This is a genomic window from Mesorhizobium sp. CNPSo 4661, from assembly GCF_057784215.1.
Genome location: NZ_JBWGIO010000003.1, coordinates 111,392 through 336,117, shown reverse-complemented (window position 1 = coordinate 336,117; position 224,726 = coordinate 111,392). Strand labels below are relative to the sequence as shown.

The following is a 224,726-nucleotide window of genomic DNA, read 5'->3' as shown; positions in this document are numbered from 1 at the left end:
GACCACGGCGACGCTTACGTCGTCGCCGAGGCGCTGATCGAGTTCGACGAGCTGTTCCAGAAATTCCGCGCCAACCACCTCTATCTGATCCACCGCTCGATCGGGCTGGGCGCGAAATCGCTGAAGGGCAGGCCGGTTGAAATCCTCGAAGGCGGCGCCCGCCACCGCTTCTTCCCCGAGCTCTGGGACATCCGCTGCGACATGACCGACCGCTGGGGCGCCGAATACGGCACCGTGCGGGATTCGATCAGCCACCCGCCACAGGCGAAAGCGGGGTAGGGCTCCCCCTTCTCCCCTTGTGGGAGAAGGTGTCGCCGAAGGCGACGGATGAGGGGTGCTCCAGATGCCACCAGCGTCTCACTCCGCTGGAACACCCCTCATCCGTCTCGGCGCTGTCGCGCCGATCCACCTTCTCCCACAAGGGGAGTAGGAGAGGCGCGGCGTCCCGCCTCGCATAATTTTCCCCGCCCCCTGTCGGAACCATCCCCCTCCGTCCGTCCTTGGGGCATCGACCGCTTCAACAATCCGGAGGGAAATTCGTGGAAAAACACTCAATCGACCTGGCAAACCGTCGCCATTCTCATCGCCCGCCTGATCTTCGCCGCCATGTTCGCGATGGGCGTCGCTTTCAAGTTGATGGATATGGGCGCCACCGCCGGCTACATCGCCGCCGCCGGCTTCCCGTTCCCGCTGTTCCTGGCCTGGTGCGCGGCGATCCTCGAAGCGCTGCTGGTGATAGCCTTCCTCACCGGCGCTTATCTGACACCGTTGGCGCTGATCGGCGCGGTCTATGTCGTGTTCCTGGGCTTTGCCTTCCACGGCCCGTCGCACTGGACCGCAGACCAGGCCGAGTTCGGCGCCTTCATGTCGCATTTCCCGTTCGCCGCCGGGCTGCTCTACGCCGCCGTGCATGGCCCGGGCAGCGTGCTGGCGCTCAAGCAGGGCTGGCCGGGCCGGGCGTGAACTCTTCCTTCTCCCCGTTGTACGGGGAGAAGGTGCCCGAAGGGCGGATGAGGGGCAGCGCTAGCATTTCAAGGCAAAGGCACCTCCCGCCACACCTCACATCTGGTCGTTATACGGCTCCTTCATCTGGCCCACCATGCGTGCCAGCTTGGAGAAGGACGGCATGTCCGCTTCGGGCTGGCACTGGTTGGCGAGCTCGAGCAGGCGGATCGGGAAATTGATGGCGTCGCGGTTCGAAGCGGAAATCGCCTCGGAGCGCTCCTCGCCGGTCTCGCCGGCTTCGGCCTTGCGCAGCGCGATATCAATCTCCTCGACGCTGAGCACGCCTTTCTTGACGAGCACGTGATTGATCGCTGCGACGGCCATCAGCAGGCCCTCGAGCTGGAGATTGGCGACGTTCATGGCGTTCCTCCCATTTGACCTCGCCTCAAGAACGCATGAGGGGCGTTTCCGATCCGGGCAGGGGGAAGCCGACGCGGATCAGGCCTCCATCCACCGCTCGCCATATTCGCTCCAGAGCTGCCTGATCTCGCGGTTGCCGAGCGGCGGCGTCTGGCGGTCGCCATAGAAGACGGCGACGGCGCTGAGGTCGTACTGGCCCTCGGCCTGGGCGATGAAGCGGATCGCTTCGCCGAGTGGTCTCGAATGGAAGATCGGATCGGCCTGGCCCCGGCCAAGGCTGCGAACACCCGAAATGCTTGCAGGCACATGCCGCATCCGAAAGACGGATGCCATGGCAGGTCTGTCCATGCCGCTCTCCGCGATTCCCTTGGGGAATGATCCCATAAGCCCCGGCTAATGACCAGCCCGGGGCAACCGGCCACAGCAATGGGGCAGGTACGGCACAACCTTGAAAGGAAAAAGCCTGGTATCGGGAAGAGAAAGGCCGGGCACGACGGCCCGGCCGTTCCTCCGCGCGGCCGCAAGGCAGCCTTCGCTACTACCCTTGACCATCCTGGCGTATGCGGCCAGGGCAGGTAATCTTATCGGTGCCAGCGGCGCAGCCAGTCCGGCTCGGGGTCGGAGCTTCGACTGATCGCCATGCCGGCCAGCAACCCGACCAGGCCGCCGATCAGCATCGCGGTCGAGAAGGTGCCGGGGTTCTGCTGCACCGTTTCCGAAACACTTTGCGCCTGGGTACGCAATTGGCTTGCCGCGCGCGACGCTCGGTCGGTGGCGCCGGTGTAGAGGTTCGAAGCGCGGTCGGAGGCGCCGCTGTAGAGATTTGACGCGCGGTCGGCCGCGCTCCGATACCAGCCTTGCGCGGTCTCGGCGGCTTCCTCCGCCTGCTCGGAAAGCGCGCGGTTCAACCGGCTCACCTCGCGCTTCAGCTCGGCGATCTGCTTCTTCATGGCGTCTTCGGATGCCTTGGAAGAGCGCGTGCTGCCGCGCGAAGCGGCGCTGCGCGACGCGCCAGTGCTTCGCGACGCCGCGCTGCGTGGACGGGCAGAGCTCGTCGTCGATGTTCCGCTGCCGTTCGCTGCGCCGCCGGTCGTGCTTTCGTTGTCTGCCATGGGTTTTCTCCTTTTCGCCGTTGAAACGGCCGGCAAGCCGCATGGTTCCGCCCGAAATCTTGCAAAGGGTAGAGGGTGTTGGCCTGCTTACCAATGGCCGCGGAACTGGTTCCGCGGCCATTGCGCGTGGTGATGTGCCCAAAGCCTACTTGCCGCAATTCTTGTCGTTGACGTTGGGCTGCATCGTGCCGGCGGTCGTACTGTTGGCATCGCCCTGTGCGCCCTGCGGGTTGTTCGAGCAGTTCTTGTCGGCGTTCGAGTTCATGTCGCCGCCGGTGACGCTGCCGGTCGTGCCGGTATCGGGTGCGGCCTGGTCAGGCGACGGATTGGCCGGCGTCTTGGGGTCGACGGTGATGGTTTGGCCACTGCCGCTGCCATCATTTCCGGCGGTGCCGGTGCTCTGGGCCATCGCCGCCGTGGCGAGGCCGATGGTCAGGGCGGAAGCTGCAAGAATCCTCGTAAGCATGATCTTCTCCTCTGTTGCGAGAACCGTCGTCTGTCGCGTTGCGACTAAAGGTGGAACCCATCGGACCAAGGTTGGTTCCGACAAAATTTCGTTCGGCGTTCGGCTGATGGTTCAATCTGCGGCTGTAGCGCGCGGGTGTTTCGCCGATGTTGGTTGGCAGGGCAGGTTTCCGGAAAATAGGAAAATGTACCTAGAGGCTATTGCCCGGTGACGGCAGCTATGCTACTATTTTGTCCATGGTGCTGATTTGCGCCAACGACCCGCCGCCCGGCGGGTTTTTGTTTTTCACGCCGTCCATTCTTTCGAGAGCTGAGCGCGACGGAATGCGACGCTTCCAACATTTTGCTGAGGCCCGGATGCCACGCTACGCCACCATCATCACCGCCGATGACGGCGCCGAAATCGTCAGCGCCATCGGCGAATTCGAGAGCGCAAGCCTGCCGCAGAGATCAGGCCGGGTCGAACAGGTCGCGCCGGGCGTGCGCATTGGCATGGTGCGCGGCGGCACGGTCGATGCGGTTGCTGGCTTCGGTTTTCCGCGCCAGGGCCTTGGCCCGTCCGCGGTCCGCACGGTCACGGCGAAGCTGAAGGCGGCGGAGGCGGCTACTGAAGCCCGGCCCACCAAACAGGCCGGCGCAAAGCCGCGCAGAAAACCGGCGCGCAAGGTCCGCAAGCCAAAGGCGGCGAAAGCCGTGCCATCGCAGGCGGCCACTCATGGCTGACGACAGCAGGCGCCGCGGCGGCGAGAAACGGGCAAGCCGAAAGCCAAGAACGCCTCAAGCCGGGGCCGCTCCGCCCATCCGCCCGAAGCGCCCGCGAAAGACGCTGGTCGGCGATTTCGCCGCCGCGCTGCGCGCCGACTTCCGCGTTCATGGCGCCGGCGTCATCGCCGCGGTGCGGGCCGAAAAACCGGAGCAGTATCTGAAGGTCGTGCTGACAATGCTGCCCAAGGATTTTTCGGCCAAGGATTTCTCGGACGGTGTCGATGCCAAGCAAAACAGTCTCGAGCAGCTGAGCGATGAGGAGATCCGCAACCGCATCCGCCGCTTCGAAGCAAACCTCCGGCCTTTCCTCGAAGGAGACAAAGACCTCGAAGGAGATGCTGACCTATCTGGCTCTGCTGGGCGAACTGGACCGCCGGCATCGTCGTAATTGCCTCGCGGCCTACAGACCCTACGAAAGGCAGGCTGATTTTCACGCGGCAGGCGCAATGAACCGCGAGCGCCTGTTCATGGCCGGCAACCAGCTCGGCAAGACCAGGGCAGGGGGTGCCGAATGGGCCATGCACCTGACCGGCCGCTATCCAAGCTGGTGGGTGGGCAAGGTGTTCGACCGGCCGGTGCGGCTCTGGGCCGCCGGCGTCACCGGTGAGGGCACGCGCGACAACCCTCAGCGCGTGTTGGTCGGCCCGCCGCAACAGCAAAGCGAATGGGGCACCGGCATGATCCCGGCCGATGCCATCGCCGACGCGGTGATGGGCCGCGGCGCGCCGGGAGCGCTGGACAGCGTCGTCGTGCGCTGGGGCGGTGGCGGCGATGTCCAGGCCGGCGAAAGCGTGCTCTCCTTCAAGTCCTACGAAAAGGGCCGCGAGAAGTGGCAGGGCGAGACGCTGCACGGCGTCTGGTTCGACGAGGAACCGCCGCTGGATATCTATTCCGAGGGGCTGACGCGCACCAACGCCACGGATGGCATCACGATCGTCACCTTCACGCCGCTGCTCGGCATGAGCGACGTGGTGCTCAGGTTTTTGACGGCGGAGGCGGTTCAGGGTTTGGGTTCCTCGCCCCCGCAAGGCGGGGGAGAGGTGGCCGCGCAGCGGCCGGAGAGGGGGTCTTCGTAGGGCGACAAGCTCTACGAATAGCTTTTCGCTCCTGCTTCAAAAGTCGGCGCTGCCCCCGCTCCGTCGCGGCTTCGCCGCGCCACCTCTCCCCCACTTGCGTGGGGCGAGGAATCCGAGCTTCGCGAAACCGCGCCGAAACCATGATCTGCGATGCCGCTTTGGTTGCAACCGAAGGTCGAGTAGCTTCCGACCGCGATCCGGAGCCGACATGCGACCGATACCCAACCTGCTTCTTCTCTGTACGCTGCTTTCGGCCTGCTCCGGCTCCAGCGGCGACTGGCGCGCCGATGCCATCGCTGCGGCCGAAGCCAGGATGCGCGGCCTGATCAATAATCCCGCGGCGACTTTCTCTCACGTCGATCTCACCGGCGACAGCGTGAGTGGCCAGACCTGCGGCGTCGTCATAAGCAAGGTCGGCATCTTCACCAAGGAAGTGCGCTTCATCGTCTATATCGACGGTGCCGGCCCTTACGTCGAGCCGGGCCTTGGCTCGTCCATGTCGCAGGCCGATTTCGACTGGGCCTGGAAGAACGACTGCGTCAACGAGGGCTATAAGGGCTGAGCTTGTTTCCTCGCCCCGCGCGAAGCGGGGGGAGAGGTGGCCGCGCAGCGGCCGGAGAGGGGCTTTCGTAAAGCGACAGGCTCGGCGAATAGCCACCAGCTCTCCCATCAAAGCCGGCGCCGTCCCCTCTCTCCGCCGCGGCTTCGCCGCGCCACCTCTCCCCGCTCTCACGGGGCGAGGAACTGGAGCTTGCCATGTCCCGACACGTCACCTTCATGACCATCGACGATGCCGGGCATTACACGCCCGAGCAGCGTGCCGAGATCATCGCGGCCTATCGGACATCGTCTTCGAGGTGGTGGTGCGGCGGTTCAAACAGGCGCGGGAGGATTGAGCGCGGCGGGGTCGAAGCCGCGCAGGCATATTCGAAACATTGACGGGCAGATGGTCCACGCCGGATACTTGGGTGCCTGCGTCAGCCGTTAGCCCGCTCGAGCCGCTGGAAGAATCCGGCCGCAACGCCTATCTATGGTGCAAATCCAAAGGAGGTGTGACATGGTTTCTTCCACCGAACGCGCGGTCCTTGCCGGCGGCTGTTTCTGGGGCATGCAGGATCTGATCCGGCGCCTGCCCGGCGTGATCTCGACGCGAGTGGGCTATAGCGGCGGCGATGTCCCCAACGCCACCTACCGCAACCACGGCACCCATGCCGAGGCGATCGAGATCAACTTCGATCCGGCCAAGACCAGCTTCCGCACGCTGCTCGAATTCTTCTTCCAGATCCACGATCCGACGACAAGGAACCGCCAGGGCAACGATATCGGCGCGAGCTACCGCTCGGCGATTTTCTACACCAGCGATGAACAGAAGCAGATCGCCGAGGACACGATAGCCGACGTCGAAGCGTCGGGCCTGTGGCCCGGCAAGGTCGTCACCGAGCTCGCCCCGGTCGGGCCTTTCTGGGAAGCGGAACCCGAGCATCAGGACTATCTCGAGCGCTATCCCAATGGCTACACCTGCCATTTCGCGCGGCCGGGCTGGAAGCTTCCGGTCCGCCAGCATGCGGCCGCGTCATAGTCAGCGACCGGGCTGTTTGACATAGCTTTCAAGCGCTTTGATCCGCCCGCCATGCCGGAAGGCATGGCGGGCTTTTTTGCGTTCCAGCCGGTCGTCCCGGACGGGTGGGCCTCAGCCCTTGGCCCGGCGGCCTTCGTGTTCGTGGCTGCCGATCCAGTGGGCGCGGATGCGGTCGCTGGCTTCGAGATAAGCCATGTCGATCAGGTAGGTCAGAAGCTTCTCGCCATCTGCCTCCGCCTTCTGGCGAAGTTCTCGCAAGATCCCCTGCGCGAACTGCAGGTTTTCCATTTTGCTAGGCTGGTCCATGGGTGCCCCCAAAAGTCGGTGCGGTAAGTTTGGCTCACTATGCTTGTACGAAGATTGTCGCTTTGCTCGCGGTGAAGCTGTACCCGGTTGCACTGACGCTCGATCAGCGAACCTGTTGGACATCGCGCGGAAATGTCGATATTTTACGCGCCCAATCGGATGGCGACCATGCACGAAGACGAGGGCAGCACACCTGACAAGTTGCAAGCCATGCTCGATGTGATTGCCAGGAGCGAGCCCTCGAACGAGACCGGGCAAGCCGATTTCGGCCGGTTGAGAGCCGACGCCGCCAAGGCCGCCGGCGTGCTGATCGAATTTTATGGCGATGCGGCCCTGGATCGGGCCAAGCTCATCGAGCGCCGATCGCCCCAGTCGCATTTCGCGCGCATGGTCGCGGCTGAAGTTGGCAGGCGCGGCAAGCGGCCTAGAAGCTAACCCGGGAACGATCGGCGAAAGCTGCTTCAGGACGATCTTCGCCTCCCCAGCCCTGCGCCAAGCCGTTGCTCCACCTCTTCCTCGATGTTGTCCAGAAGATAGGACAGCATGTCGTGTCCGATCGATCGCGCTATGTCCTTGGCCTGCCCGACATGGTTTTGGATCTCGCGCAGAGCCTGCTCCTCGCACTCGGCGTCATTCGTCAGGTCGACGAACCAGCCTGGATAGAGCGCTGCCTCGCCCACTCCGTCGACGTAGCATTGGCCGACGGCCAGGATCTTGCGCAACCCCATCTTTTCGGAATGGACCCTGTAGACCTCCCTGAACCCGGACTTGCGCTCCACGGCCTTACGGATAGCCAACCGAACCCTTGAGCGGTCGTCCTGGTCGATGCTTTGCATGCATCGTTCAAGCGAAGCGCCATGGGAGAACTCGTCGAGTGTCAGACCAAAATAATCTGAAAGATTGGCATCGCCATAGACGCGGTCGCGCTTGATGTCCCAGGTCCAGAACCCGTCGATCGGTGGATACCGCATATGCATGTTGCGGCCGTGTTCAGGTGCCGACGTCATGAAAACCGCCCCGTCCGGCTTCAAGATTCGACAGCACTATGTAGCAAAAAAAGAAAGAAACAAAGATGGCCTTTTGTACAAGGCCGGAAGTCATAAGGCTTGCTGCCGATGGCATTTCGGAATGTCATATTTGATATAACCAGAAGGAGGCCTAAGAAAAAATTTCTTGAGCCGAAAGAATTTTTACTTTGGTATTGCAACCGCAGCTTGGTATTTCACATGGTAAGCGAAGCGGACAAGCAGGCAAACAATCCCGGAGGTTGTATTTCCGCAAGAAGCATGGCTGAAAATTCTTATATTTTGTAAAACGAATAAAACTCTTTGCGTGCTGCTGTGTGGAACCGGGCCGGCTTAACGGCCTCACGCGCATCGCAAAATGCTAACGTCAGCTGATTGGCCGGCAAACCGACCGGTGGTTGAAAAATGCGAAACTTCGAGAAAAGTCCGCGCATATCGGTCCACGGCCGGGAGTTTTTCCGGACGCGCCGGAGGCGCCGTTGGACTGAAGGTCGTTATCGTTCCGACTAAAGTCCGCCAAGATCTCATCCTAGGCGGACATTTGCTGTGGCTCCGGGTTAGCTTCAGCGCCCGCGGGCGAATCATCAGCGATCCGGTCATGCTCGAACTGGCGCGCCGCGGGGAGGGCTTGCAACCAGGGCTCGCGGCGTCCGATCCAGAGCTCGTAGCTCGGCACCAGCCCTTCGGTTGGCGCAACGTCCAGGCTGCCGATCGTGACCTCGGCCTCGTCATCGCCGACAAACGGAACGCGGCTTCCGCAGGTGGGGCAAAAGCTGCGGGTGCCGTAGCTGCTGGTGATGCCGGTGGCTTCGAACGCTCGGAGCGGCCATACGGCGTAGGCGTGGAAGGCCGATCCGCTTGTCTTGCGGCAGTCCTTGCAGTGGCAGAGGCCGACCCGGAGCGGTTCGCCAGTGACCCGGAACTGGACGCCGCCACACAGGCAACTGCCGCTGCGCGCGATTTCAGGCATTGCCGTTCCTCCTGCGGTCATGCACAGAGCCGCGTTTCTCTCGCGCCCGGCAAGTCCGCTGCTGGCTGCTAAAACCCGCAAGAGGTTGCAATGGTTCCGCGCCGGCGCGCAAGAAGCATCGTTCAGTCGGGAAAGTTGATCGGCTCCTCGCACCCGAGAGACGCGGCACTCGCCGTCCCTGGTCGGAACCGTCGTCGAGACAGGCCCTTCCGGCCAGTCGCATTCATTGCCGAATTGCCGAACGAACCGGTCATAGGTATCCAAACCCGTGGTCAAGACCACGGTATGATCGCTTTTGCCAGCTGCGAAATGGTTGCAAGCGGACCGCGCCCCGCTGATCGTGGCGTCCGAGAACAGAAGTCGGCTTCGACGTCGGCGGAACATGCGCGCGGCTTGCGAGTTCACTTTCTCAATATCAATGCGCGGGATCGCACTGTCAGAGAGAGAGGAAGAGACCATGGGCCTCGGCACGATTATCATCATCATTCTTATTCTCGCCTTGCTTGGCGGCTTCAGCGGCCTTGGCGGCGGACCTTTCTACGGAACCGGTTATTACGGCGGCGGCGGCCTCGGACTTGTTCTGGTTATCGTGATCATCCTGGTGCTGCTCGGCCGCATCTGACAGCCCACGGCGCAAACAAGCCTCAGGGTGTCGCCAGCGCATCCCTCAGCTTCGCCGCCAGTTGTTCCAGCGTGAACGGCTTGGCGATGAAGTGCACATCGTGGTCGAGCACGCCATTATGCACGACCGCGTTGCGGGTGAAGCCGGTCATGAACACCACTTTCAGCGAGTGGGAATGGCCGCGTGCCTGTTCGGCAAGCTGGCGCCCGTTCATGCCCGGCATGACGATGTCTGTCAGCATCAGTCCGATGGCCGCATTCTCGCCCAGCTTGCGCAGCGCCTCCTCGCCGCTGGCGGCCTCGACGACGGTGTAGCCGAGCTCCAGTAGCGCGGCGGCCGTCGAAGCGCGCACGCGGGCGTCATCCTCGACGAGCAGGACGGTTTCGGTGGCCGGGACATCTCTCCTACCAATTGCTTTTGGTGGCGCTGCCGCCTCTTCCGGACCGGTGAAACGCGGAAGATAGATCTTGATCGTCGTGCCTTCGCCGGGCTCCGAATAGATTTTGACGTGACCGCCTGATTGCTTGACGAAGCCGAACACCTGGCTGAGTCCGAGCCCCGTGCCTTTGGCCACGGGCTTGGTGGTGAAGAACGGCTCGAAAGCCTTCGCTATTATGTCGGGCGACATGCCGGCTCCTGTGTCGGTCACCGCAATCATCACATACTGGCCGGCCTTCACCTCCGGATGCGCCGCCGCATAGGCTTCGTCGAGAAAGCAATTGGCCGTTTCGATGGTGAGCTTGCCCTTGTCGTCCATGGCGTCGCGCGCGTTGACCGCCAGGTTGATGATCGCGTTCTCGACCTGGCTCGGGTCGGCATGCGTTTTCCAGAGTCCGCCCGCCAGCACCGTCTCGATCTCGACCGTATGGCCGAGCGTACGGCGCAAAAGGTCCGACATGCCGGTGACAAGGCGATTGGCGTCGACGATCTGCGGCGCCAGTGGCTGCTGCCTGGAAAAGGCAAGCAGCCTGGCCGTGAGATTGGCGGCGCGGGCCGCGGCGTCGGCCGCCGCCTCGACAAAGCTCTGCACGTCATGCTCGCCGCGGGCGAGCTTGCGCTGCGCGAGGTTCATGGCGCTGGTGATGACGGCTAGCATATTGTTGAAATCATGCGCGATGCCGCCTGTGAGCTGGCCAACCGCCTCCATCTTCTGCACCTGGCGAAGCTGCGACTCCGCCTTTTCACGCGTCTCGATCTCGCTGAGCAGCGCCGCGTTCTTGGCGCTCAAAGCGTCCTGCGCCGTTGCCACTTCCTGGAAGCGACGACTGGATTGGCGGATCGTGTAGATGGCGAGCAGGAAGATGCCCAGCAGCGCGGCGAACGAGCCGGCGCGCAACCAGCCTTCGATTTGCTCCATGCGCTCCGCGCGGGAAGCAAGGCTCGCGCCGTCGATGCGCCGGATCGCGTCGATATTGGCGCGGATCTGGTCCATGTCCAGCTTGCCCCTGCCGCCGCGCACGATGTCCAGCGCTTTCGCCGAGTTGCCCGTGTCGTAGAGCCTGATCGTCTCCGCGAGCTCGGCCTGTTTGCGTGCGAGCGCATCCTTGATGCCGACGACCAGCTGCGCCCTGTCGCTGCCTGCCGGAAACATCTCGTCGATGCGTTTGAGCAGCGCCGGCAGCGCTTCGACCGCATGCTGATATGGCAGCAGGTAGTTCTTTTCGCCCGTCAGCAGATAGCCGCGCTGGCCGGTCTCGGCGTCTTGGGCGAGCGATTGCAGGCTCGAGAGCAACTGCTGGGCTTCGATCGCTTCTAGGCTGGCGTCGCGGTCTGCGATCTGCGTTTCGGCCAGAATGGCGCGCACGGCGATGATCAGCGCGACAACGGCGAAGCCAGCAAGGAGCGGAAGCGCTTGCCATCGCAGGGCACGTCGCAATCGGACAATCATTGCTTTGTCAGGCCTAAGGAAACCGTGAAATTCGCCAAGTGGTAGGCGGCGGCAAAGCGCAAGGCAATAGTCGGTTCGTAAGGCAACGATTGCAGCAGGCGAGGCAGGCCTGGCTATGTCAAACTTTGATGATCACGGCCTCGGCAGATGCCAGGGTACGGGATGGCGCTTCGGCGTTTGCGGCCGGACGGCGGCAGATCCATTGAATCCTGCTAGTCCTCGCGCCCGCTGCATTCGAGGCAGGCGATGCTGTGTCCCGGGCAACTCAGCCGATGCGTGCCTCCCGGGCAGCAATGGCCGTTCGAGCTCAGCCAGCGGGCGCAAACGAAAACTCTTTTGGCCCCATGACAACGGGAGCATTCCTGCGGACGCATCAATTCCTCCCATGACGGGACGCGATGTTCCGCTTCAACGACCGTGTTCATCCGTTTAGTCCCCAACGCCTGGATTATCGGTCACATATGTTAATTCACTATTCTTTACATTAGGGTTTATGAATGTGAAAGCCATGAAGGCGACATAAGGCTTTCACGCGCTTGCGTGCTTTCCCTTTGCGCTGCCCTTGTTAAATGTGGTGCCGCCCGAGCGTCGACAGATTCTGGCGGGCAGGGCAGGCAACGGGAATATCTTGCAATGACATGGACCAGCGCGGGCGCGCTTTTCATCCTGGTCGCCACCTATGCCGGCGTCGCCGTCGGCCGCATTCCTGGCCTGCGCCTCGACCGAGCCGGCATCGCGCTGCTGGGTGGCGCCGCGATGATCGCCATCGGCGCGATCGGCATCGAGGATGCCTACAAAGCCATCAATTTCGACACCATCACTTTGCTGCTCGGCATGATGATCGTCGTGGCGCATCTGAAGGTCTCGGGAGCGTTTCGGGCGCTCGGCGGCTTTGCCATCGAGCATGCCCATGCGCCTTTCATGCTTTTGGTGATGGTGACGCTGTTGACCGGCGTGCTCTCGGCTTTCCTGGTCAACGACGCGATCTGCCTGGTGATGGCACCGATCGTCGTCCACGTCACACGGGTCATCAACCGCAACCCGGTGCCTTACCTCATCGCCACCTGCACGGCCTCGAATTGCGGCAGCGTCGCCACCATTACCGGCAACCCGCAGAATATGGTGATCGGCGCGCTGTCCGGCATTTCCTATCCGGCTTTCACGCTGGCGCTCGCGCCGGTGGCCCTGTTCGGCCTGCTGTGCGTCATCGTCATCGTGCGCATCGTCTACCGCGCAGAATTTTCCCGCCCTGCTCAGCTCAGCCCGGAAGTCTATCGCGGCCGCATGCTGCCAGGGCAGGTGCTCAAGGCCACTATCGTCTGCGTGTTGCTGGCGATCGCCTTTTTTGCAGGCTTTCCCGTCGCCAAGGCAGCGTTGATTGCCGGCGCCTTCCTGCTGGTCACCCGGGCAATCAAGCCGCGGCGCATCTACCGCGAGATCGACGGGCCGCTGCTCTTCATGTTCGCCGGCCTGTTCGTGGTGGTGGCGGGCGCCGAGCGCACGCTGCTCACGCCCGATATGATCGCCTGGGCCAAGAACATCGGCCTCGACGATGTCTGGCGGCTCTCCGGCTTCACCGCGGTGCTTTCCAACGTCATGAGCAATGTGCCGGCGGTGCTGGCGCTCCGCCCCTTCATTCCCGGGTTGGAAAACCCGGAGCGCGCCTGGCTGGTCGTGGCGATGAGCTCGACGCTTGCCGGCAACTTCACGCTGCTCGGCTCGGTCGCCAATCTGATCGTCGCCGAGCAGGCAAAGGCGGCCGGCAAGGAGCTTTCCTTTTCCGCCTTCTTCAAGGTCGGCCTGCCGCTGACGCTGGTGACGCTTGCTGTGGGCACAGCCTGGCTGGCCTGGTTATGAGACGCTGTCCTTCGGACCACCTCGTCCGGAGCGCAGGGAGCGCTACCGGTCAGGCTTAGCTTTTGCCTGTCATCCTTGCCCGTATCAGCGTCGCGGCCGCATGACCGGCAGCAGCGACATAGTCGGGATTGTGATGGATCAGCATGCTGGAAAAGGCGCCGTCCATCAAAAGCACGATCTCGCGCGCCAGCATTTTCGCCTCGTCGACATCGTGGCTTGAAAGCGCGCTTGCCAGCCATTTTTCGAAATTGGTCTTGTGGCGTGCCCCAGCCTTAACAGCCGGATGTCCGGGCGTCGCTGCCAGCTCGGCCGCCGTGCGCAGGAAGCCGCAGCCCTTCCATTTGGGGTGGCGGGCCACCCGCGCCAGGTTGGTGAAGATTGCTTCCACCTTTTTGTCCGCGCCGCCCGCCGCAGCGTTGAACCAGCCGGCCATCTGCTCGAGATTGGGCTGGTCGCGGCCGTCCAGATAGGCAGCGATCAGATCGTCCTTGCTCTTGAAATGGTAATAGAGCGTGCGCTTGGTAAGCCCGGCTTTCTCGGCCACCGCGTCGACGCTGACGCGGCCGATGCCTTCGGCATAGAACAGCTTGGTAGCCGCGTCGACGAGGCGTTTTCGGGTAGGATTGGCTTCTTCACTCATCATGTAAGTATACCGACTAGTGAATATACAAGCAACCGAAAGCCTGCTCCTTATCCCGCCGAACTGCCGGAAAGGAAAAGTCATGACCGAACTTGTGCTGAGCGAGACGCGCGACCGTGTCGCCATCCTCACTCTCAACCGCCCCGACAAGCTGAACGCGCTGAATTACGCGCTGATCGACCGGCTGCTTTCGCGTCTCGATCAGATCGAAACGGACGATGGCGTGCGCGCCGTCATCCTTACCGGGGCAGGGGAGCGCGCCTTCTCCGCTGGCGCTGATATCCACGAATTCTCATTGAGCTTGGCCGAAGGCGCCGATGTCGCGCTGCGCGATTTCGTGACGCGCGGCCAGCGCCTGACGGCGCGGCTGGAAGCATTCCGCAAGCCGGTCATTGCCGCCGTCAACGGCCTGGCTTTCGGCGGCGGCTGCGAGATCATCGAGGCCGTGCCACTCGCCATAGCCAGCGACCGAGCCTTGTTCGCCAAGCCCGAGATAAAACTCGCCATGCCGCCGACCTTTGGTGGCACGCAGCGCCTGCCGAGGCTGGCCGGTCGCAAGCGCGCGCTTGAACTGCTGCTTACCGGGGATGCGTTCTCGCCCGCGCGGGCATTGGAGCTAGGCCTCGTCAACCAGGTGGTGCCGCACGGTCAATTGACACCGGCCGCGCTCGATCTCGCGCGGCGTATCGTCAGCCACTCGCAGGCGGCGGTGGCGAGCATCCTTGCCGCTGTCGCACGCGGCCTCAATCAGAGCATCGCCGAAGGCCTGCTGGTCGAGGCCGAGCAGTTCGCGCGCATGGCTCCCACGGCCGATCTGCGCGAAGGCCTGAATGCCTGGGTGGAGCGACGCAAGCCGACCTATGACGGCACATGGACGCATATCACCCGGCCGGCCGAGGCAAGACGAGAGGCCCGGCGGCTCGATCGAACGGCGAGCGGGGACATGCCGAGTGATCGGCCCAGCTCTATGCCACCGCTTTGAGGTGCGCCGGCGCCTGTGCGCGTGCTGCCGCAGCCAGCATGTCGGTCTGGGTGATCAGCCCGAGTATATGCCGGTCGCTATCGACGATCACCACGGCATGGCTGCGGCCGTCGGTCAGAACAGGCAGCAGGCTCATCGCCGGCATGTCGGGTGAAGCGGTGCCGGCCTTCGACATCACCCCTTTCACGGTGTCGGTGGCTCTTGTCAGCTCGCGCAGGCCGACCGCGCCGGTGAGCCTGCCGTCCGTGTCGACCACCGGCAAGGTGCGGATGTTGTGGTCGATCAGCTGTTTTCGCGCGTCATCGGCGGAGGCCGTTTCCGCCACGGAGATCACATCGCGGGACATGATGTCTTTGCAAAGCAACGTGCGCTGCGAACGCACCATCGCCTGCAGCTCGACCTGGCGCAGCAGGCGCTCCAGGTCGTCGCGGTCGATATCGAAGGTCTCGTCGAGCGCGGAGAGCGCCGCATCGACATCCTCGGGCCGGAAGCCGACACGCTCGGCCGGAGGCCGGTCCGCGGTGCCGTGGCCGCTGGCGGTAGGCACGTGCACATGGGGATATTTGCGCCGCGACAGCTTGTGGAAAAGGAAGCCGAGCGCAACCAGGATGGTCGAGTTCAGCGCCACGGGTAAGAAGGGAAACAGGAAGCCTGCGGCGGCAACGGCCGGTCCGCCGAGCACGCCGGTAAGCGCTGCTGCGCCGCCCGGCGGATGCAGTGAGCGCGTGAACGACATGGCGGCGATCGCCAGCGCCACCGCAAGGCCGGAGGCGATCACCGTGTCGTGCACGAAATGCGCCACCGTCACGCCGACCAGCGCCGAGATCGTGTTGCCGCCGATGATCGACCAGGGCTGTGCCAGCGGGCTCGAGGGAACGGCAAAGAGCAGCACCGCCGAAGCGCCCATCGGCGCCACCAGCATCGCGACATCCGCGCCTTTGCCCATCGCCAGCCCGCTGATCACACCGGTCAGCGCGATGCCGATCACGGCGCCGATGCAGGCGATCAGCCGTTCGCGCAGCGTGGCGCCGGCTAGGATCGGAACAAAGAGGCGGAACGCCATGGCAGGCCCTGGATCGAATGGGGTGGAATTGCGCTGCTCGCAATGCCGCTGAAACCACGGATTTGGAAGCCAAACCAATCCGTATATTCGCAGCTTGAGAGAATATTATTGCGCCGCACGCTGCGCAGGACATGCCGCCAGCGGCCTCGGCTTTCTCAATCGCGCCAAGCCTTTGCGACGGTTTGCGGATTCGGTTCGGCAATTGCCGAATGTCTTGGTTCCGGGGAGGAGTGTGTGTCCGGCGTGCGGCAACCCGCATGTGGATGATTGCTGCAAGGTCAAGCGAGGCGCTGCGCGCGCCTCGCCCTCAGGAGCCGACCGATCAAGGGGCCACCTCGATATGGCCCTTCATGTTCGGATGGAAGCGGCAGAAATAGTCGACCGCGCCCGCCGCCTTCAGCGTGACCTTGCCCGTCGACTTTGCCGGGATCATCACATCCCAGCCGCCTTTGACCGTGGCGGTATGGGCGAGAATATCCTTGTTCGCCCACACGATCGTATCGCCGACCTTGGCCTGAACGTTTGCAGGCGAGAAGACCAGCTTGTCGATCGTTATCTCGATCGTCGCCGCGAACGCCGGCGATGCGCCGAGCGCCAGCGCCAGTGCCGGCGCAAGGAGCAGCGGCCTCATTTCAGCATGCCGGCGACGTGTTCGGCATGCTGCTGATGCCCCTGGAAAATCTTGAGGCCGGTCTCCAGCAGGCTCTTCAGCTCGGCATTGCTGGCCGAGGGGATGAGCAGGGTTTCGAGCGCGCCGTTGACCTGCTTGTGATAGGCCACTTCGTTCTCGATATAGGCCTTGTCGAAGGCGGCACCCTCGAGCTTCGACAGCTTGGCGAGCTCCTCCTTGGCGGCCTTGGCCAGCGCCTTGCTGGTGTCGTTGTCCTCGGGCGTGACCTTCAGCTTCTTCACCAGGTCGAGCGCCTGCTTGTTCACCGCCTCATGGTCGCGCTCCATGTCCTTGGCGAAGTCGACGACCTCCTTGTTCTTGGATTTCTTGATCGCCAGCTTGGCCGCCTCGATGTCGATCGTGTCGGCCGTGTAGGCGATGTGGGCGATCTGCGGGTCGGTGGGCTTGTCGGCGGCTAGCGCCAGCGGCGCGGTGCTCACGAAGAAAAGGGCGGCGAGGGCGGCGGTCTGTCGCATAAACATGGCATCTCCTTCGCCCGGCGCATTGGCTTCGGGCTTCATCTGAGGTTGACGCTGATTGGATGCCCGAAGCGGCGAAACGTTCCCGGGAAAAGTTAGCCCTCGAAACCAAGCCTTTTCATCACCGCCTGGGTCAGCCGCTCGCAGCGCCGGCCGGCGAAGGGGAAGGCGTCGAGCAGCACCGGGCCGATCTCGTCGTCCAGCGCCCTTCGCACCAGCGCCCGCGCCCGGTGCAGTCTCGTCTTCACCGTCTCGGCCCGCACGCCCAGAAGGTCGGCGGTTTCCTCGATGCTGAGGCCCTCGATGACACGGGCGACGAAAACCGTGCGATAGACGTCTGGAAGGCTGTCGGTCGCCCGTTCGACAAGTGCCAGAATCTGCCGCTGCGCCATCGTCCGCTCCGGATCGTCACCTGTGTTCCAGTCGCTCAGGGGAAACCGAATGATCTCAGCCTCCGGGTTCTCGGGCATCGCCACGACGCGCTTGCGCTTGCGCAGCCGGCCGAGCGCCTCGTTGATGACGATGCGCGACAGCCAGGTGGAGAGCGAAGCCTCGCCGCGGAAGGCACCGAGATTGGCGAAGGCCCGCATATAGGCCTCCTGCACGATGTCCTCGGCCTCGGTGTCGTTGCGCACCACGCCGCGCGCGATGCGGTAGAGCCGCTGGTTGTGCGTCTTGATGATGGCACGGAACGCATTCGGATCGCGCGCAAGCGCCCGGCGCATCAATGCCATGTCGCCGGCTTCGGCCGCGCCGATCTCGGCGGTTTCGATAGCGGGCTTTTTCATCGCGCCCGATCTCCCGACAGCTGTTGCAATCCGCGATTGGATGCGCCTGCCGACAAAAGGTTCCCAAGTTGGTTGCGCGGGTTATGTTAGCGCTTCGACAGAGGCCTGTCTGCCGTGGTGGATTCCTCCGCCGGTCGGCCAGTCACTCGGCGGCGGCCGCCGTGAGTCCACGCAGAATGTCGGCCTTGAGGTCTTCGACATCCTCAAGCCCGATCTGCAGGCGGATCAGCGAGCCGGCATACGAACCCTTGGCAAGCGCGCGGTCGCCGAGGAAGACCGGAACGGCGAGGCTCTCATAGCCGCCCCAGGAATAGCCAAGGCCGAAGATCTTGAGCGCGTCGAGGAAGGCGTGCTGGGCCTTCTGTCCGCCGCCGTTGAGCACGATCGAGAAGACACCGCTGGAGCCGCAGAAATCGCGCTTCCAGAGCGCATGGTCGGGATGGCTCTCCAGCGCCGGATGCAGCACCTGCGCGACGCCTGGCTGCTCCTCCAGCCAGCGCGCGATGTCGAGCGCGCTCTTGCGGTGATGCTCGAGCCGCACCCCCATCGTGCGCAAGCCGCGCAGCACCTGGTAGACGTCGTCGGGACCGGAACAGCAGCCGAGCGTGCAGAAGCCTTCGTAGAGCTGCTTCCAATAGGTCTCGTTGGCCGACACCGTGCCCAGCAGCACGTCGGAATGGCCGGCTGGATATTTCGTCGCCGCATGGATCGAGATGTCGACACCATGGTCGAGCGGCTTGAAATAGAGCGGCGTCGCCCAGGTGTTGTCCATCATCACGACGGCGTTCGCCGCATGTGCAGCCTGCGCGATTGCCGGGATGTCCTGCACCTCATAGGTGTTCGATCCCGGCGATTCGGTGAACACCACCTTGGTGTTGGGCTTGATCAGCAAAGCGATGCCGGCGCCGATGCGCGGCTCGTAATACTCGACCTCGACGCCGAGCCGCTTCAGCATCGTATCGGCGAAGTGGCGCGTCGGGTGGTAGACGCTGTCGACGATCAACAGGTGATCGCCCGCGGCAAGGAAGGTGAGCAGCGGTATCGTCACCGCCGCCAGTCCGGAAGGCACCGCGATCGTGCCGGCCGAACCCTCCAGCGCATCGACCGCGAGCGCCAGCGCATCCATCGTCGGTGTGCCGCGCGTGCCGTAAGTGTATTTCTGGCTGCGCCCGGCCATCGAGGCGGCGTCGGGATAGAGCACGGTCGAGGCGTGCACGACCGGAGGATTGACGAAGCCGAAATAGTCGCGCGGATTGTTGCCGGAATGGGCAAGCCTCGTGTTGATGCCCATTTCGATGCCGTCTCTAGCCATGGTTCGTCGCCTGTCGAATGATGTCAGGAGACCCAGCCATAAAGCGACGGCAAAGCCCGCGCAACCGCGCCGAGTCCGCCAAAGCCGGTCTTCCGCTAGGCCAATCCAAAGCCGCGCAGGCCCAGTAAAGCATCGCTATTGCCGCAGCGGATTCTGCCGCTGGGTCATGCATTCGCGACGGCGCGGCTTGGCTGATTTGTTCGCATGGCCTGCCGGTTTCATGGGCTCTTGTCCGCAATTTGGGCATTTGCGGCAATTGCTTTTCAAACCTCTCTGGAATCGGTCATTTCCCTTGACCTCACAGGAATAATCGCCTTCGATGCGCTTCGTGAATGGGAGGCAGCGCATCGGCAACCGATGCGGGTCCGGGAGTGGGCCTTGAAGTGGGAGCTGCATTCACAAACGAAAAAAGATCAAGCGTCGCCTGGCGATTAGGGGCGCCTGTAACAGAAAAGGGTCTGTGGGTCATGAAACACATTGCAATCGGCATTCTTGGCGCCGCCGCGCTCGGGTTCATGGCGTCCGCCGCTTCGGCCGGCACGCTCGATACCGTGAAGCAGAAGGGCTTTCTCCAGTGCGGCGTCTCGACCGGTCTCGCCGGCTTTTCGGCGCCGGACGACAAGGGTGACTGGAAAGGCATCGACGCGGATTTCTGTCGCGCCGTTGCGGCCGCCGTCTTCGGCGACGCCACCAAGGTCAAGTTCACGCCGCTCAGCGCCAAGGAGCGGTTCACCGCCCTGCAGTCGGGCGAGATCGACATCCTGTCGCGCAACACCACCTGGACCAGCAACCGCGACAGCGCGCTCGGCCTCGATTTTGTCGGCATCACCTACTATGACGGCCAGGGCTTCATGATCAACGCCAAGAAGCTGCCCGGCGTGAACTCCGCGCTGCAGCTTTCGGGCGCCGCCGTCTGCGTGCAGAGCGGCACCACCACAGAGCTCAACCTCGCCGACTACTTCAAGAAGAACAAGATGGAGTACAACCCCGTCGTGTTCGAGAAGCTGGAAGAGGTCAACGCCGCCTATGACGCCGGCCGCTGCGATGCCTACACCACCGACCAGTCCGGTCTCTATGGCATCCGTCTAACGCTGTCTTCGCCGGCCGACCATGTCGTGCTGCCCGAGATCATCTCCAAGGAGCCGCTCGGCCCGGCCGTGCGCCAGGGCGACGACCAGTGGGCGCATATTGCGCGGTGGACGTATTTCGCGCTGCTCAACGCCGAGGAAGCCGGCATCACGCAGGCCAATGTCGACGAGATGAAGACGTCGACCGACCCGAACATCCAGCGCCTCCTCGGCACTGAGCCCGACGGCAAGTACGGCGCCGATCTCGGCCTTTCCAACGACTTTGTCGTCAACATCGTCAAGGCTGTCGGCAACTACGGCGAAATGTTCGAGCGCAATGTCGGATCGGGCAGCCCGCTCAAGATCGCGCGGGGCATCAACGCGCTGTGGACCAAGGGCGGCCTGCAATACGGTCCGCCGATCCGCTGATTGAAACGTGATCCGGGAGGCAGGTTGTCTGCCTCCCGGTTTCTCTTTCCAGGGGACGGTCCATGGCTTCGCAGGAAATCCTTCGCGAGGAGCCGAGCCGCGGCTCCTTCATCAATGACCCGAGAATACGCAGCCTGTTCTTTCAGACGCTGGTCGTGATCCTGCTGTTCGGCTCGATCTGGTGGATCGTCCACAACGTCATCGAGAACCTCCAGCGCCTGCACATCGCTTCAGGCTTCGGTTTCCTCAGGAGCAGGGCCGGCTTCGACATCTCCGACACGCCGATCGCTTACACGTCCGACTCGACCTATTTTCGCGCGCTGGTCGTCGGTTTGCTCAACACGATCATCGTTGCGGTTGCCGGCATCGTGCTTGCCACGATCGTGGGCTTCACCATCGGCATTGGCCGCCTGTCGCAGAACTGGCTGATCCGCAAGATCTGCACGGTCTATGTCGAGATCTTCCGCAACATCCCGCCGCTGCTGGTCATCTTCTTCTGGTATTCAGGCGTGCTCGCCGTGCTGCCGCCGCCGCGCGAGAGCATCCACCTGCCTTTCGGCTCCTTCCTTAACCAGCGCGGTTTCTATTTTCCGCGCGCCGTTTGGGGGGACGGCTCCTGGCTGATGGGTGTCGCATTGCTGCTGGCCATTGCAATGGCCTGGTTCGTCGCCCACAGGGCGCGACAGCGGCAGAAGGCGACCGGCCAGCAATTCCCGGTGTTTTGGACCTCCGTGGCGCTTATCGTCGGCCTGCCGGTGCTGGCCTTCCTGCTCGGCGGCATGCCGCTCACCTTCGATTTTCCGAAGCAGTCGACCTTCAACCTGACCGGTGGCTTCTGGGTCAAGCCGGAATTCCTGTCGCTCTTGCTGGCACTCTCCTTCTACACGGCGGCCTTCATCGCCGAGATCGTGCGCGCCGGTATCAGGGGGGTCAGCAAGGGGCAGAGCGAAGCGGCGGGTGCGCTCGGCCTCCGCTCCGGTCCGATCTTGCGGCTGGTGGTCATTCCGCAGGCGATGCGCATTGTCATCCCGCCGCTCACCAGCCAGTATCTCAACCTGACCAAGAACTCCTCGCTGGCGATCGCCATCGGCTATCCGGACCTTACCGCGACTGCCGGCACGGTGCTCAACCAGACGGGCCAGGCGGTGGAGGGCGTGTTTATCATGATGATCGCCTATCTGGTGCTGAGCCTGGTGACGTCCTTTGTCATGAACATCGTCAACGCCAGAATGGCGCTGGTGGAAAGGTAGGGCCATGCAGGAACACGACATGTCCTGGGTGCGCACCGAGATGGCGCTTGCTCAGCCGGCCCCGCCTACCGAACGCGGCGCCTATGCCTGGGTGCGCAAGAACCTGATCGGTTCGGTCGGCGACACCGTCCTCACAATCCTCGGCATCGCCATCGTGCTGTGGATCCTGCCGCAGGTCATCAACTGGGCCTTCCTCAATGCCCAGTGGACCGGTCCGGACCGCACGGTATGCACGACCGCTTCGCAAGGCGGCATCCAGCCCGACGGTTGGACCGGCGCCTGCTGGGCTTTCGTCAACGCCAAGTTCGGCCAGTTCATGTTTGGCACCTATCCGATCGAGGAGCGCTGGCGGCCGATTCTGGTCGCCATCCTGTTCGTGGCGCTGCTGGTGCCGATGCTGATCCCCCGCGTTCCGCGCAAGGGGTTGAACGCGCTTCTGCTCTTCGTGGCGCTGCCGGTCGTCGCCTTCTTCCTGCTGGTCGGCGGCGTGTTCGGCCTGCCGCATGTCGAGACCCCGCGCTGGGGCGGGCTGCTGGTCACGCTCAGCCTGTCCTTCGTCGGCATTGCCGTGTCGCTGCCGATGGGCATCTTGCTGGCGCTCGGCCGGCGTTCGAAGATGCCGATCATCAAATGGCTTTGTATCGTCTTCATCGAGACGGTGCGCGGCATTCCGCTGATCACGGTGCTGTTCTTCGCCAGCGTCATGCTGCCTCTGTTCCTGCCGGAAGGCGTCAGCTTCGACAAATACCTGAGGGCCCTGATCGGCGTGTCGCTGTTTGCCGCCGCCTACATGGCGGAAGTGATCCGCGGCGGCCTGCAGGCGATCCCGAAGGGCCAGTATGAAGGCGCCGACTCGCTCGGCCTCGGCTACTGGCAGAAGATGGGCCTGATCGTGCTGCCGCAGGCCCTGAAACTGGTCATCCCCGGCATCGTCAACACCTTCATCGGCATGCTCAAGGACACGAGCCTGGTTCTGATCATCTCGATGTTCGACCTGCTCGGCGTGGTCAAGCAGAACTTCGCCGACCCCAATTGGGCGACGCCGCAGACCCCGAAGTCGGGCCTGATCTTTGCCGCCTTCGTTTTCTGGCTGTTGTGCTTCGGCATGTCGCGCTATTCAATGTACACCGAACGCCGGCTCGACACCGGCTACAAAAGATAAAAAGGGGAATTGGCCATGGCCACCGAAAACGCCGTCAGCGCGGAAGACCTCAAGGTCAATGCCGGAAAGATGCATGTCTCGACCACCGATGTCGCCATCGATATCGTCGGCATGCACAAATGGTATGGCGAATTCCACGTGCTGAAGGACATCAACCTCAAGGTGATGCGCGGCGAGCGCATCGTCATTTGCGGACCTTCGGGATCGGGCAAATCGACCATGATCCGCTGTATCAACCGGCTGGAAGAGCATCAGAAGGGCAAGATCATCGTCGACGGCAAGGAGCTCACCAACGATCTGAAGAAGATCGACGAGGTGCGCCGCGAGGTCGGCATGGTGTTCCAGCACTTCAACCTGTTCCCGCATCTGACCATCCTGGAGAACTGCACGCTGGCGCCGATCTGGGTGCGCAAGATGCCGAAGAAGCAGGCCGAGGAGATCGCCATGCATTTCCTCAAGCGCGTCAAGATTCCGGAACAGGCCAACAAATATCCGGGCCAGCTCTCCGGCGGTCAGCAGCAGCGCGTGGCGATCGCGCGCTCGCTGTGCATGAACCCGCGCATCATGCTCTTCGACGAGCCGACCTCGGCGCTCGATCCGGAGATGATCAAGGAAGTGCTGGAGACGATGGTGGGGCTGGCGGAAGAGGGCATGACCATGCTCTGCGTCACCCATGAGATGGGCTTTGCCCGCAAGGTGGCCAATCGCGTGATCTTCATGGATCAGGGCCAGATCGTCGAGCAGAACACGCCGGCCGAGTTCTTCGACCATCCGCGCCATGAGCGCACGAAGCTTTTCCTGTCGCAGATCCTGCACTGAGCGGGCCTCTGCTTCGTCATTCTAGGGCGGAGCAAGGAGCGAGCGACGCGCGCAGACCCTAGAATCCATGCCGTGACACCGAGGCGTTGCCACGTTTCAGAATTCCGCACCGCTGCACCCCTCGGCAGAGGTCACGGCATGGATACTCGGGTCAAGCCCGAGTATGACGACGTCCCGGACGGAACCGCCGCGCCCGATGAGAAGAACCTTGCGATACTTGGCGATGCTGGTGGGAGCGGTGGTGCTTGCTGCCGCGCTCGGCACGCTGGTGCCGCGCCCGCTCTGGCCAGCCGCCGCCGGCGGCGAGGGGACGCGCCGCATATTGGTGCTCAAGAACCCAATCCACACCGATATCGCCGTGCCCCTCGACGATGGTGTACGCCGGCGCTTCTCCTTCCTGGCCGATGCCGCTCTGCCGATCGAGGCGCCGGAGGCGCGCTACATCACCTTCGGCTGGGGCGGCCGCGCCTTCTATCTGGAGACGCCGACCTGGTCGCAACTGAAAGCCGGGCCGGTGTTGAAGGCGCTGACGCTCGACGCTTCGGTGATGCATGTCGATCTTGCCGGCGCGATCAAGGAACCACACCCGGATGTTGCAGGTTTCGACATCGACGAGCAGCACTTTTCGACGTTGCTCGACTACATCGCCGCGAGTTTCCAGCAAGGGCCTGAGGGACCAGTGGTGATCGAAAATGCGGGCTATTCAACCTATGACCGTTTCTACGAAGCCAACGGCCATTTCAACGCTCTGGTCGGCTGCAACACCTGGACGGCAGCGGGACTGCGTATTGCAGGCCTTCGCACGGGATGGTGGAACCCGCTGCCGATGTCGTTGGGGTGGTCGCTGAGGATGTACAATTAGCACTCGTCCAAGCGAGCGCCGAGTTCCGTCACACCCCCCTCTGGCCTGCCGGCCATCTCCCCCGCAAGGGGGGAGATCAGCTGTAGCTGCGGCTTTCGCCAATCGCCAACGTCGCAGGATGAACGAGGCGCGTGAGCTGCCAATCTCCCCCCTTGCGGGGGAGATGTCCGGCAGGACAGAGGGGGGCGCTGTCCCGCCAGCCTATCCAACTTTTCGCCCGTTAGGCATCCACTACCGCCTCACGACCTTCCGCTCCTCCCAGCCATACAGCCAGTCCAGATCGGCCGCGAGTTTCTCCGCCGGCCGCGTCGCCAGCACCAGGTTGCGGGCAATCGCCACCGGTCCCCTGGCATGCCAGGCCAGGCGATTGAGCGTGCCGCGCTTCAGCACCTTTTCGACGCGTGGCTGTCTGAGATTCTCCCAGATAGTCAGGCTTTGCTTCGGATCAGTCGGAAAATCGGCGACCAGATTGGCCAGCATCGCGGCATCCTCGATCCCCATCGCCGCGCCCTGCGCCGCGAACGGCGTCATGGCATGCGCGGCGTCGCCGATCAGCGCGATGCCTTGCGGGACCGCCCAGCGCTGTTGCCGGACCGTGTGCATCGGAAACGCCGTCCATGGCCCCGCCAGCGCGACGAGCCTTGCGAGCTTCGCCGCGGTGCCGCGCATGGCACTGGAGAGGATGGCCGGGTCGGCATGGCCTGACCAGCCTTCCGCGATCCGCTCGCCCTTGGTGAAGGCGGCGAGATTGATGGCGCTGCCCTTGCTCACCGGATAGGCGACCATATGGAAGCCGGGATGCAGGAAGGTGGTGACGCATCCCGCCGCGCCGATCTCGGCAAAAGCCTGCCCTGCGGGGCTTTCGGTCGCCACTGTGGCGCGCCATGCCAGTCGGCCCGAGAAGCGGCTTTTCGCGAAACCGGATTCCCCGCCGGCAAGCTGTGCGCGAACCGTGGACCAGACGCCGTCAGCTCCGACCAGCAGGCTGCCAGCGACCTGTGCAGATTTGCCATCCGTCTCGACTGTCACGCTGATACCCAGCGCGTCGGCCGCGATGTCGGTCACGCGCGCGCCGATGGCAAGCTCGATATCGGGCCGGTCCGCCACTGCCGCCATCAGCGCTGCCTGCAGGTCGGCGCGATGCGCCACCAGATAGGGCGCGCGCCAGCGTTTTTCTCCGGCTTGTCCAAGCGGCACGCGGGCCAGCTCGCGCAGGCTTCTCGCGTCCTTCAGCACCACCGCTTCAGGCCGGATCGCGTCGGCCAGCAGGCGATCGAGCACGCCGAGCTGGCGCAGGATGCGGGTCGCATTGGGGGAAAGCTGGAGCCCGGCGCCGGTGGCTTCGAGCTGCTTTGCCTGCTCGAACAGCTTTACCGGGAAACCGCGCTCGGCAAAAGCGAGCGCCGCCGTCAATCCGGCGATGCCAGCCCCGGCGATGACGATTTGCTGGGACCGTGTTTCAGCCATGATCGAGGAAAAAGGGTCAGGCGGCCTGGTCGACATAGAGGCAGCCGGCCGGCTGCGTTTCCGTCGCCTTCAGCGACGGCGAATAGCGGTAGAGCGTCGAGCAGTAGGGGCAGACCTTTTCATTGTCGTCGCCCATGTCGAGGAACACATGCGGATGGTCGAAAGGCGGGTTGGCGCCGGTGCACATGAATTCCCTGACGCCGATCTCGATGACCGGATGGCCCGCGTCGTTCTGGAAATGGGGAATGCTACCGCCTGCCATCGTCGTCTCCAATTGGGTTCGGCCAGTGGGTGTGACCCGTCTGCATCTGGAGCATAACAGGCCAGTTTGCAAGATCGATGAAATCAAACTGTCGCAAAAGGCTGGCAGAGGATAAGTTGAGCCGGTTAAGCGCATGGCTCCGCGCACGGATCGATTCCGTGACGATCATGCGTCACAAAAACATGTTAGAGCGTCGCCGAACGGCAATATGCGGCGCTCCCTGGGGACGGTAGCGGGGCAAGAGCGGGAAACCATGAACGAACTGAAGCCTGTGCAGAGCGAGTTCATCACCGTCGTGGCGGCAAGCCCGGACGGCGGCAATCCCGACCGTTTCGTCAACCGCGAATTCTCCTGGCTGCAATTCAACCGCCGCGTCCTGGAGGAATCACTGAACGAGCATCATCCACTGCTCGAGCGCGTCCGCTTCCTGTCGATCTCGGCCGCCAATCTCGATGAATTCTTCATGGTCCGCGTCGCCGGCCTCGCCGGCCAGGTGCGCGAAGGTATCGCGCTGAAAAGCCCGGACGGCCGCACGCCCGAGCAGCAGCTCGAGCAATTGCTGCGCGAGGTCGAGCGCCTGCAGGAAGACCAGCAGAAGAGCCTCTCGGCACTGATGGTCCTGCTCAACAAGGAAGGCATCGAAAGCATCACCCGCGATGCGCTGACCAAGGACGAGAAGGCCTGGCTGGAGGAGCATTTCCAGGAACAGGTTTTCCCGGTGCTGACGCCGCTGTCGATCGACCCGGCGCATCCGTTTCCCTTCATTCCCAATCTCGGCTTTTCCATCGCCCTGCAACTGCGTCATCGCAAGAATGGCGAGGAGATGAGCGCACTGCTGCGCCTGCCGGTGGCGCTCAAGCGTTTCATCCGCCTGCCCGACCGCAAGAACCATGTCCGCTTCATTCCGCTGGAGGAAGTGGTCGGCGTCTATATCGGCAAGCTTTTCCCCGGCTACGAGGTCAAGGGCTCCGGCACGTTCCGCATCATCCGCGACAGCGACATCGAGGTCGAGGAAGAGTCGGAAGACCTGGTGCGCCTGTTCGAAACGGCGCTGAAGCGGCGGCGTCGCGGCTCGGTGATCCGCATCGAATTCGACACGCTGATGCCGGCTCAATTGCGCGACTTCGTCGCCGGCGAGCTCGGCGTCTCGTCGAGCCGCATCAGCGTGCTCACTGGTCCGCTGGCACTCAACCAGATCTCCGAGATCGTCGCCATTCCGCGCGACGACCTCAAATTCACGCCCTACAATCCGCGCTTTCCCGAGCGCATCCGCGAGCATGGCGGCGACTGCTTCGCCGCCATTCGGGAGAAGGACATCGTCGTCCATCACCCCTACGAGTCCTTCGACGTGGTGGTGCAGTTCCTGCGTCAGGCCGCCGCCGACCCGGAAGTGGTGGCGATCAAGCAGACGCTCTACCGCACCTCGAACGACAGCCCGATCGTGCGCGCGCTGATCGACGCCGCCGAGGCCGGCAAGTCGGTCACGGCGCTGGTCGAGCTCAAGGCGCGCTTCGACGAGGAGGCCAACATCCGCTGGGCGCGCGACCTCGAACGCGCCGGCGTGCAGGTCGTGTTCGGCTTCCTGGAATTGAAGACCCACGCCAAGATGTCGCTGGTGGTGCGCCGCGAGGACGGCAAGCTGCGCAATTACGTGCATCTCGGCACCGGCAACTACCACCCGGTCACCGCGCGCATCTACACCGACCTGTCCTTCTTCACCACCGACCCGACGATCGCGCGCGATGTCGCGCAGCTCTTCAATTTCATCACCGGCTATGCCGAGCCGGCCGAGGAGATGCGCCTTGCCGTATCGCCCTTCACGCTGCGCAAGCGCATCCTGAAACACATCTCGGACGAGATCGTCCATGCCCGTGAGGGCCGGCCATCGCGCATCTGGATGAAGATGAACGCGCTGGTCGATCCGACCATCATCGATGCGCTTTACGACGCCAGCCGCGCCGGCGTCGAGATCGACCTCGTCGTGCGCGGCATCTGCTGCCTGCGGCCTCAGGTGCCCGGCCTGTCGGAGAACATAAGGGTGAAATCGATCGTCGGCCGTTTCCTCGAGCACAGCCGCATCTTCTGCTTCGGCAACGGCCACGGCCTGCCGTCGGACGAGGCGATTGTCTACATCTCGTCGGCCGACATGATGCCGCGTAATCTCGACCGCCGCGTCGAGACCCTGGTGCCCATCACCAATCCAACTGTGCATGAACAGGTGCTCGGCCAGATCATGCTGGGCAACATCATGGACAACCAGCAAAGTTTCGACGTATTGGCTGACGGCACCTCCCGGCGCGTTGTGCTGGAGGAAGGCGAGGAACCGTTCAACGCGCAGGAATATTTCATGACCAATCCGAGCCTGTCGGGACGGGGTGACGCGCTGAAATCGCATGCGCCCAAGCGCATTGCCCAGTTCAAGCGCCGCAAGAAGAACGGCGCCGCGTGATCGCAGTTTCCCAGGGCCGGCTTCAGGACCGGCGGCCGCTGTCGATCATCGACATCGGATCGAACTCGATCCGCCTTGTCGTCTATGAGGGGCTGGCCCGCTCGCCCACGCTTCTGTTCAACGAAAAGATGCTGGCCGGCCTCGGCCGCGGCATCGTTTCGACGGGCAAGCTCGATCCCGAGGCGGTGACGCGCTCGATGGAGGAATTCCGTCGTTTTCGCGCGCTTTCGGATCAAGCCGGCGCCGAGCATATGTACGTGCTGGCCACCGCCGCCGCGCGCGAGGCCGGCAACGGTCCCGATTTCATCCACCGCGCCGAGGACGTGCTGAGGACCGAGATCCGCGTACTCACCGGCCGCCAGGAGGCTTATTATTCTGCGCTCGGCGTCATGTCCGGCTTCCATCCCGCCAACGGCATCGCCGGCGACCTCGGCGGCGGCAGCCTCGAGCTGATCGACATCAACCGCGAGACGATCGGCCAGGGCATCACGCTGCCGCTTGGCGGCCTGCGCCTGCAGGACATGGCCAAGAACTCGCTCGTCCAGGCCCAGAAGATCGCCCGCCAGGAGCTGGCGCGGGCAAAGCTGCTCAAAGGCGGGCAGGGCAGGGTCTTCTACGCCGTCGGCGGCACCTGGCGAAACCTCGCCAGGCTGCATATGGAGATGACCAACTATCCGCTCGGCGTCATGCATCACTACGAGATATCGGCCGACAGCGCGCAGGCTTTCCTGAAACAGGTCGCCAAGGGCGAGGTCGAGAAGGTGAGGGGCATCGAGGGTGTCTCCAAGAACCGCCGCTCGCTTTTGCCCTACGGCGCCGTCGTGCTGCAGGAGATCATGACGGCGATGCAGCCTTCTAAGATCGTGGTTTCGGCGCAGGGCGTGCGCGAGGGCTTCCTCTATTCGCTGCTCGACGCCGAGGAGCAGAAATCCGATCCGCTGATCTCGGCCGCAGAGGAACTGGCGCTTTTGCGCTCGCGCTCGGTGCACCACGCGCATGACCTGGTCGAATGGACCGGCAAGGCGTTCAAGGCCTTCGGCATCGACGAGACGGAGGACGAGGCGCGCTACCGCCATGCCGCCTGCCTGCTCGCCGACATCGGCTGGCGCGCGCATCCTGAATATCGCGGCAGGCAGTCGCTCAACATCATCGCGCATGCCTCTTTCATCGGCGTCGACCATCCGGGCCGCGCCTATCTGGCTCTGGCCAACGCCTATCGCCACGACGGCATCTTCAACGACGGCATCGCCCCCGAGATCAAGGCGCTGGCGCCGCCCAGGCTGTTGGAGCGCGCCCGCTTGCTGGCGGCGATGATGCGCGTGGTCTATCTGCTCACCGCAGCGATGCCCGGCGTGATGCCGAGGCTGAAATGGGAAAGCCGCGGCAACGGCGCGCTCGCCCTGGTGCTGCCGGCCTCGCTCGCCGATCTTTATGGCGAACGGCCGGCTGGCCGTCTGGCGCAGCTTGCGCGCATCACCAACCGCCGCCTTGTGCTGGCGGTGGAAGGCGGGCCGAGCATTTCGGTCAAATAGGGCCGGCTTAGCTCACTTCGGCGCCGCGATCCCGAAGCCGCGACCGTCCAGCGACCAGGCGCCAGCGCCGGCCATGGCATGCGCCAGGAAACCGCCGGCAATGGCGATGTCCTTCATCAGCATCTGTTGATGCAGGAAGGACAACATCGGATCGTCGCCTTGGTGGTAATGGCCGATGAAGCCGGCGGCGATGCAGAAAGCGGCAAGCAGCAACGCGACGATCGACGTCTGGAAGCCGATCAGGATCAGCGATCCGGCGGTCACTTCGAACAGGCCGGTGCCCCAGGCGGCCAATGTGGGCAAGGGCAGGCCGAGGCCGGCGAAATAGCTGCTCGTAGCGGCGATGTCGCTGAGTGCTTGAAGCCCCGACGGCACGAACAGGGCGGCGAGCAGCAGTCGCGCGATGAGAAGCAGTGCGTTGCGGGCCATGACCACCACCTTCCTTGTCGGCACGGTCCGGCAATGCCGGACCGGAGCATTAAGTCTAGTCCAGCAACGAAAAAGCGGCGCGGAAAATTCCGCGCCGCTCGACAGGGCTTGGGAGGAAGGGAACTGTTCGAGCTCAGGCGCGCTTGGCGTCGATCGAATAGGCGCCGGCGCCGGAGGAGGCGAGCAGGATGAAGCCGCCGGTGATGGCGAGGTTCTTGAGGAACTGGATCATCTGCATCTGGTCGGCCCAGCCGGTATGCGCGACCAGCCCGGTGGCGATCGTGAAGATGGCGAGCACCCAGGCGGCGATCCGGGTCTGGAATCCGACGAGGATGGCAAGGCCGCCAAGCAACTCGATCAGGCCGACGACAACGGCCGTCACGGTCGGGACCGGCAGGCCGAGGGCACCGAAATAGCCGGCGGTGCCGGAAATGGCGGTGAGCTTGCCGAAGCCGGAAAGCAGGAAGATGACGGCAAGCAGGATGCGGCCGAGCAGGATCGTGGTGGAGCTGTTGGATGCGGTGCCGTTGCCGGCGACGGAAGAGTTGATGGACATGGCGGTTCTCCGAACGGGGTTGAATGGCCCGTCAGATAAACGATGGAGACTGTTCACCAAAGCCGCCTATGCGGCAACACATTGTTCACAGGACGTGCATCCTATGATTCTGCGGCCGGCGTGAAATTCATGTCGCCGAAGTCGGTGACGGGAGCAAATTTTCCCACCGCAAAATACCGCATCGGTCTCGCCCGGAATGAGGAAGCCGCCCTCAGCCCGGATGCGTCATGTCCTCCGGCCGTACCAGCCGATCATAATCGGCTTCGCTGACCAGCCCGGTGGCCAAGGCTTCTTCGCGCAAGGTCGTGCCGTTCTTGTGCGCGGTCTTGGCTATCTTGGCGGCGTTGTCGTAGCCGATGGTGGGGGCGAGCGCCGTCACCAGCATCAGCGAGCGCTCCAGCGCGGCCTTGATGTTGTCCTCGCGCGCCTCGATGCCGACCACGCAATTGTCGGTGAAGGAGACGGACGCGTCGGCGAGCAGCTGCACCGACTGCAGGAAGTTGTAGGCCATCAGCGGGTTGTAGACATTGAGCTCGAAATGGCCCTGACTGCCGGCGAAGGCGAGTGCTGCGTTGTTGCCGAACACCTGCACGCAAACCTGCGTCAGCGCCTCGCACTGGGTCGGGTTGACCTTGCCCGGCATGATCGAGGAGCCCGGCTCGTTCTCCGGCAGCGACAGCTCGCCGAGGCCCGAGCGCGGGCCGGAACCGAGCAGGCGGATGTCGTTGGCGATCTTGAAAAGCGCCGCGGCCGCCGCGTTGATCGCGCCATGCGAGAACACCATGGAATCGTGTGCCGCCAATGCCTCGAACTTGTTCGGCGCGGTCACGAAGGCGATGCCGGTGATCGAAGCGATGCGATCCGCCACTTTTTCGGCGAAGCCGACCGGCGCGTTGAGGCCGGTGCCGACGGCGGTGCCGCCTTGCGCCAGTTCCTGCAGGCCGGGCAGCGTGAGCTCGATGCGCTTGATCGACGAGGCGACCTGCGCGGCATAGCCGGAAAATTCCTGGCCAAGGGTCAGCGGCGTGGCGTCCTGCGTGTGCGTGCGGCCGATCTTGATGATGTGGTTGAAGGCGCGCGCCTTGGCGTCGAGCGCCTTGTGCAGATGGTGCAGCGCCGGGATCAGATGGTGCACGACCCGCTCGGCGCAGGCGACATGCATGGCCGTCGGATAAGTGTCGTTGGACGACTGGCTCATGTTGACGTGGTCGTTGGGGTGCACCGGCTTCTTCGAGCCCATCACGCCGCCGAGCATCTCGATCGCCCGGTTGGAGATCACTTCGTTGGCGTTCATGTTGGACTGCGTGCCGGAGCCCGTCTGCCAGACAACCAGCGGGAAATGTGCGTCGAGCTTGCCGTCGATGACCTCCTGCGCCGCCTCGACGATCGCCTTGCCGACGGCGGGATCGAGCCGCTTCATCTCCATGTTGACCTCGGCCGCGGCGCGCTTGACGATGCCCAAGGCGCGGACGATCGAAGCCGGCTGCTTTTCCCAACCGATCTTGAAATTGCCCAGAGAACGCTGCGCCTGCGCGCCCCAATAGCGATCCGCCGCGACCTCGATGGGGCCGAACGTATCGGTTTCGGTTCTGGTCTTTTCAGCGCTCACGGCCACTCTCCGGTCTGTCGATTTGGGCAAGGGCGTATCGCGTTGCACAAACAGCATCAAGCGGAGATTGCGGGCGGGGAAGATGCGAATCGGTTGAAGCTGCGCCCTCCTCGTTCTCCCCTCGCGGGAGAAGGTGGATCGGCGCGCCGCGCCGAGACGGATGAGGGGTGTTCCAGCGGAGTGAGACGTTGGCTTTCCCTGGAGCACCCCTCTTATCCGGCCGAGGCCAGGCCGACGGGCGTGGGCAGGCGAAGGGCCAGTCGCCCCGCGACGAAATCCTTGACCTGGCGCACCGCCTGCTCGCGCGTGACGCTGCCCGGCTGCAGGCCGAGCCTGAGCCACAGCCCGTCAATCAGCGCCGTGACGCCAAGCACGATCTCGTCGGCCAGTTCGGGCGAAGTGAGGCCGCGCAGGCCGGACAGAAGGTTCGAGCGCATGCGCGCATGGATGACCTTCTGGATGCGCGCCAGCTTCTCGTCGCGCGGCACCTCGGCGCAGAGCGACAGCCACGCATGGCAGAGCGGCGGCAGGAACAGGTGCTCCTCGAAATTGCCCTCGATCACCGCGTCCAGCCGTTCCATCGGCGTCCGCGCCCGCTCAAGCCGGGCGACCACGGCGTGGCAGAGCACGGCGTTCGCCTCACGCATGGCGTGCTCGAACAGCTCCTGCTTGTTGCGGAAATAATGTAGCACGATGCCTTTCGAGGCGCCGGCCTGGGCCGCGACCTTTTCCAGCGTCGCGCCGGCGATGCCTTCGCGCTCCAGAACGGCGAACGCCGCCTGCCGCAACTCCTTGCGGCGTATGTCGCTGAGGCGCGTGAGTTTCAACGGACCGATCCATGCATGGCGAATCCATGTTGACATTTTTGTCCGCTCAGATCAACAATTGACCAATGGGACAATAAGTCGACCAAAAGGTCAATTTCGACAATGAGGAGAACCCGAATGTTGCGCATGCTTGCGAATGGCGTCTGTCTCGCGGCCCTGATGCTGGCTTCCCCGGCGGCCTGGGCCGCCGAGGCCGAGAGCTGCAAAGCGGTCCGCATGGCCGAGCCCGGCTGGAACGATCTTGCCTTCACCACGGGCGTGGCCAAGGTGCTGCTCCAGGCGCTCGGCTACGAGCCGCAAAGCGAGGTGCTCGGCATCAACGTCATCTACGAAGGCATGAAGAACAAAGACCTCGACCTGTTCCTCGGCTATTGGGATCCGGCGATGGTCAGTTATTACGAGCCCTACAAGAAGGACGGCTCGATCGAGAATGTGCGGGTCAATCTGGTCGGCGCCAAATACACTTTCGCCGTGCCGACCTATGTCTGGGACGCCGGCGTCAAGGACCTGTCCGACCTGCACAAATTCGCCGACAAGTTCGGCAAGAAGATGTACGGCATCGAGCCCGGCTCCAATCAGCTGATGATGGACGCCATTGCCGATCCCAAGTTCGGCCTCAACGGCTGGCAGGTGGTGGAGTCGAGCGAAGCCGGCATGCTCTCGGAGGTTGGCTACGAGATCAAGGAAAAGCAGTTCATCGTCTTCCAGGGTTGGGCGCCGCATCCGATGAACACGATGTACGACTTTAAGTACCTGACCGGCGGCGACAAGTTCTTCGGTCCGAACTTCGGCGCCGCCACCGTGACGACGCAGGTGCGCAAGGGTTTTCTGCAGGAATGCCCGAACGTCGCAAAGGTCCTGAAGAACCTCGCCTTCGACATCGACATGGAAAACGTCGGTATGGGCTACCTCATCAATGACGGCATGAAGCCGGAGGACGGGGCGCTGAAGTCGATCACCGCGCACAAGGATCGCCTCGATGCCTGGCTTGCCGGCGTCACCACCTTTGATGGCAAGCCCGGCCTTGCCGCGGTCAAGGAAAAGCTCGGGCTTTGAGATTGACAGCTTTTGAGCTGGCGGATCAGGAGGCCGAGCAGGACGCTTGGGCCGGCCGCAAGGAGATCCTCGATGTCGGCGGTCTCGACCTTGCCTATGTCGAGGTCGCCGGCACGGAGCCGCCGCTGCTCTTGGTGCATGGCTTCACCGACAGCAGCCGCAGTTTTTCGCTGCTGGCGCCGCATCTCTCCGGGCGCCGGCTGATCATGCCGGACTTGCGTGGCCATGGAGGTTCGCAGGCGGGCGAGGGCTGCGGCGTCGCCGATTTCGTCGACGACACCGCCGGCTTGATCCGGCGCCTGCGGCTGGACCGACCCGTCGTCGTAGGCCATTCGCTGGGTGGCATGGTGTCGATCGCGCTGGCCGCTCGGTATCCGGAGCTGATCCGCGGGCTGGTGATCATGGCCAGCGCGCTGAAGCCCGATTTCGGATCGGATCACCAGTTGATCGACGGCGTCGCGGCTTTGCGCGATCCGATCTCGCCGTCGGATCCGTTCTACGGCTGGTGGCATGCCTGCCAGCCGGGTGTGCCGCGGGCTTTTCTCGCCGGTCTGGCGAAGGACGCCTCGGCGATCCCGGCGGCGCACTGGCGCGCCATTCTCGAGGAAGTCCACCGCACCGATCTGACCGCCGCGGCGCGGGCCGTGCAGGTCCCGACGCTGATCATCGCCGGCGGGTGCGATCCGCTTTTCGGCGCTGCGCACCAGCAGTCGATGGCAGAGACGATCGCCGGATCGCGTACGGTGTGGGCGCAGGATTGCGGTCACAACCCGCATTGGGAAGACCCGGCCTTTGTCGCCGAGGCAATAACGGGCATGTTGCCGGCCGCGTGACTATCGCAATAGCGATCGGGCGGTAGGCGTCAGCCGCAACGTTTCGTCCGGCTTTGAGGAAAAGGCCTGCATGGTTTCGCGGATCGCCCGCCATGCCGGCGAAGCGGCGAGGGCGGCTTGATGGCCGGCATGGGCATCGACATCGTCGAAGCCGGTGACGATGATGAGGACATTTTCGCCGGCACGTACCGGCAACCGCGGAAACGTATTTTCAGAGTGCTCGCTGACGAAGGCGCCGAGCAGTCGGGCCCCGTTTGCCGCGAGCAGCGGGACCGCCTCCGCCTCGAAGCGCTGGGCGAAGCCGGCCTCGGCGCTTGGTCGCAAATGGTGAATCGAAATCTCAACAAAGTCGGGCAAGCGGCTCCGATCGTTCATAGTTCCGGCCTCGGCAGCTGTCGGCCGGAATAATCCCGACAGGTCGAATTCCGCACCCCGCCAGGCCGGCTTGAGCAACAGCACGTCGTCGGAATCGATCATCGTCGCATTGGCGGCATCCCGGTGCGTGGCCCAGACCGGTCCGCCGTAGAAGGCGCTCAGCGCGTCCTTTCTCGCCTCCATGTCCTCGAAGCCGCGCAGCCAGACGAACATGTCGGGGCGGTCGATATCCCGAAACTGGCCGATGACGGTCATGCCGGTCGCTTCCTGCGTTTCGACGAACTCGCGATCGAACAGCGCGATCAGTGTTTCGCGCCGCCCGGGCTTCAGCGTGTATTGCCGAAGCTCGACGATGGGTGAGGCAAGGCGGGAAGGTCGGTTCATGGCCAGAATCTCAAAACAGGGCGATCATCCTGTTTCATAAACAGACCGGTTGCCCGGTTTTGTCAATCTGCTATTTTCTTCCCCTTCTCCCCTTGCGGGAGAAGGTGGATCGGCGCGCAGCGCCGAGACGGATGAGGGGTGTTGGACGGAATGCCGTCATTGCCAAGCTGGAGCACCCCTCATCCGTCGCCTTCGGCGACACCTTCTCCCACAAGGGGAGAAGAAGGTGGAGGCGGCGATGCGTAAAAAACGCACCAACGACCCGGATGGCATGCGCCGCCGCGTGCTCGACGTGGCGGAAGGTTCCTTCCAGGCGCGCGGTTACCACGCCTCGAGCCTCGGCGACCTGATGGCGGCTGCCGGTGTCACCGGCGGCGCGCTGCACCACCATTTCCCGACCAAGAAGGCGCTGGCGCTCGCGGTGATCGAGGAACGGGTGGCGGCCGCGGTCCGGGAAACCTGGATCGGCCCGGTGCTGGCGGCGCCCTCGGCCCGCCAAGGCGTTCGGGCCGTGTTCGAGGCGGTGGCTGCGGAGCTTGAACAGCAAGGCTATGTGCGCGGCTGCCCGCTCAACAACCTCGCGCATGAATTGTCGCTGGCCGACGATGACTTCCGCTCGGCGCTCGCAAGAATCTTCGCCGGCTGGCGGCAGGCTATCGCAGATAAGATCCGGGCCGACCAGTTGGACGGGAGGGAGGGCGGCACCGATCCCGACCGCTTCGCCGCGCTCGCAGTGGCTGCTTATTCCGGCGCCATGTCTATGGCCAAGACTTCGCAGGATGCTGGGGTATTGCGGGAGTGCTTGAGGGGGTTGGAAGAGCTATCTTCGGGTGGACCGGCAGCAAGGCGGCGCCGCAGGGTGTTGCTGCGATAAGCATTCAGAAAGTTTGCTGTCCCGCCGACCTGTCCAACTGACCAGGTTCACTCCTTCAGCGGCTTGATCGTCTCGAACCCCACTTCGCTCTGCGCGCTGGTCCCCTCGTCGTATCGCCGTGCCAGCACCGCCTGCAGGTCGGGAGAATAGAGCGCCGTGAAGGTATCGATCACGTTGCCCGTATCGCCGGTGATCGTTTCGCCGACCACGAGCACATTGTATTTGCAGTCGCCGAGCTTGTAGCTGTCCTTGCCCTTGACGGTCAAAGCCAGCGTCTCGGTGCCCTTCGGCGCCTTTTTCGAAGATAGCCGCACGAATTCGGTCTTGCTCTTGGCGCCCGCCTTCAGCGGGAACAGCTTCTTCAAGTCGCCAAGCGGGATCATCGACAGCCGCCCGGTCTCGCTGTCGCGAAACACCTCGATCAGCCCGGCATAGAGATACTGCGTCTGCGGCGAGTCCGACTCGTACTTGTTGGCGACCGCGACCATGCCGCCAGGCGCCGGCTGGAATTCGCTGCTTATGCCGGCCTTTTCCAGCACGAAGCCGGCTTTGGCGGATTTGGCGTCCACGCAGTCCGCGGCCTGGGCGGCGCCGGCGAGCATGGCGAGTGCCATGCCGGTTGCCAGGGTTTTCATGCCTTCCTCCCTGGATGCATGTTCCGAAGCAATGACAGAGCCCCGCCGCGCTGTCGACCCATGAGCTATTCATGCCTTGGGAATGAAAACTCTCCAGGGCGCCGACCGGGCATTGAACTGGACGAGGCGGTTCGAGGATGCTTAATCGGATGACGATGAATCGCTCTTCGCCCGCAACCGTTTCGCGCCGCACCTTCATCGCTCGGATGGGAGGCCTCGCTGCCGCCTGCGGCCTGCCTGGCGGTGCTTTCGGCCAGACCGGAAAGCGCATCCAGCCGATTGACGCCACCTTCCTCTTCATCGCCGATATCCATGCCTGCCGCATGGCGAGCGGGCTCAGCCCCAACTGCCTGCAGGAAGGCAAGACCGACGCGGCGCTTCTGCGCAATGTGGCGGCGCTCAACGCGATTGCGGACAAGCGGTGGCCGGCCGAGATCGACGGTCTTGCCACCGGCCTGCATTCGGCTGGCACCCGCATCGGCACGCCGCTCGGACTCGTCACTGGCGGCGACATCACCGACGATGGCGGCGGCCAGGTCACCGAACCAAGCGAAGGGACACAGCTTCTGCAGTTCTCCCAGCGTTATCAGGAAGGCGTCGGGCCGGACCGCGTCCACATCCCGGTCTATGTCGGGCTCGGCAATCACGATCTCGACCAGAACGGCTCGCCGCCGCATGTCGACTGGTATCGCCGCGAATTGCGCGACTATGTCGAGGTCAACCATCGCCCCGGCGTGTTCTTCAAGCCGCCGGTGCCGGCGACCGAATATGACGTCGATACCGATTGCTATTCCTGGGATTGGGGCGGGCTGCATCTTATCCAGACGCATCGCTTCGCCGGCGACACCGGCCATGGCGCGCCGAGCAGCCTGCCCTGGTTGAAGCAGGACCTCGCCACCTATGCCGGCGACGGTCGTCCGGTCGTCCTGTTCCAGCACTATGGCTGGGACACTTTCTCGACCGAGCGCTGGGACCCGGTGAAACGCACCTATGATGAGGATGGCGCCGGCCGCCCGCACTGGTGGGCCGAGGCCGACCGCCATGCGCTGCTGGCAGCGATCGAGGGCTACAATGTCATCGCCGTCTTCCACGGCCACCAGCACGAAGTGCCGATGATCTACCAGCGCGACGGGCTCGATATCGTCAAGCCGAAGGCGGCCTACATGGGCGGCTTCGCGCTGGCGCGGGTGACTGCCGACAACATGGATGTGGTGCTGGGCGAAGCGGCCGGCGACCATGGCGACATCGTCTTCACCAACGCCTTCGCCAAGCAATTCCAGACATGAAAAGGCCGCCTCGCGGCGGCGTCGATCATCAAGGCAACGGCGTGAGGGTCAGAACGCCTTCTTGACCTTGTCCTTCACGTCGCCATAGGCCTTCTGCACCTTGCCGGCGATCTTGTCGGCAACGCCTTCGACCTCTGTCCGCCGGTTGCCGGTGGCCTTGCCGGCCGCCTGCTTGACCGAACCCTTCATTTGCTTGGCAAGACCGGCAACCTGATCCCTGTTCACCATGCACGCGTCTCCTGGGTCTGTATGGAAGCTGGATACGGGAGCCGCATCCGGCAGCCAAACGGACGGAGAGACTTTTGGTTCCGCGCAAACCGGCGACGCGACAAGGACTTTCGGCTCGAAGGTGAAGCGGCTAGGTTGGCCAGCAACCGCGCATGGGGGAGTCCGTCTTGGCAGAATTCACGCTCTACATCGGCAACAAGTGCTTTTCCTCCTGGTCGTTGCGGCCCTGGGTGGCGATGCGCCACCTGGAAATCCCCTTCGAGGAAGGCTTCGTTCGCCTGCGCACGCCTGAGACCGCCGCCGATCTCGCCAAGGTGTCGCCGACCGGCTTGGTGCCGGTGTTGAACCATAATGGTAGGATCGTCTGGGAAACCTTGGCGATCCTTGAATATCTGGCTGACCTCTATCCGGAAAAGAAGCTGTGGCCGGACGACCTCGGCGCCCGCGCGCTGGCGCGCTCGGTGGCGACCGAGATGCATTCCGGCTTCCGCGAAGTGCGCTATGGCTGGCCGATGAACCTGCGCCGGCCGAAATCCCACAAGCCGCTCGACGCCGAGGGCGAGGCGCAGCGGGCTCGGATCGAAGCGATCTGGCGTCAGTGCCGCGAGCAATATGGTGAAGGCGGCCCGTTCCTGTTCGGTCATTTCACCGCGGCCGATGCCATGTATGCGCCTGTGGTCACGCGCTTCGACACCTATGGCGGCGAGCTGGCGCCCGTCACGCGCGCCTATGTCGACGCGGTGTTGGCGATGAACGCGATGCAGCAGTGGTATGCGGAAGCCGCCAAGGAGCCCTGGCCGGAACCTGGGCCGGACGAATAAGCCATCGAAATAGCGCGACGGCGCCGTGGATATCCGCCCTAAGGGAGGAACTGATGGCTAGCAGTGAAGCACCGCGTGAAGCCAGGGCGTTAAAGATCTTCCATTGCCCGGCTGATCCCACCCCGGCCCGATTTCGCCTTCACCATGACCGAGGAGGAAAGGGCGCTGATGGGCCGGCATGCCGACTATCTGCGCGAGAAGCTTCGCGAAGGCATCATGATCATGGCAGGCCCAGTCGCCGATCCTGCCGGTCCCTGGGGGTTGTTGATCCTGCGTGCCGGCAGCGAAGCCGAGGCGAGGGTCGTGACCGATGGCGATCCCGTGTCGAGCTGGGGCCGCGGCTTCCGCTATGAGGTGCTGCCGATGATCAGCGTGATCATGTAAGAAAAACGCCTCTCGCGCTTTTTATGGCGCGGGAGGCGTCTTTTGCCGTCAACCTTTCTCGATTGCTCATGAATTGCTGACGACAGGGATAAACCGGCAGCCGGCGAAAGGGTTCCTTGCAAGATGAAAAAAATCCGACGTCAATTATGTTGGTAGGATCGGCAGTTCGATGAATTGCCGTATTGCTTTGTGCTCGATCATGGCTGAAGACCGGCGCAAGCAGGGAGAATGCCGATGGCCACCAAACGTGTGCCTCCAATCCAGATAGCCAGCAATGCCACCATCGCCGATCTTGTCGATGGCTTGGACAAGCCAGTCGAATATGTCAGGCGCGTGCTTGAAAGGCTTGAGCGATGCAAGCGCGCCTTTGGCAATGCGCAGGTGCGGATCGCCGTGCTCAGTCGCGCCGAATGTCCGAACTATCTGATCGAATATGTCCGCGAGGATCCCAAGACGCTTCAGCGGACCACCCGTCAGGACGCGGCCTATAGCGGCAGCACACATCGTGAGCTTGGAACGCATCACATAGAGGCGGCCGGGATGTGGTCGCCGGAAGAAATGAACATCACGGCGGTCTCGGCGCTGATCGGCCGCTTGCGTAACCCGAAAGCGCCATCATCGCGCTTTTCCAACGAGGACTGATACATGGCCATAAAATTCGCCCCCAAGGACCAGCCCGCAGGGTCGCCCGCTGCCGCGAAACCGCCCAAGCCTCCGCAGAAGGCGCCTGCCGAGGTTGCGACCGATCTGTTCAAGACGCCGGCCGAGGCACCGGCGCGCAAGACCAGGAAGAAGTAGCAGCCTTGCCGCAAGACCTCGGTCGCACCGCCTCCGGCCGCGCGCTGCTGGACCTGGCCGCTCAAGATGTCGACTCGGTTGCCGTCTTCGATTGCCAGAGCTGCGGCGCTTGTTGTGCTTATGCGGCGGATTGGCCGCGCTTTTCGACCGAGGACGACGACGAGCTCGAGCGTATCCCTGAAGCGCTGGTCTCCGCCGACCTGTCCGGCATTCGCTTCGAAAACGGCCGCTGCGCCGCGCTTCGCGGCGAAGTCGGCAAAGCGACTGCTTGCGGCATCTACGACGCACGCCCACATGTCTGCCGCGCCTGCATGCCGGGCGACCCCGAGTGCCTGACGGCAAGGGCAGCGCACGGGCTGGACCTGCCAATCTCCCCCCTTGTGGGGGTTGAGGAGTGGTCCGCGTAGCGGACGCGAAGCCAATTGCTTGGCTTTGCGAACGACGAAAGCCCGGCAGGGCAGAGGGGGGCGCTGTCCCGCCGACGTCTCAGCCGAATTTCTCTCGCACTCAGGACTAGCTTTCGATTTGAACACCTGAGAGGTTGGCGTTCCTTCGCGCCCCCCTCTGGCCTGCCGGCCATCTCCCCCACAAGGGGAGAGATCACGCACTCCCCGCTTGCCGCCGCCCCGGTACCTTCCCGCCGGGCAGGGCTGCGGAGGAAATCCACGAGCATCGAATTCCTGTTGACGTCGCTGATCATCGTCGCTTCGCCCGGCACCGGCGTCCTCTACACGCTGAACGCCTGCCTCTCGCGAGGCGCGCGCCTCGATTGTCGCCGCTTTCGCCTGCACGCTGGGCATCATCCCGCATATGGCGGCCGCCGTCACCGGCCTCGCCGCCGTGCTGCACACCAGCGCCGTCGCCTTCGAGACGCTGAAATATCTGGGCGTCGCCTATCTGCTCTACATGGCCTGGAACACGTTGAAGGAAAAAGGCGGCCTCAGCATCGTCGAGGACGCAGCGCCGCGCTCGAACGCCAGGACGATCACCTTCGTGAAGCTCAACCGGGTGGTCTCCTAAGCAGCTTACCCGGAATCCAAATCCTGGCGGGGGGTTCCGGGCTGGGCCTGAGCGCGGCTTCCGCGTCAGGCCCTATCCTTTCGCATAGCCCCTATCCCTTTACATAACCCATCGCCTCGACGATCCGCCCATCGGCGACGCGCATCAGGTTGACGCCGCGCAGCGACCTGCCGTCGGCCATCCAGAAGCGCCAGCGGATCGTGGCGCGGTCGCCGGCCACATATGTTTCTTCGATGTCGAAGCGCGTGCCGGGTCCGGTGGCGATCGCCGACCACAATTCAACGCAGGCCGCTTTGCCGTTGCGGCGGGCGCCGTCCGGCGCCGGCGTGGTGTTCTCGATGACGCAGTCCCGCGCCACCAGGTCGTCCAGTGCCGACGGATCGTGATGCTGGAACACGTCGTTGTAGCGCCGCATGATTTCCGCCGTTTCGGCGGAGCGCTCGGCCATGGCGATGTCGATGATCAATTCCTGGGTCATAGGATTTTCTCCCGCCATTTCATTAAGTTGCGAGGCTCGCTTTGAGCGTGATGGTGGCGACGCCGGCGAGCGCCCGCGAGACGAGGCAGGCCGCCTTGGCTTTTTGCGCCAGCCGTTCGAAGTCCTCGGCCGAGATGCCGGCGACGCGGGCCTCGGTTTCGAGCTCGATGCGGGTGATCGTCGGTCCCGTCGTGGTCGCGCCGAGATGCACTTTCGCGGTCGTGTAGATGTTGTCAGGCGTATGGCCTTCGCCGCCGAGAATGGCGGTGAGCGCCATCGAGAAGCAGCCGGCATGCGCGGCCGCGATCAGCTCTTCCGGATTGGTGCCCGGACCATTCTCGAAACGGGACGGGAAGGAATAGGCGCCTTCGAACACGCCGCTGCCAAGCCGCAGCCGGCCGGATCCTCGCTTGAGCGTGCCGTGCCATTCGGCCGAGGCTTCACGAACTGTCATGGCTGATCTCCTCTCTGTTTTGCGGGAAGGCGTGGCGGTTACGCACCGTCGATGACGACCTTGCCGAAGACGTCGCCCTGCTGGAAATGACGGTAGGCCTCGCGCGCCTCGGTGAACGGGAAGACCTTGTCGATGACCGGCTTCAGCCGGTGCGTGGCGACGGCGGCAAGCATTGCTTCCAGCCCGTTGCGGCTGCCGACGAAGAGGCGGCCGATGGTGACGAGGCTGCGCTGGTAGACGGCACCCGGGATTTCGACCGATTTGCCCTCCTGGTCCTGTACGGTGAGCAGCACGATGCGCCCGTAAAGCGCGCTGGCGATCAGCGATTGCTGAAAGGTCGCCGGTCCGCCGGTCTCGACGACCAGGTCGATGCCGCCGGTCGCCTCGCGCAGCTTCACGCCCCATTCCGGCGTTTCGGCTGCCGCGAAGACCAGATCTGCGCCGACCGTGCGCAGCCTGTCGGCCTTCTCGGCGCGCGAGGTGACGGCGGCGACGCGACAACCCATGAGCTTGGCGAACTGCAGCGCAAACAGCGCGACACCGCCTGAGCCGATGACGAGAACCCATTGTCCCGGCTTTGGAATTTCGGCGCCCGTCAGTGCGCTCCAGGCGGTCAGCCCGGCGCAGGTGAAGGTCGCCGCCTCTCGCCAGGAGAGATGGTCGGGCAACCGCACGGCCCATTGCTCGTCGAGCAGCGCATATTCGCAAAGCATGCCGTCCAGCGTGCAGCCGAGTTGGTCGACGATGCCCGGATGCATGCGGCCGTCGATCCAGCGCGCGAAATAGCTGCCGGTCACACGGTCGCCGACGGCAAAGCGCGTTACGGCATCGCCAACCGCCACCACCTCACCGGCGCCGTCGCTCAGCGGCACGACGCCGTCGCGTGGCGTCAGCGGATAGCTGCCGTTGAGGATCATCGTGTCGCGCCGGTTCAGCGACGTGGCGTGCACCCGCATAACGATCTGACGCGGACCTGGCCGCGGCACCGCCTCCTCGCGCAGCACCAGTTTGTCGGTGCCGCCTCGCTCCTCGAGCCGATAGGTTCGCATTGTTGCCTCCGAAATATGTAGACCGATTTACATATTATGTAGACCGATTGTCATATTGGGGGCAAGCCCTATAATGCGCGTTCCTGACAGAGGTTGACATTCGAGAGGTCGACGTGGCGACGGACACACGCACCCGCATGATCGAGGCGACGGCGCGGCTCATCCGGCAGCGTGGCTATCACGGCACGTCGCTGAACGACATCTTGAGCGCCAGCGCAGCACCCCGTGGCTCGCTCTATTTCCATTTCCCGGGGGGCAAGGACCAGCTGGTCGTCGAGGTGACGCGCGCCAGCGTCGCCGACGTGACGGAGCGGCTGGGCGCGGCGCTTTTGGAGGAAAGCGATCCCGCCGTTGCCGTGCACCACATCTACCAGTCGGTGGCCCGCATGCTGGAGGACAACGAATTCTCGCTCGGCTGTCCGGTTGCGCCGGTCGTGCTCGACGCACCGAATGATGTTCCGGACTTGGTTGAAATCTGCCGCTCGGCCTTTGAGCAGTGGGTCGGCCTGCTGCGCCAGGCATTCGTCAGGGCAGGGGTGCCGGAGCGGCGCGCGCAGGCGCTGGCGCTGCTGGTCGAATCCTCGCTGGAAGGCCTCATGGTGATCGCCCGCGCTACCCGCGACCGCGCGCCGCTGCAGGCGGTGGCCGACGAGGTCGCGGCGCTGGTCGAGCAGGCGGTGCTTGCTGGCAAAGTGGCGCAGCAGGCGGAGAGCGTCGCCTGAGGACTCGGATCTCCAGACGCAAACAAAAAGGGCGCCTCTCGGCGCCCTTTCCGTATCAGCTTGGTAGCTTGGATTAGAAATCCATGCCGCCCATGCCGCCCATGCCGCCGCCGCCCATGCCGCCAGGCATGCCGCCGCCAGCCGACTCCTTCTTCGGAGCTTCGGCGATCATGGCTTCGGTGGTGACCAGCAGGCCGGCGACCGAGGCCGCGTCCTGGAGAGCCGTGCGCACGACCTTGACCGGGTCGACGATGCCCATGGCGATCATGTCGCCATACTCGCCGGTCTGGGCGTTGAAGCCGAAGGTCGCGCCCTTGTTCTCGAGGATCTTGCCGGCAACGATCGAGGCTTCCGCACCGGCGTTCGCCGCGATCTGGCGGGCCGGGGACTGCAGCGCACGACGCACGATGTTGATGCCGGCAGCCTGGTCGGAGTTGGCGCCGGTGGCCTTGACGTTGGCCGAAGCGCGCAGCAGGGCAACGCCACCGCCGGCGACTATGCCTTCTTCCACGGCCGCGCGGGTCGCGTTCAGGGCGTCGTCAACGCGGTCCTTCTTTTCCTTGACTTCCACTTCGGTCGCACCGCCGACGCGGATCACGGCAACGCCGCCGGCGAGCTTCGCCAGACGTTCCTGCAGCTTCTCCTTGTCGTAGTCCGAGGTGGTCTCCTCGATCTGCTGCTTGATCTGGGCGACGCGGCCCTGGATCTCGGCCTTCTTGCCGGCGCCGTCGACGATGGTGGTGTTCTCCTTGGAGATCGACACCTTCTTGGCGCGGCCGAGCATGTTGAGGCCGACGTTCTCGAGCTTGATGCCGAGGTCTTCCGAGATGACCTGGCCACCGGTGAGGATGGCGATGTCTTCCAGCATGGCCTTGCGGCGGTCACCGAAGCCCGGAGCCTTGACGGCGGCGATCTTCAGGCCACCGCGCAGCTTGTTGACGACCAGCGTGGCCAGAGCCTCGCCTTCGACGTCTTCCGAGATGATGAGGAGCGGCTTCGAGGTCTGAACGACGGCTTCCAGGACCGGCAGCATGGCCTGCAGGTTGGAGAGCTTCTTCTCGTGCAGCAGGATGTAGGCGTCTTCCAGATCGGCGACCATCTTGTCGGCGTTGGTGACGAAGTAGGGCGAGAGATAGCCGCGATCGAACTGCATGCCTTCGACGACTTCCAGCTCGGTCTCGGCGGTCTTGGCTTCCTCGACGGTGATGACGCCCTCGTTGCCGACCTTCTGCATCGCTTCCGCGATCATCTTGCCGACCGACTCGTCGCCATTGGCCGAGATCGTGCCGACCTGGGCGACTTCCTCGGAGGTCTTGATCTTCTTGGCGGCCTTGCCGAGAGCGACGACGACTTCGGCGACGGCAAGATCGATGCCGCGCTTGAGGTCCATCGGGTTCATGCCGGCGGCAACGGCCTTGTTGCCTTCCTGCACGATCGCCTGGGCGAGAACGGTCGCGGTGGTCGTGCCGTCGCCGGCGATGTCGTTGGTCTTCGAAGCGACTTCGCGGACCATCTGCGCGCCCATGTTCTCGAACTTGTCCTCAAGCTCGATTTCCTTGGCGACGGTGACGCCGTCCTTGGTGATGCGCGGGGCGCCGAACGACTTGTCGATGACGACGTTGCGGCCCTTGGGGCCGAGCGTGACCTTCACCGCGTCGGCGAGGATGTTGACGCCGCGCAGCATGCGCTCACGAGCATCGCGGGAGAATTTTACGTCTTTTGCAGCCATTGTTTAGCTCCTGACAGGGGCTCGGGAAGAGCCCGAAAATTCAGTTGATGGAGAGGCCGATGATCAGCCGATGATGCCCATGATGTCGGATTCCTTCATGATCAGAAGGTCTTCGCCATTGAGCTTGACTTCAGTGCCCGACCACTTGCCGAACAGGATGCGGTCGCCGGCCTTGACGTCCAGCGGCACGAGCTTGCCGTTTTCGTCGCGAGCGCCGGAGCCGACGGCGATGATCTCGCCTTCCTGCGGCTTCTCCTTCGCCGTATCCGGGATGATGATCCCGCCGGCGGTCTTGGATTCGGATTCAACCCGGCGAACGACCACGCGGTCATGAAGCGGGCGGAACTTGGACTTTGCCATGTTTTCTTCCTCGAATGAGAACGGTGAGAACTGTTCCTCCATCCGGCGAGGCCGCCGGACATCGGTTAGCACTCACTAAAGGCGAGTGCTAACGTGGCGCTGAGATAGGCTGGCGCCTTGCCGGAGTCAAGGCGCGCGCAAGAGGCAAGCGGCGCGAAATTTTTCTCGCGTGGAACGCCAGCCCGAAAAAGCGACGGGTGTCGCGAGGCGCCGGCGAGCAATCTCATCCGTTAGTCCCGGCGCTTCGGCGACCGCAGCGCCAGCAACGGGCAGCGTTCGGCGAGCCCGTATGTGCCGGTCGAGGCAATGCCGACATCGCTGAAATACGCCTCGGCCTCTTGGACAAGAGCCGCCACCGGCGCGAAACTGTAGACGGCCGGCGAGTTCCGGTAGACGTCGATGGTTCCGATGACGGGCAGTTCCCAGCCGGTTCGAGCCGACAGCTCCTCACGGTCGGGAAACATCCTGTCGAATTGTTCGAGGATCCTCCTCACCGGCATGATGTAGTCGGGCGCGGTGCCGGTCGCGGTCATGGCCACGCGCCATTTGAGCTCGTGGAAGGTCGCGACGCCGCCGCTCAGCGCCAGGGCGCGGACATCCTTCGGCTCGTCCGGGGTTTCGGGGCAAGCATAAAGCCTGATGCCGGCGCGCCCGTCGTCTTTCAGCGCACGCGCGATCGACGCAAACAGTGCACGCCTGAACTCGGCGGCGCCGATGACCGAGAGACATCCATCGCCGATCAGCGCATCGACGCTTGCGCCGGGAAATGGCAGGTCGAACCAATCGCCTTGCACCGCCTTGCGCGTATCGGTATCGCCTGGCCAAATGCCGGCGATCATGTCGGCGGACTCGTCGACCGCCGTCATCCTGGCGCCAAGCCCGGCGAGCTCGGGCGTCACGCCGAACATCACGACATGCGACCGGGCGAGCTCGAGCTCACGGTCGTAGGTTTCGACCACCTCCGCCGGCGGCCGCAGAGGTGAGCCGAGCAGCTGCCAATGTTGACGAATTGCATTCCAATGCTCCGTCATGCAAATCCCACCCCGGCAACGCGTTGTATTCGACCGAATAATCGACGACGCTTGATAAGCCAAGGGGGCGGGCATGGCGCGCATCGCGGTGATCACGCATGAGTTTGACGGGTTTGAACGACGTCGCGGGCCGTTGTTGCGCCGCGACAGCCCGTACATGCTCTTCGATCTGCTGGAGGAGTTGAAGCGCCGGGGGCATTCCGTGCGCGTTCTTACGGGCACTTCGGCCAAGCCGGAGGCGGATATCGCGGTACTGCATGTCGACGCGACTGTTACGCCACCTGAATATGTCGAATACGCGCGCACCTTTCCCTTCTGCCTCAACATCGCCGCCGCCGACATCTCGAAGCGACGCGTCAGCGGCGCGGTGATCGATAGGGACCACGGCTGGCGAGGCCCTGTCATCGTCAAGAGCAGCCTCAACAATCTGGGTACGCGAGAACAGACGCTCAACCGGAGATCGCGGCGCGCCGGCAGGCCGGAGCCATTTCCCGATGCCAAGCTGCTTGATCGCTACAGCATCCACAGCTCGCTTGCGGATGTTCCGCCGGCGGTGTTCGATCGCAAGGACCTCGTGGTGGAAAAGTTCGTTCCCGAGCTCGAGCCGGACGGCTTCGGCGCCCGCTTCTGGCTGTTCTGCGGAGAACGCGAGCGTTGTACCCGGCATGTCTCGCCGCAAAACCTGGTCAAAGGCGAAGATACGATCCGACGAGAGCCGGTTCCGGTTCCCGACGAGCTTCGTGCGCTGCGGCGCGAGCTCGGCTTCGACTACGGCAAATTCGATTTCGTCATGCATGAAGGCAAGGCCTTTCTGCTTGACGCCAACAAGACGCCCGGCCGCGTCCGCAACCTGTCCGCCTTCCTCGCCGCCGGCAATGCCAATCTTGCCGACGGGTTCGAGGGGCTGATCCGCCAACACGCCTAAAGCATGTCTCCCGAAAGTGGGCCCGGTTTCGGGACAAAGACATGCTTAAAATCAAAAACTTAAAGCAGGTCGCGTGAATTCTTCTTCACGCGACCTGCTTTAGGCGGCAGGCGCCCTACAAAAACAACCGCAACTGCGTGTGGATGATCGACCGATAATCGTCGATCGTGCGCCGGCCTTCTTCCTCGTCCTGCGTCAGCGCCAGCCGCACGACGCCGCCTGCAAGCTGGAAGATCAGGAACACGACGCGTCCGAAAGCCTCGCGCTGCTCGGACTTCAGCATCGGCGCGACATGGTCGCAGAACATTTTCGCCTGATGCCGCGTCTCGGCGATGTCGAGATGCTGCAACGCCTTGTCGGCCTGGATGGCGTTCTGCAGGTCCTGGATCGCCGGGTCCGCCGCGACGCGGGAATAGTAATCGTCGAGCAGGCGGTCAGCCGCCGCGGTCACGTCCTCCAGCCGGCCTATCTCGGCGATGATCGCGCCGAATCTGGCACGGCTTTCCTCGGAAAACCGCTCGTAGAGCATCGCCAGGATCGCTGATTTGCTCGGGAAGTAGTGATAGACGGTGGCGATCGGCCCGCCGGCAAGCGCGCCGACCTCCTTCATCGTCACCGCGTCGATGCCCTTTTCGCCGATCAACCGCATGGTGGTGGCGAGGATCGCGTCTATGCGCTCGCGGCTGCGCTCCTGCTTCGGCCTGCGCCGCGGTTCCGTCGCCGTTCGCCTGATCTGCGTCATGCGCCAAATCTCTCACGAGAGTGCGAATTCGTGGTTGACAAGAAACATGATCAAGTATCAGTTTCGCTAAATGCTGACAACGTGTCAGTTTTTCGATCGAGCTGCAAGGGAGGGCACCTCGTGACTGCATCGCAAGCCGCGCAAGCGGAAAGTGGCGATTGGCTTGTCGGCAATCCGACCGGCCTGCAACTGGCCTCGGCGCTGTGGATCGGCTCGGTCGGCCTTCTCATCCTGGGCTTGCAGCCCGTATTGCTTGGCGCGCTCTACACGGAAGGCCATGTCACCGGCGACGAGCTGGCGCTGGTCGCCACCGCTGAGATGATCGCCATCGCCATCGGCTCGGCGATCGTGGCCATGCTGCTTCCCGCGAGGAACATGCGCTGGAAGAGCGCGGTATTGCTCGTCCTGCTCGCGCTCGCCAATTTCTGGACCGCTTATGCCGGCACGCCCAATGCACTGATCGGCGCGCGCACGCTGGCCGGCCTCGCGGAGGGCGGGCTTGTCGCCGTCGCGACCGAGCTGATCGCCCGCTCGCGCCGGGCCGAACGCATCGGCGGCTATTTCGTCACGCTGCAGACCTTGGCGCAATGCGCGCTGGCGCTGATCCTCGCGATCTATGCCGTGCCTGCCGCGGGTTCAGCCGGCGGCTTCATCGTGCTCGCCATCGTCTGCCTGCTGTCGCTGGTCGTGGCCTGGGCCGTGCCGGACGATTATGCCGACCTGCCAAAGGAAGAACAGTTCGCCAATGTGGCGACGGTGCCGGCGATCACCGCGCTTTTGTCGATCCTCTGCTATTTTATGTTCTTCGGTGCCGTCTGGGCTTTTCTTGAGCCCATCGGCGCGCAGTTCGGCATCGACGGCCGCACCGTCGGCCTGATGGTTTCGGCGAGCCTTGCCGCGCAGGTGATCGGCGCGATGACCGCGACAATCTTCGAGGCGCGCATCGACTATCGCTTTGCCATCACAATCATCGGCATCATCGCGGCGATCTGCTCGGTGCTGCTTGCGTCCGGTCCGGGTCTTTCGGTGTTCTGGGCGGTGGCACTGGTGATGGGCTTCATCCTGCTCTTCATCGTTCCCTACCAGATCCGCCTGGCGATCACCGCCGACGAAACGCGCACTGCCGTGCTTCTGGTGCCGGCTGCCCAGCTTTTCGGTCTTGCGCTCGGGCCGGTCGCCGCCTCGCTGCTGATCGATGGCGCGAACTTCCGGCCGGTGCCCGAATTCGCCGCCGCCACCGCTTTGGCCAGCGTACTTCTGCTCGGCGTCTTCGTGCTGGTCGCGCGGCGGCGCGGCCGGGCCTGAGCGGGAGGATCGAGATGGCAAACGCCTGGAGCAACTGGTCGGGCTTCGTCACGGCTTCCCCGAAATTGATCGCGATGCCGGCCGACGCCGGCGAACTGGCCGAACTGGTGCGCTCGGCGCCCGGTCCTTTGCGCATCGCCGGCGCGGGCCATTCCTTCACGCCGCTGGTGCAGTCCGAAGGCGCCATCGTCTCGCTGGAGAAGATCGAAGGGCTGGTCTCGCATGACGCGGCCGCCAACCGGGCGCGGGTGAGGGCGGGAACCAGGCTCGGCGCTCTGATGCACATCCTGCAGGACATCGGCCAGGGCTTGCCCAACATGGGTGACATCGACAAGCAGGCGATCGGCGGCGCGCTCGGCACGGCAACGCATGGTTCGGGTCCGACGCTCGGCGCCTATCACACGCAGCTCGAGACGGTGCAACTGGTGGACGGGCAAGGCAAGCTGCGCGAATACAGCCGGGCGAATGATCAGGATATGATCCACGCCACGGGTGTCGCCCTGGGCAGCTTCGGCGTGCTCACCGAAGTGACGATGAACAACATTGCGAGCTATCGGCTGCGCCGTCGCAAATGGGTGCTGCCGGTCGGCGACATGCTGCGCGATTTCGAGACGATGATGGCCGCGCACCGGTCGGCCGAGTTCTACTACATTCCCTTCGCCGACCATGCGCAGTTCATCGCCAGCGATCTCAGCGACGCGCCGACGACGCCGCGTCCCACCGATGACGACGAGGAAGGGCTGGCGACGCTGCGCAAGCTGCGCACTGCCTTGCGCTGGCTGCCGTCGTTGCGTCGCGCGCTGATCAGGGGCGCGGTGAAGAAAGCGCCCTCCGAGGATTATGTTCAGGACTGGCTCAACGTCTACGCCAGCGACCGTCGCACCAAATTCAACGAGATGGAGTACCACCTGCCTTACGAGGAAGGTCCCAAAGCGTTGGCCGAGATCATCGCGCTGACGGAGAAGCACTTCCCGGAAGTCTATTTCCCGATGGAGGTGCGTTCGGTGGCGCCCGACGAATTCTGGCTTTCGCCTTTCTACAAGAGGCTGACCTGCTCGATCGCCATCCATCACGATGCGGCGAACGATCCGCTGCCCTTCATGCGCGCCGCCGAGCCGATCTTCCGCAAGTATGGCGGCAGGCCGCATTGGGGGAAAATGCACAGCCTGAAGGCGGCGGATTTCAAGAAGCTCTATCCGCGCTGGGATGACGCGATGGCGGTGCGGCGCGACATCGATCCGCAAAACCGTTTCGTCTCGCCCTACATGGCCGGCCTGTTCGGCATCCAATCATGAGCGCCTATTTGGCTGCTCTGTCCGACGCATTGAGGGCCGCCGAGATTTTCCGGCCCTGCCTGGTGCTCGACCGCGACCGGCTGGACGGCAACATCGCCCTGGCGAAGGAGAGGCTGGCGCCGGGGCTTGGCGTGCGGCTGGTCGATAAGTCGCTGCCCTGCGTGCCGCTGCTTTCGCACATCGCCAGGGCGCTTGGCACCAACCGCTTCATGACCTTCCACCCGCCGGTGTCACAGGCCGTGCTCGACGCTTTTCCCGAGGGCGACCTGCTCTACGGCAAGCCGATGCCGGTCGGCGCCGCCAAGGCTGCGCTGACCAAGGGCGACGCCGGCTGGTGGTCGCGCGTCTGCTGGCTGATCGACACGCCGGAGCGGCTGGCCGAATATGGCGCCTTGGCCGCCGCGCTCGACACCGAATTGCGCTTCGCCTTCGAGGTCGATGTCGGCCTGCATCGCGGCGGCTTCGCCAATCCCGCCGAGATCAAGGCGCTGACGATACCGGAGCGCCTGCGCTGCGAAGGCATCATGGCCTATGAGGCGCATGCGCCGGAGATCCCCGGTTTGTTCGGCGGCGCGGCCAAGGCCCTGAAACAGGCCTCGGCCAAGGCTGCCGGCTTTATCGATGTGCTGGAGCCGCAGGCGCGCCGCATCCTCAACATCGGCGGCTCGAAGACGGCGCTGCTGCATGACGCGGGCATGGCGAACGAAGTGTCGATGGGCTCCGCCTTCGTGTTGCCCAGCGATTTCGACACGCCCGGCCTAGACCGTTTCCAACCGGCGGCCTTCATCGCCACCCCGATCCTCAAGGCGGTCGATGCGATGCTGCCTGGCCCGGCGGCGGTTTCCAAGGCGTTGCAGTCGCTCGGCCTCTTCCCGCGCAAGGGCTGCTATCTCTATGGCGGCAAGTGGATGGCCGAGCCGGTGTTTCCCGATGGCATGAAGCCGAACAGCTTGATCGGCCTGTCCTCCAACCAGCAGTTCATGGGGCTGCCCGCGGGAGCGAACGTGAAGCCTGGCGACTATGCCTTCCTGCGGCCGACGCAGAGCGAGGCTGTGCTGCAGCAGTTCGGTGCGATTGCGGTGTTCTCAGGGGGCCGGATCGTGGAGTTCTGGCCTGCGCTGCCGATGGGGTGACCGCGTTATCTGGCGGCAGTCTCTTTTTCATCCTTAGCTAGATGGTACGGGTGAATGAGGACTTCCGCAGGGATATGCCACTCGCGGTTGATCTTGAATGCCATGTCCATCGTGAGTGCGCGTTTGCGTGTCAGGATCTCGGAGGCGCGCGACGCTGAGCCTAAGAGTCGCACGAGCGCTGCCCGATTGAGATTGGCCATTTCCATGTGGGCCACGATCGCGTCCACGGGGTCGGTTTCTTCGATGGGATAGTGTTTGGCTTCGTAGGCCTCGATCAGGGCAGCCAGCACATCGAAACGGTCGGCCTCCGGGCTGCCTACAGCGGGCTCACGGTCAAAATAGCGGGTGATCTCGGCAATGGCCCAATCGTAATCAGCCTCCGTCTTAATGGGTCGAATGTTTTCCATCACACCTTCTCCACGTCTATCTTGTCATATTCGGCATGGGTGCCGACGAATTTGATCAGCAACCGCTTGAATGTGTAGCTCACATGCACGACCAGCCGGTACTTGTTGCCGGCTATGTCAAACACGACGCGATTGTCGGTGACAAAATCCACGGTCGTGCCGAACTGGGCCTTGATGTCCGCCGAGGTCTTCCATTCGACCTTGCTCGACGCGTTGAACCAAGCGGTAAGCGGTGCTCTAGCCTGTGGATGCTTGGTCCAAAACGTTACAAGCGTTTTCTTGCTGACGATTTGCATGACCACATATAGCTTATTCCCATCTTGGGAACAAGCGGGATTTCCCGATTTGGGAATACCGTTACCCGGGCGCACTCGCTGTAACGGCTCGACGTATCGCGATGTCATCAACGGGTATATTTATTGACTCAGTCAACTAAATGATTAATCCTGTCTGGCACAGGAGAAACCGCCATGACCATCCACGATCACCCCGGCAAGGAACGCATTGACACGGTCCGGTCCTTCAACCGCTTCTATACCCGCCAGATCGGCCTGCTCGACGAGGGCCTGCTGAAGAGCCCGTTCTCGCTGACCGAGGCGCGGGTGCTTTATGAGCTTGCCAATCGCGACGGGCTCGTCGCCAGCGACCTGGTGCGCGAGCTCGGCCTCGACCCCGGCTATGTCAGCCGTCTGCTCAAGAAATTCGAGGAACGCGGCCTGGTCGAGCGCGAAGCCACCGAGGCGGACGCGCGACGCGCCTCGATCGCGCTGACGTCCGCGGGCAGGCAGGCCTTCGCGCCGCTCAACCAGGATTCGCACGATCAGGTGCGCGCGCTGCTCGATCGTCTGGCGCCTGTCGACCAGGAGCGGCTGGTCAAGGCCATGCGCACCGTGCAGGACCTGCTCGGCGACAAGCCCGAGCCGAAAGTGCCTTATATCCTTCGCCCGCTGCAGGTCGGCGACATCGGCTGGATCACGCGCCGCCAGGGCATGCTCTACACGCAGGACTATGGCTGGGACGGAACCTACGAGGCGCTGGTCGCCGAGATCCTTGGCGAATTCGTCAAGAAGTTCGATCCGGACTGGGAGCGCGCCTGGATCGCCGAGCGCGAGGGCGAGGTGGTCGGCTCGGTCTTCGTCGTGCGCAAGTCGGCCGACGTGGCTAAGCTTAGGCTGCTCTATGTCGAGCATTCGGCGCGCGGCCTCGGCATCGGCGCAAGGCTGGTCGACGAATGCATCGCCTTCGCCCGCGCCAAGGGCTACAAGAGGCTGACGCTCTGGACCAACGACATACTGGGCTCGGCCCGCCGCATCTACCAGGCCGCCGGATTCAAGCTGGTCGAGGAGGAAAAGCACCACTCCTTCGGCAAGGACCTGGTTGGCCAGACGTGGGATCTGCAGCTCTAGGCTCCCCCTTCTCCCCTTGTGGGAGAAGGTGTCGCCGAAGGCGACGGATGAGGGGTGTTCCAGCGAAGTGGGACGCTGGCTTTCCCTGGAACACCCCTCATCCGTCTTGCCGCTTCGCGGCAATCCACCTTCTGCCACAAGGGGAGAAGGGAAGGCGCGCCTCACCCCTTCACCGGCAGCCAGATCTCCAGCCCGCCACTGCCGGAATGCGCATCGAACTCTGGCCCGTAGCGTTCGAATTCCGGCGCGTCGGCGACCCCATGGCCGGAGGCCGGCAGCCAGCTGTTCCAGATCGTGTTGATGGTGCGGCGGATGGTCGAGATGTGCTCGCGATGCGAGAACACCGCGTATCTCTGCGCCGGTATGCGCGCCCGATAAAAATCCTTGGGCCGGTCGGAGAAATCCTTCACCTCGACGCCGACGACATAGTCGAAATTGCTGGCGTCGTCGCCATTGAGGCAGACGCCGTAGAACACGCCGGGCACCTCGCCTGGAATGTTGCCGATATAGGGGGCGAAGCGCTGCCATTGCTTTGGGATGCCGGCGCTGGTCTCGCAGCTGTAGCGTTCGCCGAGCCCGGCGATCAGGAAGGGGCGGCTGGTCTCGAAGCGCGGCGGCTCGAGTGTTGTGAGAAGCGAACTGTCCATCAGAATGGGCTCCACGAGGTCGAGGTTTTGGGTCGAGCCTTGCGCGCGTACCAGTTCCGGCGTGGTGCCGAACGCATCTCGAAAGGCCCGCGTGAACGCCTCATGCGAGCCGTAACCGGCATCGAGCGCGACGCAGAGAATGTCGGGCGCGCCGCCGGCCAGCTTGCGCGCCGCTTCGCTCAAGCGGCGCGCCCGCATGTAGCCCATGACCGACCGTCCCGTGGCGGCGCCGAAGGCGCGCGTCACATGGAAGCGCGACACGCCGCTGCTTGCCGCTATTTCGTCGAGGCTGATGGCGTCGGGAAGGTGGCTTTCGACAAACCACAGCGCTTTCTCGGTCGGGTTCATGGCTCCTCGCATTTGGCGGGGCGACACTAGCCGCCGCGCCGACAGCCAGTTTGATCGAAATTGCGCTTCGAGCAACAATGCGCATATGCGACCTGCGCCGCGTCGGATGCGGAAACCGACGCGGCGCTACCGAGCAGTCCGGGAAGGGGCGTCCCGATGACGAACGGCCCGGAGGAGGGGTCGACAGATGTGCCGCGGCAAATCATCACCAGCTCGCTCGACGCCTTCTTCGTCGTCACCATACTGATGCGCGACCGGCTGTGACTGGCGAGGATCAAACGGTCCAGAAGTAGCGCACGATGTGGAAGAAGATCGGCGCGGCGAAGACCAGGCTGTCGGTGCGGTCGAGCATGCCGCCATGGCCCTCGATCAGATGGCCCCAGTCCTTGACGCCCTGGTCGCGCTTGATCGCCGATGCGACAAGCCCGCCGAGGAAACCCATCGTGCAGGCGACGAAGGCGACGGCCGAGGCCTGCAGCGGCGAGAATGGCGTGATGAAGGAGAGCAGCGCCCCGAGCAGGCTCGATGCGACCAGTCCGCCGATCAGCCCTTCCCAGGTTTTCGACGGCGATACGGTGGGCGAGAAGCGATGCTTTCCGAACAGCTTGCCGAAGATGTACTGCAGCACGTCGCTGCCTTGCACGACGATGATCAGGAAAGCGATGAGCAGAAGGTTGCGGCCTTCGAAGCCGGGCACGTTGAGCGTCAGCAAAGCAGGGACGTGGCTGACGCAATAGACCGAAATCATGATCGCCCATTGCTGCGCGGCGATGCGCTCCAGGAAGCGCTCGGTGTCGCCGTGCAGCGCCGTGATCGCGGGCATCAGCAGGAAGCAGTAGACCGGGATGAAGATGATGAAGAGGCCATACCAGGCTGTCCACACCAGCCAGTACTGGAAGGGGATGACGATGCCGAACATGCCGAGCAGCACCCAATGGTCGCTGCGCCGGCTGTGCGTCAGCGTCACGAATTCGCGCAGCGCCGCGAACGAGATCAGCGCGAACAGGATGGTCATGCCGTAGCGGCCGAAGAAGAAGGCGATCGTCATCAGCGCCACCATCACCCACCAGGCGTTAATGCGCTGGGTGAGGTTGACCAGCGTCGCGCTCAGCGGTTTGGGCGCGCGCGCCGAAAGGATGGCGGCGGTGATGCTGGCGGTGCTCAGCACCACGAAAAGGCCGATGATCAAGATACTGATTTCGTGGCGCATCAATCGTCTCGGTCGGGGCGCGGATCGAGCGCCAGAAGCTCGTCGCGGGCGCGCTGCAGAAAGGCCCGCCGCTCCTCGCCCGGCGCCACCGCAACGGGGGCGCCGAAGACGACGCGGCAGAGCAGCGGCACCGGCAGGAACTGGCCCTTGGGCAGCACGCGCGACATGTTCTCGATCCAGCAGGGGATCAGCTCGACGTCCGGCCGCGCCATCGACAGATTGTAGAGGCCGGAACGAAACGGCAGCAGCTCGTCGCTGCTGTTGCGGGTACCTTCCGGGAAGATGATCAGCGAATGACCCTGGTCGAGCACGGAGAGCATGATCGAGATCGGATGCTCCGCCTCGCTTGTCCATTGCCGGCTGATCAGCACGGAAGACAGCATGTCCTGGGCGATGAAGCGGCGCAGCCGCGACTTGCCCCAATATTCGGCCGCGGCGATCGCGTGCGTCTTGGCACGCTCCGTCTCGCTGAGGCAGGCCGACAGAAGGATGAAGTCGCCATGGCTGGTGTGGTTGGCGAAATAGATGCGCTGCCGGTCCGACGGCTGGCTGCCGTTCCAGATCGGCCGCACGCCGGTGACCGCCCAGGCCATCGCAGACAGGCCGACGGAGGTGACCGTCTGCAGCAGCGTATAGGTGCGCAGCGCCAGCTTGCTCATCTTGGCATCCAGAAACCGGCCCAAAGGAACGCGACGACGAAGACCGCGAAGGCGATCCGCTGCCTGGCCAGCAGGCGGCGAGTACCGGCGATACGCTCGTTGAGCCGCCGCGGCGTGGCCGGGGAGGGCTTCAGCCGCATGCGCGCCAGCACGTCGTCGACCGCGACGCCTCCGGAAGCCTCGTCATCATGGCTCGCCATCAGCCGGAACAACAGCGCATCGAAGAGGAGAAGCGCCGAGAGCCCGAGCACCGCCACGGCGCTCGCCGCCGCGACCAGCAGCGCCAGCACCGCGAGGGGCGCGTGGAAGGCGCCGCGCGCCGAAGCGACGAGCGGCGCGATGCTCTCGCCGGCGATCACGATTGCCACCGGCCATGCCGCCTGCTTGACCAGCATTGCGGCGAGGCCGGCAGTCTTGCGTTGATAGGCGTCGCCGCTCATGCCGGCTCGTCCAGTCCGACCTGAAGATGCACCGGTCGGCCGGAAGCGGCGAGCTGCTTGCGGGCCTGCGCCGGCGCGTGCGAGCGGCCGGTGGCGACCAGCCATCTGGCGACGACGCTGGCGCTGCGCTGGAAGCCGAGCGCGCAGCAGACCAGAACCGTGCCCTGCCTGCGCGCCGGCTCGATCGCCGCCACGGCCTCGTCGAGCGTGCTCTCCGCAGGCGAAACAAGATCGAGCATGGGAAAGCACGTCCAGCGCCCTGTCGCATCGTGTGGCCGCTCCAGTTCGGCGGCAAGGTCGATCACCATGCCGAAGCCTTCGGCTTCGGCAGCATCGGGAAAACGTCCGAGGAAGACGCCGTCGGTGACGGCAACGACAGGCGGCAGCTTGCGTGTCCAGGCCCAGGCATTGGCCCTTGCGCCCAGCCGGTATGGCCAAAGCAGGACGCGGCTTGCCAGCGACACGCGGCCGTCCGCCGTCTTCTGGAACACTTTTGGTCCGGCACCGGCATAGCCGAAAGCGACGATGGCTAGTGCCAGCGAAGGCCACAAAAGCACGAGCGCGATGGCCGAGAAGAAAGCGCCAATGGCCGCGCCGGCAAGCGCCAGAGCGGCGCCCAGCGCGTAGTAGAGTGAAAGGCGCCGAGGCTTGCCATCGATCGTCAGGCGGAAGCCGGCGAAAGGCAGCTCGCCCTTGGCTGCAAACAGCCACAGCGCAAAGAAGCCGAGCAGCGCGCCGGTCGGGATGTCGATGAAATGGTGCTGCCAGGTCGTCAGCACCGAGGCGCCGATCAGAAAACACCAAAAGTGCCAGAGAACGAGCAGGGGGCCGGAAAGGCGCTGGCGCCAATGGTCCCAGATGATCACCAGCAGCGCGATATGCAGGGAAGGGGCCTGGTTGAACGGCTTGTCGAAACCGCCGAGCACGGCGAACAGGAAGCCGGGCAGGCCGGTCGTTGCCGGGCGCACGAAGGTCGCGGTCAGCGGAAACAGGATGAAGCACGAGACGGCGACGACCTGCGCGGTAAGGTAGCGGCCGGCCAGCCGGTCGACGCCCCGCCGGCTATCGTTGAGCAGAAGCGACAGGCCGTAGAACAGGTTGATCGACCAGTAGGGCACGATCGTCCAGGCCATGAACGGAACATGGTGCTCCCAGGAGAAGACGATGCTGCCGACTTGATTGCGGGTCGAGGCCAGCCAGTTGGCGAAGCCGTAGGTCGAATAGAAGAACGGCGCCAGAAAGGCGAGCCAAAGCGCGGCCCGGAGGACGACGCGGCCATAGGGTTCGGCGGCTGCGTTGGCTGGAGGCGACGGAGGCTCGGCACTGGTGGGCATGCGTGGACGGTTCCTAAACCCGCCTTGCCAGCGAGACGGTGAAGATGCCCCACTGATCGATGCGCTGGTCGAGCTTCTCGAAGCCCGCGGCTTCGACCAGTTGGTCCATCTCGCCTTGCGTGCGCCGCCGCATCACCCAGGCCTGGCCGCCGCGATGCGAGGTCAGGCTGCGCGCGATCATTTCGAGCTGCGGGTGCCAGGGCTGGTTGGTATAGATCAGCAGGCTGCCCGGCTGCATCGAACGGGCGAGGCCACCGAGCGAGCGGGCAATTGGCGCATTGTCGGAGAAGAGCTCATAGAGGCCGGAGACGATGGCGAGGTCCGGCGCCGGATCGAGCGCCGCCAGCCCGTCGCCGTCGAAGGCGTCGGCGCGCCGGAACGAGACGCTGGCCGGCAATTGCCGCTCGGCGATCAGCTTGCGGCCCAACTCGACATTGAGATCCGAATAGTCCTGCAAGCGCACGCTGGCCGGCTGTTCGGCGCTTTTGCCGATCGCATCGAGCACATAGCGGCCGTGGCCGGCGGCGATGTCGAGGATGTGGCCTGGCCGCCCGGCCGCCTTCAGCGTCGCCAGCGCCTGGCCGATCAGCTCCTCGACGTTGAGCTTGCGCTGGCGTATGCCGCGCCAGCCAATGGCGTCGAGGAAAGTCCTGTCGACCATACGGCCGATTGGCCCGAGGCCGCGCGCGTCGTTCTCATAGACATAGTCCAGCGTCGAGCCGGAATCGAAACCGGTGCCGACGCCGACCTTCATGCCCCGCGAGAACCAACTGCCGATGCGGATGAAAGCGCGGCTTAATGCCCAATAGAGGCCCTTGGGCGAGAGGAGATCGAGCGGCGAGGCGAGCCTGTCGGCCTCGTCACGTGTGTAACCGGCAATGTCCGCCTGTTTCAGGTCGACAGCTTCGGCCGGCGACGCGAATTGTCCTTCGATGAACGGCCGGATCAGATCAAGCGCCTTGGCGCGGTCGCGCTCGCCCAGCGTGTCGTGGAAAAAGCCCGCCAGGACATGCCGCTCCTTCACGCGGCTGCCGAGATTGACGAAGAACTCGTGCTGGGGGCCGTGCCGCACCACCCAGTCGCTGCCGGACAGAAGAAGCTGCGTCGGCACGGTGATGGCGCGCGCGTCGGCAATGATGCGCGCCGCATGCTGGTAGAGCTCGACCAGGATGTTCGACGCGATCGGCCTGGTGATCAGCGGATCGGTTTCGAACGAGGCGATGCGCACCGGGTCATGGGTGAGCAGGCTCGCCTTGACATAGGAATTGACGAAGAAGCGTCCCTTGATCTTCTGCCACAGCGCGATGCCTTCCTTGGCGAAGGGGACATAGAGCTTGACCGAGAAAGCGGGCGAGGCGAGCACCATGGCGCGCAGTTTCGGCGCATAGTCGTGCACCCACGCAGCGGCGAGCACAGCGCCGAAGGATTGCGCGATGAGCGCGATATCCTGTGCGCCGAAACGGTCCTTGGCGGCGATCTCGCGCATGAAACAGTCGATATCGCGCTCAAGTGCCGCGAAAGACGGAGCATAGCCACGCTCCCCGGCGGAGCGGCCGTTGCCGCGCGCATCCCAGGCATAAAAGGCGTAATCCGGCATGCGCAATTCGTCGGCCAGATGCGCCATGCGGCCGCCATGCTCGTGGCCGCGATGGAAGAGCACGACCGCGCCCTTGGCCTCGGCCGATAACGCCGGCCAGAAACGGTAGAAGATCTCGGTGCCGTCATGGCTGTGGAAGCTGCATTCCTGCGCCTGCCGCGCAGGGCTTTCCCCCGGCGAGGCTGCGATCTGTTCGTGAAGCATGCTTTTCCCCTCGGACGGCATCGCGTGCCTCGATGCCTAGCCGGTCTTGCCAGTAAGACCGGCGCGTATCCGGTTTATGGCGGTCAGCAGCGAAAGCGTAGCCATAGCCGGAAACACAAGAGGCGCGATCACCGCGGGCCAGAGGCCGGCGGCTGTGAGCACAGCGACCACGCCGAGCCCCAGCGCCCTGTCGCTCTTGCCGAACGGCCCGGCATAGTTGCGTCCGATGCCTGCGGCGATGCCGAGCACGCCGGCGAATTCGGCGAGCATCGCTGCGATGGCGAAGACGACGACGCCCCAGGCGCCAAATTGCGGGAAGGCGGCAAAGGGCAGGATGAGCGCCAAATCGGAAACGACATCGCAGATTTCATTGAGATACATGCCAAGCGTCGAGGCCTGGCCGTGCTCACGCGCCAGCATGCCATCCATGGCGTTGAGCGCCATGCGCACGAACAGCACCAGGGGAATGAGCAGCAGAAGCAGGCGCGAACCCGGCGCCGTGGCGATCGCCACGCCGGCCGCTATCGAGAGGGCGGCCGCCGCGATGGTGATGAAATTGGCCGTCACGCCCATTGCCGCCAGCCGGCCGACAAGCGGCCGCAGCCTGTCCTGGAAGGCCGGCTTCAGTGCATAAAGCGTCAGCATTGCGTGATCCCCCGATCCACGCCAACCTTTATCATGAGCGAGCCGAAAGGCGCTAGCGTGCGGCAGAAAACACAGTGAATTTTCAGACGGTTGACGCCTTGCCGTGAATGCATCGCCTCAGGCCGTGGCAGCGGATTGCCGAATTCACTCGGCGCTAACCATGATCGCGGTTGCCGCAAGCTCACCGCATCTGCTTGCGCAGCCAATACTGCAGCTTGATCAGGTGCCGCTTCGGCGTGCGCTCGAAGCGGCGGACGTCGATCAGCGTCACGCCGCCACCGTCCGACAGCGTGTGCAGGCCGGTGTCGAAGCCATCGAGCCACCCCTCGGGCGACAGCCGCTTGACGATGTCGGCCGAAAATTCCTCCGGCGTCAGGCGCTCGATCCGCAACAGGTTGATGGCTGCGCCGTAGCCGTTTGTGCAGTCCTGGGTCGGGAAATGCAGTTGGCCATCATGCTCGAAGGGCGAGCCGCCGGGCCGCGACGATGCGTATCCCGTGCGCACCGGATTTCGCGGATGCTTGCTCCAGGGGCCGGTCAGGCTCTCCGCGAAAGAGGCGTGCAACTCGCGCGTGTCCCGTTTGTCGGGGCCGTTGAGCGCGTAGAGCATCCACCAGCGCTGCTGGTGGCGAAAGATGGCCGCGTCGACCACCGGCTCGTCCAGCAGCACGGCGACCGGCTGCCACGCCTTTGGAAAATCGGTCGCCTTGTAAAGCGTGAGCCGCCCGCTCTTGAAGGCCTCCGGCAGCATGAAGATATCCTCCCCCTGCCGGATCAGGAACGGATAGGAGAGGTGGAACGGCTCCTTCAAGGCCACGCCGCGCTCCTTGAGCGTCCAGTCGCGGTCGTAGCTGTAGTAGTGGATCTCGCCGCGTCTCACCCTGTGATCATAGGCCTCGACCAGCACCACGAAACGGTCGCCATGGAAGAGGCCGAACGGATCGGCGATGAAGCGGTAGGATCCTTGAGGCGGCAGCCAGACGATCCGGCGCCTGTCCAGGCCTTGCGGGGCAAGCGCGTTGTCGATCCGATCCGGGACGATACCCGCCTGCCAGATATCGAACATCATTTTGCCCCCGCTGCGCCGGCGCATCTATGCAGCAAACCGTGCAGCCCCGCAAACCGCGTTTGCGGCACTGTGGGCGGGAAGCCTTGTTCCGCAAGGCGCGGCCAAGCTCATTTTTTTACATTGCCCTCGGAAGTGAATTCGCGATACCGCTGGCCGGCGGCTCTGTTCGCTTATCCATTTGTTGGGCTGGAGCGGGCGCCTCTTCGCCCGGCCGTCTCCGAAGAAAAGTGTCGATCAGCAGGCAAGCGATTCCGACAATCGCCATTTAAATATCATGAATTCAAACAACAAAAAAATCGACAGCGTTATTTTTACTGAAAGCTCACCTGATATCGGTGGACAGGAACGCCAGTTGCTGATCCAAATGCGATCACTTCTAGCGTCTGGGATTGACGTGGTGCTTGCCTGCCGCCCGAATTCTCGGGTTGGGGCTTTAGCGGCGACAATGAACATTCGGACAGAGACGCTTCCATTTAGAAACGGTGCAGATCCGCGCACGATAATTGGCTTATGTCGGCTGATCGCTGCAATGCGGCCCGCCGCATGCGTCTGTCACAGCGGTCATGATACAGACAATCTTGCAATTGCTGCACGATTTTTCGGTCGAAATCGTCCGCGCCTGATTAGGTCTAAAGCATACCTGGCTGGAAAAATATCAGCAAATAGTTATAACTATTTCGTAGACGTTACATTCACTCCAAGCAAGTATTTGCGGTCAAGAATTCTGTCCAATAGCCGAGTCGACCCCAAGCGGATCGAAGTGGTTTATCCAGGGGTGGATTTCGAAAAACTTGACGCGGAACGTTACCTTGATCTTCCTTCTGATCTTTCTCACTGGATCGAAAGGAAGCGCGGCGCGCTGATCGTGCAGGTAGGTATGCTCCGCAAGGAAAAAGGCCACCTTATGATGCTTGACGCAATAGCGAAATTGCGTTCGCGGTGGCCCTCGGTTCATTATGCGATTGTTGGATCGGGGCCTGAGCAAGAAGCGATCAAGCAACGGGCAATCGAGCTTGGCCTTTATGATCAAATCTGGATGGGTGAATTGCCATCCGTTGCGGCGATCCTGGAAAAGGCGGATCTCGTCGTTATGCCTTCATTCGTCGAAGCTTTGGGTATGGCTCAAGTTGAGGCGGCGGGACTCGGCATTCCGATCGTGGCAAGCAATATTGGCGGTATTCCGGAGACGATCTCCCATCTGGAAACAGGCCTGCTGGCCGAGCCAAATGCGAATGATTTTGCACAATGGCTGGATTACGCGCTGTGTCACCCGGACGAAATGCGCGCGATGGCGCATCGGGCTCGAGCGGATGTTCGGTCCCAGTTTAGCATCGAAAACAACGCCAGCGCGCTCAAATCTTTGATCACACGGCAGGTTCGCTGACGGCTTGTAGTGCTAACGCAGTCGTCCCGTATCGCCTCATTTAAATCCGCAACCCGGCGGGTTGGCGGGGAGCCCTGGAGCGGATCGTCGAATTCACCGGCCGCTAACCATGAATGCATCGGATGCCGGATATGTCGATTTGCCGGCTTCTGGGGCAAAGCTTTCGCTTGAATAGTAAGCACGCTTATCATATCTATCGCACATGGTTTCAGATGGTATCGACAGACTGGGATTTTTGATCCACGACGTGCAGCGCCTGATGCGCAAGCGTTTCGAAGCGCGCGCCAGCGGATTGGGGCTTTCCTCGGCGCAATGGCGGCTGATGGTGCGCGTTGCCAAGGAGGAAGGCATCAACCAGGCGCGGCTGGCCGAACTTCTCGAAATCGAGCCGATCAGCGTCTCGCGGCTGGTCGACCGCATGGAGGAAGGCGGCTGGATCGAGCGCCGCCAGGACGCGACCGACCGCCGTGTGCGCATGATCTTTCCGACCGAGAAGGCGAGTGCCGCGTACGCCGATGTCAAAAGCCTTGCCGGCGAGGTCTATGAGGAGTCCTTGACCGGTGTTTCGCCGGAAGATCGGCGCATCCTGATCCGGGTTCTGGACACGATCGTGCAGAACCTGACGGACGGCGAGGCATCGTCCCTGGAACAGATGAAAAGCAGGGAAGGGGCGGCAGCATGAGCGCGGCAGCCAAGAGAGAAGACGACGTCGTAACCAAGCTGGAAGCCCCGACGCAGCCGACGGCCGCTCCGGTCGCGGTGGCTCCCGGGCGGCAGCCCGCTCCGGCCGCGCCCAAGAAGAAGCGGCGCATCGGCCGCTTCCTGTTGATGGTTGCGCTGCCGCTCGTCCTGCTTGCGGGCGGCACGTATGTCTGGGTGACCGGCGGCCGCTATCAGGAAACCGAGAACGCCAATCTGCAGCAGGCCAGGATTTCGGTCGCTTCCGACACGGCGGGCCGTATCGTCCAGGTCGGCATCGCCGACAACCAGTTGGTCAAGCAGGGCGACCTTCTCTTCGTCATCGATCCCGAGCCTTACCGGATCGCGCTCGCCCAGGCCGATGCGGCGGTCGCCACGGCGCGTCTCAATGTCGAGCAGTTGCGCGCCGCCTACAGCCAGGCGATGGCGCAGGAAAAATCCGCCTCCAGCGAGGTCGACTATGCGCAGTCGCAATATGGCCGCGCCGCCGATCTCGCGCAGAAAGGCATCAATGCCAAGTCCTCGCTCGACCAGGCCCGCAACGACCTCGACAAGGCCCAGCAGCAACTGGCCGTCGCGGAGCAAGGCATCGTCAGCGCCAAGGCGGCACTGGGCGGCAATCCCGACATCGAGACCGACAAGCATCCGACCGTGATGGCGGCTTTGGCCGCGCGCGACAAGGCCGCCTACGATCTGGCGCAGACCACCGTGAAGGCGCCGGCCGACGGCGTCATCTACCAGGCCGCGTCCTTCAAGGTCGGCCAGTATGTCTCCGCCGGCACGCCGCTGTTCGCATTGGTCGAGACCGGAGACACCTGGATCAACGCCAATTTCAAGGAGACCCAGCTCACCAACATGAAGCAGGGCCAGAAGGCCGAAATCGTCGTCGATACCTATCCGGGCCGTACCTTCGAGGCGACCGTCAAGGCGATCGGCGCCGGCACGGGCGCGGAGTTCTCGCTGCTGCCCGCGCAAAACGCCACCGGCAACTGGGTCAAGGTCACGCAGCGCATTCCCGTGCGCCTGGAACTGACCGATCCCGACGCCAAGATGGCGCTGCGCACCGGCATGAGCGCGACCGTCACCGTCGACACCGGCGTGGCGCGCGGCCTGCCGTCGATCTTCGGTCACGCCACGGCGGGGGAGCACACGCAGTAACGACAGCGAAGCCCGCCGCGATCCGACGGGCATTGGGGATTGGTCTGACGGGAGGAGTGACAAGGCTCAGCAAGGCAGCCGCATGGCGGCTGGTTCGAATGCTGAGCCTGGGCACGGACCCGTCGGTCCTCAGGTTTCCGGGCGGCAGGCATCCGCTCCAACAGAGACTTTCGGTCGATGTAACCCCCACATCGATAGTCGCGTCCCACCGCGATGAAGGTGTCTCAACGGAAGGCTTTGCCGCCCGGAAGCCTAGAGCCGGATGATTTCAGGTCTATTCGACCTGAAATCTGAATCCGACTCTAAATCAAAGAGATAGAGCATGATGTCGTCCGAAATCCGCTCCACACTTTTCGGCATCATGCTCTAGTCTACACGTTTTTGTACCCTGCTGGAAGTTCAGCACCATGAGCACGCCAGAAACCTTCAAGGAAGTGCCGCATCGCGGACTGATCACGGTCGCGCTGATGCTGGCGACGATCATGCAGGCGCTCGACACCACGATCGCCAATGTCGCGCTGCCGACCATGACCGGCGACCTCGGCGCGTCGCCCGATAACATCAACTGGGTGCTGACCTCCTATATCGTGGCCGCCGCGATCATGACGCCGGTCACCGGCTGGCTCGCCGACAGGCTTGGCCGCAAGGAACTGTTCCTCTTCTCCGTCGTCGGCTTCACCATCTTCTCCATGCTGTGCGGCCTCGCCTGGAGCCTCGAGACGATGGTGCTGTTCCGCCTGCTGCAGGGCGTGTTCGGCGCGGCCATCGTGCCGCTGTCGCAGACCTTCCTGCTCGACATCAACCCGAAGGAGCGCCACGGCCAGGCGATGGCGATCTGGGGCGCCGGCATCATGCTCGGGCCGATCCTGGGGCCGACGCTCGGCGGCTGGCTGACGGAGAACTTCAACTGGCGCTGGGTGTTCTTCATCAACCTGCCGGTCGGCATCCTCGCCTTCCTCGGCATGGCCGCCTATCTGCCCGTCGTCGCCAAGCGCATGCGCGGCTTCGACTTCTTCGGCTTCGCCATGCTGTCGCTCGGCGTCGGCGCGCTGCAGCTTCTGCTCGATCGCGGCGGCGAGGTCGATTGGTTCAACTCGGCCGAGATCTGGATCGAGCTTGCTTTGTCGCTCACCGGCTTCTGGGTGTTCGTCATCCACACGGTGACATCGGAGCATCCCTTCATCGATCCAAAGATCTTCCTCGACCGCAATTTCGTGACCGGGCTGGGCTTCATCTTCGTCATGGGCGTGCTGATCCTGGCCTCGATGTCGCTGTTGCCGCCGATGCTGGCCAATATCTTCGGCTATCCGACCGTGACCATCGGCGTGGTGCTCGGTCCGCGCGGCATCGGCACGATGATTTCGATGCTGGTCGTCGGCCGCATCATGCACAGGATCGACGCGAGGATCCTCGTCGCCATCGGCTTCCTGCTCACCGCGCAGTCGCTTTACACGATGGCGAGCTTTACGCCGCAGATGGACAATTGGCTGATCATCTCTTCGGGCGTCGTCCAGGGCCTCGGCATGGGCATGGTGTTCGTGCCGCTGTCGGCGGTCGCTTTCGCCACGCTCGACGCGCGCTACCGCACCGACGCCACCTCGCTGTTCAGCCTGGTGCGCAATCTGGGCTCGTCCATCGGCGTGTCGGTGGTCGCGGCGTTGATGGTGCGCAACACCCAGATCAACCACACCGAGCTTTCGGCCTTCATCAACCCCTACAACCCGAACCTGTGGGCCGCCTCTCCAGCGGCCGCCGCCGCCGATCCCGCAGCACTTTCGCAGGTCGACCGCGCCGTGAACGCCCAGGCGATGATGATCTCCTACATCAACGATTTCAAAATCCTGATGGTGATGACGCTGATCGCGGTTCCGTTCGTCATCCTGCTGCGCAAGCCAAAAGCGGCGCCGGCGGGCGGAGCGCCGGCCGCCCATATGGATTGATGGCGCGGCGGCGCCGGTCGCGGGCGCGGCTGCATGCTTGCGCTCAGACCGCGATTTGAAGCACCCCGTGACGGCTTACCTCGGCCACGATTTCCGCGATCAGGGTCTCCAGCGCCTGATTGCGAGGCCCGCGTGCGCGCCTGATGACATAGGCCAGGCCTGGAGGCTTGGGAAAATCCCTGTCGACGATCTCCATCTCGGGTCGCAAGTGTCGCTCGCTCAACAGCGCCACGCCGAGGCCTGAGGTCACGCCGGCAACGATCCCGGCGGCACTCGAGCATTCGAACACGATCTCGAACAGCATGCCGTCGTCCTGCCCGAGCTCGAGACCCCAGCGCCGGTAGAAGCAGTTCTCGTCGAAGGACAGAAAAGGCACCGGCTTGTCCTTCGACACGATGAGGTCGCGAGATTTTACCCAATGCAGCGTTTCGCGAAACAGCACGACGTCGGTGGGACGCACCTCATGCTGAAACACCTGGATGATGGCGGCATCGAGCGCGCCCTGGCCCAGCAGCGCCTGCTGTGCGAGGCTCATGCGCACCTGCGTGCGCACGCTCACCTCGGGATAGAGCCGGCGAAACCGGCCAAGGATGCGCGCCAGGTCGGTGCAGGTCGTGTCCTCGGTCATCCCCAAGGCGATCTTGCCCTGCAGCGTGCTTTTGGACAGGCTGAGGATCGCTTCGTCATGGATGCCCAGGATGCGCCGCGCATAGCTCAGGAGATCCCGCCCGGCCGCGGTGAACAGCGGCGCGTTTGCCTTGCGGCTGAGTATCTCGCAGTCGAGACTTGCTTCAAGCCTTCTGATCTTGTGGCTGACGGCCGACTGCGACAGGCCCAGAATCTCGGCCGCGCGCGTGACGCCGCCATGGTTCTCGATCTCCACCAATGCCCGCATGGCATCGACATCCAGGCGGCGGCTCATCACTCCAGCCATGACAAATCTCGTTCAGAATGAAAAAACAACACGCCAACTTCTGACGCAGAACCGAATTTCAGGCAATCATGTATGCCAGGTCTCATGGCAATTTCATGAGCCTATCGAAATTTGTCATGTGCAAGTGCGCGTTTGCGTCGCCATAAGTCTGCACGGACGGCTTTGATCCGCTTTTGGATCGAGGTGCCGGGGACAGAAAGCTTGACGATGCTGGCGCAAAACAAGGCCTATCCATTGCTGTGGCCGATCATGGCGGCCGCACTGGTCCTGAGCTGGAGCTCCGGCTTTGTCGGCATCCGCTTCACCAGCGAGAATGCCGATGTCATGCTGGTGCTGTTCTGGCGGACCTTGGTGTCCGGATTGATCCTTCTGCCATTCGCCCTCCTGATCGGGCCGCGTATCGGCGCGCGTGCGGTGAGTCAGCAGATGGTGTTCGGCGCGGCGACGATGTTTCTCTATCTGGGCGGGTTCGCCCTGGCCATCGGCCAACGTGTGCCGACCGGCCTTGTCGCGCTGATCTCCGATCTTGTCCCTCTCGCCATCGCGGCCCTGTCGCAACCGGTGCTGGGTCAGCGTCTCAGCGGCAGGCAATGGGTCGGAACGGCTCTCGGAGCGGCCGGCGTGCTCATCGTCTCGCTCGACAGCCTGACCCTCGGCACGGCCCCGCTCTGGGCCTATCTGGTGACGGTCGGCTCCATGCTGGTCATGGCGTTGGCGACGGTTGTGCAGAAGCGGATGGGAACGATCGATATGCCCATCCACCAGAGCCTGTGCATTCAATGCCTGACGGCAGCGATGCTCTTTGCCGTCTGCGCCGCATGGAATGGCGGGCTGGCGCCGCCTCTCGACGGCCGTTTCGCGTTCGGCATCGCCTGGCTGGTGCTGTTTTCGACCTTCTTCTGCTACGGCATCTATTACGCCAGCCTGCGCCTTTACAGCGTCGCCCAGGTCGGCAGCGTGATCTATCTCAGCCCGCCGGTGACGATGCTGTGGGGCTGGGCGATGTTCGGCGAGCCGCTGTCGACGGCGATGTTCCTCGGCCTCGGCGTGACCCTGTTCGGGGTCTGGCTCACCGCGTCGCGCGGCCGAATTCAACCAATCATGGACATCAAGGAGGTAAACCCATGAAGCTGACGGATTTCCAAGCGCTGACCTTCGACTGCTACGGAACCCTCATAGACTGGGAAACCGGCATGATCGACGGCCTGAAGCCGCTGACCGATCGGGTCGGCCGCGGCGTCAGCCGCAACGAGATACTGGAAGCGCATGCCCGCCATGAATCCAGTCAGCAGACATGGACGCCTGCAAAGCGCTACAGCGACCTCCTGGCGGTCGTCTACAAGCGGCTCGCGGAGGAATGGGGCGTCGTCGCCACCCGCGAAGAATGCGTGGCCTATGGCGAAAGCGTGAAGGACTGGCCGGCCTTTGCCGATACCGCGCAAGCGCTGCGATATCTCAAGCAGCACTACAAGCTGGTCATCCTCTCCAACGTCGACAACACCAGCTTCTCTTTCAGCAACAAAAAGCTCGGCGTGGATTTCGACGCGATCTACACGGCCGAGGATATCGGCTCCTACAAGCCTTCCGACCGCAACTTCAACTATATGCTCGAGAAGCTCGGCACGATCGGCATCGCCAAGGGGCAGATCCTGCACACGGCCGAAAGCCTGTTCCATGATCATGTTCCCGCCAGCCGCCTAGGTCTCAATTCCTGCTGGATCCATCGCAGGCACGCCGATCAGGGCTTTGGCGCCACGATGCATCCGGGCGAGGTGCCGAAGGTGGATTTTCGCTTCGACAGCATGGCCGCGCTGGCCAAGGCGCACGCTGAAGAGCTGCGCGGCGGCTGATCATCGAGCCGCCCGCAGGCGGTGGCTCTTCCAGCCTTACCTGCCGAGCACGAGCGCCCAATAGCGCAAGGCGGGATCGCGGCCGTCGCGCACATAAGCCAGCCCGAAACGGCTGAAGTCCGGATCGAGCATGTTGCGGCGGTGGCCGGCCGAATGCATCCAGATGTCGAACAGTTTTTGCTGGTCGAAACGGCCCTCGGCGATGTTTTCCGCCGCGGCACCCCGCACGCCATTGTCCTTCATGCGCGAGGCGAAATCCTTGCCCCAGCCGGTGGTGTGGCTCATGCGTTCACGCGAGGCCATGTAGCCGGCCTGCTGAAGTGCTGCCTGTTCGAGCTGCGCGTCGGGCGTCAGCGCCGGCATCCCAGCGGAGCTGCGGATGCTGGCTAGCGTCGCGGTGGCTGAGGAGGAGGCGCCGGCGCCTTCGCCGGTCGGCACCGTGACGGTGCTGCAGGCGGCGATGCCGGCAAGCGCTGCAAGGCCGGCAGCCTTGAGCAGCATGCGGCGGTTGAGATCGGGGAGGGCTGTGATCGAGATGCTCATCCGGCCTCTGATACCGGCGATCGTGGCTTTTGCCGGGCAGGCGATGAAAATCGCGTGATGCGGCGACTTTTCCCGGAAGATCGATTATGATGTGGTCGTTCTTGAAGTGGCAGCCACGGGCGGCCACCCACAGGCGGTGACCGACCCGCGTTGATCTGGCGCATGATTGCTTGGCGAGAACCTCCTGGTTTTCGGGCTCATGCACTGACAAACGGAGGACGGTTATGGCCGGTTTTCATGTCATGTCGGACGCGTACGGGATGCATGTGCAGCCCACGGTGCGCCGCATCTCCACCTCGGACCTTTGGGACGCGCTGAAGCTCGGCGCCGAAGACTTCTGGGCCAAGCCCTCGCATTATGTGTTCCTCTGCCTGGTCTACCCGATCGTCGGCCTGATCCTGACGCAGTGGACCTCGGGCTCGAACGCCATCCAGCTCGTCTATCCGTTGATGTCCGGTTTCGCGCTGATCGGCCCGTTCGCGGCCATCGGCCTTTATGAGATCAGCCGCCGGCGCGAACTCGGCATGAACACTCACTGGCGGCATGCGCTCGATGTCCGCCATTCGCCGGCGCTGCCGTCGATCGCGGTCATCGGCATCCTGCTCTTCGCGCTGTTCCTGTTGTGGCTGTTCACCGCGCAGTCGCTTTACACCAGCCTGTTCGGCGCCGAGCCGCCCGCCTCGGTCGGCGCTTTTGTGCGCGACGTGCTGACGACCGGCAAGGGCTGGACGCTGATCCTCGTCGGCAACGCCGTCGGCTTCGTTTTCGCCGTTGTCGTTCTGGCCACCACCGTCATTGCCTTCCCGCTGCTGCTCGACCGCGACGTCGGCGCCGTCTCGGCGATCGAAACCTCGGCCCGCGCGGTGATGGCCAACCCGCTGACGATGGCGCTCTGGGGCCTCACCGTCGCCGTGTTGCTGGTGATCGGCTCGATCCCGCTGTTTGCCGGGCTCGCCGTCGTCATGCCGATCCTCGGCCACGCGACCTGGCATCTCTACCGCAAGGTCGTCGAGCCGGAGCAAATCCGGCCTGAACGCCGGCCGATGTAGAATGGCAGTGTTCTTGGGGTGACGGCTACCTTTGCGCCTCGGTCGCCATCCTCAAGGCCAGCGCCGTCAGCACCGTGCCCATCATCCAACGCTGGACGACCAGCCAGAACGGCCGTCCGGCCAGGAAGGTCGCGATCGAGCCGGCGGTCACGGCGATGATGGCGTTGACGGTGAGGCTGATCGAGATCTGCGTCACGCCCAGCACCAGAAGCTGCGACAGAACATGGCCCTTGGCCGGATTGATGAACTGCGGCAGCAGCGACAGGTAGAGCACGGCCACCTTCGGATTGAGCAGGTTGGTCATCAGCCCCATGACGAAAAGCCTGCGCGGCCTGTCCCTCGGCAACTGGCGGACCTGGAAGGGCGAGCGCCCGCCGGGCTTCAGCGCCTGCCAGGCGAGCCATAGAAGATACAGCGCGCCGGCGAAGCGGAGCGCGTCGTAGGCGTAAGGCACGGCGAAGATGAGCGCGGTGATGCCGAAGGCCGCCGACACCACGTAGAACAGGAAGCCCAGCGCCACGCCGCCGAGCGAGATCAGCCCGGCTTTCGGCCCTTGCGACAGCGAGCGTGAGATCAGGTAGATCATGTTCGGCCCCGGCGTGAGCACCATGCCGAGGCAGATCAGCGCGAAGGTCAGATGATTGGCGGCGTCGGGCATCGGGGTCTCTGCGAAAGTGCCCGAGATGTGCGCCGCTTCGCCAAAACTCGCAAGGGCTTGGCGGCGCTGGGCCGTTGCGCCAGCACAAGGCGTGGTGAGATTCAGGTGAGGCCGGTCTCACCCGAATATCGGCATGCCTACCCGACCACGCGCAGGTTCGACAACTCGTTGGCGATCTCCTTGAAATTGTCGGAGAGCGTTGCTCCGGTGGCGTTCCAGAACAGCTTGGCGGGTTTGCTTGGGTCGGTCGGATCCTTGCGGAAGCGGGAATCGGAAGAGCAGGCCTTCAGCGCCGCCATCGCCTTCTGGTCGCTCGAGCTGGTCGACGACATGTCGAGCGCGACCGTCATCACCATGATGTTGGTCGCCTTGGCGTTGTCGCACAGCTTCGCCATCTGCTCGTTCATCGCCGCGGTGTAGTTGCTCGACGAATAGTTGAACTGGCCGATGGCGCTCGACGTGCCGCCGAACAGGCGGGTGACCGAGGTGCCGTTGTAGCCGACGCCGGTATAGCCATAGGCGGCATAGGTCGACTTGTTGCCGGCCGGATCTGAACTGACCGTCGAATAGGTGTTCTCGCCGTCGGTGAGCACGATGACGACCTTGTCGTTGCCGCGCTCCGTTTCCGGCCGTCCCTCGGTGAAGGGCGGCGCGCTCGACACGGTGCGCCAGCCCCAGGCCATGCCTTCGGGCACATTGGTGTTGCCGTTGGGCTGCATCAGGTCGATCGCCGCCTTGATGGCTGCAAGCCCATCCGTCTGCGTGACGTCGGTGAGCGGCGTGATCGGCGTGGTGGTGCAGCTGTAGTTCGGGCCGGCGCCCGAACCAAGGGTCGGAGCATCGATCGGCCGCGGCTGAAAGTATTTGGCCATGTTCGACTGCCTGGTCTTGCCGGTGGTGCTCGACGGATCGTCGTTCCACCAACTGTTCGCCGCGCCATAGGTCGTCGGATTCGGCTCGAGCGGGTTCTGGGTGATCTTCCAATGATTACCAGGCTCGTCCGGCGCGAACATCGGCACGAACATGGTGGCGGGGTCGCCGATGCCGATACCGGTGTTGTTCGGGCCGCCCGAGGCCGGCGTGTCGTCGACATTGTAAGGATAGGGACGGACCTCGACACAACCCTGCCAGCTGGCGAATGGCCCGTAGGTGTCGTTGTAATCATATTCCGTATGGCTGTGCGAACAGGTGTGGTTCGAGCGATATGTGTCGCAGACGGTGCGCGCGCTGCCGACGATGCGCTCGTGACTGGTCACCACCTTCATGTCTTGGTAGAGCTCGAAGCGGCTCAGAACCTGGTCTTCTTCGCCACCCCAACCGGTACCCTTCTTGTACCAGATGCTGTTGACCTTCTGGGCGTATTTGTCGGGAGCATTCAGCGTCGACCAGTCGAAATTCTCGTTGGCGATCGGCGACAGCCCATAGACGTCCATCCAGGAGGCGTTGTCGTTTTCCGGCCCGACATTGACCGAGGCCGCGAAGGGCACGAGGCTGAACTGGACCGGCTTGTCGATCTGCTTGATTTGCGACGCCTGCTGGGCCAGCGTGTCGACAAGCTGCTTGGCGGCCTGCTTGAGCAGGTCGATGCGCTTTTGTCCCGTGCCGGTGCCGGGCGTTGTCATGGAGCCCGAATTGTCGAGCACCATCGCCACTTCCAGCGTGTTCTTCAGCCGCACCTGGGAGTCCATGTCGAGGTTGATCGACTTGTTCGCATCGACCGTGGATGCGCCGACGAGCAGCGAGGAGGACGGATAGAAGTAAGGGTGGTAGTTCAGCGTGGCGCTCATGGTCAGCAGACCGCCGCCGGCCTGGCTGGTTGGGAGCGTGATGTCGAGCGAGATGTTGGCGGGGTCGATGTTGTTGAGATTGGCGTTGAAGAAGTCGACCGCGTAGGCTCTGATCTGATCGTCAGTGGCGCCTTCGGCAAGCCGCCGCGCCGCGGCGAAATTGGCGGCATCGAGCGCGTTCAACACCATCTGCTTCTGGCGGTTGAGCTCGCTGAAGTCGACCGCCATCGCCACCGCCCCCATCAACGGCACCATGGCGATCGCAGTCATGAGCGCATAGTTGCCGCGCCGGTCGCGGCAGAATTGACGCCAGAATTCACGCATTTCAGGTGAGCGGCCCCCCGCCGACGGATTTTCGCCGGGCCACACTTCCACAAAACGCTGAAGGACCGGTTTGGCAAACCGGTCGATTGCTTAACGGCGGCTTCATCAACCGCTAACCAAGCCGATTGCCGCGGCACCCCGTACGAATGAAAAACGCCCGCCTTACGGGCGGGCGTCGTCCACGGTTTGGCGTGCCGCTCAACTGACGATGCGCAGGTTCGACAGTTCGTTACCGATTTCCTTGAAGTCGTCCGACAACGTCGCGCCGGTCGAGTTCCAGAACAGCTTCTTGGGCTTGCTGGGGTCGGTTGGATCCTTGCGGAAACGCGAATCCGACGAGCAGCTCTTCAGCGCGGCCATCTGCGCCGCTTCGGCGGTGTTGCTGGAATTGAGGTCAAGCGCGATGGTCATGACGATGATGTTAGCGGCCTTGGCATTGTCGCACAGCGTGGCGAAATGCTCGTTCATGGCCTTGGTGTAGTTGGCATTCGAATAGTCGGTCTTGCTGACGTTGCTGCTGGTACCGAGGAAAATGCGGCCATAGCTGTAGGTAGTATTGTACGGATTCACATAACCAAGCGCCGAATAAGTAGATTTGGCACCCGCCAGGTCATTGGCCCCGAGCGAGTTTGGTGTGTAATACGTATTTGCGCCGTCCGTCAGGACGATCAAGACCTTGTCGTTACCTTTTTCATTCTCGGGGCGGCCCTCAGTGAACGGAGCTGTGCTGGAGAGGGTTCTCCAGCCCCAGGCCATGCCTTCCGGTACGTTGGTGGCGCCGCTGGCGGCCATGGCATCGATCGCCGTCTTGACGAACGTTGCGCCTGCCGTGGTCGATACGTCGGTGAGCGGCGTGATAGCGGTTGTGCTGCAACTGGTGTTAGGGCCTTCGTTCATGCCGTAGGCGGGCGTCACTTTGGTGCCGATGCCGGCATTGAAATATTTCGGCATGTAGCGCTGCCGCGCCGCGTCCGTACCGCTTGATGCATCCAAGTGCCAATTGCTGTAGGCGGAACGCGAAAAGCCGTCGGTGTTATCGGTCTCGTCAGGGGCGAACATAGGCACGAACATAGTCGCCGGTGTCGAGGTCGAGGCGGCCGTATCCTGAATGTTGTAGGGATAGGGGCGCGATTCGACGCAGCCGCCCCAGCTCGCAATTGGCGCGTACACAATGTTGGACGTGCAGTTGTTATTCCTGTCTTTGGTGCACGACGATATGCGCTTCATCCACTTGTAGATCGAGAAGCGCGTCAGCACATTGTTCAACTGAACTGGATCCCACGCCGAACCTTTCGCGTAGTAGTTGCTGCCGGATTTCACCGCATATTGGTTGGGAGAGTTGGCCGAGGTGAGCGTCGACCAATCGAGGTTCTCCTGGTCGAGCGGCGAGAGGCCTGTGGTGTCCATCCAGGCAGCGTCGGCGTTTGCAGAGCCGACATTGACCGAGGCGGCGAAGGGCACCAGGCTGAACTGGACTGACTTGGAAACCTGCTTCATCAACTGCGCTTGCCCAGACAGTTGGTCGACAAGCTGCTTGGCTGCGCTCTTCAACAGGTCGAACCGCACCTTGTTCGAGACGCTGATATCGGTCATCGAGCCCGAATTATCGAGCACCAGCGAAACTTCCAGCGTGTTCTTGAGGCGGATCTCGGACCTGGCCGAGAAGGTGAGGTTCGTCTGGCCGGCTGTTCCGCCGAGCAGCGCGACCGCGGCCGGCAGGAAATACGGCTTGTAGGTCATCGCTGCTTCGAGAACCAGCGTGCCGCCGCCAGCATTGTTGTTCGGCAGGGTCACCGTCAGCGTCGTGTTCGCTGGAAGGACATGCCTGAGATTGGCCTCGAAGAATGTCTTGGCATAGGCCTTGGCTTCGGCGTCCGTGGCGCCGGCGACGATCTGCTGTGCCGTCGCGATGCCGGCGGCGTCCAGTGCGTTGAGTGTCTCCTGCCGCTCCCGCACCAGCTCGGTATAGTCCACAGCCAATGCCACGCCGCCCATCAGCGGTATCATCGTGATGACCGTCATTAAGGCGTAGTTACCCCGCCTATCGCGAAAAAAATCGACGATCATTGCGCTTTTCCCCCGCCAAGGACCCATGTCGAGATGCGACGATAGTCGTATCCAGTCTGCCACCATGGTCGTAAATCGTTAAATTTCAGCTTGCGCGAAACAATCAACCACGCGCCGCCTTTTTGACGGCGCGTTAACCCTGTGCTTGCGGGGCTTGCGATATCGACTCGACAGGAGGCGACGGGGAAAGCTCGTGACAGGATGAAGCGCTTCCGTTATGCGGGACCAGCCGCGGTGGACCCGGCCGTCGCGGCCTTGCCAGGGATCAAAATCAGGGACACAGCATGGCGGATTCGCCTGACATCATCGCTTCGCTCGACGATCTGGCGGGGCGCTACGCCGCAATCCTGTGCGACGTATGGGGCGTCGTGCACAATGGCGAATGGCATTTTCCGGCCGCTGCCGCCGCACTTGCAAGGGCGCGCGCGGCCAAGGTGCCTGTCGTGCTGATCACCAATTCGCCGCGTCGCAGCGCCGACGTCGTCGCCCAGATGAAGGTTATCGGCGTCCCTGCCGATGCCTGCGACCGGGTCGTCACGTCGGGCGATGTGACCCGCGACCTGATCGCCGAGGGACCGAGGAAGATCTTCCACATCGGTCCCGAGCGCGATTTCACGCTCTATGACGGGCTCGATGTCGATCTCGTCGAGGAATTCGAGGCCTCTGGCATCGTCTGCACCGGCCTTTATGACGACGAGGTCGAGAAACCCGCCGATTATGCCGAGCTGCTGCTGCGGCTGCGTGCCCGCAATCTGCCGTTCATTTGCGCCAATCCGGACATCCTGGTGGAGCGCGGCGAGCGCACCATCTGGTGCGCCGGCGCGCTTGCGCGGGATTACGCACAACTGGGCGGCCGCACGCTGATTGCCGGCAAGCCCTTCGCGCCGATCTACGATGTTGCCATGAAGGAGGTCGCCGGCCTTCTTGGCCGATCCGTCGGGCGCAGCGAGGTTCTCGCCATCGGCGACGGCATGATGACGGACGTCAAGGGCGCGGCCGACAACGGCTTCGACGTGCTCTATGTCTCGGGCGGCATCCACGCCCGTGACTATGGCGATCCGCTCCGCCCCGATCCAGAAAGGCTGGCCGGCTTCCTTGAAAAGCACGGCTACCGGCCGGTCGCCGTCATTCCGCGTCTGCAATAGGTTGGTGGTCTGGCCATGACGGGCGCCTCGACATGATGCAAGCCTTCCAACGTCTTCCGGCGGTCGCGCCGCTGCCCGCGCATCTGCGCGGCGGCGTCGTGGCGATCGGCAATTTCGACGGTGTCCATCGTGGCCACCAGTCCGTCCTGGAGCGCGCGCTGACCGAGGCCCGGCGCAATGGCGTGCCAGCTTTGGTGCTTACTTTCGAGCCGCATCCGCGCAAGGTGTTCCGGCCACAGGTGCCGCTCTTCGTGCTGACGCCGCCGCCGATGAAGGCGCGACTGCTCGCCGGGCTTGGCTTTGCCGCTTTGGCCGAGCAGCCGTTCACGCGCGATTTTGCCTCGCTCTCGCCCGAGGCTTTCGTGACCGATGTGCTGGAGAAGAACCTCGGCATCCGCCACGCCGTCACCGGTTTCGACTTTCATTTCGGCAAGGACCGCCAGGGCGGCCCGGCCTTTCTGATGGCGGCCGGAGAGCGGCACGGCTTCGGCGTGACGCTGGTCGACGCCTTCCGCGATGAAGGCGCGGAGGTGGTTTCGTCGAGCCGCATCCGGGGACTGCTCACCGAGGGCAAGGTGGAGGAGGCCGCCGGCCTGCTCGGCTACCGTTTCACCGTCGAGGCCGAGGTGATCGGCGGCCAGCAGCTTGGCCGCACCCTGGGCTTCCCGACCGCCAACATGCGGCTTTCGCCGGAGGCGGCCTTGAGGGAAGGGATTTATGCCGTCCGCTTCCGCTGCGCCGACGGCACGCTCCATGATGGCGTCGCCAGCTTCGGCCGGCGTCCCACCGTCGACGACAATGGCGCGCCGCTGCTCGAAACTTATGTCTTCGATTTTTCCGGCGATCTCTATGGCCAGACCTGCCAGGTGTCGTTCTTCGGCTTCCTGCGCCCGGAGCTCAAATTCGACGGCCTCGATTCGCTGGTGGCGCAGATGAAGAAGGACGAGGCCGAGGCGAGGGCGCTGCTGGCGGGCGTGCGCCCGCTCTCGCAACTGGACGCCGAGATCGCGTTCTAGCAAGAGCAATTTCAGGAAAAGTGTGAGCGGTTTTCCGTCCGAAATTGCGTCAAAACAAGGAGATAGCGCGGTTCGCCGTTTCCGTGAAACGGTGAAACGCACTAATGCATGTCGCGCAAAAGTGACCTCGGTTTTGCGGCAACGACATGCATCAAACAAAGGACCTAAAGCGCGTCAACTGAATCCGTTTCAGCGCGACGCGCTTTAGTGCGTGCTTCTATCGCTTCAGCGCCAGCCCGATGGCGATGAAACTCCAGCCCTGGAAGATCAGGTCGATCGCCAGGAACATGCCCAGCACCCAAAGGCTGTTCACCGGCCAGCCCATGGCGATCATCAGGCCGAGCAGAATGGTGATGATGCCGGCCGCGAGCAGCCATCCCCAGCCTTGCTGTGGCCGATGATTGAAGGCCACCCAGGACCGCAAAAGCCCCGAGGCGACAAGCGCGATGGCCAACAGCAGCGTCAGCACCGCCGAGGCGAGCAACGGGTTGTCGAAGGCAAAGAAGCCGGCGACGGCGTAGAGCAGGCCGCTCAGCAGCCAATAGAAGAAACGTCCCCAGGTCTTGACCCCGAAGGCGTGGATGATCTCGATGACACCTGCCATCAGCATCAGCCAGCCGACGACATAGACCGAGGCGACGGTGGCGATGAACAGATTGCCGAAGGCGATGCCGCCGAAGATCAGCAGCAACACGCCGAGCGCCACGAACCATCCCCATTTGTCCCGCGTCTGGCCGATCGCATCCTTGAGAGCGTCGCTTGGCAAGGTCATGGTTTCATCTCCCTCGAAATTCACCACCGGTCATGCGGCGACAGGAAGCTAAACCCAATGGCATTGTCCGTCCAGCAACGCGGGCCGAACCCGCGGGTGGCCGGCTCTCCATGACCGTGAGGCGGTCACTGTCGCGATGGCCGGACTTCGTCCGGGAACGGTGCAAGCGTCGCCTCCAGTGTCTCCCGGCCGGCCTGCTCCCAGCTTCGCGCCACGAATTCTCTGGCCTTCGCTTCGTATGGAGCACGGGCCGCGGGCGAGATGATCCACTCCCGCATGGCGTTTTCCCATCCTTCGATGTCGAGCGGATCAAGGCAGAGGCCCGAAGAGCCGACGACTTCGGCGATGGCTCCGCCCGTCGAGGCGATCAGCGCCTTTTCGTAGGCCAGCGCCTCGACGGGCGGCAACCCATATCCTTCATAGAGCGACGGGTACACGCAGAACGCACTGTTGCGGTAAAGGCGGGACAATGTTGCGTCATCGACATTGTCGAGATGGACAAGGCTCTTGCCGTAGTCGGGATGGCTGTGAAGCTTCGCCAGGACCCCGTCGACCATCCAGCCGCTGCGGCCGACGAAAACCAGCTTCATGCCGCTGCGCGCGACCGTTCCGTCCAGGACGAGGCGCCGCCAGACATCCATGAGGAGGGAATGGTTCTTGCGTGGTTCGATGGTGGAAACGAACAGGATATAGCGATCCGTCTCGATCCCGTCCGGCAGGCCGCCGTCCGCCTTCGATTTGCGGGCGCTGTCGCAGCCGAGAGGAACGTGTCTCAGCTCCGGCAGATGGACGCCGAGCTTGGCGGCATAGTCCTCGACATCGGAAGTGACGCGCCTCGACGTCAGGATGAAGCGGTCTGCCAGCCCGACCGCCAGATTCACATAGTCCGTGAATCTCTTGACGTCGTGCGGCCTGTACCATTCGGGAAACTGGATCGGAATGATGTCGTTCAAGAGCACGATCAGCTTTGCGCCGGCCGGGCGCGCCTCGCGCGAAATGACCTCGATATCGGTATGCGCCCAGTCGTTGTTCATCAAAAGCAGATGGTCGCCGGGCGAAAGATTGTATTTGTCGCCGGCCACGGTCCTGAGCGGGACGATCCGGGCGCGGGAGCCGTCCTCGCGGGCGACCTGCCGCCGCTCGTTCTCCTTCATCAGCTGGTTTTCCACCCGTTCGAGGAAGCGAAGAAAAGGACTGTCGGGGTGGCGCCGGCCGAACGCGCCGATTTCGGTTATCAGGACCCGGCGCGGTTTTATCATCGCCACCGCCAACCGCCTCGCCCAGTTCGGCCAGCGATCGTAAAACCGCATCTTGATGCGGGCCGGATCCGGGTAGAAGCTCATATCGCACGAAATGTCGCCGGCGATGATTTCCGCCGCCATACCAGGCGAAACCTGTCTAAGCACCCGCTCGATCGGGTCGAACACCGTGAATGCCATCTCGGAGGCCTTGAATGCGGCCGCCGCGGCCGCGTAGTGGCGTTGCACGCGGACCAGGCCGACCGGAGGGCCGAGCCAGCGCACCATGCTCGTGAGATCGACGACGAGACGCATCATTGAGGGCGCATCAGTTGAGCCGCATTTTCGCGGGACGCGCGATCGTCCTGCGCCAGGCCAGCCGGGGTCCCAGCGCGAGCGTCCTGAAGGAGGGCGCGCCCACAGCCGCGAGGAACAGCAGCTTTAGAGTGAGGGCAAGGGGTATGTCCGCGGTTCGCAACAGCAACTCGATGTCGCGTCTTTCCAGGCTGGAGATGCCGCCCCCCATAGCCGCGCGCGATGCCAGAAAGCTCGCGATCGCCTGCGCGGGTTGGCCGTTCGCGTCGAACGGCTCGGCGCGATGGCGACGCAGCAGCGCCGACTGCCTGGCCAACGCCGCGACCGCCTTTTGCTGATCTTCCTTCATGCGCGATACCTGTCCCGGATGCGATCTCAGCTTCACGAGCCGCGCATCCATGTTGGCCAGTTTTCCCGTTTCGGAAAGCCGCAGCCATAGATCGTAGTCTTCCGCATAGGTGAACGCGCGGCGGTAGCCTCCGGCGCGCCGGACGGCCTCGGCCCGGAACATCACTGTCGGATGAAGCATGGGATTGTACCTGGCCAGCGCGTCCCGCAATTGGTCGTTGCGGCTGGGGACGTCAAGCGGCCTCAACGGGTTTCCGTCCCGGTCGATCTGCAATCCCGCCGTACCGAGCAACTGCAGATCGGCATTCGCCTCGAAACACGCCACCTGCAGGCGCAACCTCTCGGGCAGCGAGACATCGTCACAATCCATGCGCGCCACAAGAGGGGCCCGCGCGAGCGAAAGCCCCATGTTGAGCGCATCGACGATCCCCTTGCCGCAGTTGGCGACAAGCTTGACGCGGCTGTCACGGTCGCTGATCGACGTCGCGATCGCGGCGCTGTCGTCGCGAGATCCATCATCGACGACGATGACTTCAATATCCGCCAGATCCTGGTCCAGGATGCTTTGCAGGGCCTCGCCGACATATGGCGCGCCGTCTCGCACCGGAATGATCACGCTCACTGTCGGCAATGGAACTTTCCCTGCGATAATCGGCCGTGACCGAATGGCCGTTGAATTGTCGAATGTCGGCAGGCCTGGTTTCAAAATTCCAATTCCAAAGTTTCGTCGGTCTGTCGACTGTCAATCTGATTGTCGGGCCGGTCCGAGCGCGATCTCGAGTGCGGGGGCGAGCAGTCGCAGGACCGTCTCGCGCTTTTTCGCCTTCAACGACAAGTCGCCGTCGAGGCCGACTTCATGAAGCCAGCTTCCGCGCCATTCGCAATAGGCTTGTCTGAGCTCAATTCCCGGCAAGGCGGCGAATGCGGTTATCGGCCGTTGCGGCACCGCATTGGGATCCGCATCCCGATAGAGCACCTCCCAATTGGCTCCGCCGGTGTCAAGGCCGGCGAACCAGTCGAGCCCGAAATCGAGCGGCTCGCGGCCGACGGCGTCGAACCGAAAGAAGCAATAGCCGGCCCACAAATACCATCGCGCGCCTGCCCAGCGCAGATCGCCGTAAAACGCCGCGCCTTCAAGAGGTTCGAAGGGGTCGCATGGCTGCGTCGGGAAAAGGTCCTGGTCGAGGAATCCGAACGCGGCCGGTGCGGCGGGCTTCAGAATGTTGTGCCACATCCAATTGAGCGCCGCGCCATGGGACCGGCTCGGGTTCCTTACGGTCCACGGATTGGCGGGCAGCCTGACATAAGCGGCGCCGTGAGCCGCGCATACCTGCCTGTTCTTGCCTGCGGAGGCTTCGCCGACGCTGTTGTCGGCCACGATGTGGAGATCGTGGCGAACCAGTCCCTTCGTCAGCCGCAACTGCAGATCCAGGCATTGGGCATCGCCGAAGGCAACGGTCAGCAGGACATCGCGACCCCGGGCGGCGGCACGGATACCCGGGATGTCGCCATCCTTGGCCGGGTGACGCAGAAACCTTCGGTCGATTCTCCGGTAACGGGCGGTCTTGATGGCATGCAGCATCGGCTGCAGCCTCAGCCATTGCCGCCAGTCATATTCGCGCAGGGTCTTTGGCACGGCTGCGGCGGCTTTCAGGCGAACCCGGCTTGGCAGCTGCGATCGCCCCGTGGAATTTTCATGAGCGCGCTCCGGTTGGGTTCTTTTAGGAAGCTCGAACGCGAAAGCATCCAAGTCTCTTGATAACCGGCTATATACAGCATATTCGTGGTTTCAACACGACCAACATTTGAGCGCCCGGCTGTGTTTGTTTGAGTGGGGAAGTCTGGGGCGCACCCGGAGCCTCTCTCCGTCGATCTTGGGGGGTAAGGCGGCGCTCCGGAAAATGAAATGAGAATCTGCTGCGCAATCTCTGCCCTCTTCATGAACGGGGGGCTGCAAAGGGATTGTCTCAACATCAGCGACCGACTGGTCGAACGTGGCCATAACGTGACGATCCTGACGACCCGTCAGGTCGGTCACGTCGAGAGTTCGGCCACGATAAAAGTCCATCCGGCACGGGTTCTCTCGAACCCGGGCACCGAATATGCGCTGGGAAGGACCTTGCTGGCGGCCAGGCGCGACTTCGACTGCGTGGTCGGTTTCAACAAGATGGCCGGCCTCGACATCTACTATGCCGGCGACCCGCCCTATTTTGTGTCGAAGCTCGGGTGGTGGCGGCCGTTCTCTCCGCGCTTCATGCGCCAGCAGAACCTCGAATCGATGATCTTTGCCCCCGGTAACGCCGCGCAGATCATTGCGCTCAGCGAACAGCAGGCAGCGCTTTACCGCGGCTTCTGGCGAACCGAGGAATCCCGCATTCACGTGGTCGGGCCGACGCTCGACCCGAAACGGCGCCGACCGGAGCTGTTGACCGGCGACCGTAATGAAATCCGCGATCGTTTCGGGCTTCCTCGTGAGGCCACCATAGCCTTGACCATCGCCAACAAATTGAAGGTGAAGGGTCTTGACCGGGCGGCAAAGGCTCTTCAATCGGTCTCGAACATCCATTGGCTGGTCGCCGGTTTTCGCAAGAACGGCGAAGAAGAAACGCGGCTTCGCGCCCTGATTGCCAAATCCGGCATATCGGAACGGGTTACCCTGCTGGGCATCCAGGAAGACATCCCGGCGATTGTGGTTGCGAGCGATTTCATGCTGCATCCGGCTCGCCTGGAAAATACCGGCACGGTGATCCTCGAGGCACTCGCAAATGGCCTGCCGGTCATCGCATCGGCCGCCTGCGGATATGCAAAATATGTCGAAGCCAGCGGGGCGGGACTGGTCGTAGCCAGTCGCGACGATCCCGAAATTTGGCGGCAGGCAATCCTGAAGGCCGGCGATCCGGCGATTCGGGGCCGATGGCGCGAGGCGGCTCTTGCCTACGGCGCATCGAACCAGCTTACCGGCGGGCTGGAAGCGGCTTGCGATCTGATAGAGACGTTCCGCCGCAACCGGCGTGTGGGCTAGTTGGCCTGCCGGTCGGTTTCGATGTTACGATTTTAAGTCAAATTTTACCGGACGCACGGCATGGCTTGAGCGCTGGCAGGTGGTGCTGCCGGCGCGTTTCGCGTAAGGGGTGACGATGCGTATTGTCGGGACGATTCCGCTGGCCGTCGCCATGGGCCTGCTCAGTGCACCTGTCGCCCAGGCGGGCGAAGGCAGCTGGATATCCGGCGACTGGTACCTGACGCTCGGCGCCACGGCGCTTGTCGCGCCGAATTTCGAGGGCGGCAAGAAATACATGCTGAGCGCCCAGCCGATCATCTCGCTCGGCAAGGTCGGTCCGGAGGCGCGCTTCACCTCGCGCAACGACAACATCTCGCTGGCGCTGATCGATGACGGTTCCGTTCGCGCCGGCTTGACCGGCAAGTTCATCTTCTCGCGCGAGAGCAAGGACGAGCTCAAGGGCCTCGATCCCGTGCGCTGGGGCGGTGAGGCGGGCGGCTTCTTCGAATTCTATCCGCTGGACTGGCTGAGGGCGCGGGCGGAACTCAGGCACGGCATTCGTGCCCATAACGGCTTCGTCGCGGACATCGCCGCGGACGCCTTCTACGACATCACGCCGACCGTGCGCATTTCCGGTGGTCCGCGCGTTTCCTTCGCATCGTCCGACTATTTCGACGCCTATTACGGCGTCAACGCCAAGGAAGCGGCTGCCTCGGGCTTGAGCGAATACCATCCGGGCGGCGGGCTGAAGTCGACGGGCCTCGGCGGCGCGATCACCTGGAAAGTGACCGAGCCGATGACGGCGAGCGTCTTTACCGAATATTCGCGCCTGATGGGGCCGGCCGCCGATTCCAGCCTGGTCAAGGAACGCGGCGATCGCAACCAGTGGACCTTCGGTGTCTCGACCACTTACCGCTTCAATTTCACCATGTAGGCCGTGAAAGCGGCTTCATGCCTTGAAATCCGCGCTTTATTCCTGCCGCGCCATCCGCTAAAAGCCACGCCATGACGAGCTTTTCGCGCCTTTTCGCGATCGCGATACGAATTACGGGCCCGGTGTTCCGGGCGGCCTGAGCGCCGCTGGAGCCGCCGGGAGTTTTCGCGCGCGCCCCTCGCGCTTTTTCAAGAAAATCAACGCATATCGCCCAAAAGTGGGCTCCGGTTTTGGGAAAGCGATATGCGTCAGCTAAGACTCAACGCCCGGGCTTTCCGCCGCCGGGCAACGCAGATGGCAGATCAATGACCGACACTGTTGAAACGATCGACTATTCCAAGACGCTTTATTTGCCGCAGACGGACTTCCCGATGCGCGCCGGCCTGCCCGAGAAGGAGCCTGGCCTGGTCAAACGCTGGCAGGACATGGAGCTTTACAAAAAGCTGCGGGAGGAGGCCGCCGGCCGCGAGAAATTCGTGCTGCATGACGGCCCGCCCTACGCCAACGGCAACATCCATATCGGCCATGCGCTGAACAAGATCCTCAAGGACGTCATCAACCGCTCCTTCCAGATGCGCGGCTATGACGCCAACTACGTGCCGGGTTGGGACTGCCACGGCCTGCCGATCGAATGGAAGATCGAGGAGCAGTACCGCGCCAAGGGCAAGAACAAGGACGAGGTGCCGGTCAACGAGTTCCGCAGGGAATGCCGCGACTTCGCCCAGCATTGGATCAAGGTTCAGGGCGGCGAGTTCCAGCGCCTCGGCGTCATCGGCGATTTCGACAATCCCTATACGACGATGGCCTACCATGCCGAGTCGCGCATCGCCGGCGAACTGTTGAAGTTCGCCATGTCCGGCCAGCTCTACCGCGGCTCGAAGCCCGTGATGTGGAGCGTGGTCGAGCGTACCGCGCTCGCCGAGGCCGAGGTCGAGTACCAAGACTACGAGAGCGACACAATCTGGGTGAAGTTCCCTGTCGCGAGCCTCGCCCAGCCCGTCGCCGGCGCCGCGCCGGCGTTGGACGGAGCCGCGCTAGACCTCGTCGAGGCGCATGTCGTCATCTGGACGACCACGCCCTGGACCATCCCCGGCAACCGCGCCGTGAGCTATTCGCCCCGCGTCGCCTATGGCCTCTATGAGGTGACGGCGGCCGAGAACGCCTTCGGCCCGCAGCCCGGCGAGAAGCTGATCTTTGCCGACGCGCTCGCCGGGGAGAGCGCGGCCAAGGCCAAGATCACCTTGAACCGGCTTAACAGCGTCTCGGCCGAACAGCTTGCAAGCCTTACGCTTTCGCATCCGTTCAAGGGGCTTGGCGGCGGCTATGAGTACCCGGTGCCGATGATCGCCGGCGAGCACGTCACCGACGATGCCGGCACCGGCTTCGTCCACACCGCCCCCAGCCACGGCCGCGAGGACTTCGACGCCTGGATGGACGCGGTGGCCGAACTGCTCAAGCGCGGCGGTATCGACACGGCGATCCCGTTCCCGGTCGACGATGCCGGCTTCTTCACCAAGGACGCACCGGGCTTCGGCCCGGACCGCGAGGGCGGTGCGGCGCGCGTCATCGACGACAACGGCAAGAAGGGCAACGCCAACCAGGCGGTCATCGACGAGTTGATCAAGCGCAACGCGCTCTTCGCACGCGGCCGGTTGAAGCACAGCTACCCACATTCCTGGCGCTCGAAGAAGCCGATCATCTTCCGCAACACGCCGCAATGGTTCGTCTATATGGACAAGGACCTCGGCGACGGCACGACGCTGCGCAGCCGCGCGCTGAAGGCGATCGACGACACCCGCTTCGTGCCGGCGGCCGGCCAGAACCGCATCCGCGCCATGATCGAGGAGCGCCCCGACTGGGTGCTGTCGCGCCAGCGCGCCTGGGGCGTGCCGATCGCCGTCTTCGCCGACGAGGACGGCAATGTGCTGAAGGACGAGGCCGTCAATCAGCGCATCATGGAGGCGTTCGAGAAAGAAGGCGCCGACGCCTGGTTCGCTGACGGCGCCAAGGAACGTTTCCTCGGCAATCACGACGCCTCGAAATGGCACCAGGTGATGGACATCCTCGACGTCTGGTTCGATTCCGGTTCGACGCATGTCTTCACGCTGGAGGACCGTCCCGACCTTAAATGGCCGGCCGACGTCTATCTCGAAGGCTCGGACCAGCATCGCGGCTGGTTCCACTCCTCGCTGCTCGAAAGCTGCGGCACCAGGGGCAGGGCGCCCTACGACACGGTCATCACCCATGGCTTCACCATGGACGAGGAAGGCCGCAAGATGTCGAAGTCGCTCGGCAACACCGTTGTGCCGCAGGACGTCATCAAGCAGTCCGGCGCCGATATCCTGCGGCTCTGGGTGGTGACGACCGATTATTGGGAAGACCAGCGGCTCGGCAAGAACGTGCTGCAGACCAATATCGACGCCTACCGCAAGCTCAGGAACACCATCCGCTGGATGCTGGGCACGCTCGCCCATGACGACGGCCAGGACGTGCCGGTCGAGACGATGCCGGAACTGGAGCGGCTGATGCTGCACCGGCTGTCAGAGTTGGACGAAGTGGTGCGCCAGGGCTATGACGCTTTCGAGTTCAAGCGCATCACCCGCACGCTGCTCGACTTCATGGTGGTGGAGCTTTCGGCCTTCTATTTCGACATCCGCAAGGACGCGCTTTACTGCGACGGACCGTCGAGCTTGCGCCGCAGGGCGGCCGTGCAGGTGGTGCGCCATCTCTTCGAATGTCTGGTGAAGTGGCTGGCGCCGATGCTGCCCTTCACCACAGAGGAAGCATGGCTCGACCGCCATCCGGACGCCGTCTCGGTGCATCTCGACCAGTTCCCGGCGATCCCGCAGAACTGGCGCAACGAGGCGCTGGCCGAGAAATGGCGCAAGGTGAGGCAGGTTCGCCGCGTCGTCACCGGCGCGCTGGAGATCGCGCGCGCCGAGAAGCTGATCGGCTCTTCGCTCGAGGCGGTGCCGGTGGTGACGCTCGACGACGCGGCGCTGGAAGCCGCGATCGCCGATGTCGACATGGCCGAGATGGCGATCACCAGCGATCTCGTCGTCAAGCACGGCAAGGCCCCGGAAGGCGCCTTCACGCTCGACGACGTCAAGGGTGTGGCGGTGGTGGTGGAGAAGGCCGAGGATCGCGGCCTGGTAAAATGCGCGCGCTCCTGGCGCTACACCGCCGATGTCGGGCAAGATCGGGAATTCCCGGATGTGTCGGCCCGCGACGCCGCCGTGTTGCATGAGCTGAAGGCTCTTGGGCGGCTGTAGGTGCATGTCGCCCAAAAGTGTGAAACGGTTTTGGGACGACGACATGCACCAAATCAAATAAATGCATGTCGCCCAAAAGTGTGAAACGGTTTGGGACGACGACATGCACCACGTTAAATAAGTGCACAAAATGCCACGCTGGGCGGCCTGAAACTGCCCGTGCGTTGCCCTTAACAAGTGGTTGAGGTAAACACGCGACACTCCGGCAGACAAATTGTCGCCGGATTTCCGTCGCAAGTGCGGGGAAGCAGGGGACCGTGCCCTTGGCCGGTGGCGACCGAAAGGCTGTTAGAGTGGGACTTTTTGGCATGACCGACAGAATGTTTGCGCGCGCCGCGCTGGTGGCGCCGCTTGTGGTATCGGCCATCGCTCTGTCGGGCTGCATGAGCTCGCCCACCTATGGAACCGACAAGACGGCAGCCGCGCAGCTCTTGGACGATGTTTCCGGCGCTGCTGCGATCACGCCGAAGCACAAGGATCCGATCGACTACAAGCCGCGTCCTGATCTGGTGAAGCCCGCGCCCGGGCAGAAGGCAAACCTGCCGCCGCCGCAGCAGAGCATCGAGACGGCGAGCGCCGACTGGCCCGAATCGCCTGAGGCGCGCCGCGCCCGCATTCGCGCCGACGCCACCACGCATCAGAACGATCCCAACTATCAGCCTGAAGCGGTCGAGGACGTGCAGACCGATCCCGAGGCAGTAAAGAAAGCGATGGCGGAATCTGGATCCAGCCACCCCCCGCGCTGGTCACCGGATGATTCCAGCGTTACGCGTCGCAATGAGGTTCAGCGCCGGCTCGCCGAACAGAAGCAGGGCGATCCGACTACCCGCAAATATCTGAGCGAGCCGCCGCTCGCCTATCGCCAGGCTGCCGACACCGCGCCGCAGAACGAGCTCGGCGAGGACGAATACAAGAAAGAGCGCCGCCTCAAGGCGCAGGCCGAAGGCAAGAAGGGCGGCTGGTTCGACTGGTTGGGTCTGTGAATAGTGAATAGTGAATAGTGAATAGTGAATAGCTCTACTGACTACTCACTATTGACTACTGACTACCAACTGCGTGCCCACCATTCACCATTCACCATTCACCACCCCGTCTCTCCCGAAAGAAATCCTTCAGGATGAGGGCGGCATCGCTCTCTCCGATCCCCGGGTAGACGTCCGGCGTATGGTGGCAGGTGGGTGAGGCGAAGAAGCGCACGCCGTTGACCACCGCGCCGCCTTTCTCGTCGGCGGCGCCGAAATAGAGCCGCCGCAGCCGGGCGAAGGAGATCGCGCCGGCGCACATCGCGCAGGGCTCCAGCGTCACGTAGAGATCATGGCCGGTGAGACGTTCGCTGGCGAGCTTCCGGCAGGCCTCGCGGATCGCCAGCATCTCGGCATGCGCGGTCGGGTCCGAGAGCTCGCGCGTGCGGTTGCCGGCTTTTGCGACCACCGTGCCGCCATTGGCGATCACAGCGCCGACCGGCACTTCGCCGCGGCTGGCGGCCGCCGCGGCCTCTTCAAGCGCCAGGGCCATGAAATCCGGTCGTTTCAAGCGGTTTCCATTCCGATTACTTCTCGCCACCCGGGAGTGATCCTGTTATCTAGCGCGAGACCCTGAAAACCGGAATCGGTTTTTGCCGCGCCGCTGGATGCGCAAAATCAAGATGACACTGCCTGCGTTAGGCGTCCGCAAGGACGCGCGGCGCTGTAGCAGGCGAAGACGAGCAATGTAATGGACGACGACAAGAAATCTCCACGCGGGCCACGCAAGGGTGGCTCCAGACCGACGGGCGGGCGTGACGGAAAACCGGCCTACGGTGCCAAGAAGCCGTTCGCCAAGCGTGAGCGACCGGTGGCGGCCGAAGGCGAGCGCCCGGGCCGCGATTTCAAGCGCAGCTACAAGCCGCGCGAAGCGGGTGAGGGCGCGGAGCGCGCCGAAAGGCCGTTCCGCAAAGGCCCGCGCCCCGAAGGCAAGCCCTTCGAGAAGCGCGATGGCCGCAAGCCCTACACACCGCGTGGCGCCAGGCCGGCGGCGGCCGAAGGCGAGCGCCCGGCCCGCGATTTCAAGCGCAGCTACAAGCCGCGTGAAATGGGTGAAGGCGGGGAGCGTGGTGACCGGCCGTTCCGCAAAACTCCGCCGCGCGACGGCAAGCCTTTCGAGAGGCGTGAGGGCGGCAAGCCTGACGCACCGCGTGGCGACCGGCCGGCGGCGGCCGAAGGCGAGCGGGGCGAGCGACGTTTCGACCGCCCCAAGCGCGATTTCGCCGACCGGCCGAAGCGAGACTTCAGCGACCGTCCACGCGAGGCTGGCGGAAAACCGGAAGGCGGCTTCAAGCCAAGGCCGCGTCCCTCGGAAGCCGCGCCGGAAAGCGGCGAGCGCATCGCCAAGCGGTTGGCGCGCGCCGGCATCGCCTCGCGCCGCGACGCCGAGGAACTGATCGCGGCCGGCCGCGTCAAGGTCAACGGCAAGGTGCTGGTCTCACCGGCCTTCAACGTCAGCGCCAACGACATCATCCATCTCGACGGCACGGAAATCCCGCCGATCGAGCGCACGCGGCTGTTCCTGTTCCACAAGCCGGCGGGCGTCGTCACCACCAACCGCGATCCTGAAGGCCGCAAGACCGTTTTCGACGTGCTGCCGGCCGACCTGCCTCGGCTGATGACCATCGGCCGGCTCGACATCAACACCGAGGGCCTGTTGCTTTTGACCAATGACGGCGGGCTGTCGCGCGTGCTCGAATTGCCGGCCACCGGCTGGCTGCGGCGCTACCGCGCGCGCGTCCATGGCAAGGTCGAGGAGAGCGCGCTTGCCGGCTTGCGCGAAGGCATCGCAGTCGACGGTGTCTTCTACGGGTCGATCGAGGCCTCGCTCGACCGCGAGCAGGGCACCAATGCGTGGCTGACGCTCGGCTTGCGTGAAGGCAAGAACCGCGAGGTGAAGAACATCCTCGGCGCGCTTGGTCTCGACGTGACGCGGCTGATCCGCATCTCCTACGGGCCGTTCCAGCTCGAGGATCTTCCCGAGGGTCATGTGCTGGAGATCAAGGGCCGTGTGCTGCGCGAACAGCTCGGCGAACGGCTGATCGAGGAATCCGGCGCCAATTTCGATGCCGAGATCCAGAAGCCGTTTTCCAACAAGCCGGTGCGCGGTGGCGGCCCCCGCCGTGAAGAGGCCGACCGGCCGAAATTCACACGCGACGGCGACCGCCGGCCAATCGGCGAGGGTGGTCTGATCAAGGCTCGCAAGCGCCGCGAAGACAGCCGCGACGAGGCGCTGAGCAAGCTCTCGACGAAACCGGAAAGGGCGCTTGGCGAGCGCGGCCCGAAATTCGACCGCGGTTTCGGCGACAAGCCGCGTGGTGGCTTTGGCGACAAGCCCCGTTTCGGCGGGAAGAAATCCGAGCGTGAGCAGCGGCCGATCGAACCGCCGGGCCAGCGCAAGGCCAATGTCTGGATGGCGCCGGGCGCCCGGCCGATCGGCAAGGGCAGGGCGGAAGCCGATGCTGCCAAGGCCGCCGAGGCAAAGGCGCGCAAGGCATCCTACAAGCCCGGCGGCAAGGGCAGGCCGGGCGCAAAGCCGTTCGGCAAGCCCCGCGGCGAGCGTCCCGAAGGCGATGGCGGCGACAGGCCGCGCGGTCCGAAGAGGGGTGGCGATGCGGATCGTCGGCGGTGAGTTCCGCGGGCGTCCGCTGGCGACGCCGAAAAGCAATGCCATCCGCCCGACAACCGACCGCACCCGCGAGGCGGTGTTCAACGTCCTGGCGCATCGTTACGCTGAAAAGCTCGAAGGCGGCCGCGTGCTCGACCTCTTCGCGGGCACCGGCGCGCTCGGACTTGAGGCGCTGTCGCGCGGTGCCTCCTACTGCGTCTTCATCGAGGAATCGACGGAAGGGCGAGGCCTGATCCGCGAGAACGTCGAGGCCTATGGCCTCACCGGCCGCACCAAGATCTTCCGCCGGGACGCCACGCATCTCGGCGAAACCGGCACGATCTCGCCCTTCGGCCTGGTCTTTGCCGATCCACCCTATGGCAAAGGACTCGGCGAGCGCGCGCTGCGCTCGGCCAAAGCCGGCGGCTGGCTTCTGCCTGGCGCGCTCTGCGTCGTCGAGGAAGCTGCCTCGGCGCCGTTCGAGCCGGGCGCCGGTTTTTCCGTGATGGACGAGCGCAATTACGGCGAAACGGTCATACGCTTCGTCGAGGCGAACTAGCCTCGCCTCGAAAATGCCGAACAATTCACTTTGCCTCGCCGGTGAACCTTGCCTATCGTCGCGCAACCGGAACCGGAGATCTTGATGACACCAACGGGGATTGGGCTGCGAGCGGCGCTTCTTGTCGGCACGCTGGCGCTCGCCGCGGCCACGGCCCGCGCGGCCGACGACGGTGAGGCCAAGGATTTCCTGCTCGACAACGGCATGGAAGTGGTCGTCATCCCCGACCACCGCGCCCCGATCGTCACGCACATGGTCTGGTACAAGATCGGCAGCGCCGACGAGCCGCCCGGCAAATCCGGCATCGCGCATTTCTTCGAGCACCTGATGTTCAAGGCCACGACCAACCACGCCGCCGGCGAGTTCGACCGCGCCGTGTCCGAGATCGGCGGCTCCAACAACGCCTTCACCTCCTACGACTACACCGCCTTCCACGAGACGGTGCCGCCTTCGGCGCTTGAACAGATGATGGGCTTCGAGGCCGATCGCATGCGCAACCTCATCCTGACCGACGATGTCATCAAGACCGAGCGCGACGTGATCTTGGAGGAACGTCGCTCGCGCATCGACAGCAATCCGCAGGCGGTGCTCGACGAGGAGGTCGACGCGACGCTCTGGCAGAACCAGCCATACCGCATTCCAGTGATCGGCTGGATGCAGGAAATGGAGCAGTTGAACCGCCCGGACGCGAAAGCCTTCTACGACGCCTACTACCGGCCGAACAACGCCGTGCTGGTGGTGGCCGGCGACGTCGAACCCGGCGCGGTGAAGGCGATGGCCGAGCGCACCTACGGCAAGGTCGCTCGCGGCCCGGACCTGCGGCCGCGCATCCGCCCCGTGGAACCGGAGCAGAACACGAAGCGCACGGTGACGCTCACCGACGCGCGTGTGTCGGTGCCGAGCTTCTCCACACAATGGGTCGTGCCGTCCTACCATACGGCCAAGGCCGGTGAAGCCGAGGCGCTCGACCTGCTTGCCGAGATCATCGGCGGCGACAACCGCAGCAGGTTGTACCAGCAACTCGTCGTCAAACAGGGCATCGCCTCCGAGGCCGGCGCCTATTTCCAGGGCACCATGCTCGACGCCACCAACTTCACCGTCTATGGCGCCCCGCGTGGCGACGCCAGGCTTGCCGATGTCGAGGCGGCGGTCGATGCCGAGATCGCCCGCATCGTCAAGGACGGCGTGAGCGACGATGAACTGGATCGGGCCAAGACGCGCTATGTGCGCTCCATGATCTTTGCGCGCGACAAGCAGGACGACATGGCCAACATGTATGGCTCGACCCTTGCCACGGGCGGCAACGTCAAGGACGTCCAGGAATGGCCGGACCGCATCCGCAAGGTGACCGCCGATGAGGTCAAGGCGGTCGCCGCCCGCTATCTTGTGCTCGATCGCTCCACCACCGGCTATCTCTTGCCGCAACAGCAGGCGGGGAATTGATGATGAGCATGGTTCTTGACCGTATGAGCACCTTTCCTTCTCCCCTTGTGGGAGAAGGTGGATCGGCGCGCAGCGCCGAGACGGATGAGGGGTGCTGGAAGAAACGCGACCTATTCCGCCGGACATTGAGAACCGGCAGTCACCGGGGTCGCACTCCGTCCAACACCCCTCATCCGTCGCCTTCGGCGACACCTTCTCCCACAAGGGGAGAAGGGGGGCGCGTTTATCGCGCCATTGCCACCCTTTGCTTCGCCCTGTTCTTCCTGCTTTTGCCCGTGCTTGCCGCGCGCGCCGAAGTGAATATCCAGGAGGTGAAGTCGAAGAAGGGCGTCACCGCTTGGCTGGTCGAAGACCATTCGATCCCGCTGGTTGCGATCCGTTTCGTCTTCGACGGCGGCACGGCGCAGGACCCCGCCGGCAAGGAAGGCCTGGTCAACCTGATGACCGGCCTGTTCGACGAGGGCGCCGCCGACCTCGACAGCGAGGCCTTCCAGCTGAAGCTCGACGATGCCGGCGCCGAGATGAGTTTTCAGGCGGCGCGCGATGGCACCTATGGCTCGATGCGCATGCTGTCCGACCAGAAGGACGAGGCTTTTGGCCTGCTGAAACTGGCGGTGAACAGCCCGCGCTTCGACCAGGCGCCGATCGACCGCATCCGCGCCCAGATACTCTCCGGCATCCTCGCCAACGAGCGGGACCCCAATACGATCGCCCAGCAGCGCTGGCTGCGCGCGATCTATGGCCAGCACCCCTACGCGCGGCCGGACGAGGGCAACAAAGACAGCCTCGCCGCCATCACCACTGACGATCTCAAGGCCTTCCACAAGGCGAATTTCGCCCGCGGCGGCCTGCATGTGGCGGTGGTCGGAGATATCGACGCCGCCACGTTGAGCGGCAGGCTCGACGAGGTGTTCGGCGATCTGCCGGACAAGCAGACGCTGGCGTCGGTTGCCGATGTCGCGCCCAAGCTCGGCCAGCAGCTCGAAGTGAATTACGACCTGCCGCAGACCTCCCTGCAGCTTGCCTGGCCGGGCGTGAAGCGGAGCGATCCCGATTTCTACGCCGCCGTGCTGATGAACGAGATTCTCGGCGGCTCGACATTTACCTCGCATCTGTACGAGCAGGTACGCGAGAAGCGCGGCCTTGCCTATAGCGTCAGCTCCGATCTCGTCGATCACGAGCATTCCAATGCGCTGCTGGTGACGACGGCGACGCGTTCCGACCGCGCCGCCGAGACGCTTTCGATCGTGCGCCAGGTGGTGAAGGACATGGCCGAGAACGGTCCCACCGAGGAGGAACTCGCGGCGATCAAGAAATACATGGTCGGCGCCTACGCCATCAACAATCTGGATTCGTCCAACTCCATCGCCGCGACGCTGGTGGAGCTGCAGATCGACAATCTCGGCATCGATTACATCAAGCGGCGCGCGGCTCTCATCAACGCGGTGACGCTGGCCGACGTCAAGGCGGAGGCGAAGAAGCTCCTGTCGACCGACCCCGCGGTGATGGTCATCGGGCCGCCGCTGGTGCAGGTGGCGGGAGGCGGCAAGGGATGAGCCCGACCTTCGGGGTGGCCTTCGGCGGCGGCGGCGCGCGCGGTCTCGCGCATATCCATATCGTGGAGGCCCTCGACGAGCTTGGCATCAAGCCGGCGGCGATTGCCGGTTCGTCGATCGGCGCCATCATGGGCGCCGGCATGGCGTCGGGCATGACGGGTGCCGAGATCCACGATTATGCCCGGTCGATTCTCGGCAGCCGGGCCGAAGTGGCGGCGCGCATGTGGCGCTCGCGGCCGGGCACGATCGCCGAGGCCATGCAGGGCGGCATCCGCGTCAGCCAGTTCAACATCGAGCGCATCCTGAAGGCTTTCCTGCCCGAGGCGATCCCGCAGACGTTCGAGGCGCTGAAGATCCCGCTCAAGGTCACCGCGACCGACTATTTCGGCCATAGCCTTGCGGTGTTCGCCGAAGGCGACCTGCATTCGGCGCTTGCCGCTTCGGCGGCCATCCCGGCGGTCTTCCGCCCGGTGACGCGCGAAGGCCGCGTGCTGATCGACGGCGGTATCTACAACCCCGTGCCTTTCGACCTCATCGAGAAGGACGCCGACATCATCATCGCCGTCGATGTCGTCGGCGCGCCGAGCGAGGCCGAGCGCAGGCACCCGACCACCGTCGACCTGATGTATGGCGCCACCCAGCTGATGATGCAGTCGATCATCGCCAACAAGCTCAGGCAGCACCCGCCGGACATTCTGATCCGGCCGAATGTCTCGAAATACCGCGTGCTCGAATTCCTCAAGATTGAGGCGTTGATGGCCGAGACGGTCGAGATCAAGGACGAATTGAAGCGCGCCGTCGAGAAGGCCGTGGAAGCGCATGGCGGCAGGCGAGGCAAGAAGAAGGTGGTCTGAGAGCCTCGGGGATAGCGCCGTTGGGGAATGGGGACACCGAAGGCCGGCGCGCCCGAGGTCTGATGGGGATGGCGCAAAGGTCCCTCATGAAATAAGACCTAAGAATAGAGCAAAGTATTCTTTATTCTGATTGGCGCGTGTTCACGCGCAAGTTTGGCCTTTGTCATTAACTCTTCATCCAATTGCCCGTTGACGCACGCTGCGGTAGAGTTAATAATATCCTAATATAGAGTGGCGTGAACAATCTCGTGACCGGCAACAACGAGTAACGCGCTACTGGGGCAGGGGAAGTGCAGCGCGGCATCCATGCCGCATTAGCCGTCATCATCGGATCGCCAGCCGTCGTGAGCCGCCATCTGCTGCTCGCAGGCCGGAGCCGGTGGGCGCGGCTTGCCGGACGCCAAGCTGATCCTCCTCACTGAATTCGGGCGCCGATCTCGGCGCCTTTGGCATGGGGTAATTCGCCGCCTTGCGCGGCCAATAGGGGCGTGTGCGCCCGTGGAGGAAGTTCAATGGCCACAGTAGTTGATCTGACCGGTGCGACGACTTCGCAGACGTTGACCGACGGCACCATTTTTGCTGCCGAGCAACAAGGGGACGCCGGCACAGGCAATTATAATTCTTTCCTGGTGCTTGGCGCGAATGGAACCGAGAGTGGCTTCAACACAGACGGCACCCCGCTCCCGCTGGATGACAAACAACAGGAGCACACCAACGCGCTTCTGCTGAGCGATATGCAGGTCGTGACTGTGGATGGCCACGACTACTACGTCTTCAAGCTCGACGCCAACGAGCCGAACAGCACTTCGGGATCGTTGCTGTCGCTGAATTCGCTGCAGATCTACTCCGCGTCGGATCCGAGCATTACAAGTCTCTCGACGCTGCAGAGTCAGCAACTACTCTATAACATGGATGGAAATTTCACCGATGGTGATGTGACCGTTCAATTGGATGCCGGCAAGGACGCCCCGGCAGGCAGCGGACAAGGCGATCTCTTTGTCTATATCCCCACTAGCTACTTTACCGGCGCCAACGGTGCCTATGTTTACCTCTATTCGGCGTTCGGCAATCCCAGCGAATCGGACGGCGGATTCGAGGAATGGGGCGTTATCACTAACGCGAGTGTGGACCACGCTCCTGCGGTTTCGGTCGAGAAGACGGCCGATCCGACCTCGATCAACGAAGGCTCGGCCACCGACGTCACCTACACCTATGAGGTGACCAACACGAGCGTAGATGGAGCTGCCGATCCACTGACGCTGACCTCTCTGACCGACGACAATGCAACGCCCGGCGACACCAGCGACGACATCGACCTGCTGGCCGGCTTTGTCGCCAACTCCTCGCATGGCACTCACTATGTGTCTGGAGACACCGACAATGACTACCTCGTCGACAGTGACGAGACTTGGATATTTACGGCGGACGTCAATATCGGTGCCCACAATGCGGGCGACAGCATCGTCAATACGGTGGTGGTGCACGCCCATGACGACGACAGCACCAATGACGTGTCGGCCAACGACACCGCGACCGTGACCGTCAACGACGTCGCACCGTCGATCGCCATCGAGAAGACGGCCGACCCGACCTCGATCAATGAGGGTTCGGCTGCCGATATCACCTACACCTATGAGGTGACCAACACGAGCGCTGCCGGCGCCTTCGACCCGCTGACGCTGACCTCGCTGATTGACGACAATGCGACGCCCGGCGACACCAGCGACGACATCGATCTGCTGGCCGGCTTCGTCGCCGGCTCCGACCATGGCACGCACTATGTCTCCGGCGATACCGACGGCGACTACCTGGTCGACAGCGACGAGAAATGGGTGTTCAGCGCCACCGTCGGCGTCGACGCCCACAACGCGGGCAGCATCGTCAACACGGTGGTGGTGCACGCCCATGATGACGACAGCACCAATGACGTGACCGCCAACGACACCGCGACCGTGACCGTCAACGACGTCGCGCCGTCGGTCGCCATCGAAAAATCCGTTGATGCCGATCATGACGGCATCTTCCACTCGTCCGAAACGGTCCAGTCCGGAGCGCAGAACGTCACTTATCGCTACGAGATAACGAACACGAGCGCTGCCGGCGCCTTTGATCCGCTGACGCTGACCTCGCTCATCGACGACAACGGCACGCCGGGAAACACCGGTGACGACATCAATCTGCTCAGCGGCTTCGTGGCCAACAGCTCGCATGGCACTCACTATGTGTCCGGCGATCTCGACAACGACTATCAGGTCGACAGCAACGAAACCTGGGTCTTCACGGCCGACAGCTCGTTCAACTTGCTTCCGAATGCCGACACTCGAACCAACACGGTCGTGGTGCATGCCCACGACGACGATACCACCAACGACGTGTCCGCTAACGATACCGCGACAGTTCAATCATTCGACGGCCCCGGCGTGCGCACTCCCGGTTTCTGGAGCAACCTCGGCAAGTCGTTCTGGGATGGCGTCGCAGGCGTCGATAAATCCGGCCCGAACTTCGCCTCCGGTGAATTGCTCTACGCCGTCGATTCCAACAACGACGGGCATACGGATGCCACCAAAGGTCTTCTGATCGGCGACTACAACAAGGACGGGGTGACCGGCCCCGGTGAGGACACGTTCTTCATCTCTTACGCCGATGCGCTCAAGGTGATCAACGCATCCACTAAGGACCTGCAGGACACACGTTTTGTCCTTGCTCGCGATACGGTGGCCACCTGGCTCAACTATCTGGCCGGAAATCCGATCGGCGACGCCTCCGACCCCAATAGCCCGCACAAGTATCTCGACCAGGCGATCGACTGGCTGCAGGTGGAGAACGGCGGGACAAACTCTTCTCATTTCGAGCATTGGGGCGGTGGAAGCGCGGTGAAGGCGAGCAGCGCAGCCTGGAACGTGGGGCTGGAGGATGAAAATGCCACTGCAGGGCCCGAGCTTGCCGGAAACCTGATCCACCAGGAACTCGATTTCTACAACAACACCGGCATGACCTTCGAGGGGGCGATATTGCATGTCTACGCCAATGACGGCGGTTGATGCTGCGTTGGCGCGCATGAAGTGCGAAGCGCCAGGTGAATTGACCGCCATGCTTTGTTCGGTGTCGCTTCGGCAATGGTAAATAAGGCAGCATCTGGTTCAGCGCAGGCAAAGGTAAGGTTCATCGGCCTGATCCTTGTTGCTTGCGCTGTGCTGCTCCTCTTTGGCGGCGCCGGCTGGCTTTCGCCAGACCGGCACCGATCTTTGGGGGAGACGCTCGCCGGGGTGGCGATCGTGGGCTTCGGCGGCTTGGCCTTGTTTCGCGCACGCCTGTCCACACCGGACAGCAACGTCGGCGATATCACCAGGCAAACCGATACGGCGGTAGGCGGCAAGCGGCCGGCAAAACCGAAAGGGCGGCGAGCGCAATCTGCGCGCTCCGAGCTCGCCGAGGCACTTCGCTCCTGCCGGTCGGCCTTCCTCGCGGTTGGGTTGTTCAGCGGCGTGCTCAACATCTTGATGCTTACCGGCTCGCTTTACATGCTCGAGGTCTACGACCGCGTGCTGCCAAGCCGCAGCCTGCCGACGCTGGTGGGTATAACCATATTGTTGTTCGTCCTCTATTGCGGGCAGGGCGTTCTCGATTTCGTGCGCGGTCGAGTGCTGGTGCGCATTGGCGGGGCCCTGGACGAGGCGCTGGGCCGCCGTGTCTATACGTCGATGCTGCAGTTACCGCTGAAGAGCGGCCGCGGGAGCGATAGCCTGCAGCCGATGCGCGACCTCGACAGCGTGCGTGCATTCCTGTCCGGCATGGGGCCGACCGCGCTTTTCGACCTGCCGTGGCTGCCGCTCTATTTGGTCATCATCTTCATGTTCCACTGGCTGCTTGGTGTGACGGCTCTGTTCGGTGCGATCATTCTGGTTGCGCTGACCGTGCTTGCCGAGCGGTTGACGCGAAAGCCGGTCTCATCCGGGACTCTGACCGGTATTCGGCGCAATGGACTGATCTCGGCTGGGACCCGCAACGCCGAGGTCGTTGCCGCGATGGGCATGGCAGGCGGGCTCGCCGCGCGGTGGGAAGGCGCCAACCTTGAATACGTCGCCGAGCAGCGCAAGGTGAGCGATGTCGCTGGCGGCTTTGGCGCAATATCGAAGGTCCTGCGGATGCTGCTGCAGTCGTCGATGCTCGGCCTCGGCGCCTGGCTGGTCATCGAGGGGCAGGCGACGGCGGGCATCATCATCACCGCCTCGATCCTCAGCGGTCGCGCGCTGGCTCCGGTCGATCTGGCGATCGCCAATTGGAAGGGCTTCGTCACCGCGCGCCAGGGCTGGCAGCGGCTGAACAGGGTGTTGGCAGCGTTGCCGGCTGAAACCGAGCCGCTGCTGCTGCCGCCGCCGAGCGCGAATGTCGGCATGCTCAACGTCGGGGTCGCCGCGCCGGGTACCCAGCGGCTGCTGGTTCAGGACGCGAGTTTCGCCATAGAGGCAGGCCACGGCGTCGGCATCATAGGATCGAGCGGCTCGGGCAAATCCACGCTGGTGCGCGCGCTTGTCGGAGCCTGGCTTCCCGTCATCGGCAGGATAAAGTTGGACGGCGCCGATCTCGATCAGTGGTCGCAGTCAGAGCGTGGTCGCCACATCGGCTATCTGCCGCAGGACGTGGAGCTATTTGCCGGGACAGTGGCGGAGAACATCGCCCGCTTCGAGCCCGATGCCGATGCCGGCGCCATAATCGCCGCGGCGAAGGCGGCGGGGGCGCACGAGCTGATCGTCGGGTTCCGTGAAGGCTACGAAACCGAGATCGGCGACCATGGCGAGGCGCTCTCAGCCGGTCAGCGCCAGCGCATCGCGCTGGCCCGCGCGCTCTATCGCGATCCTTTCCTCGTGGTCTTGGATGAGCCGAATTCCAACCTCGACATGGATGGCGAGCAGGCCCTGATCAAGGCGATGTTGGGTGTGCGCGAACGCGGCGGTATCGTTGTGATCGTCGCCCATCGGCCGAACGTGCTGACAGCCGTCGATTTCGTGCTGGCGATGAACCAGGGACGCATCCACGCCTTCGGCCCGAAGGACGAGGTATTCGCCAAAATGTTTCCGACGCTGCGGTCCGTGTCGGGTACCGCTCCGCCGTTAAGAGTGGCAGCCGAGAACGCTCCGCGCGCTCTCAGCGACGGAACGGAGGGAGGGCACTGATGACCGTTTCGGGCACGTCCCATGCCTCGATCCGTTTCTATACGCGGCTTGGCGTCGGCATCGTAATCCTGCTTGCCGGCGGCGTCGGTGGCTGGGCGTCGGTCACCGAGATCGCCGGCGCGGTGATCGCCGCCGGCTCCCTGGTCGTCAATTCCCATGTCAAGGACGTACAGCATTCCACCGGCGGCATCGTTGCAGAGATCGATGTCCGGGACGGCGATCGTGTGAAGGCCGGCGACCTTTTGCTTCGCCTCGACCGCACCGTGCCGGCAGCCAATCTTGGCGTGGTGAGCAAGGCGCTCGACCAGCTCGCCGCGCGCAAGGCGCGCCTCGATTCGGAGCGCCGCGGCAGCGATGCCATCATCTTTCCGAACGATCTTCTGGACCGCGTTGCCGATCCCGATGTCGCCGAGGCGGTGTCTGGCGAAAAACAGCACTTCGAGACGCGGCGCACATCCCGCGCCGGCCAGAAGAGCCAGCTGGAGGAACGCATCGCCCAACTGGAGAAGGAGATCATCGGCGATACCGCGCAGGCGCAGGCCAAGAGCAAGGAGATCGAGCTTGTGCAGAAGGAGCTCGCTTCCGTGCGAACGCTTTGGGCCAAGAAGCTCATCTCCATCGATCGGCTGACCCAGACCGAGCGCGAGGCCACGCGCCTCGATGGCGAACGTGGCCAGCTTATCGCGGCCCAGGCGCAGGCTCAGGGGCGCATCGCCGAGATCAAGCTGCAGATCATTCAGATCGACCTCGACCTCAGCACCGAAGTGAACAAGGACCTGCGCGACGTCGACGGCCAGATGGGCGAACTTCTGGAGCGCAAGGTCGCCGCCGAGGATCAATTGAAGCGGGTCGACATCCGCGCGCCACAGGACGGTGTCGTGCAGCAGTCGATCGCCTATACGATCGGCGGCGTGGTGAAGCCAGGCGAGACGATCATGCAGGTTGTGCCCGACAATGACAGTCTGGCGGTGGAAGCCAAGATCGCGCCGAGCGACATCGACCAGCTGTGGGTCGGCCAACCCGCTTCGCTGCGCTTTTCGGCCTTCAACCAGCGCACGACACCGCAAATCGACGGCGTGGTCGAACGAACCTCGCCCGACATCACGACCGACCAGCGCACCGGCGTCAGCTATTACACGGTGCGTATCACCACGACCGCCGCCGAGGTCGCGCGGCTTGGCGAGGTCAAGCTGGTGCCCGGCATGCCGGTGGAATCCTTCATCAAGACCGAGGATCGCTCGGTGATGTCTTATCTGGTCAAGCCGCTGCAGGACCAGATCAGCCGGGCCTTTAGACAATAGCCTTCGCGGTTGGCGCCACGTGTAGCGGGATGGGGTAGCAGAGCTCACCTGCCCGGATTGTAGCTCACGTTCAGGCGCGGATCTGCAGGACAAGCCTACAAAAGAGAAAAGCCCGCCATTTGGCGGGCTTCCTGCTTTGGCTGGAGGCCTTTTTGCTTAGTTGAACTTGTACTTGGCGTCGATGCGGACCGTCTGGATCCGCGGGGTGTCTTCGAAGAGGCCGCCGGAGGCGAAGTATTCCTTCTCGTACTGGGAATAGCGATATTCGAAGCCGACCGTCATGTTGTTGGAAACGGCGGTTTCGAGGTCGCCGCCGATCCGCTGGGACCCCAGTCGTAGATATCGCCGCTGCCACCACCTGCTACGGGCCATGCAGGTTGAAGTGCTGCCAAGCTGAAGCGCGCCGTCGAAAAGGCCGTGGAAGCGCACGGCGGCAGGCGAGGGAAGCGAGCGGTTTAGTGTTATAGGCCCGCGCATTGCGGTGTCCCGTGGCCTCCGTGATTTTTCGGGATCTCCCTTTTTGCCCACTAGCCCGAAGCCGACCACACATCATATTGTCGCGACCATTTGAAGCGCCTGAGTCCGCATGAGCAATCTCCTTTTCACCCGCGTTCCTTTCAACCCGGTCTCTCTTGGGCTCGTCTGCAATTTTATTGCGCACTATCCGCCCTTCGATGGATATGAGTTTGGGCAGATGGTGAAGTCGTTGCGCTACCAGATCGAGCAACAGACGCATCTCATCGGTTCCATCGACGACGCCATCGTCGCCTATGTCGGCTGGATCGTAACCAGCCGCGAGATTGCCGAGACTTGGGTGGCAAACAGGGGGCCGCTCAATCCCGATCCTGGCGGCAACGCGATTGCCGCCACGGTGATGGCGACGCGCTCGTCCGCGCACATCCTGCCGCTGATCAAGGAGGCGAAGCAGCTCAATCTCGATAAGTCGGTCTACTGGAAGCGGGATTTCATCGACGCCCGCGGTGCAATGAAACGCGCCGTCCGCAAACGGGACGCGTGATGGAACAGACTACGCCAGGCGAGGTGCTGACGCAGGAAATCCTAATCCGTCTCGGTGACCGTTACGCCTCGATGTTCGTACGCATCTGGCAGCCGGTCGGCCCACCGCGCGGCACCGTGTTCTGCTTGCACGGCTTTGCCGGCAATGGCTCCGATTTCGACTACCTTGCGGCCTTCCTATGCCGCAATGGCTACCTGGTGATCTGTCCCGACCTGCTCGGACGAGGGCGCAGCGCCTATCTCGGCTCCGGCTACGACATCGATCTCTATTCCAGGTGCCTGCGCGCGCTCAGTCAGTTTTCCGGTAAGGAGAACCATTTCGTCGGCACGTCATGGGGCGGGCTGATCCTCGTTCTCTTCCTCTACGCGAACCGCGGTCGCGTCGACAGGATTGTCCTCAACGATGTTCCCCTCGTTGGTGGGGCCAAGGTCGATGCTTTGCGAACCGAGGCCATCCGCGAAGCAGCGCTTGTATTCCAGACACGTGCCCAGGCGAGGGAATATCTGCGTGCGGCAAATCCAGGCATGGGGCGAGTGGAGACGCCGGTTTTCGACCGCTTTATCGACAACAGAATTGCCGCGGGGGCTGATGGGTTTCGTTTGGCCTACGATTCGGCCGCGACCGGGAATTTCGAGGCCATGACCGGCCGCGAATACGACCTGTTCCCCATGGTCGCCAAGCTCGACGCCCAGATCATGCTATTGTACGGTCTTGGAAGCGGGTTCGCCGACAGGCAAGCCTTCGAGCGAGTGCGCTCCGCGCGACCCGGTCTTTGCATTGTCGACAACATCGATGCCGGCGATCCGCCGTCGCTGATGACGCCCGATCAGGCTTTCCTGATCTTCGGGTTTCTGTCCGCAATGTGAGCGGTATGGTCATGGCGGGATCGCACTTCGACGAAACATACACCCGATTGCTCTCAGCTGATTTCGATCGCGAGGGAGCGACTGGAAACCCGTACAGAATCCTGGTGTGCACCACGCCAAGAACGGCTGGTCACACCTATTGCCAGGTCATGCGGGATTTCGGATTTGGCTTGCCGACCGAATATTTCCAGTGGCAATTCGCGATACCGCTCATGCGGCGCTGGGCTGGAGACGACACATTCGACGTCCCGGCGCTCGATCGCTCGGCGTCTTCCTACGGAAAGCATCTTCTGATGCGGCGCTCGGTCGACGGCGTGTTCGCGGCCAAGCTATTCTTCGGCAATCTTGACTTCGCCCGGCGCTCGATCGGTGAGGACGATGCAAGCTCCTTCTATGTATTCCTGTCCCGCCGGAACAAGGTCGATCAGACGGTCAGCCTGCTTTCGATGCTGCATACCGGTCAGCCATTCGATGGCTGCGAAACGCTGCCTGGTGTGCCTATGTTGAGAACGATAAGTCAGAAAGCGGTTATCGACACCGTGCGACATATCGCGGACTCCGAGGCAAAGTGGCGGAGTTACCTTTCGACCATTGACGTGACGAGGGTTGCTCATGTGGCCTACGAGGACTTTGTCGCCAGTCCCCACGACAATGTGAAGGCGACAATGCGAAACTGGTTTCCAGCCCGCAATCTGCGCAATGACGCCGCCGCTCCCAATGGCCGCTACAGCAACGACGCATCGGTAAAGTCGATTATCGCAAGACAGTTCGGAGGCTTGATCCGTCAACTTTGGCGCGACATGCCTGGCGAGGCGGGGCAAAGCCGATCAGCGCCTTGATACGTTGACGGCCATGCCGGCCGCCGGGCGCAGCGCCAGCGCGTAGTCGAAGCGGATAATGTCATCGAGGCGGGCGAACGCGAATTGACGCACCACCGCGCGAACCGCCTGGTCCACCTCAAGTCGGCCCAGGCGCGCGCCTCCGCACATACGCGGTCCGGTCAGGAAGGGAATGAAGGCTCGGCGGTCGAAACTGTTGTTGATGAACTCCTTGCGGCTGGCATCGAACGTCCTCGGATTTTCCCAGAATTCGGGATGCTGGTGCACTCCGACGACGGACAGCATGATAAGTTGCCCGGCTCGCAGCGGCGAGCCGTCCAGAACTGCATCGGTGCTCACTTCGCGGGTCAGGAACGGTATAGGTGGGAAATAGCGCATCGTCTCGTTGATGAAGCAGTCAGTAAACGGCGTCTGTGCTTTGTTGCCAGTGATCTCTTCGTGGATACGCTCCTGCACCTGCTGGTTGGCGCCGAGCCTGTCGATCACCCACTGGACTGTCGTGACGGTGGTTTCGACGCCGGCGAACAGATTCATCACGAATTCTTCGATCGGGGAGAAGCTGTCGATCCCGGCGGCCTTTTCGGAGAAACGGTCCATTTCGGCGGCCACTCGCGGATCCGCCGTCAGTTGCGAACCGAAGTCCGCGATGACTGCGCGGGCGTCGTGGATCGCGCTGTCCCTTTCGGCGCTGGTTGGCGTGACCCAGGAATAATACTGCAGGTGTCGCAATACCTCACGGACGCGGTCGAGAAGTGCCGCCGTCGGTCGAGCTTCCGCGACAAGTCCGAAGGCCTGATAGAAAATGGTCATGGCGCCGGTGAAAAGCGCCTGGTGGATGCCTGCGAGGGACGTCTCGCAATCGGCAAGGCCGCCGCTGAATATATCCGACACGCTTTGCTCATGAGCGGGCTTGGCCGCCGCGAGATAGCGATCCTGGGTGATGGCACGTCTTGTCGCCCATTCCTCGTCATTGGTGTTGAAGCGGCTGAAGCCAAGCGCCGAAATTAGCGAGAAGTTCTTCCGGAACAGCGCAGGCGCCTTGACGATCTTGTCGACGCTCTCCGGATGGTCAAATACGACGAGGTTGCCGATCTCCTTGGCACTGGTTGTTGGTCCGTCATCCTGCCCGCTCCGCGCGAATAGGTTGTAGACGAGATTGTTGAGCATGCCTTCAATTTGCGCTGGATCGCTCACCCTACCTCCATGTCTGAACGCCCGACGACCTCGTTATCCGTTCAGCGCGATGTCCGTTATTGTTGCAAAAGTGCGACAGTGGCGCCGCAAAGTCGTTGGCATTCGGCCGCGGCAATATGCGTTTATAAACTTGTCTGCAATAACAACGCGGCTGGAATCTGGGTGGGGACTTTAATGCATTCTCAGGGCAAGGGTAAATTTTTGGCTACGGTGGCGGCGTCGGCTGCCTCCGTGACGGCAATAGGCGTGGGCTCGGCTCAAGCCACCGAGGCGCAGCCTCCGGATCAGACTGCCATCGATTCGCGCGTCAAGCTCGCATTTGAAGGCGCGTATTTTTGGAACAATATCCACAACGACGACAAGCTTAGCAGCGATAAGCTGGGCAACAGCAACGGCGATATCTCCGGATCGGTGGCGCTGACCAAGCAGATTTCTCCGGACCTGGATTGGCGCCTCGCCGGCGCCTTCCATGTCGGCAAGGACCGGTCAGCCCTCGTCGACGAGTTTCCCGTGACGAACCCTGCCGGCTTCGTTACTGCGACTTACGGCGACGGCTATAGCTTCCAGGCTTTCGATTTTGACATCGGCAAGCACGTTAAGGTGCAACAGGCCGATATCCGTTTCTTCGGCGGCCTGCGGCTGGTGCATTCCGACGAAACATTGGGTGAGATTTCCGAAAAGTTTACCCCCACCAATCCTGCCGACAAAGGCATATCTGCTGACAAGATCGGTACGGCCGAGTACTGGGGTATCGGTCCGCGCGTTGGTGCGGAAGCTTACTATCCGGTCGGCGAGAACTGGGGCCTGACGGGCTCGGCTTCGGGCGCAGTCATGTGGGGTCGCCGCACCGAGCGTTCTGGTTTCAATGTCTCGACCACAAACCCTGTCCAACACTTTTCCGAAACGGTGGCCAGTCAGGGCTCGAATGAAACGGTCTCAAACCTCGACGCATCGCTCGGCCTGAGCTGGACGCCGATCGCAAACACTACCTTCACCGCTGGTTACAAGATCGAAGCGTGGCACAATCTGCTTGTGAACGCGGACCACAAGAATCAGGTGTTCCAAGGTCCGTTCCTGCGCCTCGAAGTTAAAATGTAATCACGGCGGCCGGTCAGGGTGACTTCGAAGACAGGTTTCGAGTCCAGGTTCGCAGCGAACGGAAATGTCAAACTGCACTATGTCGCGGCGGGCTCAGGCCCGCCGCTTCTTTTCCTGCACGGCTTTCCCGACCATGGTCTTGGCTGGCGCCGGCAGATGGAAGCTCTGTGTAAAACCTTCACAGTACTGGCGCCGGATTTGCGCGGCTTCGGGCTGAGCGACGCACCAATAGGGCATGCTCAGTACACGCTGCTGCCGCACTTGGTCGAGGACGTGCTATCCATCCTTGTGGCGGAACAACTCTCTCAGGTCTCGGTCATCGGTCATGACTGGGGTGGCACCATAGCATGGTGGCTGGCTATGCGCGTTCCACAGGCGGTGCGCCATCTGGTCATTCTTTCAACCCCCCATCCGCGCAATTACCTGCGTGCCATCGCGGATCCGGGCAACGCCCGATATTTCGCCTATATGCGCGCCTTCCAGGAGGCGGGCGCGGCCGCCATGCCGGCGCCAGTTGAGCTGGCCGGATGGGTTGCCGACGAGGGTGACAGGCAGGCGCTCGCAGAGTCGCTCGGGCGTTCTGATCCGGAAGTAATGCTAGGCTATTACAGAGCCAACATTCCGCTCGGCAGGGTGCCTGATATCGGTCAGCTACCCTTGGTCAAGGCGCCGACTTTGGTGATGTTCGGCACCCACGATCCCTATGTTCCATCGGGCGCCTATGACGGCACCTTCCGTGAAGTGGACAACGTCGCTTCGCTGGTGGCCATATCCGGCGCAGGTCACTTTATCCACCATCAGGCTGCTGGCTTCGTCACCCGCGAGATCGAAACCTGGGTGTCGCGGCCGCCATCTAGCTTTCGAGCGTTTTGATATCCGATTGAAGGCTCGGCGAGGTCGTCGCCGCGGCCGGCGTCAGCGTCGCACGGCATCGAAGGCGCTGAACGGGCAGGGCGGATGACGGCGGAGACTCGCGAGCGCATCCGCGAGACGGCGCGGCTGCGGGGCTTCGGCCGAACAGCCTGGCGCGGAGCCTGTTGCGAAAACGCCCCTTCACCGTCGGACTGCCCACCAACGATACCCGTGGCCGCTTCTCGCTGCCGCTGACGGCCGGGGTTTCGGATGCGCCGGTCGACAAAGGGACAACGTCGGCGGCATGCGTGGCCAACATCAAAGCGACGGCCGAAACGGCGCCCAAGGGGGCGATGCGGAGGGCTCTTTAGACCTCGGATAGGTTTTGCCGGTATCTATCGGCAAAAAGGAGCTGGAAAGTCATGACCGAGATCTGGCGCTCACTCCTGGGCAATCTTGCCCTCGTCTCGATCCTGGTCGTCGCCTGGGACCTCGTGGCGGATTTCACCGGGCGCCTGCCGCGGTTGATACAGTCGCTGATTCTGGGCGCGGTCATGTGCGCGGGTTCGATCATTTCCATGGCGACCGCACTCAACGTCTCCGGCTTCGTGATCGACCTGCGTGCCGCCTTTATCGCCGCGGCCGCCTTCTTCGGTGGATGGCCGGCAATGTTCATCGCAACCGCCGGCTCCATTGCCTATCGCGTCTATCTGGGCGGGCAGGGCGCGAATGTCGGGGTCATGAGCATCCTGATCACGGCGATCGTCGGGTTGGCATGGCATCACGTCGTCGCGGTCCGCTCGCGCACCATGCTCGACATACTCGGCCTTGGCGTCACGGTGGCGCTCGCCGGGCTGATCACGCTTGTGGTCATCCCGCAGCAGATCCTCGCCGGCTTCGTCCAGCAGAGCACGCTTCCGTCCCTGGTGTTCCGCTTCCTCGGCACCTTCATCATCGGCGTGCTGCTCGACCGGCAGCAGCGGCGCCGCGATCTCGCCATGTCCAACATGATCTACCGCGCCATGGTCCGCGAGCTGCCGGATTGCCTCAATGTGAAGGATGCCGCCGGCCGCTTTGTCGTGGCAAACCCTGCCACCGCCGAAATGATGCGCGCCGCCTCGGCCGAGGACCTTATCGGCAAGACGGATTTCGATTTCTATCCGAAGGATGTGGCCGAGCGCTTCAGGCAGAATGAAATGGGCGCGCTGGAGACCGGGCAGACGTCGCGCATCGATCAGCAAGCGCTTTTCCTCGACGGCAGCCAGGGCTGGCTCTACACATTGAAGGCACCCTTTCGCGACGAGACCGGCAAGATCGTCGGCGTCATCACCTACAACCGCGACATCACCGAGCAGAAGCGGAACGCCCAGCTCAAGAACGACTTCATCTCCACGGTCAGCCACGAATTGCGCACGCCGCTGACGTCGATCCGCGGCTCGCTCGGCCTGATCGCGGCGGGCGTCGCTGGCGAATTGCCGCCAAAGGCCGCCAATCTCGTCAACATCGCCCACAACAACAGCGAGAGGCTGGTTCTTCTCATCAACGACATCCTCGACATGGAGAAGATCGAATCGGGCGTCATCAGCTTCAAGATCAGGCAGATGCCGGTACGGCCGGTCCTGGAGCAATCCATTGCCGCCAGCTCCAACTATATGGCCGAGAGCAGGATCCGCATCGTCCTGGTCGACGATGCGCCACGCGCCGAGGCCAATATCGACCCAGACCGCCTGCACCAGGTGATGGCGAATCTTCTGTCGAACGCGATCAAGTTCTCCAATCACGGCGGCGCCGTGATGGTGAAGCTGCAGCGCCGCGACAGCGGTATGCTGCGCATCTCCGTGATCGACCAGGGCGCGGGCATTCCCGAAGCATTCCGCAGCCGCATATTCGGCAAGTTCGAGCAGGCCGATGCCTCCAGCACGCGCAGGAAGGGCGGCACGGGCCTCGGCCTGAGCATCGTCAAGACCATCGTCGAAAAGCTGGGCGGCGCCGTTTCCTTCGAGACGGAGGAAGGCAAGGGAACCTCGTTTCACGTCGATCTTGCCGAAGCGCAAAGGCAGGCCGAGAAGCCTGTTCTGGTCGAGCGCCGGTCGCGTAAGCGCGACGGCCGGCTGCGTGTCCTGATTTGCGAGGACGAGCCCGATGTCGCCACGGTGATCGCAGCACTTCTCGACGCCGAAGGCTTTTCCAGCGACGTCGCCCCCGACATCGACACCGCCAAGGCGCTGCTTGGCTCGCGCGATTATGTGGCGCTGACGCTCGACATCAAGCTGGCGGGGGAATCCGGCATCAAGCTCTTCCACGACATCAGGGCATCGCCGGTGAATTCCGACATTGCGGTCATCGTCATCTCGGCCGTCGCCGACGAAGCCAGGCGCTCGCTGAACGGTGCCGCGGTCGGCATCGTCGACTGGCTGGAGAAGCCGGTGGATTCGAAACGGCTGCACGCCGCTCTCGCCAAGATCGTCGGCCGCAGGGTCGAGCCGAAACCGCAAATCCTGCATGTCGAGGATGACGAGGGCGTGCTTGCGGTGATGTCGGAGGGGCTGGGTTCGGGTGTCTCGATCACCTCGGCGAAAACGCTCAAGGACGCGCAGCATGCGATCGCCAACCGTCGTTTCGATCTTGTCATCCTGGACATCGCTCTCCCCGACGGATCGGGATTGGACCTGCTGACCGACCTGCCGCTCGAGACCGGGGTCATCGTGTTTTCCGCGGCGGAACTGGACGACAAGCTGGGTGATCGCGTGCAGGCGATCATGACCAAGACCAAGGCGTCGGAGATCGATGTCGCAAAGCTGGTCAGGAACATGCTGGTTGCGACCCGCGACGCCTCCGCGCAAGCCAGGGAGTGACCTTCATGCCGGCAAGGATCCTTTATGTCGACGACGAGGACGACATCCGCGAGATCGCGCAGATGTCGCTCGAGCTCGAGCCGGAATTCGAGGTGCGGTCCTGCGCTTCGGGCGCGGCGGCGCTGGTCGATGCGGCGGCATGGCAACCCGACCTCATCCTGCTCGACGTGATGATGCCGGACATGGACGGGCCGGAGACGCTGAAGCGCCTGGCCGAATCGCAGCCGACGGCGACGATACCCGTGGTGTTCATCACGGCGCGCACCCAGACGCACGAGGTCGAGCGCTATCTCGCCATGGGAGCGGTGGGCGTCATCGCCAAGCCCTTCGACCCGCTGGCGCTCGCCGGCGACGTGAAGCGGCTGCTTGCGTCGCGCGCCGACGGCCCCGCGGCCTAGCGCGTTTCACCGTTTCACGGAAACGGTGAAACGCACTATCTCCTTGTTTTTGAAGCAATTCCGGACGGAAGGCTAGGGCGAAGTCGACGAGCCTAACCGCTCGCACTTTTCCTGGAATTGCTCTGGCCGCGAGAGCGCCTGCGGCGGCGAGAAGCCTGTCGGCAAGCGCCGGCCTGGTGTTTACGCCTCCTATACCATGCGCCGATATTCATCTACTGATTGCATCGAAATGCGGCCGTCGCGAATCGGTCTATCTATGATCGGGCGGCATTGGTCGGCGCGGGCGACTGCGCGGGCATTATTTCATGGACCGCGTTGGCGGATGTCGGTTCATGGATTGGCTACTCCGGGGGGCACGAGGCGTAAACCGGAGCAGGACTGGTGGATGGAGCGAAGGCAAGAATTCTGATCTGCGACGACGACCCCTTGTTGCTCGAGCTGATGGAATTCAGATTGAGGGCGAAGGGATACGAGGTCGTCAAGGCAGTCGACGGAGCGGAGGCGCTCGAGAAGGTGCAGCGGGACGCCCCTGACGTCGTCGTGCTCGACGCGATGATGCCGAAGGCCGACGGCCTGGAGGTGCTGGCACGCATCAAGGGCGACCCGGCTTTGTCTGACACGCCAGTGGTCATGCTGACGGCCCGCAAGGGCCAGAAGGACATTGTCTCGGCCCTGGACAAGGGCGCCGACGACTATCTGGTGAAGCCATTCATCCCCGAGGAACTGCTGGCCCGGCTCGCGCGGCTGATCGCGCGCAAGAGCGGGAAGCGCTGATGCGGCATGGCCGGCGCTTGGGCCTTGCCGCATGCCTGATACTGGCCGTCGCCGCCGCTCCGCAGGCGGCGCTGGCGCAGACTGTCGACGAGCTCTACGCATCCGCCGTCAAGGCGAGGCAAGCGCAGCATTTCGACGAGGCCGCCGACCTGCTCAAGCGCGCACTGGCGCTCAAGCCCGACAATGCCGACGCGCTGGTCCAGCTTGGCTTCGTCGAGCTCGGCCGCAACGACCTCGCGGCGGCGCGTGACGCCTTTTCCAAGGCGCTTTCGGTTGCCCCGACTTACTGGGATGCCAGCTTCGGCATGGCCGAGGTCGAGTTCCGCTCCGGCAATCTGGACACAGCGCTGCCGCTCGCCGAGCAGGTCGCGCAGGCCGACTCGGGCAATGCGGACGCCGCGGCGCTTGTCGAGAACATCCGCAAGGCGAAGCAGGCCAGCAAGCCGAAACCGGCCGCCGCGTCCCCGGCGGCGGCGAAGAAACCGCATCGCCGGCCCGATCCCGTCGCTGTCCAGTTGGAAGAGGGCAGGCGCCTGCGCCAGGCAGGCAAGCTGCCCCAGGCGGAGGCGGTCTATCGCCGCGCCCTCAAGCTGTCGCCGAAAAACACCGACGTCCTCGTCGAGCTTGGCCTTGTCGTCGGCTCCAGCCAGCGCTTCGACGAAGCCGGGCAGTTCTTCGACCGGGCTTTGGCCATCAAGCCCGGCCTTCTCGATGCGCGTCTGGGCAAGGTGCGCCTGGCGATCTGGCAGGGCGACACGCCCCGCGCCCGCGCTCTGATCGACGAGGCGCTGGCGAGCGCGCCGGACAATGTCGAGGCGCTCGACCTCGACGGCAGGGTCGCGCTGCTCGAAGGCGACCACAAGCGGGCCGGGCAGTCGTTCCAGCGCGCGCTGGCGCTCGAGCCGAAGAATGCCGAGGCGCTGGTGGGTATCGGCGACGTGCGCCGCGCCGAGGGCGATGACGAGGCCGCGCGGCAGGCTTACAGCCAGGCGCTCGCCATCGAGCCGGGTTCCGCCGACATCGAGCAAAGGCTGGCCGTGCCGCCGCCGCGCAAATGGCGGCTCGACATCGGCAGCGAGGTGAGCGATCTCACCAATGGTCTCGGCGACTGGACCGACAGCTCGGCCGGTCTCGCCTATCGGCTGTCGCCGCGCACGACGATTTCCGGCCACACCCGGCTGGCGACCCGTTTCGGCCACACCGACGTCCAGCTCGAGGGCCGCATCGACCAGGCCTTCACGCCGGCCTTCTCCGCCTATGCGCTCGCGGCAGTGACGCCGGATGCCGACTTCCTGGCGCGCTATTCGGTCGGCGCCGGCGCGTCCTGGCAGGTCGTGGCGCCGGCAAGGGCGTTCGGCCCGCTCTCGCTCAACATCGATGCCCGCTACGATAACTTTGCCGACACCAGCGTCACCAGCATCCAGCCCTGGATCCAGGGCTACATCCTCGACGGCCGGCTGGGGCTGTCGGCCCGCTGGGTGCATGCTGAGGACGATAGCGGCACGCGCGCGGACGGCTATGTGCTGCGCGCCGATCTTGCGGCGACGCCGCGCTTCAACGTCTTCGCCGGCTATGCCGACGCCCCCGAGATCGACGACGGCGCATTGATCCCGACGCGCACCGTCTTCGGCGGCATTTCCTTCGACGTCAGCGATCCGCTGACGCTGCGCGCCAGCGTCGCGCATGAGGAACGCCCGACCTTCGACCGCAACATATTCGGCCTCGGCCTGACGGCGCGGTTCTGACCATGTGGTATATCTGGGACCTCTCGATACTGCTCAGCGCCCTTTCCCTGGTGATCATGCTGTTCCTGATCGCACGGCGCTTGCTGCAGGAGCGCCGGGGCAGGGCGACGGCCGAGCAGCGGCGCCAGGTTCTGACCGCGCTGATCGCCTTCACCGAGAACCGCGATCGCGAGGCCCTGAAGACGGTGGTGCTCGCCGTGCCGGCCGGCGTGGCGATCGACGCCGGCTTCGAGTTCATTGCGCTGCTGCGCGGCGAGGAGAGGGACGACGTGCTTGTCGCCTTCAACGAATGCGGCCTGCCGGCCCGTGTCGCCAGGCAGCTGCGCAAAGGCAACATCGCCGAACGCATCCACGCGGCCGAGATGCTGGCCTCGCTGGGTTCGGACGATGCGTCGGCACACCTGCTTGCAGCGCTCACCCAGGACCGCTCGCGCGAAGTCCGGATCGCGGCGGCCATTGCGCTTTGCGATCTCGGCAGCCTGCCGCTGCTCGGCACCGCGCTGGACTTCATCGGCGTGGCGGGGCAGCGCTCGCGGCGGCTGGTCGAGCTGTTCAGGCGCTTCCCGCGCTCGCGCTTCAACGAGCTTGCGGTCCATGCGTCGCGCGTCGACGCCTCGCCCTTCATCCGGGCGGCCGCGATCGACGCGCTGGCCCGCGCCGGCGGCTTCGGCTTCGCCGAATTCTTCGCCGGCCTCGCCGGCGATGCCTCGCCCGAGGTTGCCGCCGCCGCGCTGCGGGCGCTCGGCCTCACCGGGCACGCCCAGGCGCCGGCCATCCTCAAGCGCGCCATGGAAAATGGCGACTGGGACGTGCGCGCCGCCGCCGCCGAATCCGCGGGCCGGCTCGGCCTGCCCGAGCTCGCGGCGCCGCTCACCACGCTGCTGGACGACGAAGTGTGGACCGTGCGCTATGCCGCCGCCAACGCGCTGCGCTCGTTCGGCCAGCCGGGAGAGCGGCTGCTGCGCGAGATTGCTTCCCACGAGGTCTCGCGCAGCCAGCGCACCGCCTCGCTCATCCTTGCCGAGGGACCGGCCCTATGATCGCCGACTGGAGCCACGAGGTCGTTCTCGCCGCCACCATCCTGTCCTGGTTCATCATCGGGGCAGGGCTGGCGCAGACGACGATCTACCTGCTGCAGCTCGTCGTCGCCGGCTACGCGCTGTCCGAGCGACCGCCGGTGGCGCGCTCGGCGCTGCTGTGGCAGCGCTATGGCGACGTCGCGCCGCCGATCGCGCTTCTGGTGCCGGCCTATAACGAGGCGCTGAACGTGGTCGAGAGCGTGCATTCGATGCTGGCGCTCGAATATCCGAATTTCGAGGTGGTCGTCATCAATGACGGCTCGAAGGACAACACGCTGCAACTGCTGATCGAAGCTTTCAAGCTGGTGAAGTTCCACCGCCCCTATGAGGAGGCGCTGGCGCACCAGCCGATCCGCGGCCTCTATTCCTCGCCGATGACCGAGCGGCTGTTCGTGGTCGACAAGGAGAACGGCGGCAAGGCCGATGCCCAGAACGCCGGCATCAATGTCTGCCGCGCGCCGCTCTTCTGCGTCATCGACGGCGATTCCATCCTCGAGCCCGACGCGCTGATGCGCGCCGCCCAACCCTTCATCGACGACCCCGAGCGCACCATCGCCGTGGGCGGCACGATCCGCATCGCCAACGGTTCGCGGATCGAGGCGGGCAGGGTGCGCGAGATCCATTTGCCGCGCCGCCTGCTGCCCTTGTTCCAGGTGGTCGAATATCTGCGCGCCTTCCTGATGGCGAGGCTCGCCTGGAGCAGCATCAACACGCTGATGCTGGTGTCCGGCGCCTTCGGCATGTTCCGACGCGCCGAAGCGGTTGCGGTGGGCGGCTTCACCAAGGGCTCGATGGGCGAGGACCTCGACATCGTCATCAAGCTGCACCGCCATATGCGCGATACGAAGCGCAAATACCGCATCCAGTTCATTCCCGAGCCGGTGTGCTGGACCGAGGCGCCCGAAACGCTGAGCGTGCTCGCCCGCCAGCGCTCGCGCTGGCAGCGCGGCGCGCTCGAATGCTTCTTCCGCTACCGCTCGATGCTGTTCAACCCGCGCTATGGCCGCGTCGGCTTCCTCGGCTTCGGCCATATCCTGGTCGTCGACGTGCTGGGACCGGTGGCCGAGGTGCTGGGCTATATCCTGATCCCGGCCTTCTGGCTGCTCGGCATCCTGTCGGCCGAGTATCTGCTCGCCTTCACCGCGCTCATCTTCACCTATGGCGTCTGCGTCAGCGTCTGCTCGCTGATCCTCGAGGAGGCCGAGCTGCAGCGCTTCCCCCGCGCCAGGGACCTCGCCGTGCTGACGGCCGCCGCCGTGATCGAGAATTTCGGCTACCGCCAGCTCAACAATTTCTGGCGCGTCAAAGGCTGGTGGCAATTTTTACGCGGCAACCAGGGCTGGGGCGAGATGACCAGGACCGGCCTCGGCGGCGCCAAGAAATAAGCGCGGCCGGCGGCGTCAGGCCGGGGCTGGAGCAATTCCAGGAAAAGTGTGCAACGGTTTGCGTTCGGCGACTTCGCCGTAACCCCCGTCCGGAATTTGCGTAGCAACAAGGAGTCAAGCCAGCGTCCGCTCGATCTCCGCGATCAAGGCATCGAGCGCCGCACGCACGCTCGCGCCATCCGCCTGCTCGACCAGCAGCGTCTCCAGCACTGAGGCGCGCGCGCTGATCTCCGCGAAACCGAATGTGCCGGCAGCACCCGCGAGCGAATGGGCGAGGCGGACCAGCGGATCGTTGCCGGGCAGGGGAACAGCCTGATGAGCGATGGCCTTCAGCTCCGCGAGCTGATCGGCGCAACGGGCGAGGAAGCGTTGGCGCAGAGGGGCGAAGGGATCGGGGGAGATGGCTGGGCTCCTGAATTGGCGGAGGCGGTATTCAAGCAGAAAGCGGGGTGAGGTGGAACAACCGGTTCTGTGTTGCCGGTGAACTCCCAAACTCTTCCCTCGGAAAATCCTTTAGAGCACGATAAGATTTAGCATGACTCCGGATCAACGATATTGGTGGCGCGTCGCCCTTGAACTGAAGCTTCGCAAATGTGGCGGGGACGCCTTTCAAGATTTTTTCTCGACGGTTATGACCAAAGCGCACGGCAGCGATTTCGTTCGCCTTCGGGCTTTCGGGCAACTGGGCGACAAGGGCTGCGATGGCTACCTGCAATCGTCGGGGGGAGTCTTTCAGTGCTACGGCGCGCTTAATGGTGACGGGGGAAAGGTTTCTTACCTCGTTGGCAAGATGGCGGACGACTTCGCCAAGGCACTCGTCGGCGTGCCCGAAATAATGAAAAAATGGCAGATGGTTCACAATCTGGTCGATGGCTTGCCGATTGAGGCCGTTCAGAAGCTCAAGGCTTTAGAGACCGCCAATCCAACCGTACAGTTTGGGTTTGTCGGCATCGAGGCGCTGGAGACCGCGATATTTGGCCTGCCTGAAGAGCAGATCGAGGATTTGCTTGGCGCCGTTGCAACTACCCGAGACTCCCAGAATCTCCAGCCCGCCGAATTAAGGGACCTTGTCGCTGCGGTCATCCTGCAGGCGGACAGCGTTACATTCGATGTAGGCGCAATTCGCCCGGTTCCGGCAGACAAACTCGATTTCAACAAATTGCCCAGCCACTGGCGTTCGTTGATCGCGCACGGCTGGCAAAACACGCACCATGTTTCACAATATCTGCAGCACCACCCTGATCCGATGGTTGGGGAGAGGATCGCGCAGTCGTTTAGGGTGAAATACCAATACCTGAAGACCCAACAGCTCACCCCAGGCGACATCATGGCGAAGCTCTACGAGGCGATCACGGGGCAGGGAATAGTTACGCCTGAACGTCAGGTTGCCGCCCAAGCACTTCTGGCGTTCCTCTTCGAGAGTTGTGATATCTTCGAGGACGATCCGTCGAAAGTGGCCGCGCAGTGATTCTCCCCGGAAAACACCTCCCCCATGATCGCGCACTATTGGGGGTCGGCGCTGAGATTCTGGCGCGCCTCGACGAAGATTGCACTGTCTCCGAACTGTGGGAGAGGGTCCTGGTCTCGCGCGGGCCAACCGCAACACCACTCTCATTCGACTGGTTCGTTCTTGCGCTGACATTTTTGTACTCGATTGCGGCCATTGAGTATGACGGCATCATAATCAGAGCGGCACAAGTATGATTGTGTCGATTGAGAGCTCGCTGGCGACGTTCAAGTCGATCTCGTTTCACCCAGGTTTGAACGTTCTGCTTGCGGATACCCGCGCAGACGCGACCAATAAGCAGACCCGCAACAGCGCTGGCAAAACGAGCTTGGTGGAGACCATCCATTTCCTGCTCGGAGCGAATTGCGACAAGGACTCTCTGTTTCGGACACCGTCTCTGGTAGAGCATTCCTTTCGCGGTACTTTTCAGATCAAAGGCGAAAGCTTCACGGTTGAACGGACTGGCCAAGAGCCAGCCAAGATTTTCCTTATCGACGAAAACATTCATTCGGACCTCCCCACTAAAATCGACAAGGGGAGCGGCCGACCTTATGTCAGCAATACAAATTGGCGGATTTATCTTGGGCATGCGATGTTCGGTATGCCGGCAAATGTGGTCGGAACTATATTCGATGAGCCCGGGACGCCGACTTTTCGAGCGCTCTTTTCTTACTTTGCTAGGCGCTGGCTGTCCGGTGCCTTTTCGTATCCTGAGCGGCAAGCAGAACAGCAGCAGCGCGGAGACTGGCAGGTCAATCTTTCTTACCTCCTCGGTCTGGACTGGCAAATTCCCTACCAGTTCCAGAAAGTCCGCGAGCGCGAGCGAACACTGGAAGAGTTAAAGAAAGCTGCCCGCGGTGGTGCGTTTGGCAACATCCTCGGCACAGTTGCCGAACTGCGACCACAGGTGACAATTGCGGAGACCCGTGCTGAAAAGCTCCGCGCACAGCTATCCAGCTTTGAGGTATTGGATTCCTACCGGGATCTGTCTCGACGAGCCGCGCGTCTGAAAAGCGATATGCAGGCTGTGGGCAGGGAATCCATAAGCCTGAGCGAAACACTAGAGCATCTTGAACGAGCCGTCGATACTGAGCGTCCGCCAGATCACGCCGATCTCAAGAAGCTCTACGAGGCTACCGGCATCGAACTCCCCAATGTTGCACTTCGCCGTTTTGAAGAAATCAACCGTTTTTACGATTCAGTTGTCGTCAACAGGCGTGTACACTTGAGCCGGGAGATTGCGCAGACGCGGCAAAGTATCAGGGAGAATGAGGAACAACTGGCAGCACTCGATCGGGAGCGCTCGGAGATTTTGAGGACCCTGGAAGGCCGTGGCGCGCTGGAAGATTTCATAACGCTTCAGCGCGATCTGGCCACGGTCGAAGCATTGGCCGCCACACTCCGAGAGCGTTTCAAAGCTGCCGAAGTTCTTGAGGGCGAGTCGGCACAATTAGACATCGATCGGGCACACCTAAAGCGCCGCCTTCAAGAGGATCATCAACTACGAGCGCCAGTCCTGGAGAAGGCAATCCTATTGATTGCTGACGCGATCAGCGAACTTTATGATGACAGGAGCGGCCAGTTCATCGTCGAGGCCACGGAGAACGGCCCTGAATTCAAGATTTCTATAGAAGGCGACCGCGGGGGAGGAATTTCGAAGGTCGAGATTTTCTGCCTCGATCTTGCTCTGCTTCAAATAGCAAAAGACAATTTCGGAGGACCGGGCTTTCTTATCCATGATAGCCATTTGTTTGATGGCGTCGATGCGCGGCAAATAGCATCCGCGCTCTTGCTTGGAGCAAGGGGGGCAGGGCTGGATATGCAGTATATCGTGACACTGAATTCGGACATCTTCGACAGCCTTCCGCTGTCGGACGATATCGATAGAGACGAAGTTGTGCTCTCCACCCGGCTTTCCGATGAAGCAGAGACGGGTGGTATTTTCGGATTCCGTTTCGATTAACGGATGTAGTTGCCTGCACTTTGCGAAAGGTCAGGAATTCTTCGTTCGTATGTTATGGGTAGAATCAATAAATTTATGCGGCGGACCAGCGAAGAGCATTGCTTTGAGCTCAGGCCGCCACCTTTGTTTGGGGGAACGGGTTGGGCACCTTGAAAACTTCGAAGATCACCGCTGTCGACTTTTTTGATGACCTAGGCTCACCCTACGCCCGGAAGTGGTTCTTTTGGGGGTTCATCGGCCTATGCGCCCTATGCTTGGTCGTGATCGGTCTAGAGCGAAGCTTGATGTCCAAGGGTATCCTTCAGGACATCGTGGACGGCGTGTTTATGCAGGTGCTGACCGGCTCGCTAATCATACTCGCCTTTTACGCGATATACATGCATTTCATCGGCCCAAATCCTGGGCTCCGCGAGGTCACGGCAGTCCGGCCGCGCGACATAAGTGGGCACATGAAAGAACTACCCGTCGCGGCGCGCACCTACATGTTCTGGGGTAGGTCCGGCTCATACTTCCGCTCGGCACCTCTTCTCAAGTTGGATGAGCAGGCGAGGGATGAAAAGCGCAACATCGACGTCGAGGTGGTTCTTCCTGACCCGATGGACGAGCGGCTGATCCGGTCGTATCAGGACATCCGGTCATCGCTAGGAGAAGATTCTGAGGGCAATCCGTTGCTCGCCAATGTGCTGGCAACGAGTATGGTTTGCGCGATAGTAAGCGCAAATAACAAATACATTAATATCAGAGTGTACTACTCGAAGTTCCTTCCGGCTTTTCGAGTTGATCTTTCAGACAACGGCGCGATTATGACGCAAGATGATATGGCTAAGTCGGCCCTTTTTTTGAATTTGGTTCTGAGTTCTACGAGATGTTGGTGAATACGATTAGGAACGAGGCTGCCGTGTCTAGGGAGATAAGATGGGACGAGGCCATCTTTAGGGGTAAGAAGTTGGAGGAGAAGAGCTGCGACAAACAAACGCTAAACGCCTTCGGTATTGAGATCGATGATGTCGATACTCTGCAGCAAGAAGTAGCCAAGATGATCGCTGAACGGAAGCACCGATACAAATGATGGACGTAGCAGATGTCATTGCGCGAAGCGCGGACTTCCGCGCCCATCCCCTCGGGTTTTATTACCTGCAGGAATCTCACGGCGATGGAGCCAGCCGGCGTGTTCACGTATGGCTTCCGGGCGGACCAAGTGGCCCCGAGAACGATCGCCACCAGCATTCTTTCGATATTCATTCCGACGTTCGTCTTGGTCGGATGAGGAGCGAACTATTCCGTTTTGTCGAGATGCCTGAAGGGGATGAGCGGGAATTCATGGTGGTCTACGGAAAAGCCGAGTCGACCTTGTCGCCCACGGGACGTCTGGGAAAGCTACATATGGCAACGATGTTCGAAAGTAGCGCCGGGGACAGCTATTTTCTTCAGGCCGGGATAATCCATCGCGTTGGCGTGGTCGAGCGTCCGTGCGTCACTTTCCTAAAAACGGTCGAGCGAGGAGCGCCGATCCTCTCATACGGCAAGGAGACACGAGAAGCGCCGTTCGACCGGAGGCAGGTTACATCTGGGGAGCGAGAGCAGATAGCGACGGTGCTGCGCGCTGCAAGATAAATCGGTGGCTGCCGCGTTCCGTTGAGCCTCTTGCCAACCCTCCCACCTTCCCCTACTCTCCCACCTGAGAAAACCTTTTCCCAAATCGCCCCACGTCCGCTGACCTCACCCCTCATCACCGCACAGGGCGATCAGAGAAAACCTTTTCCCAGCTAAGGAATCCGCCGCGCCCATGTCCGCCGAACCAGCGCCAGTTTCCGCCAAGCCGCCGGTCACGCTGCGCGAGGTCGCGGCCGCAGCCGGCGTCAGCGTCGCCACGGCGTCGAAGGCGCTGAACGGGCGGGGGCGGATGACGGCGGAGACGCGCGAGAGGATCCGCGAGACGGCGCGGACGCTCGGCTTCCGGCCGAACAGCCTGGCGCAGAGCCTGTTGCGCAAGCGCTCCTTCACCGTCGGGCTGCTCACCAACGACACCTATGGCCGCTTCTCGCTGCCGCTGATGGCCGGTGTTTCGGATGCGCTGGTCGACAAGGGCGTGTCGGTGTTCCTGTGCAATGTCGAGGACGACCCGCGGCTCGGCCAGCTGCATGTCGAGGCCATGCTCGACAAGCGCGTCGACGGCATCGTCGCCACCGGAAAACGCATCGACCGCCATCTGCCGGTCGATCTCTCCAACCTGCGCATTCCGGTGGTCTATGCCTTCACCCAGCCCGATCCCGGCGCGGTCGGCCTCGTCTCCGACGACGCCGGCGGCGCGCGGCTGGCGGTCGAGCAGTTTTTGCGGCTCGGGCGCCGCCGCATCGCCCATGTCAGCGGACCGGCGAGTTTTGCCGTGGTGCACACGCGGGCCGAGGCCTGGCGCGATGTTCTCAAGGAGAACGGCTTACCCGTGAGCGAGCCGCTGCTGGGCGCCTGGTCGGAAGCCTGGGGCCATGAGGCTGTGGCAAAGCTGTTCGGCAAGGCGGGCAGGGAAGGGTGGCCGGACGCCGTCTTCTGCGGCAACGACCAGATTGCCCGCGGCGTCATCGATGCGCTGCGCGAGCGCGGCATTAGCGTGCCCGAGGATGTCGGCGTCATCGGCTTCGACAATTGGGAGATCGTGGCCGAGGCGACGCGCCCGCCGCTCACCTCCGTCGACATGAACCTGGCGAGCCTCGGGCGCGAGGCCGGGCTTGCCCTGCTTTCGCTCGTCGAGGGCCAGCCGGCCGCGCCGGGCATCAGGAAACTGCCATGCCGGCTGGTGGTGCGGCAGTCATGCGGCAGTCCGCCGCAATGAAGCAACAAGGCCACGCGTCCGCCGGGCGGCGTGGTCAAAACAGGGAGGAGAACCATGAGGAGGAGTAACGTGAAGACCATGTTTGCCAAGCTTGCCTTGGCCGCTGCCGTCATCGGCGGCGGCTTGCAGGCGGCGTCGGCCGAGACCGCCAACATCTGGGTGCGCGCCGACGGCTCGAATTTCATGCCGCGCATCGTCGACGCCTTCAACAAGGCGAACAAGGACCAGATCAAGCTCGACATCATTCCCAATGCCGAGATCATCCCGAAATATGGCGCGGCCGCCGCCGGCGGCACCGCGCCCGACGCGCTCTCGCTCGACCTGATCTACACGCCGTCCTTCGCCGCCGCCGGCCAGCTGGAGGACATCACCGACTGGGCGAAATCCTTGCCCTATTTTGCCAGCCTGTCGCCGGCGCATGTGAAGACCGGCACCTACAAGGACCGCATCTATGGCCTGCCGTTCTCGGCCGACGCCTCGGTGCTGATCTGGAACAAGAAGCTGTTCAAGCAGGCGGGGCTGGACCCGGAGAAGGGACCGGCCAACTGGGCCGACATCGAGGCCGACGCCGAGAAGGTCAACGCGCTCGGCGGCGACATCAAGGGCTTCTACTTCTCCGGCAATTGCGGCGGCTGCAACATCTTCACCTTCACGCCGCTGATCTGGGCCTCGGGTGGCGACATCCTGTCCGAGGACGGCTCGAAGGCGACACTGGACAGCCCGCAGCTGCGCGGCGCCATCGACCTCTATCGCTCGATGGTCAAGAAGGGCCTGGTGCCCGAGGGCGCGCAGACCGACACCGGCGCCAATTTCTTCGCCGCTTTCGCCGGCGGCAAGATCGGTATCTCGCCGTCCGGCGCCTTCGCCATCGGCGCGCTCAACACGCAGTATCCGGACGTCGACTACGGCATCACCTTCCTGCCGGGCAAGGATGGCGGCTGGTCGTCCTTCGCCGGCGGCGACAATTTCGTCGTCACCAAGGGCACCAAGAAGATCGCCGTGGTGAAGGAGTTTTTGGACTTCGCCTACTCGCTCGAAGGCCAGACCATCCTCGCCAAATATGGCAGCCTGCCGGTGCGCAACGACATCGCCAAGGACGCGCTGAAGGACCTCGACCCGCGCTACCAGGTGGCGGCCGAGGCGATGGCCAAGGGCAGGACGCCCTATTCGGTGGTGTTCAACGACCTGATCAACTCCGCCAACGGCCCGTGGACGCAGATGATCAACGAGGTGTTCTTCGGCGACGACGTCGACGGCGCCATCAAGAACGCGCAGGACACCATGCAGTCGATCATCGACCAGGCGCCGAACAAGTAGACACCAGGGCCTATAGGCGGCGAGGATCGCGCAACGCCTCGCCGCCCAGGCTCTGACCGGCCGCCCGCCCCGTCTCCCTGGCCGGGCGGCCGGATGTTGCATTCGCTGAATGGCAGGGACTGACGCGTTGAGACAGCACACTCTCACTAGCATCGCCAATTTGAGGCGCCGGCGGGCTGGCTCCCCCTTCTCCCCTTGTGGGAGAAGGTGGCCGAGCGAAGCTCGGTCGGATGAGGGGTGCTCCAGCGGAGTGAGACGCCGGCATCCCCTGGAACACCCCTCATCCGTCTCGGCGCTGCGCGCCGATCCACCTTCTCCCACAAGGGGAGAAGGGGAGGTGCTGCCATGACCGCCATCGCCGCCACCTCCGCGCCCGCCCGCTCTCGCGCCCGCACCGGCCTGCGGCAATGGGTCGGTCTGCTCTATGTCCTGCCGGCCGTCGCGTTGGTCACGGTCTTCTTCGTCATCCCGCTCGGCATGACGGCCTGGATGTCGCTCAACAACTGGCCGCTGATGGGCGAGCATTCCTTCATCGGCCTCGACAATTATGTCGCCATCCTGCGCGACACGCGCTTCTGGAACGCGCTGAAATTCACCTTCTACTACACGGTGATCGTCACCATCGCGATCTTCGCCGTCGCCTTTCCGCTGGCGATCTTCATCGAAAAACCGCGGCCGCTCACCAATCTCTACCGCACCGCCTTCTTCATGCCGGCGGTGGTCGGCTTCGCCTCGGCGAGCCTGCTCTGGTCGTGGCTGCTCAACGTCGATTCAGGCCTGTTCAGCCCAGCCGCCTACGACCTCGGCCTGACCGCGAAGAAGGTCAATCTTCTCGCCACCTTCCAGCCTGCCTTCTGGTCGATCATCGCCATGGTGGTCTGGAAGGTCGCCGGCTTCACGATGATCATCCTGATGACAGGCCTGCAGTCGATCCCGCAGGATCTGCAGGAGGCCGCCGTCATCGATGGCGCCGGCCCGTTCGCCAGGTTCCGGGCGATCACGCTGCCCTTGATGCGCCGCACGCTGGCGCTGGCGCTTATCCTGTCGGTGGCGGGCTCGATCCTCGCCTTCGACCAGTTCTACATCATCCTGCGCGGCGGTCCGCGCAACCAGACGCTGACGGCGGTCTACTGGATCTTCAACCAGTCCTTCGTGTCGTTCAAGCTGGGCTATGGCGCCGCACTTTCCATGGTGCTGCTGGTCATCCTGGTGGCGCTCAGCCTCATCCAGCTCTGGCTGCTGCGCAAGCCCGAGGGGCTCGACTGATGGCCGAGGCGATGTCGCAGAACCGCAAAGTCGGCTTCAGCCTGGCCAGGCATTCCACCGGCATCATCGCCTCGGTGCTGTTCCTGGCGCCAATCGTCTGGACGGTGCTGTCGACCTTCAAGCCGGCGCAGGAAGCGCGCCAGCCGCCGCTGCCGCCCTGGCCGACCACCGGCTTCTCGATCGAGAACTACGAGACGCTGAACTCCTTCGGCGACGGGCTCTGGGTCTCGGCGCAAAACAGCATCTACGTGTCGGTGATGACGGTGCTGCTCTCGGTGCTGGTCAGCGTGCTTGCCGGCTACGGCTTCTCGCGCTTCCGTTTCCCGTTCCGGGATTTCTTCTTCGTCCTCATCCTGTCGACGATCATGATCCCGTTCCAGTCGATCCTGACGCCGATCTTCCTGGTGCTGACGAAGCTTGGCCTGCACAACACGCTGACCGGGCTGGTCTGCGTCTATGTCACGCTGCAGCTGCCCTTCTCGATCTTCATGATGCGCAACGCCTTCGACGCCGTGCCGCGCGAGATCGAGGAAGCCGCGCGCATGGACGGCGCCAACAACGTCACCATGCTCATCAAGGTGATGCTGCCGCTGGTCTGGCCGGGCGTCGTCACCATCGCGCTGTTTGCCTTCCTCGGCGCCTGGAACGAGTTCCTGGCCGCGCTGGTGCTGATGACCGACCAGTCCAAATTCACCCTGCCGGTGATGATGACGGCACTTCAGTCCGGCCGCTTCGGCGCCATCGACTGGGGCGCGGTGCAGGCCGGCGTCACGGTGATGATGGTGCCTTGCCTGATCCTGTTCCTGGCGCTGCAGCGCTTCTACATCCGCGGCCTCATGGCCGGGGCCGTCAAGTAATTCGAATGGAGTGAAACCATGACCGCATCGCAAGCCGCCACGCAGACCGGCGCATCCGCCAGGCCGAAGCTCGCTTTCCGGCCGTTGCCCGTGCCGCAGGTCGATGTCCGCGGTTTCTGGGGCGACCGCGTCGACGCGGTCGCCGCCAGGACCGCCGGCATCCTCTACGACCGCTGCGTCGAGGCGCGCATGCTGGAGCAGATCGATCCGGACCTGCCGTCGCCCGGCGTGGTCATCCCGTTCCATGTCAGCGACGGTTTTACCGCGCGCACCGTCACCACGCAGATGTTCTGGGATTCCGACTGGGGCAAGACGATCGAGACCGCCGCCTATTCGCTCTACCGGCGCCGCAATGCCGATCTCGAAAAGAAGATCGACGCCGTCATCGACATGTATGGCAAGCTGCAGCAGGAGGACGGCTATCTGTCCAGCTGGTACCAGCGCATCCAGCCCGGCCTGCGCTGGACCAATTTGCGCGACTGCCACGAGCTCTATTGCGCCGGCCATTTGATCGAGGGTGCGGTCGCTTACTACCAGGCGACCGGCAAACGCAAGCTGCTCGACATCATGAGCCGCTACGCCGACCACATCGCCGACACGTTCGGTCCCGAGCCCGGCAAGCGGAAGGGCTATTGCGGCCATGAGGAGATCGAGCTGGCGCTGGTCCGGCTGGCGCGCGCCACCGGCAACGACAAATATATGAAGCTGGCCAAGTATTTCATCGACCAGCGCGGCCAGCAGCCGCATTACTTCGACGAGGAGGCGCTGGCGCGCGGCGCCGACCCCAAGGATTTCCACTTCAAGACCTATGAATACAACCAGTCGCACAGGCCGGTGCGCGAGCAGGACAAGGTCGTCGGCCATGCGGTCAGGGCGATGTATCTCTATTCCGGCATGGCCGACATCGCGACCGAATATGGCGACGACACGCTGAAGGTCGCGCTGGAGCGGCTGTGGGACGACCTCACGACGAAGAGCCTCTACGTCACCGGCGGTCTCGGCCCGTCCGCCGACAATGAGGGGTTCACCAACGACTACGACCTGCCCAACGAGACCGCCTATGCCGAGACCTGCGCCTCGGTCGGCCTGGTGTTCTGGGCAAGCCGCATGCTCGGCATGGGCCCGAACGCGCGCTACGCCGACATGATGGAGCGGGCGCTTTACAACGGCTCGATCTCGGGCCTGTCGCTTGACGGCTCGCTGTTCTTCTACGAGAACCCGCTGGAGAGCCGCGGCGGCCACCATCGCTGGAAATGGCACCGCTGCCCGTGCTGCCCGCCCAATATCGGCCGCATGGTCGCCTCCATCGGCAGCTATTTCTACGGCCTCGCCGACGACGCGCTGGCCGTGCATCTCTATGGCGACTCGACCGCGCGTTTCGAGATCGCCGGCCGGCAGGTTACCCTGGTCCAGGCCAGCAACTATCCCTGGGATGGCGCGGTCGCGATCGAGGTCGGGCCGGAGGCGCCGGTCGCGTTCACGCTTCATTTGCGCATACCCGCCTGGTGCCGCAAGGCGGCGTTGCGCGTCAACGGCAAGCTGGTCGATCTCGAAGCGGCGACGGTCGACGGTTATGCCGCGATCCGCCGCGAATGGCGCCAGGGCGACAAGGTCGAGCTCGACCTCGAAATGTCGATGGCGCGCCTCTTCGCCAACCCCAATGTGCGCCAGGACATCGGCCGCGTGGCGCTGGCGCGCGGCCCGCTGATCTACTGCGTCGAGGAAACCGACAATGGCGGCGGGCTGCACCGCATCGCCCTGCCGCGCGAGGCCAGGCTCGAGGCCCACAAGGAGCCGAACCTGCTCGGCGGCATCGTCACGCTTTCAGCCATCGGCAGCAGGGCGCAGACGGAAAACTGGGGCGCCGATCTCTACCGCCCGAAACCGCCGACGACGACGGAGACGAAGCTCAAGGCCGTTCCCTATTTCGCCTGGGACAATCGCGATCCCGGCGAGATGCTGGTGTGGCTGAGGGAAGGGTAGGGCTGCTCGGCTTACAGATGCACGAAGGCCGTCAGCGGCAGGTGGTCGGAGGCGACGCGCGACAGTGGCGTGTCATGCGCCTCCACCGCTGAAACCAGATCGTGCCGGTTGCCCAGGATGCGGTCGAGCGCCAGCACCGGCAGGCCGGATGGGAAAGTCGGCACCGCCGGCGGCGTCGGCCCGAAGGTCGTGTGCAGCGTGTTCAGCGCCGAGCGGTTGCCGAGCCGCCATTCGTTGAGGTCGCCGAGCAAGAGCGTCGGCCTCTCGTCGGCGCTGCTCATGATGTCGAGCACGACGCGGGCCTGTTCCGAGCGCGAGCGGCGCAACAGGCCGAGATGGGCGGCGATGACGCGCAGGCTGCGTTTTTCGTCGAGATCGATCTCGGCGACCAGCGCGCCGCGCGGCTCCAGCCCGGGCAGCTTGATCTGGTGGACGTCCCGCACCGTTCCGCGCTTGAACAGCAGCACATTGCCGCGCCAGCCATGCCCCTTGCCGTTGCCGATTACCGGCACCGGAACCAGCCCCGTATCGTGTTCCAGGCGGGCAAGGTCGAGCAGCCCGGCCTTGTCGCCGAAGCGGTTGTCCGCTTCCTGCAGGGCGATCACGTCGGGGCTCATTTCGCGGATGACGCGCGCCGTCCTTTCAGGGTCGAACTTGCGGTCGGTGCCGATGCATTTGTGGACATTGTAGGAGGCGACGACGATCTCGGCGCCGTTGACGCGCTTGCGCGGCGTCGCCTTCGCCTTGCGCGCACTTCTGCCGCGGATCGACAAGATCACGGTCTCCGGCAGGCTGCGTCCCTTGATGTCGTCTATCTCCATGATCCCGGTGCTCGATTTCCTGTTCTAAAGATAGGGCGATCCCAGCCATAGCAAGCGGTCGAAGACGCGGATTGCGAACGGCCTTGCGTTCAGCGTCTGCAGCGTCACCGGCTGGGCGGTCGAGATGGCCGCCCCGATGCGGGCGTCGATCTCGGCGGCGAAGTTTTCATCCAGCACTTCCATGTCGATCTCGAAATTCAGTCTCAGCGAGCGCGCGTCCAGGTTGGAAGAGCCGACATAGGCCCACACGCCGTCGATCGCCATCAGCTTCGAATGGTCGAATACGCCTTCATGGCGCCAGACCCGGCAATAGTGCTTCAAGACCTGGTCGAACTGCGCCGTCATCGCATGGTCGACGAGGAAAAGGTTGTTCACCGCCGGCACGACGATGTCGATTTCGACACCGCGCCGGCCGGCGGTGGTCAGCGCGCTGATGAATTCCCGGTCCGGCAGGAAATAGGGCGACATGATGCGGATCGATTTGCGGGCGACAGAGAACGCGCCCATCAGCAGCTTGAGATTGGTTTCGTTGGACGCGTCCGGCCCGCTCGCGACCGCGCGCACCAACATTGGCTGCCCGGGCGGCGGCGCGGCGCGCTCGACCTGCCAGGGTCCGTCCTTCAAGGCCTCGTTGCCGGCAAAGCGCCAGTCCTCGGCGGCAACCGAGAACAGGTCCGCCACCACCGGCCCGGTGACCTCGAAATGGGTGTCGCGCGAACTGTCGGAACCGGCGAATTCGGCCGAGAATCCCTTGCGGATGTTCATGCCTCCGGTGAACGCCACCATGCCGTCGACGATCAGGATCTTCCTGTGGGTCCTGAGATTGGCATAGGGAAGTCTCAGGCCCATGACGATATTGCCGTTGAACAGATCGACGGTGACGTCGGCTTCCCTGAGTTGCTTCAGGATGCTGGGCACCGAATAGCGCACGCCGACGGCGTCGATCAGCACCCGCACGGTGACGCCGCGCTTGACGGCGTTGCCGAGCGACTGGACGAAAAGCGCGCCCACCGCGTCATTGTCGAAGATATAGGTTTCGAGCAGCACGCTTTTCTGCGCCGCATCGATCGCCCCGCACATCGCCGTATAGGCCTCGTCGCCGGTCTTTAGCACGGCGATGGTGTTTCCCGAGGTGAGGGGGCGCCGCGCCACCCTGTCGCCAAGCGTCTTCAGCCCGGTGAAACGCTGGCCGTATTCGGCGTTGATCAGGGCTTCAAGCGCGACGTCGCGGTCATGCCTGGCGGCGGCGGCCTCGCTGGAGACAGGGCGCATGGCGCTGATCGTCGCGCGGCGGATGCGGTTGATGCCGGCGATGGCGTAGATGATCGCGCCGAGGAACGGCGACAACAGCATCACGCCCACCCAGCCGGTGGCCGCGCGCACGTCTTCCTTGGTCATGATGGCGTGGACGATGCCCACCGCCGCCATCGCCAGCGAGAGGATCAGGATAAGCGTCGACCAGTGACTCGCAATCGCCTCGAACATCGGCCCGACTATTGTGCGAGCCGGCGCGGAAGGCAATGCGGGCGGTCATTCCCGCAATCGTTCGGATGCATGATATCTGGCGGCAAGGACCGCGGTCATCCGATCGGCCAGTTCCGCGACCGGCCCGGTCTTTTCCCAGGCATAGAGCGAGACCACCATCCGGGGCGCGGCGCCGAACGCCGCATAGGGCTGGACATGACGCCCGGCCACCGCGCTTTTGGGCAGCAACGACAGGCCGAGCCCCGCCTCGACGCCGACCAGCACGTTGCGCAGGCTGCTGCCGGAGAAGGCGATGTACCAGCGCCGTTGTTGGCGTTCGATCCGCTCGAACATGGCCTCGCGATAGAGGCCGCCGGGCGGAAAGACGACCAGCGGGATGGGATCGGCCCAATCGGATTGCCGGTCAGCGCTTTCGAACCACGCCATCGGTTCGGGAAAGCTCGCCCGGCAATCGGGCTCCGCGACCGCCTCCTTGACCACCACGATGTCGAACTCGCCGGCGCGATAGCGCCTGGTGAGATCGCGGCTCAAGCCGGCGGTGACGTCCAGCCGCGCCGCGCGGTTGTTCTTGGCGAAACCGCCGAACACGTCCGCCATCTGCGAATTGACGATATCCTCCGGCACGCCGATCCGCACCGGCGCGGTGCCGGCCGGATCGCCAAGCGCCGTTTCCGCTTCGTGCTGCAAATCGAGGATGCGACGCGCATAGCCAAGCAGGCGTTCGCCCGCGGCCGTCGGCTGGATCGGCCTCGTGTCGCGATCGACCAGGCTTTGCCCGACCGCGTCCTCCAGCCGTGCAAGCTGCTGGCTGATCGTCGATTGCGTCATGTTCAGCCGCTCCGCCGCCTGGGTGAAGCTGCCGGCGTCGGCAATCGCAATGAAGGCTCGCAGAAGGCGCGGATCGAGCATCTTTCCCATTTCGCCGGTACATCGGTGTCGATCATTTAAAATCATAATGTGATCGATGCATACATTTAATTTCTAAATGCCTCTGCGCGGCCCTATCTGGAAGCGCGGACAAGACCATGCCCACAGCCGGTAGGAGCCAGGAATGCATCGTCTCTTTTTTGTTTTTGCCTTGCTGGTGCTCGCTTGCGTTTCGGCGATCGCGTCAGGAGAAACCATGCGCACAACCCCTTTGCACGCCGCGGCCGCCGCTGACGACGTGGATGCCATCGGCAGGCTTTTGTCGCAAGGCGCCGAGATCGACGCGCGCGACGACACCGGCGCCACGCCGCTGCTTGTCGCCACGCACGACAACAGGATCACCGCCGCGAGCGCGCTGATCGCTGCCGGAGCGGACGTCAACGCGAAGGACAACATCGAGGACAGCCCGTACCTCTACGCCGGCGCGCGCGGGCATCTCGAAATCCTCAGGCTGGCGCTCGCCCATGGCGCCGATCTCGAGAGCATCAACCGCTATGGCGGCACCGCGCTCATCCCGGCTTCCGAGCGCGGCCATGTCGAGACCGTGCGCACGCTGATAGAGGCCGGTGTCGACGTCGACCATGTCAACAAGCTCGGTTGGACCGCGCTGCTGGAAGCCATCATCCTTGGCGACGGCGGCGAGCGCCACCAGCAGATCGTCGACTTGCTGATCAAGGCCGGAGCCGACGTCAATCTAGCCGACGGCGATGGCGTGACGCCGCTGCGGCATGCCCGCGACCGCGGCTTCAAGGCGATCGAGAAGCTCCTCATGGCCGCCGGCGCGAATTGAGAAAAATCGGCGGCGACATGAACGGACAGAAAAGTATCGAGGCGGCGTCCAGCCGCTTTCTCATGCTTGCCGTGGTCGCCCTGGTCGGGCTCAACCTCAGGCCGTTCATCACCGGCATCGGTCCGTTGGCGGCGGGCATGCGGGCCGAAACCGGTCTCGGCACGCAGGGCATCGCGCTGCTGACGCTGGTGCCGATACTGCTGATGGGGATCCTCGCCTTTGCCGGCCCGTCCTTGCAGGCGCTGATTGGCGCCAGCCGGGCGGTCATCGCGGCGCTCGCCATTCTTGCCCTCGCATCCTTCCTGCGCCTATTCGTGTCGACTGGTCTCGGAATGGTGGGAACCGCCGCCTTGCTCGGCCTGGGGGCGGCCGTCGTGCAAGCCGTGTTCCCCGGCATCGTCAAGCGGCAGTTTCCCAGCCATGTCAGCCTCGTGATGGGGCTTTATTCATCGATGCTGATGGGCGGCGGCGCGCTTGGCGCGCAGCTCGCGCCGCTGATCGCCACAGCCTTGGGCGACTGGCATTTCGGGCTCGTCTGGATGGCGTTGCCGGCATTGGTCGCGGTTGTGCTCGCCTTGGCCTGCTTGCCGCGCGACGCCATCCGCCCGCAAGGCAGGAACGCGGCAGCGGGCTTCCTCAAGCGGCCGCGCACCTGGTTGCTGATGGCCTGCTTCGGCCTCGTCAATGGCGGCTACTCGACCTCGGTGGCCTGGCTTGCGCCTTATTACCAGGAGCAAGGCTGGACGAGCGCTTCCAGCGGCGGCCTGCTGGCGGCCATGGCCGTGGGGCAGGCGCTCTCGGCCCTGCTGCTGCCGGCCCTTGCCGGCAAAAGCGCGGACCGCCGGCCGTGGCTCTGGCTGACCTTGGCCATGCAGGCAGTTGGTTTTGCCGGGTTGATCCTGCAACCGCAGACCGCGCCCTTCATCCTCGCGCTCCTGCTGGGAGCGGGGCTGGGCGGTTCCTTCTCGCTGACCATGATCGTCGCGCTCGAACATCTGCCGGACCCGGCGGAGGCCGGCGCGCTGTCGGCCATGATGCAAGGCGGCGGCTTCCTCATCGCCGCGATACCGCCCTGGATCGTCGCGGTGCTGCACGACATGGCCGGCGGCTTTCGCGCCGGCTGGCTGCTGCACCTCGCCTGTATATCGATCGTCACCGTGCTGACCTTCCGCCTCGCGCCGCAGGGCTACTCACGGGCCATGAGGCTACCGGCCGCCGAACAGGTCGCGTGTTGAAGGGCTATGCGCTGGCCAGCGTTGGAAGCTGGCCCTGAAAAGGCGCTTCAATCGAATTTCACGAAAGTTTCCTGCAACGATCAGGACATTCCTTCGGCCGAATGGGAGTTATTGCCCGTCTTCAAAAGCCGATGGAGGAACCAATGGCTGAGATCCTTGCCTGCCGGGGGAAGCCAAGACCGACCGTTTTCCAGCTCATTCTCCGGATACTGGGAAGAGCCAACATAAGCAGCGCCTCTGGCGACGCTGACTTGAGGGGGCTCCAGTGGGACAAAAATACGATCCGGGAACTCTCCAGGCTGAGCGACGAACAACTGAGTGATATCGGCATGTATCGTAAGCGTCGCAGTGTCAGGTCGGACTATCTCGGGCGCGATTTGCAGATCCGCCAGCAGGTGAGTTTCGACTATTATCGCCTCGATATTTAGCGTGTATTGTAATCTGGCACGCTGACCTGAGATAGAAGGTCGGCTGCGCCGAACAGGCGGGGGCCTGCATGACAGAGCATTTTGTTTTGCGGCGTGCCAAGCCGCGCGACGCTGCGGCCTTGTCGGTCTTTGCCGCCCGGCTTTTCCGGGAAACCTATGCCGGCGACACCGCTGCTTCCGACCTGGCCGACTATATCGACAAGAACTTTCGTCCAGAGCGGCTGCACGCGGCAATAGCCGACCCGTGTGGTGTCGTCTTCCTGGCCGTGAAGCGCCACGGGGCTATCCTGGGATATGCGCACCTCCTTGCCGGCGAAGATATGCCGTTCCTCAACCGCCTCTACGTCGATGAGGAGTTGCGAGGAACCGGTCTTGCCGAGCGCCTTCTCAACCAGGTTCGGAGCGAGTGCTGGCGGCGCGGGGCGGCGACGCTGCGACTGAGTGTTTTCGAGAAGAATGCCCGCGCCATCGCCTTCTATCGGCGGTCGGGCTTTGTCGTGACCGGCGTCACGACCTTCATGGTCGGTGACGACAAGCAGACTGATATCGAAATGCAGATGCCGATATGCGTGGATAGCGTCTCGGCTGCGCGAGGGGAGCGGCTCCAGACTTCGGTCCGGCAATGCCAATGAAACCTGACCTGGTTTACCAGTTCGGAGGACATACTCTCGATCTCGCTCGACGCAGGCTGCACCGCAACAATCAGGATGTGGCGCTGCGCCCGAAATCGCTGGCGCTTTTGGTCTATCTGATCGAGAACCCCGGCAGGGTGATCGACAAGGAGGAACTGATCGGCGCGGTCTGGCCGAACTCGATCGTCTCCGACGATTCCCTCAGCCAGTGTCTGAAAGACGTCCGCTCCGCCCTCGGAGCGGAGGCTGAAAGCCTGATCAGGACGGTGCCGCGTCGCGGCTACATCCTGGACGAAGGCCAGGTGCAGCGCCGGAGCGAGCTTCCGGCCTTGCAATCCCAAAAACCTTCCCTCGCGGTCTTCTCCTTCCGGCCGCTGGCGCTGGATCGCGAACACACCTGGTTCGCGGACGGTCTGGGCGAAGATATCGCCGCGGCGCTGACGAGAAGCCGACAGTTGCTGGTCGTGCCACGGTCTCGCCCTGCCGATCAGGGATCTATCCAATCGGTACTCGAGGATACCTCGGCGACGGGAATTCGCTATGTGGTCGACGGGAGTGTGCGATTGGTAAGCGGCCGTATCCGCGTCATGGCTCAACTTCTGGATGCGCATTCCGGAGCGCTTCTGTGGGCGGATCGTTTCGACCGCTATGTCAGCGATATTTTCGACATCCATGACGAGATCGTCGAAGCGGTAGTCAAACATCTCGAGATCGAACTTCTGCCTGAGGAACGGCATTCGATTCAGCTGCCTCGGACCGACAGCATGGAGGCCTACACCTACTATCGGCATGGATGGCAACTTGCCCGGCATTGGAGCAAGGCCTACCTGATGATCGCCCGCCGCATGTTTGCGCAGGCAGTCGCGTTAGATGCGAGCTTCGCACGCGCCCATTGCGCCTTGGCCCTTTGCGACTGCTTTCTCCTGGAGTGGTTTGCGAGCCGGGAAACGCCCGGTTCCATCCTCGTCACTGCCGATCGGGCGCTGGCTCTCGACCCGAACCTGGCACAGGCGCATGTGGCCCGGGGGCTGGCGTTTCAACGCATTGGCGATGTCGACAAGGCCCAGGCCGCATTCGCAAAGGCGCTCGCCATCGATCCTGCTTGCTATGAAGCGCGCTTATTCGCAGGTTTCCTTGCATGGATATGCGGCCGACGCGATATCGCTAAAGCACACTTCGTCGAAGCCGCGCAATTGCGTCGGGAAGACTATCTCGCGCCCTATTTCGTCCTCGCCGTGATCGAAAGAACCTCACCCGAGAAGTTCAAATGGGCCCAACTGGCTCTTCAGCTGGCTGAGCGCGCCGCAGTGCTTCAACCCGAGAATCCCGCGCTGTTGTCGAGGGGTGCCATCGCGCTAACCCATCTTGGTAGGTCCCGCGAAGCGCTCTCGTGGATCCGCCGCGCTGTGGTGCTCGATCCCGACGATCCGGTCACGAATTACAATGCAGCGTCGGTGTACTCGGTTACAGGAGACCAGGACGCGGCGTTGCGATTCCTGGAGATCTATGTGCAGCAGAGCTCGGAGGACATGGTTGGCCTGGTCAAGAACGACGACGACCTGGCCGGTGTCCGAGAGCATCCGGGTTACCACGAACTCCTGAAGAGCTGGCGACCGCCGGTCTGATGGCCGCTACCCGTCAGCCACCGGATTGCCCGCTTCGCAGCCCAATTTCAGCTCTTTTTCATCACGGCTTCAGGACGTTCGCATCGGAGTCGGCCAAGCTACCATTGAGACAAGTTCACATTTCATGGGAAAATCGATGATGGCAGTACCCGAAAATGCGGTTCGCTACGAGTGTCTGATCGACCCTTCGGATTGTTATCTGATCTGGGATCGCGCAACCGGCCTGCCATGCACAGCCGTTGGCCATATCCTTGTTTTCACCAGACAGGAGGAGGCTGTCGAGGCGATACGTCTCCTGGAAAACGGAATGCCGGCCATGGACCTCTTTCGCAAGGTCGTCGGAGACTTCGTGCGCTGACCGCGAGGCGGCTATGTGTCGTTCAGCCAATCTCCCGCCGAGCCGTCAGCCATGATGCCAGATGGAACACGGCCATCAAAGAGATAACATCGGCACCGTGCTGCTGAGCATTGAGGCAGCGCCAGTTGGCAAGGCCGCTGGCCTAAGGCTTCCTGAAGAAGCCGGACAGGATGTTCGGGCCCGCTTCGCCTGGCCGCAGCCGGATCCCGTCCTCGAAGCAGTTCATCGTCACGCATTCGAAACCGCTGGCCGCGAGGAGCGCCACCAGCGAGTCGCGGTCGAAATGGTGCAGGTGCTCGTTGGGCAGGCGCATGCGCCAGTTGGCGAACCAGGTGTCGCCTTCGGCGCCGAGCTCGCGCCAGCGGCAATAGGGGACGGCGACGGCCAGGTGGCGGGTCTGAAGGCGGGACAGGAAACTGAGATCGGGAATGTGCTCGAGCACGTCGAACATGGCGACGAGATCCCAGGTGCCGGCGAGCGCCTGGTCCCAATCGACGAAGCGAACGCCCTTGGGCAGAGGGAACTCCGCGATATCGCAGCCGGCGCAATCGGCGACGCCGGTTATTTTCGCGGCTTCGATGAATGTGCCGGTGCCATATCCGATTTCCAGCACGGAACGAGGAATCTCGCCGGTGATGCCGAGCACCCAGCCAAGCCGCTGATAGCCGAGCTTGATGGTCCGGTCGCTCAGGTCCTCGTAATAGGAGATGTATTTCTTGTCGTATTTGATCGGCGTGAAGTCGATCTGGTGGATCACGCCGAACCTGTCCACCTCATAATTGTCCAACATTGTCCGCGCGGCCTCCGGATACCGATTTCCCTACATTGTCAATTGCACGTGGCAGCGGCCTTGAGCGCATCGGCCCGGGAAGATGCGGGCAGATTTCCGATCCGTCGAACAGAGGCGTAGAACCTTGGATAGTCGCCGGAGCACAAGTCGAACAAGCGGAGAAACGCCGGAACCTCTTCGCCATAGACAGCGGTCGCGGCAAGCTTTGCGTTGTTGATGGGGCTATCGAACCAGGCGTCGTATCCGCGGTATCCGGCCCATCGCTGGTCGCGCATTTGCCGGTAGCGCGTCCGCAGCCTGTCGATGGTGGCGGCTTTGGCGGCTGCCATCTGCTCCGGGCGACGGGGGCTTCCATAGATCTGGCTCAGCTCGTCCCGGGTTTTCGCGATCAGTCCGAGAAAATCGGCCTTGCGCCTGCGATCGGCTTCGTAACTGCGCAACCCGGCGCGATTGCCGGTGGCGCCCAGCCATTTCCTCGTGCCGGTGGTTTCGACGGAAACAGCGAAAGCCTCGTTGAACGCGGAGTCGCCGTTCACATAGACTTTCTGATGCGCCAGCTCGTGGAAAACGAGGCTTGCGAGGTAGGTGTCGTTCTGGCGCAGCATGGTGCTGAGCAGCGGATCGCTGAACCAGCCCAGCGTGGAGTATGCCGTGATGCCCGTCACATAGACGTCCAGCCCCTGTCGTTGCAGTCCCGCGGCATTTTCGAGCGCATCCTTGCGCGAAAAATAGCCCTTGTAGGGAACGCAGCCGAAGACTGGGAAGCACCATGTTACCGGAGCGAGAGAGAATTGCGGCGCGGAAAAGACCGCCAGGGTCACATCGTTGCGACCGACGTCGACATAACTGCGATAGCTGCTGTTGTCGGGCAATGCCAGTTCTTGCGTGGCAAAGCGACGTATGGCGCTAGCCGAGGTCAGCTTGGCGCGCAGTGCCTCCGGCGTCGAGGGATCATGGATCAGCGTCGCAACATTCTTGCGCGCGGCCATGATCTCGACATGACCCTCCAATGACTGCGCATAGTAGGAAATGCTGGTGCATCCGACCACGCCGGACGCCATGATCACCGCGGCGAGCAATCGAAAAACGCGCTTCAAAGCCTGCCCACCGCCTGCTGATCTCCCATGGAGCAAATGTCCATTTGCTCCCGTGTCTCAAGCGCGCCTATTTTCGTCAAGACCTGGAAGAGCAGCGGTCGGACCTTCGATTTCGCAGCGGTGATCAGGATACGGCGCTCAGCGAAGATCTGCCCTCCGCCACGCCATCAGCCGCATTCGTGGCGCAAGACGGAAGGCCACCATCAACAGGATACATCGGCGCCATGCCGCTGAGCAGCGAGGCGCCCGCCTGGTTTGGCCCTCCAATCGCCGACGTTCGGGCTCCGGCCCAGGCAAAGCGGTCTTCGCCGCAAATGACAGCAGGCTTGGGACCTTTCCCCTAGGTATTGCTGGCTCGTGGGGGTAGCATGAGGCGCACTGGGGATGTGCACGATGACAGACGCCTCGATACGCCGGACGGACTTCATGATGGTCCTTGCCTATGCTTCGGACCTTGCCACCGGCCATTCGCGTGATTTCGCGCTGAAATCCTGCGTGCTTGCAATGCGGATCGCCAAGCTTGCGGGCCTTTCCGACGAGGTCCGGCGTAACGCCTATCACCAGTCTATGCTGCGTTATGTCGGCTGCAACGCCGACACCGACCTGCTCTCTAGCCTCTTCGGCGACGAAATCGCGCTTCGCCAGGATCTCGTCGGTCTCGACATGGGCAACCGTGCGGAATTGGGCAGGGTCTTCGTGCAGGCCTTCAAGCGGTTCTACTACGATCTCGAGCCTGACGCGCAGGCCAGGGCGATCGAGGCCGCGATGTCGCAGGCGCTCGCCGTAGCCCGCCCGGTGCTCACCGCGCATTGCGAGGTCGCTCAGCGGATCGGCGAGCGGCTTGGCTTGTCCGAGGACATCCGACGCAACCTTGGCCAGATCTACGAACGCTGGGACGGCAAGGGCCTGCCGCGCGGTTTAAGCGGCGAGGATGTCCTGCCGTCCGTCCGTCTGATCACGCTGGCGCAGGATGCAATCGCGCTCAGCGAGGCAGTCGGCATCGACGGGATGGCCGAAACCATCGCCAGTCGCGCGGATGGCCCATACGAAGCGGATCTAGCCCGGCTCGTCTCGGCCAACGCGGCGGCCTTGATGGACGGCATCGGCGCCACGGTCGACCGCGAGACGATTTTGGCGCTGGAGCCAGATCCGCCGGTAACGCTGGACGAGGGGGCTTGCGATGAGGCGTTCCTCGCCATTGCCGACATGATCGACATGCGCATGCCGTTTACGCAGGGCCATTCGCGAATGGTGTCGGAACTGGCCGCGGGTGCGGGGGCACGGATCGGGCTGCCCGGGGCTGACGTGCGCGCGCTGCGCTGGTCGGGCTGCATCCATGATATCGGCGAACTCGTCGTGCCGGTGGCGACCTGGATGCGCAACGGCCCGCTGTCGGTGCGTGAGCGCGACGCCGCGCAACTGCACGCTTATTACGGGGAGCGGGCGCTGGCTTCCTTCGGCCATGACGGCGATGCGATGGGCGCGCTCGTGCTGCGCCATCACGAGCGCCTGGACGGTTCGGGATATCACCGCAAGGTCAGCGGTTCCGACCTGTCTCCGGCGGCCAGGATCCTCGCCGCCGCCGAGGCCTTTCAGACGTCGCGGGAGGAACGTCCGCACCGCAAGGCGCTGTCCAGCGAGGCGGCGGCGACGCAGTTGCGTGCAGCCGTTCGTGACGGCTGTATCTGCCCCGACGCTGCCGAGGCCGTATTGTCCTTCGCCGGGCAGCAGTCGCGCCGGGCTTTGCCGCAGGCGCTAGCCGGCATGACGCGGCGCGAGATCGAGGTGCTGCGCCTGATCGCCGCCGGCCTTACGGCGAAGGAAACGGCTCGCAAGCTCGATATCTCGCCCAAGACCGCTGACCATCACATCCAGAGCGTCTATTCCAAGATCGGCGTGGCCACCCGAGCCGGCGCCGCGCTCTATGCGGTCGAGCACGGCCTTGTCCGGCCGGGCGTAATGCCGGCATAGGGAATCCACCCCATGTGCGACCGCTCCGGCGCGCGCATCGTGATCCTGTCGACGGACCAATGGTGGCCGCGACCGACAGGAGGAAATCAGATGCTTCTCGCAACGACCAAGGTGGCGGACGTCGACCGCTTCATCCGGATCTTTTCTACCAAGGGCGCCGACAAGCGCCGGCTGCACGGCTCGAACGGCGCAACCGTGTTCCGCGACCCGAGCGAGCCTGACCGCGTCTGGGCGATCTTCGACTGGGACGCCGAGGGTTGGAAGAACTTCGTGTCGGATCCGGAGGTCCCCGCGATCCTGCAGGAAGCCGGCCATGTCGGCAAGCCGCAGGCGGCATTGCTGCTGGGCCACTACGAGGCCTGAGGTCAACCGTGCGCGCCGCCTGCCGTCGGCGGCGGCGCGCCCGACGAAACCCCAAAGACGAACCTCAGAATCGGAGAAATCAGATGGATCCGAAACCCATCAAGATCGGCCTTATCGCCGAGCTCACCGGCCCATTGTCCTTCATGGGCATCGCCAACGCCAACCTCACCACCATGCTTGTCGACGACATCAACGCCAAAGGCGGCCTCCTCGGCCGCCCGGTGGAGCTAGTCATCGAGGATGGCGAAACTCTCGAAAGCGTCGCCAAGGCAAAGGCGGCGAAACTAGTCGACGTCGACAAGGTCGATGTGGTCGTCGGCGGCATCTACAGTTCGACCCGCCTGGCCATCAAGAGCGAGGCGGTCACCCGGGGCGGGACGCTCTACCTCTATACCGAGCAGTATGAGGGGCAGGAAAACGATCCGCTGATCTTCTGCACTGGCCCCGTGCCCGCGCAGCAGGTCGAGCCGCTGATCCCATGGCTCATGAAGTCCACGGGAGCCAGGAAATTCTACCTGCCATCCGCCGATTACATCTGGCCTCATTTGCTGAACAAGGCCGCGAGCCAGGTGGTGCGCGCCAATGGCGGCGAGATCGTCGGCGAGGAGTATTTTCCGCTGGACACTGTCGATTTCCGGCGGACGGTGCAGCAGATCATGGCGAGCGGCACCGACGTGGTTTTCAACACCATCGTCCCGCCGGGGCTGACACCGTTCCTCGAAGAACTGCACAAGGCCGGCTTCGGCAAACGCGGCGGCCGGATCGTCTGCACCTACTTCGACGAGAACTTCTTCAACCTGGTGCCGCCCGAACAGATCGAGGGCCTCTACAGCTGCCTCGACTACTACCAGGAACTCGACGAACCGTTCGGTCGCGCGCTGTTGCGGCGCTACAGCGAACGGTTCCCGGGCGGCGCTACCTTGACTGCGGGCAGCGGGTGCACCGGGCACTACCGGGCGATCAAGATGTGGGAAGCTGCCGTGAAGGAGGCGGGCAGTGTCGAGCGCGACGCGGTCATCCGGGCACTCGACCATGCTCGTATCGCCGAAGGCCCGGGAGGTGCGGCCGAGATGGTTCCAGGCCAGCATCATGTTCGCATGAACATGTACATCGCGCAGGCGCAGGGCGGTCAATTCAGGGTCGTGAAGAACTTGGGTCCGATCGATCCCAACGAGCGCGTACTTACCAACGAACTCCAACCAGGCTAGAGCATTTCACCGTTTCACGGAAACGGCGAAATGCCCTATCTCTTTGCTTCTACGCAATTCCGGACGGAAAACCGCTCACACTTTTCCTGGAATTGCTCTAGGTGGAGCGAGCGTCGGCACTTTTCTTCCAATTGGCGGGGGCCGCTGAACGGTGCCCCGCCCAGCCTTATGCCCGCTTGGCCACCAGCCGCAGCCATGGCGCAAGATGGAAAGCCGCCATCAGGAGATACATCGGTGCCATGCCGCTGAGCAGCGAGGCGCCCGGCATGCACATCATGTCGTGGCCGTCATAGGCGGCCGTAACCAGCGCCATTACGGCGAAGGTGGGCGCCGCGGCGAGGCAAAGCCAGTCCGCGAGGCCGAAGCCGCTCAGGCCGGTCGGGCGAGGGGAGTCGATGCTCATGATAGCCACCTTCTGAAGCGCTCAAGTTTCAAGCCCTTAGCGCGAAGCGATCGGCTCCGGCGGCGCACGGGTTGCGCCGCCGGAGTCGCTTCACGCTCAGGCGTTCTTGTTGCGGAACGCCGCTTCGCCGGCATCCGACACCTCGACCCATCTCTGGTCGGGGGCAGCCCCTGCTTCGTAGCTGTCGTGCCAGTTCCACCACTTGTAGGTCTGGGTCTGCGGATAGCCCTCGGGCGAATCCTCCCACACCTCCTGGCGGCCGAGCGGCGTGACGTCGAGATAGCTCCAGACGGTGCCGAACGCTTCATCGCCGCGGTTGTTGACGAAATAGGTGCGGAAAATACGCTTGCCGTCATGGATGAAGACGTTGTGGCCGTGCCATTCGTCGACGCCGAAATCCTTATCCCAGCTGTCGGTGATGGTGTACCAGGGCATCTTCCAATCCATCTGCTGCTTAAGCCGCTGGATGTCGGCCTGCGGCGCGCGCGAGGCATAGGCAAGCGTGGTGTCGCGGGCATTGAGATGGGCGAGGTTGCCGACCTGATCGGCGCCGAGCGAGCAGCCGCGGCAGGCATGCTCGGGCCAGCCATAGACGCCCGGCTCGAAGAAGGCGCGGTAGATGACGAGCTGCCGGCGACCTTCGAACAGATCGAGCAGGCTCACCTTGCCGTTCGGGCCTTCGAACACATAGTCCTTCTTGACTTCCATCCACGGCATGCGGCGGCGTTCGGCGGCCAGAGCGTCGCGGGCGCGGGTGACGGCCTTTTCCTTGACCAGCATCTCTTCATAGGCGCCTTCCCATGCTTCCTGCGAAACGACCGGCGGTGTCTTCATGTGTTGGGTCATTGCTCTTGTCCCGTTCTTGGGTTTGGTTGGGGGGTGACGAGGACAGACATAGGGCCGCACACCGCAATGGTGGGAGTTACAAGTGTGACGCGATTTGCTGCGGCGGGCTTTGAGGCGACGGCATGGACTCGCTGATCAACGCCGCCGGCCGCGCGCTTGCCGCTGGCGATCCGCTCGGCGCCCTGAAGCGCGTCGCGCTGCGCGACGACGCGCCGGCGCTGGCGTTGCGCGGCATCGCGATGGCGCAGCTCGGCGATTTCGCCAAGGCCAAGGCGCTGCTCAAGGACGCCGCCCGCGCCTTCAGCCCGAGGGAAGCGGTGGCGCGGGCGCGCTGTGTCGTCGCCGAGGCCGAGATCGCGCTCGTCTCGCGCGACCTCGGCTGGCCGGAGAAGGCCCTGCGATCCGCCCGCGCGACGCTCGCCGCGCATGGCGACCGGCTGAACGCAGCCTATGCCGGCAGCCTCGAGGCGCGCCGCCTCATCCTGATCGGCCGGCTCGACGAGGCCGAGCGCCTGCTGGCGGATTTCGATCCGGCGCCGCTGCCGCCCGTGGCGCGCGTCGCGCATGAACTGGCGGCGGCCGGCATTGCCGTCCGCCGCCTCAGGACAAAGGCGGCGCGCTCGGCCTTCGGCCGGGCATCGCTTGCCGCTTACCAAGCCAACATCCCAGCCTTGAGGGCCGAAGTCGAAGCGGCATCCCTGGTGTTGAACACGCCGGTCGGCCGGCTGATTGCGCGCGGCGCGGAGAATGATCTGCTGCTCGATGAGGTCGAGGCATTGCTGGGCTCGGGCGCGCTGGTTATCGATGCCTGCCGCAATGTCGTGCGCGAAGCCGACGCGGTCGTGTCGCTGGCAACCCGGCCGGTGCTGTTTACGCTGGCGCGCACGCTCGCCGAGGCATGGCCGGCGGACGCATCGCGCGAGGAGCTGCTGAGGCGCGCCTTCCGGGCCAGGCATGCCGACGAATCGCATCGTGCGCGGCTGAGAGTCGAGATGGGACGGCTGCGCGCCGAGCTCGGTGAGTTTGCCGAGATCAACGCAACCGCCGCCGGTTTCGCCATCGCGCCGCTGAAGGCCGCCGGGGTCGTCGTGCTTGCGCCGCCGGTCGAGGATGAGCATGGCGCGGTGCTCGCCTTCCTGGCCGATGGCGAGGCCTGGTCGAGCTCGGCGCTGGCGATCGCGCTTGGCGCCAGCGCGCGCACCGTGCAGCGGGCACTGGAGGAGCTTTCGACGGCAAACAAGGTGCAGGCGGTCGGCCGCGGCAGGGCGCGCCGCTGGATGATGCCGCCGGTGACCGGATTCCCGACTGTGTTGTTACTCCCGGGTCCGCTGCCGACCGACTAGTCTGCGGCCATCGTTCGAATGGAGATCGAAAATGAAACGAGCCGCTGCCGAGATCCTGCGTGAATACGGACCGTTCCCCGGCGTCGAGCGCGTCAACGGCGTTACCTATGACGGCGAAAATGTCTGGTTCGCCAGTGGCGACAGGTTGAACGCGCTCGATCCCGACAGCGGGATGATCGTGCGTACGATCGATGTCGCCTCGCATGCCGGTACCGCCTTCGACGGCGAGTATCTCTACCAGATTGCCGAGGATCGCATCCACAAGGTCGACCCGAAGATCGGCAAGGTCGTCGCAACCATTCCCGCCCCCGGGAACGGGGGTGATTCAGGCATGGCCTGGGCCGAAGGCTCGCTCTGGGTCGGTGAATATCGGGCACATAAGATCCATCAGATCGATCCTGAAACGGGCAAGGTGATCCGCACGATCGAATCGAAGCGCGTCGTCACCGGCGTCACCTGGGTCGATGGCGAGCTCTGGCATGCCACCTGGGAGGGCGAGGAGGGCGATCTGGTGCGCGTCGATCCCGACACAGGCGACGTGTTGCAGGAACTGGCGATGCCCTCCGGCGTGTCGGGGCTGGAATCCGATGGCGGCGGCTGCTTCTTCTGCGGTGGCGGCAGCAGCGGCAAGATCAAGGCCGCGCGGCGCCCAGGACATGGCGGCGATAAGTAACGGATTGGCGGAAGAGGCGGCCCGGTCAGGCCGCTTCGCGCGCCTGCCGCGTCACAGGCTTGCTGGAAGCCTTGGCGGCGTTCGGTCCGTCGACATGCGCCCAGGTCGGCCGCTCGAACAGGAAGGTGCCGAAGCCGATACGCTTGACGATGAAGTAGAGCACCACCGGGCTGACGACCGAGACGAGCAGGACCGCGAGGCTCAGCATGCCGGTGTCGGTCAGAAGGCCGCTTGCCAGCATGACACCGCGGAAGATCGACATCGGGATGGTGAAGGCAACATAGACGACCAGCGAATGCTCGCCGAGCCAGCGCAGCCATTCCATGGACGCGAATTTCGACAGGAAGCCGCCGGCGACGCAGAGCGCAACCGCGCCGGCGACGGCAAGCGACAGATGCAGCGGCGGCCATGCCGCCAGGCCCATCTGCATGCCGACCGGCTGCATGGCATAGCCGGGCGAATAGACGAGCAGGCCGTTTATGACAGCCCATGCGAGCAGGCCCGCAACGGCGATCGCCGGGCGAGCTTGCGTCCATTCGACCAGCCGGAAGATCAGCGGCGCGAGCACGAAGCCGAGATAGAAGAACACGAAATAGGCCGCGAACTGCTCGAGCGCGTAGCTCTCCGGCTTCGGCGCCCACATCTGCAGCGCGGCAGCGACCGCGATGATGATCCAGTGCGGCACGCGGAGCTCGCGCAGCACGCGGATGACGATCCCGAAGACCGCCAGCATGTAGATGAACCACAAGACGCCGTACGGCTCGACGACGGCCATCGCGAGATCGTGCAGCATGCCGGCGGGGTCGCGGCTGAAGATGCCGATCTTCAGCCCGATCGAGATGATCGCCCAAAGCACGTAGAAGTAGAGATAGTGGACGACGCGGCGGTCGACATAGCGCCGCCACGGCCGGTCGATCACCTGCGACAGGAACAGGCCCGAGATCAGGAAGAATTCCGGCATGCGGAAGGGCGTCGCAAAGCCGATGACATAGTGCAGGAAGCCGACGCCGCCGGTGTATTCGCCGGTGTTGTAGGCCGAATACATCATCACCACCAGGAGGATGGAAAGGCCTTTTGCCGTATCCACCCACGGCATGCGGTTCGGGGAGCTCATGCGCGATCTCGAGGAAATTCAACTGACGCAATTGTAGCGGACGGGCGCATGTCCCGCAGCAACAAGCTTACGATATCGTAAACGGAAACCTTGTTCGGGGCCGGCGTTAACCATCGCCCGACGCTGGAAATGGGACGGCGACGCCAGTCTCGCGCATCGCTATCGCCACGATCGCACCCGACAGGAAGGTCAGCGCAGCGACTGCCCCGATCGCCGCGGCGAAGCCGAAGAAGTCGGCGATCAGGCCTGCTGACAGCGCCCCAATCGCATAGCCGAGGTCGCGCCAGAAGCGGTAGACGCTGAGCGAGCGCGCCCGCCAGGAGGGATGCGATGCGTCCGATACCGCCGCGATCAGGCTCGGATAGACCATCGCCGTGCCGATGCCGAGCAGCAGGCTGGCCAGCAGCCACCAGCTGAAGTCGCGCGTCAGGGCGGTGGTGAGAAGCGCTGCCGCCTGCACCCACATGCCGGCGACGATCAAGCCCTTGCGGCCCCAGCGGTCGCTGAGCGGCCCGGTCGCGACCTGGAAGATGCCCCACACCGCCGGATAGACCGCCTTGAGAATGCCGATGCGCTCGACGCCGAGTCCATTGGCGACGAAGAAGAGGGGAAACAATCCCCAGCTCATGCCGTCATTGAGATTATTCACCAGGCCGGCTTGCGATGCGGCGAACAGGTTGCGGTTCCCGAACGAGGTCAGCATGAAGATCTCGCGAAAGCTCAGCGGCGAAGCTGCTTTCGGATGGTTCGCCAGCTCCAGCCGCACATGCGCGCGCGTGTCGCGCACAAGCAGGATCGACAGCGCCGCACCCAGGATCGCATAGCCGACGCCGAGATAGATCGGCACCGGACGCAGCCCGTAGCGGCTCGCCAGATAGCCGGTGAGGAAGGCGGTGACGCCGACCGCGAGGTAGCCGGCGAACTCGTTGAGGCCGACGGCGAGCCCGCGCGATTTCGGCCCGACCAGGTCGACCTTCATGATCACCGTCATCGACCAGGCGAAGCCCTGGTTGATGCCGAGCAGCGCGTTGGCGGCGACGATCCAGCCCCAGCTCGGCGCCCAGATGATGATGAAGGGCACGGGCAGGCCGAACAGCCAGCCCAGGATCAGCACGCGCTTGCGGCCCCATGTGTCGGCGAGCTGGCCGGAGACGAGGTTGGCACAGGCCTTGACCACGCCGAAGCTGACGATGAAGGACACGACCAATGTGGTCGACGCGACGCCGAATTCCTCCGCGCCGATCAGCGGCACCACGGTCCGCTCGATGCCGACCATGCCGCCGACGAAAGCGTTGATCAGCACCAGCAGCGCGAACTGCTTCCAGTTGGCCTTGAGGCCGAGCGCGACGGCGGGCGCCGCTGCGCTCAAGGTTTCGCCCCGGCGTTGACGGCCCGGTTCCGTGCGGCCCCCGGCGGCGGGGGAGGGATATCGGCGGTCATGGCGGCGACGAACTCACCCTCGTCCTCGATGCGGAAGGCCTTGTTGAAGCGTCGCTCGAAGCCGATGGTCGACGTCGGCTTGCCGCTCAGCGAACGGCCGCAGACAGAACCGGAATAGGCGCCGGGCAGCACCTCGATAAAGTCGGGCAATCCCTTCAGCCGGCGCACGCTGGCGAAGAGCGCGCGGGCGCCGTCCTCGGCGCTGGAAGCAAGCTCGGTGCGGCCGAGATCGCCGACCATCAGCGTGTGTCCGGTGAGCACGAACCAGGGTTCGGTCGATCGCGTCCGGTCGGTGACGAGAAGGCTCAGATGCTCCGGCGTGTGGCCCGGCGTGTGCATCACCGTTGCCGTGACATTGCCGAGCTCCAGCACCTCGCCGTCCTTCGCGCGCCGGAACGGGAAGCCGGCTTCGGCGCCTTCGAACAGCACGTATTCGGCGCCGGTCGCCTCGGCAAGCGCCCGGCCGGCCGAGATGTGGTCGGCATGGATATGCGTGTCGACGACATAGAGAATGCGCATGCCGGTCGCGCGCGCCACCTCGACATAGGGCACGATGTCGCCGACCGGATCGACGACAGCCGCCGACGCCTTGCCGCCGCAGCCGAACAGGTAGGAGGCGGCGACCGGATCGGTATGCAGGAACTGCCTGAGAATCATTGCGTTTCCTCCAAACGGACAGCCGTCCCGGGCGAAGCAGCCAAGCTTGACAGCAAGCCGAAACTATCATTCAATTATTCCATTGAATGACGATGCGTCGCTGAAAGGCCGATGTCAATCCGCAATCCGAAGCAGGCGCTGTACCAACAGTTCGCGATCGTTGCGAAGGCGCTCGGCCATCCGCTGCGCCTGGAGATCATCGAGCATCTGGCGCAAGGATCGCGCAGCGTCGAGGCGCTCGCGGCGAAACTCGGCCAGCCGGTCGCCAACATCTCCCAGCATCTTCAGGCGCTGCGCCGCGGCGGCATCGTCTCGGCCGAACGCGACGGCAAGTTCGTGCATTATTCGCTCGCCGATGCGAGCGTGCTGTCGGCCTTCGCCGTCATTCGCGGCGTCGCCGAACGGCAGCTTGCCGAGGTCGACCGCATCGTGCGCGGCTATTTCGACGCGCGTGACGACATGCGGCCAGTCGGGCGCGAGGAACTGCAGGCACTCATGCGCGACGGACTGGTGACACTGATTGACGTTCGTCCGGCCGATGAGTTCGCGCTTGGCCACGTGCCGGGCGCGATCAATGTGCCGCTCCGCGAAATCAACGCGTGGTCCGGCAGCGCCGATGCCGGCAAGCAGATCGTCGCCTATTGCCGCGGTCCCTGGTGCGTGATGTCCTTCGAGGCCGTCGCTGCGTTGCGCTCGCTCGGGCTTGCGGCGCGCCGCCTTGAGGACGGCATGCCGGAATGGAGAGCTGCGGGCTTGCCGGTCGAAGCGGCCGCCTGACTGCGGGCAATGATGCCGAGCACTAAAGCATGTCTCCCGAAAGTGGTCCCGGTTTCGGGGCAAAGACATGCTTAAGATCAAGGACTTAAAGCAGATTGCGTGAATCCTTTTTCACGCGACCTGCTTTAGCAGCGCGAACTGCTTCCAGTTGGCCTTGAGGCCGAGCGCGACGGCGGTGGCGTTCACGCGGGAAAACCGGCCTTTATGAAGCCTGAAGTGAAAAGCTCCAGAGCGACCGGGTCGGCGAACGGGAGACATGAAATCAGCCGAACAGTTACGTCGTGTTTCCTTGTCAGCGCTTCCTCGACTTCAGCGCGCGCCTTCTCCATCTCACCCAAATGTGCGTATGTCGCTGCGAGGAAGGCGTGAATGAAGAAATGGTCGCCGGCCTTCTGATACGAACCGACGGCTTCCGAGTACCTTCCAAGCAGGAAGAGCGAGCTGCCCTTCACCTCCCAGAACCATATCGGAGGTAACGGGTCGCGAAGGAGCGCGCTTTCGAGCACGCGGAGCGCGGTCTCGGCTTGACCACCATAGTTGAGCCAGCTTGCGTAATCGCCTGCTATGTTCACGTCCAGCGGGTTCAACGAGCGTGCCTGCTCGAAATGCATTCCCGCATCGCTATGCTGGCGCATGTGCGTAAGCACCAGCCCCATGCTCTGGTGACAGACGCCATCGCTCCTGTCGAGGGCGAGCGCCGCTCGCGCCGAGTTCCAGGCCTTCTGCAGTGTCCTCGGATCGTTGTCATACCAGAATCTGCCAACGAGGGCCTGTGCGAGGAAGGCGTGGCCCTGAGCGAATGTCGAATCGAGCTCGACACATCGAACGAACAGGGACTCGGACTCGTCCATTTCATATTGATGGAAGAGCGCGCGCCCCTGCAGATAGTAGTCGTATGCATCCCAATCGGCCGGAGGCTTGCGTCTGGAGCGGCTCGCTGTATCGGCCTCCGCCTGGCCCTCGACCATCGAGGCGATGAGAGCGGCAACCTCGTCTTGCAATGCGAAGATGTCGTTGAGGGCCCGATCGTACCGTTGGGCCCACAGGTGGGCGCCGGTGGCGGCGTCAATCAATTGCGTGGTGATGCGAATGCGGTCGCCGAGCTTTCGTACGCTGCCTTCGACCAGGTATCGCACCCCGAGTTTGCGATGGACTTCGGCAATGTCCAATGCCGGATCGCGAAACTGAAAGGACGAATTGCGCGCAATGACGAGGAGGGAGCGAAACCTGGCCAGCTCCGTGATTATATCCTCGGTTATGCCGTCACTGAGATACTGCTGGTCGTGATCGCCGCCCAGATTGGCAAAAGGCAGTACCGCGATCGACGGCTTGCCGGACGATGGTATCGGTTTGGAGGGCGCGCTCGCCACCGGCTCGACAGTCCCGGTGAAGCGGTAGCCGACGCGAGGCACGGTGGCGATCCACTCACCGCCATTGTCAGCCGGACCGAGAGCCTTTCTCAGTGTCGCGATCTGGACGGTAAGGTTGCCTTCCTCGACGGCGGTGCCCGGCCAGGCAGCGTCCATCAGCTCGGCCTTGGTCACGATCTCGCCGGGCCGTGCCGCAAGCGCGGCAAGCAGCGTCAGCCCACGATGCCCGACAGCGATCGGGGTCCGCTCTTTAAGGAGCGTCCCGGTGTCGGGATCGAGTACGAACGGACCAAAGGCGATGCGAGTCCCCTGCATGGGGGGATATTAGCCGTTTCGGAGTTTCCGGAACAGTTTCGGCACTGCGGCTACGGAGCGCCAATTGCGAGCTCAAGCAGATCTACGACCGGCCCGGCGCCGGTTCTTTCGGAAGCGGCTGGATCAATGTCCGTGCCGCAGCCTTCCCTGCCGCGAGGATGCGGTCCGACAATTCGGATCCTTCCATGGCGCGGGCCAGTTGAAGAGCGCCGATGAGGGTCGAAAAGACGCCCAGCGCAACGGCCTCCGGATCTTCGGTCGGCGGCAGAGCTTCAGCTAGCTGTCGCATCAAGGATTGGACGCGCTCGGCATAAACAGCCCGCGTTTCAGCCGGCTGCCGTGCAATCTCCGGCAACAGCGCGGCAGAAGCGCAGCCCTTGCCAGGATTGTCCCGGTGCTCAGCCGATAGATAGGCATCTATGGCCAATTCCAGGCCGCCAGCGGCCAATGCTTCGTGCAATTGGTGCGACTGCGCTTCCAAGGCCGCCGCCACGCTCTCACGCACGAGCTCGGCCTTGGATTGAAAATGCGGGTAGAAGGCCCCGTTCGTGAGCCCCGCGTCGCTCATGATGGCGGCAAGGCCCGACGCCGCGATCCCGTCCGACCGGAAACGGTCGGCGGCGACCTCCATGATCCGGCCGCGTGAAGCATCCTTCCGGCCCTTTTCGTAGCGCATGGCAGCCATCCCTTTCTGTTATTGCATTATGAGCATAATGTGATATTACGATCATAATTCAACTGACACGAAAATGCTAGCCCTCATGATTTTGGAGAACGAAATGAATGCGAATTCCGGAAGAACCGCAATCGTGACCGGAGCCTCCTCGGGCATCGGCCGCGCCAGCGCCGAGGCATTGGCGCGGGCGGGATTCACCGTCTTCGGGACAAGCCGCAAGGCCGGCAATGGCCCGGAAGGGGTGACAATGCTGGCATGCGACGTGACCGACGGTGACGCCGTTGCCGCGCTCGTTTCGACGGTGCTGTCGCAGACCGGCCGGATCGACCTCCTGGTCAACAATGCGGGTGTCGGCCTGCTTGGAGGCGCCGAGGAATTCTCGGTTCCACAGGTGCAGGCCCTGTTCGACGTCAATCTGTTCGGTGTCATCCGCATGACCAATGCGGTGTTGCCGTCGATGCGGCGGCTCGGCCAAGGGCGCATCGTCAACGTCGGCTCGGTGCTGGGACTCGTGCCGGCACCGTATTCGGCGCATTATTCGGCGGTCAAGCACGCGCTCGAAGGCTATTCGGAATCGCTCGACCACGAGGTTCGTGCCTTCAATGTCCGTGTCTCGGTGGTCGAACCGGCATTCGTGCGCACAGTCTTCGACCAGAACGGTATCCGGCCGGTCTCCCTGCTGAAGGAATACGACCGGGCTAGAGCCGGGCTCGAAGCGCTCCTTCGCGATGTGATGCCTGTGGCCGATCGGCCGGAAGTGGTGGCCGAGGTGATCGTCAAGGCGGCGACCGCTGCTCGTCCGCGGCGGCGCTACACCGCCGGCAAGGCAGCGCGCCAGGTCAGCCTGCTGCGTCGCTTCGCCCCCGCGGATATATTCGACAAAAGCCTGCGCAAACAGTTCCGCCTTCCGGTCTGAACGCAACGCGGCGAAGGATTTCGCGCAGCCGACTGGCAAACAAGGCCTTCCGCTGTGCCCGCCACCTTCCGAACCTACTGTTTCAAGAAACACGTTTCAGAAAGTCACTGCAATGAAAGCATTTGTCGTCGATCGCTATAACAAGAAGGGCATTCTGCGGTTGGCTGAGATGCCGGCACCGAACGTCGGGGAAAGCGATGTCCTGGTCGAGGTCCACGCCGCCGGGGTGAACCTCCTGGACTCCGATCTCAGAACCGGAAAGTTCAAGCTCATCCTGCCCTATCGCCGGCCCTTCATCCTTGGCCACGACGTGGCTGGGACGGTTGTCCGCGTGGGATCGAAAGTCCGCAAGTTCAAGCCCGGCGACGATGTCTACGCGCGGCCGCGAGATGGCCGGATTGGCACATTCGCCGAGTTCATTGCCCTGGATGAAGCCGACGTGGCTTTGAAGCCCAAGAACCTCAGCATGGAGGAGGCAGCCTCAATCCCCTTGGTCGGCCTTACCGCCTGGCAGGTGCTCGTCGAAAGGGCGAATCTGAAGAAAGGACAGAAGGTCTTCATCCAGGCCGGCTCAGGCGGCGTTGGCACATTCGCCATCCAACTGGCAAAGCACCTCGGCGCGGCCGTTGCGACAACCGCCGGCGCGGCGAGTGCCGATTTGGTCAAGGGGCTCGGCGCGGATGTGGTTGTCGACTACAGGAAAGACGACTTCGAGAAAGTCTTGTCGGGCTACGATGTCGTCCTGAACAGCCAGGACGCCAAGACGCTCGAAAAATCCCTGAACGTGCTGAAACCGGGCGGCAAGCTCATTTCCATCTCCGGCCCGCCGGATCCTGAATTTGCGCGGGCGAAGGGACTGAACCTGGTCCTGACGTTGTTAATGCGGCTGTTAAGCCGGGGTATTCGGGCCAAGGCCAGGCGCCATGGTGTGAGTTTTTCGTTTCTTTTCATGGCGGCGCAGGGCGATCAACTGACCAAGATCACTGCCCTCATCGAATCCGGGGCGATCCGCCCGGTTGTCGATCGGGTTTTTCCATTCGAGGCGGCCAATGAGGCTCTGGCTTATGTCGGAACAGGGCGCGCCAAGGGCAAGGTCGTGATCAAGGTCAGGTAGCACCCTGCCGTTTTTGGGAGCCGGCACTCAGGACAGGGCAAGGCAAGGTATGCCGATGGGTCGGCACGCCTGTCCTCAGAAGCCGCGGCAATTGGGCTGTCGTAAGCTCTCAGTCCTTGGCGCGCTCGACATACGAGCCGTCGGCGGTCATCACCACGATGCGCGTGCCGGCCGAGATGTGCGGCGGCACTGTTGTGCGCACGCCGTTGGAGAGCACGGCCGGCTTGTAGGAGGAGGACGCCGTCTGGCCCTTGGTGACCGGCTCGGTATCGACCACCTCGAAGGTGGCGCGCTGCGGCAGCACCAGCGAGATCGGCACGCCGTTGAACTGCGCGAGCTGCACGGCCATGCCCTCCTGCAGATAGGGCGCGAAGTCGCCGACCACGCCTTCCGAGGCCACGACCTGGTCGTAGCTTTCCGGGTTCATGAAGTGGAAACCTTCGCCATCGGAGTAGAGGAAGGTGTGTTCGCGTTCCTCGACATAGGCGCGCTCGACCATTTCGGTCGTGCGGTAGCGTTCCGACACCTTCACCCCGTCGCCGATGCGGCGCATGTCGAGCTGGGTCACCGGCGTGCCCTTGCCAGGGTGGATGTTTTCGGCAAAGAGGATGACATAGAGCTTGCCGTCCTTATCGACGACGTTGCCTTTGCGTAAGGAGCTGGCGATGACCTTGACCACGATATTCGATCCCGTTCGAGTTTTTCGGCCTGCGAGCGTCGATTTCCGCGAAGCGGCGACGGCGGCCATCGCGTGCGCCCTAGCGCATCTTGCGCCGAACCGCCAGCCTTCCGCTCGATTTTCCTGCCCATGACCGCCGCTTCGCCCTGGTGGACGCCTGATATCCATGCCGATCGCCGGCCGCGCCTGATGGCGCGCAATGCCATCGCCGCAGCATTGCGCGGCTGGTTCTCGACACGCGATTTCATCGAGGTGACGACCTCGGCGCTGCAGGTTTCGCCGGGCAACGAGGCGCATCTCGCCGCCTTCGCCACCGAGGCGATCGGGCCCGACGCATCGCGCCGGCCGCTCTATCTCCACACCTCGCCGGAATTCGCCTGCAAGAAGCTGCTCGCCGCCGGCGAGGAGCGCATCTTCAGCCTCGGCCCTGTCTGGCGCAACCGCGAGCGCGGGCCGCTGCACCATCCCGAGTTCACCATGCTCGAATGGTACCGCGTCGGCGATACGGTTGAGCGCCTGATGGACGACTGCGCCGAATTCCTGGCGCTCGCGGCGGAAAAGGCCGGCACAAAGCGCTTCCGTTTCCGTGGCCGCGAGGCCGACCCTTTCGCCGAGCCGGAGCGGCTGAGCGTGGCGGAGGCTTTCAAGCGCCATGCCGGCATCGACCTGCTGGCGACCGTGTCAGTCGACGGCAGAACTGACCGCGACGCGCTTCACGAAGCGCTGGTCCATGCCGGACTGCGCACCGCGCCCGACGACAACTGGGCCGACCTGTTCAGCCGGGTGATGGTCGAAAAGATCGAGCCGGCGCTGGGGCAGGGGCGGGCCACCATCCTTTACGGCTATCCGATTTCGGAAGCGGCACTCGCCCGGCCGAGTGCCGAGGATCCGCGCGTCGCCGAGCGCTTCGAGCTCTATTGCTGCGGCGTCGAGCTTGCCAACGCTTTCGGCGAGCTGACCGACGCGGCCGAACAGCGCCGCCGCTTTGTCGCCGAGATGGACGAGAAAGAACGCGTCTATGGCGAGCGTTATCCGCTGGACGAGGATTTCCTCGCCGCTCTGGCCCTCATGCCGCAAGCCAGCGGCTCGGCCCTCGGCTTCGACCGGCTGGTGATGCTGGCGACCGGGGCAAACAGGATCGAGGACGTGATCTGGGCGCCGGTGGCCGAGTAGCACGCCCTTCTCGGTCCTGGGGTAAAGCATCCGACACGAACCACGGCGATTGCCTTGAGATTGCCGCATCCGCCATTGCACAAGCGTCGGTGGAACAATAGATGGTGCGGACGCGTCCATGATGGTGCCATGGCGTCCATGATGGTGCGGCACCATCATAGCCGGCAGGGTTCCTCCTGACGGACTGCGTGAACAAACAGGAACAACCGCATGACCGATAAGCTCGACGCAGCGAAATTGACCGATCGCGTCGCGGCGCTCGTCGAGGCGGCCAGGCGCGCCGGCGCCGACGCGGCCGACGCGGTCGTGGTGCGCGGCCGCTCCGCCGGCGTGTCGGTTCGGCTGGGCAAGGTCGAGGGCACCGAATCGTCGGAGAGCGAGGATGTGTCGCTGCGCGTCTTCGTCGGCCAGCGTGTGGCGAGCGTTTCGGCCACCGCCGCATCCGACCCCAAGGCGCTTGCCGAGCGTGCCGTGGCCATGGCCAGGGTTTCGCCCGAAGATCCGTTCCAGGGCCTCGCCGATCCCGCGCTGCTTGCCCGCAATCTGCGCGATCTCGATCTCTTCGACCCGACGGAGGTATCGGCGGACCAGCTGAAGGAAGCGGCGCTTGCGGCCGAAGCGGCCGCATTGGCGGTCAAGGGCGTGACCAATTCCGCGGGCAGCAGCGCCGGCGCCGGCCTGGGCGGCATGGTTCTCGCCACCTCGCATGGCTTTGTCGGCCAGTATGTCGGCTCGCGTTTCTCGCGCTCGACCAGCGTCATCGCGGGTGAGGGAACCGCGATGGAGCGTGACTACGAATTCTCCTCGCGCCAGCACTTCGCCGACCTCGACGCGCCGGAAGAGATCGGCCGCAAGGCGGGCGAACGCGCGGTGCGCCGCCTCGGCGCCCGCAAGGCGGCGACCGGCCCGGTCGACGTGGTGTTCGATCCGCGCGTCGCGCGCGGCATAGCCGGCCATCTGGCGGGCGCCATCAACGGCGCCGCGGTCGCCCGCAAGACCAGCTTCCTGCGCGACATGATGGGCAGAGAGGTGGCGTCGGCCGCGATCACCGTCACCGACGAGCCTTTGCGGCGGCGTGGCCAGGCCTCGCGCCCCTTCGATGGCGAGGGCGTCGAGGGCGAGAAGCTGCTGATGGTCGAGAAGGGCGTCTTGAACCACTGGTTCCTGTCGACCTCTGCCGCGCGCGAGCTCGGCCTCGTCACCAATGGGCGCGGCTCGCGCAGCGGCTCGTCGGTTTCGCCGTCCTCGACCAACCTTGCCATCGAGCCGGGCGGGCGTTCGCCGGAAGATCTGATCGCGTCGTTGAAGAGCGGCTTCTATGTCACCGAGGTCTTCGGCCAGGGCGTCGACATGGTGACCGGCGAATACAGCCGCGGCGCCTCCGGCTACTGGATCGAGAACGGCGCGCTGGCCTACCCGGTGGCCGAGGTGACGATCGCCTCGAACCTGAAGACCATGTTCCTCAACATGGTGCCGGCGAACGATCTCGACCGCAATTTCGGCACGGCGGCGCCGACGCTCCTGATCGAAGGGATGACCCTTGCCGGCGCTTGACCAATTGACCTCGAGCCAGGCCCGCGAAGACCTCGCTTTGCTGCGCGATGCCGCTCGCGAGGCCGGCGCCATCGCCATGCGCTATTTCGGCAACAACCCGCAGGTGTGGATGAAAGGCGGCACCTCGCCGGTGAGCGAGGCCGACCATGCGGCTGACGCCTATCTGCGCGAGACCTTGCTTCGGGCGCGTCCGGATTATGGCTGGCTGTCGGAGGAGACCGCCGACGACCATGCCAGGCTGTCGGCCCGCCGCACCTTCGTCGTCGACCCGATCGACGGCACGCGCGGCTTTCTCGATGGCCTGCATTCCTGGTGCGTCAGCGTAGCCGTGGTCGAGGCCGGGCGCTCGCTCGCGGGCGTGCTCGAATGCCCGGCCAAACGCGAGACCTATTGGGCGCTGCCGGGTGAGGGCGCCTATCTCAACGACAGGCGCATCCATGTCCGTCCGCTTGGGCAGGACGTCGATATCGGCGGACCCAAGCCGCTGGTCGACTTGATGCCGCAGGCCTGGCAGGGAAGGCTGCGGCGCACGGCCTACATTCCTTCGCTTGCCTATCGGCTGGCGATGATCGCCGCGGGCAAACTCGACGCGACCTTCGTCAAGCCGAGCGCGTATGACTGGGACATCGCAGCCGCCGATCTCATCCTCACCGAGGCCGGCGGCGCATTGATAGACCGCACCGGCAAGCCGCCGCGCTACGCCGGCGAGGTGATCAATCACGGCGCGCTCGCGGCCGGCAGCGGCGAATTGCTCGGCGTGCTTGCCGGGGTCATTGCCGGGCTTGACGAAGGGTGAGGCGGTCGGCGGTTCCAATACCGGCAGCTTTGGTCTAAAACCTGTCACGAATTCATAAGCATGCGAAGGATCGGCATGGCCGTGGAAGACGGAAAGAAGCAGCTTTTGCACCTGGTTTTCGGTGGCGAGCTGAAAAAGCTGGGTGGAACCGAGTTCCGCGATCTCGAAACCCTCGACATTGTCGGCATCTATCCCGACTATCAGACCGCGCTTGGCGCCTGGAAAGCCAAGGCGCAGGCCAGTGTCGATAATGCCCATATGCGTTATTTCGTTGTTCATCTGCACCGTCTGCTCGATCCAGAATCGAAGGTCGGCGGTTGACGTCGATGGAGCATGAAGCGGTGAAAGGGGCGACCGGGCGGCGCGCCGCCACGCGCGGCGGAACGCGCACGCTGTGGCGGCGCATCCGTGAGCCGTTGGCGCAGTCGAGTTTCGTCAAGAACTTCATCGCCAACCTGTTCGCCTGGTTCGTGCGGCTGATTCGCGTCACCAGCCCGCTCGTCGAAGGCTCGACCCAGGTAGCCGGCGGCGCTTACGCGCATCTCGAGCCCGGCATCATAGCGCTCTGGCACGGCCAGCATCTTCTGACCCCAGCCTATTATCCCAAGGGCCGGCAGCTGGTCGCCATGGTCTCGCGCAGCGCCGACGCCGAGCTCCAGGCGCTGATGATCGAGAAATTCGGTATCGAGGCGGTGCGCGGCTCCGGCGGTCGCAACAGTTCGAGGCATCTCGACAAAGGCGGCGCCAAGGCCTTGATCGCGCTCAAGAAGTCGCTCGTCGCGGGCAAGAACGTCGCCATGATCGCCGACATTCCGAACGGCACGCCGCGCGACGCCGGGCTTGGCATCGTTCTCCTGGCAAGGCTTTCCGGCCGGCCGATCCTGCCCTCGGCCATCGCCACCAGCCGGCGCAAGGTGCTGGAGAAGAGCTGGGACAAGACCACCATCAACCTGCCTTTCGGCCGCTCCGCGGTTATCGTGGGGCCGCCGGTCTTCGTACCGGCCGATGCCGACGATGCCGAGATGGAGCGCAAGCGCCAGGAGGTCACTGCCTCCCTCAATGCCGCAACGGCCGAGGCCTATCGCCTCGTGGATAGCGGCAAATGAGCGAGCGTTGGGCGCGCGTGGTCCTCACCGCCTACCGCTATGCGGGGGCGGCCGCCTATCCGCTGATCGGACCCTATGTCGCCTGGCGCGCCTCGCGCGGCAAGGAGGACCGCGTCCGCCGGCGCGAGCGCTATGGCGTAGCCGGCCGTCCCCGTCCGGAAGGGCCGGTGATCTGGATCCATGCCGCAAGCGTGGGCGAGACGATCGCGGTGGTGCCGCTGGTCGAGAGCATCCTCGACTATGGCGTCAACATCGTCCTGACCACCGGCACCGTGACCTCGGCCAAGGTCGCCGAAGAGCGCCTCGGCAGCCGCATCATCCACCAATATGTGCCGCTTGATCTGAAGCCCGCGGTAAGCCGCTTCCTCGATCACTGGCGGCCGGAACTGGCGATCATCGCCGAATCGGAAATCTGGCCGATGACCATCCTGGAACTTGGCGCCCGCAACGTGCCGCAGGTTCTGGTCAATGGCCGGCTGTCCGACCGCTCCTTCACCTCGTGGAAGAAGCGCGCCGGCGTCGCCGAGGCGCTGTTCGAGAACCTCGCCCACGTCATCGCCCAGTCGGATGCCGACGGCGAGCGGTTTCGCGCGCTCGGCGCCCGGCCGGTTACCGTATCCGGCAACCTCAAGGTCGACACCAACCCGCCGCCCGTCGACGAGCGGGCTTTGGCCACCCTGCAGCGCCAGATCGGCGATCGTCCGACCTGGGCGGCGATCTCGACCCATGACGGCGAGGAGGTCGTGGCCGCCGAGGTCCATGCCAGCCTGCACAGGCGCCATCACGGGCTCCTGACCATCATCGTGCCGCGTCACCCCGACCGCGCGGATGCGCTTGCCGCGCAGATTTCCGGCATGGGCCTGACGGTGGCAAGGCGCAGCAAGGCCGACCGCATCTCGCCCGACACCGATATCCTGCTGGGCGATACGATCGGCGAAATGGGCCTTTACCTGAGGCTGACCGAGATCGCTTTCGTCGGCCGCTCGCTGACTTCGGAAGGCGGGCAGAACCCGCTCGAGCCGGCGATGCTCGAAACCGCCGTGCTTGCCGGCCGCAACGTGCAGAATTTCCGCGAGGCCTATCAGCGCTTGCTCGACAGCGGCGGCGCCAAGCTGGTGCGCGACCGCGACATGCTGGCCGGCGCCGTCAATTTCCTTTTGACCAACGAAGCGGCACGCCACGAAATGATGGCGGCGGGTGCCGCCACCGTCGACGAGATGCGCGGCGCGCTTGCCCGCACGCTGAAATCGCTGGAGCCCTATATCCAGCCGCTGGTCGTCAAGGCGCGCCTGAAAGGCGCAAACGGGCGCTAGATCATGATCCCAAAAATCGGGACCGGTTTTTGGAAAAGCTCATGCGCGAAGCCGAGGCGCATAGGGCCGGCGCGATGACCAGCGAAGCGCCACCCTTCTGGTGGGAAAAGCCGGACTGGCGTGTGCTCGCGCTGTCGCCGGCTTCGGCGGTCTACGGCCTGGTGGCGGGCCGCCGCATGCGCCACGCTCCGCGCGAGAAGGTCGCAGCACCCGTGCTGTGCGTCGGCAACCTCACCGTTGGCGGCAGCGGCAAGACGCCGGTCGCCATCGCTTTGGCCAAGCAAGCCAGGCGCATGCAGCTTACCCCAGGCTTCCTGTCGCGCGGCCATGGCGGTTCGTTCGCCAAGCCGCATGTCGTCGACGCGCATCACGACGCCGCCAAGCATGTCGGCGACGAGCCGCTGCTGCTCGCCGAACACGCGCCTGTCGCGGTGACGGCCAATCGCGCCGCCGGCGCGAAGCTGCTCATCGAGGGACATGGCTGCGACTTCCTGATCATGGATGATGGCTTTCAGTCGGCGCACATCCACATAGATTACGCGCTGGTCGTGGTCGACGCCCGCTTCGGTGTAGGCAACGGTCGCGTCATCCCGGGCGGGCCGCTCCGCGCCAAGGTCGTCGACCAGCTGGTCTTCACCAGCGGCTTGCTGAAGATGGGCGAGGGGGCCGCCGCCGACGGCGTCGTGCGCCAGGCCGCGCGCGCTGGACGGCCGATCTTCCTGGCGCATGTCGAGCCGGCCGACCCGTCACGCTTCGCCGGCCGCCGCTTCCTGGCCTTCGCCGGCATCGGCCATCCCGAGAAATTCTTCGACACGGTGCGCGGCGCGGGCGGCGAAGTCGCGCTTTCGCGCGCTTTTCCGGACCATCATTTCTACGCCCAGGACGAGCTTGCCGATCTCCTGGTGCTCGCCCGGCAGGAGGGACTGCGCCTCGTCACCACGGCAAAGGACGCCGCGCGGCTGCGCCATGGCGAGACGCCCGCCGGTTTCCTCGACCAGCTGGACGTGCTCGATATCGAGGCCGTGTTCGAGCTCGATCATGTGCCCGAACGCATAATCGACGAGACGCTAGACGCCTGGCGCCTGCGCAAGATGCGGGGTTGAGCGGCGCCCGCCGTCAATTGCCGTTGATCAGCCGGCGGAAGTAGCGAACCGTTTCGCCAAGCCCATCCTCGAGGGCGACGCGAGGGGACCAGTCCAGCGTCGATCGCGCCAGATCTATGTCGGGTTGGCGCTGTTGGGGATCGTCTTGCGGCAGGGGCTTGAACTCGATCTTGGACTTGCCGCCGACAATGCCCAGCACAAGTTCGGCCAGTTCCAGGATCGTGACTTCCGACGGGTTTCCAACATTGAGGGGGCCTACGAAATCGTCGGGCGTAGCCATCATCCGAACCATCGCGTCGATGAGGGCGTCGACGTAGCAGAAGCTGCGCGTGTGGCTTCCGTCGCCGTAGATGGTTATGGGGTCGTTCCGCAGGGCCTGGACGATGAAATTGCTGACCACGCGTCCATCCGACGGATGCATGCGAGGCCCGTATGTATTGAATATGCGCAGCACCTTGATGGGTAATTTCGACTGGCGCCAGTAGTCGAAGAACAGCGCCTCGGCGCATCTCTTGCCTTCGTCGTAGCAGCTGCGCGGTCCGATCGGATTGACGTGGCCCCAATAGGCCTCGGTCTGAGGATGGACTTGCGGATCGCCATAGACCTCGGATGTCGATGCCTGAAGGATCCTGGCTCCGGAAGCGCATGCAAGATCGAGCATGTTGATCGCTCCATAGACGCAGGTCCTGGTCGTCTCGATCGGAATGCGCTGATAGTGGACGGGCGAGGCCGGGCAGGCGAGATTGAAGATCTCATCCGTTTCGACTTCGAGAGGCACGGTAACGTCGTGCCTGAGAAACTCGAAATTTGGATTGCCCAGAAGGTGACGGATGTTTTCTTCCGAGCCGGTGGAAAAATTGTCGGCGCATATTACCTGCCGTTCTTGGGCCACCAGCAAGTCGCATAGATGCGAACCGATGAAGCCGGCGCCGCCGGTCACAAGAGCCTTCACGATAACCCCCGTACCCATCGCCCTTTGGTGTCTATAGCCCCGGAAGCGCGAAAGTGTCAGCATTGAAATGACGGCCTAGGGCCATCAGCCGGGAAGGGAAGGGTGGCCGCTTCTAACCCGCGCGGCGCATCGCCTTCAGGATCGTTTCGTCGCGCTCGACATTGAGTTTGCTTTCGAAGTCGAAATGCCAATCCCTGTCGCGCAGCGCTGAAGTCGAAGCATCGCCGCGCCGGATTTTCTGGTCGAGGTCGGCAAGCGATCGCGACCAATAGTGATTGATCCTCAAGATATCGAGCTTGGGGGGCATGCCGGGCACGATGGTCCGTCGATGGGTATCGAGCCCTTCACCGGACAGGAATTTCGACAGATGGACGCCAACCTTGTAGACCATGCGAGGGTTGACGATTGTCTTGGCCGTCGTGATGTCCGGCCCGGCTCGCATCGTGTAGGCTTCGACCACCGGACTTTCCGGCCTTTCGACATGGCCGGAGGAACCGTAAAACGCCTGCCAGACACAGACGCCCGGCAGGTCGCGATAAGCGTTAAGGACGGAGCGCACGTCACGCCCGTCGGGCGCGAAAAGAAACTCGTCGATATCGAACAGCCCGATCCACAATGCTTCATGCCAGTGCCTGCGGATACAATCCTTGTAGGCCGACAACTGCCCTACCGGCCGCGGCCAGTCGACCAGCGTAACAAGCCCTTCCTGGATGAACGGGTCCAATACGGCTTTGAAGTCGTCGGTCGAGAAGTTGTTGTACAGATAGAAATGCTCAAATCCCACACTCTGATGGAACCTGACCCATTCGGCCAGGAACGGCGCTTCCTCACGGAAGATGGCGCAGGCCGTCAGCTTGAACCGTGGGGCTTTCGATACCGCCCGATCGCGCAATCTCGCGCGCATGATTAGTGGCATGCGAACGGCAGTCTTGAGAGAATTCTTTAGGTTTTTCAATGCAATACCCTAAGCGCGGTCGAAATTGATGGCCACGGCGCCATGGGTTCGCATGGCCTATCCCCGCTTGCGCAATTCCGGGTGCATCTCGATCTCGCGGGCAAGCGAGACAGCCGCGTTCACGTAGGGCTCCTGCCGGGCGACGCTCCAATATTTGAGCTCGTCGAGGGGAATGTTCTCGCCCGTCACCGCGCAGCGCACGAAAGAGCCGGGACTGGTGACCTGGAAGGCGCCGTCGAGATAGCGGATCCGGGCTTCCCTGCCGCCCGGGCCTTCGAAACGATTCATCATGGAAGGACGCTTGAGTTCATCGGGTTTCAATCGCCACAAATCGCAAGCAACGTCAAGCTTGACGCAATGCTCATGCAGTATGGCTGAGCGGCAAAATGCTTTCCGGAAACCGGCATGGACATCACCTCGACCCGCCTGAACACGCTGATCAATGAGGCTCTCACGCCGCAGGCGGTGCCGTCGCCGAAGGCCGATCCGGCGACGACGGCTTTGATCAAGGCGCTGGTCCAGCCGCCGGCGCCGACGACGGGGCAAGCGGCGCAAATCGCGGCCCAGTCGCTGCAAAGCGCGCAGCCGCGCCAGGCCGCTCAGGCATCGCAACGCCTGTCGTCCTCCGAGGTCGAGGACGCCTACCGGGCCGTCATGGAGCCCGATGCCGCCACCGACGATGCGCCGGCAAGACCCTCGACGGCTAGGGCGGCGAGGGACACCGATCAGGCTCCGCGCGGCTTCGTCCCGCCACCGGCAGCGGTTGCCGACAATACGTCCAGGCCCGTGGTTGCGCCGGTATTGTCGACATTTTCGCCGACCGTCGCTTCCGCTTCAGCGTTGGTGGCGGCCAACGCCAACGCGCCTCAGCCGCGCGGTGCCGCAGTCCGTCCGGCTGGACACGCTCCGCGATCGGAGCCCGCGCCGATATCCCTTTGGACGATCTCGGTCGTCACCGCCATCGTCTCGGCGGTGACGGCAACGATCATGGTGCTGTTGCTCCGCTGATCCCGCTTAGACGTCATCCTGCAGGAAAGTTTCCAGCTTTTCCGGAGCAAGCCCTGCCTGTTCGGCAATGCGCCTGGCAAGGTCCGCCGCCGCAGCGCGCGGCCGGCCGACCGGGCGGTCCATCCAGTAGGAGACCGGATTGAGCGCAACGCGCTCGTCGACGGCGACGATACGGCCGGACCCGAGCTGGTCCGCCGTCAGCGGCGGTCGCGCCAGCGCAATGCCCAGCCCGTGTGCCGCAGCATCCAGCACCAGGTTATAGTCCTCGAAACGCCTGTCCTGCGGGCGTGGGCGATAGTCCACGTCCTGCGCCGCGAACCAGGCGCGCCAGGCGGAAGCGTCGGAATCGTTGATCAGCGGGAATTTCAGCAGTCGCGCAGGGTCGCCTCGTCCGATCTCCTTCGCCAGTTCCGGCGAGGCGATCGGGAAAACATGCTCCTCGAAAAGCTGCACCGAGACGCGGCCCGGAATGCGGCCGCGTCCGCAGCGCACCGACAGGTCGATGCCTTCGTCGGCGAGGTCGGCCTGGCGGTTGTCGACGTCGAGCACGATACGCAGCTTGGTCGGATGGTTCTCCAATTCCGCCATGCGCGGCATCAGCCACAGCCCGCTCACCGACGGGATCGAGGCCAGCCGCACCACGGCGGTGCCGCGCGGCTCGACCCAGCGGTCGGAGTTGACCGAGATCAGCGCGAAGGCCTCGGCGGTCCTCAAATGCAGGCGGTTGCCCTCGATCGTCAGCGTCACGCCGCGGGCGTTGCGCTCGAACACTTTCAAGCCAAGCCAGCCCTCCAGCTTGGCGATCTGGCGGCTCACCGCGCCATGGGTGAGGTTGAGCTTTTCGGCCGCCGCGGAAAAACTCCCTGTCCGCGCCGCCGCGTCGAAGGCGCGCAAGGTTTCGAGCGGCAGTATCTGGTCAGAGCTGTGATCCATGCTCACAGCTGACCCTCGAATTGGTCGTTTGTCAATTGGCCGGCAATGCCGTTTTCTGCCTCCATGACACAGAAAGACGAGGCTACGGCAATGAGCGCTTACACCGGCACGTTGAATGAGACACAGCGCATGGACACCACCGCGGCGGTCGCGGTGACGTTGACGGTCATCGGCTGGGCCTCGGCTTTCCCGGCGATCCGCGCCGGCCTTGGCGCCTTCCAGCCGCTGGAGCTAGGGGCGCTGCGCTTCGCCATCGCGGCCGTTCCGGCCGCCATCTTCCTCGCGGTGAAGCGCCCGGCGCTGCCCAGGATCGACGAGCTGTGGCGCTTCGCCTTCGGCGGCGCCATCTTCGTCGCGCTCTACACCGCCATGCTCAATTTCGGCGAGCTTACCGTCTCGGCGGGCGCGGCCGGCTTCATCATCAATGTCAGCCCGATCTTCACCGCCATCATGGCCATGGCGCTGCTCGGCGAACGCTTCTCGGGAATCGCCTGGCTCGGCACCGTCATCTCCTTTGCCGGCATCGGCATCATCGCGGTGGCCGACGGACACGGCCTGCATTTCAACGCCGGCGCGCTGCTGGTGCTGGGCTCCGCACTTTGTTCGGCCGTCAACACCATCGTGCAGAAGCCGCTCTTTGCCCGCCATCATCCGCTGACGATCTCCGCCTCCAACATGGTGCTCGGCGCGTTGTGCCTGTCGCCGTTCCTGCCGGAAGCGTTTTCGCAGGCAGCGGTCGCCAACACCGCCGGTCTCGGCGCGGTCATCTATCTCGGCATCGTGCCTTCATTGATCGCCTATGCCGCCTGGGCGACCGCGCTTTCCCGCCTGCCTGCCGCGCGCGCCTCGAACTTCCTCTACCTCGTCTCGCCGACCTCCGCCTTGATCGGCTTCTTCTGGCTGGGCGAAGTGCCATCGCTGCTCGGCATTCTCGGCGGCGCGCTGGCTCTGGGCGGCGTGATCGTGGTGAATTTGAAGCGGTAATTCAAAACGCTGCAGTCGTTTGCGGACTTAAAATCTCGAGTACCCCCGCGGTGATGCAGACACGCGCCAGGCGGGCGGCTATGGTGAGCCGCTTTCGGGGAACGCGGCGGTGATCGGGATGGCAGGACGGTTCGTATGCGCAATTTCTTGCGTACTGCTGCTGTGCGGGAACGCCGCCGCGGGCTGGTATCATGTGGAAAATTACGAAGGGTCCATCGGCTCCCAGCCCGTTCATATCTCGCTTCAGACCTATGACGGGTTCGGCAGCGGCATAACGGTCGAGGGCAGTTACTTCTACGACGCCAAGCAGAGCCCAATAGCGGTGTACGGCAAGATCACCGGCACCAGGCTCGCGCTCTGCGAGATCTCGGGCAAGAAGGAATTCGACCGGGTATTGATGGTTGGATCAAAGACCCCTGTCGACACCGCCGGATGCCCGTTTTCCATCGACATGACCGAAAACGGCGCGACAGGCACCTGGAGCAAGGGTGCCGACACATATCCCGTCACGCTCAAGAAGGTCGCCAGCCTGGACGACAAAGGTGAGATAAAGATCGACGGGACCATCGAGATTCCCTTCTGGGCCGAGACAGCCGCCGACAGGTTTGCCGGTATCTATGCGGACACCGACTCAGGCACTTGCATGAAGAAAATGCAGGTCATCAAGAAGCGCAGCGGGAAGGTCGTTCAGGAAATCGCCTTCAAGGATGATGACGCCTGCAGCGCCGGCATGCTGATGACGTCCATCTATATGAACGTCGAGAAGTGGGTCGAGGGAGGCAAGGACGTCATTTCCGTGAATTTTAGCGGCGGTGGCGCCGGCCATACTGAGGACTATGCCTTCAGCCCCAAGGCGAACAAATATCGCAAGAGAAAATGAAATGGGCGTCAGGCTAGCGCGTTTCACCGTTTCACGGAAACGGCGAACCGCACTATCTCTTTGTTTTTACGCAATTCCGGACGGAAAACCGCTCACACTTTTCCTGGAATTCCTCTAGCGCTCACCGCCGTCCGAACAGCCTTTCGATATCGGCGAGCTTGAGCTCGATATAGGTCGGGCGGCCGTGGTTGCAGGTGCCGGACCCCGGCGTCGCCTCCATCTGGCGCAGCAGCGCGTTCATCTCCTCGGCCTTGAGCAACCGGCCGGACCGGACGGAACCATGGCAGGCCATGGTCGCGGCTATTCTGTCCAGCCGCTCCTTCAGCGTCTCGACCGTGTCGTTGTCGGCGATCTCGTCGGCGAGGTCGCGCACCAGCTGCTGCACGTTGGTCTCGCCCAGCATCGACGGCGTCTCGCGCACCGCCACCGCGCCCGGGCCGAAGCGCTCCAGGCCGAGGCCGAATTTGGCCAGCGTGTCCGAATGCATCGCCAGCCGCTCGGCATCCTCTTCCGGCAGGTCGACGATCTCGGGCAGGAGAAGCATCTGCGACGGCACTGCGCGCGAATGCAGCGCGTTCTTCAGCGCCTCATAGACCAGTCGTTCATGCGCCGCGTGTTGGTCGACGATGACCAGCGAATCCCGCGTCTGGGCGACGATATAGTTCTCATGCACCTGCGCCCGCGCCGCGCCCAGCACCATGCCGAGCAGCGCTTCGGCCGGCTCGGCCATGCCGGCGCGGATATCGGCGCTGGCGAGCGGGCCGGTGTCGAAGGCGACCTGCTCGTTTTCGGCGAAGCCATTGGCTAGCGATCTGGCCTCGCCATAGCCCATGTCGAGCGGCCGCTGTGGAGAACGTGTCGGATCGAAACCGTTGGAGCCGGAAGCACGGTAGGCCGCGTCATAGCCTCGGTGCCCATTGGCCGGGCCGGGATGCGAATAGGGCGCAGCACCCGGCCGGAACGCCGCCATCATGCCGGCAGCACCCGTGGTCGCGGCGCGGATGCCGGCGCCGGCCAGTGCCTCGCGGATGGCGCCGACGATCAGCCCGCGCACCAGGCCGGGATCGCGGAAGCGCACATCGGCCTTGGCCGGATGGACATTGACGTCGACGGTCGAAGGATCGAGCGACAGGAACAGTACGGTGACCGCGTGCCGGTCGCGCGGCAGGACGTCGGCGAAGGCGCCGCGGATCGCGCCGGCGATCAGCTTGTCGCGCACCGGCCGTCCATTGACATAGGCATATTGCTGCAGCGCGTTCGCCCGTGTGTAGGATGGGATCGAGACGTGCCCGGCAAGATGAACGCCATCGCGCATGGCATCGATGGCAATGGCGTTGTCGGGAAAATCCTTGCCCATCACCTGCGCGACACGGGCAAGGCGACCTTCCGGCGTGTCGCCCGTCGCCGGCAGTTCCAGCGTCGAGCGGTCGGAGCCGGCAAGCGTGAAGCGCACGGCCGGGAAGGCGATGGCGATGCGCTTCACCACATCGCTGGTGGCCGAGCTTTCGGCGCGCTCGCCCTTCATGAATTTCAGCCTGGCCGGCGTGGCGAAAAAAAGGTCGCGCACCTCGACGGTCGTGCCGCGATTGGCGGCAGCCGGCTTCACCGGCGAGACGCGGCCGCCGTCGATGCCGATCTCGGCCGCGCTGTCGCCGCTTGCCGTGCGCGAGCGGATCGACAGCCGCGCCACCGAGCCGATCGAGGGCAGCGCCTCGCCGCGAAAACCGAGTGAGCGGATGTCGTGGATATTGTCGGAAAGCTTCGAGGTGCAGTGGCGAGCAATCGCCAATGCAAGCTCCGGTTCGGCTATGCCCGAGCCGTCATCGGTGACGCGGATCAGGTTCAGCCCGCCGCCCGCCGTGACGATCTCCACGCGCGAGGCGCCGGCATCGAGTGCATTCTCGACCAGCTCCTTCACCACGCTCGCCGGACGCTCGATGACCTCGCCGGCGGCGATCTGGTTGATCATCGTTTCGGAAAGCTGGCGGATGGGCATCAGAGGATTATAGGCGGATTCGAGGTGTGGGCAAAAGCTGCACGTACCATGGAGGAGGCTGGCGGGACAGCACCCCCCTCCGGCCTGCCGGCCATCTCCCCCGAAAGGGGGGAGATCAAATGTCACCTGGATTTTCGCCAATCGCCAACGTCTCAAGGATGGCGGGACGCATGAACCGCCAATCTCCCCCCTTGCGGGGGAGATGTCCGGCAGGACAGAGGGGGGTGTGAAGGATCGCTACGATCGTAATTGCGTGACGACGCAACTAAGCCTGCGCCACAAGCCAGTCCCTGACCCTGCGCGCGTTGTCGCTGAGGTCGCGGTTCTTCGGCCAGATCACGTGGAAGCCGATGCCGGTCCGCATGACATGATCGGTCACCGGCACCAGCAGCCCCGAAGCCACCAGGCGCTCGACCAGATGCCGCCACCCAAGCGAGATGCCTTGTCCTTCCATCACCGCCTGGATCACCAGGGCATAGTCGTTGATGCGCAAGCCCCGCTCAGCATTGCGTAGGCTGGTTCCGGCCGAAGCGAACCATTCGTCCCAGTTCGGCGCCTCGCGATAGGGCTCCTCGAGATGGATCAGCCGGTGCGTCGCCAGTTCCTCGACCGTTTTCGGCTTGCCGAACTTGGCGAGATAGCTCGGCCCCGCCACCGGGAAGATCTCTTCCTCGGAGAGCGACAGCGAGTGATAGTCCGGCCAGTCGCGCGGCACGCCACCGCGTACGCCGAGCGGAATGCCCTCGGCGATGATGTCGAGGTCGCGGTCGGCGGTCTGGATGCGCAGGTCAATGCCCGGCAGTTCGTCGCGGAACTGCTGCAGGCGCGGCATCATCCAGAACGAGCCGAAAGCGGTCGAGGCAGCTAACGTCACATGCCCGCCGGTCGCCTGCAGGCGCAGGTCTTCCGCCGATTTGCGGATGTGCGACAGGCCGAGCGAGACGTCGGCATGGAAGCGCTCGCCGGCTTCCGTCAGAAGCACCTGGCGGTGGCGGCGCTGGAAGAGCTTGGCGCCGAGCTGCTCCTCCAGGCCGCGCACGGCATAGGAAACGGCGGCCTGCGTCATGCCGAGCTCGCGCCCGGCAGCGGTGAAGCTCGACAGCCGGCCGGCGGCTTCGAAGACGATGAGGCTGCCCGCGGAGGGCAGGAGGTGGCGCAGGCTTCGCATAAGTACAACTTATACAGAAGATCAGGATTTTCCAGCGTCACAGCCATATTTTGCCTCGCTAATTTGGGTGGCGGGAAGAAGGAGGCTCCATGAACGCACCGGCCGTTGAATTGACCGAACAGACCCACCGCCGCGGCGGTGGCCGTCTTGGCCGCAAGGCGCTGAGAAGCGCGCCGATCGCGTCCTTCCCGACCCTTGTGCGCAAGATCCCCGCCTACGAGATCGTGCCCGACGAGGCGGTGGAATTGATCCATGAGGAATCGCTCAAGATCCTCGAGGAGGTGGGGTGCGAATTCCGCGACGACGGGGCGATCGAGCTCTGGAAGGCGGCCGGCGCCGATGTCAGGGAAACGCGCGTCCGCATCGACCGCGCGCTCTTGATGGAACTCGTCTCGAAGGTTCCGGCGGAGTTCACCCTCAATGCACGCAACCCCGAGCGCACCGTGCGCGTCGGCGGCAAGAATTCGATCTTCGTGCCGATGTATGGCGCGCCCTATGTCCGCGACCTCGACAACAAGCGGCGCTATGGCACGCTCGCCGACCTCAATAATTTCCACAAGATGGCCTACATGGCGCCGGCGCTGCATTCGTCGAGCTCGGTCATCTGCGAGCCGATGGAAATCGCCGTGCCGAAGCGGCATCTGCACATCATCCATTCGGCGCTGAAACATTCCGACAAGCCGTTCATGGGCATCGTGACCTCGAAGGAGCGCGCCGAGGACACGATGGCGATGGCTGGCATCGTCTTCGGCGAGGAGTTCGTGCGCGACAACCCGGTGCTGGTGGCGATCACCAACTGCAATTCGCCGCTGGTGTGGGACGCCACCATGATCGACGCCATGCGCGTCTATGCGAGCAACAATCAGCCGCTGATCCTGGCGCCTTTCGCGCTCTGCGGCGCCTCGACCTCGGCCTCCGCCGTCGGCGCGGTGGCGCAGGTCAACGCCGAGGCGCTGGCCGGCGTGGCTTTGACCCAGCTCATCCGGCCCGGCTCGCCGCAGATCTACGGCCAGTTCATGGTCACCGTCGACATGAAGACAGGCGCGCCGATGGGCGGCACGCCGGAGGCGGCCCAGATGATGTATCTGATGGGAGCGCTGGCCAGGAAATACAAATTGCCGTGGCGCACCTCCGGCTTCCATGTCGGCTCCAAGCTCAATGACGCCCAGGCCGGCTATGAGGCGAACATGCTGATGCATGCCGCGATCCTCTCCGGCGCCAATTACATCTGGCATTCCGCCGGCTGGCTGGAGGCGGGTCTCACCTGCGGCTATTCGAAATTCGCCACCGACTGCGAGCAGCTGGTCGGCTGGTACAAATATGCCGGCGGCGTGCCGTTCGACGATTTCAAGGAGGCTCTTGCCGCGATCCGCGAGGTCGGGCCGCAAGGGCACTTCCTCGGCACCCAGCACACGCTCGAGCATTTCGAGAGCGCCTTCTTCATGCCCAACATCATGGATTTCAATTCCTTCGAGCAGTGGAGCGCCGAAGGCGCCAAGGACCACGACACGCGCGGCCGCGAAAAGGCGCGCGTCATGCTCGCGGACTACCAGGAGCCGAAGCTCGACGAGGGCATTGCCGAGGGTCTCGCGGATTTGATCGCGCGGCGTGAGGAAATGCTGCCGGACAGCGTTAGTTGATAGACGACAGTTCACACAAACGGGCGGAGACCCGAAGAAATCAATGGGAGAACGAAAATGACACTTTTCAAAAGCAATGGTGACCGGGTCCCGGCCGCTATCGAAGCGATGGCCGAGGAGGCGCGCGCCGGCCGTGTCGACCGGCGCGAATTCCTGGCCCTGGCCAGCGCCTTCGGCGCATCGACGGCTTTCGCCTATGGCATGCTCGGCCTTGCGGCGCCGACCAGGGCGCTCGCCGACGAGCCCAAGAAGGGCGGAACGCTGCATGTCGCGATGTCGGTCAAGGCGCAGAAGGATCCGCGCACCTATGACTGGACGGAGATGGCGAACGTCACCCGCACGTGGCTGGAGCCGCTGGTGCGCTACACCCATCAGTTCACCTTCGAGCCGGTGCTGCTCGAAAGCTGGGACATCAATGACGACGCCACCGAATACACGCTGCATCTGCGCAAGGGTGTCACCTGGAACAATGGCGATGCCTTCAACGCCGATGACGTGGTCGCCAATCTGAACCGCTGGTGCGAGAAGGGCGCGTCCGGCAATTCCATGGCCGCCCGCGTCGGCGCGCTCATCGACACCAAGACCGGCAAGGCCAAGGATGGCGCGATCACCAAGGTCGACGACCATACGGTGAAGCTGAAGCTCAACGAAGCCGATATCGCCATCATCCCGGGCTTCACCGACTATCCGGCCCTGGTCGTGCACCGCGACTTCGACAAGGACGGCGCCGATCCGATCAAGAAGCCGATCGGCACCGGAGCGTTCGAGCTGGTCTCCTACGATGTCGGCCAGAAAGCGGTCGTCAAGCGCCGCGAGAACGGCAAATGGTGGGGTGGCGAGGCGCCGCTCGATGGCGTGGAGTTCATCGACTACGGCACCGACTTCAACGCCACGCTCAATGCCTTCGACTCCGGCGAGGTCGACGTCGATTTCGAGACGCCGGCGGACTACATCGACCCGCTGGACAAGATGGGCCTGGTGAAGTCGGAGGTTGCGACGGCGACCACGCTGGTTGCCCGCACCAATGTCACGCATAAGCCTTATGACGACAAGCGGGTGCGCAACGCGCTGCAGATGGCGGTCGACAACAACCAGGTCATGCAGCTCGGCTACAATGGCCGCGGCACGGTTGGCGAGAACCATCACGTCGCCCCGATCCATCCCGAATACTACCCCCTGCCCAAGAAGGAGCGCGACGCCGCTGGCGCCAAGAAACTGATGGCCGACGCCGGCCAGGCCGACTTCGAGCACGAGCTGATCACGGTCGAGGACGAATGGCAGAAGAACACCGGCGACGCGATCGCCGGCCAGCTGCGCGACGCCGGCATCAAGGTCAAGCGCACCGTGCTGCCCGGCTCGACCTTCTGGAACGATTGGACGAAATATCCTTACTCCATGACCATCTGGTACATGCGTCCGCTCGGCGTGCAGGTGCTGGCGCTCGGTTACCGCACCGGCGAGGCCTGGAACGAGACGGCCTTTTCCAACCCGGATTTCGACGCCAAGCTCAAGGAGGCGCTGTCGCTCATCGACGTTGGCAAGCGCAAGGAGGTGATGAAGGATGTCGAAGCGATCCTGCAGGACTCCGGCGTCATCATCCAGCCCTTCTGGCAGAAGCTCTACTGCCACATGAACAAGAAGGTGAAGAACTACTCGATGCACCAGACCTACGAAATGGACTTCCAGAACGTCTGGCTGGATGCCTGAGCGCGCCTGGACTTCATGAGCCGCAAAAAAGCCGATATGCAGGAAGCGTGGTGGCGATCTTGCCACCACGCCGCCGAACCTCCGGAGATCCTGCATGAAGCCGATAGTGCTCGCCGCTGCCATGTCGATAGCCTTGCCCGGCGCCGCGCTGGCGGGGCCGGCATCCAACGCCGTGAAGTTCTTTTATGTGCCTTCGGTGAAGTTCGAGGCGGACGCCAAATACCGCGACCGCTTCACCGGCCCGGTGACAAAGCTGTTCGAAGCCAACGACAAAGCGCAGAAAGAGAAGCCCGACGAGGTGTCCTGCATCGATTTCGATCCCGGCCTCGACGCCCAGGATTTCGATCAGAAGACCTTGTCGAAGACGCTGAAGCTAACCGAGACCGTCAATGGCGACACCGCCGAGGTGACGGCCAACTTCAATCTTTTCCCGGAAGGCGATGACTCCAAACGCGAAATGGTGTGGTCGCTGAAGAAAGTGGACGGCAAGTGGAAGATCGCCGACATCACCTCCAAGACCAGCGACTGGAAGCTCAGCGCGCTGGAATGCGGCGCCTCGACGGAGTGACGCCGTGCTTCGCCGTCTCGTCCTTGCGCTGTCGAGTTTGTCGATGCTGGCCGCGGGGCTGAACGGCGCCGCCTGTGCGCAGGGGCTCTTCGGCGCGCCGCCGCCGAGCGCGTCCTCAGGCGACAATGCGTCCTCGGACAACAAGTCGCCGCCCGCGGTCGATAAGTCGCCGCCTGCGGTCGATAAATCGCCGCCTGCCACAACGCCGGAAAGCAAGCCGGCTGAACCAGCGCCCGTCTCTCCTGTCCTGCCCGGATCACCGACGGCGGTGGTCAAGCCCTTCTACGAGCATCTCGGGCTCGAGCTCGATCCGTCCCAGCGCAAGAACTTCGTCGATCCGGCCAAGACGGTGCTCGACAAGAGCGACGCGTTGCGCGCCTCGGGGCAGGGCGAGTGCCTCGACCCCAACATGGCGCTCGACAATTCAGATTACGACAAGCTCGCCATCGACAAGAGCCTGCGCACTATCGAGGCCGTCAATGGCGACCAGGCCAAGGTGGTGGTCGCCTTCGTCGTCGAGGGCCACCAGCACCGGCTGGAATGGAAGCTGAAGAAGGTCGGCGGCGGCTGGAAGGTCTCCGACCTTTTGTCGGTGACCGGCGAATGGGCGCTCAGCCAGTACCAATGCGAGTGATGGCGATCCGCTCAACCGCGCCCGCGATAGGGCGCAACGCCGGTATCCGGCAGCCATACGTCCTTGGGCGGCGCGCCTGTCTGCCAGAAGACGTCGATCGGGATGCCACCGCGCGGGAACCAGTAGCCGCCGACGCGCAGCCAGAGCGGCTTGGTCGCCTCCACGATGCGGCGGCCGATCATGACGGTGCATTCCTCATGGAAGGCGCCATGGTTGCGGAACGAGGTCATGAACAGCTTCAGCGACTTCGATTCCACCAGCGTCTTGTCGGGCGCGTAGTCGATGACGATGTGGGCGAAGTCGGGCTGGCCGGTGACCGGGCAGAGCGAGGTGAATTCCGGGCAGGTGAAGCGCACGATCGCCGGCGGGCCGTCGCCGCGCTGGAACGGCACGGTCTCCAGGACCGCCTGTTCGGGGCTCTGTGGCGTCTCGACGTGCTTGCCGAGCTGGGAGAGGTTCTTGGTATCGGTCATGGGCGGCTCCTAGCTGCCGCCGATTGTCCGGGCGGCAGGAAAACGAAGTGCGGAAATTACGCCGCGATCTTTCAGACGCAGCGGATTTGGGCCGCTCATTAGCATCGGACCGAAAAGTGCGCAGCGGTTTTCGGAAGAATCCAATGCGTGAAATGGAAGCGGGAGCGACACGACGCTTCCGCACAAATTGAAACGGCAGGAAGACGATGATCAGCAACGACCCGCTTCTCCAACCCTACCAGCTCAAGCACCTGACGCTGAAGAACCGGGTGATGTCGACCAGCCATGAGCCGGCCTATTCCGAGGACGGCATGCCGAAAGAGCGCTACCGGCTCTACCATGCCGAGAAGGCCAAGGGCGGCATGGCGCTGACCATGACGGCGGGCTCGGCGATCGTCTCGCGCGACAGCCCGGCTGCCTTCGGCAATCTGCATGTCTATGACGACCGCATCGTGCCGTGGCTCGCCGAGCTGGCGGATGCCTGCCACGAGCATGACTGCAAGGTGATGATCCAGATCACCCATCTCGGCCGGCGCACCGGGTGGAACAAGGCTGACTGGCTGCCGGTGCTTTCGGCCTCGCCGGTGCGCGAGCCGGCGCACCGCGCGTTCCCCAAGACCATCGAGGAATGGGACATCGAGCGCATCGTCGCTGACTATGCCGCGGCCGCGCAGCGCTGCCAGGCGGCCGGCCTCGACGGCATCGAGTTCGAATCCTACGGCCATCTGATGGACGGCTTCTGGTCGCCCGCCACAAATCACCGCGACGACGATTTCGGCGGCTCGCTCGACAACCGGCTGCGCTTCACCGACATGGTGCTGGACGCCGTGCGTACGGCGGTCGGTGAAAAATTCGTCGTCGGCATCCGCATGGTCGCGGACGAGGATTTCGAGAAGGGCCTGCCCAAGGAGGAAGGCGTCGAGATCGCCAGGCGGCTGGCCAATTCAGGCAAGGTCGATTTCCTCAACATCATCCGCGGCTCGATCGAGACCGATGCGGCGCTGACCAAGGTCATCCCGGTGACCGGCATGCGCTCCTCGCCGCATCTCGATTTCGCCGGCGAGGTTAGGGCGGCGACGAAGTTCCCGACCTTCCATGCGGCGCGCATTTCCGACGTCGCCACCGCGCGCCACGCCATCGCCACCGGCAAGCTCGACATGGTCGGCATGACGCGCGCCCATATCGCCGATCCGCATATCATCCGCAAAGTGATGGAAGGCCGCGAGCACGAGATCCGCCCTTGCGTCGGCGCCACCTATTGCCTGGACCGCATCTATGAGGGCGGCGAGGCGCTTTGCGTCCATAACGCCGCGACCGGCCGCGAGGCGACCATTCCGCACATCATCGCGAAAAGCGAAGGACCGAAGAAAAAAGTCGTGGTGGTGGGCGCCGGCGCCGGCGGCCTGGAAGCGGCGCGCGTCGCGGCCGAACGGGGCCATCAGGTGACGGTGCTCGAAGCCTCTAGCCAGGCAGGCGGCCAGGTGCGGCTCGCGACGCAGAATCCGCGCCGCAAGGAATTGATCGGCATCATCGACTGGCGGTTGGCCGAGCTCGATCGCCTCGGCGTCGAGATCCGCTACGACACCTGGGCCGAGAAGGACGACGTGCTGGCATTGGCGCCGGACGTGGTGATCGTGGCGACCGGCGGTATGCCGCAGAACCCGCCGCTGACGACCGGCGACAATCTGGTCACCTCGAGCTGGGACATCATGGCCGGCAGCGTCAAGCCGGCCGAGAATGTCCTGCTCTACGACGACAATGGCGGCCATCAGGGCATGGGCGCGGCGGAGCTGATCGCCAACAGCGGCTCGAAGCTGGAACTGGTCTCGCCGGAGCGCTTCTTCGCGCCGGAAATGGGCGGCCTGAACCATGTGCCCTATATGCGCGCCTTCCACGAGAAAGGTGTCACCGTCACCATCAACACCCGCCTGCGCTCGGTGCGGCGCGAGGGCAACCAGCTTATCGCCGAGCTGGCGTCGGACTTCGCCGACGGCTGGCGCGGCGAGCGGCGCGTCGACCAGGTGGTGGTCGAGCATGGCACCGCACCCCTCGACGATCTCTATCTGTCGCTGAAACCCTTGTCGAAGAATGGCGGCGCGGTCGACTACGAGCGGCTGGTGAGCGGCGGCGACATTTTTCCGCAGCGCAATCCGGAAGGCGGCTTCGTCATGTTCCGCATCGGCGACGCGGTCGCCTCGCGCAACATCCACGCCGCCATCTATGACGGCATCCGGTTCGGGATCAGGATCTGATCGACAGACCGCCGCGCGCGAAAGAAAGCGCCGAATAGGATTGTGTCAGCACCGGGGTTGCACGCTCCCGCGGTCAGCTTTACCGCTACGCCCAAAATCATTTGTATATGCTTGTATGTATAACCAATGATCGGTTAGTCTCGCGGGCGAGGACAGGCCGGCAAGGCCAAGGAGGATCGACAATGCGCAATGCTTCCCTCTTCGACCTGTCGGGCAGGAAGGCGCTCGTCACCGGCGCGAGCCGGGGCATCGGGCGCGGCATCGCTGAGGCGCTGAGCGCCGCCGGCGCCGCTGTCACTGTCACGGCGCGCAGCCTCGCTGCGCTCGGGGAGACGACGGCGGCGATCCGGGCCTCCGGAGGCGTTGCGCACGCCATCGCCCTGGACGTCATCGACGTCGCCCGTTGCCGCGCCGCGACCGCCGAGGCCGCCGAGCTGCTCGGGGGTCTCGATATTCTCGTCAACAATGCCGGCATGGAAGAGGTCAGGCCTTCGCTCGACGTCGACGAAGCGCTCTGGGACAGGATCGTCGACACCAATCTCAAGGGCGCCTTCTTCTGCGCCCAGGCAGCCGCCCGCCTTATGCGCGACGCCGGACGGCCCGGCGCCATCATCAACATGTGCTCGCTGACCTCCGAAGTCGGCATTCCCACGGCCGTGCCCTACGGTTCGTCAAAATCGGGCCTGCTCGGCATGACGCGAGCTTTGGCGGCGGAATGGGCCGGTCTGGGGATCAGGGTCAACGCCATCGCTCCCGGCTACTTCAGGACGGCGATGACCGAGGTGTTCTACGCCGACGAGGCGTGGCAGCAATCGATGCTCGCCAAGATCCCGCAGCATCGCTTCGGCGACCTTTCGGACCTGCACGGTATCGCGGTGTTCCTGGCCTCGGATGCCTCGGCCTACATCACCGGGCAGTGTTTCCCGGTGGACGGGGGCTTTCTTGCCTCGATCTGACGCGGCTTGCCGTGGCCAGCCCGATGGCAGGGCGCAGAAAAATGCTGGCGATGCTTATACATACATGTATATACTTTTCCCGAGTTTCTGAGGAGCAGCCATGTCCGACGTCAGCTTCCACGACCTGTCATCCGCCACCCCCGAACAGCGGGCGAACCTGCTGAAGCGCGCCGAAGCCGACCTGTCGGTCTTCGTTGAAAAGGTCCGCCCGATCATCGAGGCGGTCAGGACCGAAGGCGACGCGGCCCTGCTGCGATTCGCCCGGGACCTGGACAAGGCCGATGTGGCCGCGGGCAGTCTGAAGGTTTCGGAAGCCGAGTTCGATGCGGCCTTCGACAAGGTCGACAAGGATGTCGTCGACAGCATCCGCTTCGGCATCGAGAACATCAGGCATTTCCATGAGGAACAGCGTCCGGAGACGATGTGGCTCAAGGAGGTCCGGCCAGGCGCCTATGCTGGCGATCGATACACGCCGATCGCCTCCGTCGCGCTCTACGTCCCGCGTGGCAAGGGCGCTTTCCCGTCGGTGACCATGATGACCTCGGTTCCGGCCGTCATCGCCGGCGTGCCGCGGATCGCGATCGTGACGCCGCCGACCTCGGACGGTTCCGTCGATGCCGCGACCCTGGTCGCCGCCCGCCTTGCGGGGGTCGAAACCGTCTACAAGTGCGGCGGCGCGCATGCGGTCGCGGCTGTTGCCTATGGCACCGAGACGGTGAAGCCCGCGCTCAAGATCGTCGGGCCTGGCAGTCCCTGGGTGGTGGCGGCAAAGAGCCTGCTGTCCTCGATCCTCGATACCGGTCTTCCAGCCGGCCCTTCGGAGGCGATCATCTTTGCCGACGACAGTGTCGACGGCGGCCTCGCCGCGCTCGACCTTCTGATCGAGGCCGAGCACGGACCGGATTCCTCCGCCTATCTCGTGACGCATAGCCGCAAGGTCGTCGACGCTGCCCTGGCAGCACTTCCCGAGCACTGGTCCCGCATGAGCGAGCAGCGCGTCGAGTTTTCGCGCGCGGTGCTGACCGGCCAGCGCGGTGGCATCGTGCTGACCGCATCGCTGGAGGACAGTTACCGCTTCATCAACGACTATGCGCCCGAGCATCTCGAGATCCTGTCCAAGGAGCCGTTCGCGCATCTCGGGCACATCACCGAGGCGGCCGAGATCCTCATGGGTCCGCACACGCCGGTGACGCTCGCCAATTTCGTTCTCGGGCCGAATGCGGTGCTGCCCACCAGCCGCTGGGCGCGCACCTACGGGCCGCTTTCGGTGACGGATTTCCTCAAGCGCTCGTCGGTCGGCTATGTGACCTCGGCCGCCTATCCGGAGCTTGCCGGGCATGCCCGCAGGCTCGCCCGCTATGAAGGGTTCAGCTCGCACGAGAACGCGGTCTCGGAAATCCGCGACCGCTATCTCGGCGGCTGACGGACCGGCGCGATGAAAGCCGCCAGACTGCATGGCCCCGGCGACCTGCGCGTCGAGGATATCGCCGCGCCAGGGGCTCCCGACGCCGGCTGGGTGAAACTGCGTGTCGATGCCGCCGGCATCTGCGGTTCCGACCTCCACAATTTCCGCACCGGCCAGTGGATAAGTCGTGCGCCGTCGACGGCCGGCCATGAGCTGACCGGCACGGTGGTTTCGGTCGGCGAGGGCGTCGACATGGTCGCCATGGGCGATCGGGTCGTCGCCGATTCCCGTTTCTGGTGCGGAGAATGCGTGCAATGCCGCGCGGGCAGACGGCATCTATGCGCCTCGCTGGGCTTCGTCGGTGAAGTATGCGACGGCGGCTTTGCCGAAGAGGCGCTCCTGCCTGCGCGCCTGCTGCATGTCATCGACGCCGCGCTCGACGAAAGGGTGGCGGCGATGGCCGAGCCGCTCGCCGTGGCGCTGCATGCCGTGCGGCGCCTGCCAAGGACAGCGGCTTCAGTGCTGGTCGTCGGCTGCGGCACCATCGGCGGCCTGGCGGCGCTGCTCTTGTCGCGGACGTTCGGCGGCAAGGTGCTGGTCGCCGATCGCAATCGGGCGCGCTGCGAGCGTGTCGCCGGCGTGACCGGCGCCACGATCGTCGATCTCGACCGCGAGGCAATTGCCGCCGCGCTCCACGGAGCGCCGTTGCTTGCGGCCATCGAGGCCACCGGCAGCATCGCCGCGCTCAACCAGTTGCTGGGTGCTCTGGGTTCCGGCGCCTCCGTGGCGCTGGTCGGCATTTTCCACGGTCGCCTCGAGATCGACCCCAACATGCTGGTCGAGCGCGAGATCGCATTGCTGGGATGCCATGCCTTCGCCGATGAACTGCCCGACGCCATCGGGATGCTGGCGGACCTGTCCGGGCCGCTGATCGGCCTGATCGATCGCGAGATCGGCCTGGACGACGTTCCGGCCGCCTATGAGCGCCTGCTGGCGGGGCAGGGCGACGGCTTGAAAACCATCATCCGGATGCTGCGGCCTGCCGGTGCGTGATTGCCGACAGCTTGCCGGAAAGGACATGTGAAACATGAATACGTTGCCCGATACGGCCAGCCCTCTCTACGAGAAGGTCAAGGACTACATCCTGACCAACATTGGAACAGGCAAATGGAGCAAGGACCGCAAGCTGCCGTCCGAAAATGAATTCGTGGCAGTGCTCGGCGTGTCGCGGATGACCGTTCACCGCGCCTTGCGGGAGTTGACCTCGGCCGGCTTCCTGATCCGGCTGCAGGGCGTGGGGACATTCATCGCGCCGCCCCGGCCGCAGTCGACGCTGATCGAGATCAACAACATCGCGGCCGAGATCGTCGCGCGCGGCAACAGGCATCGCTCCGAGGTTCTCGTCCTCGAAAGGATCACGCCGACCAAGGAGCTCTCGCTGTCCTTCGAATTCGCCAAGCGCGCTGCTGTCTATCATTCGGTGGTCGTCAACTTCGAGAACGACCTGCCCGTTCAACTGGAAGAGCGCTTCGTCAATCCGGGCCTGATACCCGACTACGACAAGCAGGATTTCTCGAAGACGGCGACCTACGATTACCTAATGCAGAAGACGCCGGTGACCGAGGTCGAACACATCATTTCCGCCGTCCCGGCCGATGCCGAGACGGCGCGGCATCTCGCCATCGACATCGGCAGTTGCTGCCTTCTCCTGCATCGCCGGACCTGGACGGGCGCGGTCGTGGCCACCGTCAGCAAGCTGACATATGTCGGCAGCCGCTACTCGCTCGGCAGCCGCTATTCTCCCTCCCGCAAGACCTGAAACGGTTGGGATTGTTCGTGCCCCTGGCGTCAGTCATGAAGGAGCCGGGATCAGCTGCCCAAAGGCTGCCAAGGTCCCAAAAATCTGCCTCTCCAACTTGTATATGCATGTATGTATTTTAGCCTTGACATCCATTGCCGCCGACGTTGAATATCGTTCCACTTCCGTCGACGTGGCAGGTAAGACGCCGCCGAGGCACAGTGCCGCAAGAAGCAGAAGCCGCATTCTCACCAGACCGGAAGTTGGTTCCAAAAAAAGCGGTCTGAATCATCAAGGGGAACAAAGATGATGCGTAACCTCAAAGGACAATTCCGTGCGCTTATGGTGGCTGCCGCCGTCGGTTTCGCTCCGCTGGCCCACGCCGCCGACACCACCATTCCCGCGACGCCCGAGGCCGGCTCGTTCAAGATCGGCATCGAGCCGTGGCTGGGCTACGGCCAGTGGCACGTGGCCGAAGCCAAGGGCCTGTTCAAGGCAAGCGGGCTGTCGGACGTCCAGATCGTCAACTTCGCCGAGGACAAGGACATCAACGCTGCCCTGGCGAGCGGCCAGCTCGACGCGGCCAACATCGCGACCCACACCGCGATGGGCATGGTTGCGGCTGGGCTGCCGGTCAAGATCGTGCTGCTGCTCGACGTCTCGATGACGGCCGACGCCATGATCGCCGGCAAGGACATCACCTCGATCGCCGACCTCAAGGGCAAGCAGGTCGCCTTCGAGGAAGGCACGACCAGCGACATCCTGCTCAAATACGCGCTTGCCAAGAACGGCATGTCGATCGCCGACGTCCAGCCGGTGCCGATGCCGGCGGCGGATGCCGGCAGCGCGCTGATCGCCGGCCGCGTCCCGGTCGCGGTCACCTATGAGCCGTATCTCACCACGGCCAGGGCGCAGAACAAGGACGTCAAGCTTCTCTTCACCGCCGGCGAGGATCCAGGCCTGATCAGCGACGTGCTGGTGGTGCGCGACGAGGTGATCAAGTCGCGGCCCGGCCAGGTGCTTGCCATGATCAAGGCCTGGGATGCCGCGCTCAAGGACTACAATGCCGACACGCCCGGCGGCCGCGCCATCATCTCCAAGGCGGTCGGCTCGAGCGTCGAGGACTTGAACACCGCCTTCGACGGCGTGCGCTACTATTCGCTGGCCGAGAACAAGGGCGCCCTGACTGGCGATTTCTCCACCAAGACATTCGCCGACGTCGAGGCCGCTGCCAAGAATGCCGGCCTGCTGCAAGCCGACGTGACGCCGGAGCAGATGATCGATCCGGCCTTCGTCAAGGCCGCGCAGTAGGCCGGGCCGTGGCGGTCGCCGAGATGCCCGACGAGCCTGCAGTCAAAGCGAACCCGTCCGGCCCGTCAACGGGGCTTGCTGCCAGGCAGGCGACGCGACGCCGATCCTTCGGGATCGGCGCGCCCATCGCGCGCTCCCGTTTCCTGATGATCGCCGTGGCCGTCTTTGCCGGCCTCGGCCTGGCATGGTGGGCGGCGACGGGCCTCGAATTGGTCAAGCCGATCTTCCTGCCGTCGCCGGCCAGCGTGGTGACACAGCTCGGCAAGCTCTGGGCCGACGGCACGCTGCTCATCGATCTCAAGGCCTCGATCTACCGTATTTCGGTCGGCTTTCTCATCGCCTCGGCGCTGTCCATCCCGATTGGCGTGCTGATCGGCAGCTTCCGGACCTGGGAAGCGGCGATCGAGCCGCTGGTGGATTTCATCCGCTACATGCCGGTGGTCGCCTTCGTGCCGCTCTCCATCCTGTGGGCGGGCACCAGCGACGCCCAGAAATTCCTGATCATCTTCATCGGCACTTTCTTCCAGCAGGTGCTGATGATCATGGACAACGTCAAGCGCGTGCCGGCCGACTTCGTCGGTCTCGGCAGGACGCTCGGCCTGCCGGATCGCAAGATCCTGACGCGTATCGTGGTGCCGAGCGCCTTGCCGGGCATCTGGGATACGCTGCGCATAAGCCTGGGCTGGGCCTGGACCTGGCTCGTGCTGGCGGAACTCGTCGCGGCGACGTCCGGGCTCGGCTATCGCATCACCGTCTCGCAGCGCTATTTCCAGACCAACACCATCATCGGCTATATCCTGTTGCTGGGCATGCTCGGCCTCATCACCGACCAGGTCATGAAGGCACTGGGCAAGGCGCTGTTCCGCCAGGACAGCCGTTCATGACGAGGCAAGGCCGATGAATTCCCCCAAACTGCGTATCAAAGGCCTCCACAAGAGCTTCGGCACCGGAGCGCGGCGCACCGAAGTGCTGCGCGATATCAATCTCGACCTCGCCGACAACGAGTTCGTGTCGCTGGTCGGCACGTCAGGCTGCGGCAAGAGCACGCTGTTGTCGATCGTCGCCGGACTGCAGGATTTCGACTCGGGCGATCTCGATATTGACGGGTCGCCGATCCTGAAGCCCGGCCTCGACCGAGGCGTCGTCTTCCAGTCCTATACGCTGCTGCCCTGGCTGACGGCGCAGCAGAACATCGAGTTCGCTCTCAAGGCCGCCGGCCACGACCGCGCTACCTGCCGCAGGATCGCGCTTGAGCACCTCGATCTGGTCAAGCTGCCGAACTCGGCCAACCTCTATCCTTCCGAACTTTCGGGCGGCATGAAGCAGCGTGTCGCCATTGCGCGCGCGCTTTCCTACCGCCCCAAGATGCTGCTGATGGACGAGCCCTTCGGCGCGCTCGACGCCCTGACCAGGCATCAGATGCAGGAACTCCTGACCCAGATCTGGGAGGAGCACAGGCTCACCGTGCTCTTCGTCACCCACGACGTCGAAGAGGCTGTCTATCTGTCGGACCGCATTGCCGTGATGGGCATCGGTCCGGGGCGCATCATGCGGACGTTTGACGTCGACATCGAGCGCCCGCGCCGCGAAGAGGTCATGGAGAGTGCCGCTTTCATGGACCTGCAGCGCAATGTCCACAAGGCCATTCGTGAAGCCTCCAGGCGCCCCGAAATGGCTTAGGCGGCTCCTTTCGTCGTCCGGTCCGCCGGTTTGTGACGCGCAACGGACCATTGCAAGGAGAGCCACCTGCCGCTTTGGTCCGTTGCGCGCCGCGCCCGGCCGGTTCCGCCGGCCGTGCGATGTCAAAACAGCTTGGCGGTCGCCATGCAAAACACGGTGATGACCAGCAGCCCGCCGGCGATGCGTTCGCCTCTGGTCATTTTTGCCCGCAAATGGGTCTGCGTCGCTTGATCGGCGCCTGCCAGCTGCCTGCTGGCCGAGGCCACAAGCGCGCCCTGCACGCCGGCGGCGATCAGCGCCGTCAAGATGCCAAGCGCCAGCACCTTCTCCATCGAGCCGAACGCGCCCTCATGGAAGAAATACCAGAGCAGCAAGCCGGTCAGAAACACCACGCCGGAGGCGCCGAGTTGCGGCCGGATGAAGCGCTCCGCCTTGATCTCCGGATCGCGGGCAACCGCGATGGTCGTGCCGGCCCAGAAGACGCCGGCCATCACATGCAGGCCGATGGTGACGATGTAGACATATTGCATGACCGCATTCCTCTCTGCCGCCCGCCGCGCCGCAACCCAGTCGCGGTGCCATCAATAAGACAAAGTTAGATATCTAACGATTAGATGTCAATGCATGGAGCCGAGTTCCACCTTGCCATTGCATGCTCTACTGTCATGTCATGACACCGTTTGACCGCCCGCCCGTCGGCATGAATCTCGCCCGCACCTCGAAGGTGGTGGCGCAGGCTTTCGACGCCGCGCTGGTCGAGGCGGGCGGCACGCTGCCGGTCTGGCTGACCTTGCTGTCGGTCAAGTCGAAGGAATTGGCCAACCAGCGCGAGCTTGCCGGCATGATCGGCATCCAGGGCGCGACGCTGACGCATCACCTTAACGCCATGGAAGCGCAAGGGTTGCTGACGCGCCGCCGGGACCCGGAAAACCGCAGGGTCCACCAGGTGGCGCTGACCGAGGCCGGCGAGGCGCTGTTCGAAAAGCTCCGCCTCGCGGCCGTCGCTTTCGACAAGCGGCTGCGGGCTGGTATTCCCGATGAGAGGCTGGCCGAATTCGCCGAGATGCTTGCGTTGCTGCGGGCGAATGCGGGGGGCACCTAGCCGGTTGTATTGAATCGATTGGCAGTCAATGCTATATGACCACAATAGTCATATGATGGAGCTTGGCGATGCGGGAAATTCAACTGAAGGATGCCAAGGCAACGCTTTCGGCAGTAGTCGATAACGCTGTTGCGGGAGAGCCTGCCGTCATCACGCGTCATGGCCGCAAGCAAGCTGTGATCCTATCGTTCAAGGAATACGAAAGGCTGTCGCGCGTGCCAAGCTTTGGACAATTGCTGGCGGCGTTTCCGGGGGGCGAAGACGACATTGCCCCTCGCATCCGCAAACCTGTTCGAAAGGTTGACCTGTAAGGGCGACCCTTCAGCCGATGTTTTTACTGGACACCAACATCATTTCGGCAATGGCGCCGTCCAAAAGGAATGAGCGGACGGAGTTGGCGGATTGGCTCGATCAGGCCAGCGACCATTTGTTCTTGTCCGTGGTCACGGCATCGGAGATCACCTCTGGAATCGCGAAAGCCGAACGCGAGGGCGCAACGACGAAAACAGCGCTACTCCGTCAATGGTGGCAGGCAATTGAATATCTTTATGGCGAAAGGATATTGCCTCTCGATCTGCGCGCGGCGCATGCCGCGGGATTGATGCTCGATCGTGCCCGGGCGCATCAGCCGGGATTTGAGGACATCGCGATCGCAGCGACAGCCGAAGTGCATGGCTTGACGATCCTAACGGGCAATGAGCGCCATTTTGCACCTCTCGGCGTGCCGATGCTCAATCCGCTGAAGGTGCTACCGGTGCTGCCCGGAGAGCGGCCAGTTCAGTCGTAGCCCGCAATCGCGCCGAAGGCGTAGTGGCGCAGCTTGAGCGCCGCGATCAGCGCCGTCAGCTTCGCCTTGCCGTCGAAGGCGTCCTGGAACATCTCGTCATGCATGAGCAGGATCAGCTTGTTCGGCCTGGCGAAATGGCCATAGCCGAACAGATGATCGATCTCGCTGACCAGGTGGTCGACACTCTGCACCGGCTTGCCGCTGTCCTCATGCACCCATTCGTGGTCCCAGCCATAGAGCCAGAAGCCCGAGGCCGCGACGAATTCGTAATCCGGATCCTCGCGGCCTGCCTCCGCCAGCCCAAGCGAATTGTCGTCCTTCGAGTAATTGGGCAGCCGGAACACGTCGCGTCCCGGCAGCCGCGCGTGCACGGCCGGCTTCAAGCCCAGCACGGCGTTCGCCCTGAGCATGTCTGCGACCACGCCTTCGGTGTCGCCGTAGAAATGCCGGTAGTGATTGTAGGCGTGGCTGTAGCTGTGGTTGCCGATCGTCACCAGCGGCATCGATTTCGCCCGCTGCAGCAGCGCCCGGTTGGTGGCGTTGGCCTCGGCATGCATGCCGACCATGAACAGCGTCGCCGGCACCTGCTCGGCCTGCAGCACGTCGAGGATATTGCTGGTGCCGTTCAGCGGACCGTCGTCGAAAGTGAGATAGACGGTGCGATCGGCGGCGAAGGCAGGCGACGCGGCGAACAGCAGTATCAGGATAAGAAGTCGAAGCCGCATCCCTGAAATCCGGTGGTAATCCTCGCAAGCCGCCACACCGAGACCGGTCTGTATGCTTGGCACTGCCGAGGTGCATCGAGATGCAGGTCAGGTCGAGTCGAGAATGGTGGCTTTCGAGAACTGGCCTACGCCGGCCGTAGCCTTCATAGAGCGGGAACACTTATGAGGGCTTCGGCCGGCGAAGGCCGGAGCGGAGCGTACTTAACATACGAGAGCACCGGAAGCGCAGAAAGCCGTCATTCGCAGGCCGGCCTCACCTGAATATCGGTGTACCTCAAGCGAGGCTGCCCTGCAGCACTTTAAGCTTCGCCTTCTTCGGGCTGCGCGCCAGCAACCATTCGCGCGCCTTGTCCTGCGGCATCGGGAATGCGATCGAATAGCCCTGCACCTGGTCGCAGCCGATCGCCATCAGCGAGTCGAGCTCCGCCTCGGTTTCGGCGCCCTCGGCGACGATCGAGATGCCGAGCCCGCGGGCAAGCTCGGTGATGGCGCGCACGATCTTGGAGTTGTCGCCGTTCTCGTTGATGTTCTGGACGAAGCGGCGGTCGATCTTCAGCCGGTCGATCTCGTTCGGATTGACGTGGCTGAGCGAGGCATAGCCGGTACCGAAATCGTCAAGCTCCAGATGCACGCCGGCGGCGCGGATGTGGCGGAGCTTCGAGGCGATGCCTGTCTTCTCGTCGTCGAGGATGACGGATTCGACGATCTCCAGCGCCAGCTTCTGTGGGGGCAGCCCGGCGCGCTCCAGCGTGCCGAACAGGAAGCTGTCGAAATCGGGCTCGCGCAGTTCCGTGCCCGAGACGTTGACGGCGATGCGCCCGAAATCGATGCCGGCGCGGTCCCATTCGGCGGCCTCGTTGATCGCCTTGCCGATGACGATGCGGCCGATCTCCGGCATGAAGCCGCATTTCTCGGCCACGGGGATGAACTCGCCGGGCGAGATCATGCCGCGCGTCTCGTGCTTCCAGCGCACCAATGCCTCGATGCCGCTGATCTTGCCGCTGGTCAGCGACACTTGCGGCTGGAAATAGACCTCGAAGCTCTTGTTGGCGATGGCCGTGCGGATATCTTGTTCGAGCTGCTTGCGATAGTCGAGCTCGCGGCGCAGCTCCTCCGAGAAGAAGGAGAAGTTGCCGCCGCCGAGCTTCTTGGCGGAGTAGAGCGCCAGGTCGGCATGGACGAGCAGGTCCTGCGCATTGTCGGCGTCGACCGGATAGACCGCGATGCCGGCGCTGGCGCCGGGCATGATGGTCGTGCCCTGGAACGTGATCGGCTCGTTGATCTCGCCAAGGATGCGCTTGGCCAGCGCATGGATGTCCTCGGTGGTGCCGGCACCGTTGAGGATCATGACGAACTCGTCGCCGCCCAGCCTGGCGCAGAGATCCGACGCGCGGCAGGAATCGCGCATGCGCTGCGCCGTCACCACCAGCACATAGTCGCCTGCCGCATGCCCTAGAGTGTCGTTGATCTGCTTGAAGCGGTCGAGGTCGAACTGGATCACCGCCAGGCGCTCGCGGCGGCGCTGCGCTCCCTTGATCAGCGTGTCGAAATGGTCGGTGAGGAAGGTTCGGTTGTGCAGTCCTGTCAGGCCGTCATGCACGGCGATGAAGGCCATCGAGTTGCGGGCATCGACCAGCTCGCGCGTCTTGCGCAGGATGGCGTTGGACATCGGCCGGAAGATGAACAGCGCCACCAGCACGATGACGCCGAGGGTGGCGAAGAACAGCGTGCGGTGCAGGTCGAGGATGTTGCTGGATTTCTCGTCGGCGAAGGCACTGATGCGCTGGCCGAGCGCGGCATAGCCGGACATCGTCGCATTGGCGACGGAGGCGTCGAGGCCGACGCGCTCGCCGCCGCCCTTGTAGCCGTCGCTCTGCATGCCGAGCTGCGACGCGAAGGACGAGACCAGCCTGTCGCCATTGGCGACGAGGCCGACCGAGAAGTAATCGAGGTGGAAGGGCTTGCTGAACAGGACGTATTCGATCGACTTCGGGTCGTTGCGCGCCGGCGAGAGCGGGTCGGCGCCGGTTTCCTTGAGCAGCCGGTCGTAATTGGTCTCGAACTCGCCCGTCGCCTGCTTGAGCGCCGTGACCAGCGCCGGCTGCTTGTCGCGCGAGGCGCCGCCGGTGGCGCTGGCCAGGAAGACGATGCGCTGCGACAGCGCCTTCTGCGTCGAGACGATGTCGAGCACCGCATTGTTGTGCTGTTGCTGCGCCATCAATTGCTGGAGAAGAATGAAGGACGCCACCACCATGGCGGCGATGATCGTCAGCGCCAGCCAGTAGCCGGTCTTGATGAGCAGGATCAGCTTGCGCGAAACGCTATGCACTGGCTGCTGCGACATAACTTAAGAGACCCCACCGGTCGACGGATTCCTGCCCTGGATACGGCGGGAAGACGCTTGCCTGGAAAGGGTTAACAGGTCGGCAAGGGAGGCCGGCGGCCGTCATGGCGGTTCGACAAAGCTCGCAAGATGGTTATCACGTCCTTTCCCGCTTACCCCATTTTTGCTCGTATTGCCGCCGCGCCATGGCGAAGGATTGCGATCGGGCTTTCGCGACGCCACCGAAGCGGTCGCTTTTGCGATGGATTTTTTGCAGCTGTAGCGCGACAGTCCGGCCTCGAACCGAACAGGGCCGGACCATGAGCAAAGCATTCCTTTCCCATATCGACAGTGAGCTCCAGGGCCTGAAATCGGCCGGGCTCTACAAATCCGAGCGGGTGATTTCCTCCATGCAGTCCGCCGAGATCGAGGTGGGCGGGCAAAAGGTGCTGAACTTCTGCGCCAACAACTATCTCGGCCTCGCCGACAGCGAGGATTTGCGCGACGCGGCAAAGCACGCGCTTGACCGCTACGGCTACGGCATGGCCTCGGTGCGTTTCATCTGCGGCACGCAGGAAGAACACAAGGAGCTCGAGGCGACGATCTCGTCCTTCCTCGGCATGGACGACACCATCCTCTATTCCTCCTGCTTCGACGCCAATGGCGGTTTGTTCGAGACGCTGCTTGGCGAGGAGGACGCCATCATCTCGGATGCGCTGAACCACGCCTCGATCATCGACGGCGTGCGCCTCTCCAAGGCCAGGCGCTTCCGCTACGCCAACAACGACATGGCCGATCTCGAAGCCCGCCTGAAGGAGGCGAAGGACTGCCGCTTCCGGCTGATCGCCACCGACGGCGTGTTCTCGATGGACGGCATCATCGCCAATCTCAAGGGCGTCTGCGACCTTGCCGAGAAATACGATGCGATGGTCATGGTCGACGACAGCCACGCGGTCGGTTTCGTCGGCAAGAATGGTCGCGGCTCGGCCGAGCATTGCGGCGTCGAGGGCAGGGTGGACATCATCACCGGCACGCTCGGCAAGGCGCTGGGCGGCGCCTCAGGCGGCTACACGTCGGGCAAGCGAGAGGTGGTGGACTGGCTGCGCCAGCGCTCGCGGCCCTATCTCTTCTCCAACACGCTGATGCCGGCGATCGCCGGCGCATCGATCAAGGTGTTCGACCTGATCCGCAATGGCGACGCGTTGCGCGAGCGCCTATATGCCAATGCGGATCGGTTCCGGTCTCAAATGGGTAAGCTCGGCTTTACATTGGCCGGCGCCGATCACCCGATCATCCCGGTGATGCTGGGCGATGCTGCGCTGGCACAGGAGATGGCGCAGCGCATGCTGAAGCGCGGCATCTATGTCATCGGTTTTTCCTTCCCGGTGGTGCCGAAGGGCCAGGCGCGCATCCGCACGCAGATGTCGGCGGCGCACTCCAGCGCCGACATCGACCGCGCGGTCGAGGCGTTCGGCGCGATCGGCAAGGAACTGGGCGTGATTTCCTGAACGGCCGAAAGCTGCTCCGGATCAAGAGATTCAAGGAACAAAAAGAATGTCCAACATGATGAAGGCGCTGGTGAAGGCCAAGGCCGAGCCGGGCATCTGGATGGAAGAGGTGCCGGTGCCGGAGATCGGCCCCAACGACGTGCTGATCAAGGTCAAGAAGACCGCGATCTGCGGCACCGACGTCCACATCTACAACTGGGATCAGTGGGCGCAGAAGACCGTGCCGGTGCCGATGGTGACCGGCCACGAATTCGTCGGCACCGTCGCCGATTTCGGCGCGGCGGTCACCGAATACAAGGTCGGCCAGCGCGTCTCGGGCGAGGGCCATATCGTGTGCGGCCATTGCCGCAATTGCCGCGCGGGCAGGGGCCATCTTTGCCGCAACACGCTTGGCGTCGGCGTCAACCGTTCAGGCGCCTTCGGCGAGTACATGGTGATCCCGCAGCACAATGTCGTGCCGATCCCCGATGACGTGCCGGACGAGATCGCCGCCATCTTCGATCCGCTGGGCAATGCCGTTCACACCGCATTGTCCTTTGACCTGGTCGGCGAGGACGTGCTGGTCACCGGCGCCGGCCCGATCGGCATCATGGGTGCGCTCGTGGCGCAATGCGTCGGCGCGCGAAAAGTCGTGATCACCGACATCAACCCGGTACGGCTCGATCTGGCGCGCAAGCTTGGCGTGCAGCATGTCGTCGACGCCTCAAAGGAAAAGCTGCGTGACGTGATGCCGTCGATCGGCATGAGCGAAGGTTTCGACGTCGGGCTCGAGATGTCGGGCGCCGCTCCCGCCTTCCGCGACATGATCGACACCATGAACAATGGCGGCAAGATCGCCATCCTCGGCATAGCGCCCACCGGCTTCGAGATCGACTGGAACAAGGTCATCTTCAAGATGCTGCATCTCAAAGGCATCTACGGCCGCGAGATGTTCGAGACCTGGTACAAGATGATCGCACTGGTGCAGGGGCCTCTGGATGTGTCGGGGCTGATCACGCACCGGATCGGCATCGACGATTTCCAGGTGGGATTCGATGCGATGAGGAGCGGCAGTTCGGGCAAGGTGGTGATGGATTGGTAGGCCCTGAAGGGAGACGTCGAGTTCCTTCGCCCCCCTCTCTGTCCTGCCGGACATCTCCCCCTCAAGGGGGGAGATCAGCTGTCATGCCGGCCTTCGCCAATCGCAGACGCTGCAAGACGAGCGCCGTTGCCGAAGCTGCCAATCTCCCCCCAAGAGGGGGAGATGTCCGGCAGGACAGAGAGGGGGGCCTCGCGCCAGCCTATCAGTTCTTTTCTTCCAAAGCTTTCTCCAGCGCCGAGACCCCTTCCACAACCGCCATTCGCTCCTCCACGCCCAATCTCCCCAGCAGCTCCCTTTCAAACGCCTTCGCCAGCGGCACCATCTCGCGATAGGCGGCGAGCCCCGCCTTGGTCAGCGCCAGATGCTCGACGCGGCGGTCGTTTTCGTCCGGCGTGCGCGTCAGCCAGCGCCGCCGCTCCAACTCGGCCACAGCGCGCGACACCTTGGTCTTGTGCATGGCCGACTGCTCGCCGAGTTCGGTCGCCGTCATGGTGCCGCGCTCGCCAAGCCCGGAGAGCGTGCGCCATTCCGGTCGCGTAAGGCCATACCGATCTTTGTAGATTTTCGAGAATTCGCGGCTCACGGTGTCGGCCAGCCGATAAAGTCGGTAGGGCAGGAAGCTTTCCAGCTCGAGGATATCCGGTTCCATGAAATGCTCCCCGAGGCAGCGCAGCCGTTGATAGTTACATTTTCAATGGTTACAAATGAAACAAGTTTGGTCAATATCGTCGGCAGGGCCCGTCTCGGGACGCTTGCAAGCCGGGATCTGGGAGGATCGGATGGCCTTTTCCTACATGCCGGGCTTCGGCAATGATTTCGAGACCGAGACGCTGCCCGGCTCGCTGCCGCAGGGCCGCAACTCGCCGCAGCGGCCGGCCTACGGGCTCTATGCCGAGCAGCTTTCGGGTTCGCCCTTCACCGCGCCGCGCGGCACCAACGAGCGCTCCTGGCTCTACCGCATCCGTCCAAGCGTAAAACACACCGGCCGCTTCAAGGCCGCGAGCTACCCCTTGTGGAAGACCGGGCCGAATATCGGCGACCATGAACTGGCGCTCGGCCAATACCGCTGGAACCCGACGCCAATGCCCAGCGAGCCGACGGATTTCATCTCCGGCATGCGCACCTTCACCACGGCCGGCGACGCGGTCGGCCAGTCCGGCATGGCCGCGCATATCTATGTCGCCAACCGTTCGATGGTGGACGACCATTTCTTCAACGCCGACGGCGAATTGCTGGTCGTGCCGCAGGTCGGCGCGCTGCGCTTCGTGACCGAAATGGGCGTCATCGAGCTTAAGCCCGGCGAGATCGCCGTGCTGCCGCGCGGCCTCGTCTTCAAGGTCGAGCTCGCCGGCAAGGAGGCGCGCGGCTATGTCTGCGAGAATTATGGCGCCAAGTTCACCATGCCGGACCGCGGCCCGATCGGCGCCAATTGCCTGGCCAATCCGCGCGACTTCAAGACGCCCTGCGCCTGGTTCGAGGAGAAGGAGACGCCCTGCCGGCTGATCGTCAAATGGTGCGGCACTTTCCACGTCACCGAGCTCGGCCATTCGCCGCTGGACGTCGTCGCCTGGCACGGCAATTACGCGCCCTACAAATATGATCTGGCGACGTTTTCGCCGGTCGGCGCCATCCTGTTCGACCACCCCGATCCGTCGATCTTCACCGTGCTGACGGCACCCAGCGGCGAGGAGGGCACCGCCAATGTCGACTTCGTCATCTTCCCGCCGCGCTGGCTGGTGGCGGAGAACACCTTCCGTCCACCCTGGTATCACCGCAACATCATGAGCGAGTTCATGGGCCTGATCCACGGCCAGTACGATGCCAAGGAGGAAGGCTTTGTTCCCGGCGGCATCAGCCTGCACAACCAGATGCTGGCGCACGGGCCGGACGCGTCGGGTTTTGAGAAAGCCACCCGCTCGGAGCTGAAGCCGGTCAAGCTCGACAACACCATGGCCTTCATGTTCGAGACGCGCTTCCCCCAGATACTGACGCGCTATGCCGCCGAGCTCGGCAGCTTGCAGGAGAACTACATCGACTGCTGGGCCGACCTGAAGAAGCGTTTTAACGGCACGCCTGAAGGCGATTGGTCCTGATCGGCGGATCATTGTCAGGAAAACGTGTCGAGGCGACTTGACGATCGCTCGCGCGCGCTTTGTTGTGTGACAAAGCGGTGAAAAGGCCGCCAGGAGAGGAAACCGCATGAAGCTTGCCACTTTGAAGAACGGGACGCGCGATGGGAAACTGGTCGTGGTCTCGCGCGATCTGACGCGGTTCACCGATGCTTCCTTCCTGGTGCCGACGCTGCAGGCCGCGCTCGACGATTGGCGCCGTATTGCGCCGCATCTGGCGGCGATGGCTGAATCGCTGGAGACCAACGCAGTGCCTTCGGCGCGCTTCCACGAGCATGACGCGCATTCGCCGCTGCCGCGCGCCTATCAGTGGGCTGATGGTTCGGCCTATGTGAACCATGTCGAGCTGGTGCGGAAGGCGCGCGGCGTCGAGATGCCGGCAAGCTTCTGGACCGATCCGCTGATCTACCAGGGCGGCTCCGATTCCTTTATCGCGCCGCGTGACCCGATCCGCATGGCGGACGAAGCGTTTGGCGTCGACATGGAGGCTGAGGTCGCCGTCATCGTCGACGATGTGCCGATGGGCGCCGGACTGGCGGAGGCGAAAGAGGCCATCCGTCTCGTTATGCTGGTCAACGACGTGACGCTGCGCGCCATCACCGGGCCTGAATTGGCCAAGGGCTTCGGCTTCTTCCAGTCGAAACCGTCTTCCGCTTTCTCGCCGGTCGCGGTCACGCCGGACGAACTTGGCGACGCCTGGGACGGCGGCAAGGTCAATCTTGCGCTGCTCGCCGATCTCAACGGCAAGCCGTTCGGCCGCGCCAATGCCGGCGTCGACATGACCTTCGACTTCCCGGCGCTGATCGTGCATGCGGCAAAGACGCGGCCGCTCGCCGCCGGCACCATCATCGGCTCCGGCACCGTCTCCAACAAGCTCGATGGCGGGCCGGGCAAGCCGGTTTCGGCGGGCGGCGCCGGCTATTCCTGCATTGCCGAGCTGCGCATGATCGAAACCATCGAGAGCGGCGAGCCGAAGACGCCTTTCCTGCGTTTCGGCGACATTGTGCGCATCGAGATGAAGGATAAGGCCGGCCATTCGATCTTCGGCGCCATCGAGCAGAAGGTCGAGAAACACGAGGGCTGAGCGGAGAAAGGAACCTGAAAAGGTGACCCTGCTCGAGCACCTGCGCCGCATGGCGCGCAACAATTTATGGTCGAACGACCGGCTCTATCGTGCCGTGCTCGCTCTCAAGCCCGGCGAGTTCGAAGCCGGGCGCACCAGCTTCTTTCCCTCAATCAGGGAGACGCTCAACCACACCCTCGCGGTCGACCTTCTCTATTTCGACTTCCTGACCGATGGCGGTCTCGGCGCCTCCGCTTACGACAACTTCGTACCGTTCGACGATGCGGCAAGCCTGGCAGCGGCGCAGGCCGATTTCGACCGCAGACTTGTCGCTTTCTGCGATGGTCTATCCGAAGCCGATCTCGATCGCCACGTCATCACCGACCGGCGCGAGGACGGCATGATCCCCGAACGGATCGGCGACATCCTCGCCCATGTCTTCCTGCACGACATCCACCACCGCGGCCAGGTGCACGCGATGCTTTCCGGCACCTCGGTGGCGCCGCCGCAGCTGGATGAGTTCCTGCTCGACTACGACATCAAGCTGAGGAAGGACGAGGTCGAGCGGTTGGGGCTGTGAGCGAGACGGCTGCGTTGAAAAATTATTGTAGTTACGAAAATCGTTGACTGAATTATTGTAGGTACATAAATTCTGATGAAGATCGTTTGGGACGAACCGAAACGGTGGGCCAACATTGACAAACACGGCTTGGATTTCGCTGCGTTGGACGAGGAGTTTTTCCTTGCGTCGACAATCCGGGCGGCCAAAGCCGGCCGTTTCATGGCGATTGGTCGGATGGTCGGCGGTGTTGTTGCAGTGGTCTTTGCCCGGCTTGGCTCCGAGGGCATCTCGATAATTTCGATGCGACCAGCCAACCAGGCGGAAAGGAGATTGTTCGATGGCAAAGTCTAAGCTGAACATCACAAAGCCGGACAAGGAGTTCAAGTCAGGCAAAGGTTTCACCAAGGAAGATTGGGACGCAGTTTCCGACAACCCCGAATGGACCGAGGAGGACTTCCGAAACGCGCGTCCCTTCACCGAAGTGTTCCCCGATCTTGCCGAAAGCATTCGCCGTTCGCGCGGCCGGCCGGCGCTCGACAATCCGAAGAGACAGGTGACGCTGCGCCTCGATAGCGATGTGGTTGCCCGCTTCCGCGCCGGCGGACCCGGCTGGCAGAGTCGGATAAACGACATCCTGCGGAAGGCCGCCGGCCTTTAAAAGTAGTTCGATCGTATGGCAGTCAGCCCAGCGCGACCTCGTATTGGGCAAAATGCGAATCTGACGTCAGGATCGCCAGGTTCTCTATCCGCGCCTGTGCAATCAGCAGCCTATCGAACGGATCGCCATGGTGAGGCGGCAGATCGCCGACTGCGTGCGCGTGCTGCAAGGTAACCGCGAGGGGCTGAAACCGCATCCTCGGAAGCAACGTCGGCAGGTCATTTGGCGCCTGAAGCTTTCCAATTGACCGTTTGATCGCGATTTCCCAAACGCTCGCCGCGCTCGCGAACACCACCGCGTCCGAGTCAAGGATGGCGCGATGCTGTTCGCTGAGACGTCGATCATCCGAAATCGACCAGAGGATAATGTGCGTATCGGCGAGAAACGGCCCAGTCGTCATTTGACGTATTCGTCCCATTCGGGACCGAGTTCGTCGAAGTCGTCCGCAATCCAGATCTTGCCTTTCAAGGCGCCGATACGCGGCAACGGTTCCACCACTGCCGGAGGTACGATACGCGCGGCCACCTTGCCATGGCGCGTAAGCACAATCTCCTCGCCGGCTTCTGCGCGGCTCACGAGTTCCGACAATTTGGCCTTGGCTTCTGCGATGGAAACATTCATGGAGCGATCCTTTATGACCATAATTTAGGTCATAATTGATCGTGCCGCAAGATATCGCCGGGCCGCTACGCCGCCTTGCCGTCCAGCTTGATCACGCCGCGCTTGATCTGATCCTGTTCGATCGACTCGAACAGCGCGCGGAAGTTGCCTTCGCCAAAACCTTCGTCGCCCTTGCGCTGGATGAATTCGAAGAAGATCGGCCCGATCACGGTCTTCGAGAAGATCTGCAGCAGGATCTTGGTCATGCCGCCGTCAACCACGCCTTCGCCGTCGATAAGGATGCCGTGCTTCTTCATGCGCTCGATCGGCTCATCATGGCCATGCACGCGCTCGTGCGACATCTCGTAATAGGTGTCGGGCGGGCCGGGCATGAACTTCAGGCCGTTGGCGGCAAGCTTGTCGGTCGCCTCGTAGATCGCGTCGGTGCCAACCGCAATGTGCTGGATGCCCTCGCCATTGTACTTCTTCAGATACTCGGCGATCTGGCTGGTCTCGTCCTTGGACTCATTCAGCGGAATGCGGATCTTGCCGCAGGGCGAGGTGATGGCGCGGCTGACCAGGCCGGTGATCTTGCCGTCGATATCGAAGAAATGGATCTGCTTGAAGCCGAACAGGTCGCGGTAGAAATCCCACCACTTGTCCATATTGCCGCGATAGACATTGTGGGTCAGGTGATCGAGGAAATAGAAGCCGACGCCTTCCGGCTTCGGGTCGCGCTCGCCCAGCCATTCGAACTCGGCGTCGTAGGCCGAACCCTTTTCGCCATAAGCCTCGATGAAATAGAGCAGCGAGCCGCCGATGCCGACGATTGCCGGTACGTCGAGCGCCTTGTCGGCGCCTTCATAAGGCGTGGCGCCCTTCGATACGGCATGGTCGAAAGCGTGCTTGGCATCGACCACGCGCCAAGCCATCGAGGCCGCGCAGGGCCCGTGCTTTTCGACGAACTTCATGGCATGCGAGCCGGGCTCGGCATTGACGACATAGTTGATGTCGCCCTGGCGCCAGACGGTGATGTCCTTGCTGCGATGCTTCGCCACGGCGACATAGCCCATGCGGGTGAACAGCTCGGCAAGCTTTGCCGGCTCGGCATGCGCGAACTCGACGAATTCGAAGCCGTCGGTGCCGGCGGGGTTCTGCTTGCTGATGCGGGCGGGCGGGGCGTCGTGCGGGAAGGGGCCCATGGCAGTCCTCCTAAAGCTTGTTGCGGCCGGGCTTGGCCATCTTTCTCCATGATAGCGCGGGACAGCCGCACGGTGCTTGCATTCAACCGCTAGAAATGCGCATGATGTGCGCAATTTGTGCACGATTGGAGGATAATCCATGGATGATGCGCGCCTTGACCAATTTGACCGCAAGATATTGGCGCTTTTGCAGGACGATGCGCGCTATACCAACAACGACCTGGCGGAGCGCGTGAACCTGTCGCCCTCGCAATGCTCTCGCCGGCGTCTGCGCTTGGAGGAGGACGGCTATATAAAGGGCTACCGCGCCGTGCTCGACCGCGACCGTCTCGGCTTTTCGCTGGTCAACGTCATTTCGGTGACCCTGGCCACCCATAACCGTGACAATGCCCGCCGCTTCGGCGAGCTGGTGGCCCGCCTGCCCGAGGTGCAGGAGGCGCACGCGCTGACCGGCGAGATGGATTACATCTTGAAAGTGGTGACGCCCGACCTCAAGTCGCTGTCGGAGTTCGTCAACGGCGTGCTCCTGCCGCACGAATCCGTGCAGCATGTGAAGACGGCGATCGTGCTGGAGACGTTGAAGGAAACCGGTGCGCTGCCGATTTAAGCTATGCTGATATTCAGGTGAGTCCGGCCTGCAAATGACGGCTTCCTGCGCTTCCGGCCTTCGCCGGCCGAAGCCCTCATAAATGCTTCCGCTCTATGAAGGTTACGGCCGGCGTAGGCCGGTTTTCGTAAGCCGCCATTTTCGGCTCGTACTGACCTGAATCTCAGCACACCTTCGCTGGGATATTCACCCCCGCTGCTGCTGGATCAGCCCATAAAGGTTGGTGCAGCGCGCGCCTGAACGGCAATAGGCGAACACCGGCCCCTCGAGTTCGTCGAGCGCGGTGGCCTGGTCCTCGACATTGTCCATTGTGATCTGACCGCTGATGACCGGAATGTACCGGAACGCAAGCCCGGCTGCCTCGGCCGCGGCCTGGACGCTCTCGGCCGAAGGCTGACCCGGCTGCTCGTCGTCCGGCCGGTTGCATATCACGCTCTTGAAGCCGGCGTCCTTGATGACGGCTATATCCTCGGGCTGGATCTGGCCGGAGACTGAATAGTCGTCGCTGATCTGGCGGTATTCCATGATGTCCTCGCAAGTTTGGTGCCTCGTGGCTTGGCTGGTGTTCTGCCACTCCCCGAGCGATCCGGCAACTGCTGCTAGGCCGAGGCCGGCTGGGCGAGCCGAGTTCGGGCGAAGCGGGCCACGACGATGCCGGCGATGACCGCCGCGACAAAGACCGGCGTCGACGAGTAGCCAAGGCCGAGCGCCGGAATTGAGGCCCCGGGACAAAAGCCGGCAATGCCCCAGCCGATGCCGAAGACAGCAGCGCCGCCGACCATTTGCCGGTCGATGGTGCTTTTAGACGGCGAGGCAAAGGCGCTCTCGAACACCGGCACCTCGCGCCGGCCGAACACCAATCGGTAGCCGGCGAAGGCGACCGCCAGGCCGCCGCCCATCACGAAGATCAGGCTCGGATCCCAGGTGCCGGCAATGTCGAAGAAGTTCAGCACCTTCGCCGGATTGATCATGCCGGAAACAGCGATGCCCAGGCCGAAAAGCCCACCGATCAGAAAGGCCGAGACGAGTTTGCGCATAGGTCAGCCTCCCATCACGTGGCGGATGATGAAGACGGTGACGAAAGCGGTCGCCATGAAGGTGGCGACCGCGACGAACGAACGAGGCGACAACCGCGCGATGCCGCAAATACCGTGCCCGCTCGGGCAACCGCCGCCGAAATGCACGCCGATGCCGACCAGGAAGCCGCCCACGACGAGCGCCGTCGTCGGGACCGGCACGCTGAACGGGATCTGCTTGCCGGCAAGCGCCAAGAGCAGGGGGGCGGCGATGGCGCCTGCGAGAAACATTGCGCGCCACTGCCACTCGGCCGACAGCGGCGGGATGACGCCGGTCAAGATGCCGGTCATGCCGGCGACGCGGCCGTGCAAAGCCATCAGCAGCACGGCCGACAGGCCGATGAGGGCGCCGCCGAGCAGGGACTGGAGAGGCGTGAAGTCAGTCATGGAAAGGGCCAATCCGAATTGCATCAACCGCTGTAGCAGATAGACATTTCCATGCGCGAATCCAGCCGGAACTTGGTCCGGCTGGAAGGAGTGGCTGTTTCTGCGCCTGGGTTGTTCCTCAACTCCCCAGGATCGCGCCTTTGATCTGCGTGATGTTGTTGTGCATCATGTCGATATAGGTCGACGCGGGGCCATCGGACGCCGACAGCGCGTCCGAATAGAGCGTGCCGCCGACCTTGATGCCGGTCTCGCCAGCGATCTGCTCGATCAGCCGCGGATTGCTGATGTTTTCCAGGAAGATCGCCGCCGCCTTGTCCTGCTTCACCTGTTTCACAAGCTTGGCGACGTCGGCGGCCGACGGTTCGGAATCGGTCGAGATGCCCTGCGGCGCCAGGAAGGTCAGGCCGTATTCGTGCTCGAAATAGCCGAAGGCGTCATGCGAAGTGATGACGACGCGCTTCGCCTCTGGGATCGACTGGATCGCTGCCTTAACTTCCGTCTCCACCGCGTCGAGCTTGGTGGTGTAGGCGGCGGCATTGGCCTTGTAGCTGTCGCAGCCTTCCGCGTCGGCCGCGCAGAACGCCTCGGCGATGTTCTTCACATAGATCTTGGCATTGGCGATCGATTGAAAGGCGTGCGGATCGGTGACGGTCTTGCCGCCGCTGGTGTCGGCGCCTTCAGCGGCGTCCGCATCGGCGAATTCCGGCTTGAAGTCGATCGGCGTCACGCCCTTGGTCAGCGTCACGATCGCGGCCTTGGTGGCGCTGGCGTCGACCAGGCGCTGCAGGAAACCCTCGAAATGCAGGCCGTTGACCAGCACCACGTCGGCTTTGGCCATCGCCACCGCGTCGGCCGGGCTCGGCTCATAGACATGCGTGTCGCCGTCCGGCCCGACGATGGTGGTGATGTTGACGCGGTCGCCGCCGACGTTTTTCGCAAAGTCGGCAATCACCGTGAAGCTCGCCACGACCTTGAGCGGCGCCGCGAAGGCAGTCGACGTAGCGAGAGCGCTTAATGTTATAACGCTCAACGTCAGTGCGGCGCGGAAGGATTTCAGCATTGGAGTCTCCTTGCTTGGGGATTAGGGTTAGAGCGAGATGAGGTTAGATTGGAACATTCTGCCGGCGCTGGTTTAGACCAAGGCCGAGGGCTTTGCCGCAGGCCGTACTGTCGGTACGGCCAAGGCAAAGGCCGATGGATTTGGTCCAAACCAGCCCGGCCCTCCGGGTTTCCGGGCGGCGGGCACCCGCGGCGTCGAGCCGCTTGGGCGATGGAACCCCATCGCCCAAGCGCCTCTCCTACCGGATTGCATCGCCGCCCGAGAAACAGAATGATCCAATCTAACCTCATCTCGCTCTAAGCAGTCCGGTGTCGGTGATGCACGATGCGGGCGCGCAGCACGCCGCGCGTGCCGAACAGGATCGAGCAGAAATAGACGACGCCCGCCGAAAGGATGATCGCCGGGCCCGAGGGCAGCGAGGCGTGGTAGGACAACAACAGTCCGGCGATGCAGGAGGCGAAGCCGATCAGCACCGCCAAGACGCACATCGGCTCCACGCGCGCCGTCCAGAAGCGGGCAGCGGCGGCCGGCAGCATCATCAGTCCGACCGAGAGCAGTGTGCCAAGCGCCTGGAAGCCGCCGACGAGGTTGAGCACGACGAGGCCGAGGAAGATGAAATGCACCGGGCTGCCCATGCGGCTGACCGAGCGCAGGAACAGCGGGTCGAGGCACTCGGCGACCAGCGCGCGCCAGAAGATGGCGAGGCAGGCGAGCGTCACCACCACGATGCCGCCGATCAGGATCAGCGCCTCATTGTTGAGCGCCAGCACCGTGCCGAACAGCACATGCATCAGGTCGACGCTGGAGCCGCGGATCGACACCATCAGCACGCCGACGGCAAGCGAGATGAGATAGAAGGCCGCCATCGAGGCGTCCTCGCGCTGGATGGTGAAGCGCGAGACCGCGCCCGCGCCGAGCGCCACGATGATGCCGGCAATCAGCCCGCCGACCGTCATCGGCAGGATTTCGAGGCCATAGAGCAGGAAGCCGGCGGCCGCGCCCGGCAGGATGGCATGCGCCATCGCGTCGCCCGACAGGCTCATGCGCCTCAGCATCAGGAAGACTCCGACCGGGCAGGCGCCGAGCGACAGCATCAGCGAGCCGAACAGCGCCCGCTGCATGAAGGCGAAATCGGCGAAGGGCGCGATGAAAAGGCCGTAGAGGAGCTCCATCACGCCGCCCTCGGTCCGGAGCCGTGCTGATGGTCATGGTGGTGATCATGCGCATGATCGTGATGGTCGTGATCATGGTCATCGGGCTCGCACCACGGCGCATTCTCTTCCCACGCCTCGTGGAAGCGCCTTGCCTTGAGCAGGTTTTCCGGCCGCAGCGTTTCCTTTGTGTCGCCCCAGGCGACGGGCTGGCGCGCGAGCAGCAGCGTTTCCGGGAAATTCTGCCGCACCAGATCGAGGTCGTGCACCACGACCATGATCGTGCGTTCTTCGCCATGCCAGCGCTTTATCAGCTGGATGAGATCGCCGACCGTCTTGGCATCGACCGCGTTGAACGGCTCGTCGAGCAGGATCAGGTCGGCGTCCTGCAAAAGCACCCGGGCAAACAGCGTGCGCTGCAACTGGCCGCCGGAGAGCGTGTCGATCGGCCGCTTCTCGAAGCCGCCAAGGCCAACCGCCATCAGCGCCTTGCTGACCGACTCGCGGTCTTCCCAGGTGTAACGGCCGAGCATGCCGCGCTTCGGCCACAGTCCGAGCGAGACGAGATCGACGACGCGCGCCGGAAAAGACCGGTCGAGCTCCGACTGCTGCGGCAGATAGGCCGTGCGCACGCCAGGCATGCGGACCACGGCGCCTTCCATCGGCTTCAGCACGCCCACGATGCCCTTCATCAGCGTCGACTTGCCCGAACCATTGGCGCCGACCACGGCGGTCAGCGAGCCTTTGCGGACGGTGCCGTTCAAATGATGGATGGCCGGGTGGCTGTTATAGCCCAGCGTCAGGTCGCGGAAGGTCAGGCAGGCAGTGGTCATCAGGCGGCGGTCCGCGAAATCGAGTGCGTTGTCGATATGTGATGTTATTACATTAGTCAACACGCCGGCCCGGCGGAATTGTGTCACGACCGGTCAACTCGCCGTGTAGGCGTGCCGTTCGGGACCGGACATTGGCTCAATTGGTTTCGCGCCCGCCGGCCTTGCGCCGCGCCGGCCCGGACTCTAAACAGCAGCGACTCCCACAACGAAGGAACCTCCAATGAGCATTCGTCGCATCGATGTCGGCCCGCGCATGAGCCAGATTGTCATTCATGGCAACACCGTCTATCTGGCCGGCCAGGTCGGTCAGCCCGGCGGCAACGTCGCATCGCAGACGCGCGACATCCTGAAGACCATCGACGAATTGCTGGCCAAGGCCGGCACCGACAAGACCAAGATCGTGCAGGCGATCATCTGGCTGGACGACATGAAGACCTTTGCCGAAATGAATTCGGAATGGGACAAGTGGGTGCCGCAGGGCCACACCCCGGCGCGCGCCACCGGCGAAGCCAAGCTCGCCACCCCGGAATATTTGGTCGAGATCATTGTGACGGCTGCGCTGTAGCGCCAGCCTTGCCTTCTCCCCCTGTGGGAGAAGGTGGCCGCGAAGCGGCCGGATGAGGGGTGCTGGAAGGATCGGGGCGCTGAAGATCTTGGCGCTCCAAGCGCTTGGATTTCCTGGCGCTGAGTTCCTTCCAGCACGCCTCAACCGTCTCGGCGCTGCGCGCCGATCCACCTTCTCCCACAAGGGGAGAAGGCGAGGGGCTAGCCCTGCGATGGCGTGAACCTAGCCACCAGCGTGTGGCTCTCGGCCGGATAGATGAACCGCACATGCGTCACCGGGTGCTCGGCGCTCCAGGTGCGGCGCTCGACAACCAGGCAGGGCGCGCCGGGATCGATGTCGAGCGCGTCGGCGATTGTCTCGTCCGCCGCCATGGCGCGGATGCGGTGCTCGGCCTCGCTCCACGGCACGCGACCGATCAGCCAGGGGCCGGGCGCGATATCGAGAAACTCCTCCTCGCCGGCCTCGGTTACAGCCGAAAGATTGATCAGCCGCTGCTCGAGCGCGAAGGGCCGTTCGCCGGCAAAATGCAGGCTCTCCAGCGCCAGCACCGGACCCGGTGCGGAAAGCCCGAGCAACGCGCGGTCCTCGGCGCTGCTGCGCCGTTTCAGGCGCTCCAGCCGCTCATAGCGATAGGGCAGGCCGAGCGCCTCGACCTCGATCCGGATGTCGTGCAGTTCCAGCACCGCCGCCTGTGATTGCGGCTGGCGCACGAAGCTGCCGGAGCGGCGCCTACGCTCGATCAACCCGGCTTTGGCGAGTTGCGACAGCGCCTTGTTCACCGTCATGCGCGAGCAATTGTATTGAGCCGTCAGCTCGTGCTCGAAGGGAATGCGATGTCCAGGCGCCCAGGCGCCCGACAGAATTTTTTCGCGGATGTCCGACAAGATGCGCTGGTGCAGCGAGAGGATCTCGCCGTTTTCGACATCGTCTGTCTCGACAAGGCTCATCGGACGGTCCTGTTCAACCTTGCGACAATGCGGTCATGACTTGGCGGAACCGCGCGGCGACAGCCTCGCGCTTCGCGTGCCTGCCGCCGGCGACCTGCTTCTTGCCATGCACCCAGACACAATCGACCTTGCTGCCATTGGCAAAGATCCAGGCGTCGAGAATCGCATCGCCTGTCTTGCCGGTCAGCGATGGGTGGCCGGCGTCAAGCGAGACGAGATCGGCAGGGCCGCCGGTGGCAATTCGCGACGGACCGGCGCCGAGCGCCTGGCTGCCGCCGTCGAGCGAAGCGTCGAACAGCGCACGCCCCGTGGATCCGCCCGCGCGGGCGAGCACGTTGCGGGCGCGATGGGCGAGGCGCTGCGAATATTCGAGCTGCCGAAGCTCGTCCGGCAGGCCGATCAGCACGTTGGAATCGGAGCCGACGCCAAAGCGGCCGCCATGCTCGACGAACAGCGGCGCGGCAAACGTGCCATCGCCGAGATTGGCCTCGGTGATCGGGCAGAGCCCGGCGATGGCGCCGCTTTTGGCCATGGCGATCGTTTCGGCATCGGTCATATGCGTGGCGTGGATCAGGCACCAGCGTTTGTCCACTGTGGCGTTGGCAAGCAGGAACTCGACCGGACGCTTGCCCGACCAGGCAACGCAATCCTCGACCTCCTTTACCTGTTCGGCCACATGGATGTGGATCGGTCCGTCCGGTGCCATCGCCGCGACCGCATTGAGCTCGTCCGGCGTTGCGGCGCGCAGGCTGTGCGGCGCGACACCGACGACGGCCTGCTCCAACGAGCGAACGCCCTCGCGGGCTTTCCCAAGCAGACGTCCGAAGCGTTCGACATCATTGATGAATCGCCGCTGGCCCTCGTTCGGGGCGGCGCCGCCGAAGGCGGAATGGGCATAGAAGACAGGCAGCAGCGTCAGCCCGATGCCGGTGTCGGCGGCCGCGGCGGCGATCCGCTCCGCCATCTCGGCGATGTTGGCGTAAGGCTTTCCGTCGCGGTCGTGATGCAGGTAATGAAATTCGCCGACGCGCGAGAAGCCGGCCTCCAGCATTTCGACATAGAGCTGTGACGCGACCGCCTCGACCTGGTCCGGCGTCATCGACAGGGCGAAGCGGTACATCACCTCGCGCCAGCTCCAGAAACTGTCGGCCGAAGGGCCGCGCAACTCGGCAAGACCTGCCATGCCGCGCTGGAAGGCGTGGCTGTGCAGATTGGGCATGCCCGGCACGACGATGGCATGGCGCTCGTCGCCGGCCTGCGCGGAAGCGCCAGCCTCGACCGTGGAGAAGCGGCCGCCGTCGAAGGCGATCCTTACATTGCCCTGCCAACCACCGGGCAGCAGCGCCTGTTCCGCAAAGATCGCCGTCACTTTTCTCTCCGAATCTGAACGCGCCAGCGACGATACCACTTGCGCCGCGTTTTAATATGTATATACATAATCGCCATCCAATCAAATGGAAAAGATGATGGGTGGAGCAAACGGAAAGAGCGGCCATCGGGTCTGGCGCAATGCGCGCCTGGCGACCTTGGCCGATGGTGCGGCCGGTCTCGGCATCGTCGAGAAAGGCGCGGTCGCCGCGCGCGATGGGCTTATTGTCTATGCCGGCCCCGAGGCCGATATGCCGGCCGCTGCCGGGCAGGGCGCCGAGACCGTCGATTGCGCTGGCCGCTGGATCACGCCCGGCCTGATCGATTGCCATACGCATCTGGTCTATGCGGGAAATCGCGCCAACGAATTCGAGATGCGGCTGGCCGGCGCCACTTATGAGGAAGTGGCGCGCGCCGGCGGCGGCATCGTCTCCTCGGTCAAGTCGCTGCGCGCCGCCGGCGAAGACGAGCTGGTCGCCCAGACGCTGCCGCGCCTCGACGCGCTGATGGCCGAAGGCGTCACCACCGTCGAGGTGAAATCGGGCTACGGCCTCGATGCCGACAATGAGAAGAAGTCGCTGCGCGCCGCCCGTCGGCTGGGCAACGAGCGCCCCGTTACCGTCCGCACGACTTGTCTTGCCGCGCATGCGCTGCCGCCCGAAGCCAGGGGCGACAAGGACGCGTTCATCGATCTCGTCGCCAACACCATCCTGCCGCAGGTCGCCGCTGAAAAGCTCGCCGACGCCGTCGATGGTTTTTGCGAGGGCATTGCATTCTCGCCGGAACAGATGGCGCGCGTCTTCGACAAGGCCAAGGCGCTCGGCCTGCCGGTGAAGCTGCATGCGGATCAGCTCTCCAACCTGCATGGCGCGGCCCTTGCCGCCCGCTATGGCGCGCTGTCGGCCGACCACCTCGAATATACGGACGCGGAGGGCGCTGCGGCGATGGCCAAGGCCGGCACCGTTGCGGGCATCCTACCCGGCGCCTACTACTTCATCCGCGAGACCAAGAAGCCGCCGGTCGATCTCTTCCGCCGCCACGGCGTGAAGATGGCTGTCGCCACCGATTCCAATCCCGGCACCTCGCCGCTCACTTCGCTGCTGCTCACCATGAACATGGCCGCGACGCTGTTCGGCATGACTGTCGACGAATGCCTTGCCGGCGTCACCCGCGAAGCCGCGCGCGCCCTTGGCCTGCTGTGCAACACCGGCACGCTTGAAGCCGGCAAATCGGCCGATCTCGCCATCTGGGACATCGAGCGCCCGGCCGAACTCGTCTACCGCATGGGCTTCAACCCGCTCCATGCCCGTATCTGGAGAGGACAATGACCGAACTTACCCTGACGCCCGGCAACGCGACGCTTGCCGACTGGCGCGCCATCTATCGCGGCGCCGTGCCGAAGCTCGACGCTGCTTGCCGGCCGAAGATCAAGGCGAGCGCCGAAGCGGTGGCCCGCATCGTCGCCAAGGGCGAGCCGGTCTATGGCATCAACACCGGCTTCGGTAAGCTCGCCAGCGTCCGCATTCCGGCCAACGATCTCGAAACGCTCCAGCGCAACATCGTGCTGTCGCATGCCGCCGGCGTCGGCGAGCCGATGCCCGTCGCCGTGGTGCGGCTGATGATGGCACTGAAGCTCGCCAGCCTCGCCCAGGGCGCCTCCGGCGTGCGGCCCCAGACCATCGAATTGCTGGAAGCCATGCTCGCCAACGACGTCATCCCCGTCGTACCGGCGCAAGGCTCGGTCGGCGCTTCAGGCGACCTCGCACCGCTTTCCCATATGACGGCCGTGATGATCGGCGTCGGCGAATGCTTCACCCCGCATGGCCGCTTCCCGGCCAAGGTGGCCTTCGTCTCGCACGGGCTGGAGCCGGTGACGCTCGGCGCCAAGGAAGGCCTGGCCCTGCTCAACGGCACCCAGTTCTCGACGGCTTTCGCTCTCGCCGGCCTGTTCGAGGCGGAGACGCTCTATCAGTCGGCACTGGTCGCCGGCGCGCTGTCGACCGACGCCGCAAAGGGCTCCGACGCCCCCTTCGACCCGCGCATCCATCTGTTGCGCAAGCATCGCGGCCAGATCGAGACGGCCGATGCCCTGCGCAACCTGATGGCCGGCAGCGCGATCCGTGAATCGCACCGCGTCGGCGACGAGCGCGTGCAGGATCCGTACTGCCTGCGCTGCCAGCCGCAGGTGATGGGCGCCGCCCTCGACGTGCTGCGCAAGGCCGCTGACACGCTTCGGACCGAGGCCAATGGCGTCACCGACAATCCGCTGATCTTCGCCGAGGACGACACCGCGCTTTCGGGCGGCAATTTCCACGCCGAGCCGGTGGCCTTCGCCGCCGACATGATCGCGCTTGCGGTCTGCGAGATCGGCTCGCTGTCGGAGCGGCGTATCGCCATGCTGGTCGACCCGGCGCTTTCGGGCATGCCGGCCTTCCTGACGCCGAAGCCGGGTTTGAACTCAGGCTTCATGATCCCGCAGGTGACGGCGGCGGCCCTCGTTTCGGAAAACAAGCAGAAGGCCTACCCGGCGAGCGTCGATTCCATCCCCACCTCGGCCAACCAGGAAGACCATGTCTCGATGGCGGCGCACGGCGCGCGCCGGTTGCTCGGCATGATCGAGAACGCGACCGCCGTGATCGGCATCGAGTTGCTGGCCGCAGCCCAAGGCTGCGACTTCCATCAGCCGCTTGCATCCAGCGAGGCGCTGGAAGCGGTGCGCAAGCTGGTCCGGGCCGAAGTCCCGCATCTCGACAATGACCGTCATTTCCATCCCGACATGGAGAAGGCGATCGCCATGGTGCGCAACGGTGCCACGGTGAAGGCGGCGAGCGCGGTGGCGTTGCCGGGAATTGCGTCGTGAGGATGCATGCCCTGATAGGCCGCGATCCTTCGCGCCCCCCTCTGTCCTGCCGGACATCTCCCCCTCCAGGGGGGAGATCAGCAGCTTCTTTGGCGCCGCCCCTCTTGCAGCGTCGGCGATTGGCGAAGGCCGGCGTGACAGCCAATCTCCCCCCAAGAGGGGGAGATGCCCGGCAGGGCAGAGGGGGGCGCCGTAGAGCTCCAACTTACGGAGGTCTCTCATGACCTCGCCCAACTGGCTCACTGTCACCCAGGGCACCGCGCCGCTGCTGGTCTCGATCCCGCACACGGGCATCGACCTTGCTGGCCTTGACGGCCGGCTGGTCTCGACCTGGCTTGGCCGTCGCGACTGCGACTGGTGGATCGACAATCTCTACGATTTCGCCAAGGATCTCGGCGCGACCGTCGTGCACACCGCCATTTCGCGCACGGTCATCGACGTCAACCGCGATCCGTCCGGCGTCTCGCTCTATCCCGGGCAGGCGACGACTACCCTTTGCCCGACGGAGACTTTTGACGGTGACCCGCTCTACCGTATGGGCAACGAGCCGACGCCGGCCGAGATCGACCGGCGCCGCGAGACCTATTTCGCACCCTACCACGCTGCCCTGCAGGCCGAGATCGATCGGCTGCGCGGCATGCATGAAAAGATCGTGCTCTACGACTGCCACTCGATCCGCTCGGTCCTGCCGAGGCTGTTCGAAGGCACGCTGCCGGTCTTCAATCTCGGCACCAATGACGGCAAGAGCACCGATCAGGCGCTGCAGGAAAAGGTGGCCGCCATCCTGGCCGCGACCGGCGAGACCTGGGTGGTCAACGGCCGCTTCAAGGGCGGCTGGATCACCAGAAGCTTCGGCCAGCCCCGGAATGGTGTCCACGCGCTGCAGATGGAGCTCTCCAACCGCGGCTACATGCGCGAGCCGGCCGAGAAGGGCTCACCCGAGAACTGGCCGGTGCCCTACGACGCGACCTATGCCGCGCCGATCCGCGCCACGCTGAAGAACATCCTCGAAACCGCCATTGACTGGGCCGGGCGCTGAGGCGCCGCCTTACTCGAAAGGGACAATGATGAACGATCCACGCCACAACATCCGCGAAGTGCGCAGCCCCCGCGGCGACAAGCTCAACGCCCGCTACTGGACGACCGAGGCGCCGCTGCGCATGCTGATGAACAATCTCGATCCGGAGGTCGCCGAGAACCCGAACGAGCTCGTCGTCTATGGCGGCATCGGCCGGGCGGCGCGCACCTGGAACGATTTCGACCGCATCGTCGCGTCGCTGAAGACGCTGGGCGAGGACGAGACGCTGCTGGTCCAGTCCGGCAAGCCGGTCGGCGTCTTCAAGACCCATTCCAACGCCCCGCGCGTGCTCATCGCCAATTCCAACATCGTGCCGCACTGGGCAACCTGGGAGAAGTTCAACGAACTCGATAGGAAGGGCCTGATGATGTACGGCCAGATGACGGCCGGCTCGTGGATCTATATCGGCACGCAAGGCATCGTGCAGGGCACCTATGAAACCTTTGTCGAGGCCGGCCGCCAGCACTACAACGGCAACCTCAAGGGCAAGTGGATCCTGACCGGCGGTCTCGGCGGCATGGGCGGCGCCCAGCCTCTGGCCGCCGTCATGGCGGGCGCCTCCTGCCTTGCCATCGAGTGCAACCCGGATTCGATCGATTTCCGCCTGCGCACCCGCTATCTCGACGAGAAGGCCGAGACGCTCGACGAGGCGATGGAGATGATCGATCGCTGGACCAAGGCCGGCGAGGCGAAGTCGGTCGGCCTGCTCGGCAACGCCGCCGAGATCGTGCCGGAGATGTTCAAGCGCGGCATCCGCCCCGACATGGTCACTGACCAGACCTCGGCGCATGACCCGATCAACGGCTATCTGCCCAAGGGCTGGACGATGGCCGAGTGGCGCGAGAAGCGCGTCAGCGATCCGAAGGCAGTCGAGAAGGCGGCGCGCGCCTCGATGCGCGAGCATGTCGAGGCGATGGTGGCGTTCTGGAACGCCGGCGTGCCGACGCTCGACTACGGCAACAACATCCGCCAGGTCGCCAAGGACGAAGGGTTCGAGAACGCCTTCGCCTTCCCGGGCTTCGTGCCGGCCTACATCCGGCCACTGTTTTGCCGCGGCATCGGCCCGTTCCGCTGGGCCGCGCTCTCCGGCGATCCGGAGGATATCTACAAGACCGACGCCAAGGTGCGCGAGCTCACCCCCGGCAACACCCATCTGCACAACTGGCTCGACATGGCGCGCGAGCGCATCTCGTTCCAGGGCCTGCCGGCGCGCATCTGCTGGGTCGGCCTCGGCGACCGCCACCGGCTCGGCCTCGCTTTCAATGAGATGGTGGCCAAGGGCGAGCTCAAGGCGCCGGTCGTCATCGGCCGCGACCACCTCGATTCCGGCTCGGTCGCCTCGCCGAACCGCGAGACCGAAGCGATGAAGGACGGCTCCGACGCCGTTTCCGACTGGCCGCTGCTCAACGCGCTGCTCAACACCGCGTCCGGCGCGACCTGGGTGTCGCTGCATCATGGCGGCGGCGTCGGCATGGGCTTCTCCCAGCATGCCGGCATGGTGATCGTCGCAGATGGCACGGCGGACGCTGCCAAGCGCCTGGAGCGTGTGCTGTGGAACGACCCGGCGACCGGCGTGATGCGTCATGCCGATGCCGGCTACGACATCGCCGTCGAGTGTGCCAAGGAGCACCAGCTCAACCTGCCGGGCATCCTGGGCTAAAGCGATGCGCATCCTTCGTGCCGCCGACTACAAAGTCATGCCGTGGAAGAATGGCGGCGGCACGACGACCGAGATCGCCGTCTCGCCTGATGGCGCCGGGCTCGACGATTTCGACTGGCGCATCTCGATGGCTAAAGTCGAAACCAGTGGGCCGTTCTCGAGTTTCGCCGGCATCGACCGCACGCTGTCGGTGCTGGAAGGCGAGGGGATCGTCCTCGACATCGCCGGCCAGCCGCCGGCGCCGCTGACCACGGCCTCGGCGCCACTAGCCTTCTCAGGCGACGTGCCGACCGGGGCGGCGCTGATCGGCGGCCCCATCACTGATCTCAACGTCATGACCCGCCGTGGCCGCATGGCCCATAAGGTCGAGCGCCGGGCGCTCTCCGGTGAAATTCGCATCTCGCCGCGCGCCGACACGACGCTGGTTCTGGCCGTCGACGCAGGCTTCACGCTCTTCACGGACGATGCGTCGAGCCTGGGACCGCTCGATACGCTGATCCTCGACCGGGACAGCCCGGAATTGCGGCTTCAGCCCAAGGGGCAGGGCCTGCTTTTCGTGATCGAGCTCCACCGCCTCGCCGCCAACCATTAACGGCTGTTGCCAAACATGATCGCGGCTCGGGCGAATTATCGCCCGGCCCCTTGCATGTATCACGAAAAAGCCTGAATCCTTGCCCTGATCCAACCGGGGGCGAAGAGCGAGGGGCGTTCGCCCACGAGCTGTCGAAAGGGCACGCCCCTGTTGTGGTGCGCAAAACAAACTTTCGGCCGATCAGTCATGCAACCAATTGCAATTGAACCGGTTTTAGGGCCATTGCCGTGGCGGTGACGCCGCATTGCGCCCCCGCTTACGGAATTTTCAATGAACATTCAGACGAATCCGAACAAGATCGAACAGACAAGCGCCGGCTTCCCGACGGTGACGGAAGCGCCGATACGCTCGAATTTCCTGCCCGAGGACCGGCTGCGCGCCTTGGGCGTCGCGCTCGCCAAGGGCGAGGTCAAGGAACTGTTCGGCCTCGCCCCGTTCGAGTTCCAGGCCCGCATCCGCGACAGCGCCAAGAAGATCCTCGAAGTCTACCGCTCGACCAATGCCGCCCAGGCCAAGGGCGAGACCATAACGCCGGCCGCGCAATGGCTGCTCGACAACAACTACCTGGTTGAGGAGACCATCTTCCAGGTTAAGCGCGACCTGCCGCGCCGCTTCTATCGCCAGCTGCCGACGCTCACGCTCGGCGACGGCACGGTGCTGCCGCGCGCCTTCGTCGTTGCCTGGAGCTATGTCGAGCATTCCGACAGCTCGGTCTCGGCCAGCATGTTCAAGGCGATCGTCGAGGGCTTCCAGTCGGTCGAGCCGATGAAGATCGGCGAGCTCTGGGCGCTGCCGTCGCTGCTGCGCTTCGTGCTGATCGAGAACCTGCGCCGCATCGCCGTGCGCGTCGATCGCACCAGGCAGATGCGCCACGTCGCCAACGAGGTCGCCGACCGCGTCCTGGCGACCGACGACAATGCCGACCGCACCAGGATCCTGTCCAACTACAGCGCGCATGCGCAGGACACCACGTTCGCCACCCAGCTGCTCTACCGCCTGCGCGACGGGTCGCAGAACGCCGGCCGCGCGCTGGAATGGCTGGAAGGCGAGCTCGAAAAGACCGGATCGGATGCCGAGGAGATTATCATCTCCGAGCACCAGACGCTGTCCGGCGGCAACGTCACCACCGGCAACATCATCCGCGGCCTGCGCCTCATCAACGACGTCGACTGGACGGTCTGGTTCGAAGGCGTCAGCCGCATCGACACGCTGCTGCGCGAGAAGACCGATTTCGCCGACCTCGATTTCTTCTCGCGCGACCAGTACCGCACCGCGATCGAGCAGCTGGCGCGGCGCTCGGAGCTGTCCGAATACCGGGTGGCCGAGAAGGCGATCGAGCTTGCCGGCCACACGCCCGGCGTCACCGATGCGTCCGGCGTGCCCGAAACCGCCGATCCCGACGTGCACACCGATGTAGGCTTCTTCCTGGTCGGCCCGCGCCGGCAGGAACTGGAAAAGGCGATCGGCTACCGGCCGCCTTTCTATGTGACCTTCAAGCGCGGCTTTGCCAGCGCCGGCTGGATGGGCATCGTCGGGCCGGTCTTCCTGCTGACGGCGCTGCTGCTCGTGCTGTCGGGCAGGGCGCTCGCCAATCTCGGCCTGTCGGTGGAATCGATCACGCTGATGCTGGCGCTGTTCGCGGTGCCGGCCAGCGAAGGCGCGCTGGCCTTCTTCAACACCGTGGTGGCGCTGTTCCTGAAACCGACCAGGCTTGTCGGCTACGACTACAACAAGCACGGCATCCCGGCCGCGTCGCGCACGTTGGTCGTGGTGCCCTCGCTGATCGGCTCGCGCGACGACGTCGAGGAAAACATCCGCAACATCGAGGTGCATCACCTCGCCAACACGGCGGAAGAAATCCATTTCGCTCTATTGTCCGACTGGCCGGATTCCAAGACTGAGATCGACGCCGCCGATATCGAGATCCTGCAATATGCCCGCGACGAGATCGCCAGGCTCAACGCCCGTTATCCGTCGGAAGGCTCGCCGCGCTTCTACCTCCTGCATCGCCGCCGGCTCTACAACCAGGCGCAGGGCTGCTGGATGGGCTGGGAGCGCAAGCGCGGCAAGCTGCATGAGCTGAACCTTCTGCTGCGTGGCGACAGCGACACCACCTTCCTGCCGCTCGACGTGCCGCTGCCGGAAAAGGTCGTCTATGTGATGACCCTCGACGCCGACACGCGCACCACGCGCGATGCGGTTTCGAGCCTGGTCGGCAAGCTCGCCCATCCGCTGAACCGCCCGCATTTCGATCCGGTCAAGCGCGTCGTCAGCGCCGGCTACACCATCCTGCAGCCGCGCATCACCGCTTCGCTGACCAGCGGCGACGACGCCTCCTTCTTCCAGCGCGTCTTTTCGGCCAATCGCGGCCTCGACCCTTATGTCTTCGCCGTCTCCGACATCTACCAGGACGTCTTCGGCGACGGTTCTTTCACCGGCAAGGGCCTCTACCATGTCGACGCCTTCGAGGCGGCGCTGAAGGACCGCATCGACGAGAACACCATTCTCAGCCACGATCTGCTCGAAGGCGCCCTGTCGCGCGCGGCGCTGGTCACCGACGTCGAGCTGGTCGAGGATTATCCGACCCGCTATTCGGTCGACGCCTCGCGCCACCATCGCTGGGCGCGCGGCGACTGGCAGCTGCTCGGCTATATCTTCGATCCGCGCTCCGGCGTGCCGGCGCTGTCGCGCTGGAAGATGGTCGACAATCTGCGCCGCTCGGTCACCCCGATCTTCTGGGTCATGGCCTGCGTCGCCGGCTGGACGCTGCTGCCCTTCACCCAGGCCGCGCAGTGGCAGGCCCTGATGATCCTCAGCCTGTTCATGGCGCCGACCTTCGACATCGTGAACGGCATCCTGCCCAAGAGCGGCGACCAGACGCCGCGCGGCCATTTCTCTGCTTTGGCGCGCGACACGGTGTTTGGCACGGCGCTTGTGGCGCTCAAAGTGCTGTTGATGGCGCATCTCGCCTGGATGATGGGAGATGCCATCGTCCGCACCATCTACCGGCTCTTCGTCAGCCGGCAGAACCTGCTCGAATGGCGCACCGCCTCGCAGGCAGCCAAGGGCGGCAACGATCTCGGCGCCTATTACGGCATGATGTATGGCGCGGTCATCATCGGCGTCGTCGGCCTGGCGATTCCGGTGCTCGCCGATTCCACCGGCGCCTTCGTCGCCTTCTTCTTCGCCATTTTCTGGATCGCGTCGCCCGCCGTCGCCTGCTGGATCAGCCGTTCGGCCGAGACCGAGGACAGGTTGCGCATCTCGGCCGCCGACATTCACGCGCTGCGCACCTTCGCGCGCCGCACCTGGCATTATTTCGAGACCTTCGTGACCGCCGAGCAGCATCACCTGCCGCCGGACAACTTCCAGGAAAGCCCGGCGCCGGTGGTGGCGCCGCGCACCTCGCCGACCAATATCGGCGTCTATCTGCTTTCGGTGGTGTCGGCGCGCGACTTCGGCTGGATCAGCCTGTCGGACGCCATCACCCGCATCGACGCCACGATGACGACCATCGAGAACATGCCGCGCGATCGCGGCCATCTCTACAACTGGTACGACACGACGACGCTGAAGCCGCTTTATCCGCTCTACATCTCGGCGGTCGACAGCGGCAATCTCGCCGGCCACCTTGTCGCCGTGGCGGCCTCCTGCGCCGAATGGGCCGAAGCGCCGTCCGTGCATCTGCAAGGCGATTTCGAAGGCATCATTGACACCGTCACCATTCTCGACGAAAGCCTGGACGAATTGCCGGACGACCGCCGGCAGTTGCGACCGCTGCGCCAGCGCCTGGCCGACCGTCTCGACGGCATGCGTCGCGCCGTCGCGACCATCAAGGCGCAGCCTGAGATGGCGTCGATCCGCACCATCAACCTTGCCGTGCTCGCGGGCGAGATCCGCAAGCTCGCCACCGCCATCCACACCGAGGCGGCTTCGCCGAAGAGCGATGTCATTGCCGACTGGGCGGAGCGGCTGGAAGCGACCTGCGAAGCCCATGTGCATGACTCGCACAATGACGAGAGCGCGGTTTCGGCGCTGCGTGCCAAGCTGCTTGCGCTGCGCGAGCGCTGCCGTCGCTACGCCTTCGAGATGGATTTCTCCTTCCTGATGCGGCAGGAGCGCAAGCTTCTGTCGATCGGCTACCGCGTCGAGGACCGCCAGCTCGACGAGAGCTGCTACGACCTGCTCGCCTCGGAGGCGCGGCTCACCAGCCTGTTCGCCATCGCCAAGGGCGACCTGCCGACCGAGCATTGGTTCCGTCTCGGACGGCCGATCGTCGAGATCGGCTTCCAGGGCGCGCTGATGTCCTGGTCGGGCTCGATGTTCGAGTACCTGATGCCGCCGCTGGTGATGAAGGAGCCGCAGGGCTCGATCCTCAACCAGACCAGCAAGCTGATCATCAAGCGCCAGATCCAGTATGCGCGCTCCAAGAACGTGCCCTGGGGCATTTCGGAAGCGGCCTACAACGCCCGCGACCGTGAGCTGACCTACCAGTACACCAATTTCGGCGTGCCTGGCCTCGGCCTGAAGCGCGGCCTTGGCCAGAACACCGTGATCGCGCCCTACGCGACGATCCTGGCGGCTCAGTTCAGCCCGCGCGAAGCGGTGCAGAACCTGCAGCGGCTGCGCTCTATCGGCGCGCTCGGCCGTCACGGCTTCTACGACGCGGTCGATTTCACGCCGCAGCGCGTGCCCGAGGGCACCGACCACGCCGTGGTGCAGAACTACATGGCGCACCATTCCGGCATGTCGATCGCGGCGGTAGCCGACGCCATTTTCGAGGGCCGGCTGCGCGAGCGCTTCCACAGCGACCCGGTGATCGAGTCGGCCGAGCTCCTGTTGCAGGAGAAGGCGCCCCGCGACATTCCGACCGCGACCGTCCGGACGGAGGCCGACGAGCGCTCCAAGGACGAGACCGAGGCCGAGAGCCCCGACAGCCGCGTCGTCCTCGACCCGATCAAGGCGCTGCGCGCGACCAACGTCATGTCCAACGGCCGCTATTCGGTCATGGTCACCGCGACAGGCTCCGGCTACAGCCGCTTCGGCGAGCTTGCCGTCACCCGCTGGCAGCCGGACCCGAGCGAGGATCGCCTCGGCTCCTACATCTTCCTGCGCGACACCGCGACGGGCGACTGGTGGTCGGCCACGGCGGAACCGAAGCGCGCCGAAGGCGAGCGCGTCCAGACGCTGTTCGGCGACGACAAGGCGAGCTTCACCAAGACGGTGGGCTCGCTGCGTTCCGAAGTCGAGTGCATCGTCATTTCCGAAGGCAACGGCGAGGGCCGCCGCATCACGCTCTACAATGACGGCGCCACCGACCGGTATATCGAGGTGACTTCCTTCGCCGAGCTGGTGCTCGGCAACGAAGCCTCGGACAACGCGCATCCGGCGTTCTCCAAGATGTTCGTCGAGACCGAGATCGCGCCGAACAACGGCGCCATCTTCGCCACGCGGCGCAAGCGCGACAAGAACGATCCCGACCTCACCATGGTGCATTTCGTCACCGACCCGTCGGGTCCGTCGCGCGATGCCGAGGCCGAGACCGACCGGCGCGCCTTCATCGGCCGTGGCCGCACCATCGCCGATGCCGTCGCGTTCGACCCCGGCGTCAGGCTTTCCGGCAGCCAGGGCTTCACGCTCGACCCGGTGGCGGCGCTGCGCCGTCAGGTGCGCGTGCCGGCCAACAAGAAGGTATCGCTGACCTTCTGGACGGCCGTCGGCGTCAATCGCGACGAGCTCGACGAGGCGATCGCCCGGCTCGACCACCAGGAGAGTTTTGCCCGCCAGGCCATGCTTGCCTGGACGCGCAGCCAGGTGCAGACGCGCCATCTCGGCCTCAGCCTCACCGACGCCGCCAATGTGCAGAAGCTGGCGCGCTACTTGATATATCCCGATCCGTTCCTGCGCCTGCCGGCGGAATCCATCGCGTCGGGCCTCGGCCGCCAGTCGAGCCTGTGGCCGACCAGCATCTCCGGCGATTTCCCGATCTTCCTCGTGCGCATCGGCGACGTCGCCGATCTCGAGATCGTCGCCCAGGCGCTCCGCTTCCAGGAGTATATGCGGGCCCGTGGCATGATGATCGACTTCGTCGTCGTCAACGAGCAGGCCTCGTCCTATGTGCAGGACCTGCAGCGCGCGGTGGAGACGCTGTGCGAGAACAGCCGCCTGCGCGGCCGCGAGCTCGGGCCGCGCCAGCACATCTTCGCGGTACGCCGCGACCTGATGGACGAGCCGACCTACAAGACCTTGCTGTCGGTGGCGCGCGTCGTGCTGCATACCCGCAACGGCACGATCTTCGATCAGCTCGAACGCGCCGAGACAGCGGCGCTCCAGGCCCGCGATGCCTTGCTGCAGGCCGAGGGCGGCTCGCCGCGCGAGCCCGTTCCGCCGCTGCCCTTGCCGGTCCCGGCAAGCCGGGGCGGGGCCGACATCGCCGCCGACGGCGGTGGTCTCAGACTTTGGAACGGCTTCGGCGGCTTTGACGGCGACGGCCGCCACTATGTCACGCGGCTGACCGGGCGGCGCTCGACACCGCAGCCCTGGATCAACGTGATCTCCAACGCTTCCTTCGGCTTCCACGTCTCGGCGGAAGGCGCCGGTTTCACCTGGAGCCGCAACAGCCGCGACTATCAGCTGACGCCATGGTCGAACGACCCGGTGTCGAACCGGCCGGGCGAGGGCTTCTATATCTTCGACCACGCCAGCGGCAAGGCGTTCTCGCCGATGGCAGCGACGGTTCGCGATCCGTCGATGACCTATGAGACCTGGCACGGCCAGGGCTTCTCGACGTTCCGCTCGAAGCGCGGGCCGCTGTCGATGGATTTGACGCAGGTCGTCGATCCTGTCGATCCGGTGAAGATCAGCCGGTTGCGCATCCAGAATTCGGGTTCCGTGCCGGCGCGCCTGCGCGTCTATGCCTACGCCGAATGGGTGCTGGGCGGTCATCGCTCGCGCACCGCGGCGACCATCGTGCCTTCCCGGGACGCGGTGACCGGCGCCATGCTGGCGCAGAACCCCTATGGGCTCGATTTCGGCGAGCGCGTCGCCTTCCTGGCGGCAAGCCATCCCGTCCATTCGGTGACCGCGGACCGTTCCGAGTTCGTCGGCAGGCACGGTACGACCGAATATCCGCAGGCCGTGCTTGGCGGGCTTGCGCTCTCCGGCCGCATCGAGGCGGGCGACGATCCCTGCGCGGTTCTCGCCAGCGACATCGACATCCCTGCCGGCGGCGACGTCACGCTGCTCTGGCTGCTTGGCGACGCGGCAACGCCCGCCGAAGCGAGCGCGCTGGCGCAGACCCATCGCGGCAAGGATTTCGACCAGCGCCTGGCCGACAACGAAAAGGCCTGGCGCGGCTTCCTCGACACCATCCAGGTCGAGACGCCGGACGAGGCGATGAACGCCATGGTCAACCACTGGCTGCCTTACCAGAGCCTGGCCTGCCGCATCCGCGCGCGCTCGGCCTTCTACCAGGCGAGCGGCGCTTTCGGCTTCCGCGACCAGTTGCAGGACACGCTTGCCCTTCTGGCGCACGACCCGAAGCTGGCGCGCGACCAGATCCTCAATGCCGCGCGCCGGCAGTTCCCCGAAGGCGACGTGCAGCACTGGTGGCTGCCGCGTACCGACGCCGGGGTGCGCACCATGATCTCGGACGACGTCGTCTGGCTGGCGCATGCGACGGCCCGCTACATCGAGGTGACGGGCGACGCTGGGATACTCAAGGAGCAGTTGCCCTTCGTCGACGGGCAGCAGCTCGGCGAGGGCGAGCATGACGCCTTCTTCACGCCGGAGATCACCAAGACCACCGCGCCGCTCTATGACCATTGCGCGCGGGCGCTCGATCTCGCGATCAAGCGCAGCAGCCCTGCCGGCCTGCCGCTCATCCTCGGCGGCGACTGGAACGACGGCATGAACCGTGTCGGCGAGGGTGGCAAGGGCGAGAGCGTGTGGCTGGGCTGGTTCCTGTTGAAGACGCTCACCGACTTTGCCCCTGTCGCCAAGGGGCAGGGCGACGCCAAACGGGCGCAGGCCTGGGTCAAGCACGCTGACGTGCTCAAGCGTGCCCTGGAAAGCACCGCCTGGGACGGCCAGTGGTACCGGCGCGGCAGCTTCGACGACGGCACGCCGCTCGGCTCGCACAATTCGGACGAGTGCAAGATCGACTCCATCGCCCAGTCCTGGAGCGTGATGTCGGGCGAGGGCGATCCCGCGCGCTCGACGACGGCCATGGAGCAGGCGACCGAGATGTTGGTCGACGACGAGCTCAAGATCGTCAAGCTGTTCACGCCGCCCTTCTCCAAGAGCCAGAAGGACCCCGGCTACATCAAGAGCTATCCGCCGGGCGTGCGCGAGAATGGCGGGCAGTACACCCATGCCGCCACCTGGTTCGTCATCGCGCTGGCGGAAATGGGCCGCACCGACGAGGCCTATCGCTGCTTCTCGATGCTGAACCCGGTCAATCACGCTTCGGACGAAGCGGCGGCCGAGCATTATCGCGTCGAGCCTTATGTCGTGGCCGCCGACATCTATTCCGGCGAAGGCAAGGGCGGCCGTGGCGGCTGGACCTGGTACACGGGCTCGGCCGGCTGGCTTTACCGCGCCGCCGTGGAAGGCATTCTCGGCATAGAGCGGCGCGGCAAGGAGATCACGTTTAGGCCGAAGCTGCCCGGGCACTGGGACGGCTACGCCGCGACGCTCAAGATGTTCGACGGCGAAATCAAGCTTCGCGTCATCCGCGACAAAAAGACCAAGTCGATCTCGCTAGAAGTCGACGGCTCGAAGAAAAAAGCGACGTCTTTTGAGCCGAAGGCCGGCGGCAAGACCGAGGTCGTCGTCAGGATACCTGCGTAAAATCAAAGGCTTGGCTTGTCGGCCGCGCGTCCCCCGGGATGCGCGGCCGATCGCCGTTTTTTACTTGGCGAGGCTCCCGCGCCCGGTCACATGCCTTCCTTTAGGGCAGGCTAAGCAAGCAGCATGTGATTAAAAATGTGGCAGTGCGGGGTAAGTGCCATTATTTTGCCGCAAGGCTGACATTTCACCTTTTATCTCAAACCGTTAGGTGATCACGTCAGATTTCGTACCGTCGTCATCTTTTGTTCGCTAAATGGGAACGGAAGGGATAGACGACGCATTGTTTCGCGACACATTAACCGATACGTGTCAGAAAATGGTGCGGTGCACAAAACCGGCATTGAGCACTTACAAGAGTTTGGCGGAGTAGCTGAAGTGTCACTTCTGCAGATCTACTTAAGAGCGCTGGGTTATCTGGCGGCCGACAAGAAGCGTGTCGCGCTGATTTGCGGAGCCAACGTGGCGCTCGCGGCAATCGCAATCCTCGAGCCGATCCTGCTCGGCCGGGTGATCGGCGCCATCTCGGAAAAAGGCCCGGTGTTCTCGACGCTCGCCGTCTGGGCCGCTCTCGGCATCTTCAACGTCGTCGCCTTCGTGCTGGTTGCGCGCGGCGCCGATCGCTTCGCCCATGCCCGCCGTTCCGAAGTGCTCTGCCAGTCCTTTGAACGCGTGATCACCATGCCGCTCGCCTGGCATCACCAGCGCGGCACGTCCAATTCGCTGCACACGCTGCTGCGCGCCGTCGAGACCCTGTTCAGCCTGTGGCTCGAATTCATGCGCGTGCATCTGTCGACGGCAATCGCGCTGGTGCTGCTGGTGCCGACTGCGCTTGCCATGGATATCCGCATGTCCGTTGTGCTGCTCGGCCTCGGCGTGCTTTACGTCGGCATCGGCCGTATCGTCATGCGCCATACCAAGTCGGGGCAGACAGCAGTCGAGCGCCACTACCACACCGTCTTTGCCCATGTGTCCGATAGCGTCAGCAATGTCGCCGTGCTGCAGAGCTACAACCGCATCGGCCATGAGACCGCGACGTTGAAGCGTTACGTCAAGGACCTGCTCGACGCCCAGAACCCGGTGCTCGACTGGTGGGCGATCGCCAATGCGCTGAACCGCCTGTCGTCGACCATCTCGATGATGATCGTGCTGTCGATCGGCGCCTATCTCGTCACCCGTGGCCAGCTCCGCGTCGGCGATGTCGTCGCGTTCA

At 63.8% G+C, this 224,726-nt stretch carries 220 protein-coding genes and 2 pseudogenes (2 of these 222 running past the window's edge); 134 read left to right on the top strand and 88 right to left on the bottom strand.

Going from position 1 to position 224,726, the window contains the following annotated elements:
* Both AC0YKC_RS06410 and AC0YKC_RS06405 read left to right on the top strand, forming a co-directional pair.
* On the top strand, positions 1-279 hold the final stretch of the coding sequence (locus tag AC0YKC_RS06410; protein WP_488510528.1) for a tryptophan 2,3-dioxygenase family protein. The gene continues 477 nt to the left of window position 1, outside the view; 279 of the gene's 756 nt are visible here — the last part of the coding sequence; its start codon lies beyond the left edge, outside the window; its stop codon occupies positions 277-279.
* A 228-nt stretch (positions 280-507) separates the two neighbouring features.
* Entirely contained in the window at positions 508-963 is a 456-nt protein-coding gene (locus AC0YKC_RS06405; RefSeq protein WP_488510568.1) for a DoxX family protein, read from the top strand.
* A gap of 96 nt (positions 964-1,059) precedes the next feature.
* Here the strand turns inward: AC0YKC_RS06405 and AC0YKC_RS06400 are convergent, their stop codons facing one another.
* The 4 genes from AC0YKC_RS06400 to AC0YKC_RS06385 form a co-directional block, all read right to left on the bottom strand.
* On the bottom strand, positions 1,060-1,365 hold the full coding sequence (locus AC0YKC_RS06400; protein ID WP_140651970.1) for a hypothetical protein: 306 nt from the start codon (positions 1,363-1,365) through the stop codon (positions 1,060-1,062).
* Positions 1,366-1,443: 78 nt separating this feature from the next.
* Positions 1,444-1,713, bottom strand: a complete 270-nt coding sequence (locus tag AC0YKC_RS06395) for a hypothetical protein (RefSeq protein WP_140640957.1) — start codon at positions 1,711-1,713, stop codon at positions 1,444-1,446.
* Positions 1,714-1,946: 233 nt separating this feature from the next.
* Entirely contained in the window at positions 1,947-2,477 is a 531-nt protein-coding gene (locus AC0YKC_RS06390) for a hypothetical protein (RefSeq protein WP_320298352.1), read from the bottom strand.
* 145 nt (positions 2,478-2,622) lie between these two features.
* Positions 2,623-2,943, bottom strand: a complete 321-nt coding sequence (locus AC0YKC_RS06385; protein ID WP_488510527.1) for a hypothetical protein — start codon at positions 2,941-2,943, stop codon at positions 2,623-2,625.
* A 230-nt stretch (positions 2,944-3,173) separates the two neighbouring features.
* On the opposite strand from AC0YKC_RS06385, the gene AC0YKC_RS06380 reads away from it, so the two are divergent.
* From AC0YKC_RS06380 to msrA, 6 genes are all read left to right on the top strand, one after another.
* Complete coding sequence (locus AC0YKC_RS06380) at positions 3,174-3,665, top strand: hypothetical protein (RefSeq protein WP_488510526.1); 492 nt, start codon at positions 3,174-3,176, stop codon at positions 3,663-3,665.
* The gene (locus AC0YKC_RS06375) at positions 3,658-4,095 is read left to right on the top strand and encodes a hypothetical protein (protein WP_488510525.1); all 438 of its coding nucleotides are present in this window, start codon (positions 3,658-3,660) and stop codon (positions 4,093-4,095) included. Before AC0YKC_RS06380 ends, AC0YKC_RS06375 begins: the two co-directional genes overlap by 8 nt.
* A gap of 58 nt (positions 4,096-4,153) precedes the next feature.
* Positions 4,154-4,783: a terminase large subunit domain-containing protein gene (locus tag AC0YKC_RS06370; protein WP_488510524.1), complete on the top strand. Its 630-nt coding sequence runs from the start codon at positions 4,154-4,156 to the stop codon at positions 4,781-4,783.
* 208 nt (positions 4,784-4,991) lie between these two features.
* Entirely contained in the window at positions 4,992-5,345 is a 354-nt protein-coding gene (locus tag AC0YKC_RS06365; protein ID WP_320298347.1) for a hypothetical protein, read from the top strand.
* Between the two features lie 194 nt (positions 5,346-5,539).
* Positions 5,540-5,722 carry a hypothetical protein gene (locus AC0YKC_RS06360; protein WP_488510523.1) on the top strand — a complete coding sequence of 61 codons (183 nt, stop codon included), beginning with the start codon at positions 5,540-5,542 and terminating at the stop codon, positions 5,720-5,722.
* Positions 5,723-5,840: 118 nt separating this feature from the next.
* Positions 5,841-6,362, top strand: a complete 522-nt coding sequence (gene msrA, locus AC0YKC_RS06355; RefSeq protein ID WP_320298338.1) for a peptide-methionine (S)-S-oxide reductase MsrA — start codon at positions 5,841-5,843, stop codon at positions 6,360-6,362.
* Positions 6,363-6,473: 111 nt separating this feature from the next.
* Here msrA and AC0YKC_RS06350 read toward each other — a convergent pair whose 3' ends face one another.
* Positions 6,474-6,650 (bottom strand): hypothetical protein, encoded by a 177-nt coding sequence (locus AC0YKC_RS06350; RefSeq protein ID WP_167498612.1) that lies wholly within the window; start codon positions 6,648-6,650, stop codon positions 6,474-6,476.
* Between the two features lie 186 nt (positions 6,651-6,836).
* Between AC0YKC_RS06350 and AC0YKC_RS06345 the strand changes: the two genes are divergently transcribed.
* Complete coding sequence (locus tag AC0YKC_RS06345; protein WP_320298337.1) at positions 6,837-7,103, top strand: hypothetical protein; 267 nt, start codon at positions 6,837-6,839, stop codon at positions 7,101-7,103.
* A 26-nt stretch (positions 7,104-7,129) separates the two neighbouring features.
* On the opposite strand, the gene AC0YKC_RS06340 is transcribed toward AC0YKC_RS06345, so the two are convergent.
* Together AC0YKC_RS06340 and AC0YKC_RS06335 are read right to left on the bottom strand one after the other, a co-directional pair.
* The gene (locus tag AC0YKC_RS06340; RefSeq protein ID WP_488510522.1) at positions 7,130-7,675 is read right to left on the bottom strand and encodes a hypothetical protein; all 546 of its coding nucleotides are present in this window, start codon (positions 7,673-7,675) and stop codon (positions 7,130-7,132) included.
* A 547-nt stretch (positions 7,676-8,222) separates the two neighbouring features.
* Complete coding sequence (locus AC0YKC_RS06335) at positions 8,223-8,663, bottom strand: GFA family protein (RefSeq protein ID WP_434722263.1); 441 nt, start codon at positions 8,661-8,663, stop codon at positions 8,223-8,225.
* A gap of 457 nt (positions 8,664-9,120) precedes the next feature.
* Between AC0YKC_RS06335 and AC0YKC_RS06330 the strand changes: the two genes are divergently transcribed.
* Positions 9,121-9,285, top strand: coding sequence for a DUF3309 family protein (locus AC0YKC_RS06330; protein WP_320298334.1), 165 nt, complete (start codon positions 9,121-9,123; stop codon positions 9,283-9,285).
* A gap of 22 nt (positions 9,286-9,307) precedes the next feature.
* Here AC0YKC_RS06330 and AC0YKC_RS06325 read toward each other — a convergent pair whose 3' ends face one another.
* Entirely contained in the window at positions 9,308-11,161 is a 1,854-nt protein-coding gene (locus tag AC0YKC_RS06325; protein ID WP_488510520.1) for a CHASE3 domain-containing protein, read from the bottom strand.
* Positions 11,162-11,806: 645 nt separating this feature from the next.
* Between AC0YKC_RS06325 and AC0YKC_RS06320 the strand changes: the two genes are divergently transcribed.
* Positions 11,807-13,030: an anion transporter gene (locus AC0YKC_RS06320; RefSeq protein WP_488510519.1), complete on the top strand. Its 1,224-nt coding sequence runs from the start codon at positions 11,807-11,809 to the stop codon at positions 13,028-13,030.
* Between the two features lie 55 nt (positions 13,031-13,085).
* Here the strand turns inward: AC0YKC_RS06320 and AC0YKC_RS06315 are convergent, their stop codons facing one another.
* Positions 13,086-13,670 carry a TetR/AcrR family transcriptional regulator gene (locus AC0YKC_RS06315; RefSeq protein WP_320298447.1) on the bottom strand — a complete coding sequence of 195 codons (585 nt, stop codon included), beginning with the start codon at positions 13,668-13,670 and terminating at the stop codon, positions 13,086-13,088.
* 82 nt (positions 13,671-13,752) lie between these two features.
* Between AC0YKC_RS06315 and AC0YKC_RS06310 the strand changes: the two genes are divergently transcribed.
* A complete protein-coding gene (locus tag AC0YKC_RS06310) occupies positions 13,753-14,652 on the top strand; it encodes a crotonase/enoyl-CoA hydratase family protein (protein ID WP_488510518.1) in 900 nt (299 codons plus the stop codon).
* Here the strand turns inward: AC0YKC_RS06310 and AC0YKC_RS06305 are convergent.
* The 5 genes from AC0YKC_RS06305 to AC0YKC_RS06285 all read right to left on the bottom strand — a co-directional run bounded on the left by AC0YKC_RS06305 (position 14,636) and on the right by AC0YKC_RS06285 (position 18,964).
* Positions 14,636-15,715: an HPP family protein gene (locus AC0YKC_RS06305; RefSeq protein ID WP_488510517.1), complete on the bottom strand. Its 1,080-nt coding sequence runs from the start codon at positions 15,713-15,715 to the stop codon at positions 14,636-14,638. The genes AC0YKC_RS06310 and AC0YKC_RS06305 overlap by 17 nt on opposite strands.
* 322 nt (positions 15,716-16,037) lie before the next feature.
* Positions 16,038-16,346, bottom strand: a complete 309-nt coding sequence (locus AC0YKC_RS06300; RefSeq protein ID WP_488510516.1) for a cupredoxin domain-containing protein — start codon at positions 16,344-16,346, stop codon at positions 16,038-16,040.
* Positions 16,343-16,867: a DUF4142 domain-containing protein gene (locus AC0YKC_RS06295; protein ID WP_488510515.1), complete on the bottom strand. Its 525-nt coding sequence runs from the start codon at positions 16,865-16,867 to the stop codon at positions 16,343-16,345. The genes AC0YKC_RS06300 and AC0YKC_RS06295 overlap by 4 nt, the downstream gene beginning before the upstream one ends.
* Before the next feature lie 92 nt (positions 16,868-16,959).
* A complete protein-coding gene (locus AC0YKC_RS06290) occupies positions 16,960-17,652 on the bottom strand; it encodes an RNA polymerase sigma factor (protein ID WP_320298327.1) in 693 nt (230 codons plus the stop codon).
* A gap of 142 nt (positions 17,653-17,794) precedes the next feature.
* A complete protein-coding gene (locus AC0YKC_RS06285) occupies positions 17,795-18,964 on the bottom strand; it encodes a cystathionine beta-lyase (RefSeq protein ID WP_488510514.1) in 1,170 nt (389 codons plus the stop codon).
* A 467-nt stretch (positions 18,965-19,431) separates the two neighbouring features.
* Between AC0YKC_RS06285 and AC0YKC_RS06280 the strand changes: the two genes are divergently transcribed.
* The 5 genes from AC0YKC_RS06280 to AC0YKC_RS06260 all read left to right on the top strand — a co-directional run bounded on the left by AC0YKC_RS06280 (position 19,432) and on the right by AC0YKC_RS06260 (position 24,553).
* Entirely contained in the window at positions 19,432-20,460 is a 1,029-nt protein-coding gene (locus tag AC0YKC_RS06280; RefSeq protein ID WP_320298325.1) for an amino acid ABC transporter substrate-binding protein, read from the top strand.
* A 62-nt stretch (positions 20,461-20,522) separates the two neighbouring features.
* On the top strand, positions 20,523-21,710 hold the full coding sequence (locus AC0YKC_RS06275) for an amino acid ABC transporter permease (RefSeq protein ID WP_488510513.1): 1,188 nt from the start codon (positions 20,523-20,525) through the stop codon (positions 21,708-21,710).
* Positions 21,711-21,714: 4 nt separating this feature from the next.
* Positions 21,715-22,872 (top strand): amino acid ABC transporter permease, encoded by a 1,158-nt coding sequence (locus tag AC0YKC_RS06270; protein WP_320298323.1) that lies wholly within the window; start codon positions 21,715-21,717, stop codon positions 22,870-22,872.
* 15 nt (positions 22,873-22,887) lie between these two features.
* The gene (locus AC0YKC_RS06265; protein WP_052457670.1) at positions 22,888-23,691 is read left to right on the top strand and encodes an amino acid ABC transporter ATP-binding protein; all 804 of its coding nucleotides are present in this window, start codon (positions 22,888-22,890) and stop codon (positions 23,689-23,691) included.
* A 196-nt stretch (positions 23,692-23,887) separates the two neighbouring features.
* Positions 23,888-24,553 (top strand): TIGR02117 family protein, encoded by a 666-nt coding sequence (locus AC0YKC_RS06260; RefSeq protein WP_488510512.1) that lies wholly within the window; start codon positions 23,888-23,890, stop codon positions 24,551-24,553.
* 231 nt (positions 24,554-24,784) lie between these two features.
* On the opposite strand, the gene AC0YKC_RS06255 is transcribed toward AC0YKC_RS06260, so the two are convergent.
* Both AC0YKC_RS06255 and AC0YKC_RS06250 read right to left on the bottom strand, forming a co-directional pair.
* Positions 24,785-26,020 (bottom strand): FAD-dependent monooxygenase, encoded by a 1,236-nt coding sequence (locus AC0YKC_RS06255; RefSeq protein ID WP_488510511.1) that lies wholly within the window; start codon positions 26,018-26,020, stop codon positions 24,785-24,787.
* Between the two features lie 16 nt (positions 26,021-26,036).
* Positions 26,037-26,282 (bottom strand): zinc-finger domain-containing protein, encoded by a 246-nt coding sequence (locus AC0YKC_RS06250; protein ID WP_112097842.1) that lies wholly within the window; start codon positions 26,280-26,282, stop codon positions 26,037-26,039.
* A gap of 253 nt (positions 26,283-26,535) precedes the next feature.
* Here AC0YKC_RS06250 and AC0YKC_RS06245 point away from each other — a divergent pair, with 253 nt between their 5' ends.
* A complete protein-coding gene (locus AC0YKC_RS06245) occupies positions 26,536-28,731 on the top strand; it encodes an RNA degradosome polyphosphate kinase (RefSeq protein WP_488510510.1) in 2,196 nt (731 codons plus the stop codon).
* Positions 28,728-30,263, top strand: coding sequence for an exopolyphosphatase (gene ppx, locus AC0YKC_RS06240; RefSeq protein ID WP_320298318.1), 1,536 nt, complete (start codon positions 28,728-28,730; stop codon positions 30,261-30,263). Before AC0YKC_RS06245 ends, ppx begins: the two co-directional genes overlap by 4 nt.
* Positions 30,264-30,275: 12 nt before the next feature.
* Here the strand turns inward: ppx and AC0YKC_RS06235 are convergent, their stop codons facing one another.
* The 4 genes from AC0YKC_RS06235 to betI form a co-directional block, all read right to left on the bottom strand.
* On the bottom strand, positions 30,276-30,692 hold the full coding sequence (locus AC0YKC_RS06235; RefSeq protein ID WP_488510509.1) for a DoxX family protein: 417 nt from the start codon (positions 30,690-30,692) through the stop codon (positions 30,276-30,278).
* A 133-nt stretch (positions 30,693-30,825) separates the two neighbouring features.
* Positions 30,826-31,248 (bottom strand): DoxX family protein, encoded by a 423-nt coding sequence (locus AC0YKC_RS06230; protein ID WP_320298316.1) that lies wholly within the window; start codon positions 31,246-31,248, stop codon positions 30,826-30,828.
* A gap of 211 nt (positions 31,249-31,459) precedes the next feature.
* A complete protein-coding gene (fumC, locus tag AC0YKC_RS06225; RefSeq protein WP_320298315.1) occupies positions 31,460-32,857 on the bottom strand; it encodes a class II fumarate hydratase in 1,398 nt (465 codons plus the stop codon).
* Positions 32,858-33,069: 212 nt separating this feature from the next.
* Complete coding sequence (gene betI / locus AC0YKC_RS06220; RefSeq protein ID WP_488510508.1) at positions 33,070-33,720, bottom strand: choline-binding transcriptional repressor BetI; 651 nt, start codon at positions 33,718-33,720, stop codon at positions 33,070-33,072.
* Positions 33,721-33,801: 81 nt separating this feature from the next.
* Between betI and choX the strand changes: the two genes are divergently transcribed.
* Both choX and AC0YKC_RS06210 read left to right on the top strand, forming a co-directional pair.
* Complete coding sequence (gene choX / locus AC0YKC_RS06215) at positions 33,802-34,740, top strand: choline ABC transporter substrate-binding protein (RefSeq protein ID WP_488510507.1); 939 nt, start codon at positions 33,802-33,804, stop codon at positions 34,738-34,740.
* Between the two features lie 2 nt (positions 34,741-34,742).
* Positions 34,743-35,573 (top strand): alpha/beta fold hydrolase, encoded by an 831-nt coding sequence (locus AC0YKC_RS06210; RefSeq protein ID WP_488510506.1) that lies wholly within the window; start codon positions 34,743-34,745, stop codon positions 35,571-35,573.
* On the opposite strand, the gene AC0YKC_RS06205 is transcribed toward AC0YKC_RS06210, so the two are convergent.
* Positions 35,574-36,332 (bottom strand): NIPSNAP family protein, encoded by a 759-nt coding sequence (locus tag AC0YKC_RS06205; protein ID WP_488510505.1) that lies wholly within the window; start codon positions 36,330-36,332, stop codon positions 35,574-35,576.
* A 238-nt stretch (positions 36,333-36,570) separates the two neighbouring features.
* Here AC0YKC_RS06205 and AC0YKC_RS06200 point away from each other — a divergent pair, with 238 nt between their 5' ends.
* On the top strand, positions 36,571-37,206 hold the full coding sequence (locus tag AC0YKC_RS06200) for a TetR/AcrR family transcriptional regulator (RefSeq protein ID WP_488510504.1): 636 nt from the start codon (positions 36,571-36,573) through the stop codon (positions 37,204-37,206).
* Between the two features lie 47 nt (positions 37,207-37,253).
* Here AC0YKC_RS06200 and AC0YKC_RS06195 read toward each other — a convergent pair whose 3' ends face one another.
* Positions 37,254-37,841, bottom strand: a complete 588-nt coding sequence (locus AC0YKC_RS06195; RefSeq protein WP_488510503.1) for a hypothetical protein — start codon at positions 37,839-37,841, stop codon at positions 37,254-37,256.
* 155 nt (positions 37,842-37,996) lie between these two features.
* On the opposite strand from AC0YKC_RS06195, the gene AC0YKC_RS06190 reads away from it, so the two are divergent.
* A complete protein-coding gene (locus AC0YKC_RS06190) occupies positions 37,997-39,127 on the top strand; it encodes a metallophosphoesterase (protein ID WP_488510567.1) in 1,131 nt (376 codons plus the stop codon).
* Between the two features lie 48 nt (positions 39,128-39,175).
* Here AC0YKC_RS06190 and AC0YKC_RS06185 read toward each other — a convergent pair whose 3' ends face one another.
* On the bottom strand, positions 39,176-39,355 hold the full coding sequence (locus AC0YKC_RS06185) for a CsbD family protein (protein ID WP_488510502.1): 180 nt from the start codon (positions 39,353-39,355) through the stop codon (positions 39,176-39,178).
* 167 nt (positions 39,356-39,522) lie between these two features.
* Between AC0YKC_RS06185 and AC0YKC_RS06180 the strand changes: the two genes are divergently transcribed.
* The 6 genes and pseudogenes from AC0YKC_RS06180 to AC0YKC_RS06155 all read left to right on the top strand — a co-directional run.
* Positions 39,523-40,176: a glutathione S-transferase family protein gene (locus tag AC0YKC_RS06180; RefSeq protein ID WP_320298306.1), complete on the top strand. Its 654-nt coding sequence runs from the start codon at positions 39,523-39,525 to the stop codon at positions 40,174-40,176.
* Between the two features lie 144 nt (positions 40,177-40,320).
* Positions 40,321-40,560, top strand: a complete 240-nt coding sequence (locus tag AC0YKC_RS06175) for a YciI family protein (RefSeq protein ID WP_488510501.1) — start codon at positions 40,321-40,323, stop codon at positions 40,558-40,560.
* A 228-nt stretch (positions 40,561-40,788) separates the two neighbouring features.
* Positions 40,789-41,202: a hypothetical protein gene (locus tag AC0YKC_RS06170; RefSeq protein WP_488510500.1), complete on the top strand. Its 414-nt coding sequence runs from the start codon at positions 40,789-40,791 to the stop codon at positions 41,200-41,202.
* 3 nt (positions 41,203-41,205) lie between these two features.
* Positions 41,206-41,358 (top strand): hypothetical protein, encoded by a 153-nt coding sequence (locus AC0YKC_RS06165; RefSeq protein WP_320298303.1) that lies wholly within the window; start codon positions 41,206-41,208, stop codon positions 41,356-41,358.
* Between the two features lie 5 nt (positions 41,359-41,363).
* A complete protein-coding gene (locus AC0YKC_RS06160; protein WP_488510499.1) occupies positions 41,364-41,765 on the top strand; it encodes a YkgJ family cysteine cluster protein in 402 nt (133 codons plus the stop codon).
* 243 nt (positions 41,766-42,008) lie between these two features.
* Positions 42,009-42,345 (top strand): annotated as a pseudogene (locus tag AC0YKC_RS06155) (LysE family translocator); the annotation flags it as partial.
* Positions 42,346-42,469: 124 nt separating this feature from the next.
* Here AC0YKC_RS06155 and AC0YKC_RS06150 read toward each other — a convergent pair.
* Genes AC0YKC_RS06150 through AC0YKC_RS06140 form a run of 3 tightly spaced genes read right to left on the bottom strand, consistent with a single transcriptional unit; the run spans position 42,470 to position 44,359 of the window.
* Positions 42,470-42,856, bottom strand: coding sequence for a nuclear transport factor 2 family protein (locus AC0YKC_RS06150; RefSeq protein WP_434722286.1), 387 nt, complete (start codon positions 42,854-42,856; stop codon positions 42,470-42,472).
* A gap of 22 nt (positions 42,857-42,878) precedes the next feature.
* Positions 42,879-43,310, bottom strand: a complete 432-nt coding sequence (locus AC0YKC_RS06145; protein WP_488510498.1) for an OsmC family protein — start codon at positions 43,308-43,310, stop codon at positions 42,879-42,881.
* A gap of 38 nt (positions 43,311-43,348) precedes the next feature.
* Positions 43,349-44,359 (bottom strand): zinc-dependent alcohol dehydrogenase family protein, encoded by a 1,011-nt coding sequence (locus tag AC0YKC_RS06140; protein ID WP_434722288.1) that lies wholly within the window; start codon positions 44,357-44,359, stop codon positions 43,349-43,351.
* Positions 44,360-44,472: 113 nt separating this feature from the next.
* Here AC0YKC_RS06140 and AC0YKC_RS06135 point away from each other — a divergent pair, with 113 nt between their 5' ends.
* Positions 44,473-45,081 carry a TetR/AcrR family transcriptional regulator gene (locus tag AC0YKC_RS06135; protein WP_434722289.1) on the top strand — a complete coding sequence of 203 codons (609 nt, stop codon included), beginning with the start codon at positions 44,473-44,475 and terminating at the stop codon, positions 45,079-45,081.
* Between the two features lie 73 nt (positions 45,082-45,154).
* On the opposite strand, the gene groL is transcribed toward AC0YKC_RS06135, so the two are convergent.
* From groL to AC0YKC_RS06120, 3 genes are all read right to left on the bottom strand, one after another.
* The gene (gene groL, locus AC0YKC_RS06130; RefSeq protein ID WP_320298298.1) at positions 45,155-46,810 is read right to left on the bottom strand and encodes a chaperonin GroEL; all 1,656 of its coding nucleotides are present in this window, start codon (positions 46,808-46,810) and stop codon (positions 45,155-45,157) included.
* Positions 46,811-46,873: 63 nt separating this feature from the next.
* Positions 46,874-47,170: a co-chaperone GroES gene (gene groES / locus AC0YKC_RS06125; protein ID WP_073987612.1), complete on the bottom strand. Its 297-nt coding sequence runs from the start codon at positions 47,168-47,170 to the stop codon at positions 46,874-46,876.
* Between the two features lie 230 nt (positions 47,171-47,400).
* Positions 47,401-48,297, bottom strand: a complete 897-nt coding sequence (locus tag AC0YKC_RS06120; protein WP_488510497.1) for a class I SAM-dependent methyltransferase — start codon at positions 48,295-48,297, stop codon at positions 47,401-47,403.
* Here AC0YKC_RS06120 and AC0YKC_RS06115 point away from each other — a divergent pair.
* Entirely contained in the window at positions 48,275-49,126 is an 852-nt protein-coding gene (locus AC0YKC_RS06115) for a hypothetical protein (protein WP_320298296.1), read from the top strand. The two genes, AC0YKC_RS06120 and AC0YKC_RS06115, sit on opposite strands and share 23 nt — an antisense overlap.
* 115 nt (positions 49,127-49,241) lie before the next feature.
* Here AC0YKC_RS06115 and AC0YKC_RS06110 read toward each other — a convergent pair whose 3' ends face one another.
* Positions 49,242-49,868: a TetR/AcrR family transcriptional regulator gene (locus AC0YKC_RS06110; RefSeq protein WP_320298295.1), complete on the bottom strand. Its 627-nt coding sequence runs from the start codon at positions 49,866-49,868 to the stop codon at positions 49,242-49,244.
* Between the two features lie 120 nt (positions 49,869-49,988).
* Between AC0YKC_RS06110 and AC0YKC_RS06105 the strand changes: the two genes are divergently transcribed.
* Genes AC0YKC_RS06105 through AC0YKC_RS06095 form a run of 3 tightly spaced genes read left to right on the top strand, consistent with a single transcriptional unit; the run spans position 49,989 to position 53,601 of the window.
* Positions 49,989-51,173 (top strand): MFS transporter, encoded by a 1,185-nt coding sequence (locus AC0YKC_RS06105; RefSeq protein ID WP_488510496.1) that lies wholly within the window; start codon positions 49,989-49,991, stop codon positions 51,171-51,173.
* A gap of 14 nt (positions 51,174-51,187) precedes the next feature.
* On the top strand, positions 51,188-52,468 hold the full coding sequence (locus AC0YKC_RS06100) for a D-arabinono-1,4-lactone oxidase (RefSeq protein WP_488510495.1): 1,281 nt from the start codon (positions 51,188-51,190) through the stop codon (positions 52,466-52,468).
* The gene (locus tag AC0YKC_RS06095) at positions 52,465-53,601 is read left to right on the top strand and encodes an alanine racemase (protein WP_488510494.1); all 1,137 of its coding nucleotides are present in this window, start codon (positions 52,465-52,467) and stop codon (positions 53,599-53,601) included. Before AC0YKC_RS06100 ends, AC0YKC_RS06095 begins: the two co-directional genes overlap by 4 nt.
* A 5-nt stretch (positions 53,602-53,606) precedes the next feature.
* Here the strand turns inward: AC0YKC_RS06095 and AC0YKC_RS06090 are convergent, their stop codons facing one another.
* Together AC0YKC_RS06090 and AC0YKC_RS06085 are read right to left on the bottom strand one after the other, a co-directional pair.
* On the bottom strand, positions 53,607-54,008 hold the full coding sequence (locus tag AC0YKC_RS06090) for a helix-turn-helix domain-containing protein (RefSeq protein ID WP_434722297.1): 402 nt from the start codon (positions 54,006-54,008) through the stop codon (positions 53,607-53,609).
* The gene (locus tag AC0YKC_RS06085) at positions 54,008-54,304 is read right to left on the bottom strand and encodes a type II toxin-antitoxin system HigB family toxin (protein ID WP_488510566.1); all 297 of its coding nucleotides are present in this window, start codon (positions 54,302-54,304) and stop codon (positions 54,008-54,010) included. The genes AC0YKC_RS06090 and AC0YKC_RS06085 overlap by 1 nt, the downstream gene beginning before the upstream one ends.
* A 174-nt stretch (positions 54,305-54,478) precedes the next feature.
* Here AC0YKC_RS06085 and AC0YKC_RS06080 point away from each other — a divergent pair, with 174 nt between their 5' ends.
* Positions 54,479-55,414, top strand: coding sequence for a bifunctional helix-turn-helix transcriptional regulator/GNAT family N-acetyltransferase (locus AC0YKC_RS06080; protein ID WP_488510493.1), 936 nt, complete (start codon positions 54,479-54,481; stop codon positions 55,412-55,414).
* Positions 55,415-55,575: 161 nt separating this feature from the next.
* Here the strand turns inward: AC0YKC_RS06080 and AC0YKC_RS06075 are convergent, their stop codons facing one another.
* The 8 genes from AC0YKC_RS06075 to AC0YKC_RS06040 all read right to left on the bottom strand — a co-directional run bounded on the left by AC0YKC_RS06075 (position 55,576) and on the right by AC0YKC_RS06040 (position 63,567).
* Positions 55,576-56,409, bottom strand: coding sequence for an AraC family transcriptional regulator (locus AC0YKC_RS06075; protein WP_488510492.1), 834 nt, complete (start codon positions 56,407-56,409; stop codon positions 55,576-55,578).
* 274 nt (positions 56,410-56,683) lie between these two features.
* Positions 56,684-57,619: a phosphatidate cytidylyltransferase gene (locus tag AC0YKC_RS06070; RefSeq protein WP_488510491.1), complete on the bottom strand. Its 936-nt coding sequence runs from the start codon at positions 57,617-57,619 to the stop codon at positions 56,684-56,686.
* Positions 57,619-58,278: a lysophospholipid acyltransferase family protein gene (locus AC0YKC_RS06065; protein WP_320298288.1), complete on the bottom strand. Its 660-nt coding sequence runs from the start codon at positions 58,276-58,278 to the stop codon at positions 57,619-57,621. The genes AC0YKC_RS06070 and AC0YKC_RS06065 overlap by 1 nt, the downstream gene beginning before the upstream one ends.
* Positions 58,275-58,718 (bottom strand): hypothetical protein, encoded by a 444-nt coding sequence (locus tag AC0YKC_RS06060; protein ID WP_320298287.1) that lies wholly within the window; start codon positions 58,716-58,718, stop codon positions 58,275-58,277. The genes AC0YKC_RS06065 and AC0YKC_RS06060 overlap by 4 nt, the downstream gene beginning before the upstream one ends.
* On the bottom strand, positions 58,715-60,052 hold the full coding sequence (locus AC0YKC_RS06055) for a phosphatase PAP2/dual specificity phosphatase family protein (RefSeq protein WP_488510490.1): 1,338 nt from the start codon (positions 60,050-60,052) through the stop codon (positions 58,715-58,717). The genes AC0YKC_RS06060 and AC0YKC_RS06055 overlap by 4 nt, the downstream gene beginning before the upstream one ends.
* 13 nt (positions 60,053-60,065) lie before the next feature.
* Entirely contained in the window at positions 60,066-61,853 is a 1,788-nt protein-coding gene (locus AC0YKC_RS06050; RefSeq protein ID WP_488510489.1) for a bifunctional alpha/beta hydrolase/class I SAM-dependent methyltransferase, read from the bottom strand.
* A 36-nt stretch (positions 61,854-61,889) separates the two neighbouring features.
* Entirely contained in the window at positions 61,890-62,498 is a 609-nt protein-coding gene (locus AC0YKC_RS06045) for a CDP-alcohol phosphatidyltransferase family protein (RefSeq protein ID WP_488510488.1), read from the bottom strand.
* A gap of 181 nt (positions 62,499-62,679) precedes the next feature.
* On the bottom strand, positions 62,680-63,567 hold the full coding sequence (locus AC0YKC_RS06040) for a glucosamine inositolphosphorylceramide transferase family protein (RefSeq protein ID WP_488510487.1): 888 nt from the start codon (positions 63,565-63,567) through the stop codon (positions 62,680-62,682).
* Positions 63,568-63,745: 178 nt separating this feature from the next.
* Here AC0YKC_RS06040 and AC0YKC_RS06035 point away from each other — a divergent pair, with 178 nt between their 5' ends.
* The 4 genes from AC0YKC_RS06035 to AC0YKC_RS06020 all read left to right on the top strand — a co-directional run bounded on the left by AC0YKC_RS06035 (position 63,746) and on the right by AC0YKC_RS06020 (position 68,748).
* On the top strand, positions 63,746-64,951 hold the full coding sequence (locus AC0YKC_RS06035) for a glycosyltransferase family 4 protein (protein ID WP_488510486.1): 1,206 nt from the start codon (positions 63,746-63,748) through the stop codon (positions 64,949-64,951).
* A 202-nt stretch (positions 64,952-65,153) separates the two neighbouring features.
* Positions 65,154-65,633 (top strand): MarR family winged helix-turn-helix transcriptional regulator, encoded by a 480-nt coding sequence (locus AC0YKC_RS06030; RefSeq protein WP_320298281.1) that lies wholly within the window; start codon positions 65,154-65,156, stop codon positions 65,631-65,633.
* On the top strand, positions 65,630-66,808 hold the full coding sequence (locus AC0YKC_RS06025) for an HlyD family secretion protein (protein WP_488510485.1): 1,179 nt from the start codon (positions 65,630-65,632) through the stop codon (positions 66,806-66,808). Before AC0YKC_RS06030 ends, AC0YKC_RS06025 begins: the two co-directional genes overlap by 4 nt.
* A 407-nt stretch (positions 66,809-67,215) precedes the next feature.
* Positions 67,216-68,748 (top strand): DHA2 family efflux MFS transporter permease subunit, encoded by a 1,533-nt coding sequence (locus AC0YKC_RS06020; RefSeq protein ID WP_320298279.1) that lies wholly within the window; start codon positions 67,216-67,218, stop codon positions 68,746-68,748.
* A gap of 43 nt (positions 68,749-68,791) precedes the next feature.
* Here AC0YKC_RS06020 and AC0YKC_RS06015 read toward each other — a convergent pair whose 3' ends face one another.
* A complete protein-coding gene (locus AC0YKC_RS06015) occupies positions 68,792-69,682 on the bottom strand; it encodes a LysR family transcriptional regulator (protein ID WP_320298278.1) in 891 nt (296 codons plus the stop codon).
* A gap of 207 nt (positions 69,683-69,889) precedes the next feature.
* Between AC0YKC_RS06015 and AC0YKC_RS06010 the strand changes: the two genes are divergently transcribed.
* Together AC0YKC_RS06010 and AC0YKC_RS06005 are read left to right on the top strand one after the other, a co-directional pair.
* On the top strand, positions 69,890-70,810 hold the full coding sequence (locus AC0YKC_RS06010) for a DMT family transporter (RefSeq protein WP_488510484.1): 921 nt from the start codon (positions 69,890-69,892) through the stop codon (positions 70,808-70,810).
* A complete protein-coding gene (locus tag AC0YKC_RS06005; protein WP_434722311.1) occupies positions 70,807-71,532 on the top strand; it encodes a haloacid dehalogenase type II in 726 nt (241 codons plus the stop codon). Before AC0YKC_RS06010 ends, AC0YKC_RS06005 begins: the two co-directional genes overlap by 4 nt.
* 36 nt (positions 71,533-71,568) lie before the next feature.
* Here the strand turns inward: AC0YKC_RS06005 and AC0YKC_RS06000 are convergent, their stop codons facing one another.
* A complete protein-coding gene (locus AC0YKC_RS06000) occupies positions 71,569-72,075 on the bottom strand; it encodes a CAP domain-containing protein (protein WP_320298275.1) in 507 nt (168 codons plus the stop codon).
* 224 nt (positions 72,076-72,299) lie between these two features.
* Here AC0YKC_RS06000 and AC0YKC_RS05995 point away from each other — a divergent pair, with 224 nt between their 5' ends.
* The gene (locus AC0YKC_RS05995; protein WP_320298274.1) at positions 72,300-73,124 is read left to right on the top strand and encodes a DUF2189 domain-containing protein; all 825 of its coding nucleotides are present in this window, start codon (positions 72,300-72,302) and stop codon (positions 73,122-73,124) included.
* A 25-nt stretch (positions 73,125-73,149) separates the two neighbouring features.
* On the opposite strand, the gene AC0YKC_RS05990 is transcribed toward AC0YKC_RS05995, so the two are convergent.
* From AC0YKC_RS05990 to AC0YKC_RS05980, 3 genes are all read right to left on the bottom strand, one after another.
* On the bottom strand, positions 73,150-73,782 hold the full coding sequence (locus tag AC0YKC_RS05990; RefSeq protein ID WP_488510483.1) for a LysE family translocator: 633 nt from the start codon (positions 73,780-73,782) through the stop codon (positions 73,150-73,152).
* A 137-nt stretch (positions 73,783-73,919) separates the two neighbouring features.
* Positions 73,920-75,893 carry a TadE/TadG family type IV pilus assembly protein gene (locus AC0YKC_RS05985; RefSeq protein ID WP_488510482.1) on the bottom strand — a complete coding sequence of 658 codons (1,974 nt, stop codon included), beginning with the start codon at positions 75,891-75,893 and terminating at the stop codon, positions 73,920-73,922.
* Between the two features lie 198 nt (positions 75,894-76,091).
* Complete coding sequence (locus AC0YKC_RS05980) at positions 76,092-77,960, bottom strand: pilus assembly protein TadG-related protein (RefSeq protein WP_488510481.1); 1,869 nt, start codon at positions 77,958-77,960, stop codon at positions 76,092-76,094.
* Between the two features lie 284 nt (positions 77,961-78,244).
* On the opposite strand from AC0YKC_RS05980, the gene AC0YKC_RS05975 reads away from it, so the two are divergent.
* Both AC0YKC_RS05975 and AC0YKC_RS05970 read left to right on the top strand, forming a co-directional pair.
* The gene (locus tag AC0YKC_RS05975) at positions 78,245-79,105 is read left to right on the top strand and encodes a TIGR01459 family HAD-type hydrolase (RefSeq protein WP_488510480.1); all 861 of its coding nucleotides are present in this window, start codon (positions 78,245-78,247) and stop codon (positions 79,103-79,105) included.
* A 35-nt stretch (positions 79,106-79,140) separates the two neighbouring features.
* Positions 79,141-80,121 (top strand): bifunctional riboflavin kinase/FAD synthetase, encoded by a 981-nt coding sequence (locus AC0YKC_RS05970; RefSeq protein ID WP_320298445.1) that lies wholly within the window; start codon positions 79,141-79,143, stop codon positions 80,119-80,121.
* 217 nt (positions 80,122-80,338) lie between these two features.
* On the opposite strand, the gene AC0YKC_RS05965 is transcribed toward AC0YKC_RS05970, so the two are convergent.
* The 4 genes from AC0YKC_RS05965 to AC0YKC_RS05950 all read right to left on the bottom strand — a co-directional run bounded on the left by AC0YKC_RS05965 (position 80,339) and on the right by AC0YKC_RS05950 (position 84,544).
* Entirely contained in the window at positions 80,339-80,893 is a 555-nt protein-coding gene (locus AC0YKC_RS05965; RefSeq protein ID WP_488510479.1) for an HdeD family acid-resistance protein, read from the bottom strand.
* A 125-nt stretch (positions 80,894-81,018) separates the two neighbouring features.
* Entirely contained in the window at positions 81,019-82,449 is a 1,431-nt protein-coding gene (locus tag AC0YKC_RS05960; protein ID WP_488510478.1) for a glycosyltransferase family 4 protein, read from the bottom strand.
* A gap of 10 nt (positions 82,450-82,459) precedes the next feature.
* Complete coding sequence (locus AC0YKC_RS05955; protein ID WP_488510477.1) at positions 82,460-83,500, bottom strand: glycosyltransferase; 1,041 nt, start codon at positions 83,498-83,500, stop codon at positions 82,460-82,462.
* A 36-nt stretch (positions 83,501-83,536) separates the two neighbouring features.
* The gene (locus tag AC0YKC_RS05950) at positions 83,537-84,544 is read right to left on the bottom strand and encodes a hypothetical protein (protein WP_488510476.1); all 1,008 of its coding nucleotides are present in this window, start codon (positions 84,542-84,544) and stop codon (positions 83,537-83,539) included.
* Between the two features lie 156 nt (positions 84,545-84,700).
* Here AC0YKC_RS05950 and AC0YKC_RS05945 point away from each other — a divergent pair, with 156 nt between their 5' ends.
* From AC0YKC_RS05945 to AC0YKC_RS05930, 4 genes are all read left to right on the top strand, one after another.
* Complete coding sequence (locus AC0YKC_RS05945) at positions 84,701-85,816, top strand: glycosyltransferase family 4 protein (RefSeq protein WP_488510475.1); 1,116 nt, start codon at positions 84,701-84,703, stop codon at positions 85,814-85,816.
* 115 nt (positions 85,817-85,931) lie between these two features.
* The gene (locus AC0YKC_RS05940; RefSeq protein WP_320298265.1) at positions 85,932-86,729 is read left to right on the top strand and encodes a MipA/OmpV family protein; all 798 of its coding nucleotides are present in this window, start codon (positions 85,932-85,934) and stop codon (positions 86,727-86,729) included.
* Positions 86,730-87,034: 305 nt separating this feature from the next.
* On the top strand, positions 87,035-90,001 hold the full coding sequence (ileS, locus tag AC0YKC_RS05935) for an isoleucine--tRNA ligase (protein WP_488510474.1): 2,967 nt from the start codon (positions 87,035-87,037) through the stop codon (positions 89,999-90,001).
* A 308-nt stretch (positions 90,002-90,309) separates the two neighbouring features.
* A complete protein-coding gene (locus AC0YKC_RS05930) occupies positions 90,310-90,984 on the top strand; it encodes a hypothetical protein (protein ID WP_320298263.1) in 675 nt (224 codons plus the stop codon).
* A gap of 91 nt (positions 90,985-91,075) precedes the next feature.
* Here AC0YKC_RS05930 and AC0YKC_RS05925 read toward each other — a convergent pair whose 3' ends face one another.
* Positions 91,076-91,534, bottom strand: coding sequence for a nucleoside deaminase (locus AC0YKC_RS05925; protein WP_320298262.1), 459 nt, complete (start codon positions 91,532-91,534; stop codon positions 91,076-91,078).
* 180 nt (positions 91,535-91,714) lie between these two features.
* Between AC0YKC_RS05925 and AC0YKC_RS05920 the strand changes: the two genes are divergently transcribed.
* From AC0YKC_RS05920 to AC0YKC_RS05885, 8 genes are all read left to right on the top strand, one after another.
* Positions 91,715-93,655: a pseudouridine synthase gene (locus AC0YKC_RS05920; RefSeq protein WP_488510473.1), complete on the top strand. Its 1,941-nt coding sequence runs from the start codon at positions 91,715-91,717 to the stop codon at positions 93,653-93,655.
* Entirely contained in the window at positions 93,636-94,190 is a 555-nt protein-coding gene (gene rsmD / locus AC0YKC_RS05915) for a 16S rRNA (guanine(966)-N(2))-methyltransferase RsmD (RefSeq protein WP_434722325.1), read from the top strand. Before AC0YKC_RS05920 ends, rsmD begins: the two co-directional genes overlap by 20 nt.
* Before the next feature lie 84 nt (positions 94,191-94,274).
* A complete protein-coding gene (locus AC0YKC_RS05910; protein ID WP_320298259.1) occupies positions 94,275-95,633 on the top strand; it encodes a M16 family metallopeptidase in 1,359 nt (452 codons plus the stop codon).
* A gap of 296 nt (positions 95,634-95,929) precedes the next feature.
* Positions 95,930-97,189: a M16 family metallopeptidase gene (locus AC0YKC_RS05905; RefSeq protein ID WP_488510472.1), complete on the top strand. Its 1,260-nt coding sequence runs from the start codon at positions 95,930-95,932 to the stop codon at positions 97,187-97,189.
* Positions 97,186-98,043, top strand: coding sequence for a patatin-like phospholipase family protein (locus tag AC0YKC_RS05900; RefSeq protein WP_320298258.1), 858 nt, complete (start codon positions 97,186-97,188; stop codon positions 98,041-98,043). The genes AC0YKC_RS05905 and AC0YKC_RS05900 overlap by 4 nt, the downstream gene beginning before the upstream one ends.
* A 512-nt stretch (positions 98,044-98,555) precedes the next feature.
* A complete protein-coding gene (locus tag AC0YKC_RS05895; protein WP_488510471.1) occupies positions 98,556-101,084 on the top strand; it encodes a hypothetical protein in 2,529 nt (842 codons plus the stop codon).
* Between the two features lie 204 nt (positions 101,085-101,288).
* A complete protein-coding gene (locus AC0YKC_RS05890) occupies positions 101,289-103,217 on the top strand; it encodes a type I secretion system permease/ATPase (RefSeq protein WP_488510470.1) in 1,929 nt (642 codons plus the stop codon).
* Positions 103,217-104,518 carry an HlyD family type I secretion periplasmic adaptor subunit gene (locus AC0YKC_RS05885; RefSeq protein WP_488510467.1) on the top strand — a complete coding sequence of 434 codons (1,302 nt, stop codon included), beginning with the start codon at positions 103,217-103,219 and terminating at the stop codon, positions 104,516-104,518. Before AC0YKC_RS05890 ends, AC0YKC_RS05885 begins: the two co-directional genes overlap by 1 nt.
* 156 nt (positions 104,519-104,674) lie before the next feature.
* On the opposite strand, the gene AC0YKC_RS05880 is transcribed toward AC0YKC_RS05885, so the two are convergent.
* On the bottom strand, positions 104,675-104,995 hold the full coding sequence (locus AC0YKC_RS05880) for an outer membrane protein (protein WP_488510464.1): 321 nt from the start codon (positions 104,993-104,995) through the stop codon (positions 104,675-104,677).
* A 109-nt stretch (positions 104,996-105,104) separates the two neighbouring features.
* On the opposite strand from AC0YKC_RS05880, the gene AC0YKC_RS05875 reads away from it, so the two are divergent.
* Genes AC0YKC_RS05875 through AC0YKC_RS05865 form a run of 3 tightly spaced genes read left to right on the top strand, consistent with a single transcriptional unit; the run spans position 105,105 to position 107,241 of the window.
* Positions 105,105-105,536 (top strand): hypothetical protein, encoded by a 432-nt coding sequence (locus tag AC0YKC_RS05875; RefSeq protein ID WP_320297452.1) that lies wholly within the window; start codon positions 105,105-105,107, stop codon positions 105,534-105,536.
* The gene (locus AC0YKC_RS05870; RefSeq protein ID WP_488510463.1) at positions 105,536-106,402 is read left to right on the top strand and encodes an alpha/beta hydrolase; all 867 of its coding nucleotides are present in this window, start codon (positions 105,536-105,538) and stop codon (positions 106,400-106,402) included. Before AC0YKC_RS05875 ends, AC0YKC_RS05870 begins: the two co-directional genes overlap by 1 nt.
* Positions 106,403-106,413: 11 nt before the next feature.
* A complete protein-coding gene (locus AC0YKC_RS05865) occupies positions 106,414-107,241 on the top strand; it encodes a Stf0 family sulfotransferase (RefSeq protein ID WP_488510462.1) in 828 nt (275 codons plus the stop codon).
* On the opposite strand, the gene AC0YKC_RS05860 is transcribed toward AC0YKC_RS05865, so the two are convergent.
* Entirely contained in the window at positions 107,230-108,435 is a 1,206-nt protein-coding gene (locus AC0YKC_RS05860; RefSeq protein ID WP_488510461.1) for a cytochrome P450, read from the bottom strand. The genes AC0YKC_RS05865 and AC0YKC_RS05860 overlap by 12 nt on opposite strands.
* Before the next feature lie 174 nt (positions 108,436-108,609).
* Between AC0YKC_RS05860 and AC0YKC_RS05855 the strand changes: the two genes are divergently transcribed.
* From AC0YKC_RS05855 to AC0YKC_RS05815, 9 genes and pseudogenes are all read left to right on the top strand, one after another.
* On the top strand, positions 108,610-109,533 hold the full coding sequence (locus AC0YKC_RS05855; protein ID WP_488510460.1) for an Lpg1974 family pore-forming outer membrane protein: 924 nt from the start codon (positions 108,610-108,612) through the stop codon (positions 109,531-109,533).
* 18 nt (positions 109,534-109,551) lie between these two features.
* Positions 109,552-110,406, top strand: a complete 855-nt coding sequence (locus AC0YKC_RS05850; protein WP_488510459.1) for an alpha/beta fold hydrolase — start codon at positions 109,552-109,554, stop codon at positions 110,404-110,406.
* Between the two features lie 20 nt (positions 110,407-110,426).
* Positions 110,427-110,693 (top strand): annotated as a pseudogene (locus AC0YKC_RS05845) (LacI family DNA-binding transcriptional regulator); the annotation flags it as partial.
* Between the two features lie 114 nt (positions 110,694-110,807).
* Positions 110,808-113,240: a hybrid sensor histidine kinase/response regulator gene (locus tag AC0YKC_RS05840; RefSeq protein ID WP_488510458.1), complete on the top strand. Its 2,433-nt coding sequence runs from the start codon at positions 110,808-110,810 to the stop codon at positions 113,238-113,240.
* A gap of 5 nt (positions 113,241-113,245) precedes the next feature.
* Positions 113,246-113,638, top strand: coding sequence for a response regulator (locus tag AC0YKC_RS05835; protein ID WP_488510456.1), 393 nt, complete (start codon positions 113,246-113,248; stop codon positions 113,636-113,638).
* Between the two features lie 381 nt (positions 113,639-114,019).
* Positions 114,020-114,412, top strand: a complete 393-nt coding sequence (locus AC0YKC_RS05830; protein ID WP_320297444.1) for a response regulator transcription factor — start codon at positions 114,020-114,022, stop codon at positions 114,410-114,412.
* Positions 114,412-116,157 carry a YaiO family outer membrane beta-barrel protein gene (locus tag AC0YKC_RS05825; protein WP_488510455.1) on the top strand — a complete coding sequence of 582 codons (1,746 nt, stop codon included), beginning with the start codon at positions 114,412-114,414 and terminating at the stop codon, positions 116,155-116,157. Before AC0YKC_RS05830 ends, AC0YKC_RS05825 begins: the two co-directional genes overlap by 1 nt.
* Before the next feature lie 2 nt (positions 116,158-116,159).
* On the top strand, positions 116,160-117,197 hold the full coding sequence (locus AC0YKC_RS05820) for a HEAT repeat domain-containing protein (RefSeq protein WP_488510454.1): 1,038 nt from the start codon (positions 116,160-116,162) through the stop codon (positions 117,195-117,197).
* Positions 117,194-118,621: a glycosyltransferase family 2 protein gene (locus AC0YKC_RS05815; protein ID WP_320297441.1), complete on the top strand. Its 1,428-nt coding sequence runs from the start codon at positions 117,194-117,196 to the stop codon at positions 118,619-118,621. Before AC0YKC_RS05820 ends, AC0YKC_RS05815 begins: the two co-directional genes overlap by 4 nt.
* 114 nt (positions 118,622-118,735) lie before the next feature.
* Here AC0YKC_RS05815 and AC0YKC_RS05810 read toward each other — a convergent pair whose 3' ends face one another.
* On the bottom strand, positions 118,736-119,113 hold the full coding sequence (locus AC0YKC_RS05810; protein WP_488510453.1) for an Hpt domain-containing protein: 378 nt from the start codon (positions 119,111-119,113) through the stop codon (positions 118,736-118,738).
* 43 nt (positions 119,114-119,156) lie between these two features.
* On the opposite strand from AC0YKC_RS05810, the gene AC0YKC_RS05805 reads away from it, so the two are divergent.
* The 11 genes from AC0YKC_RS05805 (at position 119,157) to AC0YKC_RS05755 (ending at position 130,344) form a co-directional block, all read left to right on the top strand.
* The gene (locus tag AC0YKC_RS05805; protein ID WP_488510452.1) at positions 119,157-120,089 is read left to right on the top strand and encodes an ABC-three component system protein; all 933 of its coding nucleotides are present in this window, start codon (positions 119,157-119,159) and stop codon (positions 120,087-120,089) included.
* Complete coding sequence (locus AC0YKC_RS05800; RefSeq protein ID WP_488510451.1) at positions 120,086-120,325, top strand: ABC-three component system middle component 6; 240 nt, start codon at positions 120,086-120,088, stop codon at positions 120,323-120,325. The genes AC0YKC_RS05805 and AC0YKC_RS05800 overlap by 4 nt, the downstream gene beginning before the upstream one ends.
* On the top strand, positions 120,322-122,091 hold the full coding sequence (locus tag AC0YKC_RS05795) for an ABC-three component system protein (RefSeq protein WP_488510450.1): 1,770 nt from the start codon (positions 120,322-120,324) through the stop codon (positions 122,089-122,091). The genes AC0YKC_RS05800 and AC0YKC_RS05795 overlap by 4 nt, the downstream gene beginning before the upstream one ends.
* Before the next feature lie 284 nt (positions 122,092-122,375).
* A complete protein-coding gene (locus AC0YKC_RS05790) occupies positions 122,376-122,966 on the top strand; it encodes a hypothetical protein (RefSeq protein ID WP_488510449.1) in 591 nt (196 codons plus the stop codon).
* Entirely contained in the window at positions 122,963-123,160 is a 198-nt protein-coding gene (locus AC0YKC_RS05785; protein ID WP_488510448.1) for a hypothetical protein, read from the top strand. The genes AC0YKC_RS05790 and AC0YKC_RS05785 overlap by 4 nt, the downstream gene beginning before the upstream one ends.
* A complete protein-coding gene (locus AC0YKC_RS05780; RefSeq protein WP_488510447.1) occupies positions 123,157-123,705 on the top strand; it encodes a hypothetical protein in 549 nt (182 codons plus the stop codon). Before AC0YKC_RS05785 ends, AC0YKC_RS05780 begins: the two co-directional genes overlap by 4 nt.
* A 172-nt stretch (positions 123,706-123,877) precedes the next feature.
* A complete protein-coding gene (locus AC0YKC_RS05775; RefSeq protein ID WP_488510446.1) occupies positions 123,878-124,921 on the top strand; it encodes a LacI family DNA-binding transcriptional regulator in 1,044 nt (347 codons plus the stop codon).
* A gap of 78 nt (positions 124,922-124,999) precedes the next feature.
* Positions 125,000-126,238, top strand: a complete 1,239-nt coding sequence (locus tag AC0YKC_RS05770; RefSeq protein WP_488510565.1) for an ABC transporter substrate-binding protein — start codon at positions 125,000-125,002, stop codon at positions 126,236-126,238.
* A 345-nt stretch (positions 126,239-126,583) separates the two neighbouring features.
* Complete coding sequence (locus tag AC0YKC_RS05765) at positions 126,584-127,504, top strand: carbohydrate ABC transporter permease (protein ID WP_488510445.1); 921 nt, start codon at positions 126,584-126,586, stop codon at positions 127,502-127,504.
* A complete protein-coding gene (locus AC0YKC_RS05760; protein ID WP_320297433.1) occupies positions 127,504-128,361 on the top strand; it encodes a carbohydrate ABC transporter permease in 858 nt (285 codons plus the stop codon). Before AC0YKC_RS05765 ends, AC0YKC_RS05760 begins: the two co-directional genes overlap by 1 nt.
* Positions 128,362-128,379: 18 nt before the next feature.
* Positions 128,380-130,344 carry a glycoside hydrolase family 127 protein gene (locus AC0YKC_RS05755; protein ID WP_488510444.1) on the top strand — a complete coding sequence of 655 codons (1,965 nt, stop codon included), beginning with the start codon at positions 128,380-128,382 and terminating at the stop codon, positions 130,342-130,344.
* A gap of 11 nt (positions 130,345-130,355) precedes the next feature.
* On the opposite strand, the gene AC0YKC_RS05750 is transcribed toward AC0YKC_RS05755, so the two are convergent.
* From AC0YKC_RS05750 to AC0YKC_RS05740, 3 genes are read right to left on the bottom strand one after another with little or no spacing between them, the layout of a single operon-like run.
* The gene (locus tag AC0YKC_RS05750; RefSeq protein WP_488510442.1) at positions 130,356-131,165 is read right to left on the bottom strand and encodes an endonuclease/exonuclease/phosphatase family protein; all 810 of its coding nucleotides are present in this window, start codon (positions 131,163-131,165) and stop codon (positions 130,356-130,358) included.
* A 24-nt stretch (positions 131,166-131,189) separates the two neighbouring features.
* Entirely contained in the window at positions 131,190-132,650 is a 1,461-nt protein-coding gene (locus AC0YKC_RS05745; protein ID WP_488510441.1) for a phospholipase D-like domain-containing protein, read from the bottom strand.
* 45 nt (positions 132,651-132,695) lie between these two features.
* Positions 132,696-133,559: a LysR family transcriptional regulator gene (locus AC0YKC_RS05740; RefSeq protein WP_488510440.1), complete on the bottom strand. Its 864-nt coding sequence runs from the start codon at positions 133,557-133,559 to the stop codon at positions 132,696-132,698.
* Between the two features lie 142 nt (positions 133,560-133,701).
* Between AC0YKC_RS05740 and AC0YKC_RS05735 the strand changes: the two genes are divergently transcribed.
* The 6 genes from AC0YKC_RS05735 (at position 133,702) to AC0YKC_RS05710 (ending at position 138,645) form a co-directional block, all read left to right on the top strand.
* Entirely contained in the window at positions 133,702-134,367 is a 666-nt protein-coding gene (locus AC0YKC_RS05735) for an ankyrin repeat domain-containing protein (protein ID WP_488510439.1), read from the top strand.
* Positions 134,368-134,384: 17 nt separating this feature from the next.
* Complete coding sequence (locus AC0YKC_RS05730; protein ID WP_488510438.1) at positions 134,385-135,602, top strand: cyanate transporter; 1,218 nt, start codon at positions 134,385-134,387, stop codon at positions 135,600-135,602.
* A gap of 143 nt (positions 135,603-135,745) precedes the next feature.
* Positions 135,746-136,030, top strand: a complete 285-nt coding sequence (locus AC0YKC_RS05725; protein ID WP_488510437.1) for a YjiS-like domain-containing protein — start codon at positions 135,746-135,748, stop codon at positions 136,028-136,030.
* Between the two features lie 119 nt (positions 136,031-136,149).
* On the top strand, positions 136,150-136,662 hold the full coding sequence (locus AC0YKC_RS05720; RefSeq protein ID WP_488510436.1) for a GNAT family N-acetyltransferase: 513 nt from the start codon (positions 136,150-136,152) through the stop codon (positions 136,660-136,662).
* A complete protein-coding gene (locus AC0YKC_RS05715) occupies positions 136,659-138,287 on the top strand; it encodes a winged helix-turn-helix domain-containing protein (protein WP_488510435.1) in 1,629 nt (542 codons plus the stop codon). Before AC0YKC_RS05720 ends, AC0YKC_RS05715 begins: the two co-directional genes overlap by 4 nt.
* Positions 138,288-138,423: 136 nt before the next feature.
* The gene (locus AC0YKC_RS05710; RefSeq protein ID WP_488510434.1) at positions 138,424-138,645 is read left to right on the top strand and encodes a hypothetical protein; all 222 of its coding nucleotides are present in this window, start codon (positions 138,424-138,426) and stop codon (positions 138,643-138,645) included.
* Positions 138,646-138,787: 142 nt separating this feature from the next.
* Here the strand turns inward: AC0YKC_RS05710 and AC0YKC_RS05705 are convergent, their stop codons facing one another.
* Together AC0YKC_RS05705 and AC0YKC_RS05700 are read right to left on the bottom strand one after the other, a co-directional pair.
* Entirely contained in the window at positions 138,788-139,435 is a 648-nt protein-coding gene (locus AC0YKC_RS05705) for a class I SAM-dependent methyltransferase (protein ID WP_488510433.1), read from the bottom strand.
* A gap of 38 nt (positions 139,436-139,473) precedes the next feature.
* On the bottom strand, positions 139,474-140,496 hold the full coding sequence (locus AC0YKC_RS05700) for an aminopeptidase (protein ID WP_488510564.1): 1,023 nt from the start codon (positions 140,494-140,496) through the stop codon (positions 139,474-139,476).
* A 429-nt stretch (positions 140,497-140,925) separates the two neighbouring features.
* On the opposite strand from AC0YKC_RS05700, the gene AC0YKC_RS05695 reads away from it, so the two are divergent.
* The 3 genes from AC0YKC_RS05695 to AC0YKC_RS05685 all read left to right on the top strand — a co-directional run bounded on the left by AC0YKC_RS05695 (position 140,926) and on the right by AC0YKC_RS05685 (position 144,074).
* Positions 140,926-142,503, top strand: coding sequence for an HD domain-containing phosphohydrolase (locus AC0YKC_RS05695; RefSeq protein WP_488510432.1), 1,578 nt, complete (start codon positions 140,926-140,928; stop codon positions 142,501-142,503).
* A 90-nt stretch (positions 142,504-142,593) separates the two neighbouring features.
* Positions 142,594-142,866 carry a hypothetical protein gene (locus tag AC0YKC_RS05690; RefSeq protein WP_091581466.1) on the top strand — a complete coding sequence of 91 codons (273 nt, stop codon included), beginning with the start codon at positions 142,594-142,596 and terminating at the stop codon, positions 142,864-142,866.
* A gap of 83 nt (positions 142,867-142,949) precedes the next feature.
* The gene (locus AC0YKC_RS05685; protein WP_488510431.1) at positions 142,950-144,074 is read left to right on the top strand and encodes a substrate-binding protein; all 1,125 of its coding nucleotides are present in this window, start codon (positions 142,950-142,952) and stop codon (positions 144,072-144,074) included.
* A gap of 166 nt (positions 144,075-144,240) precedes the next feature.
* Here AC0YKC_RS05685 and AC0YKC_RS05680 read toward each other — a convergent pair whose 3' ends face one another.
* Both AC0YKC_RS05680 and AC0YKC_RS05675 read right to left on the bottom strand, forming a co-directional pair.
* Positions 144,241-144,477: a hypothetical protein gene (locus tag AC0YKC_RS05680; protein ID WP_488510430.1), complete on the bottom strand. Its 237-nt coding sequence runs from the start codon at positions 144,475-144,477 to the stop codon at positions 144,241-144,243.
* A 96-nt stretch (positions 144,478-144,573) separates the two neighbouring features.
* Complete coding sequence (locus AC0YKC_RS05675) at positions 144,574-145,323, bottom strand: DUF899 domain-containing protein (RefSeq protein WP_320297420.1); 750 nt, start codon at positions 145,321-145,323, stop codon at positions 144,574-144,576.
* A gap of 122 nt (positions 145,324-145,445) precedes the next feature.
* On the opposite strand from AC0YKC_RS05675, the gene AC0YKC_RS05670 reads away from it, so the two are divergent.
* The gene (locus tag AC0YKC_RS05670) at positions 145,446-146,666 is read left to right on the top strand and encodes a helix-turn-helix domain-containing protein (RefSeq protein WP_488510429.1); all 1,221 of its coding nucleotides are present in this window, start codon (positions 145,446-145,448) and stop codon (positions 146,664-146,666) included.
* 31 nt (positions 146,667-146,697) lie between these two features.
* Positions 146,698-147,339 carry a Vgb family protein gene (locus tag AC0YKC_RS05665; protein WP_488510428.1) on the top strand — a complete coding sequence of 214 codons (642 nt, stop codon included), beginning with the start codon at positions 146,698-146,700 and terminating at the stop codon, positions 147,337-147,339.
* A gap of 25 nt (positions 147,340-147,364) precedes the next feature.
* On the opposite strand, the gene AC0YKC_RS05660 is transcribed toward AC0YKC_RS05665, so the two are convergent.
* The 3 genes from AC0YKC_RS05660 to AC0YKC_RS05650 all read right to left on the bottom strand — a co-directional run bounded on the left by AC0YKC_RS05660 (position 147,365) and on the right by AC0YKC_RS05650 (position 150,550).
* Entirely contained in the window at positions 147,365-148,453 is a 1,089-nt protein-coding gene (locus AC0YKC_RS05660; protein WP_488510427.1) for an acyltransferase family protein, read from the bottom strand.
* Between the two features lie 106 nt (positions 148,454-148,559).
* The gene (locus AC0YKC_RS05655; RefSeq protein WP_488510426.1) at positions 148,560-149,822 is read right to left on the bottom strand and encodes an MFS transporter; all 1,263 of its coding nucleotides are present in this window, start codon (positions 149,820-149,822) and stop codon (positions 148,560-148,562) included.
* Positions 149,819-150,550 carry an MBL fold metallo-hydrolase gene (locus AC0YKC_RS05650; RefSeq protein WP_488510425.1) on the bottom strand — a complete coding sequence of 244 codons (732 nt, stop codon included), beginning with the start codon at positions 150,548-150,550 and terminating at the stop codon, positions 149,819-149,821. The genes AC0YKC_RS05655 and AC0YKC_RS05650 overlap by 4 nt, the downstream gene beginning before the upstream one ends.
* A gap of 111 nt (positions 150,551-150,661) precedes the next feature.
* Here AC0YKC_RS05650 and AC0YKC_RS05645 point away from each other — a divergent pair, with 111 nt between their 5' ends.
* A complete protein-coding gene (locus tag AC0YKC_RS05645; protein WP_488510424.1) occupies positions 150,662-151,327 on the top strand; it encodes an ArsR/SmtB family transcription factor in 666 nt (221 codons plus the stop codon).
* 182 nt (positions 151,328-151,509) lie between these two features.
* Here AC0YKC_RS05645 and AC0YKC_RS05640 read toward each other — a convergent pair whose 3' ends face one another.
* Together AC0YKC_RS05640 and AC0YKC_RS05635 are read right to left on the bottom strand one after the other, a co-directional pair.
* Positions 151,510-153,012, bottom strand: coding sequence for a winged helix-turn-helix domain-containing tetratricopeptide repeat protein (locus AC0YKC_RS05640; RefSeq protein WP_488510423.1), 1,503 nt, complete (start codon positions 153,010-153,012; stop codon positions 151,510-151,512).
* Positions 153,013-153,094: 82 nt separating this feature from the next.
* A complete protein-coding gene (locus AC0YKC_RS05635; protein WP_488510422.1) occupies positions 153,095-153,688 on the bottom strand; it encodes a TetR/AcrR family transcriptional regulator in 594 nt (197 codons plus the stop codon).
* Between the two features lie 103 nt (positions 153,689-153,791).
* Between AC0YKC_RS05635 and AC0YKC_RS05630 the strand changes: the two genes are divergently transcribed.
* Positions 153,792-154,604 carry an oxidoreductase gene (locus tag AC0YKC_RS05630; RefSeq protein ID WP_488510421.1) on the top strand — a complete coding sequence of 271 codons (813 nt, stop codon included), beginning with the start codon at positions 153,792-153,794 and terminating at the stop codon, positions 154,602-154,604.
* 112 nt (positions 154,605-154,716) lie between these two features.
* The gene (locus AC0YKC_RS05625) at positions 154,717-155,718 is read left to right on the top strand and encodes an NADP-dependent oxidoreductase (RefSeq protein ID WP_488510420.1); all 1,002 of its coding nucleotides are present in this window, start codon (positions 154,717-154,719) and stop codon (positions 155,716-155,718) included.
* Between the two features lie 109 nt (positions 155,719-155,827).
* On the opposite strand, the gene efp is transcribed toward AC0YKC_RS05625, so the two are convergent.
* Positions 155,828-156,397: an elongation factor P gene (efp, locus tag AC0YKC_RS05620; protein WP_320297409.1), complete on the bottom strand. Its 570-nt coding sequence runs from the start codon at positions 156,395-156,397 to the stop codon at positions 155,828-155,830.
* Positions 156,398-156,526: 129 nt separating this feature from the next.
* Here efp and epmA point away from each other — a divergent pair, with 129 nt between their 5' ends.
* The 7 genes from epmA to lpxK all read left to right on the top strand — a co-directional run bounded on the left by epmA (position 156,527) and on the right by lpxK (position 163,442).
* The gene (gene epmA, locus AC0YKC_RS05615; protein WP_488510419.1) at positions 156,527-157,570 is read left to right on the top strand and encodes an EF-P lysine aminoacylase EpmA; all 1,044 of its coding nucleotides are present in this window, start codon (positions 156,527-156,529) and stop codon (positions 157,568-157,570) included.
* Positions 157,571-157,780: 210 nt separating this feature from the next.
* Positions 157,781-159,124, top strand: coding sequence for a TldD/PmbA family protein (locus tag AC0YKC_RS05610; protein WP_320297407.1), 1,344 nt, complete (start codon positions 157,781-157,783; stop codon positions 159,122-159,124).
* Positions 159,111-159,920: a 3'(2'),5'-bisphosphate nucleotidase CysQ gene (locus tag AC0YKC_RS05605; protein ID WP_488510418.1), complete on the top strand. Its 810-nt coding sequence runs from the start codon at positions 159,111-159,113 to the stop codon at positions 159,918-159,920. Before AC0YKC_RS05610 ends, AC0YKC_RS05605 begins: the two co-directional genes overlap by 14 nt.
* 75 nt (positions 159,921-159,995) lie before the next feature.
* Positions 159,996-160,241, top strand: a complete 246-nt coding sequence (locus AC0YKC_RS05600; RefSeq protein ID WP_320297405.1) for a DUF4170 domain-containing protein — start codon at positions 159,996-159,998, stop codon at positions 160,239-160,241.
* A gap of 5 nt (positions 160,242-160,246) precedes the next feature.
* Positions 160,247-161,026, top strand: coding sequence for a lysophospholipid acyltransferase family protein (locus AC0YKC_RS05595; protein ID WP_488510563.1), 780 nt, complete (start codon positions 160,247-160,249; stop codon positions 161,024-161,026).
* Positions 161,023-162,339 (top strand): lipid IV(A) 3-deoxy-D-manno-octulosonic acid transferase, encoded by a 1,317-nt coding sequence (gene waaA / locus AC0YKC_RS05590; RefSeq protein WP_488510417.1) that lies wholly within the window; start codon positions 161,023-161,025, stop codon positions 162,337-162,339. The genes AC0YKC_RS05595 and waaA overlap by 4 nt, the downstream gene beginning before the upstream one ends.
* A 74-nt stretch (positions 162,340-162,413) precedes the next feature.
* Positions 162,414-163,442: a tetraacyldisaccharide 4'-kinase gene (gene lpxK, locus AC0YKC_RS05585; protein WP_488510562.1), complete on the top strand. Its 1,029-nt coding sequence runs from the start codon at positions 162,414-162,416 to the stop codon at positions 163,440-163,442.
* A 13-nt stretch (positions 163,443-163,455) separates the two neighbouring features.
* Here lpxK and AC0YKC_RS05580 read toward each other — a convergent pair whose 3' ends face one another.
* The 3 genes from AC0YKC_RS05580 to AC0YKC_RS05570 all read right to left on the bottom strand — a co-directional run bounded on the left by AC0YKC_RS05580 (position 163,456) and on the right by AC0YKC_RS05570 (position 165,640).
* Positions 163,456-164,412, bottom strand: coding sequence for a UDP-glucuronic acid decarboxylase family protein (locus tag AC0YKC_RS05580; protein ID WP_488510416.1), 957 nt, complete (start codon positions 164,410-164,412; stop codon positions 163,456-163,458).
* Between the two features lie 94 nt (positions 164,413-164,506).
* Positions 164,507-165,298, bottom strand: coding sequence for a glycosyltransferase family 92 protein (locus AC0YKC_RS05575; RefSeq protein WP_488510415.1), 792 nt, complete (start codon positions 165,296-165,298; stop codon positions 164,507-164,509).
* Between the two features lie 108 nt (positions 165,299-165,406).
* Positions 165,407-165,640, bottom strand: coding sequence for a DUF2093 domain-containing protein (locus AC0YKC_RS05570; RefSeq protein ID WP_488510414.1), 234 nt, complete (start codon positions 165,638-165,640; stop codon positions 165,407-165,409).
* Positions 165,641-165,754: 114 nt separating this feature from the next.
* Here AC0YKC_RS05570 and AC0YKC_RS05565 point away from each other — a divergent pair, with 114 nt between their 5' ends.
* Complete coding sequence (locus AC0YKC_RS05565) at positions 165,755-166,357, top strand: hypothetical protein (protein WP_488510413.1); 603 nt, start codon at positions 165,755-165,757, stop codon at positions 166,355-166,357.
* 6 nt (positions 166,358-166,363) lie between these two features.
* On the opposite strand, the gene AC0YKC_RS05560 is transcribed toward AC0YKC_RS05565, so the two are convergent.
* The gene (locus AC0YKC_RS05560) at positions 166,364-167,290 is read right to left on the bottom strand and encodes a LysR substrate-binding domain-containing protein (RefSeq protein WP_488510412.1); all 927 of its coding nucleotides are present in this window, start codon (positions 167,288-167,290) and stop codon (positions 166,364-166,366) included.
* 90 nt (positions 167,291-167,380) lie between these two features.
* Between AC0YKC_RS05560 and AC0YKC_RS05555 the strand changes: the two genes are divergently transcribed.
* Together AC0YKC_RS05555 and AC0YKC_RS05550 are read left to right on the top strand one after the other, a co-directional pair.
* The gene (locus AC0YKC_RS05555; RefSeq protein ID WP_320297399.1) at positions 167,381-168,274 is read left to right on the top strand and encodes a DMT family transporter; all 894 of its coding nucleotides are present in this window, start codon (positions 167,381-167,383) and stop codon (positions 168,272-168,274) included.
* Between the two features lie 118 nt (positions 168,275-168,392).
* Positions 168,393-169,154: a hypothetical protein gene (locus tag AC0YKC_RS05550; RefSeq protein WP_488510411.1), complete on the top strand. Its 762-nt coding sequence runs from the start codon at positions 168,393-168,395 to the stop codon at positions 169,152-169,154.
* A 121-nt stretch (positions 169,155-169,275) separates the two neighbouring features.
* On the opposite strand, the gene mutL is transcribed toward AC0YKC_RS05550, so the two are convergent.
* Both mutL and AC0YKC_RS05540 read right to left on the bottom strand, forming a co-directional pair.
* A complete protein-coding gene (gene mutL / locus AC0YKC_RS05545; protein WP_488510410.1) occupies positions 169,276-171,150 on the bottom strand; it encodes a DNA mismatch repair endonuclease MutL in 1,875 nt (624 codons plus the stop codon).
* Between the two features lie 265 nt (positions 171,151-171,415).
* Positions 171,416-172,318, bottom strand: a complete 903-nt coding sequence (locus tag AC0YKC_RS05540; protein WP_434722368.1) for a LysR substrate-binding domain-containing protein — start codon at positions 172,316-172,318, stop codon at positions 171,416-171,418.
* Positions 172,319-172,407: 89 nt separating this feature from the next.
* On the opposite strand from AC0YKC_RS05540, the gene AC0YKC_RS05535 reads away from it, so the two are divergent.
* From AC0YKC_RS05535 to AC0YKC_RS05520, 4 genes are all read left to right on the top strand, one after another.
* Positions 172,408-173,958 carry a trimethylamine methyltransferase family protein gene (locus tag AC0YKC_RS05535; protein WP_488510409.1) on the top strand — a complete coding sequence of 517 codons (1,551 nt, stop codon included), beginning with the start codon at positions 172,408-172,410 and terminating at the stop codon, positions 173,956-173,958.
* 57 nt (positions 173,959-174,015) lie between these two features.
* The gene (locus AC0YKC_RS05530; protein ID WP_434722370.1) at positions 174,016-175,665 is read left to right on the top strand and encodes an ABC transporter substrate-binding protein; all 1,650 of its coding nucleotides are present in this window, start codon (positions 174,016-174,018) and stop codon (positions 175,663-175,665) included.
* Between the two features lie 94 nt (positions 175,666-175,759).
* Complete coding sequence (locus tag AC0YKC_RS05525) at positions 175,760-176,233, top strand: DUF3828 domain-containing protein (RefSeq protein WP_488510408.1); 474 nt, start codon at positions 175,760-175,762, stop codon at positions 176,231-176,233.
* A 4-nt stretch (positions 176,234-176,237) separates the two neighbouring features.
* Positions 176,238-176,867: a YqhG/Tai3 family protein gene (locus tag AC0YKC_RS05520; RefSeq protein ID WP_488510407.1), complete on the top strand. Its 630-nt coding sequence runs from the start codon at positions 176,238-176,240 to the stop codon at positions 176,865-176,867.
* 11 nt (positions 176,868-176,878) lie between these two features.
* Here the strand turns inward: AC0YKC_RS05520 and queF are convergent, their stop codons facing one another.
* Positions 176,879-177,340, bottom strand: a complete 462-nt coding sequence (gene queF / locus AC0YKC_RS05515; RefSeq protein WP_320297392.1) for a preQ(1) synthase — start codon at positions 177,338-177,340, stop codon at positions 176,879-176,881.
* Positions 177,341-177,546: 206 nt separating this feature from the next.
* Between queF and AC0YKC_RS05510 the strand changes: the two genes are divergently transcribed.
* From AC0YKC_RS05510 to AC0YKC_RS05475, 8 genes are all read left to right on the top strand, one after another.
* Positions 177,547-179,592, top strand: coding sequence for an NADH:flavin oxidoreductase (locus tag AC0YKC_RS05510; protein ID WP_320297391.1), 2,046 nt, complete (start codon positions 177,547-177,549; stop codon positions 179,590-179,592).
* Between the two features lie 182 nt (positions 179,593-179,774).
* Positions 179,775-180,548, top strand: a complete 774-nt coding sequence (locus tag AC0YKC_RS05505; RefSeq protein WP_488510406.1) for an SDR family NAD(P)-dependent oxidoreductase — start codon at positions 179,775-179,777, stop codon at positions 180,546-180,548.
* Between the two features lie 100 nt (positions 180,549-180,648).
* On the top strand, positions 180,649-181,971 hold the full coding sequence (gene hisD, locus AC0YKC_RS05500) for a histidinol dehydrogenase (RefSeq protein WP_488510405.1): 1,323 nt from the start codon (positions 180,649-180,651) through the stop codon (positions 181,969-181,971).
* Between the two features lie 12 nt (positions 181,972-181,983).
* Positions 181,984-183,006, top strand: a complete 1,023-nt coding sequence (locus tag AC0YKC_RS05495) for a zinc-dependent alcohol dehydrogenase (RefSeq protein ID WP_488510404.1) — start codon at positions 181,984-181,986, stop codon at positions 183,004-183,006.
* Between the two features lie 34 nt (positions 183,007-183,040).
* Positions 183,041-183,772 (top strand): histidine utilization transcriptional repressor HutC, encoded by a 732-nt coding sequence (hutC, locus tag AC0YKC_RS05490; RefSeq protein WP_488510403.1) that lies wholly within the window; start codon positions 183,041-183,043, stop codon positions 183,770-183,772.
* Between the two features lie 288 nt (positions 183,773-184,060).
* Positions 184,061-185,062, top strand: a complete 1,002-nt coding sequence (locus AC0YKC_RS05485) for an ABC transporter substrate-binding protein (protein ID WP_488510561.1) — start codon at positions 184,061-184,063, stop codon at positions 185,060-185,062.
* 146 nt (positions 185,063-185,208) lie between these two features.
* Complete coding sequence (locus tag AC0YKC_RS05480; RefSeq protein WP_320297462.1) at positions 185,209-185,946, top strand: ABC transporter permease; 738 nt, start codon at positions 185,209-185,211, stop codon at positions 185,944-185,946.
* A 13-nt stretch (positions 185,947-185,959) separates the two neighbouring features.
* Positions 185,960-186,742 carry an ABC transporter ATP-binding protein gene (locus tag AC0YKC_RS05475; protein WP_434722379.1) on the top strand — a complete coding sequence of 261 codons (783 nt, stop codon included), beginning with the start codon at positions 185,960-185,962 and terminating at the stop codon, positions 186,740-186,742.
* A 122-nt stretch (positions 186,743-186,864) separates the two neighbouring features.
* Here AC0YKC_RS05475 and AC0YKC_RS05470 read toward each other — a convergent pair whose 3' ends face one another.
* Positions 186,865-187,272 (bottom strand): hypothetical protein, encoded by a 408-nt coding sequence (locus AC0YKC_RS05470; protein WP_320297385.1) that lies wholly within the window; start codon positions 187,270-187,272, stop codon positions 186,865-186,867.
* Between the two features lie 140 nt (positions 187,273-187,412).
* On the opposite strand from AC0YKC_RS05470, the gene AC0YKC_RS05465 reads away from it, so the two are divergent.
* From AC0YKC_RS05465 to AC0YKC_RS05455, 3 genes are all read left to right on the top strand, one after another.
* Positions 187,413-187,844 (top strand): MarR family winged helix-turn-helix transcriptional regulator, encoded by a 432-nt coding sequence (locus tag AC0YKC_RS05465; protein ID WP_488510402.1) that lies wholly within the window; start codon positions 187,413-187,415, stop codon positions 187,842-187,844.
* Between the two features lie 68 nt (positions 187,845-187,912).
* Positions 187,913-188,155 carry a type II toxin-antitoxin system Phd/YefM family antitoxin gene (locus AC0YKC_RS05460; protein ID WP_320297383.1) on the top strand — a complete coding sequence of 81 codons (243 nt, stop codon included), beginning with the start codon at positions 187,913-187,915 and terminating at the stop codon, positions 188,153-188,155.
* 17 nt (positions 188,156-188,172) lie between these two features.
* Positions 188,173-188,631, top strand: coding sequence for a PIN domain-containing protein (locus AC0YKC_RS05455; protein ID WP_488510401.1), 459 nt, complete (start codon positions 188,173-188,175; stop codon positions 188,629-188,631).
* On the opposite strand, the gene AC0YKC_RS05450 is transcribed toward AC0YKC_RS05455, so the two are convergent.
* Positions 188,622-189,356: a polysaccharide deacetylase family protein gene (locus tag AC0YKC_RS05450; RefSeq protein WP_488510400.1), complete on the bottom strand. Its 735-nt coding sequence runs from the start codon at positions 189,354-189,356 to the stop codon at positions 188,622-188,624. The two genes, AC0YKC_RS05455 and AC0YKC_RS05450, sit on opposite strands and share 10 nt — an antisense overlap.
* A gap of 274 nt (positions 189,357-189,630) precedes the next feature.
* Positions 189,631-191,700 carry a putative bifunctional diguanylate cyclase/phosphodiesterase gene (locus AC0YKC_RS05445; RefSeq protein ID WP_320297380.1) on the bottom strand — a complete coding sequence of 690 codons (2,070 nt, stop codon included), beginning with the start codon at positions 191,698-191,700 and terminating at the stop codon, positions 189,631-189,633.
* Between the two features lie 299 nt (positions 191,701-191,999).
* Here AC0YKC_RS05445 and AC0YKC_RS05440 point away from each other — a divergent pair, with 299 nt between their 5' ends.
* Together AC0YKC_RS05440 and tdh are read left to right on the top strand one after the other, a co-directional pair.
* Positions 192,000-193,187, top strand: a complete 1,188-nt coding sequence (locus AC0YKC_RS05440; protein ID WP_488510399.1) for a glycine C-acetyltransferase — start codon at positions 192,000-192,002, stop codon at positions 193,185-193,187.
* Between the two features lie 46 nt (positions 193,188-193,233).
* Positions 193,234-194,268: an L-threonine 3-dehydrogenase gene (tdh, locus tag AC0YKC_RS05435; RefSeq protein ID WP_488510398.1), complete on the top strand. Its 1,035-nt coding sequence runs from the start codon at positions 193,234-193,236 to the stop codon at positions 194,266-194,268.
* A 202-nt stretch (positions 194,269-194,470) separates the two neighbouring features.
* Here the strand turns inward: tdh and AC0YKC_RS05430 are convergent, their stop codons facing one another.
* Entirely contained in the window at positions 194,471-194,917 is a 447-nt protein-coding gene (locus AC0YKC_RS05430; protein WP_488510397.1) for a MarR family winged helix-turn-helix transcriptional regulator, read from the bottom strand.
* A 130-nt stretch (positions 194,918-195,047) separates the two neighbouring features.
* Between AC0YKC_RS05430 and hmgA the strand changes: the two genes are divergently transcribed.
* The 5 genes from hmgA to AC0YKC_RS05405 all read left to right on the top strand — a co-directional run bounded on the left by hmgA (position 195,048) and on the right by AC0YKC_RS05405 (position 198,680).
* The gene (gene hmgA / locus AC0YKC_RS05425) at positions 195,048-196,361 is read left to right on the top strand and encodes a homogentisate 1,2-dioxygenase (protein ID WP_488510396.1); all 1,314 of its coding nucleotides are present in this window, start codon (positions 195,048-195,050) and stop codon (positions 196,359-196,361) included.
* Between the two features lie 106 nt (positions 196,362-196,467).
* Entirely contained in the window at positions 196,468-197,481 is a 1,014-nt protein-coding gene (locus AC0YKC_RS05420; RefSeq protein ID WP_488510395.1) for a fumarylacetoacetate hydrolase family protein, read from the top strand.
* A gap of 22 nt (positions 197,482-197,503) precedes the next feature.
* Positions 197,504-198,040 carry a DinB family protein gene (locus tag AC0YKC_RS05415; RefSeq protein ID WP_488510394.1) on the top strand — a complete coding sequence of 179 codons (537 nt, stop codon included), beginning with the start codon at positions 197,504-197,506 and terminating at the stop codon, positions 198,038-198,040.
* A 75-nt stretch (positions 198,041-198,115) separates the two neighbouring features.
* Positions 198,116-198,373 carry a BrnT family toxin gene (locus tag AC0YKC_RS05410; protein ID WP_434722390.1) on the top strand — a complete coding sequence of 86 codons (258 nt, stop codon included), beginning with the start codon at positions 198,116-198,118 and terminating at the stop codon, positions 198,371-198,373.
* Positions 198,360-198,680: a BrnA antitoxin family protein gene (locus AC0YKC_RS05405; protein ID WP_488510393.1), complete on the top strand. Its 321-nt coding sequence runs from the start codon at positions 198,360-198,362 to the stop codon at positions 198,678-198,680. Before AC0YKC_RS05410 ends, AC0YKC_RS05405 begins: the two co-directional genes overlap by 14 nt.
* 22 nt (positions 198,681-198,702) lie before the next feature.
* On the opposite strand, the gene AC0YKC_RS05400 is transcribed toward AC0YKC_RS05405, so the two are convergent.
* The 3 genes from AC0YKC_RS05400 to hppD all read right to left on the bottom strand — a co-directional run bounded on the left by AC0YKC_RS05400 (position 198,703) and on the right by hppD (position 200,482).
* Positions 198,703-199,080 carry a type II toxin-antitoxin system VapC family toxin gene (locus tag AC0YKC_RS05400; RefSeq protein ID WP_320297372.1) on the bottom strand — a complete coding sequence of 126 codons (378 nt, stop codon included), beginning with the start codon at positions 199,078-199,080 and terminating at the stop codon, positions 198,703-198,705.
* Positions 199,077-199,301, bottom strand: coding sequence for a type II toxin-antitoxin system Phd/YefM family antitoxin (locus AC0YKC_RS05395; RefSeq protein ID WP_140634067.1), 225 nt, complete (start codon positions 199,299-199,301; stop codon positions 199,077-199,079). Before AC0YKC_RS05395 ends, AC0YKC_RS05400 begins: the two co-directional genes overlap by 4 nt.
* A 65-nt stretch (positions 199,302-199,366) precedes the next feature.
* Positions 199,367-200,482, bottom strand: coding sequence for a 4-hydroxyphenylpyruvate dioxygenase (gene hppD / locus AC0YKC_RS05390; RefSeq protein WP_434722393.1), 1,116 nt, complete (start codon positions 200,480-200,482; stop codon positions 199,367-199,369).
* A gap of 139 nt (positions 200,483-200,621) precedes the next feature.
* On the opposite strand from hppD, the gene AC0YKC_RS05385 reads away from it, so the two are divergent.
* Positions 200,622-201,089: an Lrp/AsnC family transcriptional regulator gene (locus tag AC0YKC_RS05385; RefSeq protein WP_488510392.1), complete on the top strand. Its 468-nt coding sequence runs from the start codon at positions 200,622-200,624 to the stop codon at positions 201,087-201,089.
* Positions 201,090-201,275: 186 nt separating this feature from the next.
* Here AC0YKC_RS05385 and AC0YKC_RS05380 read toward each other — a convergent pair whose 3' ends face one another.
* The 6 genes from AC0YKC_RS05380 to aztA all read right to left on the bottom strand — a co-directional run bounded on the left by AC0YKC_RS05380 (position 201,276) and on the right by aztA (position 205,596).
* Positions 201,276-201,614 carry a protein tyrosine phosphatase family protein gene (locus AC0YKC_RS05380; protein ID WP_488510391.1) on the bottom strand — a complete coding sequence of 113 codons (339 nt, stop codon included), beginning with the start codon at positions 201,612-201,614 and terminating at the stop codon, positions 201,276-201,278.
* Between the two features lie 74 nt (positions 201,615-201,688).
* Positions 201,689-202,126 (bottom strand): DUF6691 family protein, encoded by a 438-nt coding sequence (locus tag AC0YKC_RS05375; protein WP_320297369.1) that lies wholly within the window; start codon positions 202,124-202,126, stop codon positions 201,689-201,691.
* Between the two features lie 3 nt (positions 202,127-202,129).
* Positions 202,130-202,552 carry a YeeE/YedE family protein gene (locus AC0YKC_RS05370; protein ID WP_320297368.1) on the bottom strand — a complete coding sequence of 141 codons (423 nt, stop codon included), beginning with the start codon at positions 202,550-202,552 and terminating at the stop codon, positions 202,130-202,132.
* A gap of 118 nt (positions 202,553-202,670) precedes the next feature.
* Positions 202,671-203,612 (bottom strand): zinc ABC transporter substrate-binding protein AztC, encoded by a 942-nt coding sequence (gene aztC, locus AC0YKC_RS05365; RefSeq protein WP_488510390.1) that lies wholly within the window; start codon positions 203,610-203,612, stop codon positions 202,671-202,673.
* Between the two features lie 296 nt (positions 203,613-203,908).
* The gene (aztB, locus tag AC0YKC_RS05360) at positions 203,909-204,784 is read right to left on the bottom strand and encodes a zinc ABC transporter permease AztB (protein WP_488510560.1); all 876 of its coding nucleotides are present in this window, start codon (positions 204,782-204,784) and stop codon (positions 203,909-203,911) included.
* Entirely contained in the window at positions 204,784-205,596 is an 813-nt protein-coding gene (gene aztA, locus AC0YKC_RS05355; protein WP_488510389.1) for a zinc ABC transporter ATP-binding protein AztA, read from the bottom strand. The genes aztB and aztA overlap by 1 nt, the downstream gene beginning before the upstream one ends.
* Positions 205,597-205,816: 220 nt before the next feature.
* Here aztA and AC0YKC_RS05350 point away from each other — a divergent pair, with 220 nt between their 5' ends.
* Positions 205,817-206,161 carry a RidA family protein gene (locus tag AC0YKC_RS05350; protein WP_320297365.1) on the top strand — a complete coding sequence of 115 codons (345 nt, stop codon included), beginning with the start codon at positions 205,817-205,819 and terminating at the stop codon, positions 206,159-206,161.
* Positions 206,162-206,361: 200 nt separating this feature from the next.
* On the opposite strand, the gene hutC (AC0YKC_RS05345) is transcribed toward AC0YKC_RS05350, so the two are convergent.
* Both hutC (AC0YKC_RS05345) and AC0YKC_RS05340 read right to left on the bottom strand, forming a co-directional pair.
* Complete coding sequence (hutC, locus tag AC0YKC_RS05345) at positions 206,362-207,108, bottom strand: histidine utilization transcriptional repressor HutC (RefSeq protein WP_434722400.1); 747 nt, start codon at positions 207,106-207,108, stop codon at positions 206,362-206,364.
* Between the two features lie 13 nt (positions 207,109-207,121).
* The gene (locus AC0YKC_RS05340) at positions 207,122-208,477 is read right to left on the bottom strand and encodes a formimidoylglutamate deiminase (RefSeq protein ID WP_488510388.1); all 1,356 of its coding nucleotides are present in this window, start codon (positions 208,475-208,477) and stop codon (positions 207,122-207,124) included.
* Positions 208,478-208,574: 97 nt separating this feature from the next.
* Here AC0YKC_RS05340 and hutI point away from each other — a divergent pair, with 97 nt between their 5' ends.
* The 7 genes from hutI to AC0YKC_RS05305 form a co-directional block, all read left to right on the top strand.
* Entirely contained in the window at positions 208,575-209,804 is a 1,230-nt protein-coding gene (gene hutI / locus AC0YKC_RS05335; RefSeq protein ID WP_488510387.1) for an imidazolonepropionase, read from the top strand.
* Complete coding sequence (hutH, locus tag AC0YKC_RS05330) at positions 209,801-211,336, top strand: histidine ammonia-lyase (protein WP_320297361.1); 1,536 nt, start codon at positions 209,801-209,803, stop codon at positions 211,334-211,336. Before hutI ends, hutH begins: the two co-directional genes overlap by 4 nt.
* A gap of 220 nt (positions 211,337-211,556) precedes the next feature.
* Positions 211,557-212,375 carry an N-formylglutamate deformylase gene (hutG, locus tag AC0YKC_RS05325; RefSeq protein WP_320297360.1) on the top strand — a complete coding sequence of 273 codons (819 nt, stop codon included), beginning with the start codon at positions 211,557-211,559 and terminating at the stop codon, positions 212,373-212,375.
* A 25-nt stretch (positions 212,376-212,400) separates the two neighbouring features.
* Positions 212,401-214,074 carry a urocanate hydratase gene (gene hutU / locus AC0YKC_RS05320; protein WP_488510386.1) on the top strand — a complete coding sequence of 558 codons (1,674 nt, stop codon included), beginning with the start codon at positions 212,401-212,403 and terminating at the stop codon, positions 214,072-214,074.
* 4 nt (positions 214,075-214,078) lie between these two features.
* Complete coding sequence (locus AC0YKC_RS05315; RefSeq protein ID WP_488510385.1) at positions 214,079-214,666, top strand: HutD/Ves family protein; 588 nt, start codon at positions 214,079-214,081, stop codon at positions 214,664-214,666.
* Positions 214,667-214,936: 270 nt separating this feature from the next.
* Positions 214,937-223,516 (top strand): glycoside hydrolase family 94 protein, encoded by an 8,580-nt coding sequence (locus AC0YKC_RS05310; protein WP_488510384.1) that lies wholly within the window; start codon positions 214,937-214,939, stop codon positions 223,514-223,516.
* Between the two features lie 375 nt (positions 223,517-223,891).
* A protein-coding gene (locus AC0YKC_RS05305) for a glucan ABC transporter ATP-binding protein/ permease (RefSeq protein WP_434722408.1) crosses the window boundary here: on the top strand, positions 223,892-224,726 show its beginning. The gene runs 935 nt beyond the window's last position; 835 of the gene's 1,770 nt are visible here — the first part of the coding sequence; it begins with the start codon at positions 223,892-223,894; the stop codon falls past the right edge of the window.

Coding starts and splice junctions, on each gene's coding strand:
- AC0YKC_RS06015 (WP_320298278.1), bottom strand. CDS start 69,682: ATGGCTGGAGTGATGAGCCGCCGCCTGGATGTCGATGCCATGCGGGCA.
- AC0YKC_RS05550 (WP_488510411.1), top strand. CDS start 168,393: ATGGCAGGACGGTTCGTATGCGCAATTTCTTGCGTACTGCTGCTGTGC.
- AC0YKC_RS05525 (WP_488510408.1), top strand. CDS start 175,760: ATGAAGCCGATAGTGCTCGCCGCTGCCATGTCGATAGCCTTGCCCGGC.
- AC0YKC_RS06305 (WP_488510517.1), bottom strand. CDS start 15,715: ATGGCGTTCCGCCTCTTTGTTCCGATCCTAGCCGGCGCCACGCTGCGC.
- AC0YKC_RS05445 (WP_320297380.1), bottom strand. CDS start 191,700: ATGTCGCAGCAGCCAGTGCATAGCGTTTCGCGCAAGCTGATCCTGCTC.
- AC0YKC_RS05430 (WP_488510397.1), bottom strand. CDS start 194,917: ATGGAACCGGATATCCTCGAGCTGGAAAGCTTCCTGCCCTACCGACTT.
- AC0YKC_RS05695 (WP_488510432.1), top strand. CDS start 140,926: ATGACAGACGCCTCGATACGCCGGACGGACTTCATGATGGTCCTTGCC.
- AC0YKC_RS05790 (WP_488510449.1), top strand. CDS start 122,376: ATGTCCAAGGGTATCCTTCAGGACATCGTGGACGGCGTGTTTATGCAG.
- AC0YKC_RS06045 (WP_488510488.1), bottom strand. CDS start 62,498: ATGCTGACGCTTTATGCACTGAAGCCGGCCTTCCAGGACAGGCTGCGG.
- AC0YKC_RS05580 (WP_488510416.1), bottom strand. CDS start 164,412: ATGGGTACGGGGGTTATCGTGAAGGCTCTTGTGACCGGCGGCGCCGGC.
- AC0YKC_RS05660 (WP_488510427.1), bottom strand. CDS start 148,453: ATGAGCTCCCCGAACCGCATGCCGTGGGTGGATACGGCAAAAGGCCTT.
- AC0YKC_RS05840 (WP_488510458.1), top strand. CDS start 110,808: ATGACCGAGATCTGGCGCTCACTCCTGGGCAATCTTGCCCTCGTCTCG.
- AC0YKC_RS05665 (WP_488510428.1), top strand. CDS start 146,698: ATGAAACGAGCCGCTGCCGAGATCCTGCGTGAATACGGACCGTTCCCC.
- AC0YKC_RS05570 (WP_488510414.1), bottom strand. CDS start 165,640: ATGATGAATCGTTTCGAAGGCCCGGGCGGCAGGGAAGCCCGGATCCGC.
- AC0YKC_RS05900 (WP_320298258.1), top strand. CDS start 97,186: ATGAGCCCGACCTTCGGGGTGGCCTTCGGCGGCGGCGGCGCGCGCGGT.
- AC0YKC_RS05875 (WP_320297452.1), top strand. CDS start 105,105: ATGAGCAATCTCCTTTTCACCCGCGTTCCTTTCAACCCGGTCTCTCTT.
- AC0YKC_RS06300 (WP_488510516.1), bottom strand. CDS start 16,346: ATGAGGCCGCTGCTCCTTGCGCCGGCACTGGCGCTGGCGCTCGGCGCA.
- AC0YKC_RS05895 (WP_488510471.1), top strand. CDS start 98,556: ATGGCCACAGTAGTTGATCTGACCGGTGCGACGACTTCGCAGACGTTG.
- AC0YKC_RS05480 (WP_320297462.1), top strand. CDS start 185,209: ATGATCGCCGTGGCCGTCTTTGCCGGCCTCGGCCTGGCATGGTGGGCG.
- AC0YKC_RS06330 (WP_320298334.1), top strand. CDS start 9,121: ATGGGCCTCGGCACGATTATCATCATCATTCTTATTCTCGCCTTGCTT.
- AC0YKC_RS05470 (WP_320297385.1), bottom strand. CDS start 187,272: ATGCAATATGTCTACATCGTCACCATCGGCCTGCATGTGATGGCCGGC.
- AC0YKC_RS05645 (WP_488510424.1), top strand. CDS start 150,662: ATGTCAATCCGCAATCCGAAGCAGGCGCTGTACCAACAGTTCGCGATC.
- AC0YKC_RS05625 (WP_488510420.1), top strand. CDS start 154,717: ATGAAAGCATTTGTCGTCGATCGCTATAACAAGAAGGGCATTCTGCGG.
- AC0YKC_RS06265 (WP_052457670.1), top strand. CDS start 22,888: ATGGCCACCGAAAACGCCGTCAGCGCGGAAGACCTCAAGGTCAATGCC.
- AC0YKC_RS06070 (WP_488510491.1), bottom strand. CDS start 57,619: ATGCGCCACGAAATCAGTATCTTGATCATCGGCCTTTTCGTGGTGCTG.
- AC0YKC_RS05835 (WP_488510456.1), top strand. CDS start 113,246: ATGCCGGCAAGGATCCTTTATGTCGACGACGAGGACGACATCCGCGAG.
- AC0YKC_RS05970 (WP_320298445.1), top strand. CDS start 79,141: ATGCAAGCCTTCCAACGTCTTCCGGCGGTCGCGCCGCTGCCCGCGCAT.
- hppD (WP_434722393.1), bottom strand. CDS start 200,482: ATGGGCCCCTTCCCGCACGACGCCCCGCCCGCCCGCATCAGCAAGCAG.
- hutU (WP_488510386.1), top strand. CDS start 212,401: ATGATGAACGATCCACGCCACAACATCCGCGAAGTGCGCAGCCCCCGC.
- AC0YKC_RS05815 (WP_320297441.1), top strand. CDS start 117,194: ATGATCGCCGACTGGAGCCACGAGGTCGTTCTCGCCGCCACCATCCTG.
- AC0YKC_RS05640 (WP_488510423.1), bottom strand. CDS start 153,012: ATGCAGGGGACTCGCATCGCCTTTGGTCCGTTCGTACTCGATCCCGAC.
- aztA (WP_488510389.1), bottom strand. CDS start 205,596: ATGACCACTGCCTGCCTGACCTTCCGCGACCTGACGCTGGGCTATAAC.
- AC0YKC_RS06360 (WP_488510523.1), top strand. CDS start 5,540: ATGTCCCGACACGTCACCTTCATGACCATCGACGATGCCGGGCATTAC.
- AC0YKC_RS06230 (WP_320298316.1), bottom strand. CDS start 31,248: ATGTCCATCAACTCTTCCGTCGCCGGCAACGGCACCGCATCCAACAGC.
- AC0YKC_RS05975 (WP_488510480.1), top strand. CDS start 78,245: ATGGCGGATTCGCCTGACATCATCGCTTCGCTCGACGATCTGGCGGGG.
- AC0YKC_RS05710 (WP_488510434.1), top strand. CDS start 138,424: ATGATGGCAGTACCCGAAAATGCGGTTCGCTACGAGTGTCTGATCGAC.
- AC0YKC_RS06335 (WP_434722263.1), bottom strand. CDS start 8,663: ATGCCTGAAATCGCGCGCAGCGGCAGTTGCCTGTGTGGCGGCGTCCAG.
- AC0YKC_RS06165 (WP_320298303.1), top strand. CDS start 41,206: ATGGCCATAAAATTCGCCCCCAAGGACCAGCCCGCAGGGTCGCCCGCT.
- AC0YKC_RS06090 (WP_434722297.1), bottom strand. CDS start 54,008: ATGGAAAACATTCGACCCATTAAGACGGAGGCTGATTACGATTGGGCC.
- AC0YKC_RS06010 (WP_488510484.1), top strand. CDS start 69,890: ATGCTGGCGCAAAACAAGGCCTATCCATTGCTGTGGCCGATCATGGCG.
- AC0YKC_RS06190 (WP_488510567.1), top strand. CDS start 37,997: ATGAATCGCTCTTCGCCCGCAACCGTTTCGCGCCGCACCTTCATCGCT.
- AC0YKC_RS05535 (WP_488510409.1), top strand. CDS start 172,408: ATGAACGCACCGGCCGTTGAATTGACCGAACAGACCCACCGCCGCGGC.
- AC0YKC_RS05980 (WP_488510481.1), bottom strand. CDS start 77,960: ATGATCGTCGATTTTTTTCGCGATAGGCGGGGTAACTACGCCTTAATG.
- AC0YKC_RS05440 (WP_488510399.1), top strand. CDS start 192,000: ATGAGCAAAGCATTCCTTTCCCATATCGACAGTGAGCTCCAGGGCCTG.
- AC0YKC_RS06390 (WP_320298352.1), bottom strand. CDS start 2,477: ATGGCAGACAACGAAAGCACGACCGGCGGCGCAGCGAACGGCAGCGGA.
- AC0YKC_RS06080 (WP_488510493.1), top strand. CDS start 54,479: ATGACCATCCACGATCACCCCGGCAAGGAACGCATTGACACGGTCCGG.
- AC0YKC_RS06310 (WP_488510518.1), top strand. CDS start 13,753: ATGACCGAACTTGTGCTGAGCGAGACGCGCGACCGTGTCGCCATCCTC.
- AC0YKC_RS05990 (WP_488510483.1), bottom strand. CDS start 73,782: ATGCCCGACGCCGCCAATCATCTGACCTTCGCGCTGATCTGCCTCGGC.
- AC0YKC_RS06085 (WP_488510566.1), bottom strand. CDS start 54,304: ATGCAAATCGTCAGCAAGAAAACGCTTGTAACGTTTTGGACCAAGCAT.
- AC0YKC_RS05940 (WP_320298265.1), top strand. CDS start 85,932: ATGCGTATTGTCGGGACGATTCCGCTGGCCGTCGCCATGGGCCTGCTC.
- AC0YKC_RS05375 (WP_320297369.1), bottom strand. CDS start 202,126: ATGCGCAAACTCGTCTCGGCCTTTCTGATCGGTGGGCTTTTCGGCCTG.
- AC0YKC_RS05995 (WP_320298274.1), top strand. CDS start 72,300: ATGGCCGGTTTTCATGTCATGTCGGACGCGTACGGGATGCATGTGCAG.
- AC0YKC_RS05885 (WP_488510467.1), top strand. CDS start 103,217: ATGACCGTTTCGGGCACGTCCCATGCCTCGATCCGTTTCTATACGCGG.
- AC0YKC_RS05775 (WP_488510446.1), top strand. CDS start 123,878: ATGTCCGCCGAACCAGCGCCAGTTTCCGCCAAGCCGCCGGTCACGCTG.
- groES (WP_073987612.1), bottom strand. CDS start 47,170: ATGGCAAAGTCCAAGTTCCGCCCGCTTCATGACCGCGTGGTCGTTCGC.
- AC0YKC_RS06110 (WP_320298295.1), bottom strand. CDS start 49,868: ATGACGCAGATCAGGCGAACGGCGACGGAACCGCGGCGCAGGCCGAAG.
- aztC (WP_488510390.1), bottom strand. CDS start 203,612: ATGCTGAAATCCTTCCGCGCCGCACTGACGTTGAGCGTTATAACATTA.
- lpxK (WP_488510562.1), top strand. CDS start 162,414: ATGACCAGCGAAGCGCCACCCTTCTGGTGGGAAAAGCCGGACTGGCGT.
- AC0YKC_RS06150 (WP_434722286.1), bottom strand. CDS start 42,856: ATGACCCAGGAATTGATCATCGACATCGCCATGGCCGAGCGCTCCGCC.
- AC0YKC_RS06245 (WP_488510510.1), top strand. CDS start 26,536: ATGAACGAACTGAAGCCTGTGCAGAGCGAGTTCATCACCGTCGTGGCG.
- AC0YKC_RS06375 (WP_488510525.1), top strand. CDS start 3,658: ATGGCTGACGACAGCAGGCGCCGCGGCGGCGAGAAACGGGCAAGCCGA.
- AC0YKC_RS06255 (WP_488510511.1), bottom strand. CDS start 26,020: ATGGCTGAAACACGGTCCCAGCAAATCGTCATCGCCGGGGCTGGCATC.
- AC0YKC_RS05735 (WP_488510439.1), top strand. CDS start 133,702: ATGCATCGTCTCTTTTTTGTTTTTGCCTTGCTGGTGCTCGCTTGCGTT.
- rsmD (WP_434722325.1), top strand. CDS start 93,636: ATGCGGATCGTCGGCGGTGAGTTCCGCGGGCGTCCGCTGGCGACGCCG.
- AC0YKC_RS05475 (WP_434722379.1), top strand. CDS start 185,960: ATGAATTCCCCCAAACTGCGTATCAAAGGCCTCCACAAGAGCTTCGGC.
- AC0YKC_RS05755 (WP_488510444.1), top strand. CDS start 128,380: ATGACCGCATCGCAAGCCGCCACGCAGACCGGCGCATCCGCCAGGCCG.
- AC0YKC_RS05420 (WP_488510395.1), top strand. CDS start 196,468: ATGAAGCTTGCCACTTTGAAGAACGGGACGCGCGATGGGAAACTGGTC.
- AC0YKC_RS05530 (WP_434722370.1), top strand. CDS start 174,016: ATGACACTTTTCAAAAGCAATGGTGACCGGGTCCCGGCCGCTATCGAA.
- AC0YKC_RS05680 (WP_488510430.1), bottom strand. CDS start 144,477: ATGAGCATCGACTCCCCTCGCCCGACCGGCCTGAGCGGCTTCGGCCTC.
- AC0YKC_RS06170 (WP_488510500.1), top strand. CDS start 40,789: ATGCCGATGGCCACCAAACGTGTGCCTCCAATCCAGATAGCCAGCAAT.
- AC0YKC_RS06140 (WP_434722288.1), bottom strand. CDS start 44,359: ATGCGAACCTATCGGCTCGAGGAGCGAGGCGGCACCGACAAACTGGTG.
- AC0YKC_RS05650 (WP_488510425.1), bottom strand. CDS start 150,550: ATGATTCTCAGGCAGTTCCTGCATACCGATCCGGTCGCCGCCTCCTAC.
- AC0YKC_RS05565 (WP_488510413.1), top strand. CDS start 165,755: ATGGACATCACCTCGACCCGCCTGAACACGCTGATCAATGAGGCTCTC.
- AC0YKC_RS05560 (WP_488510412.1), bottom strand. CDS start 167,290: ATGGATCACAGCTCTGACCAGATACTGCCGCTCGAAACCTTGCGCGCC.
- AC0YKC_RS06260 (WP_488510512.1), top strand. CDS start 23,888: ATGAGAAGAACCTTGCGATACTTGGCGATGCTGGTGGGAGCGGTGGTG.
- AC0YKC_RS06340 (WP_488510522.1), bottom strand. CDS start 7,675: ATGACGTCGGCACCTGAACACGGCCGCAACATGCATATGCGGTATCCA.
- AC0YKC_RS06025 (WP_488510485.1), top strand. CDS start 65,630: ATGAGCGCGGCAGCCAAGAGAGAAGACGACGTCGTAACCAAGCTGGAA.
- AC0YKC_RS06345 (WP_320298337.1), top strand. CDS start 6,837: ATGCACGAAGACGAGGGCAGCACACCTGACAAGTTGCAAGCCATGCTC.
- hisD (WP_488510405.1), top strand. CDS start 180,649: ATGTCCGACGTCAGCTTCCACGACCTGTCATCCGCCACCCCCGAACAG.
- AC0YKC_RS05675 (WP_320297420.1), bottom strand. CDS start 145,323: ATGACCCAACACATGAAGACACCGCCGGTCGTTTCGCAGGAAGCATGG.
- AC0YKC_RS05370 (WP_320297368.1), bottom strand. CDS start 202,552: ATGACTGACTTCACGCCTCTCCAGTCCCTGCTCGGCGGCGCCCTCATC.
- hutC (WP_434722400.1), bottom strand. CDS start 207,108: ATGAGCCTTGTCGAGACAGACGATGTCGAAAACGGCGAGATCCTCTCG.
- AC0YKC_RS05495 (WP_488510404.1), top strand. CDS start 181,984: ATGAAAGCCGCCAGACTGCATGGCCCCGGCGACCTGCGCGTCGAGGAT.
- AC0YKC_RS05725 (WP_488510437.1), top strand. CDS start 135,746: ATGGCTGAGATCCTTGCCTGCCGGGGGAAGCCAAGACCGACCGTTTTC.
- choX (WP_488510507.1), top strand. CDS start 33,802: ATGTTGCGCATGCTTGCGAATGGCGTCTGTCTCGCGGCCCTGATGCTG.
- AC0YKC_RS05930 (WP_320298263.1), top strand. CDS start 90,310: ATGACCGACAGAATGTTTGCGCGCGCCGCGCTGGTGGCGCCGCTTGTG.
- AC0YKC_RS05575 (WP_488510415.1), bottom strand. CDS start 165,298: ATGCGCGCGAGATTGCGCGATCGGGCGGTATCGAAAGCCCCACGGTTC.
- aztB (WP_488510560.1), bottom strand. CDS start 204,784: ATGGAGCTCCTCTACGGCCTTTTCATCGCGCCCTTCGCCGATTTCGCC.
- AC0YKC_RS05595 (WP_488510563.1), top strand. CDS start 160,247: ATGGAGCATGAAGCGGTGAAAGGGGCGACCGGGCGGCGCGCCGCCACG.
- AC0YKC_RS05820 (WP_488510454.1), top strand. CDS start 116,160: ATGTGGTATATCTGGGACCTCTCGATACTGCTCAGCGCCCTTTCCCTG.
- AC0YKC_RS06365 (WP_320298347.1), top strand. CDS start 4,992: ATGCGACCGATACCCAACCTGCTTCTTCTCTGTACGCTGCTTTCGGCC.
- AC0YKC_RS05510 (WP_320297391.1), top strand. CDS start 177,547: ATGATCAGCAACGACCCGCTTCTCCAACCCTACCAGCTCAAGCACCTG.
- AC0YKC_RS06195 (WP_488510503.1), bottom strand. CDS start 37,841: ATGAAAACCCTGGCAACCGGCATGGCACTCGCCATGCTCGCCGGCGCC.
- AC0YKC_RS06115 (WP_320298296.1), top strand. CDS start 48,275: ATGGCGCGCATCGCGGTGATCACGCATGAGTTTGACGGGTTTGAACGA.
- AC0YKC_RS05455 (WP_488510401.1), top strand. CDS start 188,173: ATGTTTTTACTGGACACCAACATCATTTCGGCAATGGCGCCGTCCAAA.
- AC0YKC_RS05315 (WP_488510385.1), top strand. CDS start 214,079: ATGCGCATCCTTCGTGCCGCCGACTACAAAGTCATGCCGTGGAAGAAT.
- AC0YKC_RS05730 (WP_488510438.1), top strand. CDS start 134,385: ATGAACGGACAGAAAAGTATCGAGGCGGCGTCCAGCCGCTTTCTCATG.
- AC0YKC_RS06030 (WP_320298281.1), top strand. CDS start 65,154: ATGGTTTCAGATGGTATCGACAGACTGGGATTTTTGATCCACGACGTG.
- AC0YKC_RS06270 (WP_320298323.1), top strand. CDS start 21,715: ATGCAGGAACACGACATGTCCTGGGTGCGCACCGAGATGGCGCTTGCT.
- AC0YKC_RS05450 (WP_488510400.1), bottom strand. CDS start 189,356: ATGCGGCTTCGACTTCTTATCCTGATACTGCTGTTCGCCGCGTCGCCT.
- AC0YKC_RS06145 (WP_488510498.1), bottom strand. CDS start 43,310: ATGACAGTTCGTGAAGCCTCGGCCGAATGGCACGGCACGCTCAAGCGA.
- AC0YKC_RS05610 (WP_320297407.1), top strand. CDS start 157,781: ATGACCGATAAGCTCGACGCAGCGAAATTGACCGATCGCGTCGCGGCG.
- AC0YKC_RS06075 (WP_488510492.1), bottom strand. CDS start 56,409: ATGAACCCGACCGAGAAAGCGCTGTGGTTTGTCGAAAGCCACCTTCCC.
- AC0YKC_RS05485 (WP_488510561.1), top strand. CDS start 184,061: ATGCGTAACCTCAAAGGACAATTCCGTGCGCTTATGGTGGCTGCCGCC.
- AC0YKC_RS05825 (WP_488510455.1), top strand. CDS start 114,412: ATGCGGCATGGCCGGCGCTTGGGCCTTGCCGCATGCCTGATACTGGCC.
- AC0YKC_RS06205 (WP_488510505.1), bottom strand. CDS start 36,332: ATGAACCGACCTTCCCGCCTTGCCTCACCCATCGTCGAGCTTCGGCAA.
- AC0YKC_RS05910 (WP_320298259.1), top strand. CDS start 94,275: ATGACACCAACGGGGATTGGGCTGCGAGCGGCGCTTCTTGTCGGCACG.
- hutC (WP_488510403.1), top strand. CDS start 183,041: ATGAATACGTTGCCCGATACGGCCAGCCCTCTCTACGAGAAGGTCAAG.
- AC0YKC_RS05780 (WP_488510447.1), top strand. CDS start 123,157: ATGATGGACGTAGCAGATGTCATTGCGCGAAGCGCGGACTTCCGCGCC.
- AC0YKC_RS05670 (WP_488510429.1), top strand. CDS start 145,446: ATGGACTCGCTGATCAACGCCGCCGGCCGCGCGCTTGCCGCTGGCGAT.
- hutI (WP_488510387.1), top strand. CDS start 208,575: ATGGGTGGAGCAAACGGAAAGAGCGGCCATCGGGTCTGGCGCAATGCG.
- hutG (WP_320297360.1), top strand. CDS start 211,557: ATGACCTCGCCCAACTGGCTCACTGTCACCCAGGGCACCGCGCCGCTG.
- AC0YKC_RS06185 (WP_488510502.1), bottom strand. CDS start 39,355: ATGGTGAACAGGGATCAGGTTGCCGGTCTTGCCAAGCAAATGAAGGGT.
- AC0YKC_RS06000 (WP_320298275.1), bottom strand. CDS start 72,075: ATGAGCATCTCGATCACAGCCCTCCCCGATCTCAACCGCCGCATGCTG.
- AC0YKC_RS06285 (WP_488510514.1), bottom strand. CDS start 18,964: ATGGCTAGAGACGGCATCGAAATGGGCATCAACACGAGGCTTGCCCAT.
- AC0YKC_RS05555 (WP_320297399.1), top strand. CDS start 167,381: ATGAGCGCTTACACCGGCACGTTGAATGAGACACAGCGCATGGACACC.
- AC0YKC_RS06055 (WP_488510490.1), bottom strand. CDS start 60,052: ATGCCCACCAGTGCCGAGCCTCCGTCGCCTCCAGCCAACGCAGCCGCC.
- AC0YKC_RS06370 (WP_488510524.1), top strand. CDS start 4,154: ATGAACCGCGAGCGCCTGTTCATGGCCGGCAACCAGCTCGGCAAGACC.
- AC0YKC_RS05880 (WP_488510464.1), bottom strand. CDS start 104,995: ATGCGCGGGCCTATAACACTAAACCGCTCGCTTCCCTCGCCTGCCGCC.
- AC0YKC_RS05505 (WP_488510406.1), top strand. CDS start 179,775: ATGCGCAATGCTTCCCTCTTCGACCTGTCGGGCAGGAAGGCGCTCGTC.
- AC0YKC_RS05400 (WP_320297372.1), bottom strand. CDS start 199,080: ATGACGACTGGGCCGTTTCTCGCCGATACGCACATTATCCTCTGGTCG.
- ileS (WP_488510474.1), top strand. CDS start 87,035: ATGACCGACACTGTTGAAACGATCGACTATTCCAAGACGCTTTATTTG.
- AC0YKC_RS05600 (WP_320297405.1), top strand. CDS start 159,996: ATGGCCGTGGAAGACGGAAAGAAGCAGCTTTTGCACCTGGTTTTCGGT.
- AC0YKC_RS05805 (WP_488510452.1), top strand. CDS start 119,157: ATGACTCCGGATCAACGATATTGGTGGCGCGTCGCCCTTGAACTGAAG.
- AC0YKC_RS05745 (WP_488510441.1), bottom strand. CDS start 132,650: ATGTTCGAGGCGATTGCGAGTCACTGGTCGACGCTTATCCTGATCCTC.
- AC0YKC_RS06020 (WP_320298279.1), top strand. CDS start 67,216: ATGAGCACGCCAGAAACCTTCAAGGAAGTGCCGCATCGCGGACTGATC.
- AC0YKC_RS05685 (WP_488510431.1), top strand. CDS start 142,950: ATGGATCCGAAACCCATCAAGATCGGCCTTATCGCCGAGCTCACCGGC.
- AC0YKC_RS05395 (WP_140634067.1), bottom strand. CDS start 199,301: ATGAATGTTTCCATCGCAGAAGCCAAGGCCAAATTGTCGGAACTCGTG.
- AC0YKC_RS05465 (WP_488510402.1), top strand. CDS start 187,413: ATGACACCGTTTGACCGCCCGCCCGTCGGCATGAATCTCGCCCGCACC.
- hmgA (WP_488510396.1), top strand. CDS start 195,048: ATGGCCTTTTCCTACATGCCGGGCTTCGGCAATGATTTCGAGACCGAG.
- AC0YKC_RS06400 (WP_140651970.1), bottom strand. CDS start 1,365: ATGAACGTCGCCAATCTCCAGCTCGAGGGCCTGCTGATGGCCGTCGCA.
- betI (WP_488510508.1), bottom strand. CDS start 33,720: ATGTCAACATGGATTCGCCATGCATGGATCGGTCCGTTGAAACTCACG.
- AC0YKC_RS06280 (WP_320298325.1), top strand. CDS start 19,432: ATGAAACACATTGCAATCGGCATTCTTGGCGCCGCCGCGCTCGGGTTC.
- AC0YKC_RS05460 (WP_320297383.1), top strand. CDS start 187,913: ATGCGGGAAATTCAACTGAAGGATGCCAAGGCAACGCTTTCGGCAGTA.
- AC0YKC_RS06290 (WP_320298327.1), bottom strand. CDS start 17,652: ATGAAAAAGCCCGCTATCGAAACCGCCGAGATCGGCGCGGCCGAAGCC.
- AC0YKC_RS06315 (WP_320298447.1), bottom strand. CDS start 13,670: ATGAGTGAAGAAGCCAATCCTACCCGAAAACGCCTCGTCGACGCGGCT.
- AC0YKC_RS05965 (WP_488510479.1), bottom strand. CDS start 80,893: ATGACCTTGCCAAGCGACGCTCTCAAGGATGCGATCGGCCAGACGCGG.
- AC0YKC_RS06385 (WP_488510527.1), bottom strand. CDS start 2,943: ATGCTTACGAGGATTCTTGCAGCTTCCGCCCTGACCATCGGCCTCGCC.
- AC0YKC_RS05795 (WP_488510450.1), top strand. CDS start 120,322: ATGATTGTGTCGATTGAGAGCTCGCTGGCGACGTTCAAGTCGATCTCG.
- AC0YKC_RS05715 (WP_488510435.1), top strand. CDS start 136,659: ATGAAACCTGACCTGGTTTACCAGTTCGGAGGACATACTCTCGATCTC.
- AC0YKC_RS05870 (WP_488510463.1), top strand. CDS start 105,536: ATGGAACAGACTACGCCAGGCGAGGTGCTGACGCAGGAAATCCTAATC.
- AC0YKC_RS06060 (WP_320298287.1), bottom strand. CDS start 58,718: ATGAGCGGCGACGCCTATCAACGCAAGACTGCCGGCCTCGCCGCAATG.
- AC0YKC_RS06100 (WP_488510495.1), top strand. CDS start 51,188: ATGGCAAACGCCTGGAGCAACTGGTCGGGCTTCGTCACGGCTTCCCCG.
- AC0YKC_RS06275 (WP_488510513.1), top strand. CDS start 20,523: ATGGCTTCGCAGGAAATCCTTCGCGAGGAGCCGAGCCGCGGCTCCTTC.
- hutH (WP_320297361.1), top strand. CDS start 209,801: ATGACCGAACTTACCCTGACGCCCGGCAACGCGACGCTTGCCGACTGG.
- AC0YKC_RS06350 (WP_167498612.1), bottom strand. CDS start 6,650: ATGGAAAACCTGCAGTTCGCGCAGGGGATCTTGCGAGAACTTCGCCAG.
- AC0YKC_RS06295 (WP_488510515.1), bottom strand. CDS start 16,867: ATGTTTATGCGACAGACCGCCGCCCTCGCCGCCCTTTTCTTCGTGAGC.
- AC0YKC_RS06050 (WP_488510489.1), bottom strand. CDS start 61,853: ATGCTTCACGAACAGATCGCAGCCTCGCCGGGGGAAAGCCCTGCGCGG.
- AC0YKC_RS05410 (WP_434722390.1), top strand. CDS start 198,116: ATGAAGATCGTTTGGGACGAACCGAAACGGTGGGCCAACATTGACAAA.
- AC0YKC_RS06005 (WP_434722311.1), top strand. CDS start 70,807: ATGAAGCTGACGGATTTCCAAGCGCTGACCTTCGACTGCTACGGAACC.
- AC0YKC_RS06395 (WP_140640957.1), bottom strand. CDS start 1,713: ATGGACAGACCTGCCATGGCATCCGTCTTTCGGATGCGGCATGTGCCT.
- epmA (WP_488510419.1), top strand. CDS start 156,527: ATGACCGCCGCTTCGCCCTGGTGGACGCCTGATATCCATGCCGATCGC.
- AC0YKC_RS05920 (WP_488510473.1), top strand. CDS start 91,715: ATGGACGACGACAAGAAATCTCCACGCGGGCCACGCAAGGGTGGCTCC.
- AC0YKC_RS05385 (WP_488510392.1), top strand. CDS start 200,622: ATGGATGATGCGCGCCTTGACCAATTTGACCGCAAGATATTGGCGCTT.
- tdh (WP_488510398.1), top strand. CDS start 193,234: ATGTCCAACATGATGAAGGCGCTGGTGAAGGCCAAGGCCGAGCCGGGC.
- AC0YKC_RS06175 (WP_488510501.1), top strand. CDS start 40,321: ATGACCGAGGAGGAAAGGGCGCTGATGGGCCGGCATGCCGACTATCTG.
- AC0YKC_RS06250 (WP_112097842.1), bottom strand. CDS start 26,282: ATGGCAGGCGGTAGCATTCCCCATTTCCAGAACGACGCGGGCCATCCG.
- AC0YKC_RS05630 (WP_488510421.1), top strand. CDS start 153,792: ATGAATGCGAATTCCGGAAGAACCGCAATCGTGACCGGAGCCTCCTCG.
- AC0YKC_RS06065 (WP_320298288.1), bottom strand. CDS start 58,278: ATGAGCAAGCTGGCGCTGCGCACCTATACGCTGCTGCAGACGGTCACC.
- AC0YKC_RS05750 (WP_488510442.1), bottom strand. CDS start 131,165: ATGGAGATAGACGACATCAAGGGACGCAGCCTGCCGGAGACCGTGATC.
- AC0YKC_RS05310 (WP_488510384.1), top strand. CDS start 214,937: ATGAACATTCAGACGAATCCGAACAAGATCGAACAGACAAGCGCCGGC.
- AC0YKC_RS05350 (WP_320297365.1), top strand. CDS start 205,817: ATGAGCATTCGTCGCATCGATGTCGGCCCGCGCATGAGCCAGATTGTC.
- msrA (WP_320298338.1), top strand. CDS start 5,841: ATGGTTTCTTCCACCGAACGCGCGGTCCTTGCCGGCGGCTGTTTCTGG.
- AC0YKC_RS05760 (WP_320297433.1), top strand. CDS start 127,504: ATGGCCGAGGCGATGTCGCAGAACCGCAAAGTCGGCTTCAGCCTGGCC.
- AC0YKC_RS06320 (WP_488510519.1), top strand. CDS start 11,807: ATGACATGGACCAGCGCGGGCGCGCTTTTCATCCTGGTCGCCACCTAT.
- mutL (WP_488510410.1), bottom strand. CDS start 171,150: ATGCCCATCCGCCAGCTTTCCGAAACGATGATCAACCAGATCGCCGCC.
- AC0YKC_RS05380 (WP_488510391.1), bottom strand. CDS start 201,614: ATGGAATACCGCCAGATCAGCGACGACTATTCAGTCTCCGGCCAGATC.
- AC0YKC_RS05945 (WP_488510475.1), top strand. CDS start 84,701: ATGAGAATCTGCTGCGCAATCTCTGCCCTCTTCATGAACGGGGGGCTG.
- queF (WP_320297392.1), bottom strand. CDS start 177,340: ATGACCGATACCAAGAACCTCTCCCAGCTCGGCAAGCACGTCGAGACG.
- AC0YKC_RS05690 (WP_091581466.1), top strand. CDS start 142,594: ATGCTTCTCGCAACGACCAAGGTGGCGGACGTCGACCGCTTCATCCGG.
- AC0YKC_RS05635 (WP_488510422.1), bottom strand. CDS start 153,688: ATGCGCTACGAAAAGGGCCGGAAGGATGCTTCACGCGGCCGGATCATG.
- AC0YKC_RS06040 (WP_488510487.1), bottom strand. CDS start 63,567: ATGATGTTCGATATCTGGCAGGCGGGTATCGTCCCGGATCGGATCGAC.
- AC0YKC_RS05700 (WP_488510564.1), bottom strand. CDS start 140,496: ATGGCGTCCGGCGTGGTCGGATGCACCAGCATTTCCTACTATGCGCAG.
- AC0YKC_RS05865 (WP_488510462.1), top strand. CDS start 106,414: ATGGCGGGATCGCACTTCGACGAAACATACACCCGATTGCTCTCAGCT.
- AC0YKC_RS06095 (WP_488510494.1), top strand. CDS start 52,465: ATGAGCGCCTATTTGGCTGCTCTGTCCGACGCATTGAGGGCCGCCGAG.
- groL (WP_320298298.1), bottom strand. CDS start 46,810: ATGGCTGCAAAAGACGTAAAATTCTCCCGCGATGCTCGTGAGCGCATG.
- AC0YKC_RS05985 (WP_488510482.1), bottom strand. CDS start 75,893: ATGCGTGAATTCTGGCGTCAATTCTGCCGCGACCGGCGCGGCAACTAT.
- AC0YKC_RS05705 (WP_488510433.1), bottom strand. CDS start 139,435: ATGTTGGACAATTATGAGGTGGACAGGTTCGGCGTGATCCACCAGATC.
- AC0YKC_RS05960 (WP_488510478.1), bottom strand. CDS start 82,449: ATGATGCGTCTCGTCGTCGATCTCACGAGCATGGTGCGCTGGCTCGGC.
- AC0YKC_RS06235 (WP_488510509.1), bottom strand. CDS start 30,692: ATGGCCCGCAACGCACTGCTTCTCATCGCGCGACTGCTGCTCGCCGCC.
- AC0YKC_RS05740 (WP_488510440.1), bottom strand. CDS start 133,559: ATGCTCGATCCGCGCCTTCTGCGAGCCTTCATTGCGATTGCCGACGCC.
- AC0YKC_RS05855 (WP_488510460.1), top strand. CDS start 108,610: ATGCATTCTCAGGGCAAGGGTAAATTTTTGGCTACGGTGGCGGCGTCG.
- AC0YKC_RS05540 (WP_434722368.1), bottom strand. CDS start 172,318: ATGCGAAGCCTGCGCCACCTCCTGCCCTCCGCGGGCAGCCTCATCGTC.
- AC0YKC_RS05770 (WP_488510565.1), top strand. CDS start 125,000: ATGTTTGCCAAGCTTGCCTTGGCCGCTGCCGTCATCGGCGGCGGCTTG.
- AC0YKC_RS05405 (WP_488510393.1), top strand. CDS start 198,360: ATGGCAAAGTCTAAGCTGAACATCACAAAGCCGGACAAGGAGTTCAAG.
- AC0YKC_RS05765 (WP_488510445.1), top strand. CDS start 126,584: ATGACCGCCATCGCCGCCACCTCCGCGCCCGCCCGCTCTCGCGCCCGC.
- waaA (WP_488510417.1), top strand. CDS start 161,023: ATGAGCGAGCGTTGGGCGCGCGTGGTCCTCACCGCCTACCGCTATGCG.
- AC0YKC_RS06200 (WP_488510504.1), top strand. CDS start 36,571: ATGCGTAAAAAACGCACCAACGACCCGGATGGCATGCGCCGCCGCGTG.